Raw genomic sequence first — 230,686 nt, 5'->3', positions numbered from 1 at the left:
AGCCGTTGATCGTGCGTAACGTGGTGGGCGTGCTGCGCGGTTCGGATCCGGTGTTGAGCAAGACCTATGTGCTGGTCACGGCGCATTACGATCATCTGGGCATCCGCAAGGACAAGGGCGATGACCCGATCTTCAACGGGGCCAACGACGATGGCAGCGGCACGGTCTCGGTGATCGCGCTGGCGCGCGCCTTCGCGGCGCAGCAGGTGCGGCCCAAGCGCAGCATCGTGTTCATGACGGTGTTCGGCGAGGAGCATGGGCTGGTGGGCTCGCGCTACTACGGTGCGCATCCGCTGGTGCCGGTGGCCGACACGGTGGCCAATATCAACCTGGAGCAGGTCGGCCGCACCGACGACAGCGAGGGCCCGCAGGTGCGCGCGGCCGCGATCACCGGCGCGGACTACTCGCAAGTGGCCGATGTGCTGCGCAAGGCGGGTGAGGCCACCGGCATCCGCATGACCAAGCACCCGGTCAACAGCGACCGCTATTTCGCCTTCAGCGACAACCAGGCGCTGGCCGACCTGGGCGTGCCGGCGCACACCATCAGCGTGGCCTACGCCTTCCCCGACTACCACGGCCCGGCCGACACCTGGGACAAGATCGACTACGCCAACATGGCCGCCATCGACCGCACCGTCGCCCTGGCCGTGTGGACCATCGCCAACGACCCGAAGGCGCCGCGCTGGAACGCCGACAACCCCAAGGCCGCCAAGTACGTCGAGGCCGCGCGCAGGCTGCACGGCGAGCAAAACGCCGCGCCCTGAGCGCGGATGGCTTCCGTCGGCTGCCGCCTGGACGGGGGCAGCGAAGCGCGCGCGGAAGCCGCCCCGCGCGGTGTTGACACCGGCCACGGGGCGGAGCAACGTCGGTTTCGAGGAGCCTGGAAACGCCCAGCGCGCGCGGCCCGCCCTTGAACCTGGTGTCCCGGTGCCTGCAGTCCGGCAGGGGCACCCGATGCGATGGCGGCATCGGCAGGGTGGCCATGACCGCCCCCGCAAGGCGCATGCGCCTGCCGGCGCGCTGCGGTGCCTGCTTCTCCTTCCCTTCCGTCCGCCGGGCATGGCGGGCGGTCACTTCGCGATGCCAAGGAGCAATAACGATGACGGACCATCTCTTCGATGATCGGAACACGACGGGCGGCGCGCTGCCCGAGGACAGCCAGCACCTGCTGATGCAGGTCGGCCACCAGCTGCGGCTGCTGGCGCGGCTGGCGCAGCCCCGCCCCGGCGGCAAGCGGAAGCAGGCGCCCGGCGTGGGCGCGGCCGAGCTGGCCTTCAGCCTGGACCAGGTGGCCGGGCAGGTGGAGGCGGTGCTGCTGCGGATGTCGCGTCCGGCGCAGGCCGGCGCGGCGCTGGCGGCGGCCGAAGCCGCCGCGCCATATGCAGCGGATGAGGCGACGCAGGCGCAGGGCCCGCGCCTGGCCTTCGGGGCGACGCTGGCGCAGCTGGACGCCCTGCAGCTGCTGGTCTCGGGCATCAAGGCCTTCGGCGATGCGGTGTTCGCCGAGCAGGCGGCCGACTACGCGGCAGGCAGCGTGTCGATGCTGGGCTTTGCGATCTTCAACCAGGCCAGCGAGGTGGCGGACCTGCTCACCGAGATCGCGGCGCAGCCGCTGGCGACGGGCAGCGGCCCCGCATCGGTGCGGGAAGTCCGGCTCACGTATGGCGGCGGGTCCGTCCTGGCGTTGTGCCACGACGTGCAGGCCGCACTGCGCCTGCCGCAGGCCGTCTGCCGGATGGCCGGGGCGATGCGGTTGCACTGACGCGCGCGCACCGCGATCGGTGGGAAGCAGCGGCGGCCTCGGCCGCCGCTGTTGTTTGCGGAATGAAAGGCGGCTTGCGGGGCGTCCTCGCCTTGGGCGTGGTGCGAAGTGGGTTTGCGCGTTGCGTTGGCGCATGGTGCGGCGGCTGGCTTCCGAGCCGCGTGGTCAGCGCCTGTGCTTGCGGAAAGACGCGCCTGCCGACGTTTCGGCTGACACGCCGTGACCCCCTATGGGCCTACCGGGGGCAGCAGTACGCGCGTGCTGCGCGTGCTCGCCAGCTCGCTCTGCAGACATCGAGCACAGCCAGGCGGGTAGGCTAGTCTTCTATCGTTCGCACCAACCAAGGTTTTGCCATGCCCCTCCATCCCGACTTCCCCGTCGTCGAAGGCCATTACCCGCTCACGCCGGACTGGGCGATCACGCTGGACGCGCCCTACAACCGGCGCATCGAGGACGGCGACCTGGTGCTGTGGAACGAGCGCGTCACGGTGTGGATGACGATCTGGCACAACGACGGCGGGGCAAGCATCGAGGCGCGCCTGGACGATGTGCGCCAGCATCAGTCGCCGGAGGCGCACGACATCGAGCAGGCGCAGATCGGCGATATCCGCTTCTACGCCTATCGCCTGGCCGAGGAAGTGGACGACCCAGACGATGCGCGCAGGCCGGGCTACTACGGCCATGCCTTCGCCGAGGACAGCCAGGTGCAGATGGCGGTGTACTTCGACGATGAGGAGGATCTGGCGGTGGCCCGTGCGCTGCACCAGAGTCTGGTGCATACGAGCGGCGGTGACGCTGCGGAGTGAAGGTGTTCGGAGTGCGGCTGGCGGTGGTTCGCGGTGGCTGAGGTCGGCATGCCAAAGGCTCCGCTACTGGACATCGGCTTGTCGCCGTCAGATCGCCGAAGCCTTTGAACCTGCGGCCACGCAAGTAACCCACTACCGTCGTTCCGGCGGAAACGGCAGCCCAGCGACTCTCACGCGGAAGCCTCAAAGTCCATGGATTCCCGCGTGCGCGGGAATGACGGGCTTTTGGCTTACCGAAGGCGTTGAATTTGGAGCCACTCCCATCACCCACCACCGTCGTTCCCGCGAAAGCGGGAACCCAGGGACTTTCGCGGGAGAGCCTCCAAGGCGCTGGATTCCCGCGTGCGCGGGAATGACGGATCTTCGAAAGGCGGTTGTCCATTCGCGCTTCGGCGTCCGCGATGCGCCCTAAAACGTCGCCCGAACCTGCAGCCCCACTGCCAGCGCATCACCCGCGCGCCTGTAGCTGAAGGTGCGCGGATCGACGATGTACTGCAGGTCCGGGCGCAGCGTCAGCCAGGGCCTGAGCTGGGCGGTGTAGGCCAGCTCGTACAGGCGTTCGGCATCGGTGAGCTGATAGAGCGGTGAATCGCTGGGGACGCCTGTGTCGGCCAGTTCGACGCGCTGCGCCGCGCGCAGGGCGCCGTTGACCTTGGCGCTGGCGTAGCCCAGCGCCAGGCGGTCCTGGCTGCGGGTGCCGAGACCCTGGTAGTACAGGCCGGCCACGCGCCAGTGGCGCAGGGGCGAAGTCGCCTGGTCGGTCTGCATGTACTCGCCGAAGACGGTGAGTCCGCGCGTGGGGTCGGCGGTCTCGGCGCTGAGCTTCTGCTCGGCCAGCAGCCACACGCCGTCGCGCCCGCTGACGCTGGCGGCGGTACCCAGCCGCCTGGCGCGGGAGGTGTCGGCGTAGGCGCCGACCTGGTAGCTGCCGGCGTAGGGGCCGCCAGCACCCGGCGTCCACGCCAGTTCGAGCACGAACAGCGAGCCGGTCGTACCGCTCGCGAAGGGGCGGAAGGCGGTGTGCACGTTGGTGCCGCGCAGCTGCGGATTGACCTGGAACCAGCCGCCGCGCAGGACCACGCGCGCGGCCAGCGGCCACCCGGCCTCGGCCCCCCAGCGCGCCACCGGGTAGTTGTACCAGCCGCTGTTGCCGGTCATCGACAGCGGGTGCGCGCACAGCGCCGAGTTGAGGAAGCTGTTGCCCGCGGCCAGCAGCCCGAAGTGGCTGCCCATCGCGTAGAAGCCCAGCTTGAGATAGCCGCCGTCGGCGAAGCCGTAGTCGAAGCTGACCTCACTCAGCCGCGTGTAGGTGCCGCCATAGACCTGCTGCAGGGCGAAGCGGTTGCCGACCAGATCGGCCGAGGCGCTGCGGCCGCGGCGATCGTTGAGCGTGAGGTGGAACGCCCCGCCGCGCCAGCCGGCCAGCCGATCCATGGCCAGGTCCAGGCCGACGCGCAGCTGCTGCGCATAGCGCGCGCCGCTGACCCGGTCGCCGTTGTCGATGACGTCCACGGCCTCGCCGATGTAATCGCCGCGCGGCGCGACACCGCGCGTGGCCCAGTCCTGGCGCACGCCGCCCCAGTCGCCGGTCATGGTGGCGGCCTGGTCAGGCGTGGCGTGGGCCTGCGTGCAGATCAGCAGCGCGCACAGCAGGGCACAACAGGAACGGCCGGGGGAATGCCGATGCATGGGTGGGGGTCCGCGGGCGTGGCGTCGGGGAAACCGCGCGCGGTGGCGGCGCGTCGGTGCCGGGAGGCCTCTGGGGTTACGCCGTTCGTGGCGCGGCGCCGCCATGGCGATGCGTTGGGAGGGCTATCGACCTTGAAGCTTCTGCGACGCCACCTTGGGAAAGTGGTCTCGGCGTCGCGCCGCTCACCGGTGGTATCGCACCGATGCGTCCCCGAAAGACCCGAATCGTCGTTCCCGCGAACGCGGGAACCCAGCGATTTCCGCAGGCAAGGGCCAGGGGCCGGGGACACGCGTTAGAGGGAGGCTGCAGGTTTTCCGGCCATTCCCGTCGCGGAGCCGTAAGCGCTAAAGCAGGACCCAAGGCATCCGCCGCCGGCGTCGCGACACACCGTGGCCCGGTTCGCGCACCGCAGCGGGCCATCGGCGCGCGGTTGAGGGAAGATGCTGCCTCTAGCGCGTCCGGGAGGCTGGCGATGTCGAAGGTCCGTGTCGAAGGTTTCACCCTGTCCCTGGACGGCTTCGCCGCGGGGCCGCATCAGCGCCTGGAGGCGCCGATGGGCGAGGGTGCACAGGATCTGCATCGGTGGCTGCGGGGGACGCGCACCTTCATGCAGACGCTGTTCGGCAAGGAGGGCGGCAGCACGGGGCTGGACGACGAGATCGCCGCGCGCGGGTTCGAGAACCTTGGCGCCTGGATCATCGGGCGCAACATGTTCGGGCCGATCCGTGGCGACTGGGGCGACGCGGACTGGCGCGGCTGGTGGGGCGACGATCCGCCGCACCACGTGCCGGTGTTCGTGCTGACCCACCATGCGCGGCCCAGCCTGCCGATGCAGGGCGGCACGGTCTTCCACTTCGTCACCGGCGGCATCCACGAGGCGCTGCGCCTGGCGCGCGAGGCGGCCGGCCCGCGCGATATCCGCATCGGCGGCGGTGCCGACACCGTTCGCCAGTATCTGCAGGCCGGCTTGATCGACCAGCTGCATCTGGCCATCGCGCCGACGCTGCTGGGCTCGGGCGAGCGCCTGTTCGACGGTGTGGACCTGACGGTGTCCGGTTACCGCTGCACCAGCTTCCGCGCCTCGGACGCGGCGCTGCATGTGGTGCTGGAGCGGGGCTGAGCCGCAGGCGTCGCAGCGCGGGTAGTTTCGTCCTTGCCCGGTGGCGGGTGTTTGTCGAGAATGCGGTTGGGCTGCGCATGGAGCGCGAGCCAGAAAAGGGGAAAACACATGAAGCGTGTTGTTTCGGCCGTCCTCGCGATGGCGAGCCTCTGCGTGGCCGGATGCGCCACCTACAACGTCGGCGGCGCATCGGCATCGGCGCAACTGAAGAAGTTCGAGCCGGTGCCCGGAAAATCGAGCCTGTATGTGTGCCGCGAGAAAGCCCTGCTGGTGGCGCGCGGGGTCAAGACCGTGGTCCTGGTCGACAACGAGCCGATCGGCGCACTGAAGGCCAACAGTTTCGTGCATACCGATCTCGCGCCCGGAAAGCACGGCGTGCTGCTGCGGCACGACGGCATCAATGCCGGCGCCGGCGGCTTCATGACCATCGACACCAAGCCCGACGAAGTGCGCTTCCTGTGGGTGGGCGTCACCGGCCACGGCTGGGGTGTGCTGACGGTGGACAACTTCGATGACGAGGCCAAGGCGCGCCAATGCGTGCTGGGTGCCGAGTACTCGGTGCCCTGAGCCGGATCGGCCGGCATCCGCTTTAGCGGGCGCCGAGACGAATTCCGACGCGCTCCTCGCCCCTTGCTGACGCCGCGCAGTCACGGGCGGCGCTAGGCTGTCGCGCGAGATCGATCGCGTACGAGGTGTGGAATGCAAGGGATTTCCGGAAAGCGCCAGGTGCTGGGGCTGGTCGGCTGGCTGCTGCTGGTGTTCGTTGCTGGCGCCATCGGCGCGGCGGCGTCGGTGCAGGCGGCGACTTTCTACGCCACGCTGGCACAGCCGTCCTGGGCGCCGCCGGCGGCGGTGTTCGGGCCGGTGTGGAGCGTGCTGTATGTGCTGATGGGCATCGCGGCGTGGCTGGTCTGGCGATGCGGCGGCTGGGCCGCGCAGCGGCGGGCGCTGACCGTGTTCGTGGCGCAGCTGGCGCTCAATGCGCTATGGAGCTGGCTGTTCTTCGGCTGGCACCTGGGCGCGGCGGCGATGCTGGACATCGTCGTGCCTGTGGGTGCTGATCGTGGTCACAGTGGCGATGTTCTGGCGCGCGCGGCCGCTGGCAGGCGTGCTGCTGCTGCCGTATCTGGCGTGGGTCACTTTCGCCAGTGCGCTCAACTACGCGGTATGGCAGCTCAACCCGCAGGCGCTGGGTTGAGCGGCGCGGGCGGTCGGGAAACGAACCGAAGCATCGGCCGTCATGCCGCCAGCCGCGCCGCGTGCGCGGCTGGTCGGTTCGACGCTGGCGTCAGAGCCCCTTCAACAGGCCGCGCAGCAGCTTCTTGCCGGTGCTTTCCTTCTCCGCGGGCTGGTTCGGGTCGCCGGTCGGCGACTGCGGGTCCTGGCCCGCGCCGCTGAGGTCCATGCCGAGCATGGCGCTGGCGGTGGACTTGGTGCGCACGCGCACGTTCCACTCCGGCGTCCAGGGCTGCTTGGGGTCGGCCGGTTTGGGCGGCCAGACCAGATTGGTCTCCGGGCCGTAGGCGATCATCGACAGCAGCCCCGCGCCGGTCTCGCCGCCGTCCTTGAGGATGCCCTTGGGGATCTGGCAGCGCGTAGTGTCCGGGCCCAGCAGCACCTTCTCCTTGACCCAGCGCTCCAGGCTGCCGCCGGGCAGGAAGTCCATCAGTCCGCTGCCCATGTCGGGCACCTCGGCGCTGCTCCACAGCACCATGTCGTTGCCCTGCTTGGCCATGACGTTGATGAAGTAGGCGCCGGCGCGCGCCACCGGCTGCCAGCTCAGGACGATGCCGTCGGCCGGCGCGCCCTGCTGCTGCAGGGCGATGTCGGGCATGAAGTCGGCCTGCGGGCCCAGGGTGAACTTCAATGACTCCGGCACGCCCTGGCCGGTGATGCGGTGCTCGCCCTGCAGCGAGGCGCCACGCTCGGCGCGCTTGCGCGCCTTCTGGTTGGGCCATAGCGCATAGCTGGGGTCGGGCCGCACGTCGCGGTCGGGCGCGCGGCGCGCCTCGATCGTGCCGCTGGCCTCGGGCATGCCGTTGCGCATGCGCACCTGGATCACGCGCGGCTGGCCGGGGCGGATGCTGGCGCCGCAGCCCCAGTACACCAGCATGCGCGCCTCGGTGGCGTCCATCCGCGGGCCGTCGCCCTGCGAGTCGGGGATGACCGCGCGCGTGGGCGGCAGCAGCGGCAGGGCATCGCCCAGGCCCAGGCCGGTCGGGATCGCCTGCTGCGCAGGCAGGCCGGGCGCCAGGGTGTTGTGCAGGGCGATGTCGAAGTACAGCCCACTCGCCCCGGCCGAACGCGCGTCGGGATAGCCCAGGTCCTGCTTGCCGCCCAGCATGCCGGCGAAGCGTCCCAGCGCGCCCAGGTCGGGCATGCCGGCCATCCTGTGGGTGTCCACGTCGATGAAGACCTGGGTCGGTACGACCGGCGCGGCGGCGCGGGTGGGAAGGGCCAGCAGCAGGCAGGCGGCGAGGGCGGCGGGCAGGAGGCGGTGGCTGGACATGGGCGTTCCGGTGGCGTGCGTGTCCCGGGAATGCGCAAAACGGCGCAGGGACAGGCCATGCGGCGCGCATTACGCGCCGGTTCGCCAGGTGCGCACCAAAGGTGGGCGCGCCGGATGTGATCAGGTCGGTGGATCCGACCTTCCTGTCAGCCCTCGCGGCGTCGGAGTCCGTCGCGCCGCCGGCAGTGGGAGCGCGCTCAGCCGTCGACCGGCTGCGCGGGCGTTTCCAGCAGCAACTGGTAGAAGGCCAGGTCCAGCCAGCGGCCGAACTTGAAGCCCACCTGCGGCAGCGTGCCGACATGACGGAAGCCCAGGCGTTCGTGCAGGGTCACGCTGGCGGTGTTGCTGGCGTCGATGCCGCCGATCATCGCGTGCAGGCCCTGCGCGCGGGCGGCCTCGATCAGCGCCTGCACCACCACCCGTCCCAGGCCCCGGCCGCGGTGGTCGGGATGCACGTATACCGAGTGCTCGACCGAATACTTGTAGGCCGGGAAGGCGCGGAAGGTGCCGTAGCTGCCGAAGGCCAGCAGCGTGCCGTGCGCGTCCTCCACGCCGATCACCGGGAAACCGCCATCGCCCTTGGCCTTGAACCAGGCCGTCATCGTCGCCGGCGTGCGCACCGCGTACTCGTACAGCGCGGTGGAGTGGAGGATGGCATCGTTGAAGATGTCCAGGATCGCGGCGGCGTGCTGGTCGTGCGTGCAGCGCACGAGGGTGTGGGCGGACATGGGGCTCTCTGGGCGAGGGAACGGCGGCCGCGCGCGGCTTGGCGCAACGGCGATGCAGGCAGGCAGAATAAGGCGTCGGCGTCATCGTGTCCCGGTGCCCGCCGCGAAGCCCGCCTTCCTTCCTGCCTTCAAGGAGCACGCCGTGTCGATCGCCTCCGTCCGCGCCTTCTTTCAGCAGCACGCGCCCGAGGTGGAGGTGATCGAACACGCGCAGAGCACGGCCACCGTGGCGATGGCCGCCGAGGCGCTGGGCGTGACGCCGGGGCAGATCGCCAAGACCCTCGCCTTGGGGCTGGACGATGCGCTGTTGCTGCTGGTCATGGCCGGCGATGCGCGGCTGGACAACCAGAAGTTCAAGGCCGCCTTCGGCACCAAGCCGCGCATGCTGCCGCCGGAGCAGACCCTGGCGCTGACCGGGCATCCTGTAGGCGGCGTGTGCCCGTTCGGCCTGGCCGGACCGGCGCGCATCTGCTGCGATGTCTCCCTGCAGGCGCATGCCTTGGTGTACCCGGCCGCCGGCCCGCCCAACAGCGCCGTGTGCCTGGCGCCGATGCGGCTGGCCGACCTGGTGCAGGCGCAGTGGGTGGATGTGGGCAAGGCCTGAGCGCGGCAGGGGCGGCGGTGCGCTGAAGCGCGTTCGCACGAGCCGCGTCGTCGCCTCCCGAGCGCATGGCGATGGCGTGCGCTTGCGGCGCCGGCTTTCCTTCGGACGCCAACCGTGGCACGGTCGCAGCCTCCGTCAACCTCGCGTTTCGCGGCCTCCCAGGCGACGTGAGTTGCCACGCGGCGCCACATCGCGCCACATCTGAATCCGTGCCCCCCGCGCGGCCGCGTTCCGACAATGGCTTAACCCGCGTGCAAGACGCCGGGGCTAGGGTTTTCACGCGGCGCACATGGCCCGCAACGCCCGGAGGTGGTCGATGCACCCGCCTGCAACCCCGTCTGCTGCTCTGCTCTCCCGTGCGCGTCGAAGCGCGTTGTCGCTTGGCCTGTTGGCCGCGTCCGTCCTGTGCGCGCTGCCGGCCGCCGCGCGCGATGCCAGCCCGACCCCGGATCAGCTGCGCTGGCTGGAGCGGGTGCAGTTCGGCCTGGACAGCGCGAGCGTGGCCGCGCTCGGCCAGCAGGGCCAGCGCGACTACCTGCGCGCGCAGCTGCACCCGGATGCGGGCGATACCAATCTGCCCGCAGCGGTGCAGGCACAGCTGCAGGGCTACGAAGGGCTGAACGTGTCGGCGCCGGCGGCGCTGACGCAGCTGGCGGCGCGGCAGAAGGAGATCAACGCCATGCCCGACGGCGACGCCAAGGCCGCCGCGAAGAAGGCGCTGCAGGAACAGAAGAACCAGAACGTGCAGCAGGTGCGCCAGGCCGAATTGCTGCGCGCGGTCTACGATCCGGATCAGCTGCGCGAGCAGCTGGTGTGGTTCTGGCTCAACCACTTCAGCGTGCAGGCCGACAAGGCGCGCGTGGGTTGGGTGCTGGGCGACTACGTCGATCGCGCCATCCGCCCCAACGCGCTGGGCCACTTCTCCGACCTGGTGCTGGCCACGCTCAAGAGCCCGGCCATGCTGGACTACCTGGACAACGCGCAGAACGCCAAGGGCAAGGTCAACGAGAACTACGCGCGCGAGCTGATGGAGCTGCATACGCTCGGCGTGGACGCCGGCTATACCCAGCACGATGTGCAACAGCTGGCGCTGGTGCTGACCGGCGTGGGCATCGCGCCGCCGGATCGCGACGGCCCGCCCAAGCTCAAGCCGGCCCAGCAGGCCCAGTACCTGCGCGAGGGCGCGTTCGAGTTCAACCCGGCGCGCCATCAGGAGGGCGACAAGACCCTGCTGGGCCAGCGCATCGCCGGCGGCGGCTTCGACGAGGTGCGCAGCGCGGTGGAGCTCATCACCCGCCAGCCGGCGTGCGCGCACTTCATCTCCAGCCAGCTGGCGCAATACTTCGTCGCCGATACACCGCCGCCGGCGCTGGTGGACAAGATGGCCAAGGCCTTCCTGCGCAGCGATGGCGACATCGCCAAGGTGATGGAGGCGATGGTGAGCTCGCGCGAGTTCGCCGATGCCGGCCAGCGCAAGTTCAAGGATCCGTATCGCTACCTGGTGTCCTCGATCCGCTTCGCCTACGACGGTCAGGTGATCGCCAACCCGGCGCCGCTGGTGGGCTGGCTGGGGCAGCTGGGCGAGCAGAGCTTCGGCCGGATCACGCCCGACGGCTGGCCGCTGGCCTCCGACGCCTGGAACAGCTCGGGCCAGATGGCCAAGCGCTTCGAGATCGCCCGCGCCATCGGCGGTGGCGATGCGCGGCTGTTCACGCCCGCCAAGGCCGATGGCAAGGCCGAGCAACAGGGCGGCTTCCCGATGCCGGCCTCGCGGCTGTTCTATGCCGCGATCGAGCCGACGCTGGCGCCGGCCACGCGCGAGGCGCTGGCCAAGGCGCGTTCGCAGCAGGAGTGGAACGCCTTCCTGCTGGCTTCTCCCGACTTCAACTACCGCTGATCCCTACATCCCTGCACGAGGGTGTTCCCATGAAACGTCGTGAGTTCCTCATCGCCAGCGCACTGACCGCCGCCGCCAGCGGCAGCCTGGGCTGGTCCGGACGGCTGTTCGCCGCTCCGCCGAAGGATCGCAGCCGGATGCTGGTGGTGTTCCTGCGCGGCGGCTACGACTGCAACAACCTGCTGGTGCCGGTGGCCAGCGATTTCTACTACGACGCGCGTCCCACCCTGGCCATCGCCAGGCCCGACCCGGCCAACGACAAGAGCGCCATCGCGCTGGACGCGCACTGGGGGCTCAACCCGGTGCTGCGCGACAGCCTGCTGCCGCTGTGGCAGAAGAAGCAGCTGGCGTTCGTGCCGTTCGCCGGTACCGACGACCTGTCGCGCAGCCACTTCGAGACCCAGGACGACATCGAATCGGGCGAGGCCGGCGCCGACCGGCACGACTATCGCTCCGGCTTCCTGGCGCGGCTGTCGGCGGTGATGACCGGCGTGCCGGCGATCGCCTTCACCGACTCGCTGCCGCTGAGTTTCCAGGGCGCCGGCGAGATCCCCAACCTGTCGCTGCGCAACGATGCCAAGCCGGTGTTCGATCCGCGCCAGTCCGACATCCTGGCCGGCATGTACCAGGGCACGCAGTTGGCCAGCGCGGCGCGCGATGGCCTGGCTCTGCGCCAGCAGGTCAGCCAGGCGCTGCAGCAGGAGATGATGCAGGCCAGCCGCGGCGCGGCCAGCGCGCGCAGCTTCGCCGACGAGACCCGGCGCATGGCCGTGCTGATGCGCGACAAGTACCGGCTGGGCTTCGTCGATGTCGGCGGCTGGGACACGCACGTCAACCAGGGCAGCACCGACGGCCAGCTGGCCAACAACCTCAAGAACCTCGGCCAGGGCCTGGCGGCCTATGCCGATGCGCTGGGCGACGACTGGAACGACACGGTGGTGGTGGTGCTGAGCGAGTTCGGCCGCACCTTCCGCGAGAACGGCGACAAGGGCACCGACCATGGTCACGGCACCACGTATTGGGTGCTGGGCGGCGGCGTCAAAGGCGGGCGCATCGCCGGGCCGCAGGTGGACGTGGCCCAGGCCAACCTGCTGCAGAACCGCGACTATCCGGTGCTGACCAACTACCGCGAGCTGTTCGGCGGCTTGCTGCAGCGCATGTGGGGCTTGAACGGCACCCAGCTGGAGCAGGTCTTCCCCGGCGCCAAGCCGAAGGATCTGCAGCTGGTGTAAGCAGCAACAAAGCGACAGGGCGCCACGCGGCGCCCTGTCGTGTCTTCAGTGTGTCGGATCGAACTCAGCCGCGGCGTCCGCCGTCGAAGGGCTCATCGGACAGATAGGCATCGCGCACCGCGCCCTTGGCCTCATCCCAATCCAGGCGCGAGCTGCCGCGCGCGCTGTTCCAGCCCAGGCGCAGCTCGTCGGCGACGGTGTCGTCCCACATGCGCCCACCGAAGTCGCTGCTGAAACGCGAACGCGTGCCATAGCGGTAGGCCGGCACGAAGTCCTCGTACTGGTGCTCCGGGCCGCGATACGGCGCACGTTCGAAGTGCGTGCGGAAGCGCTCGTCGCTGTCGGCATAGGCCAGATGGCTGCGGTCGGCGCGCTCCCAGGCATCGCGCGCGGCGGGGCGGGCCTGCTCCCATTCCAGCGTGGAGGTGCCGCGGTTGCGCGGCCAGTCGCGTTCCAGCTCGGCCTCGCGCTCCTCCCAGCTGCGGCCGGGCTCGGCCTCGCGCGCCTGCAGGCCGTAGCCGTAGACGCTGGCGTAGTCGCGATCGAAGTCCTTGGCCGGATCGTAATAGGGGCGGTGCTTGTGCGCGGCGCGCCAGTAGTCGGCCTCGACGGTCGGGTCGAGTTTCTCGGCCACGCCCTTGCCGACGGCGCCACCGGCGACTACGCCCACCGCGGCGCCGATCAGGGTGCCGATCGGTCCCAGGACCGAACCGGCCGCCGCACCGACGGCCGCGCCACCGACCACGCCACCAACGCCCACGCCGACAGGATGCGCGCCGGGCGTGCCGGTGATGGGATCGCGGTTCGGATTGGCGACGGTCTCATCGGCGGTCGGGTCGTACTTCTCGTTGGCCTTGCTCACTTGCGTCTCCCGTGTCCGGCCGCGACGTGCGGCCGTTGCTGTGGGAACGACGGTGCAAGCCGCGCCGTTAACCACCCGTGGCACCGGCGTGAGCAAGTGTTGGGATGCGTTGGAGCGTTGGGTCTTGTGAGCGGGCCTGCACAAGCGTGAGCAGGGTGGATTGCGAGCCTTGCTTACGGCAGCAGCTGGATCCCGAACGGCCGCACCGCCAGGGCGAACAGCCAGAAGCACACCACGGTCAGCGTCGCGCTGGCGCCCAGCGTCCACCAGAAGCCCAGCCGCGGCAGCAGCAGGGGGAAGGCGAGGAACATCGGCAGCGTCGGCACCACGTACCAGAAGGTGTACCAGGCGTGGTTGGCGATCTTCTCCGCCGGCTGCCGCTCCAGCTGAAGCCAGACCAGGGCCAGCAGCGTGACCAGCGGCAGCGCGGCGAGCAGGCCACCGAGCCGGTCGCTGCGCTTGGCCGCTTCGGACACGACCACGATGATCAGCGCGGTGACGGCGTACTTGGCGACGAGCCAGGGCATAAGCAGCGTTCGTTTGGGAGCGGGGCGAGGCAGTCTAAGGCGCGCTCCGGGCGCAGACGACGCGCGTCCCCGACCAACGCTGAAATCCCTCCATCGTCATTCCCGCGAAAGCGGGAATCCAGGGACTTTGGCCTTCCAGCGCGCCAGGCGCCGGCTTTCCGCTTCCGCGGGAACGACGAAGGCCTGCGGACCGTTCTAGACTAGCCCCCTGCGCCGGAGGCTGTCCGGCGCGCTCCGCAGTCCACGTTGACTGGGAAGCCTGGCGCCTTTGCGACCCCTCCCGGGGCGCCCGTGCCGACCGTCTGGGGAACCGTGTTATGCAACTTCGAATCCTGATGCTCGCCCTGAGCGTCCTGCAGGGGCGTCTGCTGATGCCGGGCCTGCTGTGCCTGCTGGTGGCCAGCATGGCCTGGGTGGCCGTGGCCGAGCCCGAGCGCACACCGCTGATCATCGACATGCACCTGCACGCCCCGCCGGCGCCGGGCGCCGCACCGGCGTCCTGTCTCGAGGCCGGTGGGACCTGTGCGTCGCCCGAGGCCGCTGCCGCCGTGCACCGGCATACCCAGGCCCAGCTGCGCCGCTACAACGTGATCGGCCTGGCCGCCGTGCAGGACGGCGGCCAGCCCATGCCAGCGGCCGGAGCGCGCGCGCCCGGCCACCTGGCGCTGGACCCGCTGCGCATCGACGCGGGCGACCGAGGCGCGGGTCCAGGCGCTGCGCGCCAGCGGCCAGCTGACTCTGCTCGGTCTGCGCCGCCCGGCGGCAGAGATGGCGCTGGACGATCCGCGCATTGAACCGCTGTGGCAGCTGGCCACGCGGGTGGATCTGCCGGTCGGCCTGCACCTGGGCCGCCAGGACGGCACCGCCGCCAGCCAGGCCGCGACCGGCGCCGAGCTGGAGGCGCTGCAACGCGTGCTGGCGCGGCATCCGCAGCTGCGCCTGGACCTGGTGCACGGGGCGCAGCCGCTCTCCGAGGCGCTGCTGGCCGTGCTCGATGCCCATCCGCAGGTGTACCTGGACGTCGGCCAGCTGGTCGCCGGTCAGGACCGCCCGGCGTTCTATCGCGACCTGCAGGCGATCCTCGATGCCGGCCTGGGCGACCAGGTGATGTTCGGCTCGGGCAGCCCGGCCTGGCCGGCCTCGATTGGCGCGTCCATCGACACCGTGCGTCGCGCGCCATTCCTGGACGATGGCCAGAAGCGCGACATCTTCTACAACAACGCCGCGCGCTTCCTGCGCCTGGAGCGCCAGCCGGCGCCGGCGTCGCGGACAATCTGAACGAAAAAACCGCGCGCCATCGCAGGGACGGCGCGCGGTCCGAGGCGTGCGAGGCCGCCCGCAGGCGGCCCGGCGCGGGATCAGTCCTTCAGCTCGGCCGGCACCTTGCCGCCGTTCTCGGCCAGCTTCTTCATCACCGCCTTGTGCAGGGCGATGTTCTGCTCGGCGCTGCCGGCCTCGCCGGCGTGGACGTTCAGCTCCTCGGCCAGCTCCTTGCGGGCGGTCAGGCTGGAATCCAGGTCGAGCAGCTTGAGCAGGTCGACGATGGAGTGCTGCCAGTCGCTCTTGCCGCCCTTGCGCGCGGCGATGTCGGTCAGCACGGCGGCGACATCGACCGGCTCGGCCGGCGTCGCGGGCGCAGGCGTCCGTGCGGGCGGGGCGATGCCGGCAGTGGCTTCGCTGCCGTCGACGATGACCACTTCGGGCTTGGCCGTGGCGCTCGGCGTGGCCGCGGTGGTGGCCTGCGGCGAGGCGTGGCCGAAAATCTTGTTGACGATGCTGGAGAAGAGGCCCATCGCGATGTCTCCTTGTATGACGGTGGAACGGGGAGGCTAGCGACCCGGTCGCTCAGATCGGATGAAGCCGCCGCGTCGGCCGCGTTACGGGGCCAGCGAGATCGGCACGAAGGTGGCCTGGCTGAGCACCGGGGACTGCCATTCCTCCTTGCCGCCATGGCCCGCGTACCAGGTGCTGCCGTCGCGCTTGACCAGGTAGGTGCCGTAATGCAGCGAGAACACTAGGGCGATGTCGCGCACGGTCAGGCGCTTGGGCTGCTTCAAATAGCCGGTCTTCTGGCCCAGGCCCAGGCTGCCCCAGTCGGTATTGCCCCAGCCCATCGCGCTGCCGTCCTCGAACTGGGCGATGGCGTTGTACATGGACAGCTGCACCGCCTTGGGCCCCCGCACGCCGGGCACCGGCAGCGGCGTCGCGGAGAAGCGCTCCGGCGGATCGTCCTGGCGCCCATCGCCGAGCATGTAGTTGCCGCGGGTGCCCCACGCGAGCAGCGTGCCGTCGCGCCGGATGGCCATCGAGGTGTAGGCGCCGGCGGCGATCGCGACCACCTCGTTCAGGCCATCGACGGCGGCGGGCAGGTCCAGCGCGGGCTCCTGCACCGGCTGCCGGCCCAACTGCCCATAGCGGTTGCTGCCCCAGGACAGCACCGTGCCGTCGCGGCGCAGCGCCAGCGTGTGCGTCAAGCCCATTGCGACCTGGGTGATGTCGGTGGCGCCGGGTACGCGCACCGGCGTCAGCGCGGGCGGGCTGGCCTCGCCCCAGCGCTTGTTCGCCAGGCCGTCGCCGATCCTGCCTTCTTCGCGCCGGCCCCAGGCGCGCAGCGTGCCGTCTTCGAGCAGGGCGATGGCGGTGCCTTCCCGGCCATAGAGGTGGCGCACGGGAGGCAGCGATACCTGGACAACGCCGCTGCCGGTCCCGCCGCCCAGCCCCACGCCCGCGCCCCAGGCCAGGACACGGCCGTCCTCGGTCAGCGCATAGCTGTTTTCGCCGCCGCCGGCGATCTCACGGATGCGAGCCGGCAGCGCGATCGCTGTCGGACGCGCCCAGCGCGTGCTGCCGTACTGCTGCGGGTTCGGCCCCAGCTGCCCGTCCTTGAACGTGCCCCAGCCCACGACCGTGCCGTCCTCGCGTAGCGCGAGCATGGTCCCGTCCGAGCCGCTGAGCTGGACGATCCGTGGCTCGGCCGCGGAGGCGGAGAGCAGGGGGAACAGGAGCAGGCAAAGGACCAGGAGGGCGCGCATGGCGGATTCCAGCAGGCAGGACATGCCAGAACACGCAAAACGGGGCCTCCAGGGGACGTGGTCAGTACGGCGGCTTGTGTTTGGCGCGCTGGGTGCGCGCGGCCTCGGTCCACCAGGCCAGATCGTCGGCGAAGCGCGCGAAGCTCCTTTCCAGCGACTTGCCGGCCTCCTCGATCGGCTGGCCGTCCGCATCCAGCGTCTTGCCGATCGGACCGACGGTGACGGTGCTGGAGATCACCACCATGCCCATCTCCGTGAGCGTGCCGTGCCAGGCGAAACTGGCGTGCGCGCCGGACAGGCGGCCGGCCGAGTAGCTGACGATGCCGGCCGGGCGCCAGAACCATTCCTCCAGGAAGTGGTCGGTGAGGTTCTTCAGCCCCGGCTGCAGGCCCCAGTTGTATTCGCCGGTGACGAACACGAAGCCATCGGCCGTGCGGATCTTCTCGGCCAGCGCCTCCATCGCCGGCGGCGCCTCGCCCTTGGGATATTCCTTGTACATGCGGTCCAACATCGGCAGATCGACCGCCTTGGCATCGATCAGCTCGGCCTGCGCACCACGCGCGTTGAGCGTGCGCACCGCGTACTCGGCCAGGCGGATGCCCATGCGGTCGCTGCGATAGGAACCATAGAACACGAGGATGCGGTCGGACATGGGCGCGGCCTGCTGGCAATGGGGAGAGCGATCATCGCCGCTCACGCGGCAATGTTCCGTGCACGCCATCGCCGGAGGACCGATGGCGCGCCGCGCGCCCGCGCCATCGTCTAGCGCTGGCGGCCTACTTGCCCGGCCGCGCCACCGCGTACATTTCCTTGGCGATCTGCTTGAGCAGGGCGTTGTTGTCCTCGCCTTCCTTGTACAGGTCGAAGTGAGTGCGGCCGTCCAGGAAACGGAAGTCGCTCCTGGCGTGCAGACCGTCGAGCACGGCCTGGAACTTGTGCGCCGCGCCGTCCAGATAGAATGTGTCGGCGGTGCCGACGATCACGTGGATCTTGCCGTCCAGGTCGGGCCTCAGTTGCGGCCACTGCGCGGCCACGCGGGCGGCGATGTCGTAATGCGCTTTCCAGTAGGCCACGACCTTGGGGTCGACCTGGCCAGTGTCGCGGTCGAACATCGGCATCGGTGCGCCGTCGACGCCGCGCGGCGAGAACACCCATTCGAACGAGGCCATCTGCCCGCCGTACGGACCCAGCACGCGTTCGAGCTTGATGAAGGTCTCCGCGGTGGCGATGACCTTGCCCGCATCGCGCACCAGCGGCACGGCGCTGCCGTCGGGCCGGCGGTACATGTTGGCGTTCGGCGCGTAGAGATCCACGCCGGTGAAGTCGTGGAAGTCGCTCGGATCCGGCGAGGTCGACCAGGTGCCGCCGAACAGCTTCGGGTAGCGCGTCTGCAGCCACAGCGTGGCCCAGCCACCGGATGAGTGACCGGTGAGGAAGCGGCCGGAGGGCTTGCCGTCCATGCGGTACTGCTTTTCCAGCGCGGGGATGAGTTCCTCGGTCAGCGCCGTGCCCCACGGCCCGTTGTTGACCGAGTCGGCGAACTCATGCGTGCCGGTCGGCGTGGCCTGATCCAGGAACACCCAGATCATCGCCGGCATCTGCTGGCGCGCCATCGCGTCCCAGGTGGTCACGATGCTGCCGGCGAAGCTGTCGTAGTCGCCGGTGAACCCATGGGTCACATACACGGTGGGATAGCGCGTGGCGGCCTTGGCGTCGTAGCCGGGCGGCACCAGCACGCGGGCGCGCAGCTGGATGTCGCGGCCCCAGAAGGCGCTCAGCGCCGGGCTGGTCATCGAGGCATCGAAGCTGTGCGCCTTGGCCTGCGGCAGCGCGGCGCGCACCGCCTCGGGAACGCGCGGCGACAGCGCCCACGGGTCGGACTTGGTCGGCAGCGTCTGCGCCAGCGACAGACTCGGCAGCGGCTTGCCCTTGCCCAGCGTCACCGGCGTGACCGCGCTGACCAGGTCGCCGCCGTTGCGACCGGTGTAGTTGTAGCTGTGGTCGACATCCAGCACGGCCTGCACCAGGTAGTCGCCATCGGCCAGCGTGGAGAACGGCGCCGGGAACGCGATCTGGTCCAGGTCCACCTGCACGCTTGCGCCTCCTTCCAGATGCGTCACCTCCTGCGCGGCGATGGACACCGACTTGGGCGAGAACGGGCTGGTGTCGATCGAGGTGACCTGCCCGTCCTTGGCGGCGGCTTGCGCCGCCTTGGCCTCGGTGGCGAACACCAGCAGCCGCCCCGAGGTCGGCGCGGCACCGGCCGGCAGCGTCACCTGGACGAAGCGATGCGGCGCGGGCGTCGTTGCCAATGCAGCCTGCGCCTGCAGGGACGGCCCATAGGCACCGAAGGCCAGCGCCAGGGCGGTGGCGGTTACGAGACGATGCAGCATGGAAGCCCCCAGGTTGGATGACGCGTGCTCGAGATGCGCAGTGTAGGTGTTTCGTCCATCGCTCAGCCCTGCGCCACCTTGGGACGATCGCGGCGTTCGGCGTGCGCGGCGACGTCGGCCTCGGTGCACGCCACCGGCCGCAGCCGGCCGGTGGCGTGCCATCGTCGCGCGCCGGCGGCCTACTGGCCCGGCCGCGCCACCGCGTACATTTCCCGGGTCATCTGCTTGAGCAGGGCGTCCTCGTCGTCGCCGTCCTGGTACAGGTCGAAGTGGGTGCGGCCTTCGCGGAAACGGACATCGCTCTTGGCGTGCAGGCGATCCAGCACCGCCTTGAGCCTGCGTGTCGGGCCGTCCAGGTAGAACGTGTCGGCGGTGCCGACGATCACGTGGATCTTGCCGTCCAGGTCGGGCGCCAGCTGCGGCCACTGCGCGGCCAGGCGCGCGGCGATGTCGTAGTGCGCCGTCCAGTACGCGGCGACCCTGGGATCGACCTGGCCGGTGTCGCGGTCGAACAGCGGCATCGGCGCGCCATCGGCGCCGCGCGGCGAGAACACCGATTCGTACGAGGCCAGCTGCCCGCCGTAGGGCCCCAGCACGCGCTCGATCTTGATCAGGTCCTCGGCCGTCGCCACGACCTTGCCTGCCTCGCGCGCCATCGGGGCCACGCTGCCGTCGGGCAGGCGATACATGTTGGCGTTCGGGGCATAGAGATCCACGCCAGTGAAGTCGTGGAAGTCGGTGGGGTCCGGCGAGGTCGACCAGGTGCCGCCGAACAGCTTGGGATAGCGGGTCTGCAGCCACAGCGTGGCCCAGCCGCCGGATGAGTGCCCGGTGAGGAAGCGGCCGGAAGGCTTGCCGTCCATGCGATACTGTTTTTCCAGGGCCGGGATGAGTTCCTCGGTCAGCGCCGTGCCCCACGGGCCGTTGTTCACCGAATCGGCGAACTCGTGCGTGCCGCTGGGGACGGCCTCCTCCAGATAGACCCAGATCATCGCCGGCATCTGCTGGCGCGCCATCGCGTCCCAGGTGGTCACGATGCTGTCGGCGAAGGCGTCGTAGTTGCCGGTGAAGCCGTGGGTCACATACACGGTGGGATAGCGTGTGGCGGCCTTCGCGTCGTAGCCGGGCGGTACCAGCACGCGGGCGCGCAGCTGGATGTCGCGGCCCCAGAAGGCACTCAGCACCGGGCTGGTCATCGAGGCGTCGAAGCTGTGCGCCTTGGCCTGCGGCAGCGCGGCGCGCGCGGCCTCGGGCAGGCGCGGCGACAGTGCCCAGGGGTCGGAGGTGTGCGGCACCGTCTGCGCCAGCGACAGGCTGGGCAAGGGCTTGCCCTGGGTCAGCTTCACCGGCGTGACCGCGCTGACCAGATCGCCGCCGCTGCGGCCGGTGTAGTTGTAGCTGTGGTCGACATCCAGCACGGCCTGCACCAGGTAGTCGCCGGACAGGGTGGAGAACGGCGCCGGGAAGGCGATCTGGTCCAGATCCATGTCCACGCTGCCGCCGCCTTCCAGGTGCGTCACTTCCTGCGCGGCGATGAACACCGAATGCGGCGCGGACGGATTGCCGTCGACCGCGGTGATCTGGCCGTTCCTGGACGCGGCCCGCACCGAGGCGGGATCGCTGGCGAACACCAGCAGCCGGCCCGAGGTCGGCGCCGCGCCGGCCGGCAGGGTGATGCGGACGAAGCGGTGCGGTGCCGGCGTGTCCGCCGACGCATCTCGCGCCTGTGTGACGGGCGCACAGGCACTGAAGGCCAGCGCCAGCGAGCCGGCGACTGCAAGACGGTGCAGCATGAAGATCCCCCTGGGATTGAAGGTTGCGAGCTTCCAACGAACGCAGTGCAGGCGTGCCGCGCGCAGCTCAGCCCTGCGGCACCTCGGGACGATAACGGCGTTCGGCATGCGCGGCGACATCGGCCTCGTTGAACCACACCGGCCGCAGCCGGCCGGTGGTATGCAGCGGGGCCTGGTCGGCGAAGTGGGGCGAGGCCGGATCGCCGCTTTCCCCGCCCACGCTCACCGCCCAGGCCTGCGGTCCGTCGGCGCCGAAGGCCACCACCGCCACGAAGCTGTTGCCCGAGGTGGTGTAGCGCAGGCGCGTGCCGGGATAGGTGCGCGATTCGGCGCTGGCCAGCGAACCCCAGCGCGAGGTCGTGAACGGCACCGGCAGGCTCGGCTTGGCATCGTCGAAGGTCTGCACGATGGCGCCATCGTTGCGCTGGTAACGGTTGATCTCGCCCCAGGGCACCTGCCAGCGGCCGAAGTCGCGCTGCAGCTGGTCGACCACGGCCTGCAGCGCCGCCAGGCGCTGTTCGGGCGTGGCCAGGGTGGCCATCGCATCGACGCCGCCGCGGTCGCGTTCGCGCGCCAGCGGGGTGATCTCCTTGAGCAGCGCATCGGCCCAGGTCACCGCCAGCGTGGTCGGCACCGAGTCCAGCCCCCAGCGACGGTCCCAGCCGGCCAGCGCGGCCATGGGGCCGGCGAGCGCGGCCTTGCGCGCATCGCCGTCGGGCAGCGCGGCGTAGTCGTGCCGCAGCAGCGGCAGCAGCGTGTCGAAGGCCGGCAGCCACGGGTCATAGGCGGCTTCGATCAGCTGCTGCGGGGTGAAGGTCGGCCGCGCGCTGAGCACGGCGATGGCATGCGGCGCGCGCGCGTTCTCGCCGGCCTGGTCCATGTAGCGCGGGAAATCGTTGGCGTTGGGGCTGTCGGCGCCGGCCGCGCTCCACGGCCAGTTGTTGGCGTTGTAGACCCAGCCATTGCGCGGGTTGACCACCTGCGGCAGCGCGTCCAGCGCATGCAGGCCATCCCAGGCGGTGGCCGGGTCGCTGCCGTCCACCGGCTTGCGATAGTCCACGTGCGCATGGCGGATCGGCACGAACTGCGGATGCAGATAGGCGGTGGTGCCATCGGAATCCGCATAGAGCGTGTCGTTGGACGAGTTGGCCTGCAGCGCGGCCACCTTCATGAAGTCGGCGAAGCCGCCCGCCTTGGTACGCAGGAACGACTGCTGCAGCGCCGCCACCGGCCGGTCCATCATGGCGAAGGCTACCCAGTGCGTGGCGTCCTGCGCGCGCACGATCGGCCCGTGGTGCGTGGCCCAGACGGTGAAGCTGCGCTGCGCCTGGCCGCCGGCCGCGGTGCGGTAGGACAGGGTGACCTGGCGCTGCTGCAGCGGCCGCAGCGTCTGGCCATCCCGGTAACAGGGGCTGCCGTCGGCGCAGGGCGCGAGCGTCTCGACGAACTCGTCGACGTTGTCCACGCCGCTGCTGGTGTGCATCCAGCCGGCATGACGGTTGAAGCCCTGGTAGACGAAGAACTGCCCCCAGGTCACCGCGCCATAGGCGTTCAGCCCCTCGTCGCTGCGCATCTGCAGCTCGGAGCGGAAGAAGTAGCTGGTGTGCGGATTGATCAGCAGCAGCGCGCGGCCGTCGGCGCTGTGCGAGGGCGCGATGGCGATGCCGTTGGAGCCGCTGGGCAGGCGCAGCTGCGGTTCGCGCTCCAGCAGCGTCATCGCCACCGGCTTGCGCTCGTGGAAGGCCTGCAGCTGGCTCAGCGCGATCCGCTCGATGTCGCCGCCGATGCTGCCTTCGCTGAAGCTCAGCGCCATCCATGGCTCGAAGTGCGTCAGCAGTCGCGGCTTCACCTGCGGGTGCGCGGCCAGGTAGGCGTTGAGCCCGTCGGCCCAGGCTTGCATCAGCGTCTGCAGCCAGGCCGGACTGGCCTGGTAGTCGGCCTGCAGTCGCGCCGGATCGTAGTAGAGCCGCTGGCGCAGGTCCTGCCACAGCATCGTCTCGCCTTCGACCTCAGCCAGCCGGCCCAGGTTGACCAGGTAGTTGGTCTCGATGCGGTTGAAGTCGTCCTCGGCCTGCGCGTAGATCATGCCGAACACCGCGTCGGCATCGGTCTTGCCGTATACGTGGGCGATGCCCCAGGTGTCGCGGGTGATCTCCACCTGCGCGGCATGCTGCTGCCAGCGGGCGCGTTCGCCGGCATCGGGCGCGGCCCGGGCGGTGGACGCCGCCAGCCCCGAAGCGAGCAGGCTGGCGGTGAGGACGAGGGCGTGTCGGGGCCTGCGGATCGAGCGGGGCAAGGGCATGGCGGCGGCGTAGTGGGGTGGCCCCGCATCCTAGCGCTCCCACCCCGCCCCGCGCCGCCGCAACTGAAGCCTCTCAGCCCCCGCACCCTCCCTACCGTCGTTCCCGCGAAAGCGGGAACCCATGGACGTTTACCGGAAGAGCCAGGACACAGGCCGCCCCCAAGAACGACAGCTGGGCCGCCCTACGGACTCTGATACACCACATCGTCGATGGCGAAATCCACATCCGCCGGCGGCGGATCGGACACCACCATGAAGGGCTGCTTCACCGCGGCCAGGTCCAGGTCGTAGAAGGCGCTGAAGGGAATCGTCACCTGGTGCCAGTTGCCGTCGCGCACCAGCCCGTAGCTGTTGCCGCCGTTGACGAAGTCCACCCAGCTGTCGCCGAAGGAAGTGTTGATGCCGATCTTGAAGGTGCCGGTGGCGTTGGTCTTCATCTGGAACCTGAGCGAGCCGCCGGCGTAGTTGCTGAAGTTCTTGAAGCCGCTGCTGATGCCCAGCCCGTACCAGTTGTTGGCCGCGGCGCGATACGACATCACCTGGCTGCCCTCATAGGCCGCGCCGTTGTTGGGCGTCAGGTTGTTCCACAGGTACAGGTCGGTGCCGTTGCCGTAGTCCAGCTGGCCGCTCAGGCCCGCGCGCTCAGAGAACAGGCCGAAGGTGCCGGCCGGGGCGGCGTGGTCCGCGCCGATGTACAGCTCCGAGCCGGGCGTGTCCTGGTACAGGCGGATGTAGTCCACCTCCATCTTGCCGGGGATGGGTGCGGTGATGCCGGCCACGTCGTGGATGCCCGGGTAGTTGCCGCCGACGGCCAGGTTGAGCAGCAGGAACTGCTGAGCATGGAACTCCTGCAGCGAGGCGCCCTGAATGTCGGAGATCGCGAACTCGAAGTACTGCTGCCCGTCGATGGACATGCGGATGTAGTTCGCGTCCCAGGTCAGCCGGTAGGTGTGGAAATCGTTCTGCAGATCGACCGGGCTGTTGTAGTCGCTGCCGTAGTCGGCCTGCGAGCCGTTGTAGTCCCAGTGCACCGCGGCGCCGACGCGGCGGTTGGCCATGCCGTCGGCGATGGCCTGGGCCGAGCCGGCCTCCATCATGTCGATCTCGCCGCGCGCCGGCCACACGCCGACCGCGCCCAGCATCCAGTAGGCCGGCCACAGGCCATTGCCCACCTGCGGGATCTTGATCCGCGCTTCCAGCGTGCCGTACTTGAAGTGCATGCGGCCCTCGGTCTTCAGCCGCGCCGAGGTGAAGGGCATGCCGCCGAAGTCCTCGCGCCGGGCCTCGATCACCAGATGGCCGTTCTCCACGCGTGCGTTCTCAGGCCGGCTGGTGTAGTACTCCAGTTCGGCATTGCCCCAGCCGCAGTTGCCGATCTGGCAGCCGGTGCCGACGTCATAGGTCCATTTGTTGCCATCGATGGCGGTGCCGTCGAAGTTGTCTTCCCACACCAGCGTCTGGGCCTGCACCGCCGGTGCGTAGCTGGCACACGCGGCGCTGAGGATCACGGCGGACGACACCGCCAGGGCACGGAATGAGCGCATGGTCTATCTCCCTTGGATGATGGCGCGACCGCCTCCGCGGCGGGGCCAGCGCCGACGCCCCTCCGCGTATGACAGCGCTGTCAAAGCCTGTTTTCGGCCATGTGCGAATACGCGGGCTCTGTCACAGCCACGCGTTCGCAGCGCATGAAGAACGGCGTCGTTTTTGCCGGGTCTTGCTGCATGACAACAGCGATGACACATGCAAGTGGTTGAAGTGGAAGCGTTTTCCTGCGGGGCGATCAGGCTTGCCAGGGATGGCGGGGCTGTTGGTTCGGCCCCCTCCCTTTGGCCGCAGGCCAAGGGGAGCTCGAAGTCGCGGCTAGCGACTGAGGGGGAGGGGTCGCTCTTCGCGGGGAAGGCAAAAGCAAAAGCACCCCCTCCCAACCTCCCCCTTCGCTGCGCGAAAGGGGAGGGGCGCTTTCCGCGCTTGTCAGGAACCGAGGGCGTTGTTAGCCGTGTCTGAAGCGACGCAAGCTCGCCCCCTCCCTTTGGCCGCAGGCCAAGGGGAGGGCTGGGGAGGGGTCGCTCTTCGCGGCAAAGTCAAAGGCAAAAGCACCCCCTCCCAACCTCCCCCTTCGCTACGCGAAAGGGGAGGGGCGCCCTCTGGAGCGGCGCCTGCGCGCGAATGTTGCAGCGCAGGCCAGCCTTGGCGCCGGCTGCGCTTACGCTTGCGCTCCTTCGATCACTTGCGGGTCCCCGATGATGTCTTGCCGTGCCCTCGTGCTGGCCGCGCTGCTTGCGCTGCTGCTCGTCCCTGCCGTCCACGCGCAGCCGCGCGGGTTCCTGCGCGCGCAGGGCACGCAGATCGTCGATGAGGACGGCAAGCCGGTGATCCTGCGCGGCATGGGTCTGGGCGGCTGGATGCTGCAGGAGGGCTACATGCTGGAGCTGCCCAAGTTCGGCGCCCAGCGCGTGATCCGCCAGCACATCGCCGAGTTGATCGGCCAGGACAAGACCCAGGCCTTCTACACCGCGTGGCTGGACCACCACACCACCAAGGCCGACATCGACGCGATGGGGGCGTGGGGCTTCAACTCGATCCGCCTGCCGATGCACTACGCGCTGTACACGCTGCCGGTCGAGGACGAGCCGGTCAAAGGCCGGCAGACCTGGATCGAGGACGGCTTCCGGCGCACCGACGCCCTGATCGCCTGGGCCAAGGCGAACGGCATGGTGGTGATCCTGGACCTGCACGCCGCGCCGGGCGGGCAGGGCAACGACCTCAGCATCGCCGACCGCGACCCGTCCAAGCCCTCGCTGTGGGAGGACCCGGCCGCGCAGGACAAGCTGGTCGCGCTCTGGGAGCAGCTGGCGCGCCGCTACAAGGACGAGCCGGCGGTCGCCGCCTACGACCTGATCAACGAGCCGAACTGGGGCTTCGCCGATCGCGCCGACGTGCACGGCTGCAAGGAGACCGGCAACGCGCCGCTGCGCGCGCTGCTCGAACGCACCACGCGCGCGATCCGCCGCATCGATCCGCGCCACATGATCGTGCTGGAGGGCAACTGCTGGGGCAGCAACTACGCCGGCGTGCTCGATGCGGGCCTGTGGGACGACAACCTGGTGCTGAGCTTCCACAAGTACTGGGACACGCCCGACCGCGCCAGCATCGCCAGGATGCTGGCGTTGCGCGACCGGCATCGGATCCCGCTGTGGCTGGGAGAGACCGGCGAGAACTCCAACGACTGGTACACCCGCACCGTGGCGCTGGCCGAGGGCCAGGGCATCGGCTGGAGCTGGTGGCCGCTGAAGAAGATCCGCTACAACAACCCGCTGCAGATCGTGCCCAATCCCGGCTACGAGGCCCTGCTGGCCTACTGGAACGGCACGGGCCCCAAGCCCTCGGCGCAGGCGGCCGAGGCGGCGCTGATGCAGTTGGCCACGCACGATGTGGCCTTGACCAACAACCTGCAGCATCCCGATGTGGTCGATGCGCTGCTGCGCGCGCCGCATTCGGACCGGGCGCGGCCGTTCAAACCGCACCTCGTCGAGGCCGCGGGCGGGGCCTGGGCCGCCGTGGACTTCGATCTGGGACCGGACGGGGTGGCCTATCACGGCCGCACGCCGGCCAACGAATCGAGCGAGCCCGGCGGCCTGGTCTGGAATGCGCTGATGGCCTATCGCAACGATGGCATCGACCTGGACCGCGATCGCGACGGGTCGCTGCACGTGGCCGGCCTGCAGGCCGGCGAATGGCTGCAGTACACCTTCACCGTCGCCGTTGCCGGCCGCTACGACCTGGCGTTGGACATGCAGGGCGCGGGCAAGGTGGCGCTGGTGCTCAACGGCGATGCGCAGCCGGCCGCGCGGGGCGCCGGCGTGTTCCGGGGGCTGGCGCTGCAGCCGGGCACCAACACCTTGCGCATCCGCTCCGAAGGCGCGGCGTTCGACCTGAAGACGCTGCGCTTCACGCCGGCGCGCTGAAGCCTCAGCGCGCTGGCACGCCGTCCTGCCACTGCGGCCAGTGCGCGACGATGTGGTCGACCACGCGCGCGCCGACGGCCTCGATGTTGCGCACGGTCTCGGGGAAGCCGCCGGCGGTCTCGCCCGGCGCGGGGTCCAGGTGCTGCAGCGTGGTCTCGCGCGGGTTGCCCTGGTCGAAATTGACCGCGCCGCGCAGGCTGAGGATACGATCGGTGCCGTGCGTGCGCTGGATCACCAGCGTCAGCGCGGCCGCTTCCATCTCGGTGATGACGTAGTCGTCGGCGCCGTAGAGTTTGGCGATGTACTGCGCCTGCCGCGACAGGCCAGGGCCATGGAAGAAGGTGTCGCCGGTCATGTGCGTGCCGGTGCCCACGAACGGCGCGCGCCGCGCGGCCGCATCGGGATAGCGCAGGCGATACGCCCGCGCCGCGTCGGAATCGGCCAGCGGCACGCCCTGCGACAGCTGCATCGCCCAGCCCACCAGCGCCGGGTTGAGATGGAACACGCGATAGGCCTCGTAGCCCTTGCGCGGCATGAAGGTCGGCGCGCCGGGCGTGTTCTCCTCCGGCGCCCAGCGATGCCCCAGGTCGTAGTCGACCAGCCAGCTGGCCCAGTTGACCTCGCCGATGGTGCCGCGCTGCGGCGGCGTGCCGCCGACGCCGGTCAGCAGGTAATAGCTATGGGAGAAGTCGAACGCGGGATCGAGCAGGATCGCCTGCATCGAGGCGGCGCTGTTGACCTTGCCCATGCCCAGCACCGCCCCGCACACGCCCTCGGCGTTGCAGTAGACCGGATTCAGGGCGCCGGGCACGGCGATGGGTTTGGCGTCGGCCCAGTAGCGTTCGTACCAGTGCTGGAACTCGCCGGCGCGGTCGCCGCTGTTGGCGCCGATCTCGAACATCGCCGCCACGAACACCTTGACCTGGATCGGCGCCGGCGCCGGCGTCGCGGCGCTCGCGCAGAGGCTGGTCAGGCCCGCCAGGGCCGTCAGGCAGGACAACACCACACGGGCAATCAGGGAACGCGGCATCGGCAGGCTCGGACAGGGAACAGGCGCGCCGGCAGCCCCGGCGCGAGGGCGCTCAGGCGCCGCGCAGGCGCAGCGTCAGGCCCTTGAGGAAGGCCCGCAGCAGCTGGTCGCCGCAGGGGCGGTAGTTCTTGTGGTCCGGCTGGCGGAACAGCGCCGAGAGCTCGGGCTTGGACACCGGGAAGCCGGCGGCCTCGAAGATCGCATGCATGTCCACGTCCTTGAGCTGGAAGGCCACGCGCAGCTTCTTCAGCACCAGGTTGTTGGTCACCCGCGTTTCCACCGGGCGCAGCGGCTGGCTCTCGTCGCGGCCGCGGAACTGCACGATCAGCCCGTCCAGCACGTGCGCCAGCAGCGCATCGCTGCACGGCGCGAAGCCTTCCTCGTCCTCCTTCTTCAGCGCGGCCTGCAGCTGCGCGCGGTCGATGGAGAAGGCCGGGTCGGCCAGCTGTGCGATCTCGATGAGTTTGGGCTCGCTCAGATCGAGCATGTAGCGCACGCTGCGCAGGACGTCGTTGGTGATCATGGGTGGGGCTCGGCAGCAACGCCGCGTGTGCGGCAATCGCGCATTTTACGTCCTCGCGCGGACCCGCTCGTCACTCGCCTCGGCCGCAACAGCGAGGCCACCGGTCCAACCCCCGTCGTTTCCGCGAACGCGGGAACCCATGGACGTTCGCACAGAGCGCGGGACCCACGAGCTGCTGGTTCCCCTGGACAACAGCGCCCGTCACCCCTGGCCCGCAGGCACCGGCCCCGAAAGCGGCCCCATCGCCCGGAACGCCAGCCGATTGCGCCCTGCACGCTTGGCGTCGTACAGCGCCGCATCGGTTGCCTCCAGCAGCGGCGCGGGATCCGGGCCCTCGACCTGCCACGCCGCGCCGACCCCGACGCTGACGGTGACGTAGGGCCCGGGCTCGGGCGCGTTCAATCTGCGCTGTTCGACCGCGGCGCGCAGCGCCTCGGCCATGGCCTGAGCGGCCGGCGCATCGGTGGACGGCAGGATCACCGCGAACTCCTCGCCGCCATAGCGCGCCACCACGTCCAGCGCGCGCGTGCAGCCTGCGGCCAGGGTCTGCGCGACCGCGCGCAGATGGGCATCGCCGACCTGGTGGCCGAAGGCGTCGTTGAGGCGCTTGAAGTGGTCGATGTCGATCATCAGCAGCGCCAGCGGCTCGCCGGAGCGGCGCGCGCGTTGCCATTCGCGGCTCAGGGCGGCATCGAACTCGCGGCGGTTGGCCAGCCCGGTCAGCGTGTCCACGCGCGCCAGCGCATGCAGTTCCTCGCGTTCGGTCATGGCGCGCAGCTGCAGCAGCACGCTGCGCACGCCATAGCCCAGCAGCGCGAACACGAAGCCGCCGATCGCCCATTGCGGATGCCGGCCGAGGATCATCGCCGAGGTCGCCAGCACGCTGATCGGCAGCAGCAAGGGGCTGCCGGCGCGCACGATCGAGGCCAGCCGCGGCAGCTGCCAGCCGGGCCGCGCATCGGTCACAGGACGCAGCGCCAGCGACACCAGCAGCAGGAACGGCACATCGATCAGCACGTCCCACCACACGCCGAAACGGTCGTCCGGGGGCTCGCCATGGTTGATGCAGGCCGCCACGCCCAGATAGACCCAGGCATAGGCGGCCTGGCTGCCATGGAAGTGGCGCTGGGCGGCGGTGCCGCTGGCCAGCCAGCGCAGCACCGAGAAGACGGCGATGAAGGCGTTCTCCGCGTCGAGCATCAGCGCGAGCCGGTTCAGCCCGTCTTCGCTGGCGCCGCTCAGGGTGGCGAAGGTGAAGGTATGGACGAAGAACAGCAGGCCCAGCGCGATCGCCATCAGCGCATCGAGCAGGCGCACCGGCCACGCCTCGCCCTGATGACTGGCCAGGGCGAAGGTCAGCGGCACGCCGTAGAGCACGTACAGCAGGACGCTGGCACCAGAGGTGGACGAGGTGCTGTCCAGCACCGCGGTCTGCAGCATGTTGACGGCCATGCCGCCGGCCCACAGCAGCAGCGCGATCGCCAGCGCGATCCAGCCGCTGGCCGCCGCATTGCCGCGGCTGCGCCACAGGCAGGTGGCCGCGGCCAGCAGCGGCGCGCCGAGCAGAAACGCGAACGACACGGTCTCGGCGTGGGCGGGCAGGGCCCACATCGCCGCCGCGTGGATCAACAGATATAGCCAGGGCAGCATGCGCACGCCGTCGGGTCCTCCCCGGGCCTCACCATACGCGGCCGCGAGCGCGGCTCACAAGCCGGTGCGCCAGACACGATGCAGCGTCCCATCGCGCAGACGCGCCCGTCGCCGCCGCGGGCTTAGCATGGCCGCCCCCCGATTCCGCACAGATGCCTGCATGCCCGATTCCACGATGACCGCCATCGCCATCCGCGACGGCAAAGGCGCGGCCGACGCGCTGCATCCGGTGCAGGTGCCGCGCCCGGTGGCGGGCGAAGGCCAGGTGCTGATCCGCGTGCATGCCGCCGGCATCAACCGGCCGGACCTGCTGCAGCGTCAGGGGCACTATCCACCGCCGCCCGGCGCGCCGGAGACGCTGGGGCTGGAAGTGGCCGGCGAGGTCGTCACCGGCGCCGGCCGCTGGCAGCCTGGCGATCGCGTGTGTGCGCTGCTGGCCGGCGGCGGCTATGCGCAGTACGTGGCGGTGGACGCGCGTCAGGTGCTGCCGCTGCCGGAAGGCTGCGACTTCGTCCATGCCGCGGCGCTGCCGGAGACGGTGTTCACCGTGTTCGCCAATGTGTTCGAGCATGGCCAGCTCAAGGCCGGCGAACGGCTGCTGCTGCACGGGGCCACCTCGGGCATCGGCGTGATGGCGATCCAGATGGCCAAGGCCGCCGGCGCGCAGGTGCTGGCCACCGCGCGCGGCGCGGACAAGGCCGCGCAGGCGCGCACGCTGGGCGCCGACATCGCCGTCGATACCCGCGCCGGTTCGTTCGTCGAGCCGGCCAAGGCGGCCGGCGGCGTCGATGTGTCGCTGGACATGGTCGGCGCCAGCGTGTTCGCCGATACGCTGGCGGTGCTCAACCCGCGCGGCCGCATCGTCTACATCGCCGCCCAGGGCGGCGGCACGCTGGAAGTGCCGATCATGGAGCTGATGCGCCGTCAGGCCGTGCTGACCGGTTCGACCCTGCGCCCGCGCAGCGCGGAAGAGAAAGGCCGCCTGGCCACCGAGATCGAGCGCCGCGTCTGGCCGTGGATCGCGCAGGGCCAGGTGAAGGTGCTGGTCGACCGCACCTTCCCGCTGGAGCAGGCCGCGCAGGCGCATGCCTATCTCGAAGCCGGCCAGCATCTGGGCAAGGTCGTGCTGACGATGGCGTGATCCGATCGCCGCTTCGGCCCGCACCCGACGTGGCATCATCGCCATCCCCCACCGATTTGAATGCGCCCACGCCGCATGGCGTGCGGTGCCTGCACTGAGGAGCGGGGCATGCGGGTAGGCAGGGGGTGGGTGCTGGCGCTGTTGCTGGCGAGTGTGCCGCTGGCGCAGGCCCAAGCGCGGGCCGAACGGCCGGCGCAGGTGCGGATCGTCGAGCGGCCGGAAGGCTTCGTGCTGCTGGTGGACGGCCAACCGTTCTACGTCCGCGGCGCCGGCATGCGCGGCGACGCGCGCGAGCAGGATGCGCTGGCCGCGCGCGGCGGCAATGCCTTCCGCACCTGGCAGACCGGCGCCGACACCGTCCGGGTGAAAGCGATGCTGGACCACGCGCAGGCCAAGGGCCTGAAGGTGGCGATGGGCATCGAGGTCGCGCGCGAGCGGCATGAGTTCGATTACGACGACGCCGGCGCCGTGGAGGCACAGCGCGCGCGTATTCGCGGCGAGGTGCTCGCCTGGAAGGACCATCCCGCCGTGCTGATGTGGGTGGTCGGCAACGAGTTGAACCTGGAATCGACCAACCCGCGCGTCTGGAACGCCGTGGGCGCGCTGGCCGACATGATTCACCAGCTCGATCCGAATCATCCGGTGATGACCACGGTGGCGGGCCTGGACAAGCCGCTGGTCGAGGCGATCAAGGCGCGCGCGCCCGCGCTGGACTTGATCGGCATCCAGCTCTACGGCGACCTCGACCGGCTGCCGGAGAAGCTTCGCCAGAGCCAGTGGACCGGCCCTTACCTCGTCACCGAATGGGGACCGACCGGCCATTGGGAGAGCCCGCTCACCGCCTGGGGCGCGCCGATCGAGGACACGTCCACCGACAAGGCGCGGCTGCTGGCGCAGCGCTACCGCCAGGTCATCCAGGCCGACAAGCGCCAGGGGCTGGGGTCGTTCGTGTTCCTGTGGGGGCAGAAGCAGGAGCGCACGCCGACCTGGTATGGCCTGTTCCTGCCGGACGGCACCACCACGCCGGCGGTGGATACCTTGCAGTGGCTGTGGACCGGCCACTGGCCGCGCAACCGTGCGCCGTCGATCCAGGCGCCGACGATCGACGGGCAGGGCGCGCGCGCCAGCGTCACTCTGGCGCCGGGCAGCGCGCATACCGCGTCGGCGCCCGCGCAGGATCCCGATGGCGATGCCCTGGACTATCGCTGGACCGTCCTGCGCGAGAGCCAGGCCACCAGCGTCGGCGGCGACCCGGAAACCGTCCCCGCCCAGGTCGATGTGGCCATCAGCGACACGGCCAATGGCGCGATGCGCCTGGTCGCACCGCAGGCGCCCGGCAACTACCGGCTGTTCGTCGAGGTCCGCGATGGCCAGGGACATGCGGCCACCGCCAACCTGCCGTTCCGGGTCGAGCTCATTGCGGAAAAGTGATCCGCACCGCCTCGGCGCTGCGTTCGGCCGGGCCGTGGAAGACCGCCTCGATGTTGTTGCCATCGGGGTCGAAGACGAAGGCCGCGTAATACCCCGGGTGGTAGGGCCGCAGCCCTGGCGCGCCGTGGTCGCGGCCGCCGTGGGCCAGGGCGACCTTGTGGAAGGCATCGACCATGGCCGTATCGCGCGCCTGGAAGGCCAGGTGATGGCGTCCGGTGAGTTCGCCAGTGGCCGCCGGGCTGTCGGCGCTGGAGACGAACAACTCGTCCGCCCAGAAGAAGCCCGGCCCGGTGCCGCCGATCGGGATGCCCAGCGCGCCGAGCACGGCGCTGTAGAAATCCTGGCTGGCATGCAGGTCGCGCACGACCAGATGCAGGTGGTCGATCAGGCGGCCGCGGAAGAGTTCCTGCGTTTCCATGGGAGCGCTCCGGCTGCGGTTGAAGTCGACCCAAGGTTTTAGCATCGCCACCGCGGCGGGCCCGTCACGCCGCTGACGGCCAGGACAGCACACGCCGCGTCGCGCTCATTCGTAGAACGCGTCGGATGCGTCGATCTCCAGCCCGTTGGCCTTGGCATAGGCGACCGCGGCGCGGCACGCGGCCAGCGCGACCGGGTTGTCTTCCAGATGCGACACCGGCGCGCAGCGCATGGTCAGCAGGTCGGCGTCGTGGCACAGCGACGCCGTGCCATCGGCCGTCACGCAGATGGTGTCGTCGCCCGAGGTGACGAAGTACAGCCGTTCGGTATTGCGTCCATAGAGATGGAAAAAAGCCATTGCACTCTCCTTGTGTTGAGCGCTGGCGACCACGGTACAGACCGCGACCGACCAGCCTGTTCAGGAATTCTCACGAACCCCGCCGGAGCCCGAACCGTCATCCAGACTTCACTCCGACGCGACACCATCATGCAACGTTGGCCGACGTTCGCGACAGAGACGCTGAATCGCGTCCCACCCGCCGTTTTTTGCGTCGGTCGCTTCGCCACCCTCGATCTGCCCGTTCGGCACCGCCGCCAGCGGTCGCCATCCGGCCAGCGGGCGAGGCTCGGACGAGCACGCGAGCTTCACGGCAACCCGCGACCGCAGCCGCGCGACTGCCTGTCAGGTCAAGCGAGGCACGCCGCCGCCGCGGCGCAGTTGGCGGCGCCTAGCCGACCTCCGCCAGCGTCGCCCGATCGCGCCCGGCGCGCTTGGCGGCATACATGGCCGCGTCGGCGCGCTGCAGCAGACCGCGCGTGTCGCGGTCCTGCGGCAGCAGCCCGGTGATGCCGGTGCTGAGCGTGACGCGCAGCTCGGGCAGTCCCAGATCCCGGGCGATCGCATCGAGCGGTTCGCGCAGCGCGTCGATGCGCCGCAGGGCATGCGCCGGCTCGGCGTCGGGCAGCATGACCAGGAACTCCTCGCCGCCCATCCGCGCGACATAGTCCTGGCCACGGAACACCGCGCGCAGGGTCGCCGCCACGCGCTCCAGCACGCGGTCGCCCACGTCATGGCCGTAGCGGTCGTTGATGTCCTTGAAGTGGTCGATGTCCAGGAAGCACACCGTCAGCAGCCGGCCCTCCTGCTGGGCGCCGGCGCGCGCCTGGGCCAGCCGTTCCAGCGCCGCGCGGCGGTTGGGCAACCCGGTCAGCGCGTCGGTCTGCGCCAGCAGGCGCATCTGGTCGCGCTGCTGGCGCAGGCTGCCCAGGCGCAGGGTCAGGGCCATGCTGGCGGTCAGGCCGAGCCAGACGCCGGTCACCATCAGCGTCTCCACTTCCCACAACGCCAGAAGGGTAGGCGCGAACAGCTCAAGCCCGGTGGCGAGCAGCAGTGGCGCCAGGCATGCCAGCGTGATCATCCCACCAGGTTGTCGGCGGACCAGCGCCAGCACCGCGCGTGCGGCCAGCAGCACGCACAGCGCCACGAAGCCGACGCCATCGAGCAGCCAGATGGTCCGCAGGGCCGCCTCGGGCAGCACCAGCACCACCGCCGACAGCAGCAGGAACGCCACCGAGACCACGCCGGCGAGCCGATACACGCGCGACGAGGCCTTGCCCGGATCGCGCAGCATGCGCAGGGTCAGGCCGATCATCGCCGTCGGCAGGGCGGCGATCAGCCGCAGCGCCAACGCCTCGTCCAGCGGCAGCCAGGGCCGCGGATAGGTCCACAGCCCGGACAGCAGGGCGATCCACAGCGCGAAGGTCACCGCGCCGATCGCCGCGGACAGGAAGGCGCGCTCGCGCGTGGCGATGAAGGTGAGCAGGCAGGACAGCACCAGCGACAGCACCACCGCCAGGCAGGCCACCCGCATCGAGAAGCGCAGCGTGTCCTGGCGCTGCACCACGGCCGGTTCGCCCAGCATCACGATCGGCCGCCACAGCGGCAGCGCCGCCTGGTCGAACTCGACCTCGATCGGCTGCAGGTTGCCGCGCGGCGGCACCAGCACCGTGCCCATGCCGGTGCGGAAGCGCGAGTCCAGCGTGCGCGCGTCCAGCGGCGTGCCGCAGCGCTCGCGCGTGCCGTGGCGGATCTCCACCTGGCCCTGGTAGATGTTCATCGCCAGCGCCGCCTGCGGCGTGCCCGGCCAGCCGCCGACGGGCGGCGCCAGCGGAATGCGCACATGGCCGGGGCGGTGCTGGTGGCGGCAGGGATCGATGTGTTCCTCGGCCAGCGCCGGCTGGCCGGACACCACGAAGGCCCGCGGCTGCGACGCCGGCGCGCAGGCGGCCAGCCCGAGGACCAGCAGCAGGACCAGGCACAGCAGCCGGGGAAGACGCGACGCCAGGTCGGAGGTCATGGGCTTGGCAATAAGCGCCGCCACGCGGCGGACGACCATGGTATCGGCTGGCGCCAGCCGATCTGCAGTCCGGCGTGCGATCCGTGTGCGAGCCGGCCCGGTCAGGCCGGCCGGGCTTCGCTCAGGGCTTGGCGGCGGCCCGCGCCGGGAAGGCGAAGGTCGCCATCACCGGGAAGTGATCGGACGGATAGCGCGCGCCGTCGTGGTCGGTCAGCGTGGCTACCGTCAGCGGCTGCAGGCCGCGGTAGAGGATCCAGTCGATGCGCTTGTCCGGCGTGCCGGTGAAGTCGTGGAACGTGCGGTCCGGCCCGCTGCGCGAGGGCGCCGTTTCCCAGCTGTCATGCAGCAGCGCGGTCAGGGTGGCGTGCGGCGCGGAGTCCGGCGTGGTGTTGAAATCGCCGGTCAGCACGATCGGCTCGTCGGCCGGCAGCGCCTTGAGCCGCTGCGCGATCAGCTGCGCGCACTTCACCCGCGCGGCCTCGTCCTGGTCGCGGTAAGGGAAGTGGGTGTTGTAGAGCACGAAGGTGCGCCCATCGGCGATCCGCTCGAAGCGCGCCCAGGTCACCATGCGCGGCAGCGGATGGCCCCAGCTGATGCTGCCCGGCACCTCCGGCGTATCAGACAGCCAGAAGTTGCCCGAATCCAGCACCTTGAGCGCGTCCTTGCGATAGAACACGCCCATGTGCTCGTCTTCGTCGCCGCCGCGCCGGCCCTGGCCGAACCAGGCGTACTGCGGCAGGCGCGCGGCCAGATCGTCGGCCTGGCGCCTGACCAGCTCCTGGGTGCCCATCACGTCCGGCGCCTGCTCGGTGAGCACGCGTGCGAGCAGGTCGCGGCGGTTCTCCCAGCGGTTCTCGTTGGTGTCCGCCGGCGTGCGCACGTTGAAGCTCATCACCTTCAGCGTGGCCGGCGCGGCGGCGAAGGCCTGCGCCAGCGGCAGGCCGATGAGCAGCAGGAGCAGCATGCGCGCCTGGCGATGACGTGCGAGCAGCAGGCGGAAGGCGGGAGGCAGCAGACGGGACAGGGGCATGGGACCGGAGCAGGCAACGCGACGGGCGTCATGGTCCGGCAAACGCGCGCCGCGCGAAACGCGGCGAAAGTCGCAAGGCGAAGGCATACCTCCGGCAGGCACGCCGAGATTTATTGAACTGCATCACATATTCGCCAGCCCGCCGCGCCGGCGCGCGAATCACGCGCCCCAGCTGGCGTGGAAGCTGCCCGGCGCATCGACGCGTTCGAAGGTGTGCGCGCCGAAGAAGTCGCGCTGGGCCTGGATCAGGTTGGCCGGCAGGCGCGCGCTGCGGTAGCCGTCGTAATAGGCGATGGCCGAGGCGAAGCACGGCACCGGGATGCCGGCCTTGACCGCCGTGGCCACCACCTCGCGCAGCGCGCCCTGGTAGTCGGCGGCGATCTTCTGGAAGTACGGCGCCAGCAGCAGGTTGGCCAGCTTGGCGTCGGCCGCGTAGGCGTCGGTGATCTTCTGCAGGAAGCGCGCACGGATGATGCAGCCGGCGCGGAAGATGCTGGCGATCTGGCCGTACTGCAGGTCCCAGCCGTATTCGTCCGAGGCCGCGCGCATCTGCGCGAAGCCCTGCGCATAGGACACGATCTTGCTCAGGTACAGCGCCTTGCGCACGGCCTCGACGAAGGCCGCGCGATCGCCGTCGAACGCGGGCGCATCCGGCCCGGCCAGGATCCTGGCGGCGGCCACGCGCTCGTCCTTCAGCGCCGACAGCACGCGGGCGAACACCGACTCGGTGATCAACGGCAGCGGCGTGCCCAGGTCCAGCGCGCTCTGGCTGGTCCACTTGCCCGTGCCCTTCTGCGCGGCGCGGTCGAGCACCTTGTCGACCAGATCGCCCTCGCCGCGATCGTCGCGTTTGCGCAGGATCGTGGCGGTGATCTCGATCAGGTAGCTGTCCAGCTCGCCCTGGTTCCATTGCGCGTAGGTGTCGGCCAGCTCGGCGTTGGACAGGCCGAGCACGTGCTTGAGCACGGCATAGCTCTCGGCGATCAGCTGCATGTCGCCGTACTCGATGCCGTTGTGGACCATCTTGACGTAGTGGCCTGCGCCGTCCGGGCCGATGTAGGCCACGCAGGGCGTGCCGTCCTCGGCCTTGGCGGCGATCTCGTTGAGAATCGGGGCGACCAGCTCGTAGGCGTCTTTCGGCCCGCCCGGCATGATCGAGGGCCCCTTGAGCGCGCCTTCCTCGCCGCCGGACACGCCGGTGCCGATGAAATGCAGGCCGGCCTGGGCCAGCTCCTCGTTGCGCCGGCGCGTGTCCTGGAAGAAGGTGTTGCCGCCGTCGATCAGCACGTCGCCCTTGGCCAGCAGCGGCTTGAGTTCGGCGATGACCGCATCGGTGCCAGCGCCGGCCTTGACCATCAGCAGGATGCGGCGCGGGGTTTCCAGCGATTCGACGAACTCGGCCAGCGTATAGCTCGGCACCAGGCCGGCGTCCGGATGTTCGGCCATCACCTCGTCGGTCTTCTCGCGGCTGCGGTTGAAGATCGAGACCTTGTGCCCGCGGCTGGCGATGTTCAACGCCAGGTTGCGGCCCATGACCGCCATGCCGACCACGCCAATGGGTTGCTTGCTCATATGCGCTCCGATTGCCTGGGCGGCACTGCAGGAAGGGGGCGCGCATGATAACGAGCGCGTCAGGCGATGCATGTCTGCACCGCGCCGCGCGCGCGTAAACGCGGTGCCCGCCGAGGCCAAACCGACCGCGCGCTGTCGCGGCGGTGACCATGCGGACAGGCCGGGGCCGGTTTCAGCACGGCTTCAATCCGGCCCGCACAGGCTCCAGGTCACTCTCCCTAGCCGATGCCCACCATGGATTGCCCCGTCTGCAAGACCACCGCGCTGATGATGTCCGAACGTCAGGGCATCGAGATCGACTACTGCCCACAGTGCCGCGGGATCTGGCTGGACCGGGGCGAGCTGGACAAGCTGATCGACCGGGCCAGCCCGGAGCCGCCCGCGCGCCAGGTCGCCGCGCCGCCTCCGCCGCCGGCCGCCGCCTACGGGGCGCGTGCCTACCCGCGGCATGACCACGATCGCCGCCACCGGGACGCAGGCCACGACGGCTATGGGCGCAAGCGCAAGAAGGAGGGCTTTCTCTCCGACCTGTTCGACTTCTGAAGCCGTTTCCAGCTTCTCGCATCGGGCCCTCGACGTTGGCGTGAGGCGAAGAGGCCTTCTGGCCTCTTGAACGGCGCGCTGACGGACCGCATGTCATGCTCTGGCAGCGTCGCGAATGCTGTTGGATGCGCTAAGTGGTTGATTGCCAAGGATGTGGCGGCAGACGTGAACGGATTTCCAAAAATGAATGCAATGCAACAGATGTCGCGATAATTGTTCCCTTGGTAGAACGAAGGGAACCATCCCGCGCCTTAGCAGTCCAATCCCCACATTGCTAAAATCGCTGCCATGACCCAGACCTCCGCTGCCACCGCCCTGGTGGCCAACAATCTCCCGATTCCCAGCCCGCTTGGCTCGCTGGACGCCTACATCGGCGCCGTGCACCAGATTCCGGTGCTCACGGTCGACGAGGAGCAGGCGCTGGCCCACCGTTTCCGCGACGAGGACGACCTCGACGCCGCGCGCGAGCTGGTGCATTCGCACCTGCGCTTCGTCGTGCACGTCGCCCGCGGCTACAGCGGGTACGGCCTGCCGCTGGGCGACCTGATCCAGGAAGGCAACATCGGCCTGATGAAGGCCGTCAAGCGCTTCGACCCGGACATGGGCGTGCGCCTGGTGTCCTTCGCGGTGCACTGGATCCGTGCCGAGATGCACGAGTTCATCCTCAAGAACTGGCGCATCGTCAAGGTCGCCACGACCAAGGCGCAGCGCAAGCTGTTCTTCAACCTGCGAAAGTCCAAGACCCGCCTGGGCTGGATGAACGCGGCCGAAGTCAGCGCCGTGGCCAAGGACCTCAACGTCTCCGAGCGCGAAGTGGTGGAGATGGAGTCGCGCCTGTCCGGTCGTGACATCGGCTTCGACGCCCCGTCCGACGAGGACGACGACCACGCCCCGCCGTCGCCGGCCGCCTATCTGATGGCCAACGAGGAAGATCCCTCGCAGGCCTACGAGCGCGCCGACAGCGAGGACAACCAGCTCGAGCTGCTGCGCGAAGGCATGGCCAACCTCGACCAGCGCTCGCGCGACATCATCGCCCGCCGCTGGCTGGACGCCGACGCCAAGGTGACGCTGCAGGAGCTGGCCGACGAGTACGGCGTTTCGGCCGAGCGCATCCGCCAGATCGAGGCCAACGCGCTGAAGAAGATGAAGGCGCTGTTTACCGCCTGATCGAAGCCAACGTGTTGCTGATTGAAAAGCCCCGCCTTTGGCGGGGCTTTTTTGTGGTTCTTCGCCGGATCGAGGGGTGGCTCGGTGATTGAGTGTTACGGCTTCGGAGGGGCCCGCTGCCTCGCGCTTTGAGTCACGGGGCTTCGACTCGAAGGCGTTGGGCAAGCGCTCTGCCCCCTCCCTTTCGCCGCAGGCGAAGGGGAGGGCCGGGGAGGGGTGCTTTTGCTCTTCGCTTCTGTGGCTTGCCCGGGAAAGCCCCGGACCCCTCCCCATCCCTCCCCTGCGCTATGCGCAAGGGAGGGGGCCTCAAGTCGATGCCTTTCCGTCACTGTTCGCACCCTGCCCCCTCCCTTTCGCCATAGGCGAAGGGGAGGGCCGGGGAGGGGTGCTTTTGCTCTTGCTTCGATGGCTTGGCCGGTAAAGCCCCGACCCCTCCCCATCCCTCCCCTGCGCGATGCGCAAGGGAGGGGGCGCAGACCGAAGTCCTGTGCCCTGAAGCGCGCGGCAGCGGCCCCCGCCCGCCGGACCGCTGCCCTGCCGGAATCGAACCGCGCACGCGTCGTGAGCTCTAGAGCGTGAGAAGCCTGTCGATCACCTCCGCCAGCCGCGAACACCAGCAGCAGATCGCAAGGCGCCCTGACAATCGTGTAATCGCGATTTCAAGATTCATTCTCATTTGCTAAGCTGCCGCGCATCCGGTCGCTGCCGCGCGCGGCGACATGCGAAGTCCGTCCTCGTCCTGCACATGCCCGCCTCGCGGGCGTGATCGCTGGTGTGCGGCTTTGCCAGATTCGCCCCAGCCGTCGCCAGGGCATCACCCCTGACCGAGGCTGTTCGAGATGACTCCTGCTGCGCGTCGCACCCTCCGTGCGCCTGTTTCCCGTCCCCTGCGCCTGGCCCTGCTGGCCGCGCTGGCCAGTTCCCTGCCTGCCCATGCGCAGCAGGCCGAGACCGACCAGGACGCCGACACCACCCTGGACACGCTGCACGTCACCGCCGAGCAGATCGCCAAGCAGGCGCTGGGGACCTCGATCATCACCCGCGAGGACATCGAGCGCCGGCCGCCGGCCAACGACCTGTCCGACCTCCTGCGGACCATGCCGGGCGTCAACCTGACCGGCAACAGCGCCTCGGGCGCCTACGGCAACAACCGCCAGATCGACCTGCGCGGCATGGGGCCGGAGAACACGCTGATCCTGATCGACGGCCGCCGCGTGAGCGCGCGCGATTCGGTGCGGATGGGCGTGGCCGGCGAGCGCAACAGCCGCGGCGATACCAACTGGGTGCCGGCCGAGGCGGTCGAGCGCATCGAAGTGCTGCGCGGCCCGGCCGCGGCGCGCTACGGCTCGGGCGCGGCCGGCGGCGTGGTCAACATCATCACCAAGCGTCCCACCGGCGACCTGTCGGGCAGCATGACGCTGTATGGGCTGGTGCCCGAGCACAGCGACGAAGGCGGCAGCCAGCGCGCCGGGTTCACCCTGAGCGGACCGCTGGCGCGCGATCTGTCCTTCCGCCTATACGGCAACCTCAACAAGACCGATGCCGATGCGCCGGACATCAACAGCGCGCATTCCCGCAGCGGCGTCGCCGCCGCCGGCCGCGAGGGCGTGCGCAACAAGGACATCAACGGCCTGCTGCGCTGGGACGCCAGCGACGCGCAGGTGGTCGAGGTGGAGTCCGGCTACAGCCGCCAGGGCAACATCTTCGCCGGCGAATATCTCAACAACTCCAACGCCACCGTGGTCAGCAAGGTCGGCGACGAGACCAATGTGATGACCCGCCGCGATGCCGCGCTGACCCATCGCGGCAAGTGGGACTTCGGCACCTCGCGCCTGACGGTGTCCTATGCGCAGACCGACAACGACCGCATCGCCGAAGGCCTGGCCGGCGGACCGGAGGGTTCGCTGTCGACCACGCCGGTGTGGACCCGTTCGACCCTGCGCGACGTCGCCGCCGACGGCGAGATCAACCTGCCGACCACGCTCGGCGGCGTGGACAACATCTGGACGGTGGGATTCGAGTACCGCAAGAGCCGGCTGGACGATCCGTACTCGGTCTCGCAGACGGCCCCCGGTGTGGTCGGCATCGATCCGAGCGGCCGCAACGGCAAGACCGACGAGCAGGTCAGTGCGGTGTTCGTCGAGGACAACCTCTACGCCACCGAGCGGCTGACCCTGACGCCTGGCCTGCGCTTCGATCACCACAGCGCGTTCGGCAACGAACTCAGCCCCAGCCTCAACGTGCAGTACAGGCTGGCGCCGGACTGGCTGATCAAGGGCGGCGTGGCGCGCGCGTTCAAGGCGCCCAACCTGTACCAGGCCAACCCGAATTACCTCTACTACACGCGCGGCAACGGCTGCCCGAGCTACTACGTCGGCGTCGGCACCGGCGGCTGCTACATCCAGGGCAGCGCGGACCTGGATCCGGAGACCAGCATCAACAAGGAGATCGGCATCGAGTGGCTACCCGACACCGGCTACCACGCCTCGCTGACCTACTTCCATAACGACTACGACAACAAGATCGTGGCCGGCTACAGCGACTACTACCAGACGCCGGGCCGGGCCTTCGTCTATCAGTGGGTCAATGCCTCCAAGGCGCTGGTGCAGGGCGTGGAGGGCAATCTGAAGCTGCCGCTGCTCGGCGATCGCGGCCAGACGCTGAGCTGGGACACCAACCTGACCTGGATGATCGACAACAAGAACGAGGCCACCGGCCAACCGCTGTCGGTGATCCCCAAGTACACGCTCAACTCGACCCTGGACTGGCGCGCGACCCAGCGCCTGTCCTTCGCGCTGATGGCCACCTTCTATGGCAAGCAGGAGCAGGCACGGCTGGACCGCAACAACGAGGCCATCTGCGGCGCGGCCGGGCTGCCGGTGTGCGACTCGCTCGGCGCCTACCAGCTGTGGAGCACCAGCCTGCGTTACCGGATCACGCGCGATGTCAGCCTTGGCCTGGGCGTGAACAACCTGGCCGACAAGCGCCTCTTCCGCGAAGGCAGCCGCGCCAGCAGCGCCGGCGCGCAGACCTATAACGAACCCGGTCGCGCGTACTGGGCCAGCCTGCGGTTCGGCTTCTGATGCGCGCGCTCGCCTCCTGCCTGGGCAGCCTGCTACTGCTCATGCTCGCTGCCGCGCCGGCATGGGCCCAGCCCGATCTGAGCCGCACCACCGGGCCGACGCTGGCCGACACCGGTTCGCGCGCTTACGCCTTCCATGTGCTCAGGTTCGTCTCTGCCGATGGTCAGCGCCATTACCGCGTGCGCGTGGCCGTGCCGAAGACGCCGGCGCCGGCCGGCGGCTTCCCCGCGCTGTATCTGCTCGACGGCAACGCGGCGCTGATGGAACTGGACGAGGCCGCGCTCGAGCGGCAGCGGGCCGGCGGGCATGCGCCGGTGCTGGTGTTCATCGCCACCGACAACGACCTGCGCATCGACAGCGCCGCGCGTTCCTACGACTACACGCCGACGCCGGCCGATGGCGCGCAGGAGGACGCGCTGGGCCGGCGCAGCGGCGGCGCCGATGCGTTCCTTGCGCTGATCTTCGATCGGGTACGCCCGGCCGTGGCCCGACTGGTGGCGCTGGACCCGGCACGGCAGACGCTGTGGGGCCATTCCTACGGCGGGCTGTTCGCGCTGCATGCGCTGTTCACCCGGCCGCAGGCGTTCGACCGCTATGTCGCGGTGGACGCCTCGCTGTGGTGGGGCAGCGGCCAGATCCTCGAGGAAGCCGCGCGCTTCCAGGCCAGGGCGCTGCCGGCGCCGGCCGCGCTGCTGATGCTCAACGGCCGCGGCGCGCAGGAACGCGCCGCGCCGCCGGCCGCCGACGCGGCGCGCCGCCAGGCGATGCAGGCGGCGCGGATGCATCTGCCCGCCGATGCGCCGGACACGCTGGCCGCGCAGCTGCGCAAGGTGTCCGGGCTCACGGTGGAGCAGAAGATCCTGCCGGGGCTCTCGCATGGGCAGACGCTGGGCGCCTCGCTGCAGCAGGCGATGGATTTCGCTGGCGCGCCGTAGGGAGTGGGCTGGAGTAACGCGCGTCGTTCCCGCAGCAGCGGGAATCAGGTGTCTGATCGCATCGCGTCCCCGCTTCAGCCAGTGCCCGTAAGCCACACAAAACTCAACCTCGTCGTTCCCGCGAACGCGGGAACCCAGTGCCTTGGGCTCCCTGGGTGAACGTCCATGGGTTCCCGCTTTCGCGGGAACGACGGTAGGTTGGGGAAACGACGTTGGGTGGGTTCTTGCCGCGGAGTTGATGACCCACATCGGCCCGCGCGAAGCGGGCCGATGCGCAGCTCAGTCTGTCGCGCGCTTCGGTCCCGGCGCGAGGTCCTGCACGGCGTGGTCGGGCACGGTCTCGCGCGGGGCCTGGCCGAAGATGATGCGGGCCGCGCGCTGGTAGCTCCAGTACGCCATGGCCCAGTTGACCAGCACCACGAAGCGGTTGCGGAAGCCGATCAGGAAGTACACGTGCGCGGCCAGCCAGAACCACCAGGCCAGCGGCCCGGACAGCTTGAACCGGCCCACGTGCACGATCGCCGCCATGCGGCCGATCGTGGCCAGGTTGCCGTAGTCGCTGTACTTGAACGGCGTCACCGGCTTGCCGGCCAGGCGCAGGCGCAGGCTCTTGGCGATGTAGCGGCCCATCTGCTTGGCCGCCGGCGCCACGCCCGGCACGGGCTTGCCGTTGGCCTGGGTGACGGCGGCCAGGTCGCCGCCGACGAAGATGTCCGGGTGGCCCGGCACGCTCAGGTCCGGGCGCACCAGCACGCGTCCGGCGCGGTCCAGCGGCACGCCCAGGCTGCGCGCCAGCGGCGAGGCGGCCACGCCGGCGGCCCACACCACCGTTCGTGCGGCGAAGGTCTGCCCGCCCAGCGTGTAGCCGTGTTCGTCGATGTGGGTCACCGGCGCGCCGGTGCAGACCTCCACGCCCAGCTTCTCCAGCTGCGCGCGCGCCTTGTCGGTGAGGTCCTCGGGGAAGGACGGCAGCACGCGCGGGCCGGCCTCGATCAGGCGCACCCGCGCCTGGGTCGGATCGATATGGCGGAACTCGTGCTTGAGCGTGTGCCGGGCGATCTCGGCCAGGGTGCCGGCCAGCTCGACCCCGGTCGGGCCGCCGCCGACGATGGCGAAGTGCAGCCAGGCCGCGCGCTTGGCCGGGTCGGGCTCGGCCTCGGCGCGTTCGAAGGCCACCAGCATCTCGCGGCGCAGGCGCAGGGCGTCGTCCAGCGTCTTCAGGCCCGGCGCGTGCTCGGCCCAGGCGTCGTTGCCGAAGTAGGCATGGCCGGCACCGGTGGCCAGCACGAGCGTGTCGTAGCGCAGGCTGGTGCCGTCGGCCAGTTCGATGGTGTGCGCTTCGGGCAGCAGGCGGGTGACCTCGCCCAACTGCACCTCGACATTGCGCTGATCGCGCAGGATGTGGCGCAGCGGCGCGGCGATGTCCGGCGCGGACAGGCCGGCGGTGGCCACCTGGTACAGCAGTGGCTGGAACAGGTGGTGATTGTGGCGGTCGATCAGGGTGATGCGGACGGGGGCGTCGTCGAGCGCGCGCGCGGCCCACAGGCCGGCGAACCCGCCGCCGACGATGACCAGATGGTGTGTTGAAACAGACATGAGCAACAGACTTGGAAACGGGGGGAGAGACGGGTGCCCATGAGGCACCGCACGCCCCATCCTGTCACAGCCGGGTCGGCCTGGCGCTGAAGTCAATTCAACTTCTTGCTAATACGGCGCCGGATACGCCGCCAGAGGCGGCGCGATCACCAGGCCTCACAACAACCCTCCCCACCGTCATTCCCGCGAAAGCGGGACCTTTGCAAAACTACCCTTGATCTTCCCGAGGCTCTTCCCATGCAGCGCGACCCTGCCCAGTCCAGCTTTGCCGATGCCCTGGTCTTGGGCAGCACCAACAGTCGCCTGCAGCGGATCGATGCCTTGTTGGATTGGCCGCAGTTGGTCGGCGCGCTTGGGCTGGAGCGCAAGGCCCAGACCGGCAGGCCGGCTTACCCGCCCACCACGATGCTCAAGGTGTTGCTGCTGCAGGCCTGGTATGGCTTGAGCGATCCGGCGATGGAGGATGCCTTGGGCGATCGGCTCTCCTTCCGGCGCTTTGTCGGGCTGTCCCTGGATCAGGCCGTGCCGGACCACTCCACGATCAGCCGCTTTCGCCAGCGCCTGCTCGAAGGCGATCGCTGGCAGCGCCTGCTGGCGCAGGTCAATGCCCAGTTGGATGCGCACCAGGTGATCCTGCGCCAGGGCACCCTGATCGACGCCACCCTGATTCCGGCGGCGGCCGCCGAACCGCCCAAGCAGGTGGGCGGTGGCCAGTCCCCGGTCGATCCGGATGCCAGGTGGACCAAGCGCCCCAACGGCATGGCGCGTTTTGGCTACAAGCTGCATCTGGCGGTGGATCGGGGTTCGCAGATCGCGCGTGCGATGGTGCTGACCTCGGCCAACATCAACGAGATCACCCAGGCCGCCAAGCTGGTCCAAGGCGATGAGGGCGCGGTTTGGGCGGACAAGGGTTACGTGGGTCCGAGCTTGCGGGAGAAGCTCGCCGAGCACGGGATCGGCAACCGGGTCCAGCGCAAGGCCAGTCGCACGCGCAAGTTGACCGTGTGGGAGAAGCGGCGCAACACGCTGATCGGCCGGGTACGGGGCAGGATCGAGGGCGTCTTTGGGGCCCTCAAGCGCTCCTATGGTTTGGCCCGGATGCGCTTCATGGGCCTTGAACGCAATGCCGTGGCCACCTGCGTGACGTTGGTGGCCTGGAACCTGGCCCGCGCGGCGGACCGCACGGTCTAACGCCACGAACCGAGCCCTGGCGGGCTAAACCACCTTCTGGCCCAAGCGCTTCTTCCCTCACTCTGCCGCTGCAAGCCAGGTCAGCCGCGCCATTTCACCTGTTGAATGCGGCGATGGAGGGTTTTTCAAACGTCCCGCGAACGCGGGAATCCAGGGACGTTTCGCCCCGAGCCCCAGAAACCCCGACGTCCCGCCCGCGCAACCCAACACCGCCGCCCCACTCAATACAAATCCGTCGGATCCACATCCAGCGACCAGCGCACGCGCCGGGCCTCGGGCAGCGCCTCGACCTGCGCCAGCGCCGCCTGCAGCGCGGCGTGCAGGCGCGGGCGCTGGGCCGAGGAGAGCAGCAGCTGCATGCGCTGGAAGCCGGCCCGGCGCGGCATCGGCGCCGGCATCGGGCCGTGCAGCTCCAGGCCGGCATCGGCCTGCGCCAGCGCCGCGCGCACCGCGCGCAGGAAGGCCTGGACGTGCTCGATCTGCTTGGCCTCGGCGCGGAACATCGCCAGGTGCGCGAACGGCGGGAAGCCGGCCTCCTCGCGCTGGGCCAGCTCGGCCTGGGCGAAGGCGCGATAGCCGCCGGACAGCAGCGTCTCCAGCAGCGGATGGCCGGGATGGTGGGTCTGCAGCCACACCTGGCCGGGGCGCGCGGCGCGCCCGGCGCGGCCGGCGACCTGGATCAGCAGCTGGGCGAGCTTCTCGCCGGCGCGGAAATCGGCCGAGAACAGGCCCTCGTCCACGCCGACCACCACCACCAGCGTCAGCAGCGGCAGGTCGTGGCCCTTGGCCAGGATCTGCGTGCCGACCAGGATGCCGGGCCCGTCGCCGAGCGTGGCGAAGGCCTGCTCCAGCGCGTCCTTGCGCTGGGTGGTGGAGCGGTCGATGCGCAGCACCGGCACCTGGGAAAAGGTATCGGCCAGCAGTTCCTCCAGCCGTTCGGTGCCCACGCCCTGCGGTTGCAGCGCCAGCCCGCCGCAGTCCGGGCAGGCCAGCGGCGCGCTTTGGCGATGGCCGCAGTGGTGGCACTGCAGGCGGCGGCCGGCGGCGTGCACCGTCATCGGCGCGTCGCAGCGATGGCAGTGCGCGCTCCAGCCGCAGTCGTGGCACAGCAGCACCGGCGCGTAGCCGCGGCGGTTCTTGAACACCAGCACCTGGCCGCCGGCCTGCAGCTGCGCGGCGATGGCCGCCAGCGTGTCGGGCGACAGGCCCGCGGCCAGCGGGCGCTTGCGCACGTCGACCACGCGCACGCTGGGCGCCTTGGCCGTACCGGCGCGCGTGGACAGGCGCAGATGCGCGTAGCGGCCGGCCTGGGCGTTGTGCAGGGTCTCCAGCGAGGGCGTGGCGCTGCCCAGCACCACCGGCACGTCCAGCGCCTTGCCGCGCACCAGGGCGAAGTCGCGGGCGTGGTAGCGGATGCCGTCCAGCTGCTTGTAGCTGCCGTCGTGCTCCTCGTCGATGACGATCAGCCCGGCCTCGGGTAGCGGCACGAACACCGCCGAGCGCGTGCCCACCACGACCCGGGCCTCGCCGCGCAGGCAGGCCGCCCAGGTCAGCGCGCGTTCGCCGTCGGCCAGGCCCGAATGCAGCGCGTACACCTCCACGCCCAGCCGCGCCCGGAAGCGCGCCAGTGTCTGCGGGGTCAGGCCGATCTCCGGCACCAGCACCAGCGCCTGCCGGCCGCGCGCCAGACAGGCGGCGATGGCGTGCAGATAGACCTCGGTCTTGCCCGAGCCGGTCACGCCCTCCAGCAGGATCGGGGCGAAGCCCTGCGCGGGGATGGCGGCTACCGCCGCCTGCTGTTCGTCATTGAGCACCGGGCCGGGCTGGGGATCGCGCGCGCGGCTGCGCGGCGGCTGGGCGAAACGCTCGGCCAGGCCGCGCTGCAGCAGACTGCGCGCGGCGGTGCGCCAGCCGGGGTGGAGGTCGTCGAGCTGCCATTCGGCCAGGCCTTCGCCGCGCAGGCGCTCGGCCAGCAGGCGCGGCTGGCTGCCGGCGCGCAGGCGGTCCACCGCGGTCATGCCGGCCTCGGTCAGGCGCCAGCCCCAGGACTCGCGCACCGGCAGCGGCTCGCCATGGCGCAGAGGGCCGGGCAGGGCGGTGGCCAGCACCTCGCCCAGCGGGGCGTGGGTGTAGGCGGCCAGCCACTGCAACGAGCGCGCCAGCTCGCCGGCCAGCAGCGGAGCCGGATCCAGCACGGCCAGCGCGGTGCGCAGTTCGCCCGGGGCGGCGCCGGCGGGGACCACCTCGACCACCACACCGACCAGTTCGCGATTGCCGAACGGCACGCGCACCCGCCGGCCGACATCGTCCTGGCCGACGGCGTGGCCGGGGGGCGGCAGGTAGTCGAAGGCCTGCCGCAGGGGAACGGGCAAGGCGACGCGGAGCAACGGGGCGGACATCGCGGGCAAGTGTAGGGCACCGGTCACATCGCACTGCCGGTTGTGCAGTTGCGGCAGGAACCTGTCTGCCAGGTGACGAAACCCACGCAACTGGCCGACACACATGGGAAAACCGCCTTATCCACACCGCCTGTGGATAAGGCTGTGCATCACGCCGCTGCTCCACGCCAAATCAGCCGTCTTTTCTGGGCGGGCGTCATATTGGTGAAAAAAACGCCAAGGCAAATTAGTCAATTAAAATCAATCACTTGAGCGTGGAACAGGCGAAAAGTGGGCCGTTGTGGAGGCGGCCGAAGGGCCCGGATGACGCCGCTTTGGATGCTGTGCACAACCATCGATTCGTCAAGCCCCGAAGAATCCCGGGAAATTTGAATGTTTGGCCAATGTCAAGGGTTTTGTTGACGAACCCAACCGGACCGTCGCCGCCTATCATGCGTATGTCACACGCCGCCGCCGACCGATCCTGACTTGAATACGCCCGCCGATGTCCCCGCCGCGCTCTCAGCCTTCCTGCGCGGCGTCGAACGCCGCGGCATCGTCCTGGCCGAGCTGCAGTGCGGCCGCCGCGAGACCGGCGAGATCGCCATGGCCGCGGCCCTGCGCGCCTTCGGCCAGTACGCCAGCGAGCAGCCGATGGCCGAATGGCCGCGCGGCTTCTGGTCGCTGCTGGCCTCGGCCCCGCCGCTGCGCCAGGCCCACCCCGAGGCGCGCTGGCCGCAGGAGATGGACTGGCTGGCCGACCTCTCCGACAGCGACCGCCTGGCCCTGCTGCTGCGCCTGGCCGCCGGCCTGGACGAGGACGACGCGGCCGCCGTCATGGGGGTCAACCAGGTCGGCTATCGCGGCGCGCTGACCCGCGCCTGCCCGCGCGACGAGGCGGGTCAGCCCGACGCGGCCGCCTGGCGCGCGCTGGCCGAGGCGATCCAGCAGCATCTGCGCGCGCTCTCGCCCGAGCGCCTGGCCCATCTGAGCCGGCTGCGCGAGGCCCTGGCGCCGGACGTGCCCGAGCCGGCGCCGGCGCCGGCCAGCGTGGCGCCCGAGCCGGTCCGGAAGCCATCCCCGTCGCCCGCACCGCGCCGCCCCCGTTCGTCGGCCGCAAGGCGTCCCTTCCCGTGGCGCCAGGTGCTGATCGCCGCCGCCGTCCTGCTGGTATTGGCCGCCATCGCCGGCGGCTGGTGGTACCTGCACCAGGGCAGGCTGGCCGCACCGGCGACCGTCGGCGCCCAGGGCGGCGGGGACGGCGCCCAGCCGCTGCGCGACGAGGCCCAGGTGCAGGTCGAGCCGCTGTCGCGCGACGACGAGGCCGACAAGCGTTTCAGCCAGGCCGAGGCGGTGCTGACCCATCCGGATTTCGACGCGCTGATGGACCCGCAAGGGCTGGCGCTGGCGCAGCGGGCCGGGTTCCTGGCCTGGTACGCGGCCGCGCCGCAGGACCGTCAGCGCGAGGCCGCCGAGGCCATGAACGCCCCTGCGGAGGCTCGCGATGCGGCGCAGTAAGCCCCTAGTGGCCTTGGCCGCGGCGGCCGTGCTGGGCCTGGCGACCTCGGTGCTGCTGGCCCAGGCGAGCGACGAGCAGGCGCTCACGCCGGCGATCCAGGCCGCGCGCGCCGCGCGCCTGGCGGCGCTGAGCACGCCGGCGCGGCACGCCTTCGCCGACCGCATGGTCGTCTGGGACCGTCTGCCGCCGCTGGAGCGCGCCAGGCGCCGGGCCGAGTACGCCGACTGGCTGGCCCTGGACCCGGCCACCCGCAGCCGGCTGCAGCAGGCCGCCGCGACCCTGGCCACGCTGCCGCCGGCGCAGCAGCAGGCGCTGCTGACCCGGTTCGGGCAACTGGACCAGAGCGAGCAGGCCGGTTGGCGCCTCGGGCCCGACCTCGGCGCCGACTTCGCCCGCCTGCAGCCGCTGCTGGCCTACATGCCGCAGGCGGAGATCGCGCCGATGCGCGCGGTGCTGCGCCAGCTGACCGCGCCGCAGCGCGCCGACCTGGCCGTGCTGGCCCAGCGCACGCCGCCGCAGGACCGCGATGCCCTGCGCCAGGCGCTCATCGCCGCCGACCCCGCCGGCCGCGGGCAGTGGCTGCAGGAGCGGCTGCGCCACTGAAGCGGCGCGCCCTGCCCTAAGGATGGATGGCAGGCCTCAGTGGGTGATGCTGGAGAACATCGGCACCAGCGAGAACATGCCCACCAGGATGAAATACAGCACGCCGATCACCCCGTACTTGAGCGTGGTCAGCCACCACGCTTCGCCGTAGACGCGGCGCTGGGTCAGCCAGAGATAGACCGGCAGCCACAGCGCCAGCAGCACGCGCAGCACGCCCAGGGTCCGCGCCAGCCAGCCGGCGCTGGCGGGCAGGGCGTCGCCGATCAGCATCAGCACGAACATCGCCAGCAGCGCGAGCACCAGGAAGGCGTGGCTGTAGAGGCCGACCACCAGATGCTCCAGATAGCCGCGTCCGCTGCCCAGGTAGCACAGTTTCAGCAGCAGCGCGAAGGCCGGCACCAGCACGAACAGCGCACTGGGGATCGCGGCCAGGAAGACGTGCACGAACTCGCCCGGATCGTCGCTGTAGCGCTGCAGATTGAGCCGGGCGCGCTCGACCTTGGCATTGAGCCAGCGGTTGGCGAAGCCGGGCAGGGCGTCGATGTGGATCTGTTCGTTCGTGGTGCGGCTGGCCGGCTCGGGTGCTTCGGGCTCGCGGGTGCTTTGCGCGTGCTCTGCCGCGCCTGCGTCTGCCTCGGGGGCGAGCGTGGCCGGCTGGCTCGGGTCGAGCTGATGCAGGCGCGCCTGCGCATCGGCGCGCAGCTTGCGTTCGCCCATGGTCATGGCCCGGGCGGCGATGGAGTCGGCGGCGACCTGGGTCCTGGCCTCGCGCAGGGCGGCGAGCTTCTCGTCGCGGCTGGCCTCCACCGCCGCGACCGTGGTCTGCGCGCCGAACTGGCCCGGATCGGCGATCAGTTCGGGCCGCTCCCAGGCGCCGTCCTGCACGCCGCGCAGCATCGAGCCGATCTCCTTGCCGCCGTCCACATGCACCGCATACTGGGCCACGAAGAAGGTCAGCACGCTCAGCACCACGAACAGCCGCAGCGGCGGCACATACGGCGCGCGGTGGCCGCGCAGGAAGCGCACCGGCAAACGCCCCGGGACGATCAGCTCGCGCAGCGTGCGCACGATGCGCCCGTCCAGGTGCCAGAACGACTCGAACACCTCCTCCACCGCATGGCCGAAGCTGCGCAGCGGGTTGTGCGCCGGCTGGCCGCAGGCATGGCAGTAATGGCCGGCAAGCGAGGTGGCGCAGTTGTCGCATGCGGCGGACGTGGCGTGTCCGCCGGGTGGTGTGGTCATCGAAGCGGCGCCCCTTTCCCCAAGGTCGGCCGGTAAGATAGCGGCCCTTCCCGGCCCGATGCCAGCGCCCATCCCGCGCGCGATCGCAGCCGCTGTGCGTGTTTCCATGTCCGCCCCTTCCTTGCCCGCGCCGGGCCTTGCGCACGAGATGCGCAGCACCGGCCGCCTGGCGCTGCCGCTGGTCATCGGCCATGTCTCGGCCGGCCTGGTCGGCTTTGTCGACAACGTCATCGCCGGTCACCACGGCACCGCCACCCTGGCCGCCGTCACCACCGGCACCGCGCTGATGTGGCTGCCGCTGATGGTGCCGATCGGCACGCTGGTGGCGCTGGCCGCATCGGTGTCGCACCACGATGGCGCCGGCGAGCACGACCGCATCGGCCCGCTGTTCCGCCAGGCGCTGTGGCTGGCGGCGGGGCTGGGGCTGGCGATGTTCGTGTTCCTGAGCCTGATCCCGCATGCGCTGGCGCCGATGGGCATCGCGCCGGAGATCGTCCCGGGCGCGCGCGACTTCCTGCACGGCATCCGCTGGGGCATGCCAGCGATGGCCGCTTACCTGTGCATGCGCAACCTGAGCGAGGGCATGCACTGGACGCTGCCGACGATGGTGCTGGGCTTCGGCGGGCTGTTCCTGCTGGCGCCGCTGGGCTACGGGCTGGCCTTCGGCGCCTGGGGCCTGCCGGAACTGGGCGCCGGCGGGCTGGGCATCGCCTCGGCGGTGATGATGTGGGCGCAGGCGCTGCTGTTCCTCGCCTATCTGGCGCGTTCCAGGCGCTTCGCCCCGCTGGGGCTGTTCGCGCGTTTCGAACCGCCGCGCTGGGCGCAGATCGCCCCGCTGCTGCGCACCGGCCTGCCGATCGGGGTGACGGTGCTGATGGAGGGCGGGCTGTTCATCAGCACCGCGCTGCTGATCGCACGCCTGGGCGCGGTGCCGGCGGCAGCGCACCAGATCGCGATTAATCTCTCGGCGATCTGCTTCATGGTGCCGATGGCGCTGGCCGAGGCGACCACGGTGCGCGTGGGCCATGCGCTGGGCCGGCGCGACGCGCACGGCGTGCGCCGCGCGGTGCGCGCAGGCTACGCCATCGTGCTGGGCACGCAGACCTGTTCGGCGCTGGTGCTGGCGCTGTTCCACAACCAGATCGTGGGCATCTATACCGACGATCTGGCCGTGGCCGCGCTGGCCGGCAGCCTGCTGGTGCTGGCGGCGATCTTCCAGTTCCCCGACGGCATCCAGGTAATGTCGGCCGGCGCGCTGCGCGGGCTCAAGGACACGCGCGTGCCGATGCTGCTGGCGGCGCTGGCCTACTGGGGCGTCGGCATGCCGGCGGGCGCCACGCTGGGCCTGGGGCTGGGCTACGGTCCGCGCGGGATGTGGGTCGGCCTGACCATCGGCCTGACCGCCGCGGCGGTGATGATGGCCCTGCGCCTGCGCCGGAGCACCGCGCGCCTGGCCTGAAGGCGGGGCCGGCCGGCTGAACAGCCGTGCCGTGACGTGTGGGGCATGCCGCGGCGGCGCGGCTGCGACTAAGCTGATGCACCGTTTGTCGAACGAGCCCCCAGCGCCCATGAACCAACCCGTCCGCCGCGATCCGATCAGCCGATTCTTCATCGGCCTGTGGGACGTGATGAATTTCACCCGACGGCTGATCTTCAACCTGGTCTTCTTCGGCCTGCTGTTCCTGATCGGGGTGCTGGTGATCGTGGCCCTGGCCAAGGGCGGTGGCCCCAAGCCGCTGCAGGACCGCACCACGCTGGTGATCGCCCCCGACGCGGCGCTGGTGGAGCAGTACTCGTCCGACCCGGCCAGCCGCGCGCTGTCCAAGGCCTTCGGCCAGGCCGGCGGCGAGGTGCAGCTGCGCGACCTGCTGCGCGCGCTGGAGGTGGCCAAGACCGACCGCAGGATCGAGCGGGTCTTCGTCGATTTCGACAAGCTTAGGGCCAGCGGCTATGCCTCGCTGCGCGAGGTCGCCGCCGCGCTGGCCGACCTGCGCGCCTCGGGCAAGCAGATCCTGGCCTTCAGCGAGAACATGAGCCAGGGCCAGTACCTGCTGGCCGCGCAGGCCAACGAGGTCTATCTGGACCCGATGGGCAGCGTGGAGATCACCGGCCTGGGCCGCTACCGCCAGTACTTCCGCGAAGGCCTGCAGGACAAGCTGGGCGTGGACGTGCACCTGTTCCGCGTGGGCGAGTACAAGTCCGCCGCCGAGCCCTACATCCTGGACGCGGCCTCGCCCGACGCCAAGGAAGCCGACCTGTTCTGGATGAACGACGTGTGGGGCCGCTACCTGGCCGACGTCGGCAAGGCGCGCAAGCTCTCGCCCGAGGCGGTGAGCGCCGGGGTGACCAACCTGCCGGCCGAGGTGACCGCCACCGGCGGCGACCTGGCCAAGGTCGCCCTGCAGCAGAAGCTGGTCGACGGGCTGAAGACCTGGCAGGACGTGCAGCAGCTGCTGATCGAACGCGGCGTGGCTGACGAGGACGATGCCGACAAGTCCGGCCTGGGCTTCCGCCACGTCACGCTGGAGCAGTACCTGGCGCAGCTGCCCGCCAAGCCGGCCGCGCTGGACGAGCGCCCGCAGGTGGCCGTGGTGGTGGCCTCCGGCGAGATCAGCTCCGGCGATCAGCCGGCCGGCCGCATCGGCGGGGAGAGCACCTCGGCCCTGCTGCGCACCGCGCGCGAGGACGACAAGGTCAAGGCCGTGGTGCTGCGCGTGGATTCGCCCGGTGGCGAGGTGTTCGCCTCCGAGCAGATCCGCCGCGAGGTGGTCGCGCTGCAGGCCGCCGGCAAGCCGGTGGTGGTGTCGATGGGCGACCTGGCCGCCTCGGGCGGCTACTGGATCAGCATGAACGCCGACCGCATCTATGCCGATCCTTCGACCATCAGCGGCTCGATCGGCATTTTCGGCCTGGTGCCCAACTTCACCCGCGCGCTGGGCAAGATCGGCGTGCATACCGATGGCGTGGGCACCACGCCCTTCGCCGGCGCGTTCGACCCGACCAAACCGATGGATCCGCAGGTGAGCCAGATGATCCAGTCGGTCATCAACAAGGGCTATGCCGACTTCACTGGCCGGGTGGCCGCCGCGCGCCACAAGAGCGTCGAGCAGATCGACCAGATCGCCCGTGGCCGCGTGTGGACCGGCCAGCAGGCCATGGAGCGCGGCCTGGTCGATCAGATGGGCGGACTGAAGGACGCCATCGCCGATGCCGCCGCGCGCGCCAAGCTGGGCGCGGCCGATAAGTACCGGGTGCAGTACGTGGAGAAGGAGCTGTCGCCGTTCGAGCAGTTCCTGGCCAACGCGGCCGGCAGCCCGATGGGTCAGGCGCTGGTGGGCCGTTCGGATCTCGCCCAGAGCCTGCTGCTCAAGGCCGCCCCGCACACCGCCGAGCAGCTGAAGTTCGTGCAGGACGCGCTGGAGCGCAAGCCCGGCGGCAAGCCGGTCAGCGAGCTGGCGTACTGCTTCTGCGGGTTGTGAAAGGAGGTGCCATGAAGACGACCGATTTCGACAGTCGCGACCTTGCCCAGGCCAATCATCGGATCGTGGCGGAGGGAGAATCCCTCCCCAGCGTCCGCCTCAAGGATGGCAGCCGGGTCCAGACCGGCACGGTGGGCGCGATGCTGCAGAACGTGGTGCGCTACAACGCCGGCGAGCGCGGCGAGGTCGAGCGCGAACTGGAGCTGGCGGTGCCCACGCTGATCAAGGTGGGGTTGTTCGACCTGTTCACGCCCGAGGAATGGATGGCCGGCGACAACCCCGGCCGTCGCCTGCTGGGCGAGTGGGCGCTGCAGGCGCTGCAGCGCGCCGAACAGGGCTGACGCGTCACTGGCCTTCGGCGGCCTCGATCTGCTTGTCCTGCGCGTCCTTGGCCTGCTGCAGCTGGCCTTCGACGGCCTTGGCCTTGTCCAGCGGCCGGTGCAGGGCCTGGACCGCGGCGGTGCTCTGCGGCGTGGGCGGTTTGTCCGGCTGCGGCGCGGCCGGCGGGCTGCAGGCCGCGAGCGCGCCCAGGCAGGCGGCGCACAGCAAGCGAAGGCAAGGGGATGCGGACATGGCGGCTGCCTCGCGAGGGATGCGTGGCTATCCTACGCCGACGCCATCGCCGAGCGCGCCATGCCCCCTCGCTACACGCTGATCGAAGCCGTCCCGACCGTCGCGGTCTACCGCGCGCTGCGCGTCGGCGCGGGGCTGAGCGCGAAGACCGAAGAAGCTGCTGCGAAGGGGCTGCCCCAGTCCTGCTTCGCCGTGCAGGTGCTGTGCGACGGCCAGCCGATAGGCATGGGGCGCGTGATCGGCGACGGCGGCTGCTTCTACCAGGTCGTCGACATCGCCGTGCTGCCGGCGCATCAGGGACAGGGCCTGGGTAAACGCATCATGGCCGCGATCGCCGACTACTTGCGCCTGCAGGTGCCGGCCAGTGCCTATGTCAGTCTGATCGCCGATGGCCAGGCGCATCGGCTGTATGCGCAGTTCGGGTTCGCACCGACCGCGCCGGCATCGATCGGCATGGCCCTGGCGCGCTGAAGGAGAACGCGATGTCCCATCCCCACCGCTGGCGCCTGGACGGACAGCTCGCCCTGGTGACCGGCGCCAGCGCCGGCATCGGCCTGGCTGCCGCGGCCGAACTGCTCGCGCTCGGCGCCGACGTGCTGCTGGTCGCGCGCGACGCCGATGCGCTGGAGGCCGCGCGCGACGAGCTCACCGATGCCCATCCGGAGCGGATGATCGAGGGCTTCGCCGCCGACGTGGCCAACGACGAGGAGCGGCGTGCGCTGCTGGACTGGGTCGAGGACCAGGGCGAGGGCCTGCACATCCTGGTCAACGCCGTCGGCGCCGGGGCCAACGGCAGCCTGCTCGACCTGGATGAGGCGACCTGGCGGGCGGTGTTCGAGACCGGGCTGTTCTCCGCGTTCGAACTGTGCCGCTATGCGCAGCCGCTGCTGGCGCGGCACCCGGCCAGCAGCATCGTCAACGTCGGCGCGGCCAGCGGCCTGCGCGCGGTGCGCGGCGCCACGGTCGAGGGCATGGCCAAAGCCGCGCTGCACCAGATGACGCGCAGCCTGGCGGTGGAATGGGCGCAGGACGGCATCCGCGTCAACGCGGTCGCGCCCTGGGCCATCCGCACGCCCCGCACCGCCGCGCGCCTGGCCTCGCCGGCGCAGCACGAGCGCGTGCTGGCGCGCACGCCCCTGCAGCGGCTGGGCGAAGCGGAGGAGGTGGCCGGCGCGATCGCCTTCCTGTGTTTGCCGACGGCGGCCTACATCACCGGCGTCTGCCTAGACGTGGACGGCGGCTTCGGCTGCAGCGGCTTCTAACCAGCGCTCGCGAATCCCTACGTTCGCAGCGCTCAGCCCCCTCCCTTGCGAAGCAGGGGAGCTCGAAGTCGCGGCTAGCGACTGAGGGGGAGGGGTTGGCTTTTGTTGTTGCGTTTGAGGTTGCCTGCAGCGAGAAGCAACAGCAAAAGCACCCCACACCCTCAGTCGCTAGCCGCGACTTCGAGCTCCCCTTCGCTTCGCGAAAGGGAGGGGGCAGAAGCCAAAGCCAAGACGCACTTAGGCAGAAGCTGATGCAGGCGCTGGCCGATCAGCGCAAAAGCCAATCAAGACAAAAGCCTGGAGTTGAGCTGGCAGGCAAACCATTCCGTTCGCACAAATCCGCCCCCTCCCTTGCGAAGCAGGGGAGGGCTGGGGAGGGGTTGGCTTTTGAGGTTGCTGCTGCTTTTGCTATTGCCTGCAACAAGAAGTAACAGCAAAAGCACCCCTCCCCAACCCTCCCCTTCGCTTCGCGAAAGGGAGGGGGCAGGAGCCAAAGCCCAAGAGGCACTCAGGCAGAAGCTGGCGCAGGCAGTGGCCGATCAGCGCAAAAGTCAGTCGAGACAAAAGCCTGGAGTTGAGCCGGCAGGCAAACCATTCCGTTCGCGCGAATCCGCCCTCCTCCCTTGCGAAGCAGGGGAGGGCTGGGGAGGGGTTGGCTCTTGATGTTGCTGTTGTTTCTGCCGACGGCGAGAAGCAACAGCAAAAGCACCCCTCCCCCTCAGTTGCTAGCCGCGACTTCGAGCTCCCCTTCGCTGCGCGAAAGGGAGGGGGCAAAAGACTGGGCGCTATGCGGGCTTTTTGCGGGTGCGGCTGCGAGAGGGTTTGGAGGGCTTGGCGCCGCTGGGGAGGCGGGGGGCGTCGGCCTCGGGGTCGGTGCCGCCCTGCAGCTGGGCCATCCACGACAGCGCATCGACATAGGCGAGGACGTGCTGCAGATAGCCCGGCGCGGTGTCGTGCATCAGCGTCAGGGCGCGGTGCACCAGCAGGTGCGAGTTGAGCGGTCCCGAATCTTCCGGCGCCGGCTCCAGCGACTGACGCAGCTGGCGCGCGGTGCGCACCTCTTCCCACAGGCGCTGGAACTCGTCCAGCGCCGGCAGCTGTGGATAGGACGCCGCGGCAGGCCGCATTGCCCCCGTGGCCTCACGCGCGGTGTGGGCGTGTCTCTGGGACTGGCCTGGCTGGCGACGGTGGTGATCCTGCGCGGACGTCGGGCCGGAGGGCGCAAGCGGAGCAGGCGCGGCATGCGCCTCATCGCGCGCGTCGAATCGCTGCTGCGCGCCGGCATGCAAGGCATCGAGCAGTTCGGCCAGCGGGCTGACCACGCTTATTGCCTGGCGGGACGTTCTGCGCTTGCGCGCCCGGGCCTGCTCGACGCGGATGCGGTACTCGGCCAGCAGTGCAGCCAGGCGCGCTTCCAGCAATGCGCGGGTCGCGCCGGTCTGCGCCTGGGTGCGCGCGGCCAGGGCGTCGAGCAGGGCGAAGCGCACCGGGTCGATGCGGTCGGCGCCCTGCGCGCGCCAGCGTTCCAGTTGGCCCAGCGCCGCCTGCACGTCAGGGCGTCGCGGCGGTCTTGGACGGGCGCGGCATCGGCGCGATCTCCACGCGGCGGTTGCGCGCGCGGCCCTCGGCGTCGTCGTTGGAGGCCACCGGCTGTTCGGAGCCGAACGCGGCGGCGAACACGGACGACGCCGGTACGCCCTCGGCGATCAGCGTGCGCGTCACCGTCAGCGCGCGCTGGGCGGACAGTTCCCAGTTGTCGGCGTAGTGCAGGTTGTCGTCGTGGATCGGGCGGTCGTCGGTGAAGCCGCTGACCATCAGCACCTCGTCGCGCGCGTGCAGGTACTGACGCAGCGGTGCGGCCAGGCTGTGCAGCACCTCGCGCCCCTCCAGCTGCAGCTGGTCGGAGTTGAGCGCGAACAGCACGTTGCCGCGGATGCCGATGCGGCCATCGACGAGGGTCACCCGGCCGGCGGCCAGCGGGCCGGCCAGCGCCTGCTCCAGCGCCTGGCGCCGGTGCGCCTCCTCGTCCAGCTTGCTCGACAGCTGCAGCTGCACGGCGATCACGCCGACCAGGATCAGCACGAAGGCGCCCAGCAGCACCGACATCAGATCGCCGAACGCCGCCCACACCGGCGTGCCGGCGCCTTCGTCCAGCTCGATCTCCCCACTCATGCCGCCGCGCTCTTGGCGTCGCCCAGCTGGCGCAGGTCCTCGATGATCTGGCGCTGCGAGAGCAGGCTCAGGTCGATCACTTCGCGCGCCTGGGCCACGTAATAGGCCAGCTGCTCATCGCTGCGCGCCAGCGACTTGTCCAGCGCCTGCTCGATGCCATGCAGGCGCTCGGTCAATTCCGCGTTGGCCTGGCCGAACTGGGCCACCGCCGCGCCGAAGGCATCGCCCAGGCTGGCCACTTCGGTGGCGCTGGCGCCGACCTGCGCGGCGGCCTGTTCCAGCTTGCCGGTCTGCGCCTCGACGTGGTCGGTGAAGCGCGTGCCGACGCGTTCCAGCAGCTGCGCCGAGGTGGAGACCAGGGCGTCGATCGCGCCGCGCTGCTCGGTGGAGGCGTGGTTGACCGCGTCCAGCAGCGTGTCCAGCGTGGACATCAGCTGGTTGCGTTCGGCCAGCAGCTCGGTGTCGCGCACCATGGAATCGGAGAGCTTCTGGCGCAGTTCGGCGATGACCTCGGCCGCCGCGCGCGGCGCCTCGGCGGCGGCATCGACCAGGCGCGTGATCTGGGCGATGGTCTCCTGCGCATGCGTCTGCGCCTGGCCGGTGATCGCCTCGGCGGTCTGCGCCAGGGTGTCGCAGATGGCCTGCTGGCGCTGCGCGGTCTCGGCGCCGGCCTGTCGCCATTCCTCGCGCAGCGCCTGATGGGTCGAGGCGAGCGCCTCGGACCAGGCGGCCAGGCGCTGCTCGTCCTGGGCGGCCAGCGCGTCCTGCAGCGCGCTATGGGAACGGGTCAGCGTCTGCGCCACGGTGGCGGTGTGCTGGTCGAAGGCCGCGGCCGCCTCGCGCAGCTGATGCGCGTGCTGCTCGGCCTGCTGGGCCAGGGCCTCGCGCAGCTGCTGCTGAGTGTCCTCGGCGCTGCGCGCCACGGCGCCGGCGTGCGTGTCGAAGGCGCTGGCCGCCTGCGCGCTATGCAGCGCGAACGCGGCGCTGGCCGCCTCCAGCTGCGCGCCGCCGCGTTCGGCCTGGGCGGTCAGCGTGTCGTGCAGCTGCGCCTGCGCCTGGCGGGCGTGGTCCAGCAGCGCGGCGGCGTGGGTCTGGAACGCGGCTCCGGCCTGCTCCAGCGCCTGCGCGTGCTGCGCGGCCTGGGCCGCGTGCAGCTCGCGCTGCTGGGCCAGGGCCTGGGTCCACTGCGTGTCGAGCTGCTGCGCGGTGCCGTCCAGGCGCGCGCCGATGGCCTCCACCGTGCGCGTAGCGTGCGTGGACAGGGCCTGGCCGGCGCCGTCCAGCGCCTGCTGCAGGGCCTCAACCTGCGCGGCGTGGGCCTGGCGCTGCGTATCGAGCGCGGCGGTCCAGCTGTCGCGGGCCGCGCTGGTGGCGCCGGCGAAGCCCTTGTCCAGCGCATCGAGCTGCTGCTGCACCGCCTCGCGCACGCTGGCCTGCAGCGTCTGCGCGTCGCGCGCCAGGCCGGTGAGGGTGCGTTCGACCACCGGCTGCAGCGCGGCGTTCACCGCCTGCGCGCTGTCGGCGACGCTGGCGGCCAGCGCGCGGGCCAGCACCTCGCTCAGCTGCACGTGCGCCGCCTCGGTCCGGGCATGCAGGACCTCGTGGCGTTCGACCAGCTGCGCGTGGGTGGTGCTGCTGTGGGTCTGGATCGTCTGCATCAGCGCGCCGAGCTGCTCGATCAGCTGCGGCATCAGCGCGGTCTGCGCCTGCTGCAGGCGGAAGGCCTCCTCCTGCCGATGCGCGCGCGAGTGCGGATGCAGCGTGGTGGCGATGGCCGCATCCAGCCGCTGCACGGCCTCCAGGCGCTCGCGCCGGCACAGCGCCGAGAGCAGGCCCAGCATCGCCGAGGTCGCCACGCCGGCGATCGAGGTGCCGAAGGCGAAGCCCAGGCCCTTCACCGGCGCGGCCAGCGAGCCGCGCATGGCCTGCAGGTCGATCGCGCTTTCCAGCGCCAGGCCGGTGCCGCGCAGCGTGGCCATCATGCCCAGCAGCGTGCCGAGCATGCCCAGCAGCACCAGCAGGCCGGTCAGGTACGGCGTCAGCGTCGGCGCCGGCAGGGCCACGCGCGCGCCTTCGATGCGCAGGCGCACCGTCTGGCGCAGGCTCGGGGCGAGCCGTTCCAGCCAGACCGCCACGCCGGAGGCCGCGGTGGGGTCCTCGGCCAGGGCCAGCTCCAGCGTGCGCGTGGCCTGGCGGTAGCGGTGGAGCTCGATCGCGCCGGCGATGTAACAGGCGGCGATCACCAGCGACACCGCCACGCCCAGCGCGTTGTTGCCGAGGTAGCCGGCGCCGACCCAGGCCACGGCGAGCAGGCCCAGGAGGAAGACGATCAGGTTCAGGACGGTTCTTGGCATGAAGGCATCAACGAAGGCGTGAGCGCCGCGAGCAGCGCATCGATCGGTTGGAAGCGCAGGTCCAGCTCGGCCAGCAGCGCGCGCTGCATGTCCTGGGCGAAGGTCTGCAGCCAGGCAGGCATCTGCCCGGCGTCGGTTGGGGTAGCGCTGGCCGGGACGGCGTCGGCCTCGGCCGGGCGCAGGCGCAGGAAGTGCTGTTCCAGCAGCGCCGGGGCCGCGGCCAGCGCGGTCTGCTCGCGCGGGCTCAGGGTCGATTCCATCACCGCGTCGACCTCGGCCAGCCGCGCCAGCGCCGCCGGGCCGTGGCCGAGCATGTCGCGCAGGCGGCCGCGCAGCAGGCCGGTGGTGGCCAGCATGGCGCGCTGGTGGGCCAGGTAGCGCTGGCGGAACACGGCGAAGTCCACGGCCAGGTCCAGGCTCGTGCCTTCGCCGGCGGCCTTGTCCAGGCGCCGCTGGATGGCCGCGGCCAGCTCGCGGTCCTCGCGGATCGCCGCGGCCAGGGCGGCGCGCTGGGCGTGGCAGGCGTCGGCCTCGGCGGCGTCGAAGCGCGGGCCGTCGGCGGCCGGCGGCGGCGCGCCGTCCAGCGCCCGCGACAGGGCGACCGCGCGGTTCCAGTCCACCCACTGCGCCAGCCGCTCGGGCAGCGCCGGCGGCGGGGCCGGCACGGCGACCTGGCCCAGCCGCGCGAGCAGGCGCACGAAGGCCGGGCCGGGGACAGGCCCGTGTTGTCGGGGTTTGGCCATGGAGGGGCGCGGTGGGCGCACTGAAAAAGACGGCGATTTTACACGGCCGGCCCGGCGGGCCCGGACGGGCCCGCCGGGGATGTGCCGGCGCACCGGGGAGGCGCGCGGGTAAGGCCTCAAGGCCGCCGCGGCCCGTCCGCACCCTGCCGGACTCGCCCAGCCGGGGGTCTTGGCCGCACGGGAGCGGGGCAGGCGCCGATTCGAGCCAGCCCGTGCCAGCCTGCACTCCAACGCAATGACAGCTGTCACTGGAGGGCGTGCCGGCGCACGCGCACGATGGCGCCGCCCCTTTCGGAGAACACGCCCATGTCCGCATCGCTTCGCGCCGGTCGCTACGGCATCGACGCGCCCTATGCCCCGCTCGGCATGCTCGCAGGCGCGGTGGCCTGTGCCGCCGTCGCGGTGTTCGTGGCGCCGCAGTGGTGGGTGAGCGCCATCATCCTGACGCTGATGGCCGGGCTGTACCTGCACACCACGCGGCGCGGGAAGTTCCTGGTCTGGCAGCGCCTGCTGGCCGCGCAGCCGTGGCGCGGCGACGAGCGGGTGCTGGACCTGGGCTGCGGCCGCGGCATGGTGCTGCTGGAGGTCGCGCGCCACCTGCCGCGCGGACGCGCGGTCGGCGTGGACATCTGGAGCAACAAGGACCAGTCGGGCAACGCCATGGCGGCCGCGCTGGCCAATGCCGAGGCCGAGGGCGTGGCCGCGCGCGTGGAGCTGCACACCGCCGACATGCGCCACCTGCCGTTCGCCGATGCCAGCTTCGATGCGGTGGTCTCCAATGTGGCCATCCACAACATCGCCCCGCGCGAGGGCCGCGCGCAGGCCATCGACGAGGCCTGGCGCGTGCTGCGCCCCGGCGGCATGCTGCTGCTGGCCGACATCAACAAGACCGACGAGTACGTGGCCAGGCTCGCCACCCACGGCGTGACCGCCACGCGCAGCAGCCTGGGCTGGCGCATGTGGTGGGGCGGCCCGTGGGTGCCGACCCGCGTGGTCGAGGTACGCAAGCCCGCTGCGGTGCGCGTGCCGGGCTGAGCGCGCTCGGCGTGGAGTCGGCGCTTCCTGTGCCGCATGCGGCCGGCCAAGGCGGCCCTGGTCGCCTGCATGCGCGTGCCGCTCCTCCGCCTGAATGCCATGGTCCACCATCGGACTGGCGTAATAACCGCAGCCGCGCCTGTAGAGCGGAGCTTGCTCCGCTGTGGCTTTCCCACGAACTGAACGGAAGGCAGCGGAGCAAGCTCCGCTCTACAGGGAGGGCGCGGCGTGATCGGAAGAGACGGGGGCTCTCACCAAGCTGGCTGACTTGGCTAGCTTGACCACGTTCAGTCGGCGCGCAGTGCGGTGGTATCCGCGAGGTGGCGATGCGGATCCAGCCGGGTGACGAAGACCTGCTCGACGCACCATTCGTCCTTGTATTCGTCTTCGCGCCGGTGCGAGGGCGTCATGCCCGCCCGCTGCAGCAGCGCCAGGCACGGCAGGTTGCGCAGGTCGCTGGCGGCATGGATCTCCACCAGGGACGGGAGGCAGGCCAGCCGTTCCAGCAGCCCGCGGACGCAGGCCGTGCCATGGCCCTGTCCCTGCGCGTCCGGCGTGATGCTCAGTCCGAACTCGGCCTGCGTGGCATCGGCCGACAGCCACACTCCGACATCGCCGATCAGCGCGTCGTCCTGCGCGCGCGCCAGCGCCAGCTGCCGCCAGCCATCGGGCACCAAGGCATCGTGTCCGGCCTGCTCGCGCAGGAAGGCCTCGCAGGCCGGGCGGTCCATCGGCGGCCAGCCCTGGAAGCGGGCCACCGCCGGATCGCGGCGATAGGCGTGGAAGGCGTCCAGATCGTCCAGGCGCAGCGCGCGCAGGCGCAGCCCGGCGAAGGTGTAGGGAAACAGGTCGAAGGTGTGCATGGTCTGTGGGGCGCGGGCGCTCAGCGCGGCCCGGTCAGCTTGATCTCGAACAGCTTGGGCCAGCGCTTGCCGGTGACGAAGATGCGGTCGCCCTGCGCGTCGTAGGCGATGCCGTTGGGCACGTCGTCGTTCGGGTCGGCAAGCTTGCGGTAATCGAACAGGCCCTTGAGGTCGACCCAGCCCACCACCGCGCCGGTGGCCGGATCGATGCGCGCGATGCGATCGGTCATCCACACGTTGGCCCACAGCTGGCCCTTGATCCATTCCAGCTCGTTGACGCGCTGCAGCGGCTTGCCCTCGACGGTGACGGTGATGCTGCCGGTCTGCTGCAAGGTGTCCGGATCGAGCACGCGGATGACCGGCGTGCCGTCGCTCATGTACAGATGCGTCTCATCGCGGGTCAGCGCCCAGCCTTCGCCCGGATAGCGGAAGCTGCCGACGATGTCCAAGGTCGCCAGGTCGCGGATCGCGCCCACGCCGCTGCGCCAGGTCAGCTGCAGCAGCTTGCCGTCGTGCGCGACGATGCCCTCGCCGAAGTACTGCGGCGGCAGCGCCGCCTCCTGCAACACCTTGCCGGTGGCCAGCTCCACCTTGCGCACCACCGACTCGCCCAGCTCGCCGGTGCTCTCGTACAGCACGCCATCCAGATAGAACAGCCCCTCGGTGAAGGCCTGCGTGTCGTGCGGATACGTCTTGACCGCCTTGACGCCATACACCGGCACCCGCGCGCAGGCGGGCAGGGTGAAGAGCGCCAGCAGCAGCGCGAAAGCCGGGCGCAGAGGTGAGGCGGGCGTGCAATGCATCGGATCGACGGTCGAGGAGCGAGGCGGCAGCTTAGCCCAGCGCAAGCGGTTGCCGAGCGCTTTCAACGCATCCGGACGCCGCCCTTCAGCCGCGCTAACGCGCCGCGCCCGACGCGCTCAGTGCCTGAGCGTGGGCGAACAGCAGCTTGAGGATCGCCACATAGGCCTTCTCGGTGTCCTGGCCGGCGGTGTTGGTGAAGAACACGATGCCGGTCCGCAGATCGGGCGTGGCCAGCATCTCGGTCTTCAGGCCGGGGTCGCTGCCGCCGTGGCCCACGTACCGGGTGTTGAACTTGGTCTGCCAGAACAGGCCGGAGTTCTTCTCGGCGATGTCGACATTGGCCGGCTTGTGTTCGGCCGTGAACTGCAGGCGCAGCATTTCATCCACCGAGGACGGCTTCAGGATGCGCGCACCGTTGGCCTGGCCGCCGCTAAGCAGGGCGATGAAGAACTTGGACAGGTCGTCGACCGAGGTGCGCAGGCCGCCATCGGGCCAGGTCGTGCCGGTGTAGGGCTGCAGCGCGACGGCGATGCCGTCCTGCGACAGGTACAGCGTGGCGCCCTCGCGCAGATCGCGCGGCTGGAGACGCCAGTGGGTGCTGTCCATGCCGAGCGGGCGGAAGATGCGGTCCTCGGTGTAGCGATCCAGCGGCTGGCCGGTGGTGCGCTCGATGATGTAACCGGCCAGCCCGGCGCCGATGTTGGAGTAGTCGCGTTCGGTGCCGGGCGCGGAGGCGTTGTAGTTCTCCGGGCTGTAGTCGGCGCCGCCCGGCACGAAGTAGCCGCGCAGGAAGTCGCCCAGCGGCTGCGGCGCATTGCGGCCGAAGTGGTAGCTCGCGGCATACACGTCCCAGCGATCGGTGATGCTGGAGGTGTGCGTGGCGATCTGGCGCAGCGTGATCGGGATGTCGGGATGGCGCGGGTTGCGCACCTGGAACGGCAGGTAGCCATCGATGTCCGCGTCGACGCTGAGCTTGCCCTCCTCCTGCGCGCGCATCATCGCCGCGCCCACGACGGTCTTGCTGATGGATGCGATGTTCATGACGGTCGCGGTGGTGAACGGACGCCCGCTCTCGCGGTCGGCCAGCCCGTAGGCGCCGCGCCAGGCCACCTTGCCGTCCACGATGACCGCGGCCCCCACGCCGACCAGCCCGCCCTCGCGCATCTGCTGCCTGATCGCCGCATCGATCGAGGTCGCCTGGGCGGCAGGTTCGGCGCTGCGTTCGGCGGCGCGCGCGTCGCCGAAGGAATACGGGCCGCCAACTAGCGAGAGGGTGAACATCGTGAGCAGCGTGTTACGAAGATGCATGCGAACCCCCTTGTAGAACGGCGAGTCTCTCAGCTCTTGAAGTGCTGCCGCGTCTGCCGGAAGTCACTTTCTACGGATCTTCGGATTGATCGATAGCTCCGATTGCCCGAATGCGCGGCCTTGATTGGGGCACGTTCTTCGCAATTTAATTAATCCTATTTTTTCGACACGCATCACGAACGCTAAATTAATCTGGGCTTATAAGTGACCTGTTGGAGTCAGCATAGTGACGAGGTGTGCTTCATTTGTTGCAACGGAGTTTGTCGAATAATCGCAATCAGGAGGCGGGAAATGAAGAGCGGGATTTTTCTGGTTTTTACGGGGCTTGCTATCTTTGCCGTGTCGGGCGTGGCGGATGCTCGGCGGATGGTAGAGACGGAGATAAACCTCTATAAAAATGGCGCGCTGATAGGTAGTGTTACTACTGGCTGTGAAGGCGGGGTTTATTACGAATGGGCAGACGAAGTGGTTAGGACCAAAGAGGAAAGTAGGGCTTTGGCTGCCACTACCAATGGGATCGTGGCTACAAAATTCACCTGCCCTCAGTATGTGTTGTTCTCCTGGTATTGCCCAAGAATTGACTTTGATAATCCGCCGCATACATGGGAAGACGCCGTGGATCGATGTGATTGGCAGGAATTGTAAACGCCACTCAAATTCTCAAATGGCGCGGCGCTTAACGGCCTGCGAAGCATCGGCTTTTGAGCTGAAGATATTTTGGCTTACTTGGTGGTTGGCGGTCATGGCCTCTCCTTCTCTCTGAGGAAGGTCATGGTCTTAAAGTTTCAAGAAGGTGCATCTAGGAGGCTCCGACTCGTGCGCCTTCTGACTAAAAAAAGGAATTTTAGGCTATGAATGGGAGGTTCTCATATCGTTGATGAAAATCCTGGATAAATCCCGTTTGAGGCATTCTATAAATTTTGTTCCTAAGCAAAAATGTGTTTGCGATCGACCAAAGGTAAGCAGGGCTGTTGTTGGGTGGGTTAATCAAACCGGCAGTGCCGGATTAAGCGTTCAGCGCGCCACCGCAGCCAGCTGCGGCAGCGCGGGGAAGGCGCGCTGCAGGCAGTCGCTCCATTCGCAGGTGCGGCAGCCCGGGCCGATGGGCACGGCCGATTCGGGGCGGATGTCGATGCCGCGCGCGTAGACCAGGCGCTCGGCGTGGCGCAGGTCGCAGCCCACCGTGACGGCGAAGGTCTTGCGCGGCTGGCCGTAGCCGACCGGGCCGGTGCTGACCTGTCGGGCCAGCCAGAAGTGGCGGCGGCCGTCGGGCAGGCGGGTGACCTGGGTCAGCACGCGTCCGGGCTGGTTGAAGGCCTCGTACACGATCCACAGCGGGCAGGAGCCGCCGACCTGGGAGAAGTGGAAATCGGTGGACGAATGGCGCTTGGACACGTTGCCGGCGCGGTCCACGCGCATGAAGAAGATCGGCAGGCCCGGCGCGCCCTCGCGCTGCAGCGTGGACAGGCGATGGCACACCGCCTCGAAGCCCACGCCGAAGCGGTGCGCCAGCCATTCGATGTCGTAGCGGCTCTGCTCGGCGCTGCGCAGGAACTCGCCGTAGGGCATCACCAGCGCGCCGGCGAAGTAATTGGACAGGCCGATGCGCGCCAGCGCCACGCGCTCGGCGTCGTCGAAGCCGGCGCGCGCGGTCAGCGCGGCGATCAGGCCCGGGTGTTCCAGCAGCACCAGTTCGGCGGCCATCTGGAAGGCCTGCTGGCCCGGACGCAGGTAGTCGGGCAGGTGCAGCACGCGCGCGGCCGTGTCCAGGCGTCGCTTGATCTGGCCGCCGCCGTGGACCTCGACCAGCACGCCGTGGCGGTCGGCCAGGCGCTGCCGCAGGCGCGGCGCGGTGTGGCCGGGCACCAGGCCCAGTTCGTCGAACAGGCCCTCGGCCAGCGTGTCCAGCTCGGGGATGTGGTTGCGCAGGCGGTTGAAGTAGTCGCGCACCTGGTCGCCGGGCGGCAGCAGGGCCGGCGCGCCGGAAGTCGCATCGCCGATCTGCAGCTCCAGCGCCGCGGCGCGCTCGCGCAGGGCGCGATGCTCGCGGTGCAGGTCCAGCAGCGCATGGGCGACCTGGGGCAGGTTGCCGGCCAGGGCGCGCAGCTCGGCCGTGGTCACGCCGGGCCGGTCCAGCGCGACCAGGGTCTCGTGCAGCGGGTCGATCAGCGCGGCCGGGTCGTCGGCGTCGAACAGGCCGGCGGTGTCCTGCAGGACCTGGCGCAGGCGCTGCTGCACGGCGGGGGTCAGCGGGCGCTTGTTGCGCTCGATCTGGTTGAGATAGCTGGGCGAGAGGCCCAGCGCCTGGGCCAGCTGGGCCTGGGACAGGCCGTGGCGCTGGCGCAGGCGCTGCAGGCGCAGGCCGAGTTCGAGGCGGCGGTGGGGGCTCATCTTCGCAATCTTCGCAGAAATCCGCCCGGTCATTGGCCGGATTAAGCAGAATTGGGGCTGAAATCGGCCCCGATCTTGCGAAAGATGCGAATCCTGTCATTCGCCATCGCCCAAAGGGCCGCCCATGAACGTTGAACTGCCGCGCGTGTCTCTGCTGATCGACGGTGCCTTCGTCGAATCGCGCACCTCCACCTGGAAGGACATCGTCAACCCGGCCACGCAGGAAGTGCTGGGGCAGGTGCCCTTCGCCACCGTGGACGAGGTGGACCGCGCCGTGGCCGCCGCCAAGGAAGCCTTCAAGACCTGGCGCAAGACGCCCATCGGCACCCGCGCGCGCATCTTCCTCAAGTACCAGCAGCTGATCCGCGAGCACATGGGCGAGCTGGCGGCGATCCTCACCGCCGAGCAGGGCAAGACCCTGCCCGATGCCGAGGGCGACGTGTTCCGCGGGCTGGAGGTGGTCGAACACGCCGCGGCGATCGGCAACCTGCAGCTGGGCGAGCTGGCCAACAACGTGGCCAATGGCGTGGACACCTACACGCTCATGCAGCCGCTGGGCGTGTGCGCCGGCATCACCCCGTTCAACTTCCCGGCGATGATCCCGCTGTGGATGTTCCCGATGGCCATCGCCACCGGCAACACCTTCATCCTCAAGCCCTCCGAACAGGACCCGATGGTGACCATGCGCCTGGTCGAACTGGCGCTGGAGGCCGGCATTCCCAAGGGCGTGCTCAACGTCGTCCACGGCGGCGAGGAGGTGGTCAACGCGATCTGCGATCACCCCGACATCAAGGCGGTGTCCTTCGTCGGCTCGACCAAGGTCGGCACGCATGTCTACAACCGCGCCTCGCTGGCCGGCAAGCGCGTGCAGTGCATGATGGGCGCCAAGAACCACGCCGTCGTCCTGCCCGATGCCAACAAGGAGCAGACGCTCAATGCGATGGCCGGCGCGGCGTTCGGCGCGGCCGGCCAGCGCTGCATGGCCGCCTCGACGATGGTGGTGGTGGGCGCGGCGCGCGACTGGATCCCCGACCTGGTCGCAAAGGCCAAGACGCTGAAAGTGGGCCCGGGCAACGCCAGCGGCGTGGACGTCGGCCCGCTGATCTCCACCGCTGCGTGCTCGCGCGTGGAATCGCTGATCGAGTCGGGCGTCGCCCAGGGCGCCAAGCTCGAACTGGACGGCCGCAAGCCGCAGGTCGAGGGCCACGCGCAGGGCAACTTCGTCGGCCCGACCATCTTCTCCGGCGTCAAGCCGGGCATGCGCATCTACGACGAGGAGATCTTCGGGCCGGTGCTGGTGATCGTGGAGGTCGACACACTCGATGAGGCCATCGCCTTCGTCAACACCAACCCCAACGGCAACGGCACCGCGGTGTTCACCCAGTCCGGCGCGGCCGCGCGCCGCTTCCAGGAAGACATCGACGTGGGCCAAGTCGGCATCAACGTGCCGATCCCGGTGCCGGTGCCGCTGTTCTCCTTCACCGGTTCGCGCGCCTCCAAGCTAGGCGACCTGGGGCCGTACGGCAAGCAGGTGGTGCTGTTCTACACCCAGACCAAGACGGTGACCGCGCGCTGGTTCGACGACGACACGCTCAGCCATGGCGTCAACACCACGATCAGTCTCAAGTGAGCCTTCGCACAAGGGCGATGCCATGAACGCAGTCATGAAACTCCCGCACGACGCGGCCGAGCTCACCGAGGAGCAGCAGGCCTTCCGCGAGGCCGCGCGCGACTTCGCCGACAAGGAATTCGCCCCGCACGCCGCGCACTGGGACGCCGAATGCATCTTCCCGCGCGAGGCCATCGCCAAGGCCGGCGAGCTGGGCTTCTGCGGGCTGTACTCGCCCGAGGCCGTCGGCGGGCTGGGGCTGTCGCGGCTGGATGCGGCGGTGGTGTTCGAGGAACTGGCCAGCGTCGATCCCTCGACCTCCGCCTTCATCACCATCCACAACATGGCCACCTGGCTGATCGCCAGCAATGCCACGCCGGCCGTGCGCGATGCCTGGTGCCCGGGGCTGGTCGCCGGCGAGAAGCTGGCCTCGTATTGCTTGACCGAACCGGGCGCGGGCTCGGATGCGGCCTCGCTCAAGACCCGCGCCGTGCGCGAGGGCGACCAATACGTGCTCGACGGCGCCAAGGCCTTCATCTCCGGCGCCGGCGCCACCGACGTGCTGGTGGTGATGGCGCGCACCGGCGAGCCCGGCGCGCGCGGCATCAGCGCCTTCGTCGTGCCGGCCGATGCGGAGGGCATCAGCTACGGCCGCAAGGAAGAGAAGATGGGCTGGAACAGCCAGCCCACGCGCGGCATCACCTTCCAGGGCGTGCGCGTGCCGGCCGCCAACCTGCTGGGCCAGGAGGGCGACGGCTTCCGCCTGGCGATGAAGGCGCTGGACGGGGGGCGCATCAACATCGCCGCGTGCTCGCTGGGCGCGGCCCAGGGCGCGCTGGATGCGGCGCGTCGCTATCTGGGCGAGCGCAGCCAGTTCGGCAAGAAGCTGGGCGAGTTCCAGGCCCTGCAGTTCAAGCTGGCCGACATGGCCACCGAGCTGGTCGCCGCGCGCCAGATGGTCCATACCGCCGCGCGCAAGCTCGACGCCGACGCGCCGGACAAGACCGTGTGGTGCGCGATGGCCAAGCGTTTCGCCACCGATGCGGGCTTCTCGGTCTGCAACGACGCGCTGCAGTTGCACGGCGGTTACGGCTACATCCGCGAGTACCCGGTCGAGCGCCTGCTGCGCGATTGCCGCGTGCACCAGATCCTGGAGGGCACCAACGAGATCATGCGCGTGATCATCTCGCGGCACCTGCTGAGCAGCGACGAGGCGCTGCGATGAGCTGGCGCGACGCCGAGCACACCGGGCTCAAGGTCGAGGCCGACGGCCATGTCGCCCTCGTCACCCTGTCCAACCCGCCGGCCAATACCTGGACCGTGCACAGCCTGGCCGCGCTGCGCGACCTGGTCGCCGCGCTCGATGCCGACCGCGACATCTACGCGCTGGTGATCACCGGCGAGGGCGAGAAGTTCTTCTCCGCCGGCGCGGATCTGAAGCAGTTCGCCTCCGGCGACAAGGCGGCCGCGCGGGAGGCGGCGCGCCGCTTCGGCGAGGCCTTCGAGGCGCTGGCCGCGTTCCGGGGCGTGTCCATCGCCGCGATCAACGGCTATGCCATGGGCGGCGGGCTGGAGTGCGCGCTGGCCTGCGACCTGCGCATCGCCGAAGAGCACGCGCAGCTCGCCCTCCCCGAAGCGGTCGTCGGCCTGCTGCCGTGTGCGGGAGGCACACAGGCGCTGCCGCGGCTGGTCGGGGAGGGCTGGGCCAAGCGCATGATCCTGCTCGGCGAGCGCGTCGATGCGGCCACCGCGCTGCGCATCGGCCTGGTCGAAGAGGTGGTGCCGCGGGGAGAGGGCCGCGCACGTGCTCTGGACTGGGCGCGCAGCGCGGGCCGCCAGAGCCCGACCAGCGTGGCCGCGTGCAAGGCGCTGGTGCAGGCCACGCGCAGCGGCAGCTTCGCCGCGGCGCTGGTGGCCGAACGCGAGGCCTTCGTCGACCTGTTCGACACCGCCGACCAGGCCGAGGGCGTCAACGCGTTCCTTGAAAAGCGCGCGCCGCAATGGACCAACGCATGAATCCGCACGACTCGGTGGTCGAGGCGCCGGTGCTGTTCGAGACCCGCGAGGGCCCAGGCGGCAAGCGCATCGGCATCGCCACGCTCAACGCGCCCAAGACGCTCAACGGCCTGTCGCTGGAGATGACGCGCCTGCTGGACGCGCAGCTGCGCGCCTGGGCCGAGGACGCCGCCATCGCCTGCGTGGTGCTGCAGGGCGCGGGCGAGAAGGCCTTCTGCGCCGGCGGCGACCTGCACGGCCTGTACCGCAGCATGCGCGAGTACCGCGATGGCGGCAACGAGGACATCACCTCCAACGCGTACGCGGCGGCGTTCTTCGAAGAGGAATACCGCCTGGACTATTTCATCCACACCTATCCCAAGCCGCTGCTGTGCTGGGGCCATGGCATCGTGATGGGCGGCGGCATCGGCCTGATGTCGGGCGCCAGCCACCGCGTGGTCACCGAGCGCTCGCGGCTGGCCATGCCGGAGATCGGCATCGGCCTGTTCCCCGATGTCGGCGGCAGCTGGCTGCTGGCGCGCGTGCCGCGCGGGGCAGGCCTGTTCCTGGCGCTGACCGGCGCGCCGCTCAACGCCGGCGATGCGATCTACGCAGGCCTGGCCGATGTGTGCATCGACAGCGGCCAGCACGCCGCGCTGCTCGACGCGCTGGTCGCGCAGCCCTGGGACGAGGCGCCTGCGGCCAACCGCACCGCGCTGACCAAACTGCTGGCTGGCATGTCCATGCCGGCACCGCCCGGGCCGCTGCAGTCGCATGCCGAGCAGGTCGAAGCGCTGGTCGGCGCCGGCTCGCTGGAGCAGGTGGTGGCGGCCATCGGCGCCGCCTCCAGCGACGACGACCCGTGGCTGCAGACCGCGCAGGCCACGCTGGCCGCCGGAGCGCCAGGCTCGGCGCGGCTGGCCTGGGAATTGCAGCGCCGCGCCGCCGACCTGAGCCTGGCCGACACCTTCCGCCTGGAATGCATCGCCGCCCTGCACGTGGCCGCGCATGGCGACTTCGCCGAAGGCATCCGCGCGCTGCTGATCGACAAGGACCGCAAGCCGCGCTGGAACCCGGCCACCCTGGCCCAGGCCGATGCGCAATGGGCGCAGGACTTCCTCATCTTGCCCTGGCCCGCCGACGCGCATCCGCTCGCCGACCTCGCATGAATCCCCTGTAGAGCCGAGCTCGCTCGGCTGGGGCTCCACCGGGAGAGCACCAGCGAAGCTTGCCCGGCTCCTGCTCTGCCGAGAAAGCCACAGCCGAGCGAGCTCGGCTCTACAACGCATCGATATCACTACGCCCCGGGAGGGCCTCACCAATGTCACATATCGCCTTCATCGGTCTGGGCAACATGGGCGGGCCGATGGCCGTCAACCTGGTCAAGGCCGGGCACACGCTGTCGGTGTTCGACCTGGCGCCCGCGGCGCTGGAGGCGGCCAAGGCCGCCGGTGCCCACGCCGCCGCCTCGGCCATCGACACGCTGGACGGTGCCGAGGTGGTGATCTCGATGCTGCCGGCCAGCCGGCACGTCGAAGGCCTGTACCTGGGCGACGACCGCCTGCTCGACCGGATCCCCGCCGGCGCGCTGGTGATCGACTGCAGCACCATCGCCCCGGCCAGCGCGCGCAAGGTCGCCCAGGCCGCGGCCGCGCGCGGCCTGGCGATGCTTGACGCGCCGGTGTCCGGCGGCACCGCCGGCGCCCAGGCCGGCACGCTGACCTTCATCGTCGGCGGCGAGGCGCAGGTGCTCGAACGCGCCCGCCCCGTGCTGCAGGCGATGGGCAAGAACATTTTCCACGTCGGCGCCAGCGGCGCCGGCCAGGTCGCCAAGCTGTGCAACAACATGGCCCTGGGCGTGATCATGGCGGTGACCGGCGAGGCCATCGGCCTGGGCGTGGCGCACGGGCTGGACCCGAAGGTGCTCTCGCAGATGATGGCGGTCAGCACCGGGCGCAGCTGGGCCACCGAGGTCTGCAACCCGTGGCCGGGCGTGCTGGAGAACGCACCGGCCTCGCGCGGCTACAGCGGCGGCTTCGGCAACGACCTGATGCTCAAGGACCTGGGCCTGGCGGTGGAGGCGGCCATGGGCGTGGGCGCGACCATCCCGCTGGGCGAACTGGCGCGCAATCTCTACGCCATGAACAAGCAGGCCGGCCGCGGCGGCCTGGACTTCTCCAGCGTGGTGCAGCTGATCAGCGACAAGGCGCAAGGCTGAGGCCTCGCTGCGAACAGTGGGCCGTGCCTTGAAGCGCGGTCCAATCTAAAAGCCTTCGCCAACCATCTACCGTCATTCCCGCGAAAGCGGGACCTCTGCAAACCCCCCCTCGGCTGCGTTCGGGTTGCACTCATCGGCTGACTGCGCCGATCTAGGTCAAAGCCAAAAGCAAAAGCACCCCACCCCAACCCTCCCCTTCGCCTTCGGCGAAAGGGAGGGGGCCAAGCCCAGTAGGCGGTGGCACAGCAAGTAACTTACTGCCCCCTCCCTTGCGCGCAGCGCAGGGGAGGGCTGGGGAGGGGTCGGGGCTTTCCCGATCAACTGGCCAGCCACCAAGGCGCAATCGTCGTTCGTGATCAGCGATGTTTTGCAAAGGTCCCGCGAAAGCGGGAATTCATGGACGTCGGCACTGCGCATGAAAGCCGCTGCATGGTCAGGCATGCGTCTGCCGAAACGCACTTCCCGCTTTCGCGGAAATGACGGGTCTTCTTCGCCGTTCCGATCCGCGCTTGCCCGCTCTTGCTCGCTCGCCGCGCATCTCACTTGCAATGCGCATCGGTGACGATGCGCTGCACGCGGTCGTAGTCGGCCTTCCTGTCGGCCTGGTTCTCGGGCTTGGCGTAGCGCCAGGCCACTTCGGCCTCGCCCAGGCGCTTGTTCCAAGCCGCGCACAGGCGCTGGTCGGGCACGCGGGCGCAGACGTCGTGGATCACCTCGCAGGCGCGGCCCGCGCCGCCGGCCGGGTTGCCGTCCAGGCCGACCGTGTTCAGCGGCGCGCAGCGCGACTGCGGATTGGCCTCCTCGGTCAGGTAGGTGCCGCTGTCGTAGGTGGTGCACTGGAACAGGATCGGCGGCGCCGAGCCGGTGACCAGCCCGGCCGCGGCCTGGCTGGCCTGCGCGGGCTTGCGACCCGCCAGCGCGTCGGCGGCCGCGTCGTCCTTGTGCAGGGTCGGGTCCTGGATCAGCGTCATGCCGGGAATCGTCTGCAGCACCTGCGTGTCGTCGGCCGCCGGAACGATGGCCGAATCGCGCGCGCGCTCGCCGCCCTGGCGCGCCGCCGCCGGCGCAGCGAATGGAGCGGTCTGTGTCGCTGTGGGGGCCGCCGCCTGTGCCGCCGGCACCGCGGTCGCCGGCGGCGCTGCGGCGGCAGCGGGCCTGTTGCCGGGCAGCGGCATGCTGGCCACGCCCTGCACGGCGCGCTTGTCGGTCTTGCTGCCGGCCGGGCAGGGGCTGTTCTGGACGGTCAGCGCGCCGGTGGCATCGGTGCAGCGGTAGATCGTCGTCGCCGGCCCGGTCGGCGCGGGCGGCGTCACGGTCGGATCGGGGGTGGCGCTCAGGTGCAGCGGCGCAGGGGGTGGCCCGGAAGAAGCAGGCAACGCGGCCGGCGCGGCCTCGACGCTGCGCGCGGGCGGCACCGTCGATGCGGCCGCAGGCGCGGGCGCGTTGCGCAGCGAAGATGGCAGCGGTCGGCTCGCCACCTCGCCGACCTGGCGCTTGTCTTCCTTGGTCCCGGCCGGGCACGGCGCGTTCTGCACCGTCATCTCGCCCTTGGCATCGGTGCAGCGGTAGATCGTGGTCTGCGCCAGCAGCGGCCACGCCAGGCCCAGCGCCGTCGCCGCCAGGGCGACGCGCGCCCAGTTCCTCACTCCCATCAACCTGCTCCGCAATCGTTGTCCAGGCGCGCGTCGAGACCGCGCTGTTCTTTGTCCAGCGCGTGCCGCTCGCTCTGCAGCGCGCTGTGGTATTGGCGCTGGATCTCGTAGCGCCGGTCGCGCAGCCGATCGCAGACCTCGGCCTGCGGCAGCTGGTGACAGGCGTCGCGCACCCAGGTGTTGCCGACCACCACCGGTCCGCCGGGTCGATGATGGCCGGGCGGGCCCCAGCCGCCGCCGGGGTAGCCCAGCGACCACAGCGGCACCAGGCGCGGATTTCCGTCGCCATTGTCGCTGGTGTAGGTGCGCCCATCGTCGCTGGTGCACAGGTACATCGGCCGCGGCGGGGTGCGATAGATCACCACCTGCGCCGGTGCCGGCGGGGCGGCGGGGCGGGCTGGCGAAGCCGGGGCCGCGGGCGAGGCCGGCACCGGCGGCGGATCCTGCGGGCGCAGCATCTCGCGCACTTCCTGGCGCTGGCCCGGCGGGCACTTCGCATCGCTCAGCGTCACCGTGCCGTCGCGGCCCACGCAGCGGTAGATCGTGACCGGATCGGCCGCGCGCGCCTCACCCGCCGCCAGGGCGGCGAGCACGAGCAACAGCGGCGGCAGCGGTGGGCGCGACATGCGCGCATCTTGCGCGCTGGCCCGCAGGCCGGGAAGCCTCGCCGGGGTGACGGTTCAGTCCCGCAGCACCTGGCCGGTGCGCGCGTCGCGGATCACGCTGGGGCGATCCAGGCCGCCGGTGCGGCCTTCCAGCACGCCGTCCACGCGCGCCAGCAGGCGCAGGTCGAGATCCTCGAACCGGCGCACCGACGGCTCGCCGGCCAGGTTGGCGCTGGTGGACACCAGCGGCCCGCCGAAGGCCCGGCACAGCGCGATCACCTGCGGATGGGCGGTGACGCGCACGGCGATGCCGCTGTGCACGCCGGTGACCCAGCGCGGCGCCTGCGGCGAGGCCGGCACGATCCAGGTGTTGGCGCCGGGCCAGCTGTCGAGCACCGCGGCCTGGCGCGCGGCCGGCAGCGCGTCCCAGTCCAGCAGCGGGGCGAGCTGGTCGCGCTCGGCTGCGATCAGGATCAGGCCCTTGTCGACGCTGCGCTGCTTGATCGCCAGCAGGCGCATCACGGCCGGCTGCGACAGCGGGTCGCAGCCCAGGCCCCACACGCCTTCGGTGGGATAGGCCAGCACGCCGCCCTCGCGCAGCAGCGCGACGGCGGCGTCCAGGGACAGGGTCGAGACCGGCATGGCGTCAGAACGGTGCCGCGTCGTCGGCCGGCTTCTTCTTGATGACGGTCTTCTTGCCCGAGACCGGCATGGCCTTGGACGAGAGCATCGACACGGCCGGTTCGGGCTGGGCGGCGACCTTTTTCACCGCCTTTTTGGCGGCTTTCTTTGCAGGCGCCTTCTTGGCGGCCTTCTTCGCCGCAGGTTCCTTGGTGGCCTTGGCGCTCTTGGCGGGCGCCTTGGCCGCGGTCTTCTTGGCGCCGAAGCCCTTGCGCACCGGCTTGCCGGTCTCTTCCAGCAGCTTGACCACCTCGTCCAGCGTCAGCGACGCCGGCTCGCGATCCTTGGGGATCTTGCCGTTGAGCTTGCCGTCGGAGATGTACGGGCCGAAGCGACCGTTGAGCACCTGGATGTCGCTGCCGTCGAACTCCTTGATGATCCGGTTGCGCGCGATCTCTTCCTTCTCCTCGATCAGGAACACTGCGCGGGCCAGGTCGATCGTGTACGGGTCGTCTTCCTTCTTCAGCGAGGCATAGGTGTTGCCGCGCCGGGCGAACGGGCCGAAGCGGCCGATGCCGACGCTGACGTCCTCGCCCTTGTCCTGGCCCAGCGCGCGCGGCATCAGGAACAGCTCCAGCGCCTCGTCCAGGGTGATGGTGTGCATCGACTGGCCCGGGCGCAGCGAGGCGAACTTGGGCTTCTCCTCGGCGTCCTCGGCGGTGCTGCCGATGGCCGCGTACGGCCCGAACCGGCCCAGCCGCACGCTGACCGGCTTGCCGGTCTTGGGATCGGTGCCAAGCTCGCGCGCGCCGCTGGCCTCGGCGCGGTCGACCGATTCCTTCTTCTCGTCCACCAGCTGGATGAAGGGCTCCCAGAAGCGCGTCATCAGCGGCACCCAGTCCTCCTCGCCGCGGCTGACCGCATCCAGCTCGTCTTCCATCTTGGCGGTGAAGTCGTAGTCCACGTAGCGGGTGAAGTGGCCGGACAGGAACTTGCTGACCGCCCGGCCGACGTCGGAAGGCCGGAAGCTGCGGCCTTCCATCTCCACGTACTTGCGGAAGATCAGGGTCTGGATGATCGAGGCATAGGTGGAGGGACGGCCGATGCCGTATTCCTCCAGCGCCTTGACCAGCGCCGCCTCGGTGAAGCGCGGCGGCGGCTGGGTGAAGTGCTGCTCGGCGTTGATGCGGTCCAGCGGCACCGTGTCGCCCGGCTTCATCGCCGGCAGCTTGCGGCCTTCGTCCTCGTCCTCGGCGCTCTTGGTGTCCTTGCCTTCCTCGTACACGGCCAGAAAGCCGGGCACCACCACGGTGGTGCCGCTGGCGCGGAAGGCGTGCTGGCTGCCGGCGGCCAGCTCGACGCTGACCGTGTTGAGCGTGGCCGGGATCATCTGGCAGGCCACCGCGCGCTTCCAGATCAGCTCGTACAGGCGGCGCTCGTCGTCGGACAGGTAGCGCGACACCTGCGCGGGCGTGCGCAGGGCCGAGGTCGGGCGCACGGCTTCGTGCGCTTCCTGGGCGTTCTTGGACTTGGTCTGGTAGGTGTTGGGCTTGTCCGGCAGCGAGGCGGTGCCGTAGTCGCGGGCGATGACGTCGCGGATCTCGTCCAGCGCGTCCTGCGAGAGGTTCACCGAGTCGGTACGCATGTAGGAGATCAGGCCGACCGTGCCCTCCTCGCCGATGGCCACGCCCTCGTACAGCTTCTGCGCCACCTGCATGGTCTTGCGCGTGGTGAAGCCCAGCTTGCGCGAGGCCTCCTGCTGCAGGGTCGAGGTGGTGAACGGCGGGGCGGGGCGACGCTTGCGCTCCTTGCTCGCCACGTCGGTGACATGCAGCGAGCCCTGCGCGGCCTGCTGGATGCGCAGGCGCGCGGCCTCGGCCGTGTCGCCGTCGGTGACGGTGAACTGTTCGAACTTCTGCCCGTCCAGCTTCACCAGCTTGGCGCTGAAATGCTGGCTGGGATGCGCGCATTCGGCGGCGATGGACCAGTACTCGCGGGCGACGAAGGCTTCGATCTCCTCCTCGCGCTCGACGATCATGCGCAGCGCCGGGCTCTGCACGCGGCCGGCCGACAGGCCGCGCTGCACCTTGCGCCACAGCACCGGCGAGAGGTTGAAGCCCACCAGGTAGTCCAGCGCGCGGCGCGCCTGCTGCGCATCGACCAGGTCGGCGGCGATGCTGCGCGGCTTGGTCATGGCCTCCTTGATCGCGCGCGGCGTGATCTCGGTGAACACCACCCGGTGCATGGGCTTGCCCTGGACCAGGTTGCGTTCCTTCAGGATCTCGGCGATGTGCCAGCTGATCGCCTCGCCCTCGCGGTCCGGGTCGGTCGCCAGATAGATGTCGTCGGCCGTCTTGGCCGCCTTGGCGATCGCATCGACGTGCTTCTCGTTCTTCTCGATCGTCTCGTAGCGCATGGCGAAGCCGTTGTCCGGATCGACCGCGCCCTCCTTGGGCACCAGGTCGCGCACGTGCCCGTAGCTGGCCAGGACGGTGAAGTCCTTGCCGAGGTATTTGTTGATCGTCTTGGCCTTGGCGGGCGACTCGACGATGAGCAGGTGCTTGGGCATTGGCTGGGGAGGTTCGATGCGGGCCGTGCGGGGCGGCGAGTGTGGGGCAGATCGGGGGAGGACAGAAGGCGACGCCCGGTCCTTTCGGCCCCGGGCGTTCAGCTTGTGGCTTTTTATAGTGGAATCACGGCCATGGTCCGGCTGTCAAGCCGGCACGGTCGCGGCTCACCGGTGGCTCATGGCCGCACCGATGCCCGCGAACACCATGATGGCCACGTAGCCGAGCAGCACCAGACCGGCCAGGACCAGCATGACGATGGTCACCGCGCCCAGCTCGCGGCGCTGGCGTTCGGGGTGGGCGGTGAAGGCCCAGCGGTCCACCACCAGGGTGTCGCTCATCATGTCGTGCAGGCCCTGCTTGCGCGCGGTGATGCCGGCCATGATGGCCGAGGCGAGCATGCTCACATAGCAGGTCACGAAGCCCAGCGGCACCAGCCCGGCGAACCGGCCGAAGCTGCGCAACACCGAGATCCGCTCGCCGTTGGAGCGCACCACCTTGATGCCCACCGCCAGCTTGCCCAGCGTGGCCTGGCTGCCGGAGGCGTGCATCAGGGTGAAGTAGGCCGCCTGCACGGCGAAGGGCACCAGATAGAACAGCAGGACGAAGGTCACGCCCAGCATCGGCGCGCGCCCGGCCTGCATGTCGGAGAACAGGTTGCCTCCGACGCCCATGACCACCACCACGATCATCAGCACCGCGAACATCACCGCGCCGACGATCAGGCCGTCTAGGGTCGCTGCGGCGAAGCGCTTCAGGAAGCCGGCGTAGACGATCTCACCGCCTTCGACCACGTCCTGCTCGCGGGCGATGGTGGCGCGCGGGGCGGCGTAGGGCGAGGCCGGCTCGACCGTGGCCCCTGGTACGGCCGAGCGCCAGTCGGCGGCGGCGGGCGCGACCGATTCGGTGGCGATTGGCGCCGGATCCGCCGGCGGCGGCGCAACCGGCGCGTCGCCCAGCAGGCCCAGCTCGGCCGCGTGCCGGCCCAGCGGCTGCCAGTCGGGCAGCCCTTCGCGCCAGACCAGCGCGTCGTGGCCGATGCGGCCGGCGTTGAAGGCCTGGGCCAGCGCGGCCGCGTCCATCGGGCCGTGACGCTGGCGGTCACGGTCTGCGTAGTACCAGTTCGACATGCGATCCCCGTGTTGCTTCCAATTCCCCGGGCGCCACGTTAACCCAGGCGGGTGGGCGAACCCAGGCCCTGCCCGGGAGGGGCGCTAGCGCCCGCCGGCGCGGCACTGGGCAGGGAGCTGGCGGCCCGGCAGTTCCGAGCGGCAGCGCCAGCCGCCCGCGCCATCGGCTTCCAGCCAGATCCGTTTGCCGTCCAGACGCGCCTGTCCGGGCCTGCGCAGGACGATCTCCAGCCCGCAGGCGCCGCTGGCGGGGAACTTGCCGATCGTGATCGCCGAGACCGCGCGCCCTGCGTAATCGCCAGCTGCGCGGAAAGGCGGCTGGCCATTGGCCGGACAGGACCCCGACGGTGCCTGGGCGATGGCCTGCTGGACCTGCGCCTGCACCGGTGCCGCCTCGCTCAGGGCCTGGGCGATCACCGATCGGGTGAGGTAGTCCTGGTAAGCGGGGAACGCGATGGCAGCCAGGACGGCGATCGGCGCTAGGCAGGCCAGCGCGACGATCGCGGCGATCGCGCAGCCGGACAGGCCGCGTCGGGCGGGCGCACGCTGGGCAGTGGCCGAGGCCACCAGCGGCGGAGGGGCGGGCGGAAGCGCCGGGCCCAGACCCAGCTCGGGGCGCAGGGTCGACAACGGGTGCCATTGGGCCAGACCTTCACGCCATAGCAGCGATTGCTGGCTGAGCTTCCCGTCGCGCAGCAGACGCAGGATGTTCTCGGTCGGCACCGGACCCTCGGTCCGGTCCTCGTGCCGGTAATACCACTGACTCATCGATTCTCCCCGCGTCCCTGCGCGGCCTGCGCCTGGGCGCAGGCCGGTTGATCGGTCAGTGCACCGGCTCCGGCTCGTCGGCGAACATCTGGGTCTCCATCCAGGCGTAGGCCGCTTCCGACCCCGGCTGGTTGAACAGCACCATCAGCACGACCCACTTGAGGTCGTCCAGATCCAGTTCGTCCTGGTCCAGCGCCATGGCGCGGTCCAGCACCAGCTCGCGCTGGTCGGCGTCCAGGATGCCGTGCTGCTCGAGGAACATCAGGAAGCCGCGGCCTTCCACGTCCAGCTTCTCCAGCTCAAGGCCGTGGAAGATGCGGATCGGGCCGTCCACGCGCGGCTCGCCGGCACTGGGCCGCTGCTCGGCCAGCGCATCGAGCCAGTCGAAGGCTTTATTGATTTCGGTGGGGCTGAAACCGGCCTGGATCAGGCCGTTCTGGAGGGAGTCGCGGTCGCGGACCGGATCGGCGTCTTCGGTGAAGTAATGTTCGAACAGGTATAGCAGGACGTCCAGGATGCTCTCTTTCATTGCCCTCGGCCTGTGCTCAAAAGCACTGTGGAGGTGGGAAAACTACGATCTGCGTGCGTAACGGCCATGTTCGACCGCCACCTGCCCATCCAGTTCCATGACCAGCAGCATGGAGGACACTTCAGCGGTCGTCAATCGGGTCCGCGCGACGAGTTGATCCATACCGGTTGGGTCGTGGCCAAGCGCTTCCCACAAGCGCTGGTAGTCGGGGTCCGGGTGCGTCCTGGCGGGATCGTCCCCTGGATGGGGGCGGCCGGCGGGTGCCGCAAGGCCTCTGGCCAAGTCGCCGGCGGCCTGGGCCAGGCCTTCGAGGATTTCCCGGGGGTGCTCGATCAGGGTCGCCCCGTCGCGGATCAGGCGATGGCAGCCGCGCGCCATCGGGTTGTGGATCGAGCCGGGCAGGGCGAAGACCTCGCGTCCGGCCTCGGCCGCCAGGCGGGCGGTGATCAGCGCGCCTGAACGCTCGGCCGCCTCGATCACCACGGTGCCCAGCGCCAGCCCGGCCAGGACCCGGTTGCGGCTGGGGAAGTGCGGCGCCCGCGCCCGCGTGCCGGGCGGGAACTCGCTGACCACCGCGCCGCGCTCGGCCAGGCGCGCGCGCAGGCGGGCGTGGCCGGCCGGATAGGCCAGGTCCGGCCCGGTGCCGACCACCGCCACCGTGCGCCCATCGGCCAGCGCCAGCGCGGCCTCGTGCGCGGCGGCATCGATGCCGGCGGCCATGCCGCTGAGCACCGCCCAGCCGGCCGAGGCCAGCGCATGGGCGAAGTCGGCGGCGTTGTCGCGGCCTCCTGCGGTGGGCGCGCGGCTGCCGACCACCGCCACGCCGGGGTGCCAGAGCAGGTCGGCGTCGCCCTCGACGAACAGCGCCAGCGGCGGCGAGGCCGTCTGTGCCAGCAGCGGCGGGTAGTCGGCATGCCCCCAGTGCAGCAGGCGCCGCCGCGGCCCGGCCAGCCAGGCCAGGCAGCGCGCCAGGGCCGCGGCGCAGGGGGCGGCCAGGCGCGCGCAGCGCTTGGCCTCCAGCCCGGCCTGGCTCCAGGCCGAGGGCCCGGCGGCCAGCGCGGCGGCGGCGCTGCCATGGGTCTCGACCAGCTGCCGGCGTGGCGCGGTGGCGCCGCCCGCGAGCACCAGGGCCAGCCAGGCGCGGGTGTCTTCATCGTCCATGGCCGCCAGCGTGGCCCAGGAAACGACGACGGCGCCCTCGGGCGCCGTCGTGGTGTTGCGTAGGAAAAGTCGGATCAGTCGACGCTGGCGGTGGCCGTGTTCGGCATGCCGGCGTCCGGGTCGCGCAGGAAGTAGCCCACGCGCGAGGGCGCCGAGCCTTCCATGATCAGGCCGTAGCTGACCTTCTCGTAGGTCTTGAAGATCATCACGTGCGCGGTGTACTGGTCGGGCAGCTTGTTGCGGCCCTGGCCCGGCTTCTTGGTCTCGGCGATGCGCGAGGTCGAGCCCTTGAACGGGTCGAGCTTGTAGCTGCCCGGGCGCCACACCGACAGCACCGTGCCGTTGTCCAGGCCTTCGCGGCTACCGCCGGACAGGGCGACCACGTCGTGCGCGCCGCCGTAGGACAGCGTGTCGGAGATCGACATGATGCGCACCTTGCCGTCCACCAGCGGGGTGCGCGGCGGATGCGGGAAGAACTGCAGGTCGAAGGGCTGGGCCTCGACCGGGATCAGGCGATCGCCGGCGCGGACCTCGCGACCATTGCCTTCCAGATGCAGCGTGGTGGCGTTGCCCTCCGGATCGACCGCGGTGACGGTGCCGATGGCCATCTGCTCCAGCTCGTAGCCGAGGAAGTCGTCGTTGTCGTTCGGGGCCTGGAACTCCTTCCACAGGTTGCCCTCGCCGAGCGTGCGCTCGCCGCGGTAGTCCAGGTCGGTGCTGGGCTTGGGCTCGTCGTAGTACTTGGTCGGCCGCACCACGGCGTAGCGCTGGCCGACCTGCGGGGCTTCCAGGTCGACGGCGTAGACGTCCTGGCCGCCGAAGGCGCGCAGGCGGTCGTCCTGCAGACCGGCGATGTAGGGCAGATCGTCGATGCTGTCGACCACGCGCAGGTGGCGCAGGAAGGGCTCGATGTCCGACAGCGGCACGCCGGTGATCGGCGCGTCCTGGCGTGGCCCGGGCTTGACCTGGGCCTGGGCCACGCGGTCCAGATAGGCCAGGCTGATCACATCGCCGGGGTAGATCAGGTGCGGGTTGGCGATCTGCGGGTTGGCCTGCCAGATTTCCGGCCACAGCCAGGGCTTCTTGAGGAAGCGCGCCGAGATATCCCACAGCGTGTCGCCCTTGCGCACCACGTAGGTGTCGGGGTGGTTGCCGGCGAATTCTTGGGCCGTGGCAAAGGCGGCAAGGGTCAGGAACGCGACAGCCACAGCTGTGCGGCATTGTTTGAACATGGCGGTATGTACCTGATTCCCCTACAGGTGGTCGCCACTATAGTCCAGAAAAAGCCCGCCGACGCAAGCGATGGTGGGGGTCCGCTGCGCGGGGGCTTGTCCTCTGGCGGCGGGTGGGTCGCGCCGCCCTCGGGCGCGCCCGGGACAACGAAGCGCGAGGAAGTGGACTTTGGTCCACGACCGAGCAATGACGCCGTCACACGCCTGCTCAGGGGCGGCCCTTCGGGTTGAGTCGGCAGGACGGCCACGGTCGAGGGGCGCGCCGTGAAATGCGCAACGGTCCGTCCCGCGTCATGCGCTGCGCTCGACTGCCCTGCGGGCCCGACGCGGCCTATCCGGTGCCGGAGGACAAGCCCTACAATGTGCGGTCCGTCGCCGGACCGCATCCCGGCCTCCCCACCAGGTGCTCGCCATGGCCCAGTTGCCCATCCTCGAATTCCCCGATCCGCGCCTGCGCACCAAGGCGGTGCCCGTGCGCGCGGAGCAGATCGCCGAACCGGCGTTCCAGACCCTGCTCGACGACATGTTCGAGACCATGTACGAGGCGCCGGGCATCGGCCTGGCCGCCAGTCAGGTGGACGTGCACCAGCGCTTCATGGTCATCGACGTGAGCGAGGAGAAGAACGCCCCGCAGGTGTTCATCAACCCGGAGATCCTGGACAAGGCCGGCGAGCAGGTCTACCAGGAGGGCTGCCTGTCGGTGCCCGGGATCTTCGCCGACGTGACCCGCGCCGATGCGATCACGGTGAAGTTCATCGACCGCACCGGCGCGGCGCAGCAGCTGCGCGTGGACGGCCTGCTGGCGGTGTGCATCCAGCACGAGATGGACCACCTGGACGGCAAGCTGTTCGTCGATTACCTGTCCCCGCTCAAGCGCGAGATGGTCAAGAAGAAGCTGGCCAAGGCGCGACGGAATGCGGCATGAGGTGACGCCGGGGCGCGGGTCTTCAGACCTGGGACCCGGCCGGTCGGCCCTGCCGACGCATCAGCCACGCACGCGTCCCCCTTCTTTCGCTCCGAACCCAGAGTTGCGCCACTCCGCATGAAGATCGTCTTTGCCGGCACGCCGGATTTCGCCGTGCCGTCGCTGCGCGCGGCCGTGCGCCACAATGAAGTGGTCGCCGTCTACACCCAGCCCGACCGTCCCGCCGGGCGCGGGCGCGGGCTGACCGCCTCGCCGGTCAAGCTCGAGGCGATCAAGCGCGGCATCCCCGTGCTGCAGCCCGAGACGCTGCGCAACCCCGAGACCCAGGCCGCGCTGCGGCTGATGGCGCCGGATGTGATGGTGGTGGTCGCCTACGGCCTGATCCTGCCCAAGGCCGTGCTGGAGATCCCGCGCTACGGCTGCTGGAACGTGCACGCCTCGCTGCTGCCGCGCTGGCGCGGCGCCGCGCCGATCCAGCGCGCCATCGAGGCCGGCGACACCGAGAGCGGCGTGTGCCTGATGCAGATGGAGGCCGGCCTGGACACCGGGCCGGTGCTGCTGTCGCTGTCCACGCCGATCTCCGAGACCGACACCGGTGGCCAGCTGCACGACCGCCTGGCCGAGTTGGGCGGGCAGGTGCTGGCCGACGGCCTGGGCCTGCTGCGCGCCGATATGCGTCCGGTGCCGCGGCCGCAGCCCGCGGAAGGGGTCACCTACGCGCACAAGCTGGACAAGGCCGAGGCGCGGCTGGACTGGACCCAGCCGGCGCAGGTGCTGGCGCGCAAGGTGCGCGCCTTCGTGCCCTGGCCGATCGCGGAAGGCCAGGTGGCCGGCGAACGCCTGCGCATCCACGGCGCCATCGCCATCGACCTGGCCCACAACGCCGCGCCCGGCACGCTGCTGGCCGCCACCCGCCAGGGTCTGGACATCGCCTGTGGTCAGGGTGCGCTGCGCCTGCGCGTGGTCCAGCGCGAGGGCGGCAAGGCGATCACCGCCGCCGACTACCTCAACGCGCGCCGCGATCTGTCCGGCGCATGAGCAGTCAGGCCGGCGTGGTGGTGCGGGTCACGGCCGCCCGCGTGCTGGACGCGGTGCTGCATCGCGGCCGCTCGCTCAAGGCCGAGCTGGCCACCGCGCTGCCGCAGCTGGCCGATCCGCGCGATCGCGCGCTGCTCGAGGCGATCTGCTTCGCCGCGCTGCGCCGGCGCACGGCCTACAACGCGGCGCTGAGCGGCTGGATGCCGCGCCCGCTGCAGGCCAGGGACAACGAACTGCGCGCGCTGCTGCTGGCCGGCCTGGCCCAGCTCGACGCGCTGCAGCTGCCGGCGCACGCGGCGCTGTCGGCCACGGTCGAGGCGGCGCGCACGCTGGGCCGGCCGCACCAGGCCGGCATGGTCAACGCGCTGTTGCGCCGCGCCCAGCGCGAAGGCGTGCCGGCGGCCGATGCGTCGGCGGCCTGGCCGCAGTGGCTGCAGCAGCGCATCCGCACCGATTGGCCGGCGCAGGCCGATGCGCTCTTCGCCGCCAGCGCGCAGGCCGCGCCGCTGTGGCTGCGGGTCAACCGGCGCATGAGCGGCCGCGACGCCTATCGCACGCAGCTGGCCGAGGCCGGGATCCAGGCCGAGACCGTCGCCGCCTTGCCCGACGGCCTGCGGCTGGCCGAATCGACCGCCGTCGGCGGCCTGCCGGGCTTCGACTCTGGCGTGGTGTCGGTCCAGGACGGCTCGGCCCAGCAGGTCGCCGATCTGTTCGCCCTGGCCGACCAGGCGCGGGTGCTGGACGCCTGCGCCGCGCCCGGCGGCAAGTCCGCGCATCTGCTCGAACGCCAGCCGGGCCTGCGGCTGACGGCGCTCGACGTGGATGCGCGCCGCCTGCGCCGGGTCGAACAGACCCTGCAGCGGGTCGGCGCGACGGCCACGCTCAAGGCGGCCGACGCCAGCGATCCGAGCGGCTGGTGGGACGGGGTGCCGTTCGATGCCGTGCTGCTGGACGCGCCGTGCTCGGCCACCGGCATCGTGCGCCGCCAGCCCGACGTGCTGCTGCATCGCCGGCCCGAGGACCTCGCCGCGCTGACCGCGCTGCAGGCGCGCCTGCTGGACGCGGCCTGGGCGGTGCTCGCGCCGGGCGGCACGCTGGTGTATGCGACGTGCTCGCTGCTGGCCGCGGAGAACGCCGAGCAGATCGAGGCCTTCCTCGCGCGTCACGACGCCGCGCAGCCGGACGATCCGGGTGAAGCCTTCGGCCACCCCAGCGGCGGCGGGCGCCAGCGCCTGACCGGCGAGGACGGCATGGATGGCTTCTTCTATGCCCGTCTGCGCAAGGCCGCCGCCTGAGCCGACGGCGCGCTTGGCCTCACCACGGCGTTCCGACATCGCCTCGCTATCATCCCGCGCCATGCGTCCCATGACTTACGCCAAGACCCGCTCGCTCGATACCTGGTTGCTGTTCATCACCGCCTTGCTGGTCATCGGTGCGGGCATCGGCCTGCGCGATCCGTGGCCGGCCGACGAGCCGCGCTTCACGCTGGTCGCCAAGCACATGGTGGAGAGCGGCGACTGGCTGTTCCCGCATCGTGGCGTGGAGCTGTACTCGGACAAGCCGCCGATGCTGATGTGGCTGGAGGGGCTGTTCTTCCTGCTCACCGGCAACTGGCGCGTGGCCTTCCTGATGCCCTCGCTGCTGGCCACGCTGGGCGCGATCTGGTGCGTCAAGGATCTGGGCCAGCGGCTGTGGACGCGCAAGGTCGGGCTGTACGCGGGCTGGGCGCTGCTGTTCGCCTTCCAGTTCACCTACCAGGCCAAGCGCGCGCAGATCGACGCGCTGGTGCTGGGCATGATCACACTGGCCAACTACGGCCTGCTGCGGCATCTGCTCAAGGGGCCGGACTGGAAGATGTGGGTGCTGGGCTGGTTCTTCGCCGGCCTGGGCACGATCACCAAGGGTGTGGGCTTCCTGGCGCTGCTGAGCATCGTGCCGGCGGCGGTGGTCTCGGCCCGCGGCTGGCCCGGGGTCAAGGTGTGGGCCGGCGACCGGCGCTTCTGGCTGGGGCCGCTGGCCTTCCTGGTGGCGGTGTCGATCTGGCTGGTGCCGATGGTGGCCACGGTGCTGCTGTCGGGCGATCCGGAGCACCGCGCCTATCTCAACGACATCCTGCTGCGGCAGACCGCCAAGCGCTACGCGCGCTCCTGGGACCACCCGCAGCCTTGGTGGTACTTCCTGCAGGTGCTGCTGATGTGGGCGCCGACCATCCTGGCGCTGCCCTGGGCGATCGCGCCGTGGGCACGGCGCCTGCGCCTGCGCCGCGATCCGCGCTATCTGGTGCCGCTGGCGTGGTGGCTGATCGTGATGGTGTTCTTCTCCATCCCGCACGGCAAACGCGACGTCTACATCATGCCGGCGCTGCCGATGCTGTGCCTGGCGCTGGCGCCGCTGCTGCCGGGCCTGCTGCGGCGCCGCGACGTGCGCGGGGTGCTGCATGTGTTCACCGCGGTGCTGGTGCTGGCCACGCTGGGGATGGGCATCGCGATGCTGACCGGCGAGCCCTCTTTCGAACGCGGCCTGCATCGCGACCGCGACCTGGACCAGGCCGCGACCCATGCGCTGGCCTGGGTCCTGGTGGCGATCGGCACCTGGGGCCTGGGCAGCCTGCTGGCGTTCTGGCGACGGCCGGCGGTGGCGATGTGCTCGACGCTGGGCGCGACCTGGGTGCTGTACGGGATGGTGGTGTGCCCGTTGCTCAACGATTCCAGCTCCGCGCGCGGGGTGATGCGCGAGGTGGCCCAGTCCATCGGCCCGCAGGCCGAGCTGGGCCTGGTGGCCTGGAAGGAGCAGAACCTGCTCATGAGCCAGTCCAACACCACCACCTTCGGCTTCCGCAAGCTGTGGAAGGACCAGCTGCGCGAGGGCCTGGCCTGGCAGGCGCAGGCGCCGCAGCGGCGCTGGCTGCTGGTCCAGGACATCGCCCTGCCGGCCTGCATCGACCGCGGCGTGGCCCGGCATGCGGGGCAGGCCGGTCGCCGCGGCTGGTGGCTGGTGCCGATGGCCGCGCGCACGGGCTGTCCGGCCTCGCCGGAGATTCCGTTCGACGATTCGGCGCGCAAGGCGCAGGTCGAGGCCCAGGGTGAGTAACGCGATGTTGTGGATGACTGGCGTACATGGGCCCGATGCCGAACGCGCCTGAACGGACATCGCTGCGGTTCCAGCCCTTTCCCGCCTCGCCGCGGCTGCGCGCCGCGCGCGCGCTGTACACGCTGGCCCTGGTGCTGCTGCCGTTCTGCCTGATCGCCACGCCCCTCGGCCTGTTGCCGGCGGCGGTGTGCACGCTGCTGGCGGTGCTGCTGGCGCCGGACTGGATCTGGGCGGCGCGCCTGGATGCCGGCCGGCCGCTGCTGTGGATGCTCCTGGCCGTGGCGCTGGTCGCCCTGGTGGTGAGCACCTCGACGCTGATCCATCACGACCGCTGGAGCGAGGCCGGCAACCGCGGGCGCGTGCTGGTGATGCCGCTGGCCATGCTGCTGGTGATCGGCCTGGCGCCACCGCGGGCGGCGCTGTGGAGCGGCGCGGTGCTGGGCCTGTTCGGCGCCTGCGCGGTGGCCCTGGTCCAGCTGTGGCAGGGCGTGGCCCGCTCCGATGGCTGGATCAACGCCATCACCTTCGGCGACCTGACGGTGCTGCTGATGGGGCTGGTGGTGTTCCTGCGGCCGTCCGGGCGGCTGCTGCTGACCATTGCGGCCACCTGCGCCGGCCTGGTGACGGTGGTGCTGAGCGGCACGCGCGGAGCCTGGCCGGCGGCGGTGCTGGTGCTGGTCATCGCGCTGATCTCGCGCGCCAACGGCGGCAAGGCGCGGCGTTGGGAATTCCTGGCGCTGGCGGGGTTGGCGGTCGTGGCCCTGGCCGCGCTGCTGCCGCATGTCAGCCAGCGGGTGGAGGAACTGCGCGGCGACATCCAGCGCTATGCGGTGGGCGATGCGGATTCGTCCTCCGGCGCGCGCATCGAGCTGATCGGCATGGCCGTGGACGAGCTGCAGCGCCAGCCCTGGACCGGCGTGGGCGTGGGGCATTTCGAACGCGTGGTGCTGGCCTCGCCCGAGTGCCAGCCGCCCGAGCCGCTGAGCTGGTGCGACCTGGACCACGCGCACAGCGACTTCCCCGAATGGGGCGCGACCATGGGCATTCCCGGCATCGTCGCGCTGCTGGCGCTGTACGGGGTGCCGGCCTGGCTGTTCGTGCGCCAGCTGCGGGTGCGGCCGTTCCCGCGCCGCTCGCGCAGCGCCGCGTTGGCCGGGCTGATGACGGTGGTGTCCTTCGTGCTGTGCGGGCTGAGCCAGTCGATGTGGGCCCACCAGCTCAGCGGCGGCGCCTATCTGACGCTGGTCGGCATCCTGCTGGGCTTCAGCCTGCGCGAGGATCCGCGGAAGGGCTAGGGGCGAGGCGTGAGTGGAGAGGAGTGAGAAGTGAGCGTTTGCCCTTCCTCACTGCTCTGCGCTCACTTCTGCTTTCCCACCGGCTGCCCGTGCTGCAGCAGCCACAGCATGATCGCCTTCTGCCGCACGTAGTTGGCGCGCACGTAGGCGTAGACCAGGCCGCGCCAGCCGTCCAGGAAGCCGAGCCGGAACACATAGCCGCGCCAGAAGCGCCACGCCGGCGACACCACCAGCTTGGCCAGCGAGGCGCGCTTGCCGCGGGCGAACTCGTGCTCGGCCATCATCTGCGCATAGCGCTGGGTCTTGGCCAGCTGCTGTTCCAGCGAGCGGTACGGGTAGTGGATCAGGTCGCCGGCCAGCGTGCGGACCGGGCCCTCGACGCTGGCGGCTTCGTGGATCTCGCGCTGGCCGCGCCAGCCGCCGCGCCGGCGGTCGAACAGCCGCAGCACCCGGTCCGGATAGGCGTTGCCGTGACGCAGGAACCGGCCGAAGTAATCGGACAGCCGGTTGAAGCGATAGCCCGCCGCGCCGGCGAAGCCGCCCTCGCGCGCGGCCTCGATCGCCGCGCGCAGCTTCGCGTCCACGCGCTCGTCCGCATCCAGGCACAGCACCCAGTCGTGCGCGGCGCTGCGCACCGCGAAGTCCTTCTGGCTGCGATAGCCCCCGAAGTCGCGCAGCAGCACGCGCGCGCCACGGGCCTGGGCGATGGCGACCGTGGCATCGGTCGAATGCGAGTCCACCACCACGCACTCGTCGCAGAAGGCCAGCGAGTCCAGGCAGTCGCCGATGCGATCGGCTTCGTTGAACGTGATAATGCAGGCCGAAATACGCGGCCGCGGGTCGTGTGGCGACGTCAAGGACATAACACGCTCATGGCCGACTACCTGCTGTTTGCGACCGAACGGTACGCCCTGCCTATTCTGGCGCCTCTGGCCCAGGCGCTGCACGCGTCCGGACAACAGGTCCACGCATGGTTCGAGGGCAACGCGCGTGGGCTGGAGACGCAGGTGGCGCCGTGCGTGCGCCCGGTCGATCTGAAGGGCGCCGTGGCGCTGCGCCCGCGCGCGGTGTTCAGCGCGGCCAACTGGGTGCCGCCGTTCGTGGCCGGCGCCAAGGTGCAGCTGTTCCATGGCTTCAACGTGGAGAAGCGCGCCGACGGGCGCGGCCACTTCCGGGTGCGCGGGCTGTTTGATCTGTACTGCACGCAGGGGCCGGCCACCACCGCGCCCTTCCGCGCGCTGGCCGAGCGCGAGGGCCACTTCGCCGTGGCCCAGACCGGCTGGCCCAAGCTCGATCCGCTGTTCCGCGACGATGGCGGCGCCAGCGCCGCGCTGCGCGCGCCGGCGGGCGAGCGGCCGGTGATCCTGTTCGGCTCGACCTTCACCGAACGCCTGAGCGCCGCGCCGGTGCTGATCGACCAGATCGCCGCCGACATCGCGCGCGGCCAGCGCTACTGGCTGCTGACCCTGCATCCCAAGTGTCCGCCGGCGCTGTTCGATCGCTACCGTGCGCTGGCCGGGGCCAACGCCGCGTTCGTCGAGCCCGAGCAGGTGATGGCCGCCCAGCGCGCGGCCGATGTGCTGGTGTCGGATACCTCCTCGATCGTCTCGGAGTTCGTCGTCCAGCACAAACCGGTGGTGACCCTGCGCAACCGCGCGCCCAAGCCGCACATGCTGGATTTCGACGACCCGGCGCAGCTGCCGGCGCAGCTGGAGCGCGCGCTGCATCCAGCGCCGGCGTTGATGGAGGCGATCGTGCGCTATGCCGATTCGATCCATCCCGATCGCGATGGCTTCAGCGCCGAGCGGGTGATCGCGGCGACCGAGGACTTCATCGCCGGCGAGCTGGGCGTGCTCAGGCCCAAGCCCTTCGCCGCACGCCTGCGCGCCCTGCAGATCCGCAAGGATCTGGACTACTGGGGCCCAGGCGCCCGGCCCTGACCCGGTGGGAGCCGGCATGCTGGCGATGGGGCTTCACCGGTAAGGCCCCATCGCCGCCATGGCGGCTCCCACCTGTAGAGCGGAGCTTGCTCCGCTGGGGCCTTCCTCCGCGAGCCGAACGAAGAGCAGCGGAGCAAGCTCCGCTCTACAGGCAGGCCGCTGCGAGATTTGAGGAGACAGTTGCTCCCACCCTGCCAAGCGATGGCTTCCTTACCAGCGCAGCCGGCGCCGTGCCAGGGTGGCGGTGAGCTGATCGTGCAGGGCGCGGGCCTGGTCCAGCGGCATCAGGCGCAGCTCCAGGCGCGGTCCCTGGTGGGCGGCGCCGGCCGAATCGAGCAGCAGCGTGGCCGTGCCGCAGCGGCGGTCCAGCGGCGAGCGGCTCAGGCGCAGCGCCTGCAGCTTGTCCACTTCGGCGAAGCGCCACCAGCGCGTCCACCAGCCGCCGCGCACGGCCACCAGGCGCGTGTCCACGCTCCAGGCCATGTGCTGCATCTGCCGGCGCGCCTTGAACGCCGACCACGGCCACCACGCCAGCACCACCAGCGCCAGCACATCCAGCAGCGGCCACAGCGCCGCGGCCAGGACGATCAGCCAGAACGCCGGCCACAGGCACAGCCGCCACCATTGCCCGACCGGCATCGCATGCCACTGCGCCGGTGGCCACTGCGCGTCGGGCAGCAGGTGCTGCAGCAGCGCATCGCAACGTTCTGGCGTGGCCAGCGGTACCAGTTCGCGAATCGCGCGGTCCTGTTCGTTCGAGCTGCCGACCACGGCGGTGTCGATGTCCAGGCTGCGCCGCCCGAAGCAGCGATGCAGCACGCCCTCGCGCAGCGTCCAGGACTGGATCCGGCGCCGCGCCGCGCTGGAGCGCACGCGCGCCAGCAGGCCGCGTTCGACGGTCAGGCGCTGCTGCGCTTCGCTCAGGCGGAAGCCGTGGTACTGCAGCGCCGCCAGCGCGATCGACAGCGCCCGCAGCAGCGCCAGCGCCAGCAGCAGCACGCTGGTCGCGGTCAGCAGCCAGGTCAGCCAGCCCAGGTGCAGATGGCTGGCGAAGCCGAACGCCTGCCGGCCGTAGCGTTCGATCGCATCGGCGACCACGCGCTGCGGGAACAGCTGGTACAGCGCGCCGGCCGTGGCCGCCATCGCGATCATGCCGCGGTTGGAGATCAGGCCCAGGCGCACGATCTCGCCCGCGCCCAGGGTCAGCAGGGTGTTGCCTTCCTGCGCCTCGGGCGCGGCCTCGGCGCCGGCCTGGCCGCGATGGCGCACCAGCGACTCCAGCGCCAGCGCCTGGTCCAGCCGCAGCACGCGCATCTGCGCTTCCGGCTTGCTACCGCCGGCCGACTCCAGGCGCAGCTCGGCCACGCCGAACAGCCGGTGCAGCAGGCTCTGATGCACCGCCACGTTGTGGATGCGGGCGAAGGGAATCTCGCGCCGGCTGCGGTTGAGCAGGCCGCTGCGGATGCTCAGGCCATCGGCGCCGATGCGGTAGCGATAGGTCAGATAGCGCAGCAGCGAGGTGCCCACCAGGATCGCCATCACCACCAGCGTGGCGACATGGTTGTAGCGGTCCGAGTCGCCATCGCGCCCGCCCCCGAACACCACCAGCACGAGCAGCGGCAGCAGGAACTGCTTGAGCTGCTGGAGCAGCACGAACAGCCACGACCACGGATGCAGGCGCTGGTCGCGCGGACCGCGCTGCACGGCGTCAGGCGGCGCACTCACAGCGCGTCGTCGTCGCGGTCGAGCTGGTGCGCCAGGCGCTCGCGCAGGCGTTCGGCATCGCGCTGGTCCAGCCCGGAGACCGAGACCGCGTTCAGCCGCGTGCCGGCGGTATGCACCACCAGCGTGGCCAGCCGCGCGGCGCGATCCAGCGGGCCGCGCCGCACGTCCAGGTGCTGCACGCGCGAAATCGGCACATGGGTCTCGCTGCGCCACAGCCGGCCCTGCATCAGCGCGAAGCCCTGCCCGTCCAGCCGCCAGCGGATGAAGCGATGGCGGCGATAGGCGATCACCGCCGCGCCCAGCGCGATCACCGCGACCGCGATCGCGCCCTCGTCCAGCCAGGGCGTCAGGCCCGGCGCGGACAGCCAGGCCACGCCCAGGGCGAAGGCGCCGGCCACCAGCGTGCCGATGAAGGCGCCGAGCGCGGCCAGCCTGGCGCCGCGCGGCGGCAGCGCCTGCCAACCGTCGGGCAGCGCGGTGGCGGTTGCGGGTGGCGGAGCAGTTTCGGGAAGCGGAGGCGAGGACGACACGCGGAGCCTGGACGGGGAGGGCGGGAGCTAAGCGCCGCCGAGTCTAGAGCGTGCGGTGGCCCCGGAGGTGAGCGCGAGGCCGTCTCAGGACACCTCGACCCGGTGTCGCGCCCTCGGCCCAGGCGTCTTCGCCGCTTGCGCGACCCGCGCACTCCCTACCGTCGTTCCCGTGAAAGCGGGAATCCATGGACTTTACGCACAGCCTCCAGCGGCACCGGATCCCCGCTTTTCGCGGGAATGACGATCCTGAAAGCCGCCAGCAATCAGGACAGCGAAGACAGCAGCGCGTCCACGTCCAACGCGTGCCCGGCGCGGGCGGCCTTGGTGCGCAGGTATTGCTCGTTGTCGGTGGTGATGCGGCCGGTGACCGGCAGGCGTTCGACCACTTCCACGCCGACCGCGCGCAGGCGCTCGACCTTGGACGGGTTGTTGCTCAGCAGCCGCACCTGATGCACGCTCAGGCCGCGCAGCATGGCCGCGGCGGTGCCGTAGCGGCGCTCGTCCGGGCCGAAGCCCAGCAGCGCGTCGGCATCGATGGTGTCCAGGCCCAGGTGCTGATAGCCGTAGGCGCGCATCTTGGCGGCGATGCCGGTGCCGCGGCCTTCCTGGTCCAGGTACAGCAGCACGCCGCCGCCCAGTTCGGCCAGCTTGGCCAGGCCGTTGCGCAGCTGGTCGCCGCAGTCGCACTTGAGCGAGCCGAACAGGTCGCCGGTCAGGCACGAGGAATGCACCCGCACCGGCACCGGCCGGCTGAAGTCCGGGGTGCCGACGATGATCGCCACCTGGTCGCGCTGGGCCACCCCGCCACGGAACACCACGAAGCGCGCATCGCCCAGCCCGCGCAGCGGCACGCGGGTGCTGGCGACTTCCTCCCAGTCCTGCCCGGCGTCGGCCTGGCCGGCCTCGACCTGGTCCAGGGTGATGGCCAGGCAGGCGTCGAACGGACCGGCCTGCGCGTCCAGGTCGTGCACCACCAGCGCCGGCAGCAGCAGCCCCAGGCGCGCCAGCTGCAGCCCGGCGGCATCGCGGGCGTTGGCCGGGTGCCAGGCGTCGCCGTGCGGCTGGGCCGGCAGATAGCTCAGGTCGGCGAGCTGATCGAAGCGCCCGTCCAGCGCCAGGCGCGCCCCTTGCGGCGCGTCCAGGCCGAGCACGCCGGCGCGGATCGGCCCGATCGACAGCATCGCCCGCCCGCCGCTGGCGTCCAGGAAGCCGTGGAAGCTGTCCGGGGACGCGGTATCCACCGCCAGCACAGCGGTCTGCCCGCCCTGCGCATCGACCACGCGCAGCGGCCGGCCCGCGCGCAGCTCGGCAGCCGCCCGCTCGCACGCCACGGCGGCGGGATGGCCGAACAGGGCGAGGTGGAGGTGGGAAGCGGTCATGGCGGTCGGAATCAGCGGCGGGGCGAGGAACGGGGGCGGCGTGCGACGGGGGGAATGCAGCCTGGGCGAGCATTTTCGCCGATCCGCCGCGCGGCGGCGGCCACGCCAGCGGAACGATGCGGGTCTGGGCCGTCAGTGCGGGTGCCTGGCGGTCCAGTACGGGTCGGTCTGTCCACTGCCCGGCGGGCGCAGCGTGTAGCGCTTGTAGGTCCACTGGTACTGGGCCGGGTCGCGCCGGGCCACGCGCTCGATCTGCGCATTGAGCAGCGCCGTGCCCGCCACCGGGTCCGCATCGCCGATGCCCGGCGGGGTCGGCTCGACGTGCAGGGCGAAGTCCAGCCCGCTGCCCACGCGCTCGCACCAGCCCAGCAGCACGATCGCGCCGGTGCGCTCGGCCAGGCGGTTGACCAGGGTCATGGTCAGCGCCGGCACGCCGAAGAACGGTACGAAGACGCCGTCGCCGGCCTTGGGCTGCTGGTCGGGCAGGATGCCGACCGCGCCGCCTTCCTTGAGCACCTTGAACAGCTGGCGCACGGCCGGGCCCTCGGCACGCACCTGGCGGATGTTCTCCGCCCCGCGCACGCGCTGCAGGAAGGCGTCGCCGGCGGCCGAGGCCGGCGGCTTGTAGACGATGGCGATGTCCCCGCGCGAGGCCAGCCACTGGTTCAGCAGCTCCCAGTTGCCGAAATGCGGCGCGGCCACGATCACCCCGCGCCCGGACTTGAGCGCCGCGTCGTACAGGTCCTGGCCGTGGCGCTGGCGCAGGTGCTCGTCCAGGTTCCGCGCGTGCGGTCGGGTCCAGAAGCGCAGCGTCTCCAGCGCCTGGCGCGCGGTGCCGCGCAGGATGCGCCGGTGCAGATCGGCGCGCTGGCTGGGCAGCAGCTCGGGATAGGCCAGCTCCAGGTTGCGGCGGGCCACCCGGCTCTCGCGCGCGTCCAGTCGGCCCCAGGTCCAGGCCAGGGCATCGGCGAGGCGGCGCAGCAGCGGCCAGGGCAGGGAGGTGAGGGCGGCGGCGGCGCGGTAGGCGCCAGCGGCCAGCAGGTGCGGCTTCATCGTGCCAGTCTATCGGCGGTGTCAACCGGGCGGGGATTGCAAAGCCCGGCCCCCGTCCGCACCTTGGGCGGCCGAGACCGGTGCCCCAAGGAGGCCCAAGCCGATGTTGTCGCTGATCCAGCGGGTGACCCGCGCCAGCGTGACGGTGGACGGCCAGACCGTCGGCGCGATCGGCCCCGGGCTGCTGGCCCTGGTCGGGCTGGAGCCGGGCGACGGCGAGGCGCAGATCCAGCGCATGGCCCAGCGCCTGCTGGGCTACCGGGTCTTCGCCGACGACGCCGGGCGGATGAACCGCTCGCTGACCGACACCGGCGGCGGCCTGCTGCTGGTCAGCCAGTTCACCCTGGCGGCCGATACGGCCTCGGGCATGCGGCCCAGCTTCACCACCGCCGCCCCGCCGGAAGAGGCTGAACGCGGCTTCAACCGGCTGGTGGAGGTCTGCCGGGCGCGGCACGGGGGGGTGGAAACCGGGCGTTTCGGCGCCCATATGGTGGTGGACCTGGTCAACGACGGCCCGGTGACTTTCCTGCTGCGGCCCTGAGCTGCTGCAAATGTTTAAAGACGCGAAAGCGTCAAATCTCGCGGCCCCGGGATAGGGGCGCGCGGCGGCGCGGTGACCTGACTGGTGAACTATTTGCAGCCAGGCGCGGTATAATACGTGGTTCTCCAGACCTTTCTTTTAGGCGGCGCAAGCACTCATGGCCAACGAACGTCCTGCCCAGGCATCCGACATCAAGCTGCTGATCAGCAAGGGCCTTGAACAAGGCTACCTGACCTATGCCGAGGTCAACGATCACCTGCCTGACGACATGGTCGATCCGGAGCAGATCGAAGACATCATCGGCATGATCAACGGCATGGGCATCCAGGTCCATGAAGTGGCGCCGGATGCCGAGACCCTGCTGCTGGCCGGCGAGGCCAGCGGCAACCGCGAGGTCGACGAGACCGCCGCCGAGGAAGCCGCCGCCGCGCTGACCTCGCTGGACACCGAGGGTGGCCGCACCACCGACCCGGTGCGCATGTACATGCGCGAGATGGGCACGGTCGAGCTGCTGACCCGCGAGGGCGAGATCGCCATCGCCAAGCGCATCGAGGAAGGCCTGGGCCAGGTGCAGGCCTCGCTGGGCCTGCTGCCGTCGATCGTGGACATGGTCCTGGAGGACTACGAGCTGCACAAGGCCGGCAAGAAGCGCCTGGCCGAGGTGGTCGTGGGCTTCAACGACATCGTCGAAGAGCCGGAGGCCCCCGCGGTCGAGGCGACCGACGTCAGCGACGCCGATGCCGATGCCGACACCGACGACGAGGATGAGGACGAAGAGGGCGGCGCCGAAGAGGAAGCCGGCCCGACCGGTCCGGACCCGGAGGAAGTGGCGCGCCGCATGGAAGTGATGGCCGCCGCCATGGCCAAGTTCAAGAAGGGCTACGCCAAGAGCGGCGCCGACAGCAAGACCGGCGCCAAGCTGCGCGCCGAGATGGCCGAGGTGTTCGTCACCCTGAAGCTGCCGCTGGCCCTGACCGACAACCTGGTCAAGCACGTGCGCGACGTCCTGCAGCAGATCAAGGACCAGGAGCGCCGCGTGCTGCACCTGTCCACGGTCACCGCCAAGATGCCGCGCAAGGACTTCATCCGCTCCTGGGAAGGCAACCAGACCAACCTGGAGTGGGTCGACGAGGCGCTCAAGCGCAAGCAGAAGTGGTCCTCGGGCCTGCGTGAGGTCAAGGACCAGATCATCGCCCAGCAGCAGGCCACCATCGAGGTGGAGCAGGCGATGTACCTGACCCTGGCCGACCTGAAGGACATCAGCCGGCAGATGGCCTACGGCGAGGCCAAGGCGCGCAAGGCCAAGAAGGAAATGGTCGAGGCCAACCTGCGCCTGGTGATCTCCATCGCCAAGAAGTACACCAACCGCGGCCTGCAGTTCCTGGACCTGATCCAGGAGGGCAACATCGGCCTGATGAAGGCGGTGGACAAGTTCGAATACCGTCGCGGCTACAAGTTCTCGACCTACGCCACCTGGTGGATCCGCCAGGCGATCACCCGCTCGATCGCCGACCAGGCGCGCACTATCCGCATCCCGGTGCACATGATCGAGACGATCAACAAGCTCAACCGCATCTCGCGCCAGATGCTCCAGCAGTACGGCCGCGAGGCCACGCCGGAGGAGCTGGCCAAGGAGATGGACATGCCCGAGGACAAGATCCGCAAGGTCATGAAGATCGCCAAGGAGCCGATCTCCATGGAGACCCCGATCGGCGACGATGAGGACTCGCACCTGGGCGACTTCATTGAGGACACCAACGTGGAGTCCCCGATCGAGAACACCACCAACATCAACCTGATGGAAACCGTGCGCGACGTGCTGGCCGGGCTGACCCCGCGCGAGGCCAAGGTGCTGCGCATGCGCTTCGGCATCGACATGAACACCGACCACACCCTGGAAGAGGTCGGCAAGCAGTTCGACGTCACCCGCGAGCGCATCCGCCAGATCGAGGCCAAGGCGCTGCGCAAGCTACGCCATCCCTCGCGCTCGGAGACGCTGCGCAGCTTCCTGGACATCGACTGATCCAGGCCAGGCGCGGGACCGTCCAGGCCCCGCGACGCGATCCACGACAGGCCCGCCATCGGCGGGCCTGTCGCGTTCTGCGGCGGCGGCACGCGCGCCGTCCGGCAAAACCCTAACGTTCCATCGTCTAGCATCGGCGTTCTTGTCCCCCCAACAAGGAGTCTGCGTGCGTGCCAACGCCGCCGACTGCGGTGTCTCCATCGCGGTCTTCCCGCAACGCCCCCCGTCCGCGCCGAGGCCCGAGTCGCCTTCGCCGGCGGATCGGATTCGCCAAGCGCGCCAGCGCCTGTATTCTTCTGCGCATGTCCCCGCGTCCGACCCTGTCGTGTTCCTTCCGCTGCGCCTGCACGCCAGCGTGGCGATCGCGCGCGTGATTCCTCTCCCGCAGCCAGGCCCCGCGCGTCGTACCGAATGAAGATCGCCGAACCCATCCGCGTGCCCTATCCCGAGCACGTCATCGACGAGCAGGCCTTCGCCTACGAACTGCTGCCGCCGCCGGCGCCGCTTCAGATGCCGCAGCAGTCGCTGCGCACCGGCAAGCTGCGCAGCCCGCCCATGCCCTCGGCGCCGCCGAACATGGCGCTGCGCCGGCTCTACATCTTCGGCGGGACCCTGGCGATCACCCTGGCCGGCCTGTACCAGATGTTCCGGGTGATGGCGACCGATGGCGTCAACCTGCTCGAGGGGCTGTTCCTGACCCTGTTCGCGTTGCTGTTCGCCTGGGTGTCGCTGTCGTTCTGCAGCGCGCTGGCCGGCTTCCTGCTGATCGTCACGCGCCGCCGCCGCCGGCTGGGGCTGCGCCCGGAAGATCCGTTGCCCACGCCGACCGTGCGCACCGCGCTGCTGATGCCCACCTACAACGAGGAGCCGCAGCGGCTGATGGCCGGCCTGCAGGCGATCTACGAGTCGGTGCGCGAGACCGGGCATATCGACCGCTTCGATTTCTTCATCCTCTCCGACACCACGCGCGGGCCGATCCGCATGGACGAGGTGGAGGAGTTCCATCGCCTGCGCGAGCGCCTGGGCGGCGCGCCCAATCTCTACTACCGCCACCGCGCCGACAACGCCGAGCGCAAGGCCGGCAACATCGCCGAGTGGGTGCGGCGCTTCGGCGCGGCCTATCCGCAGATGCTGATCCTGGACGCCGACAGCCTGATGACCGGCGACACCATCGTGCGCCTGGCCTGGGGCATGGAGACCCACCCGGACGTGGGGCTGATCCAGTCGCTGCCGCTGATCGTCAACGGCAGCACGCTGTTCGCGCGCATGCAGCAGTTCGCCGGGCGCGTCTACGGCCCGGTGATCGCGCACGGCGTGGCCTGGTGGCATGGCACCGAGAGCAACTACTGGGGCCACAACGCGGTCATCCGCACCCAGGCCTTCGCCGACCATGCCGGCCTGCCCAAGCTCGGCGGCGTGCGCCCGTTCAAGGGCCATGTGCTCAGCCACGACTTCGTCGAGGCGGCGCTGATCCGTCGCGGCGGCTGGGCCTGCCACATGACGCCGGCGCTGGGCGGCAGCTTCGAGGAGGGCCCGCCCTCGCTGACCGACCTGCTGGTGCGCGACCGGCGCTGGTGCCAGGGCAACCTGCAGCACGTGGGCATCCTGCCCACGCGCGGGCTGCACTGGATCAGCCGCACCCACTTCATGATCGGCATCGGCCATTACCTGACCGCGCCGATGTGGGCGATGATGATGCTGATCGGCATCGCCATCCCGCTGGAGCAGGCTGGCACGCTGCTGAGCCTGTCGGACCTGGCGCATTTTTCGCCGGTGAGCTACTGGCGCTCGCTCGACCCGGACCGGATCCTGTACGTGTTCGAGGCGACGATGTTCGCGCTGTTCGCGCCCAAGGTGATGGGATACCTGGCGGTGCTGGCCGACCGCAAGGTGCGGCGCGGCTGCGGCGGCTGGTTCCGCATGATCGTGAGCATCGTGATCGAGAGCGTGCTGGCCGCGCTGATGGCGCCGATCGTGATGTACGTGCAGTCGCGCGGCGTGGCCGAGGTGCTGGCCGGCAAGGACTCGGGCTGGGACGCGCAGCGCCGCGACGACGGCTCGATGCCGTGGGGCCTGCTGGTGCGTCGCTACGGCGGGCTGTCGGTGTTCGGCGTGCTGATGGGCGCGGCGGCGTACTTCGTCTCGCCTTCGCTGGCGCTGTGGATGTCGCCGGTGATCGCCGGCCTGGTGCTGTCGATCCCGATCGTGGCGCTGACCTCGGCGCGGGGACCGGGACAGGCGCTGCGCCGGCTCAAGCTGCTCAGCATCCCCGAGGAAACGCGGCCGCCCGCGATCCTGGTCCGCGCCGGCCGCCTGCGCCAGCGCATCGAGGCCGAAGCCGAGGCCGCTGCGGAAGCGAACTGATCGCTTCCGCGGCGATCGGTTTAGCGGCTGGCCGGCGGAATTCCGATCGCGTCTGAGACACGGCAGGGCCATCTCGTCGCTCGCCCATCGCTGGAAGCGGCGCGCAGGGGTGCGTGCAGCGCAAGGTGAGGCAGGCGAGCATCGCGCCCACCGTCGGCGGTGATTGCCGCGTCTTTGAACAACAGCCCGGCCGGCCGCCAACGATGCGTTCCGGCGCGGAGCTGCGATGCCTTTAGTGCAAGAGCCTCCACCTGTTCTTGACGAAGCGGCGACGCCATCCGAACACGGCGGTTGTATCTAATGGGCCAGTCGATGCAGGGTCCTCATGCAGTGGCGGATCCCGAGGCAGTGCATGCCGACGAACGATCCACCGGACAGTGGCTTGCCCTCCCGCGACGCGCCCCGCCGGGCGCATCCGCGATAGCCGCCGGTCCCATCACATCCACCATCAGCGAGGAGTCAAGCGTATGCCGACAGTCACGACCAAAGACGGCGTGGAGATCTTCTACAAGGACTGGGGCCCGCGCGACGGGCAGGTCATCTTCTTCCACCACGGCTGGCCGCTGTCCTCGGACGACTGGGACGCGCAGATGATGTTCTTCCTCGCCAAGGGCTTCCGCGTGGTCGCCCACGACCGGCGCGGCCACGGGCGCTCGGCGCAGGTCTGGGACGGACACGACATGGACCATTACGCCGACGATGTCGCGGCGGTGGTCGAGCATCTGGGCATCAGCAAGGCGACGCACGTGGGCCATTCCACGGGCGGTGGCGAGGTGGTGCGTTACATCGCGCGCCACGGCGAGGACAAGGTCGCCCATGCGGTGCTGATCAGCGCGGTGCCGCCGCTGATGGTCAAGACCGCGAGCAATCCGGGCGGTACGCCCAAGGAGGTCTTCGACGACTTCCAGAAGCAGGTCGCCACCAACCGCCCGCAGTTCTATCACGACGTGCCGGCCGGCCCTTTCTATGGCTACAACCGGCCGGGCGCCAAGCCCGTGGACGCGGTGATCCACAACTGGTGGCGCCAGGGCATGATGGGTGGCGCCAAGGCGCATTACGACGGCGTGGTCGCGTTTTCGCAGACCGATTTCACCGAGGATCTCAAGGCCATCACCGTGCCGGTGCTTGTGATCCACGGCGACGATGACCAGGTGGTGCCGTACGCCGATTCGGGCGTGTTGTCGGCCAAGCTGGTGCGCAACGGCACGCTGAAGACCTACAAGGGCGCCCCGCACGGCGTGCCGACCACGCATGCCGATCAGGTCAACGCCGACCTGCTGGAGTTCATTCAGAAGGGCTGAAAGCGACGCGTGCTCGCCTATCTCACCGGCCTGCTCCGGCAGACCGGTGATTTCAGCCAGAGCGCCTAGGCGTCCTGACTGGAAACGGCAGCCACCGCCTGCGCGATGACTTCGGCCACCGCGTCCGGCATAGACAGCAGCGACATGTGGCTGGCTGGCAGCTCGGTGGTGCGGGCCTGTAGACGCGTGGCCAAGGCGCGCTGCAGATCGACGCTGACCGCCCGGTCCTGACTGGACACGACGTACCAGTTCGACCGGTCGCGCCAGGCTGGATGGCCGATCCTGTCGTTGAAGGTGGTCAGCGCCAGCGGCGTCTGCACGACGGCGAGCGTGCGCGCCTCCTCCTCGGGCAGGTCCTGGGCGACGTTGGCGATCCAGCTGGCCTCGCCCATCTTGAGGAACCCGTCGCCGAACGGCACGACCCCGCCGAGGCCGGGCGGCGGCGGGTGCTGGCCCACCTGATCGCCGGTCGATTCGCCGGTATCGGGCGCGAAGGCCGCTACGTAGACCAGCGCGCGCACCTTGGGGTCTTTGCCGGCCTCGGTGATGACCGTGCCGCCCCAGCTGTGCCCGACCAGGACAACCGGGCCGTCGATGGCCTGGAGCGTGCGGCGGGTGGCCGCGACGTCGTCGGCCAGCGATGTGGTGGGGTTCTGCACGGCCACCACGTTCAGCTGCGCGCGCAGCAGCCGCGCGATGACGGCGCGCCAGCTGGAGGCGTCGGCCCAGGCGCCGTGCACCAGGACGACGGTGGGATTGGGAGCCTGTGCCATCGACGATTTCTCCTGATGAAGCGACGTGTCGCGTCGCGCGCTTGTGCGGGTGTGGGAAAGAGCGTGGGATCAACTGTTTCCTCCAATCTCGCAGTGGCCTGGCTGTAGAGCGGAGCTTGTGGCAATCCCCTTTTGGGGACTCCGCTGCTCTTCGTTCGGTTCGCGGGGAAGGCCCCAGCGGAGCAAGCTCCGCTCTACAGACGGGAGCCGCCATGGCGGCGAGGGGCTTTATCGGGAAAGCCTCATCGCCGGCATGCCGGCTCCCACCTCGACTCTGTCCGGCTTCCGGACCCACTCCCTTAGTTTCACGCCCGCCTTCGCTTCTGCGCCGCCGCGGCGTGCGGCGGCTCAGCTCTTGATGAAGGCGAGCAGGTCCGGGTTGATGACGTCGGCGTGCGTGGTCAGCATGCCGTGCGGGTAGCCCTTGTAGACCTTGAGCGTGCCGTTCTTGAGCAGCTTGATCGACTTCAGCGCCGAGGCCTGGATCGGCACCACCTGGTCGTCGTCGCCGTGCAGGACCAGGGTCGGCACGGTGATGGCCTTGAGGTCTTCGGTCTGGTCGGTCTCGGAGAAGGCCTTGACGCCATCGACGTGGGCCTTGGCGCTGCCCATCATCCCCTGGCGCCACCAGTTCTGGACCACGCCCGGATAAACCTTCGCATCGGGCCGGTTGAAGCCGTAGAACGGGCCCGCGGCCACATCGAGGAAGAACTGGGCGCGGTTGCCGGCGGTGCTGTTGCGGAAGCCGTCGAACACCTCCAGCGGCAGGCCTTCCGGACTGGTCGGGGTCTTGAGCATCAGCGGCGGCACCGCGCTCACCAGCACGGCCTTGGCCACCCGGCCCTGCGGCTGGCCGAACTTGGCCACGTAGCGCGCCACCTCGCCGCCGCCGGTGGAGTGGCCGATATGCACGGCGTTGCGCAGGTCCAGGTGCTCGGCCACGGCCGAGGCGTCGGCGGCGTAGTGGTCCATGTCGTGGCCTTCGCTGACCTGGGCCGAACGGCCGTGACCGCGTCGGTCATGGGCGACCACGCGGTAGCCGTGCTGGACGAAGAACATCATCTGCGCGTCCCAGTCGTCCGAGGACAGCGGCCAGCCGTGGTGGAACACGATGGGCTGGGCGTTCTTCGGGCCCCAGTCCTTGTAGAAGATCTGGACGCCGTCTTTGGTCTGGACGTAGCTGCTGGTCATGGGCGGATTTCCTTGTGCGGTCGAGGGGGCCGGTCGTGGCAGGGCCACGGCCGGCAGGACGGCGGTGGCGATCAGGGCGGCACCGGCCTGGAGGGTCTGGCGACGCGTGAACGTCAGGGGATCGTGCGGGTCGTGCGACATGCGAAGGGCTCCTTCGGCGGGAATGCCGCCCGGTCAGGCGCGGTGGGGCGAAGGCCATCGTGTCGCCAGAGACACAGGGCCGCCTACCCTCATTGGTGGCGGCCGTCGCTCCCTCTTTCGGGGGACGCGGCGTCGTGGCGGACGACGCGGCGGCCGAAGCGCCGTGCGTCCAGCGAGTAGGCGCCGGGGCCCAGCAAGGCCAGGCCGGCGATGAGCAGCAGGGTCGGCGCCTGATCGACGGCCAGGTGCGCCAGCGCGTGCACGCAGGCGAGCAGCAGCGCCAGCGGCGTGAGCCAGCCGCAGATCAGCAGCAGGCCGCCCGCCAGTGCCACACCGGTCCACGCCGGGCTGCCCGCCGTGCGCGACTGCCACAGCGCCACCGCCAGCGCCACGCGCAGTAGCACCAGGCCCACGCCGGGCCCCCGGTCGGGAAACATCGAGAACAGTCGCTGCATGGCCACCTCCGCCCGCGATGGGCGCATGGTCCCGGCGCGCTGCGCATCCCCCGAAAGAGGCGTCAGCGCGGCCCCCTGTCCTGACACAATCGATCCATGAGGGGCGCTGGCGTGCAGGGACACCGAGGGAGCTGGATCATCCGCGCGTGCTCGGCGTGGCTGGTCCTGGCCTGGCTGTGGCCGTGCGTCGCGCATGCCGAAGACGCGCCCCCGGACGCGGCGCTGGCCGGGTTCGACCACAGCAGCTGGACGCTCGAACGCGGCGCCCCGGCCGATATCTGGGACATGTTCCAGGGCCGCGATCGCGCCCTGTGGCTGGGCACGGGCAGCGGGCTCTACCGCTTCGATGGGCAGCGCTTCATGCGCACCGCGCCGCCGCCGGGGCAGGCTTTCCCGTCCAACAACCTCACCGTGCTCAAGGACGACGGCGCCGGTGGCGTCTGGGCGGGCACCTACGATGCCGGCGTCTTCCATCTGCACGGCCAGACGCTGCAGCGCTACGGCCCCGAGCAGGGCCTGCCGCCGGGGATCGCGTTCTCGATGGCGCGCGACGGGCAGGGGCGCTGGTGGGTGGCCAACGGCGACAGCCTGCGCTGGTTCGACGGTCAGCGCTGGCGCGCGCCGCAGGCCGGGCAGGGCTTCGCCGCGGGCGAGGCGTACTGGGTGCTGTGCGACGCGGGCGGCGTGCTGTGGGTGGCCACGGCCGATCGCCTGCTGTATCTGCCGCGCGCGGGGCAGCGCTTCCTGGATGCCGGCGTGCCGCTGACTCGCTACGCGACCCTGGCGCAGGCGCCGGACGGCACGGTGTGGGTGGCCGATCGCAGGCGCGGCCTGTGGCCGGTGGCCGACCGCGCCGGGCTGCTGCCGGAAGATGCGCGGCAGCGGCGCGCCCTGCCGCAGCTGCGCCTGCAGCGCTTCGCCTTCCAGCGCGATGGCAGCCTGTGGGGCAGCGTGCTGGGCGGCGGCGGGATCGTGCGGCTGCGCTGGGAGCGCACCGGCGCCCTGCCGCGTATCGAACGCTTCGATGTCGGCCAGGGCCTGCCTTCCACCTATGCCTCGCCGGTGCTGGAAGACCTGGAGGGCGATGTCTGGGTCGGCACCAATCTGGGCCTGTCGCGATTCCGCCGACACCTGATCCATCGCCTCGCCTGGCCGGGGCGCGATGCGCCGGACACGCTGATGACGCTGCCGGGGCAGCAGGTGCGCGCCTATGGCGAGACCGGTACCGTCTGGCCGCTGGACCGCGCCCGCCTGGCGGCGCTGGGCCAGGGGCAGCGCCCGATGCCGGCGCAGGACGCCGCAGCGGTCTGGCGCTGGCAAGGCGGTCGGATCGTGCGTTCGCCGCATCCGGCCACGGTGGCCGCGGCGCCGTCCGACGCAGGGCCGGGCGAGGTCTCGGCCCTGATCCAGTCCGCGCAGGCCGTGTGGGTGTGCGCGACCGCGGGCGGCGTGCTGCGCAACGCCGGCAGCGGCTGGGTACGCGAGACGCGCCTGCCCGACCGGCGCTGCTCGACGCTGCAGGTGGATGCGCGCGGCGCGCTGCTGGTCGGCTACCCGGACGGCGGTGTCGCCGTGTTGGCGGACGATGCGCAGGGCGCGGCGACGGTGTCGCAGGCCGGCGTGGGGCCGATCACCGGGCTGTACCGCGACCAGGCGCTGACCCTGGTCGCGGGCGAGGAAGGCCTGGCGCTGGCCGACGCGACGGGCGGCTATGCCCGCGTGCGCGGACTGCGCGAGGACCTGCTCCTCGGCATCAGCGGCATCGTGCGCCAGGGCGAAGGCGACCTGTGGCTCTACGGCATCCGGGGGCTGGTGCGTGTCTCGCCCGACGACCTTCGGCGCAGTGCCGCCACCGGCCTGCCGCTGGACCGGGCCCGCGCCTTCGACGCCATCGACGGTTTGCCCGGTGTCGCGCTGCAGGCCAACGCGGTGCCCACGCTGGCGCTGGGCCAGGACGGGCTGCTGTGGATGGCGAGCAATCAGGGCCTGGCCTGGCTGGACGTGAACGCCATCGCGCGCAACCGCGTCGCGCCGCAGGTCCGCCTGGGCGAGGTGGTGTCGGGCCAGGGCCGGCAGCCGCTGATCGACGGGCTCGTCCTGCCCAAGCGCACGCGCGAGCTGGAGCTGGACTATTCCGCCGCCAGCCTCGCGCGCCCGGACCGGGTCCGCTACCGGGTCCGCCTGGAGGGCGTGGATGCGCACTGGCGCGAGATGGGCGAGCTGGCGCAGGTGCGCTACGCCAACCTGCAGCCGGGGCGCTATCGCTTCGAGGTCATGGCCGCCAACGAGGACGGTGTGTGGAGCGTGCCGGTCCAGGCCGGCTTCGCCATCCGCCCCGCGTGGACGCAGACCGGGCTGTTCCGCGTGGCGATGCTGGTGCTGCTGGCGCTGGCGATCGCCGCGGTCATCGTCCTGCGCAGCCGTGCGCTGGCCGCGCGCTGGCGCGCGCGCCTGGAGGAAACGCCACGGCGAGCGCGAACGTATCGCCCGCGACCTGCACGACACCTTGCTGCAGGGCATGCAGGGCCTGGTGCTGCGGCTGCATGCGGCCAACCAGCGGCTGCCGCCGACCGAGCCGGTGCGGCACGAGGTCGAGCACGCCCTGGAGCTGGCCGAATCCACCCTGCGCGAGGGGCGCGAGCGAGTGGTCGGCCTGCGCGGCGAGGACACCCGCATCGAACTGGGCGCGCGCCTGGCGGCGGTCGGCAAGCGCCTGGCCGACGGTCCGGCGCCCAGCCTGCGCCTGCTGATCGAAGGCCAGCCGCGCGCGCTGCCGACCTGTGTGGCCGAGGAGGCGTTCCTGATCGGGCGCGAGGCGCTGACCAACGCGCTGCGCCACGCCGAGGCCAAGGCCATCGAAGTGGAGATCGGCTACGGCCGCGAGGCGCTGCACCTGCGCGTGCGCGACGACGGCCTGGGCATGCCGGCCGACGCGCAGGCCAGAAGCGCGCACTTCGGCCTGCGCGGCATGCGCGAGCGCGCCTCCCGCATCGGCGGCACGCTGCAGGTGTGGTCGGCGCCGCGGATGGGCACGGAGATCGCCCTTTCGGTTCCGGCCGCGCGCGCCTACGCTGTGGCGCGGACGCGCTGGTGGCAGCGCCTGCGCCGGGCTTCGCAGGAGGACGCGTGATGCAATCGCAGATCGGCGTGCTGGTGGTGGACGATCACCCGCTGTTGCGCGACGGCCTGCGCGCCATGCTCGAGGCGCAGCCGGACATGCGCCTGCTGGGCGAGGCCGGCGACGGCCACCAGGCCCTGGAGCGTTACGCGCAGCTGGCGCCCGATGTGGTGCTAATGGATCTGCAGATGCCCGGCATGGACGGCGTGGAAGCCATCGAGCGGCTGCGCCGGCACGATCCGCGTGCGCGCATCCTGGTGCTGACCACCTACAGCGGCGATGCGCGTGCGGTGCGCGCGCTGCAGGCCGGCGCGGCCGGCTATCTGCTCAAGGACATGCTGCGCCACGACCTGCTGGACACCATCCGCGCGGTCTTCGCCGGCCAGCGCCCGCGCATGCCGATGCACATCGCCGAGGGCATCGCCTGCCACGTGGCCGACGACGGGCTGTCCCAGCGCGAGACCGTGGTCCTGTCCGCCGCCGCCAGCGGGCTGACCAACAAGGCCATCGGCCAGCGCCTGTCGATCTCCGAACAGACCGTCAAGGCGCACATGAAGAGCCTGATGGCCAAGCTCGGCGCGCGTGATCGCACGCATGCGGTCACCATCGCCCTGCAGCGCGGGATCATCTCGCTGGAGCGGATCGAGCTGTAGCCGCGCGGCGAGGATTCGTGTGCGCGTGATGGCGGGCCCGGCGCGTCGCTCATGCGTTCCGACGCGCCGGGCTTGCCTTGAACTGCGCTGAGGTCAGCGCAGCATCTTCAGGCCGGCGTCGTACTCGGCCGGGCTGAGCTTGCCGTCGCGGTCCATGTCGATCATGCCGAAATGCGGCGCCAGCGGATGGTCCTTGGGCAGCTCGGCCTTGTCGATGAAGCCGTCGTGGTTCCTGTCCAGCGCGGCGAAGTCGCCCTGGGCCGGCGCGGCCGCGGCATGGTCGCGGTGCGGGTGCGCCTGCGGACCGGCCCAGGCGGCGCCGGAGAGCAGGCCGGCGCATACGAGGGAGACAGCGAAGAACGGATGTTTCATGGAGAGCCTCTTGGGGTGGGAGAAGAAAGGGAACCTCAGAACCACACGCGCACACCGGCCACCAGCGCGGTCTCGCGCGGGTGGTCGGCCGCGTCGGCGCTGCCGCCGAAGTAGCGGGTGTGGTTCACGCCGATGTAGGGCGCGAAGCGGCGGGTGACCTCGTAGCGCAGGCGCAGCCCGGCCTCGACACTGTTGAGCCCGCTGCCCTGGCCGGTGCGCGGATCGTCCTTGGCCGACAGGTCGGCCTCGACGCGCGGCTGCAGGATCAGGCGGTTGGTGAGCAGCAGTTCGTACTCGGCTTCCAGGCGAGCGCCGAGCTGGCCCGAGCTGCCCAGGTACGCCGTGGCGGCGACCTCGAACTTGTACGGCGCCAGGCCCTGCACGCCGAGTGCGGCCCAGGTGCGCCCGTCCCGCGGGCGGAAGTCCTGGCGCACGCCGGCGACCAGATCCCACCAGGACGTGATGCTGCGGCCGTAGAGCACTTCCAGGTCGGCCGATTCGGTGCGCCCCGCGCTGCGCTCGCCTTCGCTGCGCAGCCACAGGCGATTCACGTCGCCGCCGATCCAGCTGCTGGCCTCCCAGGCCTGGCCGTGCGCATCGCTGGCGTTCCATGCCTCCAGGCGATCCAGCTGCACCAGCCAGTTGAGCGTCGGGCCATGCGCCATGGAGGCGTGCGAGAGCTGCGGGAAGGCGGCCGCGCGGTCTGCGTCGGTCAGGACGGGAATGGGTTCGCGCGGTTCCTGCGATCCGCCGTGATTCATCGCCGAGTGATCCATCGAGGAGTGATCCATCGAGGAGTGATCCATCGTGGAATGGTCCATCGAGGAGTGGTCCATCGCGGAGTGGTCCATCGCAGTGCCTCCCATGGACGAGGCGTGCTGCTTCGGCATGTGCGGGCATGGCGATGACGAAGGCTGTCCATTGGCTTGCGCTTGCGCGGCCTTCTTGCAGGTGGCCTGCGGCGTCTCCGCGGCGGTCTGGCCGGCCAGCGCCGGCGACGAAACGAGCAGGCCCAAGGCGACGGCCAGTGCGGTGCGGGGCAAGGTCTGCATGCTCATTCCTCCACCCGCACTTCGCGCATCATGCCGCCGTCCATGTGGTAGAGCAGGTGGCAGTGGTAGGCCCAGCGGCCCAGCGCGTCGGCGCGCACGCGATAGCTGCGGCGCGTGCCCGGCGGCATGTCCACGGTGTGCTTGCGCACCTGGAAGCGGCCCTGCGCATCCTCCACATCGCTCCACATGCCGTGCAGATGGATGGGGTGCTGCATCATGGTGTCGTTGACCAGCACGATGCGCACGCGCTCGCCGTAGTTGAGCCGCAGCGGCTCGGCGCTGGCGAACGGGATGCCGTTGAACGACCAGGCGAACTTCTCCATGTTGCCGGTCAGGTGCAGCTCGATCTCGCGGCCGGGCTCGCGCCCGTCGGGATCGTCGAAGACGCTGCGCAGGTCGGCATAGGTCAGCACCTTGCGGCCGTTGTCGCGCAGGCCGATGCCGGGGTCCTCCAGCTTGGGCGCGGTGGCCATCGACTGCATGTCCACCAGCGGGTTGCCGGTCTCGCTGGCCGGATGCGCGGGCATGCCACCGGCGCCATGGCCCGTCGCGCCGTGATCCATGCCGGCCATGCCGCCGTGGCCCATGGCCGAGTGATCCATGCCGGCCATGTCGCCGTGCCCCATCGCCGCATGGTCCATGCCCGGCATGCTGGCCATGTCGTGTCCGGCCGCACCGTGGTCCATGCCGCCCATCGCGCCCATGTCGTGGCTCATGTCGCCCATGCTCAGCAGCGGGCGCGGATCGAGCGCGGGAATCGGCGCCTCCAGCCCGATGCGGGTGGTCAGCGTGCCGCGCGCATAGCCGGTGCGGCCCATGTCCTGGGCGAAGACCGTATAGGCGTCCTGGCCGCGCGGCTCGACGATCACGTCCACCGTCTCGGCCACGGCCATGCGGAACTCGTCCACGCTGACCGGATGGACGTATTGCCCGTCCACGGCGACCACGGTCATCTTCAGGCCCGGGATGCGGATGTCGAAATAGGTCATGTTGGCGGCGTTGATGAAGCGCAGCAGCACCTTCTCGCCCGGGCGGAACTCGCCGCTCCAGTTGGCCGCCGGCGTCGTGCCGTTCATCAGATAGGTGTAGGTGTGGCCGTTGACGTCGGACAGGTCGCTGGGCGTCATCCGCATCCGGCCCCACATGCCGCGGTCGGCCAGCGTGGCCGAGAGCCCGTCGCGCCGCGCATCGCGCACGAAGTCGCCCACCGTGCGCTGGTAGTAGTTGTCGTAGGACGGCATCTTCTTCAGCCGCCGGAACAGCGCGGCCGGATCCAGGTCGGTCCAGTCCGACAGCAGCACCACGTGCTCGCGGTCGTAGTGGTACGGCGGCGGCGTGGCCGGCTCGATGACGATCGGCCCGTATAGCCCGGCCTGTTCCTGATGCAGCGAATGGCTGTGGTACCAGTAGGTGCCCGACTGGCGCAGCTTGAAGCGGTACAGATAGGCCTCGCCAGGATAGATGCCGTCGAAGCTCAGGCCCGGCACGCCATCCATGTTGGCCGGCAGCAGCAGGCCATGCCAGTGCACCGAAGTCTGCGTGCCGGCGGCCAGGCGATTGCTGACGCGGATGGTGACCGTGTCGCCTTCGCGCCAGCGCAGCAGCGGGGCGGGCAGGCGGCCGTTGACGGTGATCGCCGGCCGCTCGCGGCCGGTGAAGTTGACGCGGCTCGCGCCGATGGCCAGGTCGAATTCGGTGCCGCGCAGTTCGTTGGCGGCCGCAAGGCGGTCCTGGGCGAAGGCGGGTACCCGCGCCAGCCCGAGGCCGAGCGTGGCGCCGCCCAGCGCCAGGCCGGTGACGAAGGTACGGCGGGAAGGGTCCGGGACCCGATCGGGCCCGGAGAAAAAGCGTGATGGCATAGACGCCTCGATCGAAAGCCGTGCCGATGCGGCACGAAGTGCAGGCGCATCGCGCCAGGCCAGGGCCGGGCTGCGACTGCGATCCAGGCCGCGACAAACGCGGCCGAGCGGGCGCTAACGGATCGGGGGACGGATCAGCGGCGGCACGGCGGGCGCGCCGCGCGTGCGCGCGTCGAACGCCAGCGTGCGGCTGGCGGGCGCGTGCGGGTGCACCAGGGTCGGCAGCGCCGGCACGATGACCTGCGAGGCCGCGGCGCAGTGGCATTCGGACGAGGCGCAGCAGTGCTCACCATGCTTCTGGTGCGCGCCCTCCATCGCCTGCCCGCACGCCGGCGCGGCGCGCTGGTGCATCTGGCAATCGGCCTGCGCGTGGCCGGGCCGATGCTGCATCGACGCGTGCGCCTCATGGCCGCGCGATGCCGACGATGCGGCCGGCCCGTGCGCATTCGCCGCCGCCTGCGCCCAGGCGCGCGCTGCGGCATCGCCTGCGCCATTCAGCAGCAGGATCGTGCACAGCAGCAGGCGCAGGAGGGCGGACGGCAGCGACAAGGCGGATGCGGAAGCAGCGAGGAATGGCTGCAGGATAACCAAGAGATCCGCACGGGCAAGCCGACCGCCGCGCGTGGCCCCAGATAGGACAGAACCCTGGAGCCCACTCCACAAGGCCCTGCACGACGCATCGTCGTTGGTGGAATGAACAAATAATGAATGTCCATCTCGCAATGCAACAATCACGTTGACTCTGGACTTAGGTCCACCTCTTAGGGTCCACCTCATGAACTCCACACCGCCACGTTCCCACTTCACGATCGGCGTGCTGGCCCAGCAGTCCGGGGTGGCGATCGACACGATCCGCTACTACGAGCGCGAAGGGCTGCTCTCGCCCGCCTATCGCCGCGCCTCGGGCTATCGCGAATACGACACGCAGTCGGTCGAGCGCATGCGCTTCATCCTGCGCGCCAAGGAGCTGGGCTTCAGCCTGGAGGAGATCCGCGAGCTGCTGGCGCTCGAATCCGACCGCGTCAACGGCGTGGAAGGCGTCAAGCAGCGCGCCAGCCGGCGCCTGCAGGAGTTGAACGTGCGCATCGCTCAGCTCACCGAGATGCGCGACGCCCTGGCGCGGCTGATCGACGCCTGCCCCGGCTGCGGCGAGCCGGAAGGCTGCCCGATCCTCTCCAGCATCCACGGCGCGCCGCCCGAGGCGAACGATGCGGCGGCCGCGCCTTCGCCCGCGCCGGCCTCGTGCTGCGGCGCGGATCTCAAAGACAGGAACCACGATTCATGAGTCAGGCGGCAGCCACCACGTTGAACTTCCCGGTCCGCGGCATGACCTGCGCGGCGTGCGCGACCACGATCGAGAAGCTGCTCAACAAGCATCCGGGCGTCAAGGCGACGGTCAACTTCGCCAGCGAACGCGTGCAGCTGCAGTACGACCGCACCCAGGTCCAGCCGCAGGCCCTGGTGGAGACGCTGGACAAGGCCGGCTTCTCGGTGCCGCCGGAGACCGTGGCGCTGGAGATCACCGGCATGAGCTGCGCCGCCTGCGCGGCCGGCATAGAGAGCGTGCTGGCCAAGACGCCCGGCGTGATCGCCGGCAACGTCAACTTCGCCTCGGCCAAGGCGCGGGTGGAATACACCCCGGGCGTGGTCGACGTGGCGCAGATCGTCGAGCGCATCGGCAAGGCCGGCTTCGGCGCGAGCGAGGTGCGCGAGATCGGCGAGGCCGAGATGGCCGCGCGCGAGGCCGGCGAACGCGCGGCCTGGCGCCGCCAGGTCTGGATGTTCGTGGCCTCGGTGGTGCTGACCCTGCCGCTGTTCGCGCAGATGTTCACCATGTTCGACTTCGCCGACCTGGGCCACTCGCTGGGCGGCCATCACACCGAACTGCTGCCGCGCTGGCTGCAGCTGGTGCTGGCCACGCCGGTGCAGTTCTGGATCGGCGCGCGCTTCTACAAGGCGGCCTTCAAGTCGCTGCGCAGCGGCACGGCCAACATGGACGTGCTCGTGGCGCTGGGCACCTCCATGGCCTATCTGTACAGCGTGGTGGTGACGGTGCTGGATCTGCCGGGCCAGCATGTGTATTTCGAGGCCAGCGCCTCGATCATCACCCTGATCCTGCTCGGACGCCTGCTGGAGGCGCGCGCCAAGCGCAAGACCTCCTCGGCGATCCGCGCGCTGCTCAACCTCAAGCCCAAGACCGCCAAGGTCGAACGCGACGGCAAGCTGGTCGAGGTCGATGCCGGCAGCCTGGTGGTGGGCGATGTGTTCGTGGTCGCCGCGGGCGAGCGCGTGCCGGTGGACGGCGAAGTGCTCAGCGGCACCTCCAGCGTGGACGAGGCGATGCTCTCGGGCGAGTCGATGCCGGTGAACAAGGAGCCCGGCAGCCGGCTGTTCGCCGCCACGGTCAACCAGTACGGCATGCTGCGCGCGCGCGCCACCGGCATCGGCGCGGACACCATGCTGGCCCAGATCATCCGCATGGTCGACGAGGCGCAGGGCTCCAAGGCGCCGATCCAGCACCTGGTCGACCGGATCGCCGGCATCTTCGTGCCTGTCGTCGTGGCCATCGCCGCGCTGACCCTGGCCATCACCTGGCTGGTCACCGGCAGCTTCTCCGTCGCGCTGGTGCACGCGGTCGCGGTGCTGGTGATCGCCTGTCCGTGCTCGCTGGGCCTGGCCACGCCGACGGCGATCATGGTCGGCACCGGCATGGGCGCGCGCGCCGGCATCCTGATCCGCAACGCCGAGGTGCTCGAACGCGCTCGCGCGCTCAAGACCCTGGTGGTCGACAAGACCGGCACCCTGACCGAAGGCAAGCCGCAGGTGACCGACCTGCTGCCCAGCGCGGAGACCGAACGCGATGCCCTGCTGCGCCTGGCGGCCAGCCTGGAGGCCGGCTCGGAGCATCCGCTGGCGAGGGCGATCATGAAGGCCGCCGCGGTGGCCGGCGTGCAGGTCGCGGGCGTGACCGACTTCGAGACGATCCCGGGCAAGGGCGTGCGCGGCGTGATCGACGGGCGCCAGGCGATCCTGGGCTCGCCGGCCTGGCTGGCGGCCGAGCAGGCCCGCACCAGCACCGCGCTGGAAGCCCGCGCCCAGGCCGTGCAGGCCCAGGGCAAGACCGTGGTCGGCGTCGCGGTGGACGGCGTGACCGCCGGCTTCATCGCCATCGCCGACCAGCTGCGCGACACCTCGCGCGAGGCCGTGCGCCGGCTGCAGGCCATGGGCGTGGACGTGGTGATGATGACCGGCGACAACCGCCACACCGCCGAGGCGATCGCGCGCCAGGCCGGGATCGTGCGCTACTTCGCCGAAGTCCTGCCGCAGCACAAGGCCGATGAGGTCAAGCGCCTGCAGCAGGCGCAGGGCGGGCACGTGGGCATGGTCGGCGACGGCATCAACGACGCACCGGCGCTGGCCGCGGCCGATGTGAGCCTGGCCATCGGCGCCGGCTCGGACATCGCCATCGAGGCGGCCGACGTGGTGCTGGTCAAGGGCGACCTGCGCCATGTGGCCACCGCCATCGACCTGTCCAGCGCCACGCTGCGCAAGATCCGCCAGAACCTGTTCTTCGCCTTCTTCTACAACGTGCTCGGCATCCCGCTGGCCGCCTTCGGCCTGCTCAATCCGGTCATCGCCGGCGCGGCGATGGCGATGAGCTCGATCTCGGTGGTGAGCAACTCGCTGCTGCTCAACCGCTGGCGTCCGAAGTGATCGGATCGCCCGGGCCGGCCCGCTTCCCAGTCCCACTTCCCACACCCAAGGAAAGCCCAAGATGCATATCGAACTGACCGTAGACGGCATGAAGTGCGGAGGCTGCTCCGGCCGCCTCAAGCGCGTGCTGGAAGGCACCGACGGCGTGCAGGCCACGCAGATCGTGCTGGAGACCAAGCAGGTCGCCGTCGATTTCGACGAGGCCGGCATCGACGTCGATGCCATCAAGCACGTGATCACCGACGCCGGCTTCACCGTGCTGGCCGCCTGAGGCATGACCGGCCTGCGCCTGGCGGAATGACGGCACGCCCGCGGCCCGCGTTCGACGCGTGCCGCAGGCGCCCGGCCAACGGCCAGCACGCGCAGGCCACCGACGCTGCAGCGGGGGGACGCCGCAGCGGCGGATGAAGGACAGGGACCGGACCGGCGGAGGGGCCGTCCGAGGAGAAGGGGAACGCTTTCGCAGACGTCCGTTGTGCTGGCCGCCGTCCAGGCGGCCCGTGGCGGCGCGCTGCCACCTGGGGCCATCGCGCTCTGCCCGCTGCCGTTGCCACGGAGCCTCGATGAACGACACCGACCACGACGAAAGGCCCCTGCCGAAGGTCCCGGCGCGTCAGCTCTGGCGCCTGCTGAGCGGCTACTGGCGCTCGGACGACCGGCTCATGGCCTGGCTCCTGCTGCTGTCCATCCCCGCGCTGCACGGGGTGTTGGTCTACCAGGGCCTGCTGCAGAACCGCATCTACGGGGTGATGTTCGATGCGCTGGGCGATCGCCAGGCCAGCGTGTTCTGGCGGCAGCTGATCCTCACCGGCGCCGTCATGGCCACCTGGGTTCTGGCCCATACCGTGGTGGAGTGGCTGATGCAGCTGCTCTACATGCGCTGGCGCACCTGGCTCAACGCGTACTTCTCCGACCGCTGGCTGGAGCGCAAGGCCTATTACCGGATGGACCGCGCCGGCAGCATCGACAACCCGGACCAGCGCCTGTCCGAGGACCTGCAGATCCTGACCGAGAAGGGCGTGACCAAGGGCTTCGAGTTCCTGCACCAGATGGGCGTGGTGGTGGTCTTCACCGGCGTGCTGTGGAACCTCTCGCGCGATATCGCCTTCACCGTCGCCGGGCAGCAGGTGGCCATTCCCGGGCTGGTGGTCTTCGTGTTCCTGGGCTTCTGCCTGCTCAGCACCGGCCTGGTCGAATGGCTGGGGCGGCCGCTGCTGCGCGCCCGCTATCGCCAGCAGGCGCGCGAGGGAGACTACCGCTTCGCCCTGGTGCGCGTGCGCGAGAACGCCGAGCCCATCGCGCTCTATGCGGGCGAGGCGTCCGAGCGTCGCCGCCTGGGCGGTGCCTTCGGCCGCATCCGCCAGAACTGGCGCAAGGTGGTGCGCCATACCTTCAGCGTCAATCTGGCCACCGATACCGGCAACCAGGGCGTGCAGCTGCTGCCGTGGATGCTCGGCGCCGGCGCGTACTTCGCCGGCGGCCTCTCGCTCGGCCAGCTGACGCGGCTGCACCAGACCTGCAACCAGACCCGCATCGGCCTGCTGTGGTTCATCCAGAACTACACCGAGCTGGCCGACGTGCGCGCCGCGCTGGCGCGCCTGGTCGAGCTGGACCACGCGCTGGACACCCACGATGCGCGCCACGACATCGTCGTGGCCGACAGCCAGGACGAGGTGCTGCGCACCTACGCGCTGGCGCTGGCGTGCCCGGACGGGCGGGCGCTGGGCGAGCCGGTCTCGGTGGACATCAAGGCCGGGTCGAACTGCGTGATCGTGGGGCCGTCCGGCTGCGGCAAGAGCACGTTCCTGCTGTCGCTGGCCGGCCTGTGGCCGCACGGGCATGGCCGCATCGAGATGCCGCGCGGACGGCGCAGCATGTTCATTCCGCAGCGGCCGTACGTGCCCATCGGCTCGTTGAAGGAGGCGCTGTGCTACCCGGGCGACAGCGCCGATTTCGACGACCAAAGCTGCGTCGACGCCTTGCGCGCCTGCAGGCTGGAGCATCACGCCCAGCGCCTGGACGAGGTCGATCACTGGAGCAAGCGGCTCTCGCCCGGCGAGCAGCAGCGTCTGGCGTTCGCGCGCGTGCTGATGCAGCGCCCGCAGACGCTGTTCCTGGACGAGGCCACCTCGGCCCTGGACCAGGACACCGAGGCCTTGCTCTACCGGCAACTGCGCGAGCGGCTGCCGGGCTGCACGGTGATCAGCGTCGCCCACCGCGACTCGGTCATCGCCATGCACGAACGCAAGCTGAGTTTCTCCGGCGCTGGCAGGCCGGCGTGGTGTTCCGCGCCGCCTGCACAGGTGGTCCCCGCGCCGGGCTAACAAGCCGGACCACGCAACAGCGATAAGCGCCCAGGCGGGAAGGCCGGGCGCGCAGACGCGCGGGGAGCGCGCCTGCGACAAGGCAAGCGGGAGCGTGGCTCCCATCCCGGGCGAGGCGGCCAGTGCCGCAGCGGCGGGCGAGCTTTACCCAGCGGTTCCCTTCTTCTCACGACCGGAGAGCCTTCGTTGAACACGATCACCCTGAGCGCACTGGCCATCGCCGTGTCCCTCTGCCTTGCCAGCGCGGCCCATGCCCAGACGGCGGACGCCGACGGGGCACAGGCGTCCAATCCGTCCCCGCAGCAGGTCCAGCCGCGACAGCTGGATGGCGTCAGCGTCACCGGCTCGCTGCTGCCGCGCAGCCAGCTGGAGACCTTCGTGCCCACCGTGACCATTACCCATCAGGACATGGTCCGGCAGGGCTTCAAGGACGTCGCCACCGCGCTGCGCGCCTCCACCCTGGGCGGCGGTGGCCTGCGCGAAGGCGCGCCGATAGGCTCGGGCAATACGCAGGCCACGCGTTCGGTCAACCTGTTCGGCCTGGGCGCCAGCTATACCAAGATCCTGATCAACGGCCATCCCTTCGCCAACTTCCCGATGGCGGCCAATACCACCGACGGCGGCATGCTGGCCGACCTGAGCAACATCCCGATGGCGATGATCGACCGCGTCGAGATCCTGCCCGGCAGCCAGTCGGCGACCTATGGCGCAGACGCGGTGGCCGGCGTGGTCAACATCCTCCTGCGCCGCGATGTGCAAGGCACGGAGGTCAGCGTCCAGTCCAACGTCTACACCGAAGGCGGCGGCGCCAGCCAGCGGCTGCAGCTGGTCGGCGGAAGCGCGCTGGGCAGCGCCACCTCGCTGACCTATGCGCTGCAGTACGACCATGCCGCGCCGCTGCTGGGCACCGAGCGCAGGCTCACCGCCTACACACCGGCCAAGGACGATGCCTTCGCCCGCACCTCGGCCACCTCCTACTACGACCCGGGAGCGCCGGGCTGCGCCCAGATGGCCGACCTGTTCGGCGGCACGATGGAATACAAGACCAACGGCGCGGCCAGGTACTGCGGTTCGGACAACACCGCGGCCTCGGTCGCCACTTACGACGCGGCGCGGCGCACGGTGGCCGGCTATCTCTCGCTCCAGCACGATGTCTCCGAGCGCATGACCGCCTATGCGGACCTGAACTACGCCCTGGGCCAGACGCAGAGCAACTGCTGCCTGACCTGGTACTGGCAGAACGTGACCGACCAGGCCTCCGGCAAGAACTACCTGATCTCGCGCGAGTTCTCGCTGGAGGAGATCGGCGGATTCGGCAACGCGGCCCGGCGCAACCGGACCCATCAGTACGACTTCACCGGTGGCCTGCGCGGCGATCTCGGCGATGGCGACTGGCGCTACGACGCCCACTATTCGCGCTCGGCGTACGCGGTCAAGCAGCATCAGCTGCAGCCGGTGACGCCGACGATGAATGCCTACCTGGCCCAGCGCTACCGCGATGTGCGCCAGGTCTTCGTGCCGCTGACGCCGCAGGAGTATCTGGGTTTCAGTTACGACCAGACGCGCAAGGCCGACACCATGACCCAGCAGGTCAGCGCGCGGGTCTACAACACCCGCCTGTTCGGCCTGCCCGGCGGCGACGCGGGCCTGGCGGTCCTGCTGGAAGGCGGCAACGAGCGCTGGAACGACAGCCCCGACGCCATGTCCCGCTCCGGTGCGATGTTCGGCGGTGCCACGCAGGCCAGCCACGGCGATCGCGATCGCTGGGGCGGCGCGGTGCAGATGGATCTGCCGGTGGCCTCGATGCTGACCGCGACGCTCGCCGGCCGGTACGACGACTACCGCTACTCCGGCTACGACCGCAATCGCCCGACCTGGCGCCTGGGCCTGGAGTTCCGGCCGTTCGAAAGCCTGCTGCTGCGCGGCGGCCTGGGCACCTCGTTCCGCGCGCCGGACATGTCCTTCCTGTATTCGGGCGCCAGCAAGGGCAACCAGAACACCTACGACTTCTATCGCTGCGATCAGCTGGGCGTGTCGCGCAGCAGTGCCCAGTGCCGCTACATCATGCCCAGCTACACCAGCGGCAACCTGGCGCTGGAGCCGGTGACCTCCAAGTCCAAGAGCATCGGCCTGGTGTGGGCGCCGCTGCGCAACCTGACCTTCAACGCCGACTTCATGGACATCGAGATCCACAACGAGGTGCGCGCGCTGAGTCTGGCCAACATCCTCTTCGACGAGGCCGCCTGCCGGCAGAACGGACAGGCGTCCTACCTGCCCAGCTGCGCCGACGCGCTGGCCCGGGTCAGCCGCGGCGCCGACGGGCTGATCACCGGCGTGCAGAGCGGGTACTTCAACGTGGCCTACAAGCAGATGAAGCTGCTGATGGGCGGGGCCAACTATCGCCTGGCCACCGAGCGCCTGGGCAGCTGGAACTTCAAGCTCAACGCCAGTCGCATCGTCGACTACCGGGCGCAGCTGGATTCGGTGTCGCCCATCGTCGATGTGATCGACGAGCCCAAGGGCCAGGCCAGCTTCTTCCCGCGCATGCTCAACGCCACCGTCGGCTGGGAGCAGGGGCCGTTGTCGGTCACCCTGTGGGGCGTGCGCTACGGCAAGACGCCCAACTTCTCGGTGCGCAACTGGGGCTGGAGCCCGACCGCGGCGCAGGTGGCGCTGTACGGCCCGCCCGGCTACGACGATGCCTGGCTGCTGTTCAACGGCTCGGTGCAGTATCAGCTGCCGTTCCAGGCCACGCTGTCGCTGGCGGTCACCAACCTGGCCAACAGGATGCCGCCGAACCGCAACTGGACCTCCGCGCCGTACTTCAACTCCCAGCTCTACAACGTCTATGGGCGCGGCCTGAGCTTCGAGGTCACCAAGAAGTTCTGAGCGCCTCATGCGGTCGCCCGCTTCGCTCCATCGGGCATCGGCGCGACCGCCTTGCACGCCAATCGGGAATCTCCATGTCTTCTTTGATCGCCCAGGCCGAGCAGCGCCTGCTGGCACCGGCCTGCCTGTCCCTGGACGGGCTGGATCGGGTCTTCGCGCGTCTGCTGGCGCCGTCCACCGATGAGGCCGACCTCTATTTCCAGCAGACGCGCAGCGAGTCCTGGTCGCTCGAGGATGGCATCGTCAAGCAGGCGCGCCACAGCAGTGCCCAAGGCGTCGGCCTGCGCGCGGTCTGCGGCGACAGGGCCGGCTTCGCCTACACCGATGCGATGGAGCTGCCGGCGCTGCTCGAGGCGGCCGGCTCGGCCCGGGCCATCGCACAGGCGGGCGGGCAGGGGCGTGCGCACGCGCTGGTCCGCAACGCGCCGGCCCCGCTGTACGAGGCCATCGACCCCATCGATGGCCTGGCCGCGGAGGGAAAAGGTCGCGCTGCTGCGCACGATCGACGCGGCGGCGCGCGCCCTGGACCCGCGCATCAGGCAGGTCAGCGCCAGCCTGATGGCCAGCTGCGAGACCGTCCTGATCGTCGCCGCCGACGGCACGCTGGTCGCCGACGTGCGGCCGCTGGTGCGGCTCAACGTGCAGGTGATCGCCGAACACCACGGCCGTCGCGAATCGGGCAGCGCCGGCGGTGGTGGACGCTACGACCTGGCGACGCTGATCGAGGGCGGCGCCGCGCTCGAGCACACGCGCGAGGCGGTGCGCCGCGCGCTGGTCAATCTGGAATCGATCGCCGCGCCCGCCGGCGAGATGACCGTCGTGGTGGGGCCCGGATGGCCGGGCGTGCTGCTGCACGAGGCCGTGGGCCATGGCCTGGAAGGCGACTTCAACCGCAAGCAGACCTCGGTGTTCTCCGAGCGCATGGGCCAGCGCGTGGCGGCCAGGGGCGTGACCATCGTCGACGACGGCACGCTGGCCGGCCGGCGTGGCTCGCTCTCGGTGGACGACGAAGGCACGCCGACCCAGCGCACCACGCTGATCGAGGACGGCGTGCTCAAGGGCTATCTGCACGACCGCATGAGCGCCCGGCTGATGGGCAAGGCGCGCACCGGCAACGGCCGGCGCGAGTCGTATGCCCACCTGCCGATGCCGCGCATGACCAACACCTACATGCTGCCGGACGAGCACGCGCCCGAGGAGATCCTGCGCTCGGTCAGGCGCGGGCTCTACGCGGTGAACTTCGCCGGCGGCCAGGTCGACATCACCAGCGGCAAGTTCGTGTTCTCCGCCAACGAGGCCTATCTGGTCGAGGACGGGCGCATCATCGCGCCGGTGCGCGGCGCGACCCTGATCGGCGCCGGGGCCGAGGTGCTGAGCCGGGTCTCGATGATCGGCAACGACCTGCGGCTGGACGCCGGCATCGCCATCTGCGGCAAGGCCGGGCAGAGCGTGCCGGTCGGCGTGGGCCAGCCCACCCTGCGCATCGATGCGATGACCGTGGGCGGGACCGCCGCATGAACCTGCGCGTCCATCCCGATGCGAACCAGGACGATCCCCAGCTGCTCGAGCTCGCCACCCTGTGCGAGCAGACCGTGGCCGCGTGCCGCGTGCTGGGCGCCGACCAGGCTGAGGTCGTGGCGCACGCCGCCAGCGGGCTGGAGGTGAGCGTGCGCAGGGATCAGGTCGAGACCCTGATCCGCAGCCAGGACGTCAGCGTGACCGTGACGGCCTGGCGCGCGGGCCGCAAGGGCGTGGTCAGTGTCGGCGACACACGCGCTGGCTCCCTGCGCCAGGCGGCCGAGCGCGCCTGCGCCTTCGCGCGCCTGACCGAGCCGGATGTCCACGGCGGACTGGCCGATCCGGACGGGTCTGCGCGCCAGCGGCCGCCGCTGGACCTGTGGCATCCATGGGCGCTTGAGGCCGAGCACGCCATCGCACTGGCCCGGCAGACCGAAGCGGCCGGGCGCGACTTCGACGCACGGATCGCCAACACCAACGGCGCGCAGCTCGGCACGCGCGCGGAGCGCTCGGCGCGCGCCGATTCCAACGGCTTCCTCGGCACCGCCAGGCGGACCCGCCACCAGCTGTGGGCCTCGTTCATCACCCGCGACGCGCGCGGCATGCAGACGGGCAGCTGGTACGACAGCCGCTGTTCGCCCCAGGACCTGGAGGATCCGACCGAGATCGGCCGGCGCGCGGCGCTGCACGCCGTGCAGCGGCTGGGCGCGCGGCGGCTCGGCACGCGGCAGTGCCCGGTGCTGTTCGCTGCGGACGTGGCGGCCGGCCTGCTCGGCCACTTCCTGGAGGCGGTGAGCGGCGCCGCGCTCTGCCAGCAGGCCAGCTTCCTGGCCGACGGCCTGGGGAAGACGGTGTTCCCCGCCTTCATGGACCTACACGAGCGCCCGCATCTGCCGCGCGGCGCCGGCTCGCGCCACTTCGATGCCGAAGGCGTCGTCGCGGCAGACGACGCCTTGGTCCTGGGCGGCCGGCTGCAGCGCTATGCCCTCGACGTCCGTTCGGCGCGGCAGCTGGGCATGGCCAGCACCGGCAACGCCGGCGGCATCAGCAACCTGCAGGTCGGTCATGGAACGGAGGATCTCGATGGCCTGCTGCGCCGCATGCACACCGGCCTGCTGGTGACGCAGGTGATGGGGCAGGGTGTGTCGATCGTGACCGGCGACTACTCGCGCGGCGTGTCCGGCTTCTGGGTCGAGCACGGCGCCATCGCCTATCCCGTGGACGAGATCACCATCGCCTCCAACCTGCGCGAGATGTTCGCCGGCATCGTCGCGGTCGGCCGCGATGTGGACACGCGCGGGCGGATCCGGACGGGCTCGCTGCTGATCGAGCGCATGACGGTTGCGGGTGCGGGCTGATGTCTTGGAGACAGCCAGGAACGCGCATCGAGTGCGTCGAAGGCGATGGCCTCCATTGCAGCTGCGGAGCCGCAGGTTAGATGGACGCGATCACGCGCCCTGCGCCCTGGCGAAATCGATGAAGGCCCGCAGCGGTGGCGGCACCAGCGCGCGATTGGGGTAGTACAGGAAGGGGCCCTGAAACGTCTGCCACCACGGCTTGAGCACGGGCTCCAGCGCGCCGGACGCTAGATGCGGCTGGAGCCAGTCCTCGAACAGATGGACGATGCCATTGCCGGCGACGGCCGCCTCGATCGCCAGGTCGACCCCTCCGCCGAGTTCCACCAGCAGCTGTCCGCGCGGGACGATGGTGATCACGTCCTCGCCCTGCTCGAACTCCCATTCGGACACCACGCCGCTGGGAAAGCGCCCGCGGATGCAGTCGTGGTCGAAGAGGTCGCGGGGATGGGCCGGGCGCCCGCGCCGGTCCAGATACGAGGGGGAGGCCGCGGTGGCGCTGCGCTGCACGCGTGGGCCGATGGGGAGGGCGATCATGTCCTGCTGCAGACGCTCGCCATAGCGAATCCCGGCATCGCAGCCGGCGGCGATGACGTCGACGAAGCTTTCCTGGGTCAGCACCTCCACGCTGATATCGGGATAGCGCGCCATGAAGGGCGGCAGGATCCGCGGCAGGACCAGGCGCGCGGCGCTGACCGGCACATTGAGCCGCAGCGTGCCGGTGGGCGTGCTCCTGAATCCGCTCATCGCATCGGTCGCGGTATCCAGCTCCCGCAGGGCGGGCTCGATGCGCGCCAGCAGCGCCTTGCCTGCGTCGGTCAGGCCGACACTGCGGGTCGTGCGGTTGAGCAGGCGCACCCCGAGCCGCGCTTCCAGGCGCTTGACCGCATCGCTGAGCTTGGACGCACTGATCCCGGCCACCCTGGCCGCCTCGCGGAATCCTGCGGCCCGCGCCACCAGGACAAAGGCCTGCATCTCGCCCAGCTGGTTTGTCATTGTTCGCCGATCCGGACGGCCTGTTCGCTTTGTAGTGGATTGTCGCACAGCCACCGCGGCGCTAGTTTTCTCGCACCCCGACGAAACGAGTGCCGCCATGAATGCTTCTTCCACCCCTTCCACGATCCCGCAGGACTTCACCCTCGGCGACCGCAGCGTGGCCCGCCTCGGCTATGGCGCCATGCAGCTGTCCGGCCCGCACGCCTTCGGCACGCCGAAGGATCGGGATGCGGCCGTGCGCGTGCTGCGCCACGCCGTGGAGCTGGGTGTCAATCATCTCGACACCAGCGACTTCTACGGCCCGCACATCACCAACCAGATCATCCGCGAGGCCCTGCACCCCTACCGCGACGGGCTCACCATCGTGACCAAGATCGGTGCCCGGCGCGGCGCGAGCGGCGAGTGGCTGCCGGCGATGTCGGCGGCGGAGCTCACCAGCGCCGTGCACGACAACCTGCGCAACCTCGGGCTAGATGTGCTCGCGGTGGTCAACCTGCGCTGCATGTTCGACGTGATGGCCCCGGCCGAAGGCACGATCGAGCCCTACCTCACCGTCCTGGCCGAGCTGCAGCAGCGTGGCCTCATCCGCCACATCGGCCTGAGCAACGTCACCGCCACGCAGGTCGCCGAAGGCCGCGCGCTCTGCCGCATCGTCTGCGTGCAGAACCAGTACAACCTGGTGCACCGCGCCGATGACGCGCTTGTGGATTCCCTGGCGCGGGACGGCATCGCCTACGTGCCCTTCTTCCCGCTCGGTGGCTTCAACCCGCTGCAGGTCTCGGCGCTGTCCGCCGTCGCGCAGAAGCTGGGTGCCACGCCGATGCAGGTGGCCCTGGCCTGGCTGCTGCAGCGCTCGCCCAATCTGCTGCTGATCCCGGGCACCTCCTCGGTGGAACACCTGCGCGAGAACATGCAGTCGGCGCAGCTGGTGCTCGATCGTGAGGACGTCGCCACGCTCGATGCGGTCGCACAGCTGAAGGCCTGACCAGGCTCCATGGGCCAGCGACGTGCCGAAGCAAGCGCGCGCGGAAGTCCGCTTTCAATCGAAGCGGACCAGGCTCCGGCTAGCGCTGGCATACCACTTCGACATTGACGCCATCCGGGTCCAGCACATAGGCCGCGTAATAGCGGGCGTGATAGCGCTCGCGCACGCCGGGTGGGCCGTTGTCGGTGCCGCCCGCCGCCAGGGCCGCCTTGTGGAAGGCATCGACCGCAAGGCGGCTGTTCGAGGCGAAGGCCAGATGCATTCCCGCCACGGCCGCCTGGCCATCGTGGATCCAGAGGCAGGGATAGCCGCCCTGGCCGAGCCCGTAGCGCCAGCCGCCGGTCCTTGTCCGCTCGGGCTCCACCGCGATGATGCGGGCGAATCCCAACGGGGCCAGGGCCGCCTCGTAGAAGCGACACGAGCGCGCTGCGTCGGTCACGGGGAATTCGATGTGATCAAGCATCGTCATGCGGCCTCGGGTCTAGGTGAAGGGGGCGGTGTCGTCTCGCACGGCCGCCCGGACGGTGGAGGAAGGGCAGAGCGGGGAAGTGGGTGTCCGCGGTCTGCCGGGTGGCGCGGGGCCGAGCAAGGCGCTCCGCGCTTCGGGCGATGCCGGCAGTCCCGCATCGCGCGGCTCGCCGCGGCAGTTCGCTCGAATCGCGCCTGCTACTCCAGATCCGCATCGATCCGGACGATGCGGCCGTCCGCTCCCAGCGTGATGTCCAGCAGGCCGATCTCGTGGCCGAAATCTCCGGTGAAGTCCACGCGGGCCACGGCCTGGTTCGGCGCGCGCTGCTGCAGCGAGAGCAGTCGGGTGACCGTGCGGTAGCCGATGAAATAGCGCTCCACATAGTCGCGGATGCCGGCATGGCCGACGAAGCTTCGTCCGGTGGACGGGTCGTCCACGATCGCGTCCGGGGCGAACAGTGCCAACACGGCCTGCGCATCGAAGGCATTGGTCGCGGCGATGAAGGCCTCTGCAGCGGACTGCAGCCGTTGTGTCGGTGTCATGGGCTCACTCCTCGTGCTGCCAGCGCTTGTAGACGAACTCCAGGCTGTAGCCATCCGGATCCCTGACCTGCGCCGCGTAGTAGTGCGGGTCGTAGTGGAGCTGGGCACCGGGCGGGTGGATCTCGGTGGCGCCGGCCCGCATGGAGGCGCGATAGGCCGCATCCACGTGCTCGGCGGAGGCGGCAACGAAGCCCACATGGGCGGCAACACCGCTGGGCTGCCCTTGCCTTAGCCAGAAGAACATCCTGCCGTTGGCGCCGAAGCCCTTGAGATCGGGATGGCCGGGCGGGCCGTCGCGGCCGTCGTAATCCAGCCGATTGACGATGCCGAGCGGCTTCAGCGCGGCCTCGTAGAAGGCCACCGAGCGCTGCGGGTCGCTCACCGTCAGAAACACATGATCCAGCATGGCGTCCTCCTCAGACGATGTAGCCGCCGGCGACTTCGATCGACTGCGCGTTGATCCATCCGCCGTCGGCCGACAGCAGCATCGCGATGACCCGCGCGACCTCTTCAGGCTCGCCGACGCGGCCCAGCGCGGTCTGGGCGGACAGCAGTGCCTCGAATTCATCGTTGAGCCCGCCGCCCAGCTCGGTCCGGATCGGGCCTGGCGAGACGGCGTTGACGCGGATGCCGCGGGCGCCGAACTCCTTGGCCATGTAGCGTGTCAGCACCTCCAGCCCGCCCTTGAAGGCGGCATACGGCGCCACGCCTGCGGTGGCCACGCGCGTGGTGGCGCTGGTCAGGTTGACGATGGAGGCGCCGCGTTCGAGCAGCGGCAGCAACTGCTGGACCAGGAAGAACGGGCCCTTGAGGTGCACGCCGAACAGACCGTCGAACTCCTGCTCGGTGACGGCCTCGATCGGATTGAACAGCCCGTAGCCGGCGTTGTTGACCAGGCCCGCAAGCGCGCGGATCCCCCATCGCCTTTCCAGCTGCAGTGCGACGGCGTCGCCGAATTCGCCGAAGCTGGCGACATCGCCGACATCCAGTGGCAGGGCGCAGGCGCGCCCGCCCTGCGTGGTGATCTGTTCCACCACCGCCTCGGCGGCGGCGGGATTGCGGTTGTAGGTCAGGATGACGCCCAGCCCGCGCCGCGCGCATTCCCTGGCCGTGGCGGCGCCGATGCCGCGGCTGCCTCCGGTGATGACGATGACACCCATGTGCTGCTCCGGTCTCGATGAGGAGCATCACGGTAGGGGCCATGCGTCGGGATGACCTGCCCATTCTTGGCGCAAACCTGCCCGATCCTGCTTTCCGCCTTGCGCGCGCGTGGCGGCTCCTGTCTGATCGCCGGCATGACATCGCAGCTCGACGAACTCCGCAGGCTGGCCGCCTGCGCGCAGAACAGGCAGACGCAGACCGGCATCCCACGGGTCGCGATGGTGCAGGGCCGGATTCCCGAGCACGCGCTCAGCGCGGTCTACGAGCCGATGATCAACCTGATCCTGCGCGGCGGGAAGTCGATGACGGTCGGCGGCAGCACCCTGCATTACGACCCGGCGACCTACTTCGTCATGACGGTGGAGCTGCCCGCGGTCGGTCAGGTCCACGCCGCAGCGGACGGAAGCCCCTACCTAGCCGTCGCCTTGAACCTGGACGCAGGCGTCATCGGACGCCTGCTGGACGATATGCAGGGCGATGACCTCTGCCGCGGCGCCGCATCCCGACCCGTGGCGGCCTTCTCCGTCGCCACCGTCACGCCCCAGCTGATGGACGCCTGGGTGCGCATGCTGAGCCTGATGGAGCGTCCGCGCGACATCCCGGCCCTGGCGCCGGTCTATGAGCGGGAGATTCTCTATCGCGTGCTCCAGGGCCCGCATGGGCAGCTGCTGCGCGACATCGCCACGCCGGAGACGGCGCTGGGGCGGGTGCGCAAGGCGATCCAGTGGATCCGGCAGCACTATGCGGCGCCGTTGCGGATCGGCACGCTCGCCAAGCTGGCGGCGATGAGCGAGTCGGCCTTCCACCGCCACTTCAAGGCGGCCACCGCGCTCAGCCCGCTGCAGTACCAGAAGCAGCTGCGTCTGCTGCAGGCGCGCCAGCTGCTGACGGCACAGGGCGCCAGCGTGACCGCTGCGGCAATGGAAGTCGGCTATGAGAGCGCCACGCAGTTCAGCCGTGAGTACGCCAGGGCCTTCGGCCTGCCGCCGTCGCAGGACGCGGCCCGCATCCTGGCGGCGTTTCGCGCCAACGCTTCCTGAAAGGGAGGGCAGCGGTCGCGCGAGGGGGGCGACTTTGCGGCGCGACACGTCGCTTGCCTTCGCCCGAGCGTTTCAGCAAGAAAGCGGCTCTGGTATTGGGGGTGCGCCGGAAACATCGGTGGCCAACCTGCATGATGCATGGCCCCATACGGGTGAGGCGCGGACCTGTCCATGCATCGCTCACCGCGCATCATCCCGCTACAAACCCTTTCTTCTGAACGAAGGCGGGGGCGGCTGCTCGGGCGGCGGGCGTCCAGCAGACTCGTGCATGGTCGTCTGGTAGGGAATGAGCCCGGGATGCGGAGCAAGCTGTTCGTGCCGGGGGGGCGCCCGGAGCTGTTCGCCAAAGCGATGGCGGGCCAGGCCGATGCGGTCTCCTTCGATCTGGAGGATGCCGTGCCGGTGGAGGGCAAGGACCGGGCGCGGGAGGGCCTGGCGGCCTATCTGCGCGGGCTGGCGCCGACGCAGGCGGCGGGCAAGTGCATCATCGTGCGGATCAATGCCTACGATTCGCCGTACTTCTCCCAGGACCTGCAGGCGCTGGCGATCGCCGGCGTCGCGATGATCAACGTGCCCAAGCTCGAGCATGCCCAGACCGTCAGCGCCGTCGCCGAGCGCCTGGCCGCGGCCGAACAGGCCAACGGCGTCGCCGCGCCGATCGGCCTGCTGGTCAACATCGAGACGCCGGCCGGACTGGCCAATGCCGCGGCGCTGGCCGCGGCGCATCCGCGGGTGGCCGGGCTGCAGCTGGGGCTGGGCGATCTGTTCGCGCCGTTCGCCATCGCCAGGACGCCGGCCAATGTCCATGCGGCGATGTTCGCCGTGCGCATGGCCGCGGCGCGGGCCGGCATCGCCGCGTACGACGGGGCCTGGCCCGATGTCGCCGATGAGGCGGGCTTCCTGGCCGAGGCCACGCTGGCCCGCGCGCTGGGCTTCAGCGGCAAGAGCTGCATCCATCCGCGCCAGGTCGCCCTGGCGCACCAGGTCTTCTCGGTGGACCAGGACGCGCTGGCGCATGCGCAGCGCGTGGTCGAGGCCGAGGCCGCGGCGCAGGCGCGCGGGCATGGCGCCTTCCTCGTCGATGGGCGCATGGTGGACGCGCCTTACCTGGCCAGGGCGCGGGCGCTGGTGGCTGCGGCCCGCAGTGAAGCGGAGGCGTCCGGATGAGCCGTTTTCGATCGCGTATCGGCATGCGCGCCATCCGATCTGTCGCGCTGGTCCTGCTCTGGCTGCTGTGCGCGTCGCTTCCGGCCGCCGCCTCCAATCTGGTCGGCCTGTCCGCCACGCACCTCCCGCCGCTGCCCGCAGCGAAGGAGACCCGGCTGGAGACGGTCGGCGATTCGCTGCTGGCGCTGCAGGCCGGCCAGGCGTGGCGACTCGAGGCAGGCGCCAAGGCGTGGCGCCCGCTGCGCTGGTCCCTGCCGATCGAGCCCGCGCGGGTCCAGGCCCTCGCCAGCGACGGGAACCGGGTCTGGCTGCTCTCGAACCCGGCGAACGGCGACCTGACGCTGACCGCGGCGCGGCTGAGCAACGACGCGCTCGTGGAAGCCGCACGTCTTCCGCCCCCGCCCGTCGCGCTGCGCAGCGCACGCGTGGCCTTCGACAACGGGCAGCTGACCCTGGCCGGGCTCGACGCCTCCGACCAGCCGCACGTGCTCCAGGAGGACGGCGGCGGTTGGCATCGCCTGCCCGCATGGCCCGGTGGCGGACCCGTGCAGGGGCTGATGGCACGCGGCTCCAGGTTGTATCTGGCCGCGGGCCAGCCCGCGGCGCCGACGCTGTTCGCCTGGTCCTCCGACGCCGGCTGGCAGTCGCTGGGCGCCTTGCCCGGCGCCCTCGTGCCGGGCTCGGCGCAGCCGCTGGGTCAGGCGCATCTGATGTTCCTGGTGCAGGGCCAGCCCGATCTGCGCACCTTCCACACCATCACCCATGCCTGGAACCGGATGCCCCTGCCGGGCGCGGGCCGCCCGGTCCAGGCCGCCAGGCTGGGCAACGGCCTGGCCTGGGTCGATGCCTCCGGCCGCATCGAAGCCGCCGCGATCGAATCGGGCAAGTACCTGCTCAAGTGGCAGGACTGGGCGGTGATCGTGTTCTACCTGGCCCTGGTCATCGGCATCGGCGGCTACTTCTATCTGCGCGAGCGGCGGCAGTCGACCTCGGACTTCTTCGTCGGTGGCCGCTCGATCCCGTTCTGGGCCGCGGGCATCAGCCTGTACGCGACCAACACCAGTTCGATCAGCTTCATCGCCATCCCGGCCAAGGCGTTCGAGACCAACTGGCAGTACATGACCAACAACCTGATCGCGGTGGTCGGGCTGATGTTCGTGGCGGTGTGGATCGTGCCGCTGCTGCGGCGGCTCAACCTGATGTCGGTGTTCTCCTATCTGGAGACCCGCTTCCATCCGGCGATCCGCATGCTGGCCAGCGCGCTGTGCATCGCCATGCAGGTCGGCGCGCGGATGAGCGTGATCCTGTTCCTGCCGGCGCTGGCCATCGCCACCATCACCGGCATCAGCGTGGCCCTGAGCGTGGTGCTGATGGGGGTGTTCACCATCATCTACACCGCCATGGGCGGCATGAAGGCGGTGATCTGGACCGACGTGGTCCAGGTCATCGTCAAGATGGGCGGGGCGATCTTCGCCATCGGCTTCATCATCTGGCACATCCCGGGCGGGGCGCCGGAGTTCTGGGATGTGGCCACCGCCAACCAGAAGATGAAGACCTTCGATTTCAGCTTCGACCTGACCAAGGCGACGGTGTGGGGCTTCATCTTCCTGGTGCTGTTCGACGTGGTGCTGACCTTTCCGAAGGATCAGGTGCTGATGCAGCGCACGCTGTCCACGCCGTCGGACAAGGAGGCGGGGCGTTCGATCTGGGCCTTCGCCGCGATCATGATCCCCGGCGGGCTGGTGTTCTACTCCATCGGCACCGCGCTGTTCGTCTATTACAAGGCGCATCCGGAGCGGCTCAATCCGACGCTGCCGATCGACGCCACCTTCCCCTTGTTCATCGCCGCCGAACTGCCGACCGGGGTGACCGGGCTGATCGTGGCCGGCATCTTCGCCGCCGCCATGGCCACGCTGTCCTCGATCATGAACTCGGTCGCCACGCTGGTCTCGGTGGACTTCTACGAGCGGCTGGTCAAGGCGCCCGATCAGCGCCGCAGCGTGCTGTTCGCCGAGATCACCACGGTGGTGGTGGGCCTGGTGGGCATCGGCCTGGCGCTGCTGATGTCGCGTTACGACATCCACTCGCTGTTCGATGTGTCCATCGAGCTGGCCGGCCTGCTGGGCGGCGGCTTTGCCGGCTCGTACACGCTGGGCATGTTCACGCGCCGGGCCAACTCGCCGGGCGTGGCGATCGGCATCGGCTGCAGCATCGTGCTCACCTTCGTGGCGTGGTGGTTCGATCTGGTCCATCCGTACTTCTACCTGGCCATCTCGATCCTGCTGAGCATCGTCATCGGCTACCTGGCCAGCCTGTGCTTCCCGGCGCCGCAGCGCTCGCTCAAGGGGCTGACGATCTACCGCGATGCAGAATGAGCCGGGCCGCGCCGCTGTGTAATCTCATGCCCCGGGCTGGGGGCTGATGTGGACACGCAATTCCTGAAGACGTTCGTCACGGTCGCCGACCGTGGCTCCATGGCGGCGGCCGCGCGCGATCTGGACATCAGCCCGGCCGCGGTGGCCCAGCAGCTGCGCACGCTGGAACGCGAACTCGGCACCGGCCTGCTGGCGCGGGCCGGGCGCACCGTGACCCTGACCGAGGCCGGCGCGCGCATCCTGGAACGCGCCCGCGACCTGCTGCGCAACGTCTCGGACCTGCGCTCGGTCGCGCATGAGGGCGACATCAGCGGCGAGCTGCGGCTGGGCGCCTGCCCGACCGCGCTGGCGGGCATGCTGCCGGACGTGCTGACCTGCATGGTCTCGGCGTTTCCGCAGATCAACGTCTTCATCAAGCCGGGCTATTCGGCCGACCTGTATCGCGCGGTCGAGTCGGGCGAGCTGGACGCGGCCATGGTGCTGGAGGCGCCGTTCGAGCTGCCCAAGACCTGCGACTGGCTGCTGGTGCGCGAGGAGCCGCTGATCGTGCTGGCGCCGGCGCAGCTGGCCGACCAGGATCCGCATGCGCTGCTGGCCACCCAGCCGCTGATCCGCTACGACCGCCACCAGTGGGGCGGGCGCCAGGCCGACGACTACCTGCGCCGGCACGGCATCGTGCCCAAGGAGCGCTTCGAGCTCAATGCGCTCAACGCGATCGCGGTGATGGTCGATCGCGGCCTGGGCGTGTCGCTGGTGCCGGACTGGGCGCGCCCCTGGCCCGAAGGCCTGCGCCTGGCGCGCATCCCGCTGCCGGATGCCGATGTCTCGCGGCGCATCGGCGTGGTGTGGTCGCGCTCGTCGGTGCGCCTGCGCCTGGTCAACGCCCTGCTGCGCGAGTGCCGGTCCAGGGCGCAGGCGGCGCAGCCCGCCGAATGACGGGCGGCACGGCGGCGTTGCACGCGTAAGCAACAAAAGCTGCGGTTTGAACAAAGTCCGCTGCGCTTCCTTCCCCTCCAGAGCCCTTCTACGCTGATTGCATGGTCCGGCAGGCGCGTCTGGGAGGAACGCGCCACACGGGCAGTCTCGTTGCTGCCCAGCAAGCATCCGTTGCGGCCACCTGCGCGTGCGCCCGCTTTCGCCAAAGTCCATGAGATCGACACATGAAGAAGATGCCCGTGACACTCGGGGTGTTTGTGCTGGCCGCCGCCGTGAGCGCCAGCGTGCGCGCGCAGCAGGCCCAGGCCGCCGCCGCGCAAGGTGCAACCGAACAGAACCCGCAGGATGCGCGCGCGACCAAGGCCAAGGATCTGGACAGGATGATCGTGACCGGCACGCGGGCGCCCAAGGCGGTCGACAAGATCCCGGGTGCGATCTCGGTGATTTCCCCGCAGGAGGTCGCCCAGACGCTGGCGGTGACCGAGGATGCGACCGCGGTCCTGGCGCGGACCGTGCCCGGCTATTCCGAGTCCTCGCAGGCGATGAGCAATACCGGCGAGACGCTGCGCGGGCGCATTCCGCTGCGCCTGTTCGACGGCATCCCGCAGGGCTCGCCGCTGCGCGAGGGCACGCGCAACGGCACCTTCACCGACATGGGGATCGTGGGCCGGATCGAGGTGATCAACGGCCCGTCCGCGTCCGAGGGCATCGGCGCCACCGGCGGCGTGATCAACTACATCTCCAAGGTGCCCGACAAGATCGGCAGCGAGACCACCTTCACCGCGCGCTATCTGACCCAGGGGCATTCGGACAGCGATGGCTACAAGCTGGGGCTGACCTACGGCCTGAAGCAGGACAGCTACGACTTCATTGGCGCGGTGTCGTATCTGGATCGCGGCATCGCCTACGACGGCAAGGGCCGCACCGTCGGCATGAACACCAGCGGCTCGCTGGCCGATTCGGAGTCGCGCAACATCTACCTCAAGGGCGGCTACAACTTCGGCGAGGACGGCGAGCAGCGCCTGCAGGCCACCTACAGCCGCTTCAAGATCGAGGGCAAGGGCGAGTGGATCCAGGTGCTGGGCTGCCGCGGCCCTACCGATTCGCCGCCGTGCGCCACGCCGTACCCCAACACCTCGGTGAAGGGGCAGATCTTCGGCTCCAAGGACGCCTTCAACGACTTCGAGCAGTACAGCCTGCAGTACACCCATCAGGACTTCTTTGGCGGCCGGCTGGATCTGGTGGGCTACAAGGCCGACCAGGCCATGCGCTACCTGCCGGAGAACGGCGACGACAAGCAGCTGGTCAAGGTCGGTCCGGGCTTCGACGAGTCCAAGCGCATCTACGACCAGTCCGAGATCGTGTCGAACAAGAAGGGCCTGCGCACCTCGTGGACGCGCTCTGCGTTGTTCGATGTCTCCGGGCTCGAGCTGCACACCGGCGTGGACCTGGTCGAGGACCGGGCCCAGCAGCGCCTGGCGCTGACCAACCGCGTGTGGGTGCCGCCGATGGACTACAAGAGCACCGCGCCCTACGCGCAGCTGTCCTGGGACATCGGCCCGCTGACCCTGAGCGGCGGCTACCGGCGTGAGGACGGCACGCTGAAGATCGACAGCTACACCACCACCGCCTATCGCAACAGCGTGTTCGTGCAGGGCGGCAAGCTGGACTACACCGCCAGCCTGCCCAACTTCGGCGCGATCTGGCGCGTCAACGACCAGTGGTCGATCTTCAGCGCCTACAGCAAGGGCTTCACCCTGCCCAACGTCGGCATCCCGCTGCGCAACGTCAATTACCCGGGGCAGTCGGTCCAGGGCATCCTCGACCTGCAGGCGGTCATCGTCAGCAACGTCGATGTGGGCTTCAACTGGCGCGGGGAGCGCGGGGCGCTCAACGGCACCTGGTACCACTCCAAGTCCGACCTGGGCGTGTCGCTGCAGATCGATCCGAACACCAGCGATTTCATCATGAGTCGCGTGCCCACCGACATCAAGGGCATCGAGCTCAGCGGCGAATGGAACTTCACCGACACCTTCAAGCTGACCGGGCTGTATTCGCGGATCCGCGGCAAGACCGCCTTCTGGGGCTCAGATGCGCTGGGCCGCTACGGCGCCGGTCCGTTGACCAAGCCGATGGGCATCCTCGACCTCAGCCCCGACAAGATCGGCGCCTCGGCCGTGTGGAAGTTCCTGCCCAACGCCGACGCCACCCTGGGTGCGACCAAGCTGCTGGATCGGCACATCAGCGGCGAGGACACCCGGCCCTTCGACGGGCGCAGGTTCACCTACGACGAGCGCACCACCGGCTACACCCTGTGGGACCTGGGCGTGAACTACGACGCCGGCCGGATCGGCAAGTTCACCCTGGGCGTGGAGAACCTGTTCAACAAGTACTACATCCTGAGCTGGTCGCAGCTGGCCGGTTACCAGAACTACTGGGCAGGCCGCGGACGCGTGGTCTCGCTGACCTACAACTACACCTTCTAAGCGGATGCGGGAACGTCGTTTCGTACAGGGAGCAAGGGCCATGGCCGGCCAGGCCGATGCGGTGCGACGTGCGCGACCCGCCGGTGTGCGGCGGCGGGGCGGACGGGCGCAACGCGCGCAGGATCGGTGTCGATCCTGGGCGCGATCGGTCCTGGCGGCCTGGCTGTGTCTGGTGCCGCTGGTGCTCCAGGCCGAGGATCGCTGGCAGCGGCTGGATGCGTTCCTGACGCAGTCCACGTCCGCTGCCGGCTATCCCGGCGCGGTGGCCATGGTCGAGGTCGATGGCGAGCCGGTGTTCCGGGGCGCGTACGGCCATCGCGATCTGGCGCGCACCCGGCCGATGGGGGCCGATGCGATCTTCCGCATCTATTCCATGACCAAGCCCGTGGCCACGGTGGCGGTACTGACCCTGATGGAGCAGGGCAAGCTGGCGCTGGACGATCCCTTGAGCCGCTATCTGCCCGCCTTCGCCCAGACGCAGGTGGTGGTCGGCGGCGACCTCGCTCAGCCGCGCCTGGCGCCGGCGCGCCGCGCGATCACGCTGCGCCATCTGCTGACCCATACCAGTGGCCTTGCGGCCGACGCCACCCGATATCCGGTGGCCACGGGCCTGCTCGAGCAGGCCGGGGTGGAGCAGGCGCGCGACCTGGCCGATGTCGCGGGCAGGCTGGCCAGGGTCCCGCTGGCGACACAGCCGGGCACCGAGTTCAACTACGAAGGGGCCAACACCGAGCTGCTGGCGCGTGTGGTGGAAGTCGTCAGCGGCGAGACGTTCTCGCACTATCTCCAGGCGCAGGTGCTCGGGCCGCTGGGCATGCGCGATACCGGGTTCGAGGTGCCTGCGGCGCAGCGCGGCCGGGTCGTGGATCTGCCGACGCTGGACGACCATGGCGCGCTGCGCATCGCCGACACGCCGAGCGCGCGCCAGCCCGGTGCCCGGCTGCGCGCCTACGACAGCGCAGCCGGTGGCTTGTATTCCACGGCGGGCGACTACCTGCGATTCGCGCGGATGCTGCTCAACGACGGCGCATCCGGCGGCGTGCGCGTGCTCTCGCGCAAGACGGTCGAACTGATGATGCGCGATCAGCTGGGCGGCTTCGATCCACCGGTGAAGGGCCTGGTCCCCGGTGAAGGCTTCGGGCTGGGCGGCTACGTGGTCACCGACCCGGCCGCGCGCGGGCGGCTGGGCAGCGTCGGCCAGTTCGGCTGGTCCGGCGCGGCCTCGACCTATTTCACGGTGGATCGCAAGGCGCATCTGGTCGCGGTGCTGCTGCTGCAATACCTGCCCGCCGATCGTCCGGGCGATCTGCCCAAGCTGGCGACGCCGTTCTACAACCTCGTCTATCAGGCGTTGCCATGAGACCCGTCGTGCTGGTGGCCGGCTCGGCCAATCTCGACTTCGTGGTGCAGGCCGCTCACGTGCCCGCGCCCGGCGAGACCGTGCTCGGCCAGGACCTGCAGACCTTCCCCGGCGGCAAGGGCGCCAACCAGGCCGTCGCCTGCGCGCGCGCCGGTGGCGTGCGGACGCGGATGCTGCTGGCCTTGGGCGAGGATGGCTTCGCCGTGCCGGTGCGGGCCGCGCTGGAGCAGGCCGGCGTCGCCTTGCACGTGGTGCCGGCGCGCGATCGCGCCACCGGCACGGCGCTGGTGTGCCTGGCCGGCGATGGCGAGAACGCGATCATCGTCGCCCCTGGCGCCAATTACGCGTTGACCGGAGACGACCTGCCGCCGCTGGCGGACGTGGCCTTCCTGCTCATGCAGCTGGAAGTGCCCTTGGCGGCCGTGTGCGGTTGGGCCGAGGCGGCGCACGCCGCCGGCGTCAGGGTCGTGCTCAACGCCGCCCCGGCGTGCGCCTTGCCCGACGACCTGCTGCGCAGGCTGGACGTGCTGGTGGTCAACGAGGGCGAACTGGACCTGTTGGCCGGGCACGCGGGCGTTCGCGCCGACGCGCCCACGTCCGACAAGCTCGCGGCGCTGCCGGTGGCCTGCGTGGTGGTGACGCTGGGCGCACGCGGCTGCTATGCCTGGTCCGGCGGGCGGGTCGCGCTGCAGCCGGCGTTCGACGTGCAGGCGGTGGACACGACCGGCGCGGGCGATGCGTTCTGCGGCGCGCTGACCGCCGGCCTGGCCGGCGGCGCGACGCTCACCGCCGCGCTGCGCCGCGCCTGCGCGGTCTCGGCCCTGGCCTGCACGCGCGTGGGCGCCCAGTCCGGCGTCCCGACCTGCGCCGAGGTCGAGGCCTTCCTGCGCGCCGCGCCCCCCGTCGCCGCCGCGGCCCGCTCGGCGCTGGCCGACTATGCTGGCCTGGCGCACTGTCCTCTTCTCGAACCGACCTGCTGATGTCCGACCAAGACGCCCCCCAGCGCGAGCCCGTGCGCACCGAGTTCAAGTTCTCCCACGTCACCACCGGGCGCTATCTGCCCTCGCCGGGCAAGGCGCCGGGCTGGCCATTCGCCGATATCGGCCAGTGGAAGATCCAGACCGCGCCGGCCTGGCGCGACTGGCTGACCGAGCTGCGCGACTGGCGGCGCGAGCATCTGGTGCGCATCGGCTTCGACGATGCCAACTACCGCAGGCCGGAGCTGCAATGGGCGCAGCGCAACTTCGTCCATGCGCAGATGATGGTCGAGGATCGCTACTTCTACGATCCGCAGCGTGGGTGCTACACGGTCGATCGCTACCTGGACGATCTGGAGGCGCGCTTCGGCGGCATCGACAGCGTCCTGGTCTGGTACATCTACCCCAACATCGGCATCGACGACCGCAACCAGTTCGACATGGCGGCCGATCTGCCGGGCGGGCTCGACGGGCTGCGCGCGGTGGTGGAGGCCTTTCACCGGCGCGGGGTGCGGGTCTTCCTGCCCACCATGCCCTGGGACCACGGCACCCGCGCGCCGGAGGGGCCGCACTGGGAGGCCATCGCGCGCATCGTCGATGCGGTCGGCGCCGACGGCATCAACGGCGATACCTACAACGGGGTGCCGCGCGCCTTCTTCGATGCCTGCCTGGCGCGGGGTCGTCCGGTGGTGCTGCAGCCCGAATCGACCATCAGTGCCGAGGAGCAACTGGTCTGGAACGTGCAGAGCTGGGGCAAGAAGGCGCCGAACGAGTTCGTGCCGCCGCTGGCCAAGTTCAAGTGGCTCGAGCCGCGCCACATGATCAACTACGAGAACCGCTGGGGCCGCGATCGCCGCCACGACCTGCAGTACATCTTCTTCAACGGCATCGGCTACAACGCCTGGGAGAACGTGTGGGGCATCTGGAACGGGCTGACCGAGCGCGATGCGCAGACGCTGCGCCGCATCGCCGCGATCCAGCGCCAGTTCGCGCCGCTGTTCGTGTCCATGGACTGGGAGCCGTACTGGCCCACGCTGCTGCGCGGCCTGTTCGCCAGCCGCTTCCCTGGCCAGGGGCGCGCGCTGTGGACGCTGGTCAACCGACTGGAGTCGCCGCTGCGCGGTGAGCTGCTGCGCATCGAGCATGCGCCGGGCACGCGCTACTTCGACCTGTGGAACGGCAGTGAGCTGACGCCGCTGCTGCGCGAGGGCGGCGCCTATCTCACCCTGGAGCTGGAGGCGCTGGGCTTCGGCGCGGTCCTGGCGCTGGATGAGGGGATGGACGAGCCGGCGCTGGAAGACTTCCTCGCCCGGATGCGCCAGCACGCCGCCACGCCGCTGGGGCAGTGCTCGGCGCAGTGGCGCGCCCTGCCGCAGCAGTGCGTGGACGTTCCCGCGACGGCGCCCGCGGCGCAGCCGCCGGCCGGCATGGTGACCATCCCCGCGGGCGAGTTCGTGTTCGCCGTGGGCGGCATCGAGGTCGAAGGCGGGGTCTGGGACGGTGTGGACGTGCAGTATCCGTGGGAGGACAGCGCACGCCGCTTCCACCGCGAGCGTCTGCGGATGCGCGCCTTCCATATCGATCGCGCGCCGGTGACCAATGCGCAGTTCAAGGCGTTCATCGACGCCAGCGGCTATGCGCCGGCCGATGCGCATCGCTTCCTGCATCACTGGCATGAAGGTGCGCCGGTGGCCGGCAGCGAGCAGCAGCCGGTGGTGTGGATCTCGCTGGAGGACGCACGCGCGTACGCGGCCTGGGCCGGCAAGCGCCTGCCGCGCGAGTGGGAATGGCAGTACGCCGCGCAGGGCGACGATGGCCGCACCTACCCGTGGGGCGAGAGCTGGGACGCCTCGGCCGTGCCGGCGCCGCAGTACGGGCCGCAGGCCGGCGCGCCGGCCGACGTGACCGCGCACCCCGCAGGCGCCAGCCCGTTCGGCGTGCTCGACCTGGTCGGCAACGTCTGGCAATGGACCGACGAATACGTGGATGCGCACACGCGCGCGGCGGTGCTGCGCGGCGGCAGCCGCTACCGGCCGCAGACCTCGCACTGGTACTTCCCGCAGGCGCTGCGCCTGGACGAGCACGGCAAGTATCTGCTGATGGCGCCGTGCCGGGATCGCTCGGCCTATATCGGCTTCCGCTGCGTGGTGGATGCCGCATGAGCGCCGTGCTGCGCTTTCCTTCGGCCGGGCAGGTGCGGCTGGGCGGTGTGCTCGGCGAGGCCATCGAGGCCAGCCGCAAGGGGCGGCTGTCGCACTTCATCGTGGATGTGCACAGCCCGGCGATCGCGCTGTTCGATCCGGCCCGCGCCGAGGGCAACCACGAAGGCGACTGGTACGGCGAGCACGCCGGCAAATGGCTGATCGCCGCGGCCCGCGCGGCCGCCCACCAAGGCGACGACGTGCTGCGCGCGCGGGTGCTGCAGGTGGCCGATCATCTCGCCGTCATCCAGCGCGCCGATGGCTATCTGGGCACCTACGCGCCCGAGCGGCGCTTCACCGTGCCGCAGCCGCCGCGCCCCTGGAGCTGGGACGGCGCGCCGGCACTGCGCACCTGGGACGTGTGGACGCATGCCTATCTGGTGCTGGGCCTGATCGAAGCATGGCGGCTGGGCGGCAGGCCCGCGCATCTGGACGCCGCACGCGCCATCGGCCGGCTCTGCCATGCCGCCTTCGTCGAGGGCGGGCTGGACATCACCACCTGCGGCAATCACTTCGGCATGTCGGCCACGGTGCTGCTGGATGGCGCGGTGGAGCTGTTCCTGGTCACCGAAGAACCGCAGTTCATTGAGCTGGCCCGGCGCATCGTCGAACAGGCCGACCACAACCCGCCGCTGGCCCTGGTCCAGCGCCTGCTGGCGGGCGTGGACGCGTCCGAGATCGGCACGGGCAAGGCCTACCAGCTGCTGTGGAATGCCGCGGCGCTGGCCAAGCTGGCGCGCGCCACCGGCGATGCGACGCTGCTGCCTGCGCTGGAGCGGCTGTGGGCCAACGTGCACGACCATCACCTGAGCCTGGGCGGCGGGCCATGGGGCGGGGCAGGGCTGCGTTCGCGCGAGTGCTTCAACCCGCCGTTCGTGTTCGATCCGCAGGGGTATGTCGAGACCTGTTCCACCCTGGCGTGGCTGCAGTTCACCCGCGAACTGCTGGCCTGGACCGGCCATGCCCGCTACGTCGATGCGATCGAGTGCACCGCGTTCAACGAACTGCTCGGCGCGATGGCGGCCGACGGGCAGGACTGGTGCTACTACAGCTTCGGCAACGGTCGCCGGACGCACACCACCTACTGGCGCTGCTGCAAGTCCAGCGGCGCGATGGCGATGGAAGAGCTGCCGATGCTGGCATACGCGACCAGTGCGCGGGACGTGCGCGTCAATCTCTTCGTCCCCGGCGAGGTCGTCTTCGACGACGGCCCCGCGCCCGGCCTGCGCATCGTCCAGCAAGGGCAGGGTGAGGTGCCGATGCAGGTCGAGCTGACGCTGCAGCCGGCCCACTCCTCGACCTTCGTGCTTGCCTTGCGACAGCCCGCGTGGAGTGCACCCATGCAGGTCCGCATCGATGGCGAACTCCAGGACGCGCGCGCCGACGACGATGGCTACGTGCGGGTGCAACGCCAGTGGCAGATCGGCACGCGCATCGAGATCGCCTTCAGCGCACGTCCGCGGCTGCAGCGGCGCGCCAACCGCAACGTGCAGGAATCGCGTGCCCCCGACGGATCGCCCGTGGCGCAGGAAGTGCTGCGCCACGATTACGTGGCCGTGTCGTGGGGACCGTTGGCCTATGCCACGGCCTTGGCCGAAGGCGACAGTCCTGCGCCCGACCTGCCGCTGTCCAACGCCTCGCTCGACACGCAGCTCGATCCGGCCGGCGCGCCAGGTGCGGAGATCGCGCTGGCGTTGCCCGGCGGCATCAGACGGCTCTCGCCGTTCTGGCGCGTCGGCGATCGCCGCGACGGCAGTTGGCATGCCACCTGGTTCCGCCTGCCGCTGACCGCGGAGGATGGGACGACTTCGCCAACAAATTGTCGGTCCAGAACCTAGGCTGGCGGCCTGTATCGCGTTGCCCTGGCGCCACACACTTCCCCCATGGGATCCATGCAAGCGCATTCATCGATGGCCACGACCTCGCTGTTCGACCAGATCCATCGCGATGGTCCGCCAGGACCACTGACGGGCGTCAGGGTGCTCGATCTCAGCGCCTACATCGCCGGCCCCTACGGCTGCACCCTGCTCGCCGACCAGGGCGCGACCGTGCTCAAGGTCGAACCGCCGGCTGGCGACAACCTGCGGCAGTATCCCTCGACCCTGCCCAGCGAGAGCCGCGCCTTCCTCGGCGTCAATCGCAGCAAGCGCGGCATCGTGCTGGACCTCAAGGACCAGGCGCAGCACGCGCAACTGCTGCGCCTGGTGCGCGAGGCCGACGTGCTGGTCCACAACTTCCGCCCCAGCGTGCCGGCGCGCCTGGGCATCGATTTCGAACGGCTGTCGGCCTTCAACCCGCGGCTGGTGTACTGCGCGGTCTCCGGCTATGGCGAGCGCGGGCCGATGCGCGAGAAGGCCGGCTACGACCAGGTGCTGCAGGCCATGACCGGCATGTGTGCCCTGCAGGGCAAGCGCAGCGGCCCGCCGGAGATCATCTACGGCTCGGTGGTGGACTACTACGCCGCGGCCCTGGTCGCCTCGGGCGTGACCGCCGCCTTGTACGAGCGCGAGCGCAGCGGCGTGGGCCAGTTCGTCGGCGTCTCGCTGCTGCGCGCCGCGCTGACCATGCAGTCGGCCAGGCTGGTCTGGGTCGAGGGCGAGGCGCTGGATATCGGCCGCGACATGCGCTCCGGTGGCGTGACCGGCATCCATCCGGCCAAGGAGGGATACCTCTACCTCTCGGCCAATACCGCGCGCTTCTGGCAGGCCCTGTGTCGACTCACCGGTCTGGACGCCCTGGCCGACGATCCGCGCTACGCCAGCGTCAAGCTGCGCGCCCAGCACGCCGGCGAGATCCTGCCGCGCCTGCACGAAGCCCTGCAGGCGCATACCGCCATGCAGTGGGAGGAGATCTTCGGCGACGCCGTGCCGTGCGCGGCCGCCCGCAAGATCGAGGACATGTTCCAGCACCCGCAGGTGCATGCCGAACAGATGATCGGCGAGGTCGCCCATCCCGTGGTTGGCAAGTACCAGAACGTCACCCGCCCCATCGTCTACGGCCGCACTCCCGGCCCCGAACCCTTCGCCGCGCCGACGCTGGGGCAGGACAATGCGTTGCTCTGATTCGAGGCGGGCGGTGCAAAGCGGGATCGATTGCCTTGCGACCCGTTTGCCTGTCATCTGATGGGCAGTTGAAGCAGCTGTTTCCCAAGCGGAGACAGCAAACGGCTTCGATCAGAGCCAAAGAGCCGCGTTTCGCGTGCGTCTAGGATCGGCCCTTCAGAAAATCGATAAACGCCCTCAGCGCGGCGGACTGATGGCGGCGACTCGGGAAGTAGATGTAGAGCGCCTCCATGGGCGATGACCAGGCGGGCAGCACGTGTGTCAGGCGTCCTTCATCGATGAGGGCGGTCACCATCGCGCTTGGCGCGCTGGCGATCCCGAGTCCACGGACGGCAAGGTCGATCTGCGAAGCGAGATCGTGGACGATGGTCGCTTCAGGCAGGGAGATCTGGATCCTGTCGTCGGCCGATACCAGCGTCCAGGGAATGATCGATCCGGTGAGCTGGCTGCGGCAGACGATCGCGCGATGCGTGAGCAGGTCGCTCGGGCTGCCGGGCAGTGGACGGTTCGCCAGATAGGACGGCGCTGCCACCAGAATCGCAGCTGACGGAGGCGCGACCTGGACGGCGACCATGTCCTTCTCGAGATGGTTGCCGAAGCGCAGACCGGCGTCGTAGCCCTGCTTGACGATATCCACCAGGCGCGCTTCGACCGCGATCTCCAGTTCCACCTCGGGAAACGCGTCCTTGAAGGCGACCAGCGTGCTGGCAATGAGCTGATCGAAGGGGGCCCGCGGCATCGTCAGGCGCAAGGGACCGGCCGGGCGACCGCTTCGGCCCGTTGCATCCTCGGCAGCCTGTCTGAGTTGCTCCACCGCCGGTGCGGCCGCGAGCAGGTAGTCGCTGCCGACGTCCGTCAGGCGCACGCTGCGCGTGGAGCGGCGAAACAGCGGCGTGCCGAGGCGCTCCTCGAGGCTTCGGATCGCCTGGCTGACCGCGGACGGCGACACGCCCAGGCGCCGGGCCGCTTCCGAGAAGCTGCCCGCTTCCGCCACCGCTACGAACATGGCAACGCCATCAAGCGTGTCTCTGTATCGCACCCATCTGCCTTGAAGTTTTGCTTAAAGCCTCATGCCGGGTCGCCCCGCTTATCGCGGGCGCGCTTTCGCCCTACTTATAAGGCATGCGCCAGAACGACAAGATGAGCGGTACGCCACTCCACACGCCCGGCATCGGCGGTGAGCCTGCCCTCACGCGACGGGCCATCCTCATGGCGCTGGGCGCGGCAGCGACGCTGCCGATGGGCGCATGGGCCGCAGCCCCCGCCGCGCTTGCCTCGCGCACGTTCGCCACGCTTCGCCATACCACCCATTACCTCGAATGCGGCCCGGCCGATGGGCCGTTGATGATCTTTATGCATGGTTGGCCGGAGCTTGGCCTCATCTGGCGCGCGCAGATGCAGGCCTTCGCGGCGGCGGGCTGGCGATGCATCGCGCCGGACATGCGGGGCTATGGCGGCTCTTCGGCGCCCGCCGCGATCGACGCCTACACCAACGAGCAGGTCGTCAGGGACATGGCGGACCTGCATGACCATCTCGGCGGACGGCCGGCCATCTGGATCGGCCATGACTGGGGAAGCGTCATTGCCGCCTCGCTGGTCGCCCATGCGCCCGCCCGCAGCCGTGGCGTAGTCCTGATCTCCGTTCCCTATTTTCCGGATGCGAACGCGTTGCCGACGCTGGTTCCCCTGGTCGATCGCACGATCTACCCGGCCGATGCGTATCCGGATGGGCAGTGGGATTACTACCGCTACTACACGACGCACTTCGAGGCCGCCGTCGCCGACCTGGACGCGGACAAGGCGGCCTCGCTGGCCTCGATCTATCGCTCCGGCGACCCCGCCAGCGTCGGCAAGCCCTCGCCCAATGCGGGTGTCACCCGCAAGGGCGGTCGCTTCGGTGAGGCCCATCGCGCGCCGCCGACCAGGCCCGATCCGGCGCTCTGGCCGGCGGCGGACTTCGCCGCACTGGTCGCGTCCTTCAACGTCCATGGCTTTCGCCCGCCGTGCGCGTGGTATCTCAACGACGCGGCCAATATCGCCTATGCCCGCCGCGCGCCGGACGGCGGCCGGATCTCGCTGCCGGTGCTGTTCGTGAACGGCCAGTACGACCAGATCAATACCATCAACGGCAATCGCTACGGCGAGCCGATGCGCGCGGCCTGCGCGGACCTGACGACGGCCGACCTGCTCGGTGCGCACTGGCTGCCGCTCGAGCGCAAGTCCGAACTCATCGGCGCCATCCAGGCGTGGCTGCAGGCCAAGCATCTGTCCGCCACACGAGCGTAAGGATCCAGGTGTGAATTCGAGCGAGCGCCGGATCGGCGGTCTGCGCGCAGGCGCCGGGTGGGCGCAAAGCCGCGTGCTCGTGCCGCTGGCCCTCGCAGCAAGGTCGAACACCTGACCAGAAACGCCGTTCTGCATCTGCAGAGCGCGACGTTCGGATTCGCGTCTGCTCGGCCGGCATGCCGTAAGCGACTGCGCTGGCAGTGACCTCGCTGGCGGCTCAGAAGTCAGCCTTGCTCCTCAGGTTGCTGCGCCGGGACAGCGTTCTCTGCCTGCCGGACAACCTATGATTGGGAACTCGTGGGACTTCCGAATAGTGGTGCATGGCATCGCGTGCTCACCCGTCTGTGCACTCCCTCTTTCCCGGCTTCAGGGGGTTCTTCAGCGGGGGAGCGGGCATCGCAGCCAGTAGGTAGGTGTCTCCGGAGCGGTCTTACACACCAGCCCTTCATGCACGAGCCTGAAAGATGCACCACAGTGGGCGGGCAGGTAAGTCGGTTGGCCCACCGCATGGTGGTGATGTCCGATGAGGGCGTTGGCCACGCTCATCCGCAGGCGCCTGGAAGATGGCGGCCAATGCCGCGCGGGCCCGCGACAGGTTGGTGCTGCCGAAGGCGAAGCAACGCTGGCCCAGGGCGTGACCTGGCTCGCGCTGGCTCCTCGCTCGATGGCGCACAGTCGCCAAGCCCGGCACTTGACCGACTCGGCTCGTAGTCGGCCCATCGCTCCCTCATGCACCACAGGATCAGGACATGCCAGGCTCTTCTCGCGTTGAACCCCCTCCTACGACAGCCGCCAGCGGCTTCGTCCAGGTACGCGGTGCGCGCGAGAACAACCTCAAGGATGTGGATGTTTCCATTCCGCGCAACGCGCTGGTGGTGTTCTCGGGCGTCTCGGGCTCCGGGAAGTCTTCGCTCGCCTTCGGCACCCTTTATGCCGAGGCCCAGCGACGCTACTTCGAGTCCGTGGCGCCCTATGCGCGGCGGCTGATCGATCAGGCGGGCGTGCCGGACGTCGATGCGATCGAAGGCCTGCCGCCCGCGGTGGCGCTGCAGCAGCAGCGAGGCGCCAGCAACGCGCGTTCCTCGGTGGGCAGCGTGACCACCCTCTCCAGTCTTGTGCGGATGATGTACTCGCGCGCAGGCGCCTATCCGGCCGGGCAGCCGATGCTGTATGCAGAGGACTTTTCGCCCAACACGCCGCAGGGGGCATGCCCCACTTGTCACGGCCTGGGCTACGTGTACGAGGTGACCGAGGCGATCATGGTCCCCGATCCCTCGCTGTCCATCCGCGAGCGTGCGATCGCCTCGTGGCCACCGGCCTGGCAGGGCCAGAACCTGCGCGACATCCTGGTCAGCATGGGCTACGACGTCGACCGGCCGTGGAAGGACCTGCCGAAGAAGGACCGCGACTGGATCCTGTTCACCGAGGAAACGCCGACGGTGCCGGTGTATGCGGGCTTCACGCCTGCCGAGACCCGCGCCGCGCTCAAGCGCAAACTGGAGCCGAGCTACATGGGCACCTTCACCGGTGCCCGGCGGTATGTGCTGCACACCTTCGCCAACACCCAGAGCGCGCTGATGCGAAAGCGCGTGTCCCGTTTCATGGAGGGCAAGCTGTGCCCCAGCTGCCACGGGAAGCGGCTCAAGCCCGAAGCGCTGTCGGTCACCTTTGCCGGCGTGGACATCGGTGCCTTCCTGCAGATGCCGCTGGACCAGCTGGCGGCCCTGCTCGAACCGATTGCCCAGGGCGACTTCGGCGTCCATGCGGCGGGGGCGGGGACGGACAGAGAGGCGACCCGGCGCGACCGTGCCAGGCGCGCGGCCTCCGGCCGTGCGACGCATGCGGTATCGCCCGACGTGCGGCGCACCTCCGCGCTGTCGGAAGAAAAGCGCCTTGCCGCGCAGCGCCTGGCCGGCGGCGTGGTGGCACGCCTGCGCCAACTGCGCGGGCTGGGCCTCGGCTACCTGACGCTGGACCGCGCCACGCCGACGCTTTCGGCCGGCGAGTTGCAGCGGCTGCGGCTGGCGACCCAGCTGAGTTCGCTGCTGTTCGGCGTCGTGTACGTGCTCGACGAGCCTTCGGCCGGCCTGCACCCCTCCGACAGCCAGGCCTTGTACGACGCGCTCGATCGGCTGCGTGACGCGGGCAATTCGGTGTTCGTGGTGGAGCACGACCTGGACCTGATGCGCCGTGCGCAATGGCTGGTGGATGTCGGGCCGGATGCCGGGGAGCACGGCGGCCACGTGCTCTACAGCGGACAGCCGGATGGCCTGCGCAAGATCGCCCAGTCGCGCACCGCGCGCTACCTGTTCGGTGAAATTCCCACGCCGGCCAGCCGGCCACGCGAAGCGACCGGCTGGCTGGAAATGCAGGGCATCCACCGCCATAACCTGCGTGGCGTGGATGCGCGTATTCCGCTGGGTGTGCTGACCGCCGTCACCGGGATCTCCGGCTCCGGCAAGTCCAGCCTCGTCGCGCAGGCCCTGCCGGAGCTGCTATTGCTGCACCTGGGCCACGAGCCGGAAGACGACGCCGACAGCGCCACCAGCGAGGGGCCGGCAGTGATCGAGGCGACCGGCGGCCATCTGGCGGGCGACGTGGACGCCCTGCAACGGCTGGTGCAGGTCGACCAGAAGCCGATCGGTCGCACGCCGCGCTCGAATCTGGCCACCTACACCGGCCTGTTCGACCATGTGCGCAAGCTGTTCGCCGCCACGCCTGATGCGCGGCGCCGCCGCTACGACGCCGGCCGGTTCTCGTTCAACGTCGCCAAGGGGCGCTGCGAGACCTGCGAGGGCGAAGGCTTCGTCAGCGTGGAGCTGCTGTTCATGCCCAGCGTGTACGCGCCGTGCCCGACGTGCCACGGCGCTCGCTACAACGAGGCGACGCTGAAGGTGCGATGGAACGGGCGCAACATCGCCGAGGTCCTGCAGATGACTGTGGACGAAGCCGGCGCGTTCTTCAGCGGGGAAGACGCCGTGGCGCGGCCCCTGCAACTGCTGCGCGACATCGGACTGGGCTATCTGCGCCTGGGGCAGCCGGCGACCGAGCTTTCCGGGGGCGAGGCGCAGCGGATCAAGCTGGCGACCGAGCTTCAGCGCAGCCAGCGCGGCCGCAGCCTGTATGTGCTCGACGAGCCGACCACCGGGCTGCATGCGTCGGATGTCGACCGCTTACTGGTGCAGCTGCAGCGCCTGGTCGACGCCGGCAATACCGTGGTGATGATCGAGCACGACATGCGTGCGGTGGCCCAGGCCGACTGGGTGATCGACGTGGGACCGGGTGCAGGCGCTGCCGGCGGCCGCATCGTGGTGGCAGGCTCCCCGCGCACAGTGGCTGAAACGCCTGGCAGCTTGACCGCTCCGTTTCTTGCGCAGGCGCTGGTCGCCGGATCCGACGGTGAGCGTTGAAAGGGCGCACATGATCGCCTGACCCACATTCGTTCTTGCCGCGCAGAGCGAGCCCTCTGCACCGTGTAGCTTTTTTGCGGGCCGGACCGCAATCGTGCATTGCGACGTTGTCAGTTAAAGCCACATCACGGCAAAAATTTGACACGGCCATATGACAAATATGTCGATGGATGGCTCTGGAGTGGGGCCGACAAAAGGACTTGAAGAAGATGCTGTTTGCTTTGTTTGCCAAAGGTGCACGCGACGCCTTGGCTTCTGTGCTCTCTCGGAAATATGCCGCCATCTGCGCTCTTGGCCTGACCGCCGCGATCGTCAATTGCACTGCATCGGCGCAGGACGTGGATGAGTACAACGCAAAGGTCAAGAACTTTAGAGACGTCAAGCCACTTGGCCAGAATGTTTTCGGTGAGCGCGTAGAGCTCTATAAGGGGGGCCTGTCCTTCTTCCAGAAGGATTTGGCTATGCCAGGCAGGGGGCCGGACATATCCATTGGTCGCCTCTACACCCCGTCGGAGTCGCACAATGGCTATGGTGTGCCGGGATTCCAAGATTGGCAGCTCTCAGTTCCCCACCTCATCGCTAAAAGTACCAGCAAGGCTTGGAACGTTCTTGGATCCGCGGGCAGTAATAATCCGCTCGCACGCTGCTCACAGTTTTCATCCGGCGCCCCCTATCACATCGATGTCGATCTCTGGTTCAACGGCTACCAGCTAGTGACTGGAGAGGGGAGTCAGGAGGAGTTGCTGCTGAGGGCCTCGCAGAATGCCAACGCACCTGGTGGTCAGACTGCTCAGTATCCCGTTGTCACTGCGTCCGGCTGGCAGTTTGCGTGTCTGACGCAAACCGCCAATGGCCAGCCAGGCGAGGCGTTCCTCGCAACCGCTCCCAATGGGGATAAGTATTGGTTCGACTGGTTGATTCTTTCGAGAACTTACAAGAAGACGTTCGAACGGACGGCGGCGCCCCAGCCCCTTTCGGATAACATCTACGACGCCATGCTGATGGTGACGAAGGTCGAGGACAGATTCGGCAACTACGTGACGTATCAGTACGATGGCGATGAACTCAAGTCCATCCAAGGGAGCGATGGGCGATTGGTGACCATCAGCTGGACGTCGGATGGCTCGGCGATCACCAATGTGTCCTCGTCAGGGAGGACTTGGACCTACGCTTACGGCAGCGGCACCACCGGTAATGGAAATGCCTACACGTTTCTTCAGAGCGTGACCACGCCCGAGAGCAGGCAATGGACCTTCGCTCTTGACGCGTTCTACAAGTCTCGCATCTCGACAGGCAATGCCGGTTGCAGTATCCCTACCCGGCCTGCCTTGAACTCGATCGTGGGCACTATGACGGCGCCCTCAGGCGTCCAAGGCACGTTCACCATCGCCAACGTGCTGCACGGGCGATCCAACGTTCCCTTTGCGTGTCTGAGCGCGGGGGGGAGTTCACAGTTCGCCAGGGCGCCGGCGCACTTCGACGCTCTTGCCATTATCGGCTGGACTTACTCAGGGCCCGGCATTAACCGGTCCTGGAGCTATGCCTATGGCCCTATGAATGCGAGCTGGGACACGACATGTGCTTCCGGTTGCGAAAAGACGACAACGGTGGATGAGACCGCGCCAGACGGGGTGGTGACTCGTTACACCTATAGCAATGAATGGGGCGAGCGTGAGGGCAAGCAGATCTCGGTGGATGTAAACCTCAATGCGACCGCTGGCAGGAGGACCACGAGTTACACCTACGCGCCCAGCGCCGGGATGCCGTATCCAACGTCGATCGGCGAGACGTCGACGTACAACAGTGGTTCGCGCAATGACCTGCCTCTGACGACCTACACGCCGCCCCAGGTCACGACTGTGGCGCAAGACGGCGACACGTTTACTACCACGGTGAACAGCTTCGATGCGTTCGCCAAGCCGCTGTCGGTAACACGTTCGAATTCGCTGGGTGCGAGCACGACGGATGCCTACGAGTACGAGAACAACACCACCAAGTGGGTGCTGGCCCAGGTGCGCAAGGTGACCAACGCCGGCACCGGGCTGGTATCCAGCGAGCTGACCTATAACAGCGATGCACTCCCCGTCGCGCGCTATGCGTTTGGTCGTCTGCTGCACAGCTATGCCTACAATACCGATGGGACGTTGGCTTCCTTCTCCGATGGCGCCGGTCATGCGACCCAGACCTCGGATTGGTATCGTGGCATCCCGCGAACGATGACCTTCGCCGACAATACGACTCAGCATGCCGAGGTCAGTGACTGGGGATGGATCACCTCCATTACCGACGCCCTAGGTAACAAGACCTGCTATGCCTACGATGCGATGGGCCGCGTCTCGCAGGTGACCTATCCTTCCGAGTCGACCACGGGCGTGTGCGATGCCAGCGCCTGGACGCCGACCACGCTCGTATTCGAGCCCGTGGGCGGCAGCGAGTACGGGCTGCCCGCTGGGCATTGGCGCCAGACCGTCTCGACCGGCGCGGGAAGCCGGATCACCTACTTCGACGCGATGTGGCAACCGTTGTTGGTGCGTGAGTTCGACGGCGGAGATGTGGCGGGCACCCAGCGTTTCACTCGCTTCACCTACGACGCCAACGGCCGGCAGACCTTCGCTTCCTATCCGAGCACCAGCAGTTCGCCAACAACAGGCAACTGGACCGGCTATGACGCGCTGGGGCGGACGACTTCGTCCTCCGTGGATAGCGACTCGGGCACGCTGACAACGCTGACCAGCTATCTGTCCGGGCATCGGACTCAGCTCACCGATCCGCGTAACCTGCAGACCACGACTTCATATCAGGTCTACGATGAGCCGGCGTACGACAGTCCCACGTTGATCCTGGCGCCGGAGGACTCGCGGACGGTCATCAACCGCGATGTCTTCGGCAAGCCATTGTCGATCACCCGAAGCAATGGCTCCGGCTCGGTCTCGGTGACGCGCAGCTACGTCTACCAGGCCGATCAGCAACTGTGCAAATCGATCGAGCCGGAGGCCGGGGCGACGGTCTACGGCTATGACGCAGCGGGCAACATCGTGAAGTCCGCGACCGGGCTGAACGTCTCTTCGTATGTCAGCACCTCCTCGTGCGATCAAGACCAAGCCTGGGCCAGTGGCCGGATGGTGAGCCGCACGTACGACGCGCGCGATCGCCTGGCGACGTTGTCCTTCCCCGATGGTCGCGGCAACCAGAACTGGAGTTACACCGCTGATGGGCTGCCCAGTCAGGTCACGACCTACAACAGCAACAACGGCGATGTGGTGTCCAATACCTACATTTACAACCATCGCCGGTTGCTGGTAGGCGAGGACATGGCGCAGCCCGGCGCCGACACGGTCTCGATGGACTATGGCTATGACGCCAACGGCAACCTGGCCATGCACGTGTATCCCTCGACGCTGGCCGTGTCCTATGCGCCGAACGCGCTTGGGCAGCCGACCAGGGCTGGGAGCTATGCCACTGGCGTGAGTTACTACCCCAACGGTGCGATCAAGCAGTTCACCTATGGCAACGGCATTGTCCACACCATGACCCAGAACGCTCGGCAGCTGCCGGCGCGCAGCACCGATGGCGCGGTGATGGACATGGGCTACAGTTTCGATGCCGACGGCAACGTCGCCTCGACCACCGACTACGTGGATGGCAGGCAGACCCGCTCGATGACCTATGACGGACTGAACCGGTTGGCGACCACCAGCTCGGTGATGTTCGGCGGGAACAACCAGGCGGCGTTCACATACGACGCGTTGGACAACCTGCAGACCTTCAAGGTGGGCGACAAGGTCGACTATCAGTACAACTACGACAGTCAGCAACGCCTGATCCTGGCGTCCAACGCGATTGGCCCGAGCGTGGGGGTCGGTTACGACGCCCAAGGCAATGTGGAGAACCGCAACGGCAAGCACTTCGACTTTGATTACGGCAATCGATTGCGTTGTAACGCAACGGCAGCGGGTTGCGCCGGTTCGGTGATCGAGCGTTATCGCTATGATGCCAATGGTCGCCGCGTGCTGAACGACAGCCCGACACTGGGCAAGATATTCTCGTTGTACGGGCAGGATGGCGTGCTGCGCCGCCAGCAGGACCAACGTACCGGCAAGACCTCCGAGTATGTGTACCTGGGCGGCAGCCTAGTAGCGCGGGTAGTCAACGTGCAGGCGCTGCCGGTGCCGACGACCTCGGTGCCGGCCAGCAGCTCAAGCGGCCTGTACACCGTGAGCTGGACCGCTACCGCCAACACCACCAGCTACGAGGTCCAGGAGAAAGTGGGTAGTACAGGTGCGTGGACGGGCGTCTACAGCGGCACCGGCAACAGCCTGGCGTTCAGCGGCAAGGGCAATGGGGCGTACAGCTACCGTGCCCGTTCGTGCCTGTATGCCAACTGCGGAGCTTGGAGCAATGAGGCCACCGTGGCCGTTGAGCTGGTGCCGACCTCGGCGCCGAGCATCACCTCTCCGGCGACAGCGGTGAACGGCAACTTCAGCGTCAGCTGGGGTGCAGTGGGCAACACCACGGCCTACAAGCTGGAACAGCAGGTCGGCTCGGGCAGTTGGAGCGAGATCTACAGCGGTCTGGCGCAGAGCAAGGACTTCACCGGCCTGGCTGCTGGAACCTATGGCTACCGTGTGCGCGCCTGCAGCGGTAGCGGCTGTGGTGGCTACTCGACCACCACCCAGACCACGGCCGTTTACGCGCCCGGCACTCCGGGAACCCCGAGCGCACCAGGTTCGGTGGCGACCGGCAGCTATACGGTGAGCTGGAGCGACGTAGGCGGTGCGAGCCAGTACCGGCTTGAGGAAAGCGCGAATGGGGGCGCCTGGTCCGAGGTGCTGGTCAGTGCGGCGACCAGCTACGGTGCCAGTGGCAAGGGCACCGGCAGCTACGGTTATCGCTTGCGGGCATGTAACGCGGCAGGATGCAGTGGCTACTCGGGCACAGCCTCGGTGACGGTCACGCTGGCGCCGACGGACGCGCCAGGGATGAGCGTTCCGGCGGCAAGCACGACAGGCAGCTACGCCATCAGTTGGAGTGCGGTGGCCGGAGCGTCCAGCTACCAGGTACAGGAGAACGGTGGCCTGATCTACAACGGCAGTGGCACCTCGACCAGCATTGGCGGCAAGGGCAACGGCAGTTACCAGTACAACGCACGTGCCTGCAACGCGGGTGGGTGTGGACCATGGAGTTCCACGGCTACCACGACTGTCAGCATTCCGCCGCCCATCCCTTCCGCGCCAACGGGCTTGACGGTGCGTGGTCAAGCGGTGTCTCCACCCGGTACAAGGCCAGTCCTGTCGGAGTGGGACATCAGCTGGTCTGCCGTTGCGGGGGCGACCAGTTACCAGGTCGGCTACAACACCACGTCGGGACCAAGCGTGTTTTACACCGGAAGTGCCACCAAAACGGACTACACCCACACAGGAAGCTATAAATTCTCTGTAAGGGCCTGCAATGACTCCGGCTGCTCTGCATGGACGGTACAGAACTGATGAATACCAAATCCTGGTTCGTAAGCCTGTTGCTGGCGTGCTTAGCGAGCGCTTCGGCAGGAAATGCCTCTTCGCAGACGGTCGAATATATACATACGGATTCGCTCGGCACTCCTGTCGTTGTCACTGATGCGGCGAAGAGCGTCATAGAGCGTAGGGATTACTTACCCTATGGAGACTCACTAAATCAAACCAACAGCGATTCCCCTGGATACGTAGGACATGTTCAGGATTCCGCGACAGGTCTCAGCTACATGCAGCAAAGGTACTTTGATTCGGCGATGGGGAGATTTATCTCCACAGATCCGGATGTGGTTGACCAAGTGCGCGCCGGGAACTTCTCCAGATATGCATACGCAAACAATAATCCATATACGAATGTGGATCTTGACGGAAGAGAAACGGGTACGGCGTTCAAGGTCATAAATGAAGCTACAAATGGCGGTGAGATAAAGTCCCCCCCTCCCAGTGACAAAGATTGGCTAGGACCTGCCATTGGTGTGGGTTTAGGCCTAGCTCTGGCTCCCGTAGCCGTATACGGAGGGGCTGAAGTTGCTCTTTCGGCAGCTGCGAATCCTGTCACGGCAACAAATATTGTCAACGGCCTTTTTGAGGCCGCCGCTGGCACATCAATTGCCGCAGGGCCTGGGAGGCAAGTTTTTCAGAACTTAGCTCCCGCAGATGAAATCATGCCTAGTATGGCATTTGCTGCCTCGCAGATCCAGAAAACCTCCTACAGTGGAAGATTGAACTATGTTGTAACGGAGGCCGGGAAATTAGTAATAGGCAGGGAAGGGCATATAAGTCTCGCGCGCGGTGCTGGCGTGACAGCAGCAGGTGAGGCAAGATTTGTTAACGGGGCGATTAGGTCGTTGAATAACGCATCTGGACATTATAGGCCTGCTGGAGATTCGGCAAGGCAAGCCGCTGAGGGGGCCTTTAACAATGCGGGATTTAACGCAAGCGGCACCTACGTTGAGGGGGGCTTCTAATGGACGCCGTTAACGCATTGGATTTATATTCAATAAATATAAATTATGTGCATTCAATTATTAAGGCTGGCTTCGGAGTCGATGAAGCTGAGGCCGCGATGATGCGCATAACAGATTTGATTCGAATGTATGATGAGGTGAAGGCTGAATTCTTGCGCGGTGCTGAAATAGTGTTTTGCGTGTAGCGAGCCTGCTCATGCTCCTGCTGGCCTGCCTCCGCCCGAGTTAATTGAACTCATCGCATACGAAGTTCGGCCGGCTGCGATCACCGAGCTGGCCGTGAGGAGAATAAATTTGAAGTTCGGGGGAGATGCTTCCTTTGCGGTTGGCGACCTTTCTGGTCGGGTTTTAGCTGCAGCAAGTGGGGATTGGCCGGACACTATTTTTTACAATGCCTATAAGGATCGGTAATTTTTTTGAAGAGATGTCCCGCTGATCCAACTGGCAGTTGAGGCTTTTACGCTTGGCTAATGTAATAGACTGAATGTTGCAGGCCTCTTCGAGTTCCGGTCGTTATTGCTACGGAATTTACGGCTGCTCCCCTTTAGGGGGGGGGCGGTGGCGGGCCTTGCCAGTACCGCGCCAGCGATGGCCGCTACTGGAACTGCAGCCGGCGCTGCCAGCGTGACAGGTAGGGTAAGTATGCTGTAGAGCACGGGGAGGCTACAGCTAGAGCAGGGCCGCAGGATAACCAGAGTTTTTAGGCGATTCCATTGTGGGCTAGCTTAACGCTCTCGCTCCTAGGAGCAGCGCATTGGCGCAAGAGGCTTTGTCTTTACCACCCGGCAATAAGGCGACAACGATTCAAAAAGTGGTCATTTCCGCCGGCATACGATTGGAGCGCTCCCGCGCAATCCCAGTTCCAGAATGGAACCGCATGAGGGGCGGCGCGGAGCAATTTAAGTTGCTTGACCCAATTCCGCCTGAAAACTTTGGCCCAGGGACGCCACTGCAATGAAACTGTCCTCACAAGAGAGGTTGCTTACTGTAAACGGGGTGAAGATCTTACTGCCTTGGCCGGCACTCGATGTTGTCGAGACCGATGATAAAGTCGTGGTTCTGCTTGATCCAAGTTATTACCTTAAGGATCAAGCCTATAAAGAGAGCCTAAAAAAAGGTGGGGCCGCCATAAGGAACCTTATCGCGTTCCGTGCCGATGGAGTTAAACTTTGGGAAGCTCCATTTCCGGAAAGTTCTGACTACTACTACAAGATTGCTTCATCATCGCCGTTAATCGTCAACTCCTTTTCATCGTATCGGTGCGAGATCGATCTTGAGGACGGAAGTATAAAAGGGCTGGAGTTCATGAAGTAAAAAAGCGATAAAGCGTCTGTGGGAGGGCACCTGAAGCGATTTTGTGGCGTGCTCCCCCTGGCTAGATCCGCTATCCGTCGTAGGGTGTGCCACGCGAAGCGCGGCGCAATCAATGGGTGCAGCGCGGTCGAAGTCTGAAGACACAGAGGTACCGGCAAACGTGGCCGACTTTCTCAATTAGGGCCGTGGCTCACCAGAGGAGGCTGAGCGTCTTTGCCTTTGCTGCTTCTGCGTTTGATGCCAGCCCTTGGCGCTGCCCGTCGATTTGACCGTCTAGAACGGCGAAGAGACAGTGCCGGAGATCGGGGGTTTTCAGCCGCATGTGGTGGGCCCACCAGGATTCGAACCTGGAACCAAAGGATTATGAGTCCTCTGCTCTAACCGTTGAGCTATAGGCCCGCTGCGGGGGGCGGGCATTGTAGCGTCCGGGGCGCTCGCGTCGATGCGGTTGGGGTAGTGGGGTAGACCGCGTCTGGGCGAGCTGCGTTCTGGCGCAGGTTGCGGTCGAGCGTTGTGTGGAGCACCGGCGTCGGCAGGCGGCACGGGTCCTTTGCATGGATTACGTCTCCGTGTGCGGTGCTCAGGTGCGTCAGATGCTGTAGGAAAAGCGAAGACGCCAGAGGTCAGGCGTCCCGGGCGCCGCCTGGCTTCTTTGTCCACCTCTGACACATCCAGTCGATGTCAGGCACCTGCGCTGCGGCAGGCCGGGTCGGGCCGCTTTGCGCATCGTCATTGCTGCTCCGCAGCACGCGCGAATGCGGGTTTGCAGCTTGCAATCAGCACCGCGGCTGCTATCGTGCAATCGATTGCATGGGGAGGCTCATGCGGCGTCATGTCCGGTTGGGAGGCCGAGGCGATGGCACGAAGCGACAGTGCGCGGGGCTTGGGTTGGATCTACGCGGAGGGTGAACCTTCTCCGTGGCAGCGGCGCTTTTTTTCTCGTTCCAGTGTCCAGCCCGCTGTGGCAACACGCGGGCTGAGGGTTGTGGCCGTTGCCCTCTCGCTGCGGCATGGCCGGCGCTCGCCCCAGGCGCGCGCCATGACCCAGGAGCGCCCCGCATGAACACCGGTCCCACCCGCCGCGATCTGCTGCGCATGGGCGTGCTGGGCGGCGTCGGGCTCGCTTCCTCCGCGCTGCTTCCTGCGTGGGCTGCGGCCCCTGCGACGACGCCATCCGCGCCCAAGGGCCGGCTTAAGCAGTCGGTGGCGCGCTGGCTGTTCCAGCAGCCCATCGACCAGCTGTGCGTGACGGTCAAGCAGGTGGGCCTGTCGGCCATCGATCTGGTCGGGCCGGAGGAGTGGCCGGTGCTGAAGGCGCACGGCATCGACAGCCCGATGTGCAATGGGGCGGAGATCAGCCTGAAGCAGGGCTTCGCCGGCACCGAGTTCCACGATGAGCTGGTCGCGCGCTACACGCGTCACATCGACCTGGTCGCCGACGCGGGCTACCGCAACCTGATCTGTTTCTCCGGCAACCGCAACGGCATGGACCCACTGCAGGGCATGCGCAATGCCGAAGTCGGGCTCAAGCGGGTGCTGGGCCATGCCGAGAAGCGCGGGGTGGTGCTGGTGATGGAGCTGCTGAACTCGCGCGTGGACCACGCCGACTATCTGTGCGACCACTCGGCCTGGGGCGTGGAGCTGTGCAAGCGCATCGGCTCGCCCAATTTCGGCCTGCTGTTCGACATCTATCACATGCAGATCATGGAAGGCGACATCATCGCGAGCATCCGTCGCAACCATGAATACTTCGTCCACTACCATACCGCCGGCGTGCCCGGACGGCATGAGCTGGACGACACCCAGGAGCTCAACTACGCCGCCATCTGCCGCGCGATCCGCGACACCGGCTTTGGCGGCTACGTGGCGCACGAATTCAGCGCCGCCCATACCGACCCGATCGACGCGCTGCGCCAGGCCATCGCCCTGTGCGACGTGTGAGAGACCCACTATCCACCGAGGGAAGCAGTCACCCATGGCAGACAACCACTACGACGCGATCGTCGTCGGCTCCGGCATCAGCGGCGGCTGGGCCGCCAAGGAGCTGACCGAGCGCGGCCTGAAGGTCCTGATGCTCGAGCGCGGCCGCAACATCGAGCACATCAAGGACTACGTCAACGCGGGCAAGGAGGCCTGGGACTATCCGCATCACGACACGCCGACCCAGCAGATGAAGGCCGATCATCCGGTCCTCAAGCGCGACTATCCGCTGTCGGAAAGCACCTACGGCATGTGGGCCGACGAGAAGGACTGCCCCTACACCGAGACCAAGCGCTTCGACTGGTTCCGCGGCTACCACGTGGGCGGACGCTCGCTGATGTGGGGACGGCAGAGCTATCGCCTGTCCGACATCGACTTCGGCGCCAACGCGAAGGAGGGCATCGCGGTGGACTGGCCGATCCGCTACGCCGACATCGCGCCGTGGTATGACCATGTCGAGCGCTTCGCCGGCATCGCCGGCACGACCGAGGGGCTGGACGTGCTGCCCGACGGGCAGTTCCTGCCGCCGATCCCGCTGAACATCGTCGAGCAGGACGTGGCCGCGCGCCTGAAGAAGGCCTTCGGCGGCACGCGCCACATGATCCACTCGCGCACGGCCAACATCACCCAGCCCAAACCCGAGCAGGGCCGGGTCAACTGCCAGTACCGCAACAAGTGCATCCTGGGCTGTCCGTTCGGCGCGTATTTCTCCACGCAGTCGGCCACGCTGCCGGCGGCGATGGCCACCGGCAACCTGACGCTGCGGCCGTTCTCCATCGTCAAGGAAGTGCTGTACGACAAGGACCGCAAGCGCGCCAAGGGCGTGGAGATCATCGACGCGGAAACCGGGCAGACCTACGTCTACACGGCCAAGGTGGTGTTCCTCAACGCCTCGGCGTTCAACTCGACCTGGCTGCTGATGAACTCGGCCACCGATGTGTGGGACGGCGGGCTGGGCTCGTCCTCCGGCGAGCTGGGCCACAACGTCATGGACCATCACTTCCGCGTCGGCGCTTCCGGCCGGGTGGATGGCTATGAGGACAAGTACTACTACGGCCGCCGGCCGTGCGGCTTCTACATCCCGCGCTTCCGCAATCTGGGCGAGGAGCGGCGCGACTACGTGCGCGGCTTCGGCTACCAGGGCGGCGCCAGCCGCACCGGCTGGTCGCGCGACATCGCCGAGCTCAACATCGGCGCCGACCTCAAGCAGGCGCTGACCGTGCCGGGCGAATGGCGCATCGGCATGACCGCCTTCGGCGAGATCCTGCCCTACCACGACAACACCATCAGCCTGAACCGCAACGTCAAGGACAAGTGGGGCCTGCCGGTGCTGGCGATGGACGTGTCCCTGCGCGAGAACGAGCACGCCATGCGCAAGGACATGGGCGCCGACGCGGCCGAGATGCTCGAGGCCGCCGGCGTCAAGGACGTGGAGGTCTACGAGAGCGACTACGCGCCGGGCATGGGCATCCACGAGATGGGCACCGCGCGCATGGGCCGCGACCGCAAGACCTCGGTGCTGAACATGCACAACCAGGTCTGGGATGCGCCCAACGTGTTCGTGACCGACGGGGCGTGCATGACCTCGGCGGCCTGCGTGAATCCATCGCTGACCTACATGGCGCTGACCGCACGCGCGGCCGACCACGCCGTGCGCGAACTCAAGGCGGGGAACCTGTAATGCAACGACGCGAACTGCTCAAGATGATCACCGCCGCCACCGGCATGGCCATGATCGGCCTGCCCTCGGTGGTGTTCGGCCAGGCCCAGCTGCCGGTGCCGCCGGCCAACAACGCCTTCTCCAAGACGCAGGTGGCGCTGCTGGACGAGATCGCCGAGACCATCCTGCCGCGCACCGACACGCCCGGCGCCAAGGATGCGGGCGTGGGGTTGTTCATGGCCCGCTTCGTGACCGATTGCTACGACCCGCAGCAGCAGGCGGTGTTCCGCGCCGGCCTGGCCGATCTGGACAAGCGGGCCAAGGGCGGCTTCCTGGCGCTCAAGCCGGCCCAGCGCGCCGAGCTGCTGGACAAGCTGGCCGCCGAGGCCCGGGCCGCCAGCCCCGATCCGAAAAAGGCCGACGACGAGGGCGCCGACAGCTCGGCGATCCCGCCGCATTACTTCACCATGATCAAGCAGCTGGTGCTGTTCGGCTTCTTCACCTCCGAGGTGGGCGCGACTAAGGTGCTGCGCTATGTGCCGGTGCCGGGCCGCTTCGACGGCGATCTGCCCTACGAGCCGGGCACCCCGGCCTGGGCGACCTGAAGGCCAACAACGTGCGATGCCACGGCATCGCCCAAGGGAGAACGAGATGAGCAAGCAAGCGATCGCGATGCTGGCCTGTGCGCTGGCCGCCGTGCCGGCGTGCGCGCAGCAGACGCAGGGCGACCCGGCCAAGACCGAGGTGTGGAAGCCGGTGCCGGCGGCCGTGGCCACGCCGGTGGGCGCGGCGCCGTCCGATGCGGTGGTGCTGTTCGACGGCAGGGACCTGTCGGCCTGGGAGGGCGAGGACGGCGGCAAGCCGGGCTGGAGCGTGGCCGATGGCGCGGTCACCGTGGTGCCGGGCAGCAAGGGCATCCGCAGCAAGAAGAGTTTCTGCGATGTGCAGCTGCACGTGGAATGGCGCACGCCGACCGAGACCAAGGGCCTGGAGGGGCAGAACCGCGGCAACAGCGGCATCTTCCTGCAGGACCGCTACGAGCTGCAGGTGCTGGACAGCTACCAGAGCGCGACGTATTCCAACGGCCAGGCCGGTTCGATCTACAAGCAGGCCATCCCGCTGGTCAACGCCTCGCGCGCGCCGGGCCAGTGGCAGACCTACGACGTGATCTGGACCGCGCCGCGCTTCTCGCAGGGCGGCGGCCTGACCGCGCCGGCGCGCATCACCGTGCTGCACAACGGCGTGCTGGTGCAGAACGACACCGTGATCGCGGGCAAGACCGAATACATCGGCGCCCCGTCCTACGCACCGCATGGCTGCGCGCCGATCTTCCTGCAGGACCACAACGCCAAGGTGAGCTACCGCAACATCTGGGTGCGGGAGCTGTAGCCGGTTCGATTCGCCAGCGGCCGCATGGCACCCATCCGTAGAGCGGAGCTTGCTCCGCTGGGGCTTTCCCGACGATCCGGGCGAAGAGCAGCGGAGCGAGCTCCGCTCTACAGGGAGGGGGCGACTCGATCTGAGACAGTTGCTCCAACAAAGGCATCGCTTCAGAAGCCGATCGCCGCGATGCCGGCCAGGACGACGACCGCGCCGGCGACGCGGCGCATGAGATGGTCTTCGCCGAACAGCCAGCAGGCGAGCAGGGCGCCGATGACGATGGACGACTCGCGCAGCGGCGCGACCAGCGCCACCGGTGCGCGCTGCATGGCGGTGAGCACCAGCAGGTAGGCCAGCGGTGAGAACAGCGCCACCACCAGGATCGGCCTGGCATCGCTGCGCAGGGTCGCCGCCAGCCGCTGCCTGCGGCGCAGCGCCAGCGGCGTCATGATCAGGCCCTGCAGCAGCAGGGTGCCGGCGTAGTAGCTCGCCGGCGCCAGGCGCCAGGTGGTGACCGCGTAGCTGTCCCAGAGCGTGTAGGCCGCGATCGCGGCCCCGGTCGCGCCGCCCCAGAGCAGCCCCGGCAACGCATGCCGGCTCCCCGTGCGGAAGGGATTGCCGATGACGACGAGGATGCCGGCGACGATGAGCAGCGCGCCCAGCAGCGCCACCGGCGTCAGGCGTTCGCCCAGCACCAGCACCGCGAAGCCCATCGTCAGCATGGGCCCGGTCGCGCGCGCCACCGGATACACCACGCCCAGCGCGGCGCGGTCGTAGCCGGCCTGCAGCGTCAGCGAATACGCCGTGTGCAGCCCTGCCGAGAGGACCGATGCCACGACCAGCCGCGCATCGAAGGGTTGCTGCTCGCGGATCGCCATCGCAATGCCGAACGGGACGAACAGCAGCGTGGACGCCCAGGTATAGGCCCAGACGAACAGGAAGGCGTCACCGCGCTTGGACTTGGAGGCGAGGTTCCATACCGCGTGCGCCCCGGCCGCGCCGAGGACCATCGCGACCGTGCCGGGCGACATCAGGACAGGTCGGGCAGATCGATGCCCGCCCGCTCCGCGCGGCGCGTGCGCGCCGGATCCCGCAGCGCGAGCGCGGCGACCAGCGCATCGATGACGACTAACTGGGCCAGCCGGCTGCCCGCCGCGGCCATCTGCGCCGGCAGCGGTGGCCCGCCGACGACCAGCGCGATATCGGCCAGCTTCGCCAGCGGCGTGCCGTACTGGTTGCTGATGGCGATGAGCGAGGCGCCGGCCGAGCCGGCCGCATCGGCGATGGCGAGCGTGGTGGCGGTGCGCCCCGTCGAACTCACGGCGATCACGGCATCGCCCGGGCCGAGCAGGCGCACCGCGATCATGGCCGACAGATGATCCGCGATGCCGACGGTGGTGACGCCGACTGCGCGCAGGCGGAAGACGGCATCGGCGGCCACCGTCGCCGAAGGCCCGGCGCCGAAGACGATGACCTGGCGCGCGGCGTGCAGGACGCCGACCGCCTTGCCCAGCGCCGCCGGTTCCACCGCGCCACCGAGCGCGGTCAGCGCATCGGTGCCCGCGCGGATGGAGGCCTCCAGCACGGCGGCCAGCGGCGCATCGGCGGCGAGCGCGGCGGGAGGCGCGAAGAAGCCGGCGGTGCCGCGGGCGCGCGCGATCTCGAGCTTGAGTTCGGTGAAGCCGGCGAAGCCGATCGCCCGCGCGGCGCGCACCACGCTTGGCGGCGACACGCCGGCGCGTGCGGCGACCTCCGCGGTGGTGCTGGCGCCCACGAACAGCGGATCGGCCAGCAGCAGCGCGGCGACCTTGGCCTCGCTCGCGGCGAGATCGCCGCAGCGCGCCTGGATGCTGCCGAGCCACTGGCCGAGCCGTCCTTCCGCCTGCGTAACGGAGTTACCTTTCTTCCTGCTCATATGGAATATGTTACATATCCGGCTCGGCCCGCGCGACTGGCGCGTAGGGCAAGCCCTTCCCACCAAGCAACAGGTGCGCGATGCACACGCAGTCCAATCCTTCCGACATTACCGTCGCGGTCGTGGGCCCCGGCGCCATCGGCACCACGGTCGCGGCGATGCTGCACGAGGTCGGCCGCACGCCCCTGCTGTGCGGCCGCACGGCCCGCGACCAGCTATGGCTGCAGGACGGCGATCGCCGCATCGGCGTCCCCGGGCCGGTGCTGACCGACCCCGCGCAGTGCGATCGCACGGTCGACCTGATCTTCCTGGCGGTGAAGGCGACGCAGAACGCGGCAGCGGCGCCGTGGCTCGCGGCGCTGAGCGGCCCGCGCACGGTGGTGTGTGCGCTGCAGAACGGTGTCGAGCAGGTCGATTCGCTCGCGCCGCACTGCCCGCAGGGACGGATCGTGCCCGCGGTCGTGTGGTTTCCCGCACAGGCGCAGGCCGATGGCAGCGTCCGCCTGCGCGCGCCGGCGCGCCTCACCCTGCCGGACACGCCCGATGCCGGCGTCGTCGCCGAGGCGCTGCGCGACACCCGCTGCGCCATCGAGCTGGTCGCCGACTTCCACACCGTGGCCTGGCGCAAGCTGCTGCAGAACGCGGTGGCCGGCCTGATGGCGCTGACGCAGCGCCGCTCCGGCATGTTCGCCCGCCCGGACATCGCCGGACTCGCCCTGGCGTATCTGCGCGAAGGCCTCGCCGTGGCGCGGGCCGAGGGCGCCGCGCTTGGCGATGAGGTGCCGCAGGCGATCCTGGACCAGTTCCAGTCCTCGCCGCCCGATCTGGGCACCTCCATCCTCAGCGACCGCCAGGCCGGCAGGCCGCTGGAATGGGACATCCGCAACGGCGTCATCGCCCGCCGCGGCCGCGTCCACGGAATTCCGACTCCCATCAGCGACATCGTGGTGCCGCTACTGGCCGCAGCCAGTGACGGCCCAGGCTGATCTGTTCGGCGGCCTGCTCCCACCTGTAGAGCGGAGCTTGCTCCGCTGAGGCTTTCCCAATGATGGCCGAAGCGCAGCGGAGCAAGCTCCGCTCTACAAAAATGGCGCGACGTGGAAGGCATCAGAGGCCGTGATGACCACGACCTGCAAAGAACGACGGCGCCCGAAGGCGCCGTCGTTCCGGTCCTGTGCCGGCGTGCCGCGCCTCAGCGCTTCACATCGGCCGGCAGATGCTCGACCAGATAGGCCGCGCCGGCCTTATCCCGACGCCAATCAGCGACCTCGTGGTGCCGCCCCTGGCCGCGGCCAGTGACGGTCCAGGCTGATCTGTTTGGCGGCCTGCTCCCACCTGTAGAGCGGAGCTTGCTCCGCTGGGGCTTTCCCGATGATGGCCGAAGCGCAGCGGAGCAAGCTCCGCTCTACAGAATGGGCGCGACGTGGAAGGCATCAGAGGCCGTGATGACCACGACCTGCAAAGAACGACGGCGCCCGAAGGCGCCGTCGTTCCGGTCCTGTGCCTGCGTGCCGCGCCTCAGCGCTTCACATCGGCCGGCAGATGCTCGACCAGATAGGCCGCGCCGGCCTTATCCCGACGCCAATCAGCGACCTCGTGGTGCCGCTCCTGGCCGCGGCCAGTGACGGTCCCGGATGATCTGTTCGGCGGCCTGCTCCCACCTGTAGAGCGGAGCTTGCTCCGCTGAGGCTTTCCCAATGATGGCCGAAGCGCAGCGGAGCAAGCTCCGCTCTACAGAATGTGCGCGACGTGAAAGGCATCAGAGGCCGTGATGACCACGACCTGCAAAGAACGACGGCGCCCGAGGGCGCCGTCGTTCCGGTCTTGTGCCTGCGTGCCGCGCCTCAGCGCTTCACATCGGCCGGCAGGTGCTCGACCAGATAGGCCGCGCCGGCCTTGACCACGGCGGCCGGGTCGCGCGGGTTGTCGTGCTCGATGATGTACCACTTGACCCCGGCGCGATCTGCGGCGGGCAGGATCGCCTTCCAGTTCAGCACGCCGTGGCCGACCGCGGCGAAGCCGCTCTCGTCGGCGGCCTGGCCTTCCGGCGCATTGTCCTTGGCGTGCACCGCATACAGACGGCCCTTGAGCTTGCCCAGGTACACCACCGGATCGTTGCCCGAACGCGCCACCCAGGCCAGGTCCAGCTCGGACTTCAGCGCCGGGCCGGCGCCCTCGAGCAGCAGCTCCAGGCCGGTCTTGTCGCCGAAGCGGACGAACTCGAAGTTGTGGTTGTGATAGGCCAGCGTCATGCCCTGCGCCTTGAGCGTGGTCGCCAGCTGGCCCAGCGACTTGCCCAGCGCGGTCCAGCCCGCGGCGTCCTTGGGCCGGTCGGCATCGTCCAGATAGGGCACCACCAGCACGCGGTTGCCGATGGCCTTGTTGAAGGCGACCACGCCGGGCAGATCCTTGCGCAGCTCGGCCAGCGGCACGTGCGAGGAGGTGACGATGATCCCGTACTTGTCCAGCAGCGCCTTGAGCTGCGGCGCGGTGGTGTCCTGCGTGCCCACGGTCTCCACCGCGGTGATGCCGGCGTCGTGGACCAGCTTGAGGCGGTCTTCCAGCGAGGGGATGTTGCGCAGCGAGTACATCTGCACGGCGATGGGCAGCTGCGCGGCGGTGCGCTCCTTGGCCAGCGCGGGAAGCGCTGCGCAGAGCAGCAGGGCGGTGGCGGCAAGGCGGCGGGGCAGGGTGAGCGTCATAGGTCCTCCCGGAGATTCGACGATCGAGGATGGCGGCGCGTGGTCACGCGTCGATGGATGTCCAGGCGCGCGTGCGCGCCGAGGCGATCACGCCCTCGACGATGCGCGCCGAGCGCAGGCCGTCGGCGAAGGTCGGCAGGCCTTCGGGCGTCTGCCCGGCGATGGCGCGGTAGGTGTCGGCGACGAAGGCCTCGAAACATTGCGCATAGCCCTGCGCATGGCCGGGCGGCAGCGAAGAAAGGCGGCGCTGCTCGGCGCTGCCGGCGCCCGGGCCGCGCACGAAGATCTCCTCGCGCTGGTCGGGCCGGCCGATCCACAGGCGCTCGCAGTCCTCCTGGTCGAAGGCCACGGCGGCCTTGGCGCCGTCGATCTCGAACCACAGCCGGTTGTGGCGGCCCGCCGAGACCTGGCTCACCGTCAGCGTCGCCAGCGTGCCGCGCGTGGTCTTGAACAGGGCCGCGGCCACGTCCTCGCTGGACACCGCCTGCAGCGCACCGCCGGCGGCCGGCGTGGCGAAGCTCTCGCCGGTGCTCGCGCCGCGCTCGGTGATCACGGTCTCGAAGGCTGCGCTGACCTCGGCGAAGCGCTCGCCGCCGACCCATTCCACCAGGTCGCACCAGTGCGAGCCGATGTCGGCGAAGGCGCGCGACGCGCCGCCCAGCTTAGGGTCCACGCGCCAGTTGTTGCTGGCCGGATCCAGCAGCCAGTCCTGCAGATAGCTGCCGTGGATCAGGCGCAGCGGGCCCAGTTCGCCGTCGGCGATGCGGGCGCGCGCCTCGCGCACCACCGGGTGGTAGCGATAGACGAAGGGCACGGTGGCCACCAGGCCCGTGGCAGCGGCCAGATCGGCCAGCGCCTGGGCGTCGTCCAGCGTGGTGGCCAGCGGCTTTTCGCAGATCACGTGGCGGCCGGATTCCAGTGCGGCCTGCGCCATCGGCCGGTGCAGGTGGTTGGGCGTACAGACGTGCACCACCTGCACCTGCGGATCGGCCAGAGCGTCGTCCAGGTCGCGGTAGGCGCGCGGCAGGTTCCAGGCGCGCGCGGCCTCCTCACCGCGGGCCGGCGAAGAGCCAACCACGCCGCGGACCTGTGCGCCGGCCAGCAGCGCGGCGCGGCGATGCACCGCGCCGATCATGCCGGTGCCGACGATGACGATGCCAAGCGGGCTCATGCGGTGGCGCTCCTCAATGCGTGGCCGAGGCGACGGCGGCCTTGGCCGGCCGATCGCGGAAAAGCAGCAGGAAGGCGATCAGCACCACCAGCGCCACGCCGGCCGGGAACAGCCAGATGCTCTGCCAGTCGCGCCCCGCGGCGGTGGTGTAGTGCTCGACCACCGCGCCGGACAGGAAGGTGCCGATCAGCATGCCCACGCCGTAGGTGGCCAGGGTGATGAAGCCCTGCGCGCTGCTGCGGAAGGCCGGACCGGCATGGACGTCGGTGTAGATCTGCCCGGTGACGAAGAAGAAGTCGTAGCAGATGCCGTGCAGCACGATGCCGATCACCAGCAGCGCGAAGCCGCCGCCGGCATCGCCGTAGGCGAACAGCGCATAGCGCGCCACCCAGGCGGCCATGCCCAGCGCCAGCATGGTCTTGACCCCCAGCCGCGCGAACAGGAACGGCATGGCCAGCATCAGCAGCACTTCGGACACCTGGCCCAGCGACTGCAGCCCGGCCGCGCCGCGCACGCCCAGATCGTTGAGATAGGGGTTGGTGAAGTTGTAGTAGAACGACAGCGGGATGCAGATGGCGATCGAGGCCAGGAAGAACACCAGGTACGAGCGCGACTTCAGCAGCCCCAGCGCATCCAGGCCGATCATCTTGCCCAGGCTGGCGTTGCGCTGCTGCTCCAGCGGCGGGGTGTGGGGCAGGGTGAAGGCGTACAGGCCCAGCAGCGCCGAGGCCAGCGCGGCCATGCGGAAGGTCAGCTCCAGGCGATGGGCCTGTTCCCAGCCCAGCCAGCCGATCAGCACGCCGGCCACGATCCAGCCGACGCTGCCGGCCACGCGCACCGGCGGGAACTGCTTCTCCGGCACCTGCATGTGGCGCATGGCGATGCTGTTGGCCAGCGCCAGGGTGGGCATGAACAGCAGCATGTAGCCCATCACGCAGGCGGCGAAGGTGTCGAACGTGGTCGCCACCGAGGCCCCCCACATCAGCGCCGCGCCGGCCAGGTGCAGCACGGCCAGGATGCGCTGGGCGGCGAAATAGCGGTCGGCGATCAGCCCCACCAGGAAGGGCGCGACGATCGCGCCGATGGACTGGCTCAGGAAGGCCGTGGCGACCTGGCCGGCGCTGGCCTGCAGCGGGCCCTGCACCAGATAGGTGCCCAGGGTCACGAACCACGCGCCCCAGATGAAGAACTGCAGGAACATCATCGCGCCGAGGCGCGACAGGATGGACGTCATGACTTCCCCTCCCAGGTCAGTGATTCAAAGGCCAAGCAGTGTGCGCAGCGCGTCCGGGCTGGCGCCGCTGTCGGCGAAATCGTCGAAGGCGTGCTCGGTCACGCGGATGATGTGGTCGCGGATGAAGGGCGCGCCTTCGCGCGCGCCGTCCTCGGGGTGCTTGAGGCAGCACTCCCATTCCAGCACCGCCCATCCGGGGAAATCGTACTGGGCGAACTTGGAGAAGATCGCCTTGAAGTCGATCTGCCCATCGCCCAGCGAGCGGAACCGCCCGGGCCGGTCGATCCAGTCCTGGTAGCCGGCGTACACGCCGCTGCGCGCGCTGGGGCGGAACTCGGCGTCCTTGACATGGAAGATGCCGATGCGCGCGTGGTAGCGGTCGATGAAGCCCAGGTAGTCCATCTGCTGCAGCAGCAGGTGGCTGGGGTCGTAGAGAATCTTGGCGCGCGAGTGATGGTCGACCACCTCCAGGAAGCGCTCGAAGGTGGCGCCGTCGTGCAGGTCCTCGCCCGGGTGGATCTCGAAGCACAGGTCCACATCGCAGGCGTCGAACGCATCCAGGATCGGCCGCCAGCGGCGACCGAGCTCGGCGAAGGCCTCATCGACCAGGCCGGCCGGACGCTGCGGCCAGGGGTAGAAGTACGGCCAGGCCAGGGCGCCGGAGAAGCTGGCGTGCGCCTTCAGGCCCAGGCGCTGGCTGGCCTTGGCCGCCAGCTTGAGTTGCTCGACCGCCCAGGCCTGGCGCGCGGGCGGGTTACCGCGCAGCGATTCCGGCGCGAAGCCGTCGAACAGCGTGTCGTAGGCCGGATGCACCGCGACCAGCTGGCCCTGCAGATGGGTCGACAGCTCGGTGATCTGCACGCCGTGGCTGGCCAGCATGCCGGCCAGATCGTCGCAGTAGTCCTGGCTCTCGGCGGCCTTGGCCAGATCGAAGATGTGCGGTGCGCTGGTCGGCACCTGCACCCCGCGATAGCCCAGGCCTGCGGCCCATTGCGCCAGCGTGTCCAACCGGTTGAATGGCGCGGTGTCGCCAATGAACTGCGCCAGGAACAGCGCCGGGCCCTTGAGCGTTCGCATGCTTTGCGTTCTTGATGCAATCGATTGCACGATCCTAGCATGGCGTCATGGCCGCGCACGTTGTGCATTGCACCGCAAGGCCGCGCCTGCCCGGGCGCCGCAGCCTGCGGCATAGCCATGGCCACCAAGGACGTGACACGCTTGCCCCATGCCGACCATCTACGACATTGCCAAGCACGCGGGCGTTTCGGCCGGCACGGTCTCGCGCGCGCTGTCGCGGCCGGAGAAGGTGCTGCCGGAAACGCGTGCGCGCATCGAGCGCGCCGTGGCCACGCTGGGCTATGTGCCTAACGCGGCCGCGCGCACGCTCAAGACCCAGCGCACCGGCAAGATCCTGGTCACCGTGCCGGACATCGCCAACCCGTTCTTCGCCCAGATCCTGCAGGGCGCCGAGGACGCGGCGCAGGCGGCTGGCTATGCGGTGCTGCTGGGTGATACCCAGCAGCAGCCGGCGCGCGAGGAACGCTATGCGCAGATGCTGCGCCGGAACGAGGCCGATGGGCTGATCGTGCTCGGCCACCGGCTGCCGCCGACCGCGCGGCAGATCGTCAAGCAGCTGGGCGCCGCGGCGCCGGTGGTCAACGGCTGCGAGTTTGATCCGGCGCTGGGCATCCCCAGCGTGCACATCGACAACGCCGCCGCCGCGCGCGCGGCGATGGAGCATCTCTATGCGCTGGGCCACGCGCGCATCGCCGTGGTCGGCGGTCCGCCGGACAACCCGCTGCACCAGCAGCGCCTGCAGGGCGTGCGCGCGGCGGCCAAGGCGCGTGGCCGGGTGCGCCAGCTGCGGCTGGTGCCGGGGGACTTCTCGGTGGAGTCGGGGCATGCCGCGGCCAGCGCCTGGCTGGGCACCGAGGATGCGCCGACCGCGGCGTTCTGCTTCAGCGACCAGTCGGCGCTGGGCGTGCTGGCGGCCTGCCGCGAACGCGGCCTGCGCGTACCGCGCGACCTCTCGGTGGTCGGCTTCGACGACCTGGCCTCATCGCGCTACCTCACCCCGCCGCTGACCACCGTGGCCCAGCCGATGCGCGAGATCGGCGTGCGCGCGGTCCAGCTGCTGCTGGACATCCTCGCCGCGGCCGACGTGCCGCTGCAGCAGACGCTGACCTTCGAACTGATGCTGCGCGGCTCGACCGCCGCGCCTAAGGCGTAAGCGCAGCGGCGCTGTGGCGCCGCTGACCAGCGCCGCTAAAAATCCCAGCGTCATCCCCCAAAGCCGAAATCCGCCCCTCCCCTTTCGCGCAGCGAAGGGGGGAGGTTGGGAGGGGGTGCTTTTGCTTTTGCCTTTGCCTTTGCCGCGAAGAGCGACCCCTCCCCATCCCTCCCCTTGGCCTGCGGCCAAAGGGAGGGGGCAGGGCGCACATGCTTCAAGAATGGCCGGCAGAGCCGCCGTTACCGCGAAGGCGGGGAGTAGGGCCCCTCCCCTTTCGCGCAGCGAAGGGGGAGGTTGGGAGGGGGTGCTTTTGCTTTTGCCTTTGCCGCGAAGAGCGACCCCTCCCCCTCAGTCGCTATCCGCGACTTCGAGCTCCCCTTGGCCTTCGGCCAAAGGGAGGGGGCAAAAACGCGCGCCGCTTCGAGACGGCTGGCGTTCTTAGACCGGGCAGGCCGCCGCCGGCGCGGCGTCGGCCGCGGTGCCCCAGCCCTGCGGGTCGGGCTGCGTGCCCAGGTTGTAGTCCAGCGTGCCGCCCTGCTTGAGCGCGTCCACGTCCATCCACACCGCCGACTGCGGCTTGCCGTTGAAGCGCACGCCCTGCACGTAACGCGGGCCGGCCTGCGGTGCGGCGTTGCCGCGCACGGTCAGGGTGCGGCCATTGCCCAGGTCGATGCGCACGCTGGTGAAGCGCGGCGGGTGCAGCAGCATCTGGCCGGTGCCCGGCATCAGCGGCGAGAAGCCCAGCGTGCTGAACAGATAGAACGCCGACATCGTGCCCAGATCGTCGTTGCCGGTCACGCCGTTGGGCGCGTTGGTGAACAAGGTCTGCACCGAGGACAGTACGGTGGCCGTCTTCCACGGCTGGCCGATCAGGCTGTACAGCGCCGGCACGTGCATGGTCGGCTCGTTGTTGGGGTTGTAGCGGTACTGGCCGTAGTAGCTGTACGGCCCGCCGACCCAGGCCTTGCGCGCCGCGCCCTGCGGATCGGCCACGAGCTGGTCGTAGGCGAAGAAGTCGTCCAGCCGCTTGCCCATCGCCTCGCGCCCGCCCATCGCCGTGGCCAGGCCCGGGATGTCCTGCGGCACCAGCCACTGGTACTGCCACGCCGTGCCCTCATGGAAACCGTAGTGCGAGCGCGGGTCGTAGGTGCCGGTGGGCGGGGTGAACCACTGGCCATCGGCCAGGCGCGGATGCGGGAAGCCCTGATAGCCCGAGGCCTGCTCGTGCAGGTCCGCATCCCAGACCTTGTGCCAGTTGCCGCCACGCGTGCGCAGCGCGGCCGCGTCGTCGCCATGGCCCAGCCTGCCTGCCATCAGCGACAGCGCGCAGTCGCCCAGCGCGTACTCCAGCGTGGCCGAGCCGCCGTTCTGCGGGTCCACGTCCATGCCCTTGGCCGGGAAGGTGCGGTCGAAGAACACGAAGCCATTGCGCAGATAGTTGACGTTGCCCGCGCGGCCCTCGTGGCGCGAGGCCAGCGGCGGCACGCCCCAGGCGTTCTTGCGCAGGGCGGCCCAGGCCTGCGGCTCCAGGCCCTTGAGCGCGCCGTAGCGCCACAGGTCGACCAGGAAGGGCGTGACCGGATCGCCGGTCATGGTGTTGGTGTCGAAGTTGGCGTAGCCCCAGCGCGGCAGCCAGCCGCCCTGCGCGTCGATGGCCAGCAGCGAACGGCCGATGTCGCGCGCGCGCTGCGGCTCGATCAGCGCCAGCAGCTGGTTCTGCGAGCGGTAGGTGTCCCACAGCGAGAAGAACTCGTAATAGGTCCAGTCCTTGGCCTCGTGGATGGCGTCGTCGTAGCCGCGGTAGCGGTCGTCGGCGTCGTTGCCGGTCATCGGCTGCAGCAGCGCGTGGTAGAGCGCGGTGTAGAACACGGCGCGGTCGTCCCTGCTGCCGCCGTCGATGCGGATCTTGGACAGCGCCTGCTGCCACAGCGCACGCGCGTCGCGGCGCATCGGCTCGAAGGCGCGCAGCTTGCCGCCCTGCATGCCCTCGCTGCGCAGGTTGACGCGCGCGCCTTCGGCATCGACGTGCGAGATCGAGGTGATCGCGGTGACCTGCTTGTTCTTGCTGGTGTCGAAGCTGACCCAGGCGCCGTTGAGCGGCTCGTACTCGCTTTCCATGCTGTCGCGCGCGCCCGGCGTGCCGCCGGCCTGGCCCCACACGCCGAAGGCCTTGAACGGGCGGTCGTACTCGATGCGGAACCAGGTCGCGTACTGATGCCCGCCGCAGAAGCTCAGCGTGGTGATCTTGCCCTCGACCACGCGATCGCCGACCACATGCACCTGGCTGCCGATCACGCGATGCTTCTGGTTGGCCTGGCCGACGTTGATCAGCACGTGGCCTTCGCCGGCGGAGGCCGGGTAGGTGTAGCGCTCGCCCGAGGCGCGGGTCAGGGCGGTGGTCTCCACCTCGATGCCGCCGTAGTCGGTCAGGCGCACGCGATAGTCGCCGGCCTGCCCGGTCGAACCGGCCTGCGTGTAGCGCGCGCCGTACTTGGTCTGGTCGAAGACGTCGTTCTTGGACGTGTCGAAGTCGCCGCCGGGGCCGATGCGACCGGTCACCGGCAGCACCGAGACCTGGCCGCCCTGTTCCCAGCAGCCGGCGCCGGAGATGAAGGAATGGCCGAAGCCGCGAATGCGCTCGTCGCCATCGCGCCAGCCGGCGTAGTGCGAGCCGATCGGGCTGACCTGGATCATGCCGAACGGCGCGGCGGCGCCGGGGAAGGTGTTGCCCTCATCGCGCGTGCCGATGAAGGTGTTGACCTGCGCGGCCAGGTCGTCGTCGGCGGCGCGCGCCAGCGTGCCGGTGACGGGCAGCGCCAGCAGCAGGGCCACGCAGACGGCGCGGCGGCCATGGCGCAGCAGGGCGCGGCGGCGCGCGTGGGGGGCGGCGGCCGACAGCGGCGCGCGGGTGGGGTGGTCCATCGTGCTTCCCTCGTGATCGATGCAATGGCGGCGCGCCGCGGCGGCGGAGCAAGCCAGGCGTCGGCCGGATTTAGAACGATCCAAATCGACATTTCAAGCCGATTCGGCCACAGGCGACGCAAATGTCAGCCACGCCTGCGAAAACCGGCGATCGTGTCGAAGGATGCACCGCGTCGATGCTGCGGACGCACATGGATCCAGCGCGCGGCATGCCGTCCGGCCGCCATGGCGACGACGCCATCGCCATGCCTGATGCCGCGCCACCGACGCGGCGACTTGCGGCCGGCACCGGCCATCGCGCAGCATGGCCGGTGCTGGGCCGTTCCAGCCAGGCCCAGGGCATGCGACACATGGCCGATACCCCCCGCAGGATCACGCTCAACGACATCGCCCATGCCTGCGGGGTGTCGCGCGCCACCGTCTCGCTCGTCCTGCGCAGCAGTCCACTGGTGCATGCCGACACGCGCGAGCGTGTCGAGGCCGAGATGCGCCGCCAGGGCTACGTCTACAACCGCGCCGCGGCTAACCTGCGCCAGCGCGTGTCCACCGCGGTGGCGCTGGTGGTCAACGACCTGGCCAACCCGTTCTTCGCCGAGTTCGCAGCCGGCGTGGACGAGGCGCTGGGCGCCAAGGGCTATGTCACCCTGCTGGGCAGCAGCGGCGAATCGGCGCAGCGCCAGCGCCAGGTGCTGGGCTCGCTGATGGAGCACAACCCGGCCGGGGTGATCCTCTCGCCGGCCGAGGGCAGCGCCTTCGCCGACCTGGAGACGGTGATCGGCCGGCACACGCCGCTGCTGGTGTTCAACCGCGAGGTGGCCGGCAGCGCGTCCAAGGGCTTCCTCTACGATTTTATCGGCCTGGACAACCGCGCCGGCGCGCGCGCGGCGACCGAACTGCTGCTGGCGCAGGGGCACCGCCGCATCGCCTTCTATGGCGGGCATGCCGACTCGAGCTCGTGCCGCCAGCGCCGCGCCGGCTATCGCGAGGCCATGGCGGCGGCGGGGCTGGACGTGCCCGATGCCTGGATGATCGAGACCGCGCCCACGCGGCTGGAAGGCAATGCCCGCGCCGGCCTGCTGTTCGCCGATGGCGCCACGCCCACCGCGGCGGTCTGCTACAACGACGCGGTGGCGCTGGGGCTGATGCTGGGCCTGGTGCGCGAGGGGCGCCAGCCGGGCGTGGACTTCGCGGTGACCGGCTTCGACGATATTCCCGAGGCGGCGGTGGGCGTGCCGCCGCTGACCACCATCAGCACCGATCCACGCGAGCGCGGCCGTCAGGCCGCGGCGATGGTGGTCGAACGCGCCGCCCACCCGGGCATGGCCCGCCGCACCAGTGTCGTGCCGGCGTTGCTGACCCAGCGGGCGAGTACATACGGCAAGGCGAAGGCGCGGCGCTGAAGCGGGGTGTGCGTGATCGCCATTGGCGATGTGCGTTGCCTACAACGATTCGAAGATGCGCGAAGGCGTTTCTTCCCGCCGGCCGCAGCTGTGGCCGCACGCGCTTGCGCATCCACCGGCCGCGGATGCAATTGCACAGCGCTCCGCACCTGTGGAAATGACAGTCACTGCGCGACACTTGTAGAGCGGAGCTTGCTCCGCTGCGTTTCGGCCAGATCGTCGGGAAGGCCCAGCGGAGCAAGCTCCGCTCTACAAGGAGGCTGCGATTCGATCTGAGAGACGGTTGCTCCCACAGGGAACTTCGGCGCCACCGCCGGGCTTGCGCGACATGCGCGCGATGCACGCCTTTCAGACGAAACCCACGCGCCACGGACGTGGCAGCGTTTTCAGATCGTGTGGCTGTCCGGTGTTCGCTGCAGGGCAGCATGCCTTTTCGGAAGCGGCGTGATATTTCTACGCCGCGCCAGTTAGATCGATCCAAATGCGGGTTTCATGAACGGGCCATCGCCAGGCCTGGCTGCCCCGTCGTGGATGCGAACGCCTGGTACACGCCACCGCATCGTCGTGAAGTTCATTCAACGAGAGAGAGACGCAATGAACGACAGCTCATTCCCCAAGCGCCAGCTGCTGGCGCTTGCCATCGCCGCCAGCTGCGCGGCGGCATCCGCGCCAGGCTGGGCCCAGCAGGCCGCCACGCCCGCGCCCGCCACTGCCGCCCCGGCCAACGCGCCGCAGACCGATGCGTCCCAGACCGGCGCACCGCAGCAGGCGACCGACCTGGACAAGGTCACCGTCACCGGCTACCGCTATTCGATCGAGCAGAGCCTGGATCAGAAGCGTGAGGCCAATGCGGTGGTCGAAGTGGTCACCGCCGAGGACGTGGGCAAGTTCCCCGACAAGAATGTGGCCGACGCGCTGCAGCGCGTGCCCGGCGTGATCATCACCCGCGACGGTGGCGAGGGTAAGAATGTCAGCGTGCGCGGCCTGTCCTCCGAGTTGACCCTGACCGAGCTCAACGGCAACTACGTGGCCAGCGCCGAGACCAACGGCGATCCCACGCGCTCGTTCAACTACACGCTGCTGCCGTCGAACATGCTCTCCAGCGCCGAGCTGTTCAAGACGCCCGAGGCGCGCCTGGACGAGGGCGGCATCGGCGGCACGGTAATCCTGCACACGCGCCGTCCGCTGGAGCAGGAGGCCAACACCGGCTTCGTCTCGGCCGAAGGCACCTGGGCCGACACGACCAAGAAGACCGACGGTCAGTTCTCCGGCTCCTATTCCTGGCACGACAAGGACGACCGCTTCGGCGTGTTCGTCGGCTACACCCAGCAGAAGCGCACCGTGCGCACCCTGGGCGTGGATACCAGCGCCTGGAACTGGTACAGCGACGACAACGAGGCCCACCCGGCCACCGACGTCAACGGCAAGCCCTCCAACTTCGACAGCTACTGGTGGGGCGAGTCGGGCTTCTACGACCAGAACGGCAAGTACTACACGAATTTCATGATGCCCAACGTCGTGAACTTCAAGTCGGAGAAGGAGGAGCGCGAGCGCAAGGGCGGGCAGATCACCCTGCAGTTCAAGCCGACCGACGATCTGACCTTCACCGCCAACTACTTCCGGTTCGACATGGACCGGAACTCGCAGACCAACACCTTGTCGGTGCCGGAGTGGAACCTGGCCCGCTATTCGGGCGACGGCAACTGGCCGGGCGGGCGCCTGCTGGACGGGCTGACCATGGACCCCAGCGGCACCGTGGTCACCGGCGCCCAGTACAGCGTGCACCCGAACAAGACCTACTACTGCAGCGAGGCGGCCGCCGCGGCCGGCGGCATGCGGCCCGGCGGCTGGGGCCCCGACGATTGCACCATCCCCACGCCGTGGCTGACCGGTTCGTACAACCGCGAGAAGGCGCGTTCGCAGATGGCCGACTTCGAGCTGGCCTGGACCAGCGAGCGGCTGGACATCGCGGTCAAGGCCGGTCGCACCTGGGCCGATGGCGGCCCGCAGGTGCAGATGACCATGCCGGTCAAGCCGCGCCTGCCCACCACGGCCGGCAGCAACGGCACCACGGTCAACGGCACCGGCGCCTACACGCTGGGCAACTACTACACCGCCTGGGATCTGACCGGCACGCCCTCGCTGCAGGTCTCGCCCGAGCTGATGAACAACCTGCGCAACGGCATCGGCGAGATCGACCTGGGCTCGACCGGTTCGTCGTGGACGCGTAACAGCACCTGGCAGAAGTTCGCGCAGAGCGACTTCACCTGGCGCGGCGAGACCGGCAGCGTGCTCGATTCGATCCAGTTCGGCATGAAGTACCGCGACGGCGGCACGCGTCGCAGCACCGGCAACAACTACTGGGTCTGCCAGGGCGCCGATCCGTCCGACTACGACAGCCGCTTCCAGAACGGCTGCGATCCGGCCGCCTCGGTGTTCCAGTCGCAGTTCCTGTATCCGGAGCAGATCGGCAACATCGCCGGCGCGTTCAACACCAACGCCTTCCCGGCGATCAACTATCCGGCCTACATCGACTATCTCAACAAGACCTACGGGCCGATGCAGACCCGGCAGGAAGACAACTTCGTCTTCAACGTCGGCGAGAAGATCTATTCGGCTTATCTGCAGGCCAACTTCCGCACCGAGCGCCTGCGCGGCAACATCGGCCTGCGCCTGGTGCACACCGACCAGCATGCCGACTCCACCGACCGGGTCGATTACTACAACGACTACTTCTTCGACGATGCGGCCGGCAATCCCGCGCCCTGCCTGCCGGGCAACCTGCCGGCGGCCGGCGCGCCGGCGGGCTCGGGCTGCGTCAGCGGCTTCACCACGCTGCCGGACAGCCAGACCAACCCGGCCAGCGGCCATATCTCCTCGTTCGTGGTCAGCTCGCTGGACCGCAGCTACGTGGACCGCCTGCCGAGCTTCAACATCGCCTACGACCTGACCGACAACCTGGTGTTGCGCGGCGCGGCGTCCAAGGTGATGGCACGCCCGAGCTACGGCGACATCGCCGCGCCCGGCGGCCTGCAGTACTACAGCCAGGAATACGTCAACGACCGGCGCCTGATCGGCGGCGGCGACGTGACCGGCTGGTACGGCTCGGGCAGCAACAAGGCGCTGGAGCCCTACAAGGCCAACCAGTACGACTTAGGGCTGGAGTGGTACTTCCATCCGGGTTCGGTCGCCGGCGTCGGCCTGTTCCGCAAGGAGGTGAGCAACTTCCTGCTGCCGGTGGTCCAGGACGTCACCCAGAACATCGGTGGGCAGAGCGTGGTGGTGCAGAACTACTCCACCACCGCCAGCGGCCGCGACGCGGTGTCCGAGGGCGTGGAGGTCTATGCGCAGCACACCTTCGACTTCGGCCTGGGTCTGCAGTTCAACTACACCTACAACAAGACCAACGAGGCGCCGGTCACGCTGGAGGACGGCACCGAGATCGGCAAGTCGCCGCTGGTGGGCAGCGCCAAGAACCAGACCAACCTGACGGTGTTCTACGAAACCGAGAAGCTGCTGCTGCGCGCGTCCTACAACCGGCGCGGCCAGGTGGTCGACGGTCTGGTCAGCGGTCTGAACGTGTACGAGGAGCCGTATCAGCAGATCGACCTCAACGCGGCCTACAACTTCACGCCGGCCTTCAGCCTGACCGCTTCGATCCTCAACCTGACCAAGGAAGAGACGCGCACCTACCTGGGCAACGACACCAAGGCGCGCTTCAACTCCAACGGCTATGCCGGTCGGATCGCGTTCCTGGGCCTGACCTACAAGTTCTGATGCGGGACTCCCCGCGCCTCTCCCCGGGGCGCGGGGCTTTTTTTGGTTTTCTCCGGATTAAGGCATCTTGGTTTGGGGGCGTTGCGGTTTTCTTCGGAGGGCGGATTCTCCGGCTTCGGAAAGGCAGCGGTCCGGCGGGCGGTGTCCGCTCGTCCCTTAATCAGGGCATCGGCACCCTGATTCGGGCGCTCGGCGTCCTGCCTCGCTAGGCGCGGCCACCGCCCGCCGGACCGCTGCCTCGCGCGTCAGGTTGAAGGGCTTCGGTTTGAGCCCCCTCCCTTGCGCGAAGCGCAGGGGAGGGATGGGGAGGGGTCGGGGCTTTACCGGCAAGCCACCGAAGCAAGAGCAAGAGCACCCCACCCCGACCCTCCCCTTCGCCTGCGGCGAAAGGGAGGGGGCAAGGCGCTTGGGCGCACGTCCGCCTAGGCCGGCGAAGAGGCCCGCTTCTTCGAGCATGATGCGGAACAGTGTCTACAGCATCACCAACGGATACATGCATGGCTGACAACCGCATCGGCAGCGTGGTGGTGGTCGGCGGCGGCAGCGCCGGCTGGATGGCCGCCGCGGCGCTGGCCACGTACCTGGGCCGGCAGGCGCGCGTGCGCCTGGTGGAGTCCGAACAGATCGGCATCGTCGGCGTGGGCGAGGCCAGCGTGCCGCACATGCGCACCTTCAACGCGCAGGTGCTGGGCCTGGACGAGCGCGAGTTCGCCCAGCGCACGCAGGCCACGGCCAAGCTGGGCATCGCCTTCGAGGACTGGGGGCGGATCGGCGAGCGCTATGTGCACGGCTTCGGCACGATCGGCCAGTCCAGGGGGCCGCTGCCGTTCCACCAGTTCTGGCTCAAGCAGTTCCTGGCCGGACGCGCGGAACCGATCGGGGCGTATTCGCTGCAGACGGTGATGGCGCCGCTGGAGCGCTTCGTGCCGGGCGTGGCGAACGCGCCGGCCGGCTCGCCGCTGGCCGACATCGCCTACGCCTATCACTTCGATGCCGGGCTCTACGCCCAGTACCTGCGCCAGGTGTCCGAGGCGCGTGGCGTGGAGCGCATCGAGGGCCGCATCGTGCAGGTGCACCAGCATCCCGAGACCGGCCACGTGACCTCGCTCACGCTGGATGGCGGGCAGCAGGTGGAGGGGGAACTGTTCGTCGATTGTTCGGGCTTCGTCGGCCTGTTGATCGAGCAGACCCTGCAGGCCGGCTACATCGACTGGTCGCAGTGGCTGCGCTGCGATCGCGCGCTGGCCGTGCCGTGCGCGCGCAGCGGGCCGATCGCGCCGTACACGCGCGCCACCGCGCGCGGCGCCGGCTGGCAGTGGCGCATCCCGCTGCAGCACCGCACCGGCAACGGCTACGTGTATTCCAGCGCGTATGTGGACGACGACCAGGCCGCCGCCACGCTGCTGGGGCATCTGGATGGCGCGCCGCTGGGACAGCCGCGCCAGCTGCGCTTCGCCACCGGCATGCGCCGCAGGTTCTGGCAAGGCAATGTGGTGGCGCTGGGGCTGGCGGCCGGCTTCCTGGAGCCGCTGGAGTCGACCAGCCTGTATCTGGCCCAGTCCGGCATCAGCCGGCTGCTGGCCTTGTTTCCCACGCGCGAGTTCGACCCGCTACTGGCGCAGCGCTACAACCGCGAGTCGGCGTTCGAATACGAACGCGTGCGCGATTTCCTGATCCTGCACTACCACGCCACCACGCGCGAGGACACGCCGTTCTGGCGCGACTGCCGGACGATGCAGGTCCCGGAGAGCCTGCGCGAGGCGATGGAGCTGTTCGCCGCCGACGGGCGCTACTTCCGCAACGGCGAGGATTTCTTCGCGCTGCCCAGCTGGGTGCAGGTGATGCTGGGGCAGGGCATCGTGCCGCGTGGCTACCATCCGATCGTGGACGACATGCCGCAGGAGGCGCTGGCCCGCTACGTCGAAGGCACGCGCGAACGTTTGGCCGAAGCGGTGGCGTCGATGCCGACCCACCAGCAGTTCTTGGATCGTTACTGGAAGGCGGAAGCACCATGATCGAACGTGTGATGGCGAGCGCCCGGCCCGGGCTGCGGTGGTCGCGTGCCTGGCTGGCCGTGTTGCTGTGGCTGGTCGTCGCGCCCCTGCAGGCCATGAGCGTGCAGGACCTGGGTGCCAAGGGCCACTGGCAGCTGCGCTTGTTGCCTGGCAGCGCGCAGGCCGCGGTGCATCCCCGGTTCACCGCGTGGCAGGCGGCGCAGGTGCCGGGCACGGTGCATACCGATCTGTTCAAGGCCGGCCTGATCGCCGACCCGTACGTCGGCGCGCCGGAGGCCGGACTGCAGTGGATCGGCCTGGGCGACTGGGAGTACCGCCTGGTGTTCGACGCCGATGCGATCACGCGCCAGGCCGGGCACACCGAGCTGGTGTTCGACGGGCTGGACACCTTCGCCGAGGTGACGCTCAACGGCGCGCGCGTGCTGCAGGCCGACAACGCCTTCCGCCAGTGGCGGGTGCCGGTCACCGGCCGTCTGCGCGCCACCGGCAACGAGCTGCGCGTGGTGCTGCGCTCGCCGATCGCCACGCTGCTGCCCAAGGTGCAGGCGATGTCGGTCAAGATCGCCGGCAACTATCCCTCGCCCTACGGCGATGAGCCGCGCGATGCGATGACGGCCAACTTCGTGCGCAAGCCCGGTTACCACTACGGCTGGGACTGGGGTCCGCGCTATGTCACCGCCGGCGTGTGGCAGCCGGTGCGGCTGGAGAGCTGGGACACGCTGCGGGTGGCCGACCTGCACCTGCGCCAGGACCAGGTCACCGAGCAGGTCGCCAGGCTCACCGCGCAGGCCACGCTGGAGGTGCAGCGCGCCGGCGACTACCAGGCGAGGCTGTGGCAGACCGCGCCGGACGGCGCGCGCACGCTGGCCGCGCAGCAGCGCGTCGCGCTGGCGGCGGGCCAGGCGCAGCTTGCCCTGCCGGCGCAGGTGGCGCGGCCGGCGCGCTGGTATCCGGCCGGCTACGGCGCGCAGCCGCTGTACCGCTATACGCTCGAGTTGCTCGATGGCCAGGGCCATGGCGTGGCGCAGGTCACGCGCCGTACCGGCCTGCGCAGCGTCGAGCTGCGCCGCGAGGCCGATGCTGACGGGCGCAGCTTCGAATTCGTGATCAACGGCATCCCGGTGTTCGCCAAGGGCGCCAATGTCATTCCCTTCGACATGTTCGTGCCCAGGGTGACGCATGCGCAGCTGCGGCGCGTGCTGCAGTCGGCGGTGGACGCCAACATGAACATGGTCCGCAACTGGGGCGGCGGTTACTACGAGAGCGACGACTTCTTCGACATCGCCGACGAGCTGGGTCTGCTGGTGTGGCAGGACTTCATGTTCGGCGGCGGCATGCAGCCGGCCTACGATCCGGCGTTCCGCGCCAACGTGGTCGAGGAGGCGCGCCAGCAGGTGATCCGCCTGCGCAACCATCCCTCGCTGGTGCTGTGGTGCGGCAACAACGAGGAGGAGACCGCGTGGAAGTCCTGGGGCCAGGGCAAGACGCTCAAGGAGGCCGATCCGGCCTTCGCCCAGCGCGTCTGGCAGGGCTATGTGCAGCTGTTCGGCACCGACCTGCGCGAGGTGGTGGCGCGCGAAGGCGGCGGCATCGCCTACTGGGCCAGCTCGCCCAGCGATGACCTCGCCGAGCAGGCCAACATCCCCTCCAGTGGCGACATGCACTACTGGGAGGTGTGGGGCAACCCGGCCCGGCCGCCGACCGCTTATCTCGACATCACCCCGCGCTTCATGTCCGAGTACGGGCTGCAGGCCTGGCCTGCGCTGCGCACCATCGACGCGTTCGCCACCAAGGCCGAGCAGGGCGTCGACACGCCGGTGATCCGCGCGCACCAGAAGTTCATGGCCGGCGAGGGCAATACCCGCCTGCTGCACTACATCGCGATGGAGTTCGGCCAGCCGCGCGACTTCCCCAGCTTCGTCCAGGCCAGCCAGGCCATGCAGGCCGAGGGCATCGCGCTGGCCGCGCTGCATCACCGCGCCAGCCGGCCGCACACGATGGGCTCGCTGTACTGGCAGCTCAACGATGTCTGGCCGGGCGCGTCGTGGTCCTCGGTCGACTGGTTCGGGCGCTGGAAGGCGCTGCAGTTCCAGGCGCGGCGCTTCTTCGCACCGGTCACGGTGGCGGCGCTGCGCGCGCAGGGCGAGACCGAAGTGAGCGCGATCTCCGACCGCACCACGCCGCGCACCGGTACCTTGCGCCTGCGGGTGATGGATCTGGACGGCAAGGTGTTGCGCGAGGAGCGCCGCACGCTGACGCTGGCGCCGCTGTCGGCCACACAGGTGGCCCGCTACAGCGACGCGCAGCTGCTGGGGCAGGCCGATCCGGCGCGCACGGTGGCGGTGTTCGAACTGCAGGTGGCCGGCGAACCGGACGCGCGCCAGGTGGTGTACTTCAAGCCGGCCTATGCGCTGGCCTGGTCGCGGGCGAAGGTGCAGGCGCGCTGGACGCAGGACGATACCGGCCTGCGGCTGGAGCTGTCCTCGCCGCAGCTGGCGCGCATGGCGTGGATCGACTCCGGCGCGCTGGATGCGCAGGTCTCGGACAACGCGCTGACCCTGCTGCCGGGCGAGCCGGTGGTGGTGCGGGTCGCTTCCAGCGTGGACCCTGCCGCGCTCAAGGCGGCGCTGCGCGTGAGCAGCGTCGCCGATGTGGTGGGGCCGGCGCCGGCGAGCCCGAATTGATCGACTCGGTGGGCTCCTCCCTGTAGAGCGGAGCTTGCTCCGCTGGGGCCTTTTCCACGAACTGAACGAAGAGCAGCGGAGCAAGCTCCGCTCTACAAAGGGCCTGCTGCAAGACCTTGCTTCTATGCATCAAGGCGCATGCAGCCGGTTGTAGGAAACATCCAGCCAGGCGGGCTTCTCGGCATACATCTCGCGGATCAGGCGCTTGAGCAGGCCGATCAGCGCTTCGTCGGTCTCGGACAACGCGTTAAGGCTGCTCGCCCGACGAGCCGGTGATGGTGCGGGTCGCTTCCAGCGTGGACCCTGCCGCGCTCAAGGCGGCGCTGCGCGTGAGCAGCGTCGCCGATGTGGTGGGGCCGGCGCCGGCGAGCCCGAACTGATCGGCTCAGTGGGCTCCTCCCTGTAGAGCGGAGCTTGCTCCGCTGGGGCCTTTCCCACGAACTGAACGAAGAGCAGCGGAGCAAGCTCCGCTCTACAGGCAGGCTGCTGCGAGACCTTGCTTCTATGCATCAAGGCGCATGCAGCCGGTTGTAGGACACATCCAGCCAGGCGGGCTTCTCGGCGTACATCTCGCGGATCAGGCGCTTGAGCAGGCCGATCAGCGCCTCGTCCTCGTGGTGGCGGTAGCTGAGGATGATGGGCGAGGTCGCGCGTTCGTCGTCGACCAGCCGGTAGTGCAGGTCCGAGCGCTGCAGCCGCGCCGAGGCGGGGATCAGGCAGATGCCGGTCTCGGCCGCGACTAGGCCCAGGGCGGTCTGCAGCTCGCGCACCTCCTGCACCTCGGGCGGGCGCACGCCGTGGTCGCGCAGCAGCGAGAGCACGTGGTCGGCGAAGCTGGGGCGCGGATCGCTGGGGTAGACGATCAGTTTCTGCCCCTTCAGCTCGGCCGGCGACAGCGGCGCGTCGTCGCCGGCCAGGGGAAAGGCGGGCGGGATCGCCACCACCAGCCGCTCCTCGCGCAGCACCAGGCGCTCGACGCTGGTGTCGCTGGTGCGCAGGCGGCCGAAGCCGATGTCGATGCGGCCGCTCTTGAGCGCCTCGACCTGCTGGCCGGACATCAGCTCCACCAGCCGCACGTCGGTGTCGGGCAGCGCCTGGCGCAGCCGGCGCACCACGGTGGGCAGGCCGCCGTAGAGCGTGGAGGCGACGAAGCCGATGTTGATCACCCGGCGCTGGCCATTGCCGACGCGGCGCGCGGCGTCCTTCATCTGCTCCACGCGGCCCAGCACCTGCTGGGCCTCCTCGTAGAACAGCCGGCCGGCGTCGGTGAGGCGGATGGGGCGGCTGCTGCGCACGATCAGGGTCACGCCCAGGTCCTCTTCCAGCTGCTGGATCTGGCGGCTCAGCGGCGGCTGGGCGATATGCAGCAGTTCGGCGGCGCGGGTGAAGTTGCGCTCGCGGGCGACGGTCACGAAGTACTTGAGCTGGCGCAGGTCCATGGGCATTCGACCAAAGTTTGGCCATGACGGAAAGGTAATGATGCGGCGCAATAAAGCAGAAGAATCGCGGCTCTAGGCCTAGATCATACCTTCAGGGTATCGATCCAGATCAAACATGTCTTGGACGCGGCGCGCGGTCGGTCCCAAGAATCCACCCCATGGAACCGCGCACCCTGTCCCCCGTCCCCACCTCCGCCGCGACGATCGAGCGGGTGGAGACGCTGCTGATCGATCTGCCCACCATCCGACCGCACCGCCTGTCGGTGGCCACCATGAGCGGCCAGACGCTGATGCTGGTGCGCCTGCACTGCAGCGACGGCGTGGTCGGGCTGGGCGAGGGCACCACCATCGCCGGCCTGGCCTATGGCGCCGAGAGCCCCGAAGGCATGAAGCTGGCCATCGACACCTATGTCGCGCCGGTCCTGCTGGGCAGCGACGCCCGCCGCGTGCAGGCGCTGATGGCGCGCGTGGGCAAGCTGGTCAAGGGCAACCATTTCGCCAAGTGCGCCGTCGAGACCGCGCTGCTGGACGCGCAGGGCAAGCGTGTGGGCCTGCCCCTGTCCGAGCTGCTGGGCGGACGCGTGCGCGACCGTCTGGGCGTGGCCTGGACGCTGGCCTCGGGCGATACCGCACGGGACATCGCCGAGGCCGAGGCGATGCTGGCCGCGCGCCGGCACAACGTGTTCAAGCTCAAAATCGGGCGCAAGCCGGTGGCCGAGGACGTGGCGCACGTGGCCGCGATCAAGCGCGCCCTGGGCGATGCCGCCAGCGTGCGCGTGGACGTCAACATGGCCTGGAGCGAGACCGAGGCGGTGCGCGCACTGCCGGCACTGGCCGACGCCGGCTGCGAGCTGGTCGAACAGCCGGTGGCCTCGGCCGCGGCCCTGACCCGGCTGATGCGCCGCTTCCCCATCGCACTGATGGCCGATGAAGTGCTGACCGGCCCGGACAGCGCGTTCGAACTGGCCAGGGTGGGCGGGGCGGACGTGTTCGCGGTCAAGACCGAGCAGTCCGGCGGCCTGCTCGCCGCGCAGAAGGTCGGCGCCATCGCCGATGCGGCCGGCATCGAGCTCTACGGCGGCACCATGCTCGAAGGCAGCGTGGGCACGATCGCCGCCGCGCATGTGTTCGCCACCTTCCCGCGCCTGCAGTGGGGCACCGAGCTGTTCGGGCCGCTGCTGCTGACCGAGGAGATCCTGGCCGCGCCGCTGGTCTACCGCGACTTCCATCTGGAGGTGCCCAGCGCGCCGGGCTTGGGCATCGCCCTGGACGAGGAGCGCATCGCCGCCTTCCGCCGCGACCGCAGCCGCACCACGGTCGCGCCCACCGGCACCGAGGGCTGAGCCATGCTCTTTCACGTACGCATGGACGTGAAGCTGCCGCTGGACATGGACCCGGCCCGCGCGGCCGAGCTCAAGGCCACCGAGAAGGCGCGCTTCCAGGAGCTGCAGCGCAGCGGCCAGTGGCGCCATATCTGGCGCATCGTCGGCCAGTACTCGAACGTGTCGATCTTCGACGTGGACAGCCCGGCGCAGCTGCACGAGCTGCTGCTGTCCCTGCCGCTGTTCCCCTACATGGACATCGCGGTGATGCCGCTGTGCCGCCATCCGTCCTCGCTGCACGAGGACGACCGCTAGAGATTTCGCATTCCCGCGTGCGCTCCCTGGGAGGGAACGTCACAAGGCAGCCTTCGCCACCAAGAGGAGACATCGCATGAGCGTCAGCATCTTCGCCAGCCAGGACGTGCAGGATTTCCTGCGCACCGTGGCCAATCTGGACGGCCAGGACAGCGATGCCCGGACCAAGCAGGTCCTGCACCGCATCCTGTCGGACCTGTTCAAGGCCATCGAGGACCTGGACCTGACCCCGGACGAGATCTGGGCCGGCATCAACTATCTCAACAAGCTCGGCCAGGACAACGAGGCGGCGCTGCTGGCCGCCGGTATCGGCCTGGAGCACTACATCGACATGCGCCTGGACGAGGAGGATCGCCTGGCCGGGATCAGCGGCGGAACGCCGCGCACGATCGAGGGCCCGCTGTACGTGGCCGGCGCCCCGGTCACCGTGCGCAGCGCGCGGATCGACCGCGATCCCGATCCGGACGCCGGCCCGCTGCGCATCCACGGCGTGGTGCGCGGCCAGGACGGCGCGCCGCTGGCCGGGGCGCTGGTGGAGTGCTGGCATGCCAATTCCAAGGGCTTCTATTCGCACTTCGACCCGACCGGGGCGCAGACCGAGTTCAACCTGCGCGGCACGGTCAAGACCGGGCCGGACGGGCGCTACGAGTTCCTGACCCGCATGCCGGTGGGCTATGGCTGCCCGCCGCAGGGCGCGACCCAGCAACTGCTCAACCGTCTGGCGCGGCACGGCAACCGTCCCGCGCACGTGCACTTCTTCGTCAGCGGCGACGATCACCGCAGGCTGACCACGCAGTTCAACATCGACGGCGATCCGCTGCTGTGGGACGACTTCGCCTTCGCCACGCGCGATGGCCTGGTGCCGCCGGTGAAGACCGGCGAGGGCGGCAAGGCGCTGGGCTTCGAGACCGAGACCTACCAGGACATCGAGTTCGACTTCGACCTGCTGCCGCTGGAAGCGGGCAAGGACGTCCAGGCCGTCCACCGGCTGCGCGCCGCCGCCTGAGCACCACCCGCGGGCGCCGCCGGACGCGCCGCCCGCGCGCCTTTCAAGCCTTCGGCCCCGCGCGCATGCGCGCGCGGCGCCCTTGCCATCCTCGAACGGGAGGACCCTGCATGTCCGCGATCATCGAACCCACCCACGACGTCGAGCAGCTGCTGGCCACCGCGCTGCAGGACGATCCGCAGGCCGGCGTCTTCCGCTGCCGGCGCGACATCTTCACCGACCCGGAGCTGTTCGAGCTGGAGATGAAGGCCCTGTTCGAGTCGAACTGGGTGTATCTGGCGCACGAGAGCCAGATCCCGAACAACAACGACTATTTCACCACCTACATCGGCCGCCAGCCGGTGGTGATCACCCGCGACAAGACCGGCGAGCTGCACGCGGTGATCAACGCCTGCGCGCACCGCGGCGCGATGCTGTGCCGGCGCAAGCACGGCAACAAGGGCAGCTTCACCTGTCCCTTCCACGGCTGGACCTTCAGCAACACCGGCAAGCTGCTCAAGGTCAAGGACGAGAAGACCACCCAGTATCCGCCGCAGTTCGGCGAGGGCGGCTCGCACGATCTCAAGCGCGTGCCGCGCTTCGCCAGCTATCGCGGCTTCCTGTTCGGCAGCCTGTCCGAGGACGTGCTGCCGCTGGAGGAGCATCTGGGCCAGACGCGGGTGATCATCGACCAGATCGTCGATCAGGCGCCCGAGGGCCTGGAGGTGCTGCGCGGCAGCTCGTCCTACATCTACGACGGCAACTGGAAGCTGCAGATGGAGAACGGCGCCGACGGCTATCACGTCAGCTCGGTGCACTGGAACTACTCGGCCACCATGGGCCGGCGCAAGGAGACCGGCACCAAAGCGGTGGACGCCAACGGCTGGAGCAAGAGCATCGGCGGCGTCTACGGCTTCGAGCACGGCCACATCCTGCTGTGGACCCAGTCGCTCAACCCGGAGGTGCGGCCGGTGTGGGCGCACCGCGAGGAGATCGCCCGGCGCGTGGGCGCCGAGCGCGCCGAGTTCATCACCCGGCAGACGCGCAACCTGTGCCTGTATCCCAACGTCTATCTGATGGACCAGTTCTCCACGCAAATCCGCGTGGCCCGCCCGATCAGCGTGGACAAGACCGAGATCACCATCTACTGCTTCGGCGTCAAGGGCGAGAGCGCCGAAGAGCGCGCCACGCGCATCCGCCAGTACGAGGATTTCTTCAACGTCTCGGGCATGGGCACGGCCGACGACCTGGAGGAATTCCGCGCCTGCCAGCAGGGCTATGCCGGCACGGCGGCCCTGTGGAACGACCTCAGCCGCGGCGCGCCGCTGTGGGTGGAGGGGCCGGACGAGAATGCCAGGAAGATGGGCATGCAGCCGCTGCTGTCCGGCGGCCGCAGCGAGGACGAGGGCCTGTTCGTGCGGCAGCACGCGTACTGGGCGCAGGCCATGCGCCGCGCGCTGGCGCGCCAGGACGATGGAGCGGCCGCGTGAGCCACGAGATCGCCACCATCGCGGCCTTCCTGTATCGCGAGGCGCGCCTGCTCGACGATCGCCAGTGGGACGAGTGGCTGACGCTGTACGCCGAGGACGTCACCTACTGGATGCCGGCCTGGGACGACGACGACCGGCTGACCGAGGACCCGCAGTCGCAGATCTCGCTGATCTATTACCCCAGCCGCGACGGCCTGGAAGACCGCGTCTTCCGCATCAAGACCGAGCGCTCCAGCGCGTCCACGCCCGAGCCGCGCACCGGCCACAACACGACCAACATCGAGGTGCTCGCCGAGCGCGGCGACGAGGTGGACGTGCGCTACAACTTCCACACGCTCAACCATCGCTACAAGGTCACCGACCACTTCTTCGGCACCTGCTACGCGACGCTGCGCCGCGAAGGCGGCGGCTATCTGATCGCCGACAAGAAAATCGTGCTGAAGAACGACTACATCCGCCAGGTCATCGACATTTACCACGTCTGAGCCGGGCGCGAAGGAGGACACCATGAGCTACCGCATCGCGTTGAACTTCGAGGACGGCGTCACCCGCTTCATCGACTGCAATCCCGGCGAGAAGGTGCTGGACGCCGCGTTCCGCGCCAAGGTCAACCTGCCGATGGACTGCTCGGACGGGGTGTGCGGCACCTGCAAGTGCCGCGCCGAGGCCGGCGCCTACGACCTTGGCGAGGACTACATCGACGATGCGCTGAGCGCCGACGAGGCCGCCGCCGGCCTGGTGCTGACCTGCCAGATGGTGCCGGCCAGCGATTGCACGATCGCCGTGCCGACGACCTCGGCGGCCTGCAAGACCGGCACCTCCAGCTTCCGGGCCGCGGTGGTGGACGTGGTGCCGCACGCGGACGCCGCGCTGGAACTGAAGCTGGAGGCGCTGGAGGGCGCGCCGGCGTTCCTGCCCGGCCAGTACGTCAACATCGCCGTGCCCGGCAGCGGCGGGCAGACGCGCTCGTACTCCTTCAGTTCGCCGCCGGGCTCGGATGCGCCGTCGTTCCTGATCAAGCGCGTGCCCGGCGGGCTGATGAGCGGCTACCTGGACAGCGCCAGCCCGGGCCAGGTGCTGGAGCTGACCGGCCCGCTGGGCAGCTTCTACCTGCGCGCGGTGACCCGGCCGGTGCTGATGCTGGCCGGCGGCACCGGCCTGGCGCCGTTCCTGTCGATGCTGGCCCAGCTCGCGCAGACCGGCAGCGCGCATCCGGTGCATCTGATGTATGGCGTCACCCGCGGCGCCGACCTGGTGCTGGTGGAGCAGCTGCAGCGCTTCGCCGAGCGGCTGGACTTCTTCAGCTTCACCACCTGCGTGGTCGATCCCGCCTCGCGCCATCCCAAGCTTGGCTACGTCACCGACCATCTGCCGCCCGAGGCGCTGCACGCCGGCGAGGTGGACGTCTATCTGTGCGGCCCGCCGCCGATGGTCGATGCGGTGCGCAACCACTTCAGCGCGGTCGCCCTGACGCCCGCCAACTTCTACTACGAGAAGTTCACGCCCAACGCGCCGGCCAGCGCGCCGCAGGATCTGGCCGCGTGAGCGGACGCTTCGCCGGGCAGGTGATGGTGGTGACCGGGGCCGCGCAGGGCATCGGCCAGGGCGTGGCGCAGCGCGCCGCGGCCGAGGGCGCGCAGGTGGTGCTGGTGGACCGCGCGGACTTCGTGGACGAGGTCGCCGCGGCGATCGGGTCGCAGGCGGTGGGCTTCAACGCCGACCTGGAGACCCATGCCGGCGCGCAGGCGGCGATGGACTTCGCCGCGCGCCACTTCGGTGGCATCGACATCCTGGTCAACAACGTCGGCGGCGCGATCCGCATGCGGCCGTACGCGGCCTTCGAGCCGGCGCAGATCGACGCGGAGATCCGCCGCTCGCTGATGCCCACGCTGTACGGCTGCCACGCCGTGCTGCCGCATCTGCTGGCGCGCGGCGGCGGCACCATCGTCAACGTCTCCTCCAACGCCACCCGTGGCATCCATCGCGTGCCGTACTCGGCGGCCAAGGGCGGCATCAATGCGCTGACCCAGTCGCTGGCCATGGAACTGGGGGAACACCACATCCGCGTGGTCGCCACCGCGCCGGGCGGCACCGCCGCGCCGCCGCGGCGGGTGCCGCGCAATGCCGAAGGCGACAGCGCGCAGGAGCAGGCGTGGATGGCGCAGGCGGTCGAGCAGGTCACCGCCTCCACCTTCCTCAAGCGCTACGCGACCGTGGACGAGCAGGTCGCGCCGATCCTGTTCCTGGCCTCGCGCGAGGCCTCCTACATCACCGGCTCGATCCTGCCGGTGGCCGGTGGCGACACCGGCTGAAGCATCGCACGCCAACGACCGCATCCACGCCACGCACGACCTGGGAGGGAACATGCACCCGCACCACACGCACACCACCAAGGATTTCTCACCGCCTGCCGAACTCGCGCACGGAGGCCAGCCATGAGCGCATCGGCGCCGCTGCGCATCGGCATCGTCGGCGGGGGCATCGCCGGCGTGGGCCTGGCGCTGGGGCTGGCGCGCCGGTCGCATCTGGAGGTGCGCCTGTTCGAGTCGGCGCGCGCCTTCGGCGAGATCGGCGCCGGCGTGTCCTTCGGCCCCAACGCGGTGCGCGCGATCCAGGGCCTGGGCATGGGCGAGGCCTATGCCGAGCTGGCCGACCGCACGCCTGCACCGCATGGCGATGTGTGGTTCGAATGGCGCCGCGGCGAGGATGCGCGCCTGCTCGGCGCCACGCGCGCGCCCGGGGTCGGGCAGTCGTCGGTGCATCGCGCCGATTTCCTCGACGCGCTGGCCACGCGCCTGCCGCTGGGAATGACCGCCTTCGACAAGCGCGCGGTCGGCGTGGAGCAGGGCGACCACACGGCCCGCGTGCACTTCGCCGACGGCAGTCACTACGAGGGCGATCTGCTGATCGCCGCCGACGGCATCAAGTCGGCGCTGCGCGCCGAAGTGCTGCGGCCGCTGGGGCAAGCGCCGGTTGCGCCGCGCTTCACCGGCACCTGCGCCTACCGCGGCATGATCGAGAGCGAGCGCCTGCGCCGGGCCTTCATCGCCGCCGGCGTGGACACGCATCTGGTCGATGTGCCGCAGATGATCCTGGGGCTCGACGCCCACATCCTGACCTTCCCGGTCAAGCAGGGGCGGCTGATCAACGTGGTGGCCTTCGTGTCCGACCGCAGCGATCCGGACCCGCAGTGGCCGCAGGGTCAGCCCTGGGTGCGCGAAGCCAGCCGCCGCGAGATGCTCGAGGCTTATGCGCACTGGGGCATCACCGCGCGCACGCTGCTTGAGTGCATCGACGCACCCACGCATTGGGCGCTGCACGAGGGCGCGCAGCTGCCGCGCTACGTGCACGGCCGCCTGGCGCTGATCGGCGATGCCGCCCACGCCATGCTGCCGCATCAGGGCGCCGGCGCCGGCCAGGGGTTGGAGGACGCCTACTTCTTCGCCCGGCTGCTGTCCGACCCCGCGCTGACGCGGGCGCAGCTGCCGGCGCTGCTGGAGGCCTACGACACGATCCGCAGGCCGCGCGCATGCCGGGTGCAGCGCACCTCGTGGGAGGCCGGCGAGCTGTACGAACTGCGCGATCCCAAGGTTGGCAGCGACGACGCGGCGCTGGGCGCCACGCTGGCCTCGCGCTTCGACTGGATCTGGAACCACGACCTGGACGCCGAGGTGGAACAGGCGCGCCAGGCCATCAACACCGTCGCGGCCTGAGGGGACGCAGGCCGCGACGCCATCAACGCCGCGCCGCCCCTGCCTGCCGGCAGGCCGGCGCGGTCAATCAGCAGTGTCATCGGTCTTCGGAGGGAGGAGACATGCACAGCGTCGACGTGAACCAGGCAATCGAACGCGGCCGCTTCGGCCGGCTGCAGTGGACGGTGGTGGCCCTGTGCGGGCTGCTGCTGGTGGTGGATGGCTACGACGTGTTCATCGCCGGCACGGTGCTGCCGACGCTGATCAAGGAATGGGGACTGACCAAGCCCGAGGCCGGCGTGCTGCAGGCCTGGGCGCTGTTCGGGATGATGTTCGGCGCGCTGATCTTCGGCTCGCTGGCCGACCGCTTCGGCCGCAAGAAGGGGGTGGTGATCAGCTTCCTGCTGTTCACCGTGGCCACGCTGCTGACCGGCTTCGCCCAAGACCCGACCCAGTTCAAGGTGGCGCGCTTCTTCGCCGGCATGGGCTGCGGCGGGCTGATGCCCAACGCGGTGGCGCTGGTCAACGAGTATTCGCCCAAGCGGCTGCGCGGCACGATGGTGGCGCTGATGTTCAGCGGCTACTCGGTCGGCGGCATGGTCTCGGCCGGGCTGGGTATCTGGATGATCCCCAACCTGGGTTGGCGCCCGATGTTCTGGATCGCGGTGCTGCCACTGCTGTTCCTGCCGCTGGTGTGGTGGAAGCTGCCCGAGTCGCTGGGCTTCCTGATTCGGCGGGGCGAACAGGCGCAGGCGCGCGCCATCCACGCGCGTCTGCCCGGCGCCACGCCGCTGGGGCCGCAGGACGTGCTGGTCTACGACGCACCGGGCGGGGCGACGGCGTCGGTGGCCGAGCTGTTCCGCGGGGGCCGCGCGCTGCGCACGCTGATGCTGTGGACGGCGTTCTTCTGCTGCCTGCTGCTGGTCTTCCTGCTCAGCTCGTGGCTGCCCAAGGTCATGCAGGAGGCCGGCTACGCGGAGAAGGCCAGCCTGCTGACGCTGTTCTCGCTCAACTTCGGCGGCATGGCCGGGGCGATCCTGGGCGGGCGTCTGGGCGACCGCTTCGGCCTGCCGCGGGTAGTGGTGGCGTTCTTCGTCGCGGCCACGCTGTCCATCGCGCTGATCGGCTTCAACCTGCCGGTGGCGGCGCTGTTCACGCTGGTCTTCGTCGCTGGCGCTGCCACCATCGGCACGCAGATCCTGCTCTACGCCAGCGTGGCGCAGCTCTACGAACTGTCGATCCGCTCCACCGGCCTGGGCTGGGCCTCGGGCGTGGGCCGCATCGGCGCCATCGTCGGGCCGACGCTGGGCGGCGTGCTGCTGGCCAGGGAGCTGCCGCTGCAGCAGAACTTCCTGATCTTCGCCATCCCCGCGGCGGTGGCCACGCTGGCGACCCTGGTCTACGCGCTGGCCAGCCAGCCGGCCGCCGCCGCGCCGCGCGTGGCCGTGGCCGACGCGCCCTGACCATGCGTGCGGCGCTGCGCCAGCTCGGTCGCGATGCCTCGCCGTCGGCGGTCCTGGCCGGGGTGGTGGCCACGCTGATCTCCTTCGCCGGGCCGCTGGTGATCGTGGTCCAGGCCGCGGCCGGGCTGCCGGCGCCGCTGCTGGCCTCGTGGGTCTGGGCCATCTGCATCGGCAGCGGCGTGCTGGGGATCGTGCTGAGCCTGCGCCATCGCGTGCCGGTGGTGATCGCCTGGTCGATTCCAGGCTCGGTGCTGCTGGTCAGCCTGTTGCCCACGGTCGACTACGCGGTGGCGATCGGCGCCTACCTGGTGGCCAGCGCGCTGCTGCTGGTCATCGGGCTGTCCGGCGCCTTCGACCGGATCGTGGCGCGGCTGCCGCCGGCGATCACCGCGGCGATGCTGGCCGGGGTGCTGTTCGGCTTCGCCACCAAGGCCTTCGTCGGCATGGCCACGCAGGTGTGGCTGGTGCTGGCGATGTTCGCGGCGTTCTTCATCGGCCGGCGCTGGTTCGCGCCTTACGCGGTGATGGCGGTGCTGGTCACCGGCGTGCTGGTGGCGGCGCTGTGCGGGCAGTTGCAGGGGCCGCTGCCGACGCTGGCGCTGACCGCGCCGGTGTGGGTCGCGCCGCGCTTCGAGTGGCAGGCCATCATCGGTCTGGGCCTGCCGCTGCTGGTGGTGGCGCTGACCGGGCAGTTCCTGCCGGGTATCGCCGTGCTGCGCACCGCCGGCTATGCGCGGCCGGCGGCCAGCACGCTGCTGGTGTGGTCGGGCGCGGCCTCGGCGCTGCTGGCGCCGTTCGGCTGCCATGGCCTCAACCCCGGCGCGGTCACCGCCGCGCTGTGCACCGGGCCGGAGGCGCATCCGCGCGCCGAGCGGCGCTATGTGGCCGGGGTCTCGGGCGCGTTGGCCTACCTGCTGCTGGGCAGCGTCGCGGGCACCGTGGTGGCGTTGTTTTCCACCTTGCCCAAGGAACTGGTCGCCACGCTGGCCGGGCTGGCGCTGTTTCCGAGCATCGCCCACGCGCTCAGCACCGCGCTGGCCGCGCCGCGCGAGCGCGACGCGGCGCTGGTGACCTTCATTGTCGGCGCCTCGGGCATGTCGCTGCTGGGGCTGGGCGCGGCCTTTTGGAGCCTGGTGTTCGGCCTGGCCGCGCATCTGCTGCTGGCGTGGCGGCGCCCGCGTCTGCTGGTGGGCGTCGAACAGCCGCGCTGAGCCCACCGCACGTTGTCTTGGCCCGTCCCGCTCCGTGCGCGGCGCGACGGGGGAGTCTTGCCGCACGCCTGTCATCGCGCGCCCGCTGCCGGGTCGCGCCCGTGCTTCATCACACCTGGTTTGGGGAGAACCACATGCCGTCATCCATCGTCACGCCGCGCCGCGCCACCCTGGCCTGCGCGCTTGCCCTTGCCCTCTGCGCACCGGGCCTGGCCCGGGCGCAGGACACCACCGATGCGCGCCAGGACGCGCGCATCGCCCAGCTGGAAAGCGAAGTCCTCGCGCTCAAGCAGATGGTCGAGCAGCAGCAGACCCAGCTGGTCGATGCCCGCACCCGTCTGGCGGAGGCCACCGCGCCTGGCGCACCGCCGCTCAAGGGGCCCGGCGTACAGGCCAGCGGCGCGCTGCCGCCGGCGCTGACCTCGGCCACCGCGGCCGGCACCGTGGCGCCGGCCACCGCGCCGGGCAAGGCGCCGATCCAGAACACCGCCATCGTCGCCGGCGGCGACAGCCATTTCAGCTTCGGCGGCTTCATCAAGCTGGACATGCTCTCGACCTGGACCAGCGACGGCCCGATCGCCGACAGCACGCCGGGGCGGCTGTTCTATTTCCCCGCGGCCACGCCGGTCGATGCCGGCCCGGGCAAGCAGTACGCCGACTTCCATGCGCAGTTCTCGCGGGTGTGGTTCGGCGTGGACCGCGTCACCGACGCCGGCGACAAGCTCAAGGGCTATGTCGAGTTCGACTTCTTCGGCGGCGGCAACAGCAACGTGGGCAACGAGAAGTTCTCCAACGGCTATCCGCCCACGCTGCGCCACGCCTACGTGCAGTGGAACCACTGGCTGGCCGGCCAGACCTGGACCAATCTGATGGACCTGGGCTCGCTGCCGGAGACGGTGGACTTCGTCGGCATCGTCGACGGCACGCTGTTCGCGCGTCAGGCGCAGATCCGCTACACCACCGGCAACTGGTCCTTCTCGCTGGAGAACCCGCAGACCTGGTACCAGAACCGCAGCCCGACCCAGGTCAGCTCCGGCGAGAACGACCTGCCCGACCTCACCGCGCGCTGGACGACCAAGGGCGACTGGGGCCACTTCACCGTGGCGGCGCTGGCCCGGCAGCTGCGCACGGCCGACGACAGCACCTCCGGCTTCGGCCTGAGCGTGGCCGGCTCGATCAAGGCCGGGCCGAAGGACCTGCTGCAGTACACGGTCAGCGGCGGTCCCGGGCTGGGGCGTTACATCGGCTTCGGCCTGATCCCCGATGGCTACATCGACACCGCCGGCCGGCTCAAGGCGCAGGACGGCTATGCGGGCTTCGCCGCGTGGCGCCACAACTGGACCGCCAACCTGCGCAGCACGCTGGCCTACTCGGCCGCCTACATCGCCGTGGACGAGCGGGCGGTCGGCGTGCAGGCCACCGAGCGCACCCAGTCCTGGCGCGTGAACCTGATCTACTCGCCGTTCCCGCGGCTGGACGTGGGTGCCGAGCTGAGCTGGGCGCGGCGCGATCTGGGCAACGATGCCGATGGCGAGCTGGGCCGCGTGCAGACCACGGTCAAGTACACGTTCTGAGCACGCGCGGGTCGGTGTGGCCGATGCCGCGAACAGGTGCGCGCGCTGCTGCCACAGCGCGCCACCGATGCACGTCGACACATCGAACGAGGCACCGCCGCCATGGCGGTCGCCGCATCGATGGCGCCAGCTCAGCGCGGTCGATGCTTGCCGCGCGGCTTGGCAGGCCCGGGCAGGGTGAGCCGGTAGACCAGCACGCGGTTGTCGTTGTCGAAGGCCGAATCGCAGCCATGGCCCTGCATCACGCAGCGGCGGGCGATGAAGTCGTTGTCGTTGCCGACCAGCAGCAGCCAGTCGTCCGGCCGCGCCGGGTCCAGCGCCGGCAGCAGCGCCATGGATTCCCATTTCTCCGACATCAGGCCGGGGTGTGGGCCCGCGGCGACGTCGAGGTCCAGGCCGACCTGCGCCAGCCGGTCCGGATCGAGCAGGTTGATCAGCTCGGTCCAGCGCATGGGCTTGATGCCGGGCTTGAGCGCCGTGGACGCGGGCGAGGCCAGCAGCGAGGTGTCGCCGCGCTCGTAGCGCGAGCCGGCCAGATTGCTGGCCCCGGCGGTATCGACCAGCAGGATCGACTTGTAGACGACCGGCTCGGGCTTGTCCGCGCCCAGCCCGGCGCCGTCGCGGGCCAGCAGCAGGAAGCGGCTGTCGTCCAGCACGCGCAGTTCGCTCTGCGCCGCGGTGCGGTCGGCGGGCTTGCCGTTGCCCTTGTGCGTGTAGATCGGCAGCTGCACCACGTAATGGCCGATCGGCCGCTTCGGCAGTGCGTGCCCGGAGACGTCGTAGACCAGCACGCGCGTGTCGCGGCGGCCGGCGTGTTCGCCTGCGGCGGTGTCCTGCACCAGCGCGCTCTGCAGCGCCACGAACAGGCGCGTGCCATCGGGCGACAGGCCCAGGCCCTCGATGCCCTGGTTGTTGCGGCGCCCGTGCTGCGGTGCCTGCAGCGAGCCGAATGCCGGCAGCCCATCGCGGCGCGGCGCGATCGCCGGCGGCGGCTCGATCACCCCGCGCAGGCGCCCGGCCGGGTCGAAGTAATAGACGTTGGCCGTGTACTCGTCGCCGATGTAGAAGTGCCCGTCGGCGGTGAACTGCAGCGACTCGGCATCGAGCGAGATCTTGCCCGCGCCAGGTCCGCTGGCCGGCGAGGGCAGGGTGAAGCCACCCTGCACCACGGTGTGCGCGCCGGGGTCGGCACCGGTGAAGGGCTGGCCTTCGAAGTCGCGCAGCGTCAGTCCGCCATCGGGCACCAGGGTCAGCGTCTCGCCGGCTGTCTGGCCCGCGCGCGGCAGGCGCAGCGTCATGCGCAGGCGTTCGAGCCGGCCGGCGTAGTCGTAGAACAGGCCGGCGTCCGGATCGTTGCGGCCGCGGTCGGGCAGGGTCCACAGCACGCCCTCGTATCCATCGCGCGTGCGCCGCCACTGGCCGGCCTGCACGCCCAGCGAGGAGAACGACCCCAGCGTGTCGCCCATGAAGTCCAGCGTGCCGGCCGGCACGCGCCCGGCGGCGACCAGGCCGTGATCGACATAGGTCCTGCCGTCGAACTGCACCGCATGCGGCGGCGGTGTGGTGGCCAGGTGCGGCGTGGTGAAGCCCGCCGTGCTGGCCGCGGCCGCCAGCAGCCAGGGCGCCAGACTCATGCGCGCACCCGCGTGCGGGAGCAGGACGTTGCGTGGACTGCGGAACAACAGCGGAATGCAGGCATGGCAGGATCGGAAGAAGAAGAGGGCAGCGAGGCGGCCACGGCCGCACGGCGCGAGCGTAGCAGCCGCCCGCGCCGTGCCGCATGACCGCAGCGCCCTGGCCGCGACGCGTCGGCGCACAGTAAAACGCCCCGGCAGAGAGAGGGGCCGGGGCGTCTTGGGGATTGGCTCGCGCGATCTTGGGAGCCCGTGGGCTTTCCGCGACGCGGAAAGGATCGCGCACCAACTGCCGGGGTTTTGCTCTGGACGGCACTCCCGGCTAATCCGTCTGTCGCCTCGCGCAGATCCTGGCTATCGATCACGCACCGCGCCGGACCTGCGGGCACAGGATGGCGAGCGCGTGCGTCGCCGATGTGACGGTCGGACGATGGTTTGGTTGCAGCCTGCCGCGCGCTGATGGCGCGCTCACGGCCTCGCGTGCAGGCTGGCCGTACTGAAGTCCCCCCAAGGTGCGCTCCGATGGAAGAACCCCGCAAGCACTGGCGGTCCGGCAAGGTCGAGGACACGCCGTTCCGCGTGGAGATCTGGAGCCACGACGGCAAGACCATGATCAAGTCGCTGCAGATCGACGATCTGCCGCCCGAGCTGTACGGCGACGACGAGCTGCACGTGGCCGATGCCGAGGCCGCCTTCGCCAAGGCCGAGCGCATGGTCGCCGAGCAGCTGCAGCAGCGGCGCCAGATCGAGCAGGACCAGGCCGACCTGGGCCGCGCCCCGGACGCCGACTGACGCCCGAGTCGCGATCGCCGCGCGCGACCGCACGTGCGGCAGAACCTGCCGAGACGGCACAATGGGCGCCCTCCGTCCGCGGGACGCGGCGCCGCATCGGCGTCGCCGTGCCGGACGCCCTTCCTCCCCGGGATCCACGCCGGCCATGCGCCTGACCGACTCCGCCGTGCCGCGCTTCGACTGCGACGCCCTCCTGATCGACGCGCACGGCCCCTGTCTTCCACCCGATGGCCGAGCTGGCGCAGGCATGCGGCGGGTGCGCGCGTGATCGATCGCCTGCCGCGGCTGGACCGCATCGATCTGAACATCCTGGCCGAGCTGCAGCGCCAGGGCCGGATCACCAACGCCGACCTGGCCGATCGGGTCGGCCTGTCGCCCAGCCCATGCCTGGCCCGGGTCAAGCGCCTGGAGCGCGCCGGCTACATCGCCGGCTATGGCGCGCGGCTCGACCTGGCCAAGCTGTTCCGCGTGCAGGTGGTCTATACCTCGGTGACCCTGGACAACCATCGGCGCGAGGACTTCGACACCTTCGAGGCCGGCCTGCGCAGCGTGGAGGAGCTGACCGAATGCCACCTGGTCAGCGGCGGCTTCGACTACCTGCTCAAGTTCGTGGTGCGCGACGTGGCCCACTACCAGTCGCTGGTCGAGGGCCTGCTGGATCGTCACATCGGCATCAGCAAGTACTTCTCCTACATCGTGATCAAGTCGCCGATCCTGCGTGGCGAGGTGTCGGTGAAGTCCTTGGCCTGAGCGCCGCGTTGAGCCGCGGTTGGGGTGGGGGTCGGCAGGATCTGCTGCACGGTAGATGGGGAAATCCTTCGGAAAATCGCCGATAATTCTCGCACCGAGGGCTTCCTTCCCGAATGAGCGCGGCAGCATGTGCCGCGCAACCGCGCCAGACCTCAAGCTTTCACCGCGCAGGGGTGGCGAACGCGGCCAATCTGCCGGAGGGGTTCGGGTAAGGTTTTCTCCGCCGGCCGCGATGGGCCTGACGAACGACAAGGTGAGGCCATGCGTGTGCTGGTGATGGGAAGTGGCGTGATCGGCACGACCACCGCGTGGTACCTGGCCCAGGCCGGGTTCGAGGTGTGCGTGGTCGATCGCCAGCCCGGCCCGGCCCTGGAGACCAGCTTCGCCAACGCCGGCCAGATCTCGCCGGGCTATGCCTCGCCGTGGGCGGCGCCGGGCGTGCCGGCCAAGGCCTTCAAGTGGCTGTTCCAGAAGCATGCGCCGCTGGCGATCCGGCCGGGCCTGGACCCGCGCCAGTACAGCTGGCTGCTGCAGATGATGGCCAACTGCACCAGCGCGCACTACGCGCGCAACAAGGCGCGCATGGTGCGCCTGTCCGAGTACAGCCGCGACTGCCTGGACGAGCTGGTCGCCGCCACCGGCATCGCCTACGAGGGCCGGCGCCTGGGCACCATCCAGCTGTTCCGCACCCAGGCCCAGCTGGACGGTGCGGCCAAGGACGTGGCGGTGCTGGACGAGTACGGCGTGCCTTACGAACTGCTCGACCCGGCCGGCATCGCCCGCTACGAGCCGGCGCTGGCCGCCGCGCCGGTGGCGCTGGTCGGCGCGCTGCGCCTGCCCAACGACCAGACCGGCGACTGTCACCTGTTCACCCGGCGGCTGGAGGCGATGGCGCGCGAGGCAGGGGTGGAGTTCCGCTACGACACGCGCATCGAGGCGATCGAGGCCGACGGCCGCCGCATCACCGGCGTGCGCCTGGACGGTCGGCTGGAGACCGCCGACCGCTACGTGCTGGCCCTGGGCAGCGAGTCGCCGCGATTGCTGGCGCCGCTGGGCCTGGACCTGCCGGTGTATCCGCTCAAGGGCTATTCGCTGACCCTGCCGATCCTTGAGCCGGCGATGTCGCCGGTGTCCACGATCCTGGACGAGAGCTACAAGGTCGCCGTGACTCGCTTCGATGCGCGCATCCGCGTGGGCGGCATGGCCGAGGTGGCCGGCTACGACCACGTGCTCAATCCGCAGCGCCGCGAGACGCTGGAGCTGGTCGTGCGCGACCTGTATCCGCAGGGCGGCGCGCTGGAGCAGGCGCAGTTCTGGACCGGGCTGCGCCCGGCCACGCCGGACGGCACGCCCGTGGTCGGGGCCACGCCGCTGGACAATCTCTACACCAACACCGGGCACGGCACGCTGGGCTGGACCATGGCCTGCGGCTCGGGCCGCTACCTGGCCGACCTGATGGCGGGCCACGCGCCGGCGATCGATAGCGAAGGCTTGGACATGTCCCGTTACCGCAACAGCGCCGCCCGCGGCGCGGCCGCCTGATGCGCCCGGCCCGTGCACTGATCGACCTGGGCGCGCTGCAGGACAACTACCTGCTGGCCAAGCGCCTGGGCGGCGGCAAGGCCGTGGCGGTGGTCAAGGCCGACGCCTACGGCCACGGCGCGGTGCGCTGCGCACGCGCGCTGACCGGCATCGCCGATGCCTTCGGCGTGGCCTGCCTGGAGGAGGCCATCGAGCTGCGCGAGGCCGGCATCGAGACGCCGATCCTGCTGCTGGAAGGCTTCCTCGAGGCGGCCGAGCTGCCGCTGATCGATCGCCACCGGCTGTGGACCGCGGTGGCCTCGCCCTGGCAGCTGCAGGCGCTGGCGCGCTACAGCCCGCAGCAGCCGCTTCACGTGTGGCTGAAGCTGGACAGCGGCATGCACCGCCTCGGCCTGTCGCCGGCGCAGTTCGCCGAGGCGCTGGCCGCGCTGCAGCGCGATCCGAAGATCGCCTCGGTGGTGGCGATGAGCCACCTGGCGCGCGCCGACGAGCTGGACAGCGACTTCAGCGAGGTCCAGCGGCGCGTGTTCGAGCAGGCCACGGCCGACTTCGCCGGGCTGACCAGCTTCAACAACTCGCCGGCGCTGTTGGGCTGGCCCGGCATCCGCAGCGACTGGGTGCGCCCCGGGCTGATGCTCTACGGCGCCAGCCCGTTCGCGCCGGATGCGGGGCCGGCGCATCCGCTGCGGCCGGTGATGCAGCTGGAATCGGCGCTGATCGCCGTGCGCGACCTGCCGGCCGGCGAATCGGTCGGCTATGGCGCGCGTTTCACCGCGTCTGTGCCGATGCGCATCGGCGTGGCCGCGATGGGCTACGCCGACGGTTATCCGCAGCGGGCGCCCAACGGCACCCCGGTGCTGGTCGATGGCCAGCGCACGCGCGTGATCGGGCGCGTGTCGATGGATATGCTGACTGTGGACATCACCGATCTGCCCGGCGCCGATGTCGGCAGCCGCGTGACCTTCTGGGGCGCATCGCCCACCGCGGCCCGGATCGCCGAGACCTGCAGCACCAGCCCTTATGCGCTGCTGTGCGGCCTCAAGCGTGTGCGCCGCGAATACTTCGATGCCCCGGCGGGATCCGCCGCGCGCGTGGCGTCTACGGCGTCGGCGTCGGGCTGAGCGCGGCGCACGCTTCGGCGGTTCGGCGCGCGTCACGTCTCGCGGTCTTTCGCGCTTCGAACCTCGCCATAGTCCAGGTCCCGAAGTTCGTCATCTTTCAAGCGTCCTGGCTCGCCATCTTTCAAGCCTCCAAGTCGTCATCCCCGCGTTCTCGGGGATGACGAAGGAAGGATGTCTGCGATCTCGAGCGCGCTTTTCGGCGCACGGCGGATCATCGGACCCGTCGCTCCCGCGAAGGCGGGAGCCCATGGACGTCGCGCGATCTGGACGAACGTCCCTGGATCCCCGCGTTCGCGGGGATGACGCCGTCAGGCCAAGTTGCTGAGGGCGGGTCCTACTGTGCCCGCGTGGATTTCCAATCGCCCGACTACCGCCAGGGCAGGCAGACCGGCTAGCGCGTCTCGGCCAGCTCGAACATCCGCATGACCTCGCAGAAGCCGGCCTGCACGGCGGCGCGCTCGCCAGGCGGCAGGTCGCGGGTGGCGGCAGCCAGCAGCTTGATCGCCCAGGTGCGCTGATCGTCGCGGCTGCTGCGCGCGAAGCCAGCCAGCTGCGTGGCGGCCGTGGACACACGTTCCTGTACGAGTTCGCGTTGGATCGGCATGGTTCCCCCTGCAGGGCCGCTCCCCAGCGGCCCGGCCATCCTAGCGCGGCCGCGCCGACGATCAAGCGGGCGGGCCTCAGGGCCGGCGCGTTGTCGCGCCCGATGGCGCCCGGATGACCGCGCCAGGGCCCAAAAGGGACATGCGCTGTCCGCTGGTGGCCTCTGATTTTTTGCGCAGTTGGCGAGGAAGGCGCGGCACAGCCACAGGGTCCACGCCGGCAACTGCGCAAAACCCCAGACCGGCCTCCGACCCGAAACCCTTAAGAATCCGTTATTTGGTGCATGCGCACCCGTGTGGTGCGCAATGACACATCCGGACCCGGATGTGCATCTTGCGGCGCAGCATGTAAGCGGTTGCAACTCCTGATACGGTGCCGCCCGCCAACGAACCTGAGGCCCGGAAGAGGAGAGCTTCCAGTGCCAAACGCCACAGCCAATCCGCACGCCACGCACCAATTTGATGCTGCACTGCAGCAGGCCGCCGGGTCCCGGACGGGCGGTCGTTCCCTGTGTGTCACCGCCGGCACGTCGCGTCGATGAACGTCACGATCAAGGACGTCGCCCGCGCCGCCGAGGTGTCCGTGGCCACCGTGTCGCGCGCCCTCAACGGGCGCCAGTACGTCGCCGACGAGGTGCGGGCCCGCATCCTGCAGGTCGCCAGTGAGCTGCGCTACAGCCCGCACCATGCCGCCCGCGCGCTGAGCAGCCGCCGCACCCACACCATCGGCGTGGTCCTGCCCGACCTGTACGGCGAGTTCTTCTCCGAGCTGATGCGCGGCATCGATCACGCCGCGCGCGAACGCGGCCTGCACCTGCTGGTCTCCAGCTGCCACGGCAGCCTGGCCGAGCAGCGCGATGCGCTGCGCGCCACGCCCGGGCGGGTGGACGGCGTGCTGGTGATGTCGCCGTTCCTGGGCAGCGTCGAATCCCTGGACGAGGCCCTGGCGCCGGACGTGCCGGCGGTGCTGATGAACTGCGCCGGCAGCCCGCGCGCGGCCGTGCTCAACGTGGACAACCACGGCGGCGCCTTCGCCATGACCCGGCACCTGCTGGACGTCGGCCATCGCCGCATCGCCTTCATCGCCGGGCCCGAGGACAACTTCGATGCCCGCGAGCGCCTGCGCGGCTACTGCGAGGCCCTGGCCACGGTCGCCGATGCGGCCGAACCCTGGGTGGTGCAGGGCAACTTCGACGAGGCCTCCGGCTATGCCGCGGGCGAGGCCTTCGCCGCCGGCGAGCGCCCCGATGCGGTGTTCGCGGCCAACGACATGACCGCGCTGGGCTGCCTGTTCGCCCTGCGCAAGGCCGGCCTGCGCGTGCCCGAGGACATCGCGGTGGCCGGCTTCGACGATGTGCCGATGGCGCGCTACGTCAACCCGGCGCTGACCACCATGCGCGTGGACATCGCCAGCCTGGGCGCGCGCGCCCTGCATCTGCTGCTGCAGCACCCGGCCCTGGGCGGCGAGTCCGGCACGCCGGTCGATACCGCCCCGCTGATCCCGCACCTGGTCGTGCGCGACTCCAGTGCCACCCCGGAGCGCCGCATGGCCTGACCCCTCCGTCCAGCCGCTGTCTTCTTCCCGCTTTCCCGCACGACACGTCCCACAAGAAAAACACGCGATCCGACTGCCCTAAGGAGGGCACCGTCATGAAGAATAAGCACGCCATCTCCCGCTCCCCGTCCCGCAGCATCCTGGCCATCGCACTGGCCGGCTGCATGGTCGCCTCGGTGCCTGCGTTCGCGCAGTCGTCCAACGCCACGCTTCGCGGCAAGGCCGAAAGCGGCGCGGACGTCACCGCCACCAACACCGCCACCGGCCTGAGCCGCCGCGTGACCGCCAGCGCCGACGGCAGCTACGCCCTGGTCGGCCTGCCGCCGGGTACCTACAAGATCCAGGCCGGCGGCGTGGAAAAGACCGTCACCCTGGCCGTGGCCACCTCGGTCAGCCTGGACATGCAGGCCGCGGACGCGGCGCCGGCCGGCGACGCCAAGGAGCTGGACACGGTGCGCGTCAAGGCGCCGCCGCTGCAGGAGGTCAAGACCTCCGAGGTCGGCACCAACGTGTCGCTGCAGCAGATCAACTCGGTCCCGCAGCTGACGCGCAACTTCCTCGAGTTCGCCGACACCGTGCCGGGCATGCAGTTCACCACCGACTCCTCGGGCCATAGCGATATTCGCGGCGGCGCGCAGCAGACCTCGGCGGTCAACGTCTATATCGACGGCGTGGGCCAGAAGAGCTACCTGTTCGGCGGCGTGTCCGGTCAGCAGCAGAGCGCGGGCAACCCGTTCCCGCAGCTGGCCATCGGCGAGTACAAGGTCATCACGTCCAACTACAAGGCCGAGTTCGACCAGGTCGGTTCGGCGGCGATCGTGGCGGCGACCAAGTCGGGCACCAACGAGTTCCACGGCGAAGTGTTCGGTCGCATGACCAATTCGGATTGGCGCAAGCCGACCCCGGCCGAGGAGCAGTCCGCCGGCGGCAAGCAGAAGACCCACCAGAACGAGTACGGCTTCGCGCTGGGCGGTCCGATCATCCAGGACAAGATGCACTTCTTCGTTTCCTACGAAGGCAAGGGCTTCGAGATCCCGGCCGACCCGGTCGCGGTGGTCGACAACAACCTGTTGAACTATTCCGATGACCTGCCGGCGTCGGTGCAGGCCAAGTACGGCCCGATCACGCGTCCGTTCAAGGAAGACCTGTACTTCGGCAAGATCGACTGGGAGATCGGCGACAACGATCGCCTGGAGCTGACCGCCAAGGTGCGTCGTGAGGACAGCATCGACACGATCGGCGGCAACACCACCGCGCTGGCGGCCAAGATCAACAACAACAAGGAAGACCGCTACGACCTGAAGTGGGAACACTACGGCGAGGGCTTCTTCAACGAAGCGCGCGTGACCTACGAGGACGTGCTGTTCAACCCCACCGCCAAGACCATCGGCAGGCAGAGCGTCTACACGGCCGGGCAGAATCAGGACCGCGTGCTGATCTTCGACGACGCGACCTCGGGTCTGTCGATCCAGCGCAAGGGCCAGAAGGGACCGGCGTTCCAGGACGACCTGACGTTCAACAGCTTCAGCTGGAACGGCGACCATGTCATCAAGATGGGCGTCAAGTACAAGGACGTAGAGCTGACCCAGAGCGAGAACTCGGTCGTCAATCCGGCGTTCTATTACGCGGTGACCGATGGGGCCGGCACTGCTGCGATCCCGTATCAGGTCATCTTCAACCAGCCGTACGAGGGCTTCTCGCCGTCGGTCACGACCAAGGACAAGCAGATCGGCCTGTACATCCAGGACGACTGGGACGTCAACGACAAGCTGCAGCTGAACCTGGGCGTGCGCTGGGATTACGAGAAGGTGCCCTCGTACACGGATTTCCAGACGCCGCAGGCCGTCATCGACGCGATCAATTCGCAGGATCCCAACGCCCCCGCCGGCCAGACCTTCGCCCAGACGATGGCCAAGGGCGGCGTGGACATGAACGACTACATCAGCACCGGCAAGAACCGCAAGGCGCAGAAGGGCGACATCGCCCCGCGCCTGGGCTTCTCCTATGACTTCAACGCCGACCAGCGCTGGGTCATGTTCGGTGGCGCCGGCCGCAGCTACGACCGCAACCTCTACGACTACCTGGGCCTGGAGCAGGTCAAGGGCGCGCTGTCGCAGTACACGGTCAAGTTCATCGAGTCCGGGGCCTGCACCACCCTGGTACCGCAGCAGTGCGTGAACTGGAATCCGTCCTACCTGTCCGGCATCGATGCCGTCTCGGGCCTGGTGGTCGACCCGACCTCGCGCACCGGCACCGAGGTCGACATGCTCAACAACGACCTCAAGACGCCGTATTCGGACCAGTTCTCGCTGGGTCTGCGCCACCAGATGGGCGACTGGAACACCTCGGCCACCCTGGCCTACGTGCACAGCAAGGACGGCTTCGCCTTCACCCTGGGCGCCCGCTATCCGGACGGCAGCTTCTGGCAGAACGGCAGCCAGCCCTGGGGCCACAACGCCGAAGGCCTGGGCACGATCATCCTGGGCGACAACGGCATCGAGACCAAGACCAAGCAGGTGCTGCTGTCGGCCGACAAGCCGTACACCAAGGAATCGGGCTGGGCCTTCTCGGCGGCGTATACGTTCTCCGACGCCAAGGGCAACCGCGGCGGCGACGAGCACTACTCGTTCGATGCGGCGACCATCCATGACTATCCGTACATCAGTCTGCAGTCGGTGCCCAAGCACCGTCTGGTGTTGACCGGGACCTACGACCTGCCGTGGGAGATCAGCCTGTCCGGCAAGCTGACCCTGGCCACGACCCAGCCCCTCAACGTCGCGGTTACGCCTGACAACTGGGATGCTCCCGCGGGCCCGGCGTATATTACGGCGCTGAAGGATATTCCTGGTCAGAAGTTCCTGGTGGGTGGCCCGATCTTCGGCACCCGTCAGTTCGACCTGTCCGCGTCGAAGGACATGCACGTCACCGAGAACGTCACCGTCCAGGTGCGCGCCGACGTGATCAATGTCTTCAACTGGGACAACCTGAGCAGCTACTTCATCAACTACGGCTCCGGTGGCGTGTACTCGCCCGTGGTCACCTACAACGACACTAACACCGCGGTCAGCTACACCTCGCCGCGGACGGTGTTCCTGAGTGCGCGCGTGATCTGGTAAGTGCGCTAGTGTTGGCATCGAAGTAAGGACAGGGCCCGCGCAAGCGGGCCTTGTCTTGTGAGGACATGGGGAGCGCGCACGTGGCATCAGAGAGCATCGCCAGCATCGTGGTGGTCGGCGGGGGCGCGGCCGGTTGGTCGGCCGCCGCGGCCCTGATCCGTCATCTGCCCCATTGCCGGGTCCAGCGTGGTGGAATCGGAGGAGATCGGCATCGTCGGCGTGGGCGAGGCCACCGTGCCGAACGTGCGCTACTTCAACCGGCAGGTCCTGGGGCTGGAGGAGGGCGAGTTCGTCCGGCGCACGCAGGGCACGTTCAAGCTCGGGATCGAGTTCCGCGACTGGCGCCGGCCCGGAGATGCCTACATGCATGGCTTCGGGGCGGTCGGTTACGACATGGGGCCGCTGGCCTTCCATCAGCTCTGGCTGCACGAAGTCCGCGCGGGGCGGGCCGATGCCGATATCGGGCGCTACGTCCTGCAGAACCTGGCGGCCCGGCAGGGGCGCTTCATGACCGCGCCCGCCGATGCGCCGGCGGGCTCTCCGCTGGCCGATATCGCCTATGCCTACCACTTCGACGCCACGCTCTATGCCGGCTATCTGCGCGAGCGGGCCGAGCGCCAGGGCGTGGTCCGCGTGGAAGGGCGCGTGGTCGAGGCGACGCTGCGCGCGCAGGACGGATTCGTCGAGGCCGTCGTGCTGGCCGACGGTCGCCGCATCGAGGGCGACCTGTTCATCGATTGCTCCGGCTTCCGCAGCCTGCTGCTCGGCGAGGCCCTGCAGGTGCCCTGGGTGGACTGGAGCCACTGGCTTCCCTGCGATCGCGCCGTGGCCGTGCCCTGTGCGCCGGCCGGGCCGCCCGAGCCTTTCACCCGCTCGACCGCACGGACGGCGGGCTGGCAGTGGCATATCCCGCTGCAGCATCGCGTCGGCAATGGCCACGTCTACAGCAGCGCCTTCATGGACGATGCGACCGCCACCGAGCAGCTGATGTCCAGCCTGGAGGGGCCGGCGCGCGCCGAGCCGCGCCTGCTGCGTTTCGCCACCGGGCGGCGCGCGCGCTTCTGGGAGCGCAACGTGGTGGCGATGGGGCTGGCCAGCGGTTTCATGGAACCGCTGGAATCCACCAGCATCCTGCTGGTCCACAACGCGGTGCTGCGCCTGCTCGACGTCTTCCCCGACAAGCGCTTCGATCCGGCCCTGCTGCGGCGCTACAACGAGACGACCGTGTTCGAATGGGAGCGCATCCGCGACTTCCTGATCCTGCACTACAAGGCGACCGAACGCGACGACAGCGCCTTCTGGCGGCATTGCGCCGCCATGGCGATCCCCGACTCGCTGCAGCAGGTGATCGACCTGTTCGCCGGCAGCGGGCGCTATCACCGCAACGGCGAGGAGTTCTTCTCCACCAGCAGCTGGGTCCAGGTCCTGCTCGGACAAGGCATCGTGCCGCAGGGGGAGCATCCCCTGCTGGCGGCCATCCCCGAGCCGCAGATCCAGCAGTTCGTCGGTCGCGTCGCCCAGGTCCTGGACAACTGCGTGGCCGCCATGCCGCCGCACGAGCAGTTCATTGCGCGGACCTGCGCCGCACCGCCGCCGCGCGTCAGCTGAACCGGGCGGGGTTTCTGCACGCGACACGCAGGGCGCGACAGGCATCATGAGCGCCCGACCCAAAGCGGCAGGTGTGCGTCATGGCCAGCGATGAACCGAACGTCCCCGGCGTCGAGGACTACGAGGCTGCCGCGGGCGGCTGGGGCGCGCTGCGCGCGGTGGCCAAGGCGCTGAAGGATCAGATGGACGTGCCGCGCGAGACCTCGGCGCTGCGGCGGGTCAACCAGCCCGATGGCTTCGACTGTCCGGGCTGCGCCTGGCCCGATCCGGCGCATACCTCGTCCTTCGAGTTCTGCGAGAACGGGGCCAAGGCGGTCAGCTGGGAGGCCACCGCCAAGCGCGCGACCCCCGAGTTCTTCGCCCGGCACCGTGTCAGCGAGCTATGGGCGTGGAACGACCACCAGCTCGAGGACGCCGGTCGCCTGACCGAGCCGATGGTCTACGACCACCAGAGCGACCGCTACGTGCCGATCGGCTGGGACGAGGCGTTCGAGCGCATCGGCCGCGCGCTGCGTGCACTGCCTTCGCCGGACATGGCCGAGTTCTATACCTCGGGGCGCGCGTCGAACGAGGCCGCGTTCCTGTACCAGCTGATGGTGCGCGAGTTCGGCACCAACAACTTCCCCGACTGCTCCAACATGTGCCACGAGGCCACCAGCGTGGGCCTGCCGCAGTCCATCGGCGTGGGCAAGGGCACGGTGACGCTGGAGGACTTCGACCACTGCGACGCGCTCTTCAGCTTCGGACACAACCCGGGCACCAATCATCCGCGCATGCTCACCACGCTGCGGGCGCTGGCCAAGCGCGGCGTGCCGATCATCGCGGTCAATCCGCTCAAGGAACGCGGCCTGGAGCGCTTCGTCTCGCCGCAGCATCCGACCGAGATGCTGACCAACCACGGCACGCAGATCGCCCAGGCCTACTACCAGGTCAAGGTCGGTGGCGACGCGGCCATGCTCAAGGGCATGATGAAGTGGCTGCTGCAGGCCGATGCGGACGACATCGCGGCCGGCGGCACGGGGCTGCTCGACCGCGCCTTCATCGGCGAACACACCGAGGGCTTCGAGGCGCTGCGCGCGGACATCGAGGCCACGCGCTGGGAGGACATCGTGCAGGCCTCGGGCCTGGCCCGCGCCGACATCGAGGCCGCGGCCCAGGTCTATGCCAAGGCCGAGCGCGTGATCCTGTGCTACGGCATGGGCATGACCCAGCACCTGCGCGGCACGCAGAACGTGCATCTGATGGCCGACCTGCTGCTCCTGCGCGGCAACATGGGCAAGCCCGGCGCCGGCATCGCGCCGATCCGTGGCCACTCCAACGTGCAGGGCGACCGCACGGTCGGCATCACCGAAAAACCCACCCAGGCGCTGCTCGACGGCATCCAGGCCAAGTACGGGTTCTCCTTCCCACTCAGCCATGGGCACGATGCGGTGGAGGCGATGAAGGCCATCCGCGACGGCCGCTCCAAGGCCTTCGTCGCGCTGGGCGGCAACCTGGCCGTGGCCATGCCCGATCCGCAGGCCTGCTTCGCCGCGATGCGCTCGCTGGACCTGGCCGTGCATATCGCCACCAAGCCCAACCGCTCGCATCTGATCCCGGCCAGGGAGACCTTCCTGCTGCCGTGCCTGGGCCGCACCGAACGCGACGAGCAGGCCGGCGGCCCGCAGTCGGTGACGGTGGAGGATTCGATGTCGATGGTGCATGCCTCGCAGGGCACGCTGACGCCCGCGTCGGAGCAGCTGCGCTCGGAGCCGGCGATCATCGCCGGCATGGCCCGCGCGCTGCTGCCGCACAGCAAGGTCGACTGGGCGTGGCTGATCGAGGACTACGACCGCATCCGCGACGGGATCGAGGCGGTGTTCCCGATCTTCCGCGACTACAACCAGCGCATCCGCACCCCGGGCGGGTTCCGCCTGCCCGTCGGCGCCTCGGTGCGCGACTGGGGCGGGCCGGGCAAGAAGGCGCAGTTCCTGGTCGTCGAAGGGCTGGCCGAGGACGCGCCGGTGGCGCAGCCTGGCCTGCTGACCCTGACGACGCTGCGCGCGCACGACCAGTACAACACTACGCTTTATGGCCTAAGCGATCGCTACCGCGGCGTGCACGGGCGGCGCGACGTGGTGTTCCTCAACGCCGAAGACCTGGCCATGCTGGGGCTGGAGCAGGGCGACCTGATCGACGTGGCCTCGCGCCTGCCCGGCGCGAACGGCGAGGACCACACCGTGCGTGGCTTCACTGCGGTGGCCTACGACATCCCGCGCGGCTGCGCGGCGATGTACTACCCGGAAGGCAATTGCCTGGTGCCCCTGGAGAGCTACGACCGGCAGTCCGGCACGCCGACCTACAAGTCGGTGCCGGTCAAGGTCAGCGCCGCGGCCTGAGGGCGGGTGCTGCGCACCGCCGAAGCGGTGCTCAGTCGAAGCGCCAGCCGCCACCGGGATCGCGCGGATAGACCTCCACGCGTGCGCCGGCGGGCAGCGCGTCGGCGTCGGGCGCCAGCGTCGCCCAGGCGTTGGCCTGTAGCAGCGAGGCGATGCGGAAGGACTCCTGGCCTGCCAGGACGCGCACGCGCAGCGTGCCGTCCTCGTCGTGGCTGACGCGCGCCTTGAGAAAGCCGCGCAATGCCCCGCGCCCGCGCACCGGTTCGGCAAGGCGCGCCAGCAGCGGTCGTTCGGGCGGCCTACCCAGCCAGTGCCGCAGCAGTGGCACGGCGAAGAAGCGAAATCCCAGCACGGTGGCGACCGGATTGCCCGGCAGCCCCAGCAGCAGCGGCCCCTGCGCCAGGCGTGCGGCCAGCAGCGGTTTGCCCGGACGGATGGCCACGCCCTGGAACAGCAGCTGCGCACCGGCCTTGCCCAGCGCGGCCGGAACGAAGTCGTGCACGCCGGCCGAGACCGCGCCGGTGGTCAGCACCAGATCGGCCTCGACCACGACCTCGGCCAGCGCGGCGGCGAACTGCGCCGGGTCGTCGCCCAGGGTGCGGCAGGCCAGCACGCGCGCGCCGAGCTCGGCCAGCGCGGTCTGCAGGAAGGGGCCGTTGCTGGCGCGGATCTGGCCCGGCCGCAGCGGCGCGTCGGCATCGGCGACCAGTTCGTCCCCCGTGGACAGGATCGCCACGCGCGGCGCGCGCCTGACCTGGACCTGCCCGATCCCCGCCGCGGCCAGCAACATCCGCAGCGTGGCATCGACCGGCGTGCCGGCCGTGGCGATCGGGTCGCCGGGCTGCAGGTCGCTGCCGGCGCGGCGGATGTGACGCGCCGGCTCGAGGTCTTCCAGGACGCGCATGCGCGCCGTGTCCAGGCGTTCGGTGCGCTCGTAGGGCACCACGCTGTCCGCGCCGGGCGGTAGCGCCGCGCCGGTCATGATCTCCCAGGCCGCGGCCGGCGCCTGCGGCGGCGCTTCGCCGGCGACCACGCGTCCGGCGATCGGCCACACGCTGCCGGCGGCGATGGCCCGGCCATCGCTGCGCAGCGCGTAACCGTCCATGGCGGCGTTGTCGAACGGCGGCAGCGCCGCCTGCGCGCGTACCGCTTCGGCCAGCACGCGTCCGGCCGCCTGGTCGGTGGCGCAGGCTTCGGCCGGCAGCGCGCCGGCCGAAGCGATCAGCCGGGCCAGCGCGGCTTCGTAGGACAGCAGGCCTTCGCCGGCGCAGGGATCAGCCATGCCGCACCTCGCCGCGCCGCCGCGCCAGATCCTCGGGCGTGTTGGCGTTGTCCAGCACCTGCGCCGCCTGCGGCGCGAGCAGGCGCACGTCGTCGGCGTCCAGTGCGCGGCGCAGACCGAAGTGTCCGCCCTCGACCTGGCGGCGCAGGCGCTGCAGCGCGGGCGGTGCCCAGAGCGCGCACAGCGGCTCGGGCAGGCCGTCGCCGGCGCTGCGGAAGGCCACCGCGCCGTCGCCCGGGACGAAGGCCGCGGTCAGGCGCCGCAGCGTGGCCGCCTCGAGCCCCGGCAGGTCGCAGGCGATGACCAGCCACGCGGCCTGGGGCGCGGACGCATGCGCGGCGAGCAGGCCGGCGGCCGGGCCGATGTCGTGATGCCGATCGAGCAGCTGCGGGAAGCGCGCCCGCAGCGGGTCGTCCTGCTGGTCGGCGCGCACCGACACCAGGCAGCGCTGCACCTGCGTCTGCAGCAGGGCGAAGGCCACCTCAAGCTGTGGCCGCGTCTCGTAGACCAGCGCCGCCTTGTCGCGGCCCATGCGCCGGCTCGCGCCGCCGGCCAGGACCAGGCCGTGCAGTGCGAGGGGGGCGTCGGTCGAGGCAGGCCGAGGCGTGGTCATCGCGGCCGATGTTAGCGCCGGCCGCCCGGCGCGCCTGTGGCCCGTGCTTGTGTTCGCGATGTCGCTTCCACGCGCCGGCTCATGAGCGCATCACCATGCGATTGCGGCCGCCGGCCTTGGCGTCGTACAGGGCCAGGTCGGCCAGATGGATCAAGGTGGCCGGGCCTTCGTCCTCGCCCATGCGGCTCGGCCACAGCGCCACCGCGCCGACGCTGATGGTGACCACGCTGGCGCTGTAGCTCTCGGCGTGGGGAATCTTCAGCGCGCGCACGTTGCGGCACACGGCCTCGCCCATCGCGCGCAGGGCGTCGGCATCGCAGCCGGGCAGGACCAGGGCCAGCTCCTCGCCGCCATAGCGCGCGGCCAGATCGCCCTGTCGCCGCGCGCTCTGTTTGAGCACCTGCGCCACCCGGGTGAGGCAGACGTCGCCGGCCTGGTGGCCATAGGTGTCGTTGAAGTTCTTGAAGTGGTCCAGATCGGCCAGCAGCAGCCCCAGCGGCGTGCCCTCGCGGCGCGCGCGGGCCCATGCGTCGGCCAGCGTCTCGTCCAGGGCGCGGCGATTGGCCAGGCCGGTCAGTGCGTCGGTACGCACCAGCGTCTCGAGCTGGTCCTGCGCCGCCTGGCGCGCCAGCAGCTGGCGACGCAGCCACTCGCCCAGGCCGGCCAGCAGCACCACGGTGAACAGCGTCAGCAGCGCGTGGGTGCGCACCGAGCCGCGCCAGGCGGCCAGGGCCTCGTCCTCGGACAGCGCCGCCACGGCGATCAGCGGGAAGCGCTCGACGTGCTGGAAGCCGCTGATCCGCCGGGTGTGGTCGAACGGCGACACGTAGGCCAGCGAACCGGCCGGCGCGCCGCGCAGCCGCGCGAACAGGTCGCTGCGCGAGAGGTCCTGGCCGACGGCATTGAGTTCGGGCGAACGCGCGCAGACCTGCCCCGCATCGTTGAGCAGGGTGATGGCGCCATGCCGGCCGACGTCGAAGCCGCGGTAGTGCTCGGCGAAATACGCCGAGCGGATGCTCGCCAGCACCACGCCGGCGAACTGCCCGCGCGCGTCGTTGTAGCGGCGGGTGACGGTGAGGATCCACTGGTGGTCCGAGCGGCTACGCACCGGCGGGCCCACCCACGGCAAGGTGTCGTCCACTTCCTGATGGTGCTTGAAGTAGGCCCGGTCGGAGTTGTTCATGTTGGGCGGCAGGTGGTCCAGCGACGAGGCGATCCAGCGGCCCTGCGCGTCGTAGACGAACAGGCCATGGATGCGGCCCGAACGGCTGGCCTCTTCGCGCAGATAATCGTCCAGCCGGGCCAGGTCGCGCGGCGTGGCCCCCTCGATGCGCAGGTTCTCGACGATGCCGGACAGCACGCTGTCGGCCACCAGCATCGAATCCTCGGCGTGCTGGCCGACCGAGCGCGCCAGGTTGCCCGCATCCAGGTAGATCTGCTCGGTCGCCTCGCGCCGGGTCTCCAGCCCATGCCAGTACTCGGCCCCGGCGAACAACAGGCAGACGGCCAGCACGAATCCGCGCAGCAACTCGGGCAGCCATCGCCGGCGGGGCGGGTCGGACATGTTCATTCCGGTGGCCCCCCTCCCGGGCGCGCGCGGTGGTGTGATCGCGACTCACGCCGGCCTGCCGCCAACGTCTTCTGCGACGAATCTTGCCCCAGACCTCGCCGGGAGTGGATGAAGGATGCCCGGCCGGCTAGCGCGCCAGCTGCTGGCGCAGCATGCCCAGCAAGGCCTGCCGGTTGTACGGCTTGGGCAGGAACCGGGCGTTGGTCGGGAAGTCGCGGAACGAGCCCTCGGCATGGCCGGAGGTCAGCACCACCGGGATCTGCGCATCCAGATCGGCCACGCGCCGGGCCAGCTGGATGCCGTCCATGCCGCCGGGCATGTTGATGTCGCTGAAGACCAGATCGAAGGCGGCGCCGCTCTCCAGCAGCTGCAGCGCCTGGTTGCCGCCGTTGGCCTGCGTGACCTGATAGCCCTCGGCTTCGAGGATCAGGGCCGCGATCTCGCGCGCACCCGCGTCATCCTCGACGATGAGGATCATTGGGATAGGAGCCATGTGACGCGGAAAACCTGAAGACCCGAGTAGGCCGAATCATCGTCACAGCGCTGTGAAAGGGGGGTGACCTCGGCTAGGCTGGGGTGGTGCCCGCCGCAGCAGTTACGGCGGGGAGCGTTGCGGAGTTCCCATGCCAGCCTTTTCGCGAGACCACTACCGTCAGATCGTCGAGCTGTCCGGTGACAGCATTTTCGAACTCGATGGCGGCGGCCGCGTGGTCTCGGTCAACCAGCGTGGGCTTGAGCTGCTGGAGGCCTACGGCCGTCACGACGTGGTCGGCCGGCACTGGCACGACCTGTGGACGCCGGCGATGCGGGCGATCGCCCGCGAGGCCGTGCGCCTGGCCTGCGTGGGCCAGCGCAACGAGTTCCAGGGCGCCATCCAGACCCTGCGCGACCAGGAGCGGATCTGGTCGGTGATCGTCAGCCCGCTGGCCCTGGACCGCGGCCAGCCGGTGCTGCTGCTGGCCATGTGCCGCGACGTCACCGATCGCCTGCGCTCCGAACACGCGCTGCGCCTGATCAACGAGAGCCTGACCTCGCAGCTGCAGGGCGCCGAGCTGCGCGAGCTGGTGACCGCGCGCCACGCCGACTTCCTGGAATCCTCGCTCACCCAGACCCAGGAGCAGGCCGAGGCCGAGCGCCATGCGGCCGAGGCGCTGCGCGGGCAGGTGGACATCGCCGAGGCCGCGCGCAGCCTGGCCGAGCGCGCGCGCGATTCGGCCGAGCTGGCCTCGCTGCAGGCGCAGAAGGGCGAGGCGGTCGGCCAGCTGGTGGCCGGCATCGCCCACGACTTCAACAACATGCTGCAGACCGCGGTGGCGGCCATCAGCGTGGTCACCGACACGCCCGAGCAGCTCACCCCGCTGCAGCGCAAGCTGCTGGGGCGCGGGCAGGAGGCGCTGCACCATGCCTCGATGCTGGCGCGCCGGCTGCTGGCGTTCTCGCGCCGGCATCCGCCGCGCTTCGAGGCGCTGGACCTGCGCGAGGTGGCCACGTCCATGGCCGAGCTGATGCGCCAGTCGCTGGGCCCGGACATGGTGCTGGTGGTCGAGCCGGCGCCGCAGGCGCTGATCACCCAGGGCGATCCGCACGCCATCGGCCAGGCGGTGATGAACCTGTGCATCAACGCCCGCGATGCCTGCCAGAACCGCGGCCAGATCACCGTGTCGTTCTCGCACCAGTCCATCGCCAGCGATGGCGCCACGCCCTCGCGCGCCAGCGGCCAGTACGTGGTGCTGTCGGTGGCCGACACCGGCACGGGCATGGACCAGGCCACGCTGTCGCGGCTGTTCGAGCCCTACTTCACCACCAAGCCCGAGGGGCAGGGCACCGGCCTGGGCCTGGCGCAGGTCTATGCGCTGATGCGCCACAGCGGCGGCTTCATCGACGTGGACACCGCGCTGGGCCGCGGCACGGTGATGAGCCTGTGGTTTCCGCAGGCCGAGAGCGCCAGCGCGCACGCGCCGGTCGCGATCCACGCGGCCTGAGCGGGCCTGTAAAGCACGACGGCCGCTTGCGCGGCCGTCGTTGCTTGCAAAGGAGGCGGGACGCTTACTGCGCCTTGGGCACGCCGATCGCCTTGACGTCGTCGTCGCTCAGGCGGGTATTGGCATCGGCGCTGAGCAGGGCGTTGACGTCCTGCAGGTCGGCCGCGTCCAGCGTACCGGCGGCGGCCTCCAGCAGCAGGCGGTTCTGCAGGAAGTTGTACTTGGCCAGCGAGTACTGCTCCTGCGCGGCGACCAGGTTGTTCTGGTTGGTCAGCACGTCCAGCACGGTGCGGGTGCCCACTTCCAGGCCGACCTGCGAGGCGTCGTAGGCGCTGCGCGCGGAGACCACGGCCGAACGACGGGCCTCGATCTCGCTGATGCCGGCCTCCAGCACCTGGTAGGCGTTGCGCGTGTTGCGCACCACCGCGCGGCGCTGCTGTTCGAAGGCATCCTGGGCCGAATCGCGCTGGGCGACGGCCTGGCGCACCTGCGATTGCGTGGCGCCACCGGAGAAGATCGGCACGCTCAGGGTCAGACCGATCGAGCGCGAGTCGTACTCGCCGCGGCGCGAACCGTCCGTCCCGGTGTCCGAGTCGCCGCCCCAATTGGCGCTGCGGCCGTAGCTGCCGCTCAGGCTCAGGGTCGGCAGGTGGCCGGCGCGGGCCGCGCTAATGCCGGAGTCGGCCGACTGCACCTGCAGCTGCAGCGACTTCAGCTGCGGATTCTGCGCCAGCGCGGTGTCGACCCAGCCATCGGCGCTGTACTGCGAGGGCAGCTGCGGCTTGAAGTCGTCCGGCAGGCCGCGCAGGTTGGTCACCGGCTGGCCGGTGATCTCGGTCAGGGCCTCGTAGGCGTCCTTGAGCGCGTTGCGCTGGGTGATGACCGTGGCGCGCGCGCTGTCGTAGGAGGCGCGGGCTTCGTGCACGTCGGTGATCGGGGCCAGGCCCACGTCCAGACGCTTCTGCGCGTAGTCGAACTGCTTCTGGAACGCGGCCTGCGCGGCCTCGGCCGAGGCCAGCGTCTCGATCGCGATCAGCACGTTGAAGTAGGCCGCCGAGGTGCGCGTGATCAGCGAGTCGTTGGCCGAATCCAGGTCGAAATCCGCCGCCTGGCTCAGCGCGCGCTGCGAGTTGACCCGGGCGTAGTCACCGAAGTTGATCAGGCTCTGGTTCACCGTCACGGCGTAGTCGCGCGAGCGCGGGCTGTCGATCCACTCGCCGCCATGGGTGACCTTGGAACTGGAGCGCCCGAGCGAGGCGGTGCCGTTGACCTGCGGCAGCAGCGTGGCGCGGGCCTGGACCACCCCTTCCTTCTGCGACAGGCGCGCGGCTTCGGCCTGGGCCAGGGTCGGGTCGCCGTTGCGGGCCATTTCATAGGTCTGCATCAGGTCGGTGGCCGAGGCGGCCGAAGGCAGCGCCAGCGCGACGGCGAGAACGAGGGGGAGACGGCTCATCGTGGGAGTTCCTTGAAAGTTTGTGCCAAGCGCTTAGAAGACGAACGCAGGGACCGGCGCGGCGCCGACCAGATAACCCAGCGCATCGGTCTCGAACAACGATTCGATGCGTGCGCCGCTGGTGTCGTTGTGCACCAGCACCGCTTCCATGGCCGGCGAGCGGCCGCGCACCACGAACAAGCGTCCACCCGGACGCACCAGTTCCATGAAGCCCAGCGGCAGGGTGTCCACCGCGGCGGTGATGCAGACCGCGTCGAACTTGCGGTCGGTGGCCCAGGCCAGCGCGTCGGCGGTCTCGATGCGCACGTTGCTGCCCAGCCCTGCGGCCTGCAGGTTGGCCTGGGCGAAGGCGGCCAGCTCGGGGTGCAGCTCCAGGCTGACCACTTCGCGGCCCAGCGCGGCCAGGCAGGCGGTGAGAAAGCCGCTGCCGGTGCCGATTTCCAGCACGTCCTCGCCGGGCTGCACGTCCAGCGCCTGCAGGACGCGGCCTTCGACCACCGGCTTCATCATGCGCTGGCCGTGGCCCAGCGGCAGTTCCAGATCGGCATAGGCCACCGCGCGGTGCGCCGGCGGCACGAAGGCCTCGCGCGGCAGGGTGGCCAGCGTGTCCAGGACGCGGGGTTCCAGCACGTCCCAGGGACGGATCTGCTGTTCCACCATGTTTTCGCGGGCTTGGGCGTAGTTGATCGTCATGGGCGTGCTCGGGGGGCGTGTCGGTGTACCGGGGCGGGCATTCTAGCGGCGCGCGGCACGGCAGGCGTGCTGAGCATCGCCGCCGCACCCGGGGTGGACGCAGTGCCGGGAAGTCACCGGACCGGAAGTCATGGCCGGGCCGTGGCGGCTCGGGTTCAGCGGCGGGCATAGGCGCGCAGGAACATGTCCACCGTGTTATCCAGGTGACGGTCGATCTCGCCCGCTTCCAGCCGCCCCAGCAGGCCGCACATCATGCGGCCGTAGATTTCGCCCTTGAGCAGGGTGAAGAACTGGCGGGCGGCCACGTCGATGTCCTCGATGTCCAGGTGCCCCTGCGCGACCTGTTCGCGCAGCAGCCCGGCGAAGATGTCGTGGGTGCGCTTGGGGCCGGACTCCCAGAAGATCTGGCGCAGGTGCTCGTCGGCCTGGGTGCTGGCCAGCAGCATGCGGTGGGTGTTGATCGCCTGCTCGCTGGTGACCATGGCGAAGAAGCCTTCGGCGATCTGCCGCAGCTGCGCGCGCACGCCGACATCGCCCTGCACCTTGAAGGTGGCATCGGGCAGCAGCTCCTCGCACAGGTTGCGGATCGCCTCGGAGAACAGCGACTCCTTGTCGCCGAAATGGCTGTAGACGGTCAGCTTGGACACGCCGGCCTCGGCCGCGATGCGGTCCATGCTGACGCCGGCGAAGCCCTCGCGCGCGAACAGCGCCTTGGCCGCCTCGAGAATCGCCGCGCGCTTGGCCAGGTCCTTGGGACGGCCCGGGCCTGACGGCGTCGTGCTGCGGGAGGAGTCGGAAGACACGGGGAGCGGAGCCTGCGGGACCATCGCGCAATACTAGACTAGACGGTTCGATATTTACAGTCCGGGCGCGCCGTTGCGGGCGCGCCCGTCATCGTTGCGTCAGCTTGCCCGACTGTCCCGGGGCCGGTGGGACCGGCCCCCGGACGGGGATCAGGCGCGCAGGCCGGCCGGCTGGCGTTCGAGCTGGGCCAGCACGGCCTCGGTCGCCTGCGCGGTGCTCAGCGCCTGGCCGGGGCCGGCCAGGTCGGCGGTGAAGGCGCGCGCGTCCAGGGCGGCGTCCACGGCCTGCTCGATGCGCTGGGCCTCGGCTTCCAGCCCGAGCGAATGGCGCAGCAGCAGCGCGGCCGAGAGGATGGTGGCGTAGGGGTTGGCGATGCCCTTGCCGGCGATGTCCGGGGCCGAGCCATGGATCGGCTCGTACAGGCCGACCCGGCTCTGGCCGAGCGAGGCAGACGGCAGCAGGCCCAGCGAGCCGGCCAGCATCGAGGCCTCGTCGGTGAGGATGTCGCCGAACATGTTCTCGGTGACGATCACGTCGTACTCGCGCGGCTTGGACAGCAGGTGCATGGCCATCGAATCGACCAGCTGGTGCTCCAGGGCGATATCCGGGAACTCCTCGCGGCCGACCCGCGCGGCCACCTCGCGCCACAGGCGCGAGGTCTCCAGCACGTTGGCCTTGTCCACCGAGGTGACCTTGCCGCGGCGCGCGCGGGCCAGGCCGAAGGCGCTGCGCAGCACCCGCTCGACCTCGGCCACCGAATAGCTGCACAGATCGCTGGCCGCTTCGGCGGTGCGGGTCTTGTCGCCGAAATAGATGCCGCCGGTCAGCTCGCGCACCACCACGATGTCCACGCCAGCCAGCAGGTGCGGCTTGATCGGTGAGGCGTCCAGCGCGGCCGGATGCGGCCGCACCGGGCGCAGGTTGGCGAACAGGCCCAGCGCCTTGCGGATCGCCAGCAGGCCCTGCTCGGGCCGGATCTTCGCGTTGGGGTCGGACCACTTGGGTCCGCCGACCGCGCCCAGCAGCACCGCGTCGGCCTGCTGGCAGGCGAGGGTGGTGGCCTCGGGCAGCGGCACCCCGTGGCGGTCGATGGCGATCCCGCCGATGTCGTGCTCGGCGAAGCGGAAATCGTGGCCGTGCTGTTGGGCCACGGCCTTGAGGACGGCGACGGCCGCAGCGGCCACTTCCGGGCCGATGCCGTCGCCGGGCAGGACGACGATGTCAGCGTGCATGGGCGGCCTCGTAGCGGGCGATGTCGGGGACGCGGGCCAGCAGATAGCCCAGCTGGTCGACGCCTTCGAGCAGGCAGGTCTGCGAGAAGCCGTCCAGCGGGAACGCATAGACACGCCCGTCCGGCGTGCGCAGCTCGCGCGCGGCCACATCGATGGTCAGCTCGTCGTCGGGACGCTCCATCAGCGTCTGCACGTCGGCCTCGGCCAGTACCACCGGCAGCAGGCCGTTCTTGAGGCTGTTGCCGCGGAAGATGTCGGCGATCTCGCTGGACACCACGGCCTGCAGGCCTAAGTCGGTCAGCGCCCAGGGCGCGTGCTCGCGCGAGGAGCCGCAGCCGAAGTTGCGCCCGGCCAGCAGGATCGAACGCCCGGCGTTGTGCGGCTGGTTGAAGGCGAAGTCCGGGTTGGGCGTGCCGTCGGCCTTCCAGCGCCAGTCGTTGAAGGCGTTGCGACCCAGGCCGGCGCGCTCGGTGGTGGACAAGAAGCGCGCCGGAATGATCTGGTCGGTGTCGATGTTGGTCGAACGCAGCACGACGGCCTTGGAGGTGATTTGAACAGTCCGGCCATGGATGGCCGGGCTCTTCGTCAGGGATGACGGTACTCCTGCCATCACGCGGCCTCCTCGCTGCCGCCCAGCGCGAAATCGGCCGGCACGTCGGTGACCTCGGCGGCGGGCAGCGCCTCGGGCGCGGGCGCGTCCTGGCGCGGGCGCAGCGGCGTGTCGCGCACGCTGCGGGCCAGCGCGCTGGCCACTGTGGCGGTGAAGGCCACGTGCGCGGCCTGGTTGGATTCGGGACTGGGCATCAGGCCACTTCCTTGGATTCGGTTGCTGCGAACAGATCACGCACATCGCTGACGCGGCCGTTGACCGCGGCCCAGGCCGCGCTCAGCGGCGAGGCGAGCAGGGTACGCGAGCCGGGGCCCTGGCGGCCCTCGAAATTTCGGTTGGAGGTCGACACGGCCAGCTCGCCCGGCGCCACCAGATCGCCGTTCATGGCGATGCACATCGAGCAGCCCGGCTCGCGCCACTGCGCGCCGGCGGCGCGCACGATGGCGTCGATGCCCTCGGCCTCGGCCTGGCGCTTGACGATCTCCGAGCCCGGCACCACCAGCATGCGCACGCCCTCGGCGACCTTGCGCCCGGCCAGCACGCGGGCGACCTCGCGCATGTCGCGCAGGCGGCCATTGGTGCACGAGCCGACGAACACCACGTCGACCTTGGCGCCTTCCACGCGCTCGCCGGCGTGGAAGCCCATGTAGTCCAGGCCCTTCTGCGCGGCCGCGTCGTTGGCGGCGGGGATGGCCGCATCGACCGCGATCGCCGTGCCCGGGTGCGTGCCCCAGGTCAGGGTCGGGCGGATGTCGGCCGCGTCGATCACCACTTCGGCATCGAAACGCGCGCCCGCATCGCTGCGCAGGGTCTTCCAGTAGGCGACCGCGGCGTCGAAGTCGGCGCCCTTGGGCCCGCGCGGGGTGGCCGCGACATAGTCGAAGGTGATCTGGTCGGGCGCGACCATGCCGGCGCGCGCGCCGGCCTCGATGGACATGTTGCACAGGGTCATGCGCTGCTCCATGTCCATCGCCTCGATGGTCGAGCCGCGGAACTCCAGCACATGGCCGGTGCCGCCGTTGACCCCGATCACGCCGATGATGTGCAGCACCACGTCCTTGGCGCCCACGCCCGGCGCCAGCGGCCCGTCGACGGTGATCGACATGGTGCGCGGCTTGCGCTGCAGCAGGCACTGGGTGGCCAGCACATGGCCGACCTCGCTGGTGCCGATGCCGAAGGCCAGCGCGCCGAAGGCGCCGTGCGTGGAGGTGTGGCTGTCGCCGCAGACGATGGTCATGCCGGGCTGGGTGAAGCCCTGCTCGGGGGCGATGACGTGGACGATGCCGCGGTTGGCCGAGCCCATGTCGAACAGCTCGATGCCGTACTGCGCGCAGTTGGCTTCCAGCGTCTGCACCTGCTTCTCGGCCGCGGCGGTGTAGTAGGGCAGCCGGCCATCGGCGCCGGCCGGCAGGGTCGGCGTGGAATGGTCCATCGTGGCCTTGGTCCGGTCCGGGCGACGCGGCGCCAGGCCGCGTGCGCGCAGTTCGGTGAAGGCCTGCGGCGAGGTGACCTCGTGGATCAGGTGCAGGTCGATGTACAGCACCGCGGGCGCGGTGTCGCTTTCGGGGACCACGACATGCGCGTCCCACAGCTTGTCGAACAACGTACGGGGGGCGGAACTCATTGCGGATGGCCTTGCGTTGAATGCGGGGTCGGGGAGCGGCGCGCGCTGAAGCGCAGGCGCACGTAATCGGCATGCCACTGGCCGGCGGCGTCGCACAGTGCCGGGCGCAGCAGCGCCTCGGTGTCGGCCAGCACGCGGCCGCGGGTGTCGGCGTTAAGGCCGCTCAGGAAGGGATCGGCGAAGGTCTGCAGCCAGCCGGCGATGCCGGTGGGCAGCGGCGTCGGGCGCGGGATCAGCGCGATTTGCACGACCTCGAAGCCATGCTTGGCCAGCCGCGCGGCGTATTCCTCGGCCGTGGGGAAGAACCAGGCGAAGGCCGGCGCGCCGGTGCCATTGGCCTGCGGCGCCGCGCGCAGCGCGGTGGTGATCGCCGCTACGTTGCCATGGCCGCCGAACTCGGCGACGAAGCGCCCGCCGGGCTTGAGCGCGCGCCGCACGCCGGCCAGCACCGCGTCGGGCTGGCGCATCCAGTGCAACGCGGCGTTGCTGAAGACCGCATCGAAGTCGCCCTCGAAGGTCAGGGCATGCCCGTCCATCACGCGCGCATCGATGCCGCGTTCGACCGCAGCGGCGACCAGCTCGGGCGAGGCGTCCACACCCACCACGTCCGCACCGGCCTGGACCAGCTGCGCGGTCAGCACGCCGTCGCCGCAGCCCAGGTCCAGGATGCGCTCGCCGGGCTGGGCGTCGAGCAGCGCCGACACCGAGGCGCCCAGCGCCGGGACGAAGCCTGCGTTGCGCGCGTAGCGGGCCGCATCCCAGGCCTGGCCTGCCGCAGAGGCGGCGGGGTGCGTGGCCGGGTTCATGCCGCGGCGGCTTCGCTCGGTGCCGGGGCGTGCTGGCGCTGGCGCAGCAGGCGGTTGGCCACGTCCAGCCAGGCCAGCGCGCTGGCCTCGATGATGTCCTTGGACGTGCCGGTGCCTTCGTATTCCAGGCCGTCGGCGCGGACCGACAGGCTGGCCTCGCCGCGCGCGTCGGCGCCGATGCCCACGCTGTGCACCTGGTAGCTGTCCAGCTCCAGCTTGACGCCGGTGGCGGCCGAGAGCGCGCCGAACAGCGCGTCGACCGGGCCATTGCCCTGCGCCGTCTCGGCCACGCGGTTGCCTTCAGGATCGGACAGTTCGACCAGCGCGTTGGCGCGGCCGCCGACATCGGAGATGGTCATCGAGGCCAGGCGATAGCCGTCGCTGACCGCGGCGTCCTGCATCAGCATCTGCAGGTCGGCATCGCCGACCACGCGCTGACGCTCGCACAGGCCCTTGAACTGCTCGAATACCAGCTTCAGCTCATCCTCTTCCAGCAGATAGCCCAGCGCGCGCAGGCGCGCATCGACCGCGGCGCGGCCGCTGTGGCGGCCCAGCACCATCTGCGTGTCCGGCCAGCCCACGTCCTGCGGCCGCATGATCTCGTAGGTGCCGCGGTGGCGCAGCATGCCGTGCTGGTGGATGCCCGACTCGTGGGCGAAGGCATTGGTGCCGACCACCGCCTTGTTGCGCTGGACCGGCATGCCGATCAGACGCTGCAGCAGCTGCGAGGTCGGCACGATGCGCGGGGTCTGGATGCCGGTGTCCAAGCCGTAGAAGGCGTTGCGGACCTTCAGCGCCATGGCGATCTCCTCGATGGCGCAGTTGCCCGCGCGCTCGCCGATGCCGTTGATGCTGCCCTCGATCTGGCGCGCGCCGGCCTCGGCGGCGGCCAGCGAGTTGGCCACGGCCAGGCCCAGGTCGTTGTGGCAGTGCGCGCTGAAGATCACCTTGTCGGCGCCGCTGATGTCGGCCACGCCGGCGATCACGCGGCGGAACATGTCGCCGATCTCCTCCGGGGTGGTGAAGCCGACGGTATCGGGCAGGTTGATGGTCCGCGCGCCGGCGGCGATGGCGGTGCGCGCGACCTCGATCAGGTAGTCGATCTCGGTGCGGGTGGCGTCCTCGGCGGAGAACTCCACGTCATCGACATAGCCGCGCGCCAGGGTCACGTGCCGGTGCACGGACTCGAGCACCTGCTCCTTGCTCATGCGCAGCTTGTGCTCGCGGTGCAGCGGGCTGGTGGACAAAAAGACGTGCAGGCGCGGGTTGGCGGCCGCTTCCAGCGCGCGGGCGGAGATCTCGATGTCGCCGGCCAGGCAGCGCGACAGCACCGCCAGGGTCGGCGTGCGCACTTCGCGGCCGATCAGGGTCATGGCCTGGCGGTCGGATTCGGAGCTGGCCGGGAAGCCGGTCTCGATGATGTCCACGCCCAGCTCGGCCAGGGCGCGGGCCATGACCACCTTCTGCTGCGGGGACATGCTGCAGCCCGGGGACTGCTCGCCATCGCGCAGGGTGGTGTCGAAAATTCGGACGGTGTCGGTGGATACGGCGGTGTTCATACGAAGGGATCCTCTACGGCGACGGCCGTGCGGATGGCCGTGGGACGGCGCGGGGTCTGGAAGGCGATGCGGCGTGCGGCGCGGCGTGCGGGGCGCGGCGCCAACGGGACGGAAAGGGCGAGGGCGAGGATCATGCCGCCACCCCGGTCACGGCCGCGGCCGGCGGGTCGATGCAGATGGCGACCGACTCGCAGTCGTACACCTTCTCCAACTGATGGCGCAGGGTCTCCATCGGACGGGTGCCCTCGATGTGCATGCCCAGCTCCCAGCGGCCATCGGCGCGCGGCACGGCATGCACCGCGCGCGGGGCGAAGCCGCGGCGCTCGACCATGCCGATCACGCGCACCAGGGCGCCTTCGGCCGGGCTCACGATCAGATCAAGCCGGTATTGCATGGGACTTGGGCTCCGGTGCGGCTTTGGCGGGGTTGGATTCCAGCATCGAGCTGTTGGCGTGGTTGGGCGGCACCAGCGGCCAGACGTTGGCCTTGATGTCGATGCTCACGTGCAGCAGCGCCGGGCCGGGCGTGGCCAGCAGCTCGGCCAGGGCGTCGTCGACCTGCTCGCGCGCGGCGATGTGCCGGGCCGGGATGCCGAACACGCGGGCCAGCGCGGCGAAGTCCGGATTGTCGGACAGGTCGATCTCGCTATAGCGCTCGGCGAAGAACAGCTCCTGCCACTGGCGCACCATGCCCAGTGCGGAGTTGTCCAGCAGCACGATCTTCACCGGCAGCTTGCAGCGCGCGATGGTGACCAGCTCCTGCACGTTCATCATGAAGCCGCCGTCGCCGTTGACCAGGACGACGGTCCGCTCCGGGCAGGCGAACTGCGCGCCCATCGCCGCCGGCAGGCCGAAGCCCATCGTGCCCAGCGCGCCGCTGGTCAGGTGATGGCGCGGATGGTTGAACTTGCAGTGCTGCGCCACCCACATCTGGTGCTGGCCGACATCGCTGGTGATGATCGCGTCGGCCGGGGCGACCTCGCTCAGCCGCTTCAGCAGCGCCGGGGCGTAGATGTCCGTGCCCGGGGCGTCGTAGCGGAAGCCGAAGCGCTCGCGGTTGGCCGCGCACTTGGCCTTCCACGCGTAGCAGGCGCTGCGCGCGCCGCTCAGCGCGCGCAGGCCGCTGGCCAGATCGCCGGGGATGGCGATGTCGGCCGTGCGCAGCTTGGAGATCTCGTAGGCGTCGGCGTCCAGGTGGATGACGCGGGCGAACGGGGCGAACTCGGCCAGCTT

178 protein-coding genes, 1 tRNA gene and 5 pseudogenes (2 of these 184 running past the window's edge) are annotated in these 230,686 nt (G+C 69.7%); 99 read left to right on the top strand and 85 right to left on the bottom strand.

Translation table 11 applies throughout. From position 1 onward, the window contains the following. The 3 genes from QE438_RS11005 to QE438_RS10995 all read left to right on the top strand — a co-directional run. Positions 1-764 carry the 3' portion of a M28 family peptidase gene (locus tag QE438_RS11005; protein WP_306995676.1) on the top strand. Its footprint begins 337 nt before the window's first position, so 764 of the gene's 1,101 nt are visible here — the last part of the coding sequence; the start codon falls outside the window, past its left edge; it ends in the stop codon at positions 762-764. 335 nt (positions 765-1,099) lie between these two features. Continuing rightward, a complete protein-coding gene (locus QE438_RS11000) occupies positions 1,100-1,762 on the top strand; it encodes a hypothetical protein (protein ID WP_306995678.1) in 663 nt (220 codons plus the stop codon). Positions 1,763-2,115: 353 nt separating this feature from the next. Then, a complete protein-coding gene (locus QE438_RS10995) occupies positions 2,116-2,568 on the top strand; it encodes a hypothetical protein (protein ID WP_306995680.1) in 453 nt (150 codons plus the stop codon). Positions 2,569-2,976: 408 nt separating this feature from the next. Here QE438_RS10995 and QE438_RS10990 read toward each other — a convergent pair whose 3' ends face one another. Continuing rightward, positions 2,977-4,257 carry a carbohydrate porin gene (locus tag QE438_RS10990; protein WP_306995682.1) on the bottom strand — a complete coding sequence of 427 codons (1,281 nt, stop codon included), beginning with the start codon at positions 4,255-4,257 and terminating at the stop codon, positions 2,977-2,979. 473 nt (positions 4,258-4,730) lie between these two features. On the opposite strand from QE438_RS10990, the gene QE438_RS10985 reads away from it, so the two are divergent. The 3 genes and pseudogenes from QE438_RS10985 (at position 4,731) to QE438_RS10975 (ending at position 6,576) form a co-directional block, all read left to right on the top strand. Next, positions 4,731-5,378, top strand: a complete 648-nt coding sequence (locus QE438_RS10985; protein WP_306995684.1) for a dihydrofolate reductase family protein — start codon at positions 4,731-4,733, stop codon at positions 5,376-5,378. Positions 5,379-5,486: 108 nt separating this feature from the next. Continuing rightward, positions 5,487-5,945, top strand: a complete 459-nt coding sequence (locus QE438_RS10980; RefSeq protein WP_165494604.1) for a hypothetical protein — start codon at positions 5,487-5,489, stop codon at positions 5,943-5,945. Between the two features lie 132 nt (positions 5,946-6,077). Further along, positions 6,078-6,576, top strand: a pseudogene (locus QE438_RS10975) (TspO/MBR family protein). 90 nt (positions 6,577-6,666) lie between these two features. Here the strand turns inward: QE438_RS10975 and QE438_RS10970 are convergent. Both QE438_RS10970 and QE438_RS10965 read right to left on the bottom strand, forming a co-directional pair. After that, entirely contained in the window at positions 6,667-7,887 is a 1,221-nt protein-coding gene (locus QE438_RS10970) for a hypothetical protein (RefSeq protein WP_306995688.1), read from the bottom strand. Positions 7,888-8,084: 197 nt separating this feature from the next. Next, a complete protein-coding gene (locus tag QE438_RS10965; RefSeq protein ID WP_306995690.1) occupies positions 8,085-8,615 on the bottom strand; it encodes a GNAT family N-acetyltransferase in 531 nt (176 codons plus the stop codon). Positions 8,616-8,757: 142 nt separating this feature from the next. Here QE438_RS10965 and QE438_RS10960 point away from each other — a divergent pair, with 142 nt between their 5' ends. The 3 genes from QE438_RS10960 (at position 8,758) to QE438_RS10950 (ending at position 12,348) form a co-directional block, all read left to right on the top strand. After that, positions 8,758-9,219 (top strand): YbaK/EbsC family protein, encoded by a 462-nt coding sequence (locus QE438_RS10960; RefSeq protein ID WP_306995692.1) that lies wholly within the window; start codon positions 8,758-8,760, stop codon positions 9,217-9,219. Positions 9,220-9,535: 316 nt separating this feature from the next. Then, complete coding sequence (locus QE438_RS10955) at positions 9,536-11,116, top strand: DUF1800 domain-containing protein (protein WP_306995694.1); 1,581 nt, start codon at positions 9,536-9,538, stop codon at positions 11,114-11,116. Positions 11,117-11,145: 29 nt separating this feature from the next. After that, complete coding sequence (locus QE438_RS10950; protein WP_306995696.1) at positions 11,146-12,348, top strand: DUF1501 domain-containing protein; 1,203 nt, start codon at positions 11,146-11,148, stop codon at positions 12,346-12,348. A 64-nt stretch (positions 12,349-12,412) separates the two neighbouring features. On the opposite strand, the gene QE438_RS10945 is transcribed toward QE438_RS10950, so the two are convergent. Both QE438_RS10945 and QE438_RS10940 read right to left on the bottom strand, forming a co-directional pair. Continuing rightward, positions 12,413-13,210, bottom strand: a complete 798-nt coding sequence (locus tag QE438_RS10945) for a hypothetical protein (protein WP_306995698.1) — start codon at positions 13,208-13,210, stop codon at positions 12,413-12,415. Positions 13,211-13,383: 173 nt separating this feature from the next. Then, positions 13,384-13,737, bottom strand: coding sequence for a DUF3147 family protein (locus QE438_RS10940; protein ID WP_306995700.1), 354 nt, complete (start codon positions 13,735-13,737; stop codon positions 13,384-13,386). Between the two features lie 317 nt (positions 13,738-14,054). Here QE438_RS10940 and QE438_RS10935 point away from each other — a divergent pair, with 317 nt between their 5' ends. Beyond that, entirely contained in the window at positions 14,055-14,531 is a 477-nt protein-coding gene (locus QE438_RS10935) for a hypothetical protein (RefSeq protein WP_309734084.1), read from the top strand. Next, positions 14,452-15,015, top strand: coding sequence for an amidohydrolase family protein (locus QE438_RS10930; RefSeq protein WP_309736281.1), 564 nt, complete (start codon positions 14,452-14,454; stop codon positions 15,013-15,015). Before QE438_RS10935 ends, QE438_RS10930 begins: the two co-directional genes overlap by 80 nt. A gap of 80 nt (positions 15,016-15,095) precedes the next feature. On the opposite strand, the gene QE438_RS10925 is transcribed toward QE438_RS10930, so the two are convergent. The 7 genes from QE438_RS10925 to QE438_RS10895 all read right to left on the bottom strand — a co-directional run bounded on the left by QE438_RS10925 (position 15,096) and on the right by QE438_RS10895 (position 24,801). Continuing rightward, positions 15,096-15,530, bottom strand: coding sequence for a DUF3597 domain-containing protein (locus QE438_RS10925; protein ID WP_130516731.1), 435 nt, complete (start codon positions 15,528-15,530; stop codon positions 15,096-15,098). A gap of 84 nt (positions 15,531-15,614) precedes the next feature. Further along, positions 15,615-16,769, bottom strand: coding sequence for a hypothetical protein (locus tag QE438_RS10920; RefSeq protein ID WP_306995704.1), 1,155 nt, complete (start codon positions 16,767-16,769; stop codon positions 15,615-15,617). A 61-nt stretch (positions 16,770-16,830) separates the two neighbouring features. Continuing rightward, on the bottom strand, positions 16,831-17,421 hold the full coding sequence (locus QE438_RS10915; protein WP_131660406.1) for an NAD(P)H-dependent oxidoreductase: 591 nt from the start codon (positions 17,419-17,421) through the stop codon (positions 16,831-16,833). 124 nt (positions 17,422-17,545) lie between these two features. Continuing rightward, positions 17,546-19,162 (bottom strand): alpha/beta hydrolase-fold protein, encoded by a 1,617-nt coding sequence (locus QE438_RS10910; protein WP_306995706.1) that lies wholly within the window; start codon positions 19,160-19,162, stop codon positions 17,546-17,548. 179 nt (positions 19,163-19,341) lie between these two features. Then, positions 19,342-20,955, bottom strand: a complete 1,614-nt coding sequence (locus QE438_RS10905; protein WP_306995708.1) for an alpha/beta hydrolase-fold protein — start codon at positions 20,953-20,955, stop codon at positions 19,342-19,344. 67 nt (positions 20,956-21,022) lie between these two features. Next, positions 21,023-23,257, bottom strand: coding sequence for a penicillin acylase family protein (locus QE438_RS10900; protein ID WP_306995710.1), 2,235 nt, complete (start codon positions 23,255-23,257; stop codon positions 21,023-21,025). 182 nt (positions 23,258-23,439) lie between these two features. After that, positions 23,440-24,801, bottom strand: a complete 1,362-nt coding sequence (locus QE438_RS10895) for a glycoside hydrolase family 16 protein (protein WP_306995712.1) — start codon at positions 24,799-24,801, stop codon at positions 23,440-23,442. A gap of 702 nt (positions 24,802-25,503) precedes the next feature. Here QE438_RS10895 and QE438_RS10890 point away from each other — a divergent pair. Further along, positions 25,504-27,225 carry a cellulase family glycosylhydrolase gene (locus tag QE438_RS10890; protein WP_307183936.1) on the top strand — a complete coding sequence of 574 codons (1,722 nt, stop codon included), beginning with the start codon at positions 25,504-25,506 and terminating at the stop codon, positions 27,223-27,225. 4 nt (positions 27,226-27,229) lie between these two features. Here the strand turns inward: QE438_RS10890 and QE438_RS10885 are convergent, their stop codons facing one another. The 3 genes from QE438_RS10885 to QE438_RS10875 form a co-directional block, all read right to left on the bottom strand. Next, positions 27,230-28,255 carry a purine nucleoside permease gene (locus QE438_RS10885; protein WP_306995715.1) on the bottom strand — a complete coding sequence of 342 codons (1,026 nt, stop codon included), beginning with the start codon at positions 28,253-28,255 and terminating at the stop codon, positions 27,230-27,232. A gap of 52 nt (positions 28,256-28,307) precedes the next feature. Further along, positions 28,308-28,778, bottom strand: coding sequence for a DUF1456 family protein (locus tag QE438_RS10880; protein ID WP_130516751.1), 471 nt, complete (start codon positions 28,776-28,778; stop codon positions 28,308-28,310). Between the two features lie 201 nt (positions 28,779-28,979). Continuing rightward, positions 28,980-30,428 (bottom strand): GGDEF domain-containing protein, encoded by a 1,449-nt coding sequence (locus QE438_RS10875; protein WP_306996350.1) that lies wholly within the window; start codon positions 30,426-30,428, stop codon positions 28,980-28,982. Between the two features lie 160 nt (positions 30,429-30,588). On the opposite strand from QE438_RS10875, the gene QE438_RS10870 reads away from it, so the two are divergent. Together QE438_RS10870 and QE438_RS10865 are read left to right on the top strand one after the other, a co-directional pair. Continuing rightward, on the top strand, positions 30,589-31,569 hold the full coding sequence (locus tag QE438_RS10870; protein ID WP_306995717.1) for an NAD(P)H-quinone oxidoreductase: 981 nt from the start codon (positions 30,589-30,591) through the stop codon (positions 31,567-31,569). A gap of 108 nt (positions 31,570-31,677) precedes the next feature. Next, positions 31,678-33,000 (top strand): glycoside hydrolase family 2 TIM barrel-domain containing protein, encoded by a 1,323-nt coding sequence (locus QE438_RS10865; protein WP_306995719.1) that lies wholly within the window; start codon positions 31,678-31,680, stop codon positions 32,998-33,000. Here QE438_RS10865 and QE438_RS10860 read toward each other — a convergent pair. The 5 genes from QE438_RS10860 to gndA all read right to left on the bottom strand — a co-directional run bounded on the left by QE438_RS10860 (position 32,984) and on the right by gndA (position 38,376). After that, positions 32,984-33,418, bottom strand: a complete 435-nt coding sequence (locus QE438_RS10860; protein ID WP_306995721.1) for a VOC family protein — start codon at positions 33,416-33,418, stop codon at positions 32,984-32,986. The two genes, QE438_RS10865 and QE438_RS10860, sit on opposite strands and share 17 nt — an antisense overlap. A gap of 105 nt (positions 33,419-33,523) precedes the next feature. Further along, entirely contained in the window at positions 33,524-33,775 is a 252-nt protein-coding gene (locus tag QE438_RS10855; protein ID WP_130516760.1) for a hypothetical protein, read from the bottom strand. Between the two features lie 370 nt (positions 33,776-34,145). Continuing rightward, entirely contained in the window at positions 34,146-35,774 is a 1,629-nt protein-coding gene (locus QE438_RS10850; protein ID WP_306995723.1) for a GGDEF domain-containing protein, read from the bottom strand. Positions 35,775-35,895: 121 nt separating this feature from the next. Next, a complete protein-coding gene (locus tag QE438_RS10845) occupies positions 35,896-36,738 on the bottom strand; it encodes an endonuclease/exonuclease/phosphatase family protein (RefSeq protein ID WP_306996352.1) in 843 nt (280 codons plus the stop codon). Positions 36,739-36,963: 225 nt separating this feature from the next. Further along, positions 36,964-38,376, bottom strand: a complete 1,413-nt coding sequence (gene gndA / locus QE438_RS10840) for an NADP-dependent phosphogluconate dehydrogenase (RefSeq protein WP_306995725.1) — start codon at positions 38,374-38,376, stop codon at positions 36,964-36,966. A gap of 234 nt (positions 38,377-38,610) precedes the next feature. On the opposite strand from gndA, the gene QE438_RS10835 reads away from it, so the two are divergent. The 4 genes from QE438_RS10835 to QE438_RS10820 all read left to right on the top strand — a co-directional run bounded on the left by QE438_RS10835 (position 38,611) and on the right by QE438_RS10820 (position 44,104). After that, positions 38,611-38,919, top strand: coding sequence for a zf-TFIIB domain-containing protein (locus QE438_RS10835; RefSeq protein WP_306995727.1), 309 nt, complete (start codon positions 38,611-38,613; stop codon positions 38,917-38,919). Positions 38,920-39,207: 288 nt separating this feature from the next. Further along, positions 39,208-40,086 (top strand): RNA polymerase sigma factor RpoH, encoded by an 879-nt coding sequence (gene rpoH / locus QE438_RS10830; RefSeq protein ID WP_130516770.1) that lies wholly within the window; start codon positions 39,208-39,210, stop codon positions 40,084-40,086. Positions 40,087-40,925: 839 nt separating this feature from the next. Further along, on the top strand, positions 40,926-43,169 hold the full coding sequence (locus QE438_RS10825; protein ID WP_306995729.1) for a TonB-dependent siderophore receptor: 2,244 nt from the start codon (positions 40,926-40,928) through the stop codon (positions 43,167-43,169). Continuing rightward, positions 43,169-44,104, top strand: a complete 936-nt coding sequence (locus tag QE438_RS10820; protein ID WP_306995731.1) for an alpha/beta hydrolase-fold protein — start codon at positions 43,169-43,171, stop codon at positions 44,102-44,104. Before QE438_RS10825 ends, QE438_RS10820 begins: the two co-directional genes overlap by 1 nt. Positions 44,105-44,383: 279 nt before the next feature. On the opposite strand, the gene QE438_RS10815 is transcribed toward QE438_RS10820, so the two are convergent. Then, complete coding sequence (locus QE438_RS10815) at positions 44,384-45,700, bottom strand: NAD(P)/FAD-dependent oxidoreductase (RefSeq protein ID WP_306995732.1); 1,317 nt, start codon at positions 45,698-45,700, stop codon at positions 44,384-44,386. A gap of 237 nt (positions 45,701-45,937) precedes the next feature. On the opposite strand from QE438_RS10815, the gene QE438_RS10810 reads away from it, so the two are divergent. Then, complete coding sequence (locus QE438_RS10810) at positions 45,938-46,891, top strand: IS5 family transposase (RefSeq protein WP_306991040.1); 954 nt, start codon at positions 45,938-45,940, stop codon at positions 46,889-46,891. 221 nt (positions 46,892-47,112) lie between these two features. On the opposite strand, the gene QE438_RS10805 is transcribed toward QE438_RS10810, so the two are convergent. Continuing rightward, entirely contained in the window at positions 47,113-49,290 is a 2,178-nt protein-coding gene (locus QE438_RS10805; protein WP_307183937.1) for a primosomal protein N', read from the bottom strand. Between the two features lie 468 nt (positions 49,291-49,758). Between QE438_RS10805 and QE438_RS10800 the strand changes: the two genes are divergently transcribed. Next, on the top strand, positions 49,759-50,787 hold the full coding sequence (locus tag QE438_RS10800) for a hypothetical protein (RefSeq protein ID WP_306995734.1): 1,029 nt from the start codon (positions 49,759-49,761) through the stop codon (positions 50,785-50,787). After that, complete coding sequence (locus tag QE438_RS10795) at positions 50,774-51,391, top strand: DUF3106 domain-containing protein (protein WP_307183938.1); 618 nt, start codon at positions 50,774-50,776, stop codon at positions 51,389-51,391. Before QE438_RS10800 ends, QE438_RS10795 begins: the two co-directional genes overlap by 14 nt. Before the next feature lie 36 nt (positions 51,392-51,427). On the opposite strand, the gene QE438_RS10790 is transcribed toward QE438_RS10795, so the two are convergent. Further along, a complete protein-coding gene (locus QE438_RS10790) occupies positions 51,428-52,633 on the bottom strand; it encodes a DUF3667 domain-containing protein (RefSeq protein ID WP_306995738.1) in 1,206 nt (401 codons plus the stop codon). A 106-nt stretch (positions 52,634-52,739) separates the two neighbouring features. Here QE438_RS10790 and QE438_RS10785 point away from each other — a divergent pair, with 106 nt between their 5' ends. The 3 genes from QE438_RS10785 to QE438_RS10775 all read left to right on the top strand — a co-directional run bounded on the left by QE438_RS10785 (position 52,740) and on the right by QE438_RS10775 (position 56,453). After that, on the top strand, positions 52,740-54,092 hold the full coding sequence (locus QE438_RS10785) for an MATE family efflux transporter (RefSeq protein WP_130516783.1): 1,353 nt from the start codon (positions 52,740-52,742) through the stop codon (positions 54,090-54,092). A gap of 109 nt (positions 54,093-54,201) precedes the next feature. Continuing rightward, a complete protein-coding gene (gene sppA / locus QE438_RS10780; RefSeq protein WP_286575407.1) occupies positions 54,202-56,112 on the top strand; it encodes a signal peptide peptidase SppA in 1,911 nt (636 codons plus the stop codon). 11 nt (positions 56,113-56,123) lie between these two features. Then, positions 56,124-56,453: a hypothetical protein gene (locus QE438_RS10775; RefSeq protein ID WP_306995740.1), complete on the top strand. Its 330-nt coding sequence runs from the start codon at positions 56,124-56,126 to the stop codon at positions 56,451-56,453. Between the two features lie 4 nt (positions 56,454-56,457). Here the strand turns inward: QE438_RS10775 and QE438_RS10770 are convergent, their stop codons facing one another. After that, positions 56,458-56,685 (bottom strand): hypothetical protein, encoded by a 228-nt coding sequence (locus tag QE438_RS10770; RefSeq protein ID WP_130516788.1) that lies wholly within the window; start codon positions 56,683-56,685, stop codon positions 56,458-56,460. Positions 56,686-56,745: 60 nt separating this feature from the next. Between QE438_RS10770 and QE438_RS10765 the strand changes: the two genes are divergently transcribed. From QE438_RS10765 to QE438_RS10755, 3 genes are all read left to right on the top strand, one after another. Beyond that, positions 56,746-57,156, top strand: a complete 411-nt coding sequence (locus QE438_RS10765; protein ID WP_306995742.1) for a GNAT family N-acetyltransferase — start codon at positions 56,746-56,748, stop codon at positions 57,154-57,156. Positions 57,157-57,167: 11 nt separating this feature from the next. Then, complete coding sequence (locus QE438_RS10760) at positions 57,168-57,947, top strand: SDR family oxidoreductase (protein WP_307183939.1); 780 nt, start codon at positions 57,168-57,170, stop codon at positions 57,945-57,947. 251 nt (positions 57,948-58,198) lie between these two features. Beyond that, entirely contained in the window at positions 58,199-58,378 is a 180-nt protein-coding gene (locus tag QE438_RS10755) for a hypothetical protein (protein WP_306995744.1), read from the top strand. A 354-nt stretch (positions 58,379-58,732) separates the two neighbouring features. Here QE438_RS10755 and QE438_RS10750 read toward each other — a convergent pair whose 3' ends face one another. Genes QE438_RS10750 through QE438_RS10735 form a run of 4 tightly spaced genes read right to left on the bottom strand, consistent with a single transcriptional unit; the run spans position 58,733 to position 63,216 of the window. Further along, positions 58,733-59,497, bottom strand: a complete 765-nt coding sequence (locus tag QE438_RS10750) for a DUF2894 domain-containing protein (protein WP_306995745.1) — start codon at positions 59,495-59,497, stop codon at positions 58,733-58,735. A 1-nt stretch (position 59,498) separates the two neighbouring features. Further along, positions 59,499-60,119 carry an OmpA family protein gene (locus tag QE438_RS10745; protein WP_306995747.1) on the bottom strand — a complete coding sequence of 207 codons (621 nt, stop codon included), beginning with the start codon at positions 60,117-60,119 and terminating at the stop codon, positions 59,499-59,501. Next, entirely contained in the window at positions 60,116-62,473 is a 2,358-nt protein-coding gene (locus QE438_RS10740; protein WP_306995749.1) for a DUF802 domain-containing protein, read from the bottom strand. Before QE438_RS10740 ends, QE438_RS10745 begins: the two co-directional genes overlap by 4 nt. Continuing rightward, positions 62,455-63,216, bottom strand: coding sequence for a DUF3348 family protein (locus QE438_RS10735; RefSeq protein WP_306995751.1), 762 nt, complete (start codon positions 63,214-63,216; stop codon positions 62,455-62,457). Before QE438_RS10735 ends, QE438_RS10740 begins: the two co-directional genes overlap by 19 nt. A gap of 306 nt (positions 63,217-63,522) precedes the next feature. Here QE438_RS10735 and QE438_RS10730 point away from each other — a divergent pair, with 306 nt between their 5' ends. Next, the gene (locus QE438_RS10730) at positions 63,523-64,251 is read left to right on the top strand and encodes a class I SAM-dependent methyltransferase (protein WP_307183940.1); all 729 of its coding nucleotides are present in this window, start codon (positions 63,523-63,525) and stop codon (positions 64,249-64,251) included. A 287-nt stretch (positions 64,252-64,538) separates the two neighbouring features. Here QE438_RS10730 and QE438_RS10725 read toward each other — a convergent pair whose 3' ends face one another. The 3 genes from QE438_RS10725 to QE438_RS10715 form a co-directional block, all read right to left on the bottom strand. Then, positions 64,539-65,114 carry a GNAT family N-acetyltransferase gene (locus QE438_RS10725; RefSeq protein ID WP_306995754.1) on the bottom strand — a complete coding sequence of 192 codons (576 nt, stop codon included), beginning with the start codon at positions 65,112-65,114 and terminating at the stop codon, positions 64,539-64,541. A 20-nt stretch (positions 65,115-65,134) separates the two neighbouring features. After that, the gene (locus tag QE438_RS10720) at positions 65,135-65,917 is read right to left on the bottom strand and encodes a glutaminyl-peptide cyclotransferase (protein ID WP_306995756.1); all 783 of its coding nucleotides are present in this window, start codon (positions 65,915-65,917) and stop codon (positions 65,135-65,137) included. Between the two features lie 94 nt (positions 65,918-66,011). Continuing rightward, positions 66,012-67,226 carry a serine hydrolase domain-containing protein gene (locus QE438_RS10715; RefSeq protein WP_306995758.1) on the bottom strand — a complete coding sequence of 405 codons (1,215 nt, stop codon included), beginning with the start codon at positions 67,224-67,226 and terminating at the stop codon, positions 66,012-66,014. A 291-nt stretch (positions 67,227-67,517) separates the two neighbouring features. On the opposite strand from QE438_RS10715, the gene QE438_RS10710 reads away from it, so the two are divergent. After that, positions 67,518-67,871: a hypothetical protein gene (locus QE438_RS10710; protein WP_306995760.1), complete on the top strand. Its 354-nt coding sequence runs from the start codon at positions 67,518-67,520 to the stop codon at positions 67,869-67,871. Between the two features lie 369 nt (positions 67,872-68,240). Here QE438_RS10710 and QE438_RS10705 read toward each other — a convergent pair whose 3' ends face one another. After that, positions 68,241-69,617, bottom strand: a complete 1,377-nt coding sequence (locus QE438_RS10705) for a short-chain fatty acyl-CoA regulator family protein (RefSeq protein WP_306995762.1) — start codon at positions 69,615-69,617, stop codon at positions 68,241-68,243. A 124-nt stretch (positions 69,618-69,741) separates the two neighbouring features. Between QE438_RS10705 and QE438_RS10700 the strand changes: the two genes are divergently transcribed. The 5 genes from QE438_RS10700 to mmsB all read left to right on the top strand — a co-directional run bounded on the left by QE438_RS10700 (position 69,742) and on the right by mmsB (position 75,439). Continuing rightward, positions 69,742-71,247, top strand: a complete 1,506-nt coding sequence (locus QE438_RS10700; protein WP_306995764.1) for a CoA-acylating methylmalonate-semialdehyde dehydrogenase — start codon at positions 69,742-69,744, stop codon at positions 71,245-71,247. A 22-nt stretch (positions 71,248-71,269) separates the two neighbouring features. Beyond that, complete coding sequence (locus QE438_RS10695) at positions 71,270-72,451, top strand: acyl-CoA dehydrogenase family protein (RefSeq protein ID WP_306995766.1); 1,182 nt, start codon at positions 71,270-71,272, stop codon at positions 72,449-72,451. Then, positions 72,448-73,242 (top strand): enoyl-CoA hydratase, encoded by a 795-nt coding sequence (locus tag QE438_RS10690; protein ID WP_306995768.1) that lies wholly within the window; start codon positions 72,448-72,450, stop codon positions 73,240-73,242. The genes QE438_RS10695 and QE438_RS10690 overlap by 4 nt, the downstream gene beginning before the upstream one ends. Then, positions 73,239-74,390, top strand: a complete 1,152-nt coding sequence (locus QE438_RS10685; RefSeq protein ID WP_306995770.1) for an enoyl-CoA hydratase/isomerase family protein — start codon at positions 73,239-73,241, stop codon at positions 74,388-74,390. Before QE438_RS10690 ends, QE438_RS10685 begins: the two co-directional genes overlap by 4 nt. A gap of 152 nt (positions 74,391-74,542) precedes the next feature. Further along, positions 74,543-75,439 carry a 3-hydroxyisobutyrate dehydrogenase gene (mmsB, locus tag QE438_RS10680; protein ID WP_306995771.1) on the top strand — a complete coding sequence of 299 codons (897 nt, stop codon included), beginning with the start codon at positions 74,543-74,545 and terminating at the stop codon, positions 75,437-75,439. Positions 75,440-75,978: 539 nt separating this feature from the next. Here the strand turns inward: mmsB and QE438_RS10675 are convergent. The 9 genes from QE438_RS10675 to QE438_RS10635 all read right to left on the bottom strand — a co-directional run bounded on the left by QE438_RS10675 (position 75,979) and on the right by QE438_RS10635 (position 85,704). Continuing rightward, entirely contained in the window at positions 75,979-77,091 is a 1,113-nt protein-coding gene (locus tag QE438_RS10675; RefSeq protein WP_306995773.1) for a DUF4124 domain-containing protein, read from the bottom strand. Then, on the bottom strand, positions 77,091-77,717 hold the full coding sequence (locus QE438_RS10670) for a DUF4124 domain-containing protein (protein WP_306995775.1): 627 nt from the start codon (positions 77,715-77,717) through the stop codon (positions 77,091-77,093). The genes QE438_RS10675 and QE438_RS10670 overlap by 1 nt, the downstream gene beginning before the upstream one ends. A 54-nt stretch (positions 77,718-77,771) precedes the next feature. Then, on the bottom strand, positions 77,772-78,338 hold the full coding sequence (locus QE438_RS10665) for a Sua5/YciO/YrdC/YwlC family protein (protein ID WP_306995777.1): 567 nt from the start codon (positions 78,336-78,338) through the stop codon (positions 77,772-77,774). Between the two features lie 4 nt (positions 78,339-78,342). After that, positions 78,343-80,886, bottom strand: a complete 2,544-nt coding sequence (locus QE438_RS10660; RefSeq protein ID WP_306995779.1) for a DNA topoisomerase I — start codon at positions 80,884-80,886, stop codon at positions 78,343-78,345. Positions 80,887-81,051: 165 nt separating this feature from the next. Beyond that, a complete protein-coding gene (locus tag QE438_RS10655) occupies positions 81,052-82,014 on the bottom strand; it encodes an RDD family protein (protein ID WP_306995781.1) in 963 nt (320 codons plus the stop codon). A gap of 84 nt (positions 82,015-82,098) precedes the next feature. After that, complete coding sequence (locus tag QE438_RS10650; protein WP_306995783.1) at positions 82,099-82,782, bottom strand: GYF domain-containing protein; 684 nt, start codon at positions 82,780-82,782, stop codon at positions 82,099-82,101. Positions 82,783-82,837: 55 nt separating this feature from the next. Then, positions 82,838-83,311, bottom strand: coding sequence for a DUF494 family protein (locus QE438_RS10645; protein WP_130516831.1), 474 nt, complete (start codon positions 83,309-83,311; stop codon positions 82,838-82,840). Between the two features lie 42 nt (positions 83,312-83,353). Then, positions 83,354-84,472 carry a DNA-processing protein DprA gene (gene dprA, locus QE438_RS10640; RefSeq protein ID WP_306995784.1) on the bottom strand — a complete coding sequence of 373 codons (1,119 nt, stop codon included), beginning with the start codon at positions 84,470-84,472 and terminating at the stop codon, positions 83,354-83,356. Between the two features lie 74 nt (positions 84,473-84,546). Next, positions 84,547-85,704 carry a LysM domain-containing protein gene (locus QE438_RS10635; protein WP_130516835.1) on the bottom strand — a complete coding sequence of 386 codons (1,158 nt, stop codon included), beginning with the start codon at positions 85,702-85,704 and terminating at the stop codon, positions 84,547-84,549. A gap of 412 nt (positions 85,705-86,116) precedes the next feature. Here QE438_RS10635 and def point away from each other — a divergent pair, with 412 nt between their 5' ends. The 5 genes from def (at position 86,117) to QE438_RS10610 (ending at position 92,052) form a co-directional block, all read left to right on the top strand. Further along, positions 86,117-86,629, top strand: coding sequence for a peptide deformylase (def, locus tag QE438_RS10630; protein WP_130528300.1), 513 nt, complete (start codon positions 86,117-86,119; stop codon positions 86,627-86,629). Positions 86,630-86,746: 117 nt separating this feature from the next. Beyond that, positions 86,747-87,667 carry a methionyl-tRNA formyltransferase gene (fmt, locus tag QE438_RS10625; RefSeq protein WP_130516839.1) on the top strand — a complete coding sequence of 307 codons (921 nt, stop codon included), beginning with the start codon at positions 86,747-86,749 and terminating at the stop codon, positions 87,665-87,667. Further along, complete coding sequence (rsmB, locus tag QE438_RS10620; RefSeq protein WP_306995787.1) at positions 87,664-88,962, top strand: 16S rRNA (cytosine(967)-C(5))-methyltransferase RsmB; 1,299 nt, start codon at positions 87,664-87,666, stop codon at positions 88,960-88,962. The genes fmt and rsmB overlap by 4 nt, the downstream gene beginning before the upstream one ends. 61 nt (positions 88,963-89,023) lie before the next feature. Beyond that, a complete protein-coding gene (locus QE438_RS10615) occupies positions 89,024-90,757 on the top strand; it encodes a glycosyltransferase family 39 protein (protein ID WP_306995790.1) in 1,734 nt (577 codons plus the stop codon). Between the two features lie 26 nt (positions 90,758-90,783). After that, on the top strand, positions 90,784-92,052 hold the full coding sequence (locus tag QE438_RS10610) for an O-antigen ligase family protein (RefSeq protein WP_309734006.1): 1,269 nt from the start codon (positions 90,784-90,786) through the stop codon (positions 92,050-92,052). Between the two features lie 62 nt (positions 92,053-92,114). Here the strand turns inward: QE438_RS10610 and QE438_RS10605 are convergent, their stop codons facing one another. Further along, positions 92,115-92,915, bottom strand: a complete 801-nt coding sequence (locus QE438_RS10605) for a glycosyltransferase family 2 protein (protein WP_306995794.1) — start codon at positions 92,913-92,915, stop codon at positions 92,115-92,117. 9 nt (positions 92,916-92,924) lie between these two features. Here QE438_RS10605 and QE438_RS10600 point away from each other — a divergent pair, with 9 nt between their 5' ends. Continuing rightward, the gene (locus QE438_RS10600; RefSeq protein WP_306995796.1) at positions 92,925-93,992 is read left to right on the top strand and encodes a CDP-glycerol glycerophosphotransferase family protein; all 1,068 of its coding nucleotides are present in this window, start codon (positions 92,925-92,927) and stop codon (positions 93,990-93,992) included. Positions 93,993-94,202: 210 nt separating this feature from the next. Here QE438_RS10600 and QE438_RS10595 read toward each other — a convergent pair whose 3' ends face one another. The 4 genes from QE438_RS10595 to QE438_RS10580 all read right to left on the bottom strand — a co-directional run bounded on the left by QE438_RS10595 (position 94,203) and on the right by QE438_RS10580 (position 98,679). After that, positions 94,203-95,717: a PH domain-containing protein gene (locus QE438_RS10595; RefSeq protein ID WP_306995797.1), complete on the bottom strand. Its 1,515-nt coding sequence runs from the start codon at positions 95,715-95,717 to the stop codon at positions 94,203-94,205. Further along, positions 95,714-96,190 (bottom strand): PH domain-containing protein, encoded by a 477-nt coding sequence (locus tag QE438_RS10590; RefSeq protein ID WP_306996354.1) that lies wholly within the window; start codon positions 96,188-96,190, stop codon positions 95,714-95,716. Before QE438_RS10590 ends, QE438_RS10595 begins: the two co-directional genes overlap by 4 nt. 320 nt (positions 96,191-96,510) lie before the next feature. Then, a complete protein-coding gene (ribA, locus tag QE438_RS10585; RefSeq protein ID WP_306995799.1) occupies positions 96,511-97,626 on the bottom strand; it encodes a GTP cyclohydrolase II RibA in 1,116 nt (371 codons plus the stop codon). Positions 97,627-97,758: 132 nt separating this feature from the next. Beyond that, positions 97,759-98,679, bottom strand: a complete 921-nt coding sequence (locus QE438_RS10580; protein WP_130516855.1) for a lauroyl acyltransferase — start codon at positions 98,677-98,679, stop codon at positions 97,759-97,761. A 103-nt stretch (positions 98,680-98,782) separates the two neighbouring features. On the opposite strand from QE438_RS10580, the gene dtd reads away from it, so the two are divergent. The 4 genes from dtd to QE438_RS10560 all read left to right on the top strand — a co-directional run bounded on the left by dtd (position 98,783) and on the right by QE438_RS10560 (position 104,908). Next, positions 98,783-99,220 carry a D-aminoacyl-tRNA deacylase gene (gene dtd / locus QE438_RS10575; RefSeq protein ID WP_130516857.1) on the top strand — a complete coding sequence of 146 codons (438 nt, stop codon included), beginning with the start codon at positions 98,783-98,785 and terminating at the stop codon, positions 99,218-99,220. Positions 99,221-99,377: 157 nt separating this feature from the next. Next, positions 99,378-101,243, top strand: coding sequence for an RNA polymerase sigma factor RpoD (rpoD, locus tag QE438_RS10570; RefSeq protein WP_130516859.1), 1,866 nt, complete (start codon positions 99,378-99,380; stop codon positions 101,241-101,243). Between the two features lie 411 nt (positions 101,244-101,654). Next, the gene (gene mdoH, locus QE438_RS10565) at positions 101,655-103,607 is read left to right on the top strand and encodes a glucans biosynthesis glucosyltransferase MdoH (protein WP_306995801.1); all 1,953 of its coding nucleotides are present in this window, start codon (positions 101,655-101,657) and stop codon (positions 103,605-103,607) included. 467 nt (positions 103,608-104,074) lie between these two features. Continuing rightward, entirely contained in the window at positions 104,075-104,908 is an 834-nt protein-coding gene (locus QE438_RS10560) for an alpha/beta hydrolase (RefSeq protein WP_306995803.1), read from the top strand. A gap of 65 nt (positions 104,909-104,973) precedes the next feature. On the opposite strand, the gene QE438_RS10555 is transcribed toward QE438_RS10560, so the two are convergent. From QE438_RS10555 to QE438_RS10545, 3 genes are all read right to left on the bottom strand, one after another. After that, the gene (locus QE438_RS10555; protein WP_306995805.1) at positions 104,974-105,681 is read right to left on the bottom strand and encodes an alpha/beta hydrolase; all 708 of its coding nucleotides are present in this window, start codon (positions 105,679-105,681) and stop codon (positions 104,974-104,976) included. A 348-nt stretch (positions 105,682-106,029) separates the two neighbouring features. Next, positions 106,030-106,872, bottom strand: coding sequence for an alpha/beta hydrolase (locus QE438_RS10550; RefSeq protein ID WP_306996356.1), 843 nt, complete (start codon positions 106,870-106,872; stop codon positions 106,030-106,032). A gap of 230 nt (positions 106,873-107,102) precedes the next feature. After that, a complete protein-coding gene (locus QE438_RS10545; RefSeq protein WP_306995807.1) occupies positions 107,103-107,468 on the bottom strand; it encodes a hypothetical protein in 366 nt (121 codons plus the stop codon). A 96-nt stretch (positions 107,469-107,564) separates the two neighbouring features. Here QE438_RS10545 and QE438_RS10540 point away from each other — a divergent pair. Both QE438_RS10540 and QE438_RS10535 read left to right on the top strand, forming a co-directional pair. Then, positions 107,565-109,763, top strand: a pseudogene (locus tag QE438_RS10540) (triple tyrosine motif-containing protein); the annotation flags it as partial. An 834-nt stretch (positions 109,764-110,597) separates the two neighbouring features. Then, the gene (locus QE438_RS10535) at positions 110,598-111,239 is read left to right on the top strand and encodes a response regulator transcription factor (protein ID WP_286575357.1); all 642 of its coding nucleotides are present in this window, start codon (positions 110,598-110,600) and stop codon (positions 111,237-111,239) included. A gap of 93 nt (positions 111,240-111,332) precedes the next feature. Here QE438_RS10535 and QE438_RS10530 read toward each other — a convergent pair whose 3' ends face one another. From QE438_RS10530 to QE438_RS10515, 4 genes are all read right to left on the bottom strand, one after another. Next, positions 111,333-111,611: a hypothetical protein gene (locus QE438_RS10530; protein ID WP_306995811.1), complete on the bottom strand. Its 279-nt coding sequence runs from the start codon at positions 111,609-111,611 to the stop codon at positions 111,333-111,335. A gap of 35 nt (positions 111,612-111,646) precedes the next feature. Further along, positions 111,647-112,501, bottom strand: a complete 855-nt coding sequence (locus tag QE438_RS10525; protein WP_306996358.1) for a copper resistance protein B — start codon at positions 112,499-112,501, stop codon at positions 111,647-111,649. A 164-nt stretch (positions 112,502-112,665) separates the two neighbouring features. After that, on the bottom strand, positions 112,666-114,522 hold the full coding sequence (locus QE438_RS10520; RefSeq protein ID WP_306995813.1) for a copper resistance system multicopper oxidase: 1,857 nt from the start codon (positions 114,520-114,522) through the stop codon (positions 112,666-112,668). A 114-nt stretch (positions 114,523-114,636) separates the two neighbouring features. Next, entirely contained in the window at positions 114,637-115,071 is a 435-nt protein-coding gene (locus tag QE438_RS10515; protein ID WP_130528317.1) for a CopL family metal-binding regulatory protein, read from the bottom strand. Between the two features lie 226 nt (positions 115,072-115,297). On the opposite strand from QE438_RS10515, the pseudogene QE438_RS10510 reads away from it, so the two are divergent. The 7 genes and pseudogenes from QE438_RS10510 to QE438_RS10480 all read left to right on the top strand — a co-directional run. Then, positions 115,298-115,696: pseudogene (locus QE438_RS10510) on the top strand (heavy metal-responsive transcriptional regulator); the annotation flags it as partial. Between the two features lie 107 nt (positions 115,697-115,803). After that, a complete protein-coding gene (locus QE438_RS10505; RefSeq protein WP_306995816.1) occupies positions 115,804-118,236 on the top strand; it encodes a heavy metal translocating P-type ATPase in 2,433 nt (810 codons plus the stop codon). A 61-nt stretch (positions 118,237-118,297) separates the two neighbouring features. Next, positions 118,298-118,507, top strand: a complete 210-nt coding sequence (locus QE438_RS10500; protein ID WP_234852709.1) for a heavy-metal-associated domain-containing protein — start codon at positions 118,298-118,300, stop codon at positions 118,505-118,507. Between the two features lie 292 nt (positions 118,508-118,799). Next, complete coding sequence (locus QE438_RS10495) at positions 118,800-120,560, top strand: ABC transporter ATP-binding protein/permease (protein WP_306995818.1); 1,761 nt, start codon at positions 118,800-118,802, stop codon at positions 120,558-120,560. Positions 120,561-120,746: 186 nt separating this feature from the next. Then, positions 120,747-123,449: a TonB-dependent receptor gene (locus QE438_RS10490; protein ID WP_306995820.1), complete on the top strand. Its 2,703-nt coding sequence runs from the start codon at positions 120,747-120,749 to the stop codon at positions 123,447-123,449. A 74-nt stretch (positions 123,450-123,523) separates the two neighbouring features. Continuing rightward, positions 123,524-124,967 (top strand): annotated as a pseudogene (tldD, locus tag QE438_RS10485) (metalloprotease TldD). Continuing rightward, entirely contained in the window at positions 124,964-126,325 is a 1,362-nt protein-coding gene (locus tag QE438_RS10480) for a metallopeptidase TldD-related protein (RefSeq protein ID WP_306995824.1), read from the top strand. The pseudogene tldD and the gene QE438_RS10480 overlap by 4 nt, the downstream one beginning before the upstream one ends. Positions 126,326-126,415: 90 nt before the next feature. Here QE438_RS10480 and QE438_RS10475 read toward each other — a convergent pair whose 3' ends face one another. Then, positions 126,416-127,297: a LysR family transcriptional regulator gene (locus QE438_RS10475; protein ID WP_306996360.1), complete on the bottom strand. Its 882-nt coding sequence runs from the start codon at positions 127,295-127,297 to the stop codon at positions 126,416-126,418. Between the two features lie 118 nt (positions 127,298-127,415). Between QE438_RS10475 and QE438_RS10470 the strand changes: the two genes are divergently transcribed. Continuing rightward, a complete protein-coding gene (locus tag QE438_RS10470; RefSeq protein ID WP_306995825.1) occupies positions 127,416-128,303 on the top strand; it encodes an aldo/keto reductase family oxidoreductase in 888 nt (295 codons plus the stop codon). Positions 128,304-128,382: 79 nt separating this feature from the next. Here the strand turns inward: QE438_RS10470 and QE438_RS10465 are convergent, their stop codons facing one another. The 4 genes from QE438_RS10465 to QE438_RS10450 form a co-directional block, all read right to left on the bottom strand. Further along, positions 128,383-128,766: a VOC family protein gene (locus QE438_RS10465; RefSeq protein ID WP_205956653.1), complete on the bottom strand. Its 384-nt coding sequence runs from the start codon at positions 128,764-128,766 to the stop codon at positions 128,383-128,385. A gap of 203 nt (positions 128,767-128,969) precedes the next feature. Beyond that, positions 128,970-129,314 (bottom strand): nuclear transport factor 2 family protein, encoded by a 345-nt coding sequence (locus QE438_RS10460; protein ID WP_130524372.1) that lies wholly within the window; start codon positions 129,312-129,314, stop codon positions 128,970-128,972. Positions 129,315-129,318: 4 nt separating this feature from the next. Continuing rightward, positions 129,319-129,720: a VOC family protein gene (locus QE438_RS10455; protein ID WP_306995827.1), complete on the bottom strand. Its 402-nt coding sequence runs from the start codon at positions 129,718-129,720 to the stop codon at positions 129,319-129,321. A gap of 10 nt (positions 129,721-129,730) precedes the next feature. After that, positions 129,731-130,474: an SDR family oxidoreductase gene (locus tag QE438_RS10450; protein ID WP_306995829.1), complete on the bottom strand. Its 744-nt coding sequence runs from the start codon at positions 130,472-130,474 to the stop codon at positions 129,731-129,733. A 135-nt stretch (positions 130,475-130,609) separates the two neighbouring features. Between QE438_RS10450 and QE438_RS10445 the strand changes: the two genes are divergently transcribed. The 10 genes from QE438_RS10445 (at position 130,610) to QE438_RS10400 (ending at position 146,079) form a co-directional block, all read left to right on the top strand. After that, positions 130,610-131,515, top strand: coding sequence for an AraC family transcriptional regulator (locus tag QE438_RS10445; RefSeq protein ID WP_306995831.1), 906 nt, complete (start codon positions 130,610-130,612; stop codon positions 131,513-131,515). 297 nt (positions 131,516-131,812) lie between these two features. Next, positions 131,813-132,682 carry a CoA ester lyase gene (locus QE438_RS10440; protein WP_306995833.1) on the top strand — a complete coding sequence of 290 codons (870 nt, stop codon included), beginning with the start codon at positions 131,813-131,815 and terminating at the stop codon, positions 132,680-132,682. Beyond that, positions 132,679-135,057, top strand: coding sequence for a sodium:solute symporter (locus QE438_RS10435; RefSeq protein ID WP_306995836.1), 2,379 nt, complete (start codon positions 132,679-132,681; stop codon positions 135,055-135,057). The genes QE438_RS10440 and QE438_RS10435 overlap by 4 nt, the downstream gene beginning before the upstream one ends. A gap of 48 nt (positions 135,058-135,105) precedes the next feature. Further along, complete coding sequence (locus tag QE438_RS10430; RefSeq protein ID WP_130524368.1) at positions 135,106-135,993, top strand: LysR family transcriptional regulator; 888 nt, start codon at positions 135,106-135,108, stop codon at positions 135,991-135,993. Positions 135,994-136,217: 224 nt separating this feature from the next. Further along, positions 136,218-138,479: a TonB-dependent receptor gene (locus QE438_RS10425; protein WP_131659058.1), complete on the top strand. Its 2,262-nt coding sequence runs from the start codon at positions 136,218-136,220 to the stop codon at positions 138,477-138,479. A gap of 172 nt (positions 138,480-138,651) precedes the next feature. Beyond that, complete coding sequence (locus QE438_RS10420) at positions 138,652-139,839, top strand: serine hydrolase domain-containing protein (RefSeq protein ID WP_306995838.1); 1,188 nt, start codon at positions 138,652-138,654, stop codon at positions 139,837-139,839. After that, entirely contained in the window at positions 139,836-140,819 is a 984-nt protein-coding gene (locus QE438_RS10415) for a ribokinase (RefSeq protein WP_306995839.1), read from the top strand. Before QE438_RS10420 ends, QE438_RS10415 begins: the two co-directional genes overlap by 4 nt. Further along, positions 140,819-142,978, top strand: a complete 2,160-nt coding sequence (locus tag QE438_RS10410; RefSeq protein ID WP_306995841.1) for an SUMF1/EgtB/PvdO family nonheme iron enzyme — start codon at positions 140,819-140,821, stop codon at positions 142,976-142,978. The genes QE438_RS10415 and QE438_RS10410 overlap by 1 nt, the downstream gene beginning before the upstream one ends. Further along, a complete protein-coding gene (locus QE438_RS10405) occupies positions 142,975-144,855 on the top strand; it encodes a beta-L-arabinofuranosidase domain-containing protein (RefSeq protein ID WP_306995843.1) in 1,881 nt (626 codons plus the stop codon). The genes QE438_RS10410 and QE438_RS10405 overlap by 4 nt, the downstream gene beginning before the upstream one ends. A 72-nt stretch (positions 144,856-144,927) precedes the next feature. Continuing rightward, on the top strand, positions 144,928-146,079 hold the full coding sequence (locus QE438_RS10400; RefSeq protein WP_130524363.1) for a CoA transferase: 1,152 nt from the start codon (positions 144,928-144,930) through the stop codon (positions 146,077-146,079). Positions 146,080-146,221: 142 nt separating this feature from the next. Here the strand turns inward: QE438_RS10400 and QE438_RS10395 are convergent, their stop codons facing one another. After that, complete coding sequence (locus tag QE438_RS10395) at positions 146,222-147,085, bottom strand: LysR family transcriptional regulator (RefSeq protein WP_306995846.1); 864 nt, start codon at positions 147,083-147,085, stop codon at positions 146,222-146,224. A 116-nt stretch (positions 147,086-147,201) separates the two neighbouring features. On the opposite strand from QE438_RS10395, the gene QE438_RS10390 reads away from it, so the two are divergent. From QE438_RS10390 to QE438_RS10370, 5 genes are all read left to right on the top strand, one after another. Beyond that, positions 147,202-148,365, top strand: coding sequence for an alpha/beta hydrolase (locus QE438_RS10390; RefSeq protein ID WP_306995848.1), 1,164 nt, complete (start codon positions 147,202-147,204; stop codon positions 148,363-148,365). Between the two features lie 749 nt (positions 148,366-149,114). Beyond that, complete coding sequence (locus tag QE438_RS10385; protein ID WP_306995850.1) at positions 149,115-151,775, top strand: excinuclease ABC subunit UvrA; 2,661 nt, start codon at positions 149,115-149,117, stop codon at positions 151,773-151,775. Between the two features lie 209 nt (positions 151,776-151,984). Then, positions 151,985-157,261 (top strand): RHS repeat protein, encoded by a 5,277-nt coding sequence (locus QE438_RS10380; protein ID WP_306996362.1) that lies wholly within the window; start codon positions 151,985-151,987, stop codon positions 157,259-157,261. After that, positions 157,261-158,253: an RHS repeat-associated core domain-containing protein gene (locus QE438_RS10375; protein ID WP_306995851.1), complete on the top strand. Its 993-nt coding sequence runs from the start codon at positions 157,261-157,263 to the stop codon at positions 158,251-158,253. Before QE438_RS10380 ends, QE438_RS10375 begins: the two co-directional genes overlap by 1 nt. Positions 158,254-159,207: 954 nt before the next feature. Continuing rightward, positions 159,208-159,567 carry a hypothetical protein gene (locus tag QE438_RS10370; protein ID WP_205956643.1) on the top strand — a complete coding sequence of 120 codons (360 nt, stop codon included), beginning with the start codon at positions 159,208-159,210 and terminating at the stop codon, positions 159,565-159,567. Between the two features lie 323 nt (positions 159,568-159,890). Here the strand turns inward: QE438_RS10370 and QE438_RS10365 are convergent. Continuing rightward, positions 159,891-159,966, bottom strand: a tRNA-Ile gene (locus QE438_RS10365). Positions 159,967-160,662: 696 nt separating this feature from the next. Between QE438_RS10365 and QE438_RS10360 the strand changes: the two genes are divergently transcribed. The 4 genes from QE438_RS10360 to QE438_RS10345 all read left to right on the top strand — a co-directional run bounded on the left by QE438_RS10360 (position 160,663) and on the right by QE438_RS10345 (position 164,596). Beyond that, positions 160,663-161,508, top strand: coding sequence for a TIM barrel protein (locus QE438_RS10360; protein WP_306996364.1), 846 nt, complete (start codon positions 160,663-160,665; stop codon positions 161,506-161,508). A 34-nt stretch (positions 161,509-161,542) separates the two neighbouring features. Continuing rightward, positions 161,543-163,228 (top strand): GMC family oxidoreductase, encoded by a 1,686-nt coding sequence (locus QE438_RS10355; protein ID WP_306995853.1) that lies wholly within the window; start codon positions 161,543-161,545, stop codon positions 163,226-163,228. Next, the gene (locus tag QE438_RS10350; RefSeq protein WP_130528337.1) at positions 163,228-163,812 is read left to right on the top strand and encodes a gluconate 2-dehydrogenase subunit 3 family protein; all 585 of its coding nucleotides are present in this window, start codon (positions 163,228-163,230) and stop codon (positions 163,810-163,812) included. The genes QE438_RS10355 and QE438_RS10350 overlap by 1 nt, the downstream gene beginning before the upstream one ends. A 67-nt stretch (positions 163,813-163,879) precedes the next feature. Next, positions 163,880-164,596 carry a DUF1080 domain-containing protein gene (locus QE438_RS10345; protein ID WP_306996366.1) on the top strand — a complete coding sequence of 239 codons (717 nt, stop codon included), beginning with the start codon at positions 163,880-163,882 and terminating at the stop codon, positions 164,594-164,596. 161 nt (positions 164,597-164,757) lie between these two features. On the opposite strand, the gene QE438_RS10340 is transcribed toward QE438_RS10345, so the two are convergent. Next, entirely contained in the window at positions 164,758-165,618 is an 861-nt protein-coding gene (locus tag QE438_RS10340; RefSeq protein WP_306995855.1) for a DMT family transporter, read from the bottom strand. Next, positions 165,618-166,502: a MurR/RpiR family transcriptional regulator gene (locus tag QE438_RS10335; RefSeq protein WP_306995857.1), complete on the bottom strand. Its 885-nt coding sequence runs from the start codon at positions 166,500-166,502 to the stop codon at positions 165,618-165,620. Before QE438_RS10335 ends, QE438_RS10340 begins: the two co-directional genes overlap by 1 nt. An 80-nt stretch (positions 166,503-166,582) precedes the next feature. Between QE438_RS10335 and QE438_RS10330 the strand changes: the two genes are divergently transcribed. After that, entirely contained in the window at positions 166,583-167,488 is a 906-nt protein-coding gene (locus QE438_RS10330) for an oxidoreductase (RefSeq protein ID WP_306995859.1), read from the top strand. An 858-nt stretch (positions 167,489-168,346) separates the two neighbouring features. Here QE438_RS10330 and QE438_RS10325 read toward each other — a convergent pair. Genes QE438_RS10325 through QE438_RS10310 form a run of 4 tightly spaced genes read right to left on the bottom strand, consistent with a single transcriptional unit; the run spans position 168,347 to position 172,686 of the window. Beyond that, the gene (locus tag QE438_RS10325; protein WP_130516909.1) at positions 168,347-169,204 is read right to left on the bottom strand and encodes a sugar phosphate isomerase/epimerase; all 858 of its coding nucleotides are present in this window, start codon (positions 169,202-169,204) and stop codon (positions 168,347-168,349) included. A gap of 43 nt (positions 169,205-169,247) precedes the next feature. After that, positions 169,248-170,375, bottom strand: coding sequence for a Gfo/Idh/MocA family oxidoreductase (locus QE438_RS10320; RefSeq protein ID WP_306995862.1), 1,128 nt, complete (start codon positions 170,373-170,375; stop codon positions 169,248-169,250). Positions 170,376-170,388: 13 nt separating this feature from the next. Next, a complete protein-coding gene (locus tag QE438_RS10315) occupies positions 170,389-171,609 on the bottom strand; it encodes a nucleoside permease (RefSeq protein WP_306995864.1) in 1,221 nt (406 codons plus the stop codon). A 24-nt stretch (positions 171,610-171,633) separates the two neighbouring features. After that, positions 171,634-172,686 (bottom strand): sugar phosphate isomerase/epimerase family protein, encoded by a 1,053-nt coding sequence (locus tag QE438_RS10310; protein ID WP_306995866.1) that lies wholly within the window; start codon positions 172,684-172,686, stop codon positions 171,634-171,636. 148 nt (positions 172,687-172,834) lie between these two features. Between QE438_RS10310 and QE438_RS10305 the strand changes: the two genes are divergently transcribed. Then, positions 172,835-173,839 (top strand): LacI family DNA-binding transcriptional regulator, encoded by a 1,005-nt coding sequence (locus QE438_RS10305; protein ID WP_306995868.1) that lies wholly within the window; start codon positions 172,835-172,837, stop codon positions 173,837-173,839. 438 nt (positions 173,840-174,277) lie between these two features. On the opposite strand, the gene QE438_RS10300 is transcribed toward QE438_RS10305, so the two are convergent. After that, positions 174,278-176,761, bottom strand: coding sequence for a GH92 family glycosyl hydrolase (locus tag QE438_RS10300; RefSeq protein WP_307183942.1), 2,484 nt, complete (start codon positions 176,759-176,761; stop codon positions 174,278-174,280). A 350-nt stretch (positions 176,762-177,111) separates the two neighbouring features. Here QE438_RS10300 and QE438_RS10295 point away from each other — a divergent pair, with 350 nt between their 5' ends. From QE438_RS10295 to QE438_RS10280, 4 genes are all read left to right on the top strand, one after another. Further along, complete coding sequence (locus tag QE438_RS10295; RefSeq protein WP_306996368.1) at positions 177,112-178,161, top strand: LacI family DNA-binding transcriptional regulator; 1,050 nt, start codon at positions 177,112-177,114, stop codon at positions 178,159-178,161. 594 nt (positions 178,162-178,755) lie between these two features. Further along, positions 178,756-181,938 (top strand): TonB-dependent receptor, encoded by a 3,183-nt coding sequence (locus QE438_RS10290; protein ID WP_306995870.1) that lies wholly within the window; start codon positions 178,756-178,758, stop codon positions 181,936-181,938. A gap of 497 nt (positions 181,939-182,435) precedes the next feature. Then, positions 182,436-183,953, top strand: coding sequence for a tryptophan halogenase family protein (locus QE438_RS10285; RefSeq protein ID WP_306995872.1), 1,518 nt, complete (start codon positions 182,436-182,438; stop codon positions 183,951-183,953). Beyond that, a complete protein-coding gene (locus tag QE438_RS10280) occupies positions 183,950-186,637 on the top strand; it encodes a glycoside hydrolase family 2 protein (protein WP_306995874.1) in 2,688 nt (895 codons plus the stop codon). Before QE438_RS10285 ends, QE438_RS10280 begins: the two co-directional genes overlap by 4 nt. A gap of 509 nt (positions 186,638-187,146) precedes the next feature. Here QE438_RS10280 and QE438_RS10275 read toward each other — a convergent pair. Beyond that, positions 187,147-188,076 carry a LysR family transcriptional regulator gene (locus QE438_RS10275; RefSeq protein WP_306995875.1) on the bottom strand — a complete coding sequence of 310 codons (930 nt, stop codon included), beginning with the start codon at positions 188,074-188,076 and terminating at the stop codon, positions 187,147-187,149. A 158-nt stretch (positions 188,077-188,234) separates the two neighbouring features. Here QE438_RS10275 and QE438_RS10270 point away from each other — a divergent pair, with 158 nt between their 5' ends. From QE438_RS10270 to QE438_RS10220, 11 genes are all read left to right on the top strand, one after another. Next, positions 188,235-189,419, top strand: a complete 1,185-nt coding sequence (locus QE438_RS10270) for a muconate/chloromuconate family cycloisomerase (RefSeq protein ID WP_306995877.1) — start codon at positions 188,235-188,237, stop codon at positions 189,417-189,419. 3 nt (positions 189,420-189,422) lie between these two features. Then, on the top strand, positions 189,423-189,713 hold the full coding sequence (gene catC, locus QE438_RS10265; RefSeq protein WP_130528348.1) for a muconolactone Delta-isomerase: 291 nt from the start codon (positions 189,423-189,425) through the stop codon (positions 189,711-189,713). Positions 189,714-189,789: 76 nt separating this feature from the next. After that, entirely contained in the window at positions 189,790-190,719 is a 930-nt protein-coding gene (catA, locus tag QE438_RS10260; RefSeq protein ID WP_306995879.1) for a catechol 1,2-dioxygenase, read from the top strand. A gap of 110 nt (positions 190,720-190,829) precedes the next feature. Next, entirely contained in the window at positions 190,830-192,188 is a 1,359-nt protein-coding gene (locus tag QE438_RS10255) for a Rieske 2Fe-2S domain-containing protein (protein WP_131659026.1), read from the top strand. Beyond that, positions 192,185-192,673 carry a benzoate 1,2-dioxygenase small subunit gene (gene benB / locus QE438_RS10250; RefSeq protein ID WP_130516934.1) on the top strand — a complete coding sequence of 163 codons (489 nt, stop codon included), beginning with the start codon at positions 192,185-192,187 and terminating at the stop codon, positions 192,671-192,673. Before QE438_RS10255 ends, benB begins: the two co-directional genes overlap by 4 nt. 22 nt (positions 192,674-192,695) lie before the next feature. Beyond that, the gene (gene benC, locus QE438_RS10245) at positions 192,696-193,733 is read left to right on the top strand and encodes a benzoate 1,2-dioxygenase electron transfer component BenC (protein ID WP_306995881.1); all 1,038 of its coding nucleotides are present in this window, start codon (positions 192,696-192,698) and stop codon (positions 193,731-193,733) included. Beyond that, complete coding sequence (gene benD, locus QE438_RS10240; RefSeq protein WP_306995883.1) at positions 193,730-194,500, top strand: benzoate diol dehydrogenase BenD; 771 nt, start codon at positions 193,730-193,732, stop codon at positions 194,498-194,500. The genes benC and benD overlap by 4 nt, the downstream gene beginning before the upstream one ends. A gap of 123 nt (positions 194,501-194,623) precedes the next feature. Beyond that, entirely contained in the window at positions 194,624-195,901 is a 1,278-nt protein-coding gene (salA, locus tag QE438_RS10235; protein WP_306995885.1) for a salicylate 1-monooxygenase, read from the top strand. A gap of 101 nt (positions 195,902-196,002) precedes the next feature. Then, positions 196,003-197,343, top strand: coding sequence for an MFS transporter (locus QE438_RS10230; RefSeq protein ID WP_130524323.1), 1,341 nt, complete (start codon positions 196,003-196,005; stop codon positions 197,341-197,343). Positions 197,344-197,345: 2 nt separating this feature from the next. Continuing rightward, positions 197,346-198,554 carry a benzoate/H(+) symporter BenE family transporter gene (locus QE438_RS10225; RefSeq protein ID WP_306995887.1) on the top strand — a complete coding sequence of 403 codons (1,209 nt, stop codon included), beginning with the start codon at positions 197,346-197,348 and terminating at the stop codon, positions 198,552-198,554. A gap of 134 nt (positions 198,555-198,688) precedes the next feature. Continuing rightward, positions 198,689-200,128: a DcaP family trimeric outer membrane transporter gene (locus QE438_RS10220; RefSeq protein ID WP_306995888.1), complete on the top strand. Its 1,440-nt coding sequence runs from the start codon at positions 198,689-198,691 to the stop codon at positions 200,126-200,128. A gap of 131 nt (positions 200,129-200,259) precedes the next feature. On the opposite strand, the gene QE438_RS10215 is transcribed toward QE438_RS10220, so the two are convergent. Beyond that, complete coding sequence (locus QE438_RS10215) at positions 200,260-201,762, bottom strand: esterase-like activity of phytase family protein (RefSeq protein ID WP_306995890.1); 1,503 nt, start codon at positions 201,760-201,762, stop codon at positions 200,260-200,262. Between the two features lie 522 nt (positions 201,763-202,284). Here QE438_RS10215 and QE438_RS10210 point away from each other — a divergent pair. The 4 genes from QE438_RS10210 to alr all read left to right on the top strand — a co-directional run bounded on the left by QE438_RS10210 (position 202,285) and on the right by alr (position 205,967). Further along, on the top strand, positions 202,285-202,554 hold the full coding sequence (locus tag QE438_RS10210; RefSeq protein WP_306995891.1) for a hypothetical protein: 270 nt from the start codon (positions 202,285-202,287) through the stop codon (positions 202,552-202,554). 267 nt (positions 202,555-202,821) lie between these two features. Beyond that, entirely contained in the window at positions 202,822-203,304 is a 483-nt protein-coding gene (locus QE438_RS10205) for a winged helix-turn-helix transcriptional regulator (protein WP_205954359.1), read from the top strand. 261 nt (positions 203,305-203,565) lie between these two features. Next, positions 203,566-204,846: a D-amino acid dehydrogenase gene (locus tag QE438_RS10200; protein WP_306995893.1), complete on the top strand. Its 1,281-nt coding sequence runs from the start codon at positions 203,566-203,568 to the stop codon at positions 204,844-204,846. Further along, entirely contained in the window at positions 204,846-205,967 is a 1,122-nt protein-coding gene (alr, locus tag QE438_RS10195) for an alanine racemase (protein WP_306995894.1), read from the top strand. The genes QE438_RS10200 and alr overlap by 1 nt, the downstream gene beginning before the upstream one ends. A gap of 391 nt (positions 205,968-206,358) precedes the next feature. Here the strand turns inward: alr and QE438_RS10190 are convergent, their stop codons facing one another. Beyond that, positions 206,359-206,571: a hypothetical protein gene (locus QE438_RS10190; RefSeq protein WP_130516958.1), complete on the bottom strand. Its 213-nt coding sequence runs from the start codon at positions 206,569-206,571 to the stop codon at positions 206,359-206,361. A gap of 536 nt (positions 206,572-207,107) precedes the next feature. On the opposite strand from QE438_RS10190, the gene QE438_RS10185 reads away from it, so the two are divergent. The 4 genes and pseudogenes from QE438_RS10185 to QE438_RS10170 all read left to right on the top strand — a co-directional run bounded on the left by QE438_RS10185 (position 207,108) and on the right by QE438_RS10170 (position 215,226). Then, positions 207,108-208,124 (top strand): LacI family DNA-binding transcriptional regulator, encoded by a 1,017-nt coding sequence (locus QE438_RS10185; RefSeq protein WP_130524315.1) that lies wholly within the window; start codon positions 207,108-207,110, stop codon positions 208,122-208,124. 95 nt (positions 208,125-208,219) lie between these two features. After that, positions 208,220-211,240 carry a TonB-dependent receptor gene (locus tag QE438_RS10180; protein ID WP_306995896.1) on the top strand — a complete coding sequence of 1,007 codons (3,021 nt, stop codon included), beginning with the start codon at positions 208,220-208,222 and terminating at the stop codon, positions 211,238-211,240. Positions 211,241-211,305: 65 nt separating this feature from the next. Next, positions 211,306-212,848, top strand: a pseudogene (locus tag QE438_RS10175) (tryptophan halogenase family protein). Between the two features lie 80 nt (positions 212,849-212,928). Next, on the top strand, positions 212,929-215,226 hold the full coding sequence (locus QE438_RS10170; RefSeq protein ID WP_307183943.1) for an FdhF/YdeP family oxidoreductase: 2,298 nt from the start codon (positions 212,929-212,931) through the stop codon (positions 215,224-215,226). Positions 215,227-215,257: 31 nt separating this feature from the next. Here the strand turns inward: QE438_RS10170 and glp are convergent, their stop codons facing one another. The 4 genes from glp to QE438_RS10150 form a co-directional block, all read right to left on the bottom strand. Next, positions 215,258-216,508 (bottom strand): gephyrin-like molybdotransferase Glp, encoded by a 1,251-nt coding sequence (gene glp, locus QE438_RS10165; protein ID WP_306995901.1) that lies wholly within the window; start codon positions 216,506-216,508, stop codon positions 215,258-215,260. Next, complete coding sequence (locus QE438_RS10160; protein ID WP_306995903.1) at positions 216,501-217,121, bottom strand: NTP transferase domain-containing protein; 621 nt, start codon at positions 217,119-217,121, stop codon at positions 216,501-216,503. The genes glp and QE438_RS10160 overlap by 8 nt, the downstream gene beginning before the upstream one ends. 79 nt (positions 217,122-217,200) lie before the next feature. Next, positions 217,201-218,685, bottom strand: a complete 1,485-nt coding sequence (locus QE438_RS10155; protein WP_306995905.1) for a sensor domain-containing diguanylate cyclase — start codon at positions 218,683-218,685, stop codon at positions 217,201-217,203. Between the two features lie 133 nt (positions 218,686-218,818). Next, positions 218,819-219,184 carry a response regulator gene (locus QE438_RS10150; protein ID WP_130516977.1) on the bottom strand — a complete coding sequence of 122 codons (366 nt, stop codon included), beginning with the start codon at positions 219,182-219,184 and terminating at the stop codon, positions 218,819-218,821. Between the two features lie 130 nt (positions 219,185-219,314). Between QE438_RS10150 and QE438_RS10145 the strand changes: the two genes are divergently transcribed. Continuing rightward, positions 219,315-220,673: an ATP-binding protein gene (locus tag QE438_RS10145; RefSeq protein ID WP_130524311.1), complete on the top strand. Its 1,359-nt coding sequence runs from the start codon at positions 219,315-219,317 to the stop codon at positions 220,671-220,673. A 64-nt stretch (positions 220,674-220,737) separates the two neighbouring features. Here QE438_RS10145 and QE438_RS10140 read toward each other — a convergent pair whose 3' ends face one another. From QE438_RS10140 to ilvG, 11 genes are all read right to left on the bottom strand, one after another. Next, the gene (locus tag QE438_RS10140; protein ID WP_306995907.1) at positions 220,738-222,126 is read right to left on the bottom strand and encodes a TolC family outer membrane protein; all 1,389 of its coding nucleotides are present in this window, start codon (positions 222,124-222,126) and stop codon (positions 220,738-220,740) included. A gap of 33 nt (positions 222,127-222,159) precedes the next feature. Further along, positions 222,160-222,819 carry a protein-L-isoaspartate O-methyltransferase gene (locus QE438_RS10135; RefSeq protein WP_306995909.1) on the bottom strand — a complete coding sequence of 220 codons (660 nt, stop codon included), beginning with the start codon at positions 222,817-222,819 and terminating at the stop codon, positions 222,160-222,162. Positions 222,820-222,974: 155 nt separating this feature from the next. Further along, complete coding sequence (locus QE438_RS10130) at positions 222,975-223,646, bottom strand: TetR/AcrR family transcriptional regulator (RefSeq protein ID WP_306995911.1); 672 nt, start codon at positions 223,644-223,646, stop codon at positions 222,975-222,977. Between the two features lie 126 nt (positions 223,647-223,772). Next, the gene (gene leuB, locus QE438_RS10125) at positions 223,773-224,855 is read right to left on the bottom strand and encodes a 3-isopropylmalate dehydrogenase (RefSeq protein WP_130528373.1); all 1,083 of its coding nucleotides are present in this window, start codon (positions 224,853-224,855) and stop codon (positions 223,773-223,775) included. Continuing rightward, on the bottom strand, positions 224,845-225,426 hold the full coding sequence (gene leuD / locus QE438_RS10120; protein ID WP_130517638.1) for a 3-isopropylmalate dehydratase small subunit: 582 nt from the start codon (positions 225,424-225,426) through the stop codon (positions 224,845-224,847). Before leuD ends, leuB begins: the two co-directional genes overlap by 11 nt. Before the next feature lie 38 nt (positions 225,427-225,464). Continuing rightward, a complete protein-coding gene (locus QE438_RS10115; protein ID WP_130528374.1) occupies positions 225,465-225,659 on the bottom strand; it encodes a hypothetical protein in 195 nt (64 codons plus the stop codon). After that, positions 225,659-227,089 carry a 3-isopropylmalate dehydratase large subunit gene (gene leuC, locus QE438_RS10110; RefSeq protein WP_130528375.1) on the bottom strand — a complete coding sequence of 477 codons (1,431 nt, stop codon included), beginning with the start codon at positions 227,087-227,089 and terminating at the stop codon, positions 225,659-225,661. Before leuC ends, QE438_RS10115 begins: the two co-directional genes overlap by 1 nt. After that, positions 227,086-227,895 carry a class I SAM-dependent methyltransferase gene (locus QE438_RS10105; RefSeq protein ID WP_306995914.1) on the bottom strand — a complete coding sequence of 270 codons (810 nt, stop codon included), beginning with the start codon at positions 227,893-227,895 and terminating at the stop codon, positions 227,086-227,088. Before QE438_RS10105 ends, leuC begins: the two co-directional genes overlap by 4 nt. After that, the gene (locus tag QE438_RS10100) at positions 227,892-229,454 is read right to left on the bottom strand and encodes a 2-isopropylmalate synthase (RefSeq protein ID WP_130535660.1); all 1,563 of its coding nucleotides are present in this window, start codon (positions 229,452-229,454) and stop codon (positions 227,892-227,894) included. Before QE438_RS10100 ends, QE438_RS10105 begins: the two co-directional genes overlap by 4 nt. A gap of 130 nt (positions 229,455-229,584) precedes the next feature. Beyond that, on the bottom strand, positions 229,585-229,848 hold the full coding sequence (locus QE438_RS10095) for an ACT domain-containing protein (RefSeq protein ID WP_130516998.1): 264 nt from the start codon (positions 229,846-229,848) through the stop codon (positions 229,585-229,587). Next, positions 229,832-230,686, bottom strand: partial view of an acetolactate synthase 2 catalytic subunit gene (gene ilvG / locus QE438_RS10090; protein WP_307183944.1) — the end only. It continues 870 nt past the right edge of the window; only the last 855 of its 1,725 coding nucleotides appear in the window; its start codon lies off the right edge, out of view; the stop codon is at positions 229,832-229,834. Before ilvG ends, QE438_RS10095 begins: the two co-directional genes overlap by 17 nt.

It is taken from the genome of Pseudoxanthomonas sp. SORGH_AS_0997 (assembly GCF_031453535.1).
Classification (GTDB): domain Bacteria; phylum Pseudomonadota; class Gammaproteobacteria; order Xanthomonadales; family Xanthomonadaceae; genus Pseudoxanthomonas_A; species Pseudoxanthomonas_A winnipegensis.
The sequence above is the reverse complement of the archived record's forward strand: the minus strand, read 5'-3'. Positions and strand labels throughout refer to the sequence as shown.

Excerpts from the sequence above, each read along its gene's own strand:
- QE438_RS11000 (WP_306995678.1), top strand. The coding sequence starts at position 1,100 with ATGACGGACCATCTCTTCGATGATCGGAACACGACGGGCGGCGCGCTG.
- QE438_RS10995 (WP_306995680.1), top strand. The coding sequence starts at position 2,116 with ATGCCCCTCCATCCCGACTTCCCCGTCGTCGAAGGCCATTACCCGCTC.
- QE438_RS10990 (WP_306995682.1), bottom strand. The coding sequence starts at position 4,257 with ATGCATCGGCATTCCCCCGGCCGTTCCTGTTGTGCCCTGCTGTGCGCG.
- QE438_RS10985 (WP_306995684.1), top strand. The coding sequence starts at position 4,731 with ATGTCGAAGGTCCGTGTCGAAGGTTTCACCCTGTCCCTGGACGGCTTC.
- QE438_RS10980 (WP_165494604.1), top strand. The coding sequence starts at position 5,487 with ATGAAGCGTGTTGTTTCGGCCGTCCTCGCGATGGCGAGCCTCTGCGTG.
- QE438_RS10970 (WP_306995688.1), bottom strand. The coding sequence starts at position 7,887 with ATGTCCAGCCACCGCCTCCTGCCCGCCGCCCTCGCCGCCTGCCTGCTG.
- QE438_RS10965 (WP_306995690.1), bottom strand. The coding sequence starts at position 8,615 with ATGTCCGCCCACACCCTCGTGCGCTGCACGCACGACCAGCACGCCGCC.
- QE438_RS10955 (WP_306995694.1), top strand. The coding sequence starts at position 9,536 with ATGCACCCGCCTGCAACCCCGTCTGCTGCTCTGCTCTCCCGTGCGCGT.
- QE438_RS10950 (WP_306995696.1), top strand. The coding sequence starts at position 11,146 with ATGAAACGTCGTGAGTTCCTCATCGCCAGCGCACTGACCGCCGCCGCC.
- QE438_RS10940 (WP_306995700.1), bottom strand. The coding sequence starts at position 13,737 with ATGCCCTGGCTCGTCGCCAAGTACGCCGTCACCGCGCTGATCATCGTG.
- QE438_RS10935 (WP_309734084.1), top strand. The coding sequence starts at position 14,055 with ATGCAACTTCGAATCCTGATGCTCGCCCTGAGCGTCCTGCAGGGGCGT.
- QE438_RS10925 (WP_130516731.1), bottom strand. The coding sequence starts at position 15,530 with ATGGGCCTCTTCTCCAGCATCGTCAACAAGATTTTCGGCCACGCCTCG.
- QE438_RS10920 (WP_306995704.1), bottom strand. The coding sequence starts at position 16,769 with ATGCGCGCCCTCCTGGTCCTTTGCCTGCTCCTGTTCCCCCTGCTCTCC.
- QE438_RS10915 (WP_131660406.1), bottom strand. The coding sequence starts at position 17,421 with ATGTCCGACCGCATCCTCGTGTTCTATGGTTCCTATCGCAGCGACCGC.
- QE438_RS10910 (WP_306995706.1), bottom strand. The coding sequence starts at position 19,162 with ATGCTGCATCGTCTCGTAACCGCCACCGCCCTGGCGCTGGCCTTCGGT.
- QE438_RS10905 (WP_306995708.1), bottom strand. The coding sequence starts at position 20,955 with ATGCTGCACCGTCTTGCAGTCGCCGGCTCGCTGGCGCTGGCCTTCAGT.
- QE438_RS10900 (WP_306995710.1), bottom strand. The coding sequence starts at position 23,257 with ATGCCCTTGCCCCGCTCGATCCGCAGGCCCCGACACGCCCTCGTCCTC.
- QE438_RS10895 (WP_306995712.1), bottom strand. The coding sequence starts at position 24,801 with ATGCGCTCATTCCGTGCCCTGGCGGTGTCGTCCGCCGTGATCCTCAGC.
- QE438_RS10890 (WP_307183936.1), top strand. The coding sequence starts at position 25,504 with ATGTCTTGCCGTGCCCTCGTGCTGGCCGCGCTGCTTGCGCTGCTGCTC.
- QE438_RS10885 (WP_306995715.1), bottom strand. The coding sequence starts at position 28,255 with ATGCCGCGTTCCCTGATTGCCCGTGTGGTGTTGTCCTGCCTGACGGCC.
- QE438_RS10880 (WP_130516751.1), bottom strand. The coding sequence starts at position 28,778 with ATGATCACCAACGACGTCCTGCGCAGCGTGCGCTACATGCTCGATCTG.
- QE438_RS10875 (WP_306996350.1), bottom strand. The coding sequence starts at position 30,428 with ATGCTGCCCTGGCTATATCTGTTGATCCACGCGGCGGCGATGTGGGCC.
- QE438_RS10870 (WP_306995717.1), top strand. The coding sequence starts at position 30,589 with ATGCCCGATTCCACGATGACCGCCATCGCCATCCGCGACGGCAAAGGC.
- QE438_RS10865 (WP_306995719.1), top strand. The coding sequence starts at position 31,678 with ATGCGGGTAGGCAGGGGGTGGGTGCTGGCGCTGTTGCTGGCGAGTGTG.
- QE438_RS10860 (WP_306995721.1), bottom strand. The coding sequence starts at position 33,418 with ATGGAAACGCAGGAACTCTTCCGCGGCCGCCTGATCGACCACCTGCAT.
- QE438_RS10855 (WP_130516760.1), bottom strand. The coding sequence starts at position 33,775 with ATGGCTTTTTTCCATCTCTATGGACGCAATACCGAACGGCTGTACTTC.
- QE438_RS10850 (WP_306995723.1), bottom strand. The coding sequence starts at position 35,774 with ATGACCTCCGACCTGGCGTCGCGTCTTCCCCGGCTGCTGTGCCTGGTC.
- QE438_RS10845 (WP_306996352.1), bottom strand. The coding sequence starts at position 36,738 with ATGCTGCTCCTGCTGCTCATCGGCCTGCCGCTGGCGCAGGCCTTCGCC.
- gndA (WP_306995725.1), bottom strand. The coding sequence starts at position 38,376 with ATGAGCAAGCAACCCATTGGCGTGGTCGGCATGGCGGTCATGGGCCGC.
- QE438_RS10835 (WP_306995727.1), top strand. The coding sequence starts at position 38,611 with ATGGATTGCCCCGTCTGCAAGACCACCGCGCTGATGATGTCCGAACGT.
- rpoH (WP_130516770.1), top strand. The coding sequence starts at position 39,208 with ATGACCCAGACCTCCGCTGCCACCGCCCTGGTGGCCAACAATCTCCCG.
- QE438_RS10825 (WP_306995729.1), top strand. The coding sequence starts at position 40,926 with ATGACTCCTGCTGCGCGTCGCACCCTCCGTGCGCCTGTTTCCCGTCCC.
- QE438_RS10820 (WP_306995731.1), top strand. The coding sequence starts at position 43,169 with ATGCGCGCGCTCGCCTCCTGCCTGGGCAGCCTGCTACTGCTCATGCTC.
- QE438_RS10815 (WP_306995732.1), bottom strand. The coding sequence starts at position 45,700 with ATGTCTGTTTCAACACACCATCTGGTCATCGTCGGCGGCGGGTTCGCC.
- QE438_RS10810 (WP_306991040.1), top strand. The coding sequence starts at position 45,938 with ATGCAGCGCGACCCTGCCCAGTCCAGCTTTGCCGATGCCCTGGTCTTG.
- QE438_RS10805 (WP_307183937.1), bottom strand. The coding sequence starts at position 49,290 with ATGTCCGCCCCGTTGCTCCGCGTCGCCTTGCCCGTTCCCCTGCGGCAG.
- QE438_RS10795 (WP_307183938.1), top strand. The coding sequence starts at position 50,774 with ATGCGGCGCAGTAAGCCCCTAGTGGCCTTGGCCGCGGCGGCCGTGCTG.
- QE438_RS10790 (WP_306995738.1), bottom strand. The coding sequence starts at position 52,633 with ATGACCACACCACCCGGCGGACACGCCACGTCCGCCGCATGCGACAAC.
- QE438_RS10785 (WP_130516783.1), top strand. The coding sequence starts at position 52,740 with ATGTCCGCCCCTTCCTTGCCCGCGCCGGGCCTTGCGCACGAGATGCGC.
- sppA (WP_286575407.1), top strand. The coding sequence starts at position 54,202 with ATGAACCAACCCGTCCGCCGCGATCCGATCAGCCGATTCTTCATCGGC.
- QE438_RS10775 (WP_306995740.1), top strand. The coding sequence starts at position 56,124 with ATGAAGACGACCGATTTCGACAGTCGCGACCTTGCCCAGGCCAATCAT.
- QE438_RS10770 (WP_130516788.1), bottom strand. The coding sequence starts at position 56,685 with ATGTCCGCATCCCCTTGCCTTCGCTTGCTGTGCGCCGCCTGCCTGGGC.
- QE438_RS10765 (WP_306995742.1), top strand. The coding sequence starts at position 56,746 with ATGCCCCCTCGCTACACGCTGATCGAAGCCGTCCCGACCGTCGCGGTC.
- QE438_RS10760 (WP_307183939.1), top strand. The coding sequence starts at position 57,168 with ATGTCCCATCCCCACCGCTGGCGCCTGGACGGACAGCTCGCCCTGGTG.
- QE438_RS10755 (WP_306995744.1), top strand. The coding sequence starts at position 58,199 with ATGCAGGCGCTGGCCGATCAGCGCAAAAGCCAATCAAGACAAAAGCCT.
- QE438_RS10745 (WP_306995747.1), bottom strand. The coding sequence starts at position 60,119 with ATGAGTGGGGAGATCGAGCTGGACGAAGGCGCCGGCACGCCGGTGTGG.
- QE438_RS10740 (WP_306995749.1), bottom strand. The coding sequence starts at position 62,473 with ATGCCAAGAACCGTCCTGAACCTGATCGTCTTCCTCCTGGGCCTGCTC.
- QE438_RS10735 (WP_306995751.1), bottom strand. The coding sequence starts at position 63,216 with ATGGCCAAACCCCGACAACACGGGCCTGTCCCCGGCCCGGCCTTCGTG.
- QE438_RS10730 (WP_307183940.1), top strand. The coding sequence starts at position 63,523 with ATGTCCGCATCGCTTCGCGCCGGTCGCTACGGCATCGACGCGCCCTAT.
- QE438_RS10725 (WP_306995754.1), bottom strand. The coding sequence starts at position 65,114 with ATGCACACCTTCGACCTGTTTCCCTACACCTTCGCCGGGCTGCGCCTG.
- QE438_RS10720 (WP_306995756.1), bottom strand. The coding sequence starts at position 65,917 with ATGCATTGCACGCCCGCCTCACCTCTGCGCCCGGCTTTCGCGCTGCTG.
- QE438_RS10715 (WP_306995758.1), bottom strand. The coding sequence starts at position 67,226 with ATGCATCTTCGTAACACGCTGCTCACGATGTTCACCCTCTCGCTAGTT.
- QE438_RS10710 (WP_306995760.1), top strand. The coding sequence starts at position 67,518 with ATGAAGAGCGGGATTTTTCTGGTTTTTACGGGGCTTGCTATCTTTGCC.
- QE438_RS10705 (WP_306995762.1), bottom strand. The coding sequence starts at position 69,617 with ATGAGCCCCCACCGCCGCCTCGAACTCGGCCTGCGCCTGCAGCGCCTG.
- QE438_RS10700 (WP_306995764.1), top strand. The coding sequence starts at position 69,742 with ATGAACGTTGAACTGCCGCGCGTGTCTCTGCTGATCGACGGTGCCTTC.
- QE438_RS10695 (WP_306995766.1), top strand. The coding sequence starts at position 71,270 with ATGAACGCAGTCATGAAACTCCCGCACGACGCGGCCGAGCTCACCGAG.
- QE438_RS10690 (WP_306995768.1), top strand. The coding sequence starts at position 72,448 with ATGAGCTGGCGCGACGCCGAGCACACCGGGCTCAAGGTCGAGGCCGAC.
- QE438_RS10685 (WP_306995770.1), top strand. The coding sequence starts at position 73,239 with ATGAATCCGCACGACTCGGTGGTCGAGGCGCCGGTGCTGTTCGAGACC.
- mmsB (WP_306995771.1), top strand. The coding sequence starts at position 74,543 with ATGTCACATATCGCCTTCATCGGTCTGGGCAACATGGGCGGGCCGATG.
- QE438_RS10675 (WP_306995773.1), bottom strand. The coding sequence starts at position 77,091 with ATGGGAGTGAGGAACTGGGCGCGCGTCGCCCTGGCGGCGACGGCGCTG.
- QE438_RS10670 (WP_306995775.1), bottom strand. The coding sequence starts at position 77,717 with ATGTCGCGCCCACCGCTGCCGCCGCTGTTGCTCGTGCTCGCCGCCCTG.
- QE438_RS10665 (WP_306995777.1), bottom strand. The coding sequence starts at position 78,338 with ATGCCGGTCTCGACCCTGTCCCTGGACGCCGCCGTCGCGCTGCTGCGC.
- QE438_RS10660 (WP_306995779.1), bottom strand. The coding sequence starts at position 80,886 with ATGCCCAAGCACCTGCTCATCGTCGAGTCGCCCGCCAAGGCCAAGACG.
- QE438_RS10655 (WP_306995781.1), bottom strand. The coding sequence starts at position 82,014 with ATGTCGAACTGGTACTACGCAGACCGTGACCGCCAGCGTCACGGCCCG.
- QE438_RS10650 (WP_306995783.1), bottom strand. The coding sequence starts at position 82,782 with ATGAGTCAGTGGTATTACCGGCACGAGGACCGGACCGAGGGTCCGGTG.
- QE438_RS10645 (WP_130516831.1), bottom strand. The coding sequence starts at position 83,311 with ATGAAAGAGAGCATCCTGGACGTCCTGCTATACCTGTTCGAACATTAC.
- dprA (WP_306995784.1), bottom strand. The coding sequence starts at position 84,472 with ATGGACGATGAAGACACCCGCGCCTGGCTGGCCCTGGTGCTCGCGGGC.
- QE438_RS10635 (WP_130516835.1), bottom strand. The coding sequence starts at position 85,704 with ATGTTCAAACAATGCCGCACAGCTGTGGCTGTCGCGTTCCTGACCCTT.
- def (WP_130528300.1), top strand. The coding sequence starts at position 86,117 with ATGGCCCAGTTGCCCATCCTCGAATTCCCCGATCCGCGCCTGCGCACC.
- fmt (WP_130516839.1), top strand. The coding sequence starts at position 86,747 with ATGAAGATCGTCTTTGCCGGCACGCCGGATTTCGCCGTGCCGTCGCTG.
- rsmB (WP_306995787.1), top strand. The coding sequence starts at position 87,664 with ATGAGCAGTCAGGCCGGCGTGGTGGTGCGGGTCACGGCCGCCCGCGTG.
- QE438_RS10615 (WP_306995790.1), top strand. The coding sequence starts at position 89,024 with ATGCGTCCCATGACTTACGCCAAGACCCGCTCGCTCGATACCTGGTTG.
- QE438_RS10610 (WP_309734006.1), top strand. The coding sequence starts at position 90,784 with ATGGGCCCGATGCCGAACGCGCCTGAACGGACATCGCTGCGGTTCCAG.
- QE438_RS10605 (WP_306995794.1), bottom strand. The coding sequence starts at position 92,915 with ATGTCCTTGACGTCGCCACACGACCCGCGGCCGCGTATTTCGGCCTGC.
- QE438_RS10600 (WP_306995796.1), top strand. The coding sequence starts at position 92,925 with ATGGCCGACTACCTGCTGTTTGCGACCGAACGGTACGCCCTGCCTATT.
- ribA (WP_306995799.1), bottom strand. The coding sequence starts at position 97,626 with ATGACCGCTTCCCACCTCCACCTCGCCCTGTTCGGCCATCCCGCCGCC.
- QE438_RS10580 (WP_130516855.1), bottom strand. The coding sequence starts at position 98,679 with ATGAAGCCGCACCTGCTGGCCGCTGGCGCCTACCGCGCCGCCGCCGCC.
- dtd (WP_130516857.1), top strand. The coding sequence starts at position 98,783 with ATGTTGTCGCTGATCCAGCGGGTGACCCGCGCCAGCGTGACGGTGGAC.
- rpoD (WP_130516859.1), top strand. The coding sequence starts at position 99,378 with ATGGCCAACGAACGTCCTGCCCAGGCATCCGACATCAAGCTGCTGATC.
- mdoH (WP_306995801.1), top strand. The coding sequence starts at position 101,655 with ATGAAGATCGCCGAACCCATCCGCGTGCCCTATCCCGAGCACGTCATC.
- QE438_RS10560 (WP_306995803.1), top strand. The coding sequence starts at position 104,075 with ATGCCGACAGTCACGACCAAAGACGGCGTGGAGATCTTCTACAAGGAC.
- QE438_RS10555 (WP_306995805.1), bottom strand. The coding sequence starts at position 105,681 with ATGGCACAGGCTCCCAATCCCACCGTCGTCCTGGTGCACGGCGCCTGG.
- QE438_RS10550 (WP_306996356.1), bottom strand. The coding sequence starts at position 106,872 with ATGACCAGCAGCTACGTCCAGACCAAAGACGGCGTCCAGATCTTCTAC.
- QE438_RS10545 (WP_306995807.1), bottom strand. The coding sequence starts at position 107,468 with ATGCAGCGACTGTTCTCGATGTTTCCCGACCGGGGGCCCGGCGTGGGC.
- QE438_RS10535 (WP_286575357.1), top strand. The coding sequence starts at position 110,598 with ATGCAATCGCAGATCGGCGTGCTGGTGGTGGACGATCACCCGCTGTTG.
- QE438_RS10530 (WP_306995811.1), bottom strand. The coding sequence starts at position 111,611 with ATGAAACATCCGTTCTTCGCTGTCTCCCTCGTATGCGCCGGCCTGCTC.
- QE438_RS10525 (WP_306996358.1), bottom strand. The coding sequence starts at position 112,501 with ATGCCGAAGCAGCACGCCTCGTCCATGGGAGGCACTGCGATGGACCAC.
- QE438_RS10520 (WP_306995813.1), bottom strand. The coding sequence starts at position 114,522 with ATGCCATCACGCTTTTTCTCCGGGCCCGATCGGGTCCCGGACCCTTCC.
- QE438_RS10505 (WP_306995816.1), top strand. The coding sequence starts at position 115,804 with ATGAGTCAGGCGGCAGCCACCACGTTGAACTTCCCGGTCCGCGGCATG.
- QE438_RS10500 (WP_234852709.1), top strand. The coding sequence starts at position 118,298 with ATGCATATCGAACTGACCGTAGACGGCATGAAGTGCGGAGGCTGCTCC.
- QE438_RS10495 (WP_306995818.1), top strand. The coding sequence starts at position 118,800 with ATGAACGACACCGACCACGACGAAAGGCCCCTGCCGAAGGTCCCGGCG.
- QE438_RS10480 (WP_306995824.1), top strand. The coding sequence starts at position 124,964 with ATGAACCTGCGCGTCCATCCCGATGCGAACCAGGACGATCCCCAGCTG.
- QE438_RS10475 (WP_306996360.1), bottom strand. The coding sequence starts at position 127,297 with ATGCAGGCCTTTGTCCTGGTGGCGCGGGCCGCAGGATTCCGCGAGGCG.
- QE438_RS10470 (WP_306995825.1), top strand. The coding sequence starts at position 127,416 with ATGAATGCTTCTTCCACCCCTTCCACGATCCCGCAGGACTTCACCCTC.
- QE438_RS10465 (WP_205956653.1), bottom strand. The coding sequence starts at position 128,766 with ATGCTTGATCACATCGAATTCCCCGTGACCGACGCAGCGCGCTCGTGT.
- QE438_RS10460 (WP_130524372.1), bottom strand. The coding sequence starts at position 129,314 with ATGACACCGACACAACGGCTGCAGTCCGCTGCAGAGGCCTTCATCGCC.
- QE438_RS10455 (WP_306995827.1), bottom strand. The coding sequence starts at position 129,720 with ATGCTGGATCATGTGTTTCTGACGGTGAGCGACCCGCAGCGCTCGGTG.
- QE438_RS10450 (WP_306995829.1), bottom strand. The coding sequence starts at position 130,474 with ATGGGTGTCATCGTCATCACCGGAGGCAGCCGCGGCATCGGCGCCGCC.
- QE438_RS10445 (WP_306995831.1), top strand. The coding sequence starts at position 130,610 with ATGACATCGCAGCTCGACGAACTCCGCAGGCTGGCCGCCTGCGCGCAG.
- QE438_RS10440 (WP_306995833.1), top strand. The coding sequence starts at position 131,813 with ATGCGGAGCAAGCTGTTCGTGCCGGGGGGGCGCCCGGAGCTGTTCGCC.
- QE438_RS10435 (WP_306995836.1), top strand. The coding sequence starts at position 132,679 with ATGAGCCGTTTTCGATCGCGTATCGGCATGCGCGCCATCCGATCTGTC.
- QE438_RS10425 (WP_131659058.1), top strand. The coding sequence starts at position 136,218 with ATGAAGAAGATGCCCGTGACACTCGGGGTGTTTGTGCTGGCCGCCGCC.
- QE438_RS10415 (WP_306995839.1), top strand. The coding sequence starts at position 139,836 with ATGAGACCCGTCGTGCTGGTGGCCGGCTCGGCCAATCTCGACTTCGTG.
- QE438_RS10410 (WP_306995841.1), top strand. The coding sequence starts at position 140,819 with ATGTCCGACCAAGACGCCCCCCAGCGCGAGCCCGTGCGCACCGAGTTC.
- QE438_RS10405 (WP_306995843.1), top strand. The coding sequence starts at position 142,975 with ATGAGCGCCGTGCTGCGCTTTCCTTCGGCCGGGCAGGTGCGGCTGGGC.
- QE438_RS10400 (WP_130524363.1), top strand. The coding sequence starts at position 144,928 with ATGGCCACGACCTCGCTGTTCGACCAGATCCATCGCGATGGTCCGCCA.
- QE438_RS10395 (WP_306995846.1), bottom strand. The coding sequence starts at position 147,085 with ATGTTCGTAGCGGTGGCGGAAGCGGGCAGCTTCTCGGAAGCGGCCCGG.
- QE438_RS10390 (WP_306995848.1), top strand. The coding sequence starts at position 147,202 with ATGCGCCAGAACGACAAGATGAGCGGTACGCCACTCCACACGCCCGGC.
- QE438_RS10385 (WP_306995850.1), top strand. The coding sequence starts at position 149,115 with ATGCCAGGCTCTTCTCGCGTTGAACCCCCTCCTACGACAGCCGCCAGC.
- QE438_RS10380 (WP_306996362.1), top strand. The coding sequence starts at position 151,985 with ATGCTGTTTGCTTTGTTTGCCAAAGGTGCACGCGACGCCTTGGCTTCT.
- QE438_RS10375 (WP_306995851.1), top strand. The coding sequence starts at position 157,261 with ATGAATACCAAATCCTGGTTCGTAAGCCTGTTGCTGGCGTGCTTAGCG.
- QE438_RS10370 (WP_205956643.1), top strand. The coding sequence starts at position 159,208 with ATGAAACTGTCCTCACAAGAGAGGTTGCTTACTGTAAACGGGGTGAAG.
- QE438_RS10360 (WP_306996364.1), top strand. The coding sequence starts at position 160,663 with ATGGGCGTGCTGGGCGGCGTCGGGCTCGCTTCCTCCGCGCTGCTTCCT.
- QE438_RS10355 (WP_306995853.1), top strand. The coding sequence starts at position 161,543 with ATGGCAGACAACCACTACGACGCGATCGTCGTCGGCTCCGGCATCAGC.
- QE438_RS10350 (WP_130528337.1), top strand. The coding sequence starts at position 163,228 with ATGCAACGACGCGAACTGCTCAAGATGATCACCGCCGCCACCGGCATG.
- QE438_RS10345 (WP_306996366.1), top strand. The coding sequence starts at position 163,880 with ATGCTGGCCTGTGCGCTGGCCGCCGTGCCGGCGTGCGCGCAGCAGACG.
- QE438_RS10340 (WP_306995855.1), bottom strand. The coding sequence starts at position 165,618 with ATGTCGCCCGGCACGGTCGCGATGGTCCTCGGCGCGGCCGGGGCGCAC.
- QE438_RS10335 (WP_306995857.1), bottom strand. The coding sequence starts at position 166,502 with ATGAGCAGGAAGAAAGGTAACTCCGTTACGCAGGCGGAAGGACGGCTC.
- QE438_RS10330 (WP_306995859.1), top strand. The coding sequence starts at position 166,583 with ATGCACACGCAGTCCAATCCTTCCGACATTACCGTCGCGGTCGTGGGC.
- QE438_RS10325 (WP_130516909.1), bottom strand. The coding sequence starts at position 169,204 with ATGACGCTCACCCTGCCCCGCCGCCTTGCCGCCACCGCCCTGCTGCTC.
- QE438_RS10320 (WP_306995862.1), bottom strand. The coding sequence starts at position 170,375 with ATGAGCCCGCTTGGCATCGTCATCGTCGGCACCGGCATGATCGGCGCG.
- QE438_RS10315 (WP_306995864.1), bottom strand. The coding sequence starts at position 171,609 with ATGACGTCCATCCTGTCGCGCCTCGGCGCGATGATGTTCCTGCAGTTC.
- QE438_RS10310 (WP_306995866.1), bottom strand. The coding sequence starts at position 172,686 with ATGCGAACGCTCAAGGGCCCGGCGCTGTTCCTGGCGCAGTTCATTGGC.
- QE438_RS10305 (WP_306995868.1), top strand. The coding sequence starts at position 172,835 with ATGCCGACCATCTACGACATTGCCAAGCACGCGGGCGTTTCGGCCGGC.
- QE438_RS10300 (WP_307183942.1), bottom strand. The coding sequence starts at position 176,761 with ATGGACCACCCCACCCGCGCGCCGCTGTCGGCCGCCGCCCCCCACGCG.
- QE438_RS10295 (WP_306996368.1), top strand. The coding sequence starts at position 177,112 with ATGGCCGATACCCCCCGCAGGATCACGCTCAACGACATCGCCCATGCC.
- QE438_RS10290 (WP_306995870.1), top strand. The coding sequence starts at position 178,756 with ATGAACGACAGCTCATTCCCCAAGCGCCAGCTGCTGGCGCTTGCCATC.
- QE438_RS10285 (WP_306995872.1), top strand. The coding sequence starts at position 182,436 with ATGGCTGACAACCGCATCGGCAGCGTGGTGGTGGTCGGCGGCGGCAGC.
- QE438_RS10280 (WP_306995874.1), top strand. The coding sequence starts at position 183,950 with ATGATCGAACGTGTGATGGCGAGCGCCCGGCCCGGGCTGCGGTGGTCG.
- QE438_RS10275 (WP_306995875.1), bottom strand. The coding sequence starts at position 188,076 with ATGGACCTGCGCCAGCTCAAGTACTTCGTGACCGTCGCCCGCGAGCGC.
- QE438_RS10270 (WP_306995877.1), top strand. The coding sequence starts at position 188,235 with ATGGAACCGCGCACCCTGTCCCCCGTCCCCACCTCCGCCGCGACGATC.
- catC (WP_130528348.1), top strand. The coding sequence starts at position 189,423 with ATGCTCTTTCACGTACGCATGGACGTGAAGCTGCCGCTGGACATGGAC.
- catA (WP_306995879.1), top strand. The coding sequence starts at position 189,790 with ATGAGCGTCAGCATCTTCGCCAGCCAGGACGTGCAGGATTTCCTGCGC.
- QE438_RS10255 (WP_131659026.1), top strand. The coding sequence starts at position 190,830 with ATGTCCGCGATCATCGAACCCACCCACGACGTCGAGCAGCTGCTGGCC.
- benC (WP_306995881.1), top strand. The coding sequence starts at position 192,696 with ATGAGCTACCGCATCGCGTTGAACTTCGAGGACGGCGTCACCCGCTTC.
- salA (WP_306995885.1), top strand. The coding sequence starts at position 194,624 with ATGAGCGCATCGGCGCCGCTGCGCATCGGCATCGTCGGCGGGGGCATC.
- QE438_RS10230 (WP_130524323.1), top strand. The coding sequence starts at position 196,003 with ATGCACAGCGTCGACGTGAACCAGGCAATCGAACGCGGCCGCTTCGGC.
- QE438_RS10225 (WP_306995887.1), top strand. The coding sequence starts at position 197,346 with ATGCGTGCGGCGCTGCGCCAGCTCGGTCGCGATGCCTCGCCGTCGGCG.
- QE438_RS10220 (WP_306995888.1), top strand. The coding sequence starts at position 198,689 with ATGCCGTCATCCATCGTCACGCCGCGCCGCGCCACCCTGGCCTGCGCG.
- QE438_RS10215 (WP_306995890.1), bottom strand. The coding sequence starts at position 201,762 with ATGAGTCTGGCGCCCTGGCTGCTGGCGGCCGCGGCCAGCACGGCGGGC.
- QE438_RS10210 (WP_306995891.1), top strand. The coding sequence starts at position 202,285 with ATGGAAGAACCCCGCAAGCACTGGCGGTCCGGCAAGGTCGAGGACACG.
- QE438_RS10200 (WP_306995893.1), top strand. The coding sequence starts at position 203,566 with ATGCGTGTGCTGGTGATGGGAAGTGGCGTGATCGGCACGACCACCGCG.
- alr (WP_306995894.1), top strand. The coding sequence starts at position 204,846 with ATGCGCCCGGCCCGTGCACTGATCGACCTGGGCGCGCTGCAGGACAAC.
- QE438_RS10190 (WP_130516958.1), bottom strand. The coding sequence starts at position 206,571 with ATGCCGATCCAACGCGAACTCGTACAGGAACGTGTGTCCACGGCCGCC.
- QE438_RS10185 (WP_130524315.1), top strand. The coding sequence starts at position 207,108 with ATGAACGTCACGATCAAGGACGTCGCCCGCGCCGCCGAGGTGTCCGTG.
- QE438_RS10180 (WP_306995896.1), top strand. The coding sequence starts at position 208,220 with ATGAAGAATAAGCACGCCATCTCCCGCTCCCCGTCCCGCAGCATCCTG.
- QE438_RS10170 (WP_307183943.1), top strand. The coding sequence starts at position 212,929 with ATGGCCAGCGATGAACCGAACGTCCCCGGCGTCGAGGACTACGAGGCT.
- glp (WP_306995901.1), bottom strand. The coding sequence starts at position 216,508 with ATGGCTGATCCCTGCGCCGGCGAAGGCCTGCTGTCCTACGAAGCCGCG.
- QE438_RS10160 (WP_306995903.1), bottom strand. The coding sequence starts at position 217,121 with ATGACCACGCCTCGGCCTGCCTCGACCGACGCCCCCCTCGCACTGCAC.
- QE438_RS10155 (WP_306995905.1), bottom strand. The coding sequence starts at position 218,685 with ATGTCCGACCCGCCCCGCCGGCGATGGCTGCCCGAGTTGCTGCGCGGA.
- QE438_RS10150 (WP_130516977.1), bottom strand. The coding sequence starts at position 219,184 with ATGGCTCCTATCCCAATGATCCTCATCGTCGAGGATGACGCGGGTGCG.
- QE438_RS10145 (WP_130524311.1), top strand. The coding sequence starts at position 219,315 with ATGCCAGCCTTTTCGCGAGACCACTACCGTCAGATCGTCGAGCTGTCC.
- QE438_RS10140 (WP_306995907.1), bottom strand. The coding sequence starts at position 222,126 with ATGAGCCGTCTCCCCCTCGTTCTCGCCGTCGCGCTGGCGCTGCCTTCG.
- QE438_RS10135 (WP_306995909.1), bottom strand. The coding sequence starts at position 222,819 with ATGACGATCAACTACGCCCAAGCCCGCGAAAACATGGTGGAACAGCAG.
- QE438_RS10130 (WP_306995911.1), bottom strand. The coding sequence starts at position 223,646 with ATGGTCCCGCAGGCTCCGCTCCCCGTGTCTTCCGACTCCTCCCGCAGC.
- leuB (WP_130528373.1), bottom strand. The coding sequence starts at position 224,855 with ATGCACGCTGACATCGTCGTCCTGCCCGGCGACGGCATCGGCCCGGAA.
- QE438_RS10115 (WP_130528374.1), bottom strand. The coding sequence starts at position 225,659 with ATGCCCAGTCCCGAATCCAACCAGGCCGCGCACGTGGCCTTCACCGCC.
- leuC (WP_130528375.1), bottom strand. The coding sequence starts at position 227,089 with ATGAGTTCCGCCCCCCGTACGTTGTTCGACAAGCTGTGGGACGCGCAT.
- QE438_RS10105 (WP_306995914.1), bottom strand. The coding sequence starts at position 227,895 with ATGAACCCGGCCACGCACCCCGCCGCCTCTGCGGCAGGCCAGGCCTGG.
- QE438_RS10100 (WP_130535660.1), bottom strand. The coding sequence starts at position 229,454 with ATGAACACCGCCGTATCCACCGACACCGTCCGAATTTTCGACACCACC.
- QE438_RS10095 (WP_130516998.1), bottom strand. The coding sequence starts at position 229,848 with ATGCAATACCGGCTTGATCTGATCGTGAGCCCGGCCGAAGGCGCCCTG.